The 230,686-nt window shown below is 33.6% G+C and carries 189 protein-coding genes, 1 pseudogene and 1 riboswitch (1 of these 191 cut by a window edge); of the genes and pseudogenes, 61 read left to right on the forward strand and 129 right to left on the reverse strand.

The genetic code is table 11. The features are described from left to right. On the forward strand, positions 1 to 189 hold a 189-nt coding region (locus Q0910_RS16040), incomplete at its 5' end, for a hypothetical protein (RefSeq protein WP_299218609.1). Positions 190 to 273: 84 nt separating this feature from the next. Here Q0910_RS16040 and Q0910_RS16045 read toward each other — a convergent pair. Next, positions 274 to 1,440 (reverse strand): helix-turn-helix domain-containing protein, encoded by a 1,167-nt coding sequence (locus tag Q0910_RS16045; RefSeq protein WP_299218611.1) that lies wholly within the window; start codon positions 1,438 to 1,440, stop codon positions 274 to 276. Positions 1,441 to 2,103: 663 nt separating this feature from the next. On the opposite strand from Q0910_RS16045, the gene Q0910_RS16050 reads away from it, so the two are divergent. From Q0910_RS16050 to Q0910_RS16070, 5 genes are all read left to right on the forward strand, one after another. Beyond that, positions 2,104 to 3,528 (forward strand): serine hydrolase, encoded by a 1,425-nt coding sequence (locus Q0910_RS16050; RefSeq protein WP_299218613.1) that lies wholly within the window; start codon positions 2,104 to 2,106, stop codon positions 3,526 to 3,528. Between the two features lie 54 nt (positions 3,529 to 3,582). Continuing rightward, on the forward strand, positions 3,583 to 5,220 hold the full coding sequence (locus Q0910_RS16055; protein WP_299218615.1) for a serine hydrolase: 1,638 nt from the start codon (positions 3,583 to 3,585) through the stop codon (positions 5,218 to 5,220). A gap of 241 nt (positions 5,221 to 5,461) precedes the next feature. After that, complete coding sequence (locus Q0910_RS16060) at positions 5,462 to 6,565, forward strand: serine hydrolase domain-containing protein (protein ID WP_299218617.1); 1,104 nt, start codon at positions 5,462 to 5,464, stop codon at positions 6,563 to 6,565. Positions 6,566 to 6,791: 226 nt separating this feature from the next. Next, positions 6,792 to 7,331, forward strand: a complete 540-nt coding sequence (locus Q0910_RS16065) for a helix-turn-helix transcriptional regulator (RefSeq protein WP_299218619.1) — start codon at positions 6,792 to 6,794, stop codon at positions 7,329 to 7,331. Between the two features lie 141 nt (positions 7,332 to 7,472). Continuing rightward, a complete protein-coding gene (locus tag Q0910_RS16070; RefSeq protein ID WP_299218621.1) occupies positions 7,473 to 9,113 on the forward strand; it encodes a serine hydrolase in 1,641 nt (546 codons plus the stop codon). Between the two features lie 429 nt (positions 9,114 to 9,542). Here Q0910_RS16070 and Q0910_RS16075 read toward each other — a convergent pair whose 3' ends face one another. The 12 genes from Q0910_RS16075 to Q0910_RS16130 form a co-directional block, all read right to left on the reverse strand. Continuing rightward, entirely contained in the window at positions 9,543 to 10,319 is a 777-nt protein-coding gene (locus Q0910_RS16075; protein ID WP_299218623.1) for an HXXEE domain-containing protein, read from the reverse strand. A gap of 130 nt (positions 10,320 to 10,449) precedes the next feature. Continuing rightward, positions 10,450 to 14,109, reverse strand: coding sequence for a phosphoesterase (locus Q0910_RS16080; RefSeq protein WP_299218625.1), 3,660 nt, complete (start codon positions 14,107 to 14,109; stop codon positions 10,450 to 10,452). Between the two features lie 217 nt (positions 14,110 to 14,326). After that, positions 14,327 to 14,941 (reverse strand): Pycsar system effector family protein, encoded by a 615-nt coding sequence (locus Q0910_RS16085; RefSeq protein WP_299218627.1) that lies wholly within the window; start codon positions 14,939 to 14,941, stop codon positions 14,327 to 14,329. A gap of 100 nt (positions 14,942 to 15,041) precedes the next feature. Then, the gene (locus tag Q0910_RS16090) at positions 15,042 to 15,581 is read right to left on the reverse strand and encodes a hypothetical protein (RefSeq protein WP_299218629.1); all 540 of its coding nucleotides are present in this window, start codon (positions 15,579 to 15,581) and stop codon (positions 15,042 to 15,044) included. A gap of 59 nt (positions 15,582 to 15,640) precedes the next feature. Further along, positions 15,641 to 17,224 (reverse strand): FMN-binding glutamate synthase family protein, encoded by a 1,584-nt coding sequence (locus Q0910_RS16095; RefSeq protein ID WP_299218632.1) that lies wholly within the window; start codon positions 17,222 to 17,224, stop codon positions 15,641 to 15,643. Positions 17,225 to 17,242: 18 nt separating this feature from the next. After that, complete coding sequence (locus tag Q0910_RS16100; RefSeq protein ID WP_299218635.1) at positions 17,243 to 17,653, reverse strand: DoxX family protein; 411 nt, start codon at positions 17,651 to 17,653, stop codon at positions 17,243 to 17,245. Positions 17,654 to 17,687: 34 nt separating this feature from the next. Further along, complete coding sequence (locus Q0910_RS16105) at positions 17,688 to 18,791, reverse strand: alginate export family protein (RefSeq protein WP_299218637.1); 1,104 nt, start codon at positions 18,789 to 18,791, stop codon at positions 17,688 to 17,690. A gap of 169 nt (positions 18,792 to 18,960) precedes the next feature. Continuing rightward, entirely contained in the window at positions 18,961 to 20,118 is a 1,158-nt protein-coding gene (locus tag Q0910_RS16110; RefSeq protein WP_299218639.1) for an alpha/beta hydrolase, read from the reverse strand. Positions 20,119 to 20,214: 96 nt separating this feature from the next. Then, complete coding sequence (locus tag Q0910_RS16115) at positions 20,215 to 21,339, reverse strand: alpha/beta hydrolase (RefSeq protein WP_299218641.1); 1,125 nt, start codon at positions 21,337 to 21,339, stop codon at positions 20,215 to 20,217. 216 nt (positions 21,340 to 21,555) lie between these two features. Then, the gene (locus Q0910_RS16120; protein WP_299218643.1) at positions 21,556 to 22,629 is read right to left on the reverse strand and encodes an adenylate/guanylate cyclase domain-containing protein; all 1,074 of its coding nucleotides are present in this window, start codon (positions 22,627 to 22,629) and stop codon (positions 21,556 to 21,558) included. A 29-nt stretch (positions 22,630 to 22,658) separates the two neighbouring features. Then, positions 22,659 to 23,450: an SDR family NAD(P)-dependent oxidoreductase gene (locus Q0910_RS16125; protein ID WP_299218645.1), complete on the reverse strand. Its 792-nt coding sequence runs from the start codon at positions 23,448 to 23,450 to the stop codon at positions 22,659 to 22,661. A 103-nt stretch (positions 23,451 to 23,553) separates the two neighbouring features. Further along, positions 23,554 to 24,432, reverse strand: a complete 879-nt coding sequence (locus Q0910_RS16130) for a helix-turn-helix transcriptional regulator (protein WP_299218648.1) — start codon at positions 24,430 to 24,432, stop codon at positions 23,554 to 23,556. Between the two features lie 107 nt (positions 24,433 to 24,539). Between Q0910_RS16130 and Q0910_RS16135 the strand changes: the two genes are divergently transcribed. Next, positions 24,540 to 25,133, forward strand: a complete 594-nt coding sequence (locus Q0910_RS16135; RefSeq protein ID WP_299218650.1) for a cyclic nucleotide-binding domain-containing protein — start codon at positions 24,540 to 24,542, stop codon at positions 25,131 to 25,133. Positions 25,134 to 25,177: 44 nt separating this feature from the next. Here Q0910_RS16135 and Q0910_RS16140 read toward each other — a convergent pair whose 3' ends face one another. The 14 genes from Q0910_RS16140 to Q0910_RS16205 all read right to left on the reverse strand — a co-directional run bounded on the left by Q0910_RS16140 (position 25,178) and on the right by Q0910_RS16205 (position 45,313). Further along, positions 25,178 to 25,624: a hypothetical protein gene (locus Q0910_RS16140; protein ID WP_299218652.1), complete on the reverse strand. Its 447-nt coding sequence runs from the start codon at positions 25,622 to 25,624 to the stop codon at positions 25,178 to 25,180. Positions 25,625 to 25,641: 17 nt separating this feature from the next. Next, positions 25,642 to 26,688 (reverse strand): mechanosensitive ion channel domain-containing protein, encoded by a 1,047-nt coding sequence (locus Q0910_RS16145; RefSeq protein ID WP_299218654.1) that lies wholly within the window; start codon positions 26,686 to 26,688, stop codon positions 25,642 to 25,644. A gap of 16 nt (positions 26,689 to 26,704) precedes the next feature. Next, a complete protein-coding gene (locus Q0910_RS16150; RefSeq protein WP_299218656.1) occupies positions 26,705 to 27,463 on the reverse strand; it encodes a DUF481 domain-containing protein in 759 nt (252 codons plus the stop codon). A gap of 6 nt (positions 27,464 to 27,469) precedes the next feature. After that, positions 27,470 to 28,480 (reverse strand): Atu2307/SP_0267 family LLM class monooxygenase, encoded by a 1,011-nt coding sequence (locus tag Q0910_RS16155; protein WP_299218658.1) that lies wholly within the window; start codon positions 28,478 to 28,480, stop codon positions 27,470 to 27,472. Positions 28,481 to 28,485: 5 nt separating this feature from the next. Then, entirely contained in the window at positions 28,486 to 29,037 is a 552-nt protein-coding gene (locus Q0910_RS16160) for an NAD(P)H-dependent oxidoreductase (protein WP_299218660.1), read from the reverse strand. Between the two features lie 24 nt (positions 29,038 to 29,061). Then, positions 29,062 to 30,051, reverse strand: coding sequence for an alpha/beta hydrolase (locus tag Q0910_RS16165; protein ID WP_299218662.1), 990 nt, complete (start codon positions 30,049 to 30,051; stop codon positions 29,062 to 29,064). Between the two features lie 3 nt (positions 30,052 to 30,054). Next, positions 30,055 to 30,852 (reverse strand): hypothetical protein, encoded by a 798-nt coding sequence (locus Q0910_RS16170; protein WP_299218665.1) that lies wholly within the window; start codon positions 30,850 to 30,852, stop codon positions 30,055 to 30,057. 29 nt (positions 30,853 to 30,881) lie between these two features. Beyond that, positions 30,882 to 32,192 carry a hypothetical protein gene (locus Q0910_RS16175; RefSeq protein ID WP_299218667.1) on the reverse strand — a complete coding sequence of 437 codons (1,311 nt, stop codon included), beginning with the start codon at positions 32,190 to 32,192 and terminating at the stop codon, positions 30,882 to 30,884. Between the two features lie 87 nt (positions 32,193 to 32,279). Next, on the reverse strand, positions 32,280 to 32,732 hold the full coding sequence (locus Q0910_RS16180; RefSeq protein WP_366142674.1) for an AI-2E family transporter: 453 nt from the start codon (positions 32,730 to 32,732) through the stop codon (positions 32,280 to 32,282). Positions 32,733 to 33,187: 455 nt separating this feature from the next. Next, entirely contained in the window at positions 33,188 to 37,696 is a 4,509-nt protein-coding gene (locus Q0910_RS16185) for an RHS repeat-associated core domain-containing protein (RefSeq protein WP_299218669.1), read from the reverse strand. 52 nt (positions 37,697 to 37,748) lie between these two features. Next, the gene (locus Q0910_RS16190; RefSeq protein ID WP_299218671.1) at positions 37,749 to 42,971 is read right to left on the reverse strand and encodes a hypothetical protein; all 5,223 of its coding nucleotides are present in this window, start codon (positions 42,969 to 42,971) and stop codon (positions 37,749 to 37,751) included. A 164-nt stretch (positions 42,972 to 43,135) separates the two neighbouring features. After that, positions 43,136 to 43,786, reverse strand: a complete 651-nt coding sequence (locus Q0910_RS16195) for a hypothetical protein (RefSeq protein WP_299218673.1) — start codon at positions 43,784 to 43,786, stop codon at positions 43,136 to 43,138. Positions 43,787 to 43,806: 20 nt separating this feature from the next. Continuing rightward, the gene (locus Q0910_RS16200; RefSeq protein ID WP_299218675.1) at positions 43,807 to 44,343 is read right to left on the reverse strand and encodes an OmpH family outer membrane protein; all 537 of its coding nucleotides are present in this window, start codon (positions 44,341 to 44,343) and stop codon (positions 43,807 to 43,809) included. Positions 44,344 to 44,377: 34 nt separating this feature from the next. After that, a complete protein-coding gene (locus Q0910_RS16205; RefSeq protein WP_299218678.1) occupies positions 44,378 to 45,313 on the reverse strand; it encodes a tail fiber protein in 936 nt (311 codons plus the stop codon). A 995-nt stretch (positions 45,314 to 46,308) separates the two neighbouring features. On the opposite strand from Q0910_RS16205, the gene Q0910_RS16210 reads away from it, so the two are divergent. Next, complete coding sequence (locus tag Q0910_RS16210; RefSeq protein WP_299218680.1) at positions 46,309 to 47,475, forward strand: helix-turn-helix domain-containing protein; 1,167 nt, start codon at positions 46,309 to 46,311, stop codon at positions 47,473 to 47,475. A gap of 868 nt (positions 47,476 to 48,343) precedes the next feature. Beyond that, positions 48,344 to 51,310 (forward strand): carboxypeptidase-like regulatory domain-containing protein, encoded by a 2,967-nt coding sequence (locus tag Q0910_RS16215; protein WP_299218682.1) that lies wholly within the window; start codon positions 48,344 to 48,346, stop codon positions 51,308 to 51,310. 530 nt (positions 51,311 to 51,840) lie between these two features. Here Q0910_RS16215 and Q0910_RS16220 read toward each other — a convergent pair. From Q0910_RS16220 to Q0910_RS16240, 5 genes are all read right to left on the reverse strand, one after another. Beyond that, positions 51,841 to 53,775 (reverse strand): OmpA family protein, encoded by a 1,935-nt coding sequence (locus tag Q0910_RS16220; RefSeq protein ID WP_299218685.1) that lies wholly within the window; start codon positions 53,773 to 53,775, stop codon positions 51,841 to 51,843. Positions 53,776 to 53,840: 65 nt separating this feature from the next. After that, a complete protein-coding gene (locus tag Q0910_RS16225; RefSeq protein ID WP_299218687.1) occupies positions 53,841 to 55,424 on the reverse strand; it encodes a PKD domain-containing protein in 1,584 nt (527 codons plus the stop codon). Between the two features lie 121 nt (positions 55,425 to 55,545). Further along, the gene (locus Q0910_RS16230) at positions 55,546 to 56,214 is read right to left on the reverse strand and encodes a response regulator (RefSeq protein ID WP_299218689.1); all 669 of its coding nucleotides are present in this window, start codon (positions 56,212 to 56,214) and stop codon (positions 55,546 to 55,548) included. A 16-nt stretch (positions 56,215 to 56,230) separates the two neighbouring features. After that, the gene (locus Q0910_RS16235; protein ID WP_299218692.1) at positions 56,231 to 58,219 is read right to left on the reverse strand and encodes a hypothetical protein; all 1,989 of its coding nucleotides are present in this window, start codon (positions 58,217 to 58,219) and stop codon (positions 56,231 to 56,233) included. A 93-nt stretch (positions 58,220 to 58,312) separates the two neighbouring features. Continuing rightward, positions 58,313 to 58,477 (reverse strand): hypothetical protein, encoded by a 165-nt coding sequence (locus Q0910_RS16240; protein ID WP_299218695.1) that lies wholly within the window; start codon positions 58,475 to 58,477, stop codon positions 58,313 to 58,315. Positions 58,478 to 58,680: 203 nt separating this feature from the next. Here Q0910_RS16240 and Q0910_RS16245 point away from each other — a divergent pair, with 203 nt between their 5' ends. From Q0910_RS16245 to Q0910_RS16265, 5 genes are all read left to right on the forward strand, one after another. Beyond that, positions 58,681 to 59,340, forward strand: a complete 660-nt coding sequence (locus tag Q0910_RS16245; RefSeq protein ID WP_299218697.1) for a hypothetical protein — start codon at positions 58,681 to 58,683, stop codon at positions 59,338 to 59,340. Positions 59,341 to 59,345: 5 nt separating this feature from the next. After that, positions 59,346 to 60,071, forward strand: coding sequence for a hypothetical protein (locus Q0910_RS16250; protein WP_299218699.1), 726 nt, complete (start codon positions 59,346 to 59,348; stop codon positions 60,069 to 60,071). Positions 60,072 to 60,163: 92 nt separating this feature from the next. Then, positions 60,164 to 63,724: a caspase family protein gene (locus tag Q0910_RS16255; protein WP_299218701.1), complete on the forward strand. Its 3,561-nt coding sequence runs from the start codon at positions 60,164 to 60,166 to the stop codon at positions 63,722 to 63,724. A 749-nt stretch (positions 63,725 to 64,473) separates the two neighbouring features. After that, positions 64,474 to 65,136 carry an AraC family transcriptional regulator gene (locus Q0910_RS16260; RefSeq protein ID WP_299218703.1) on the forward strand — a complete coding sequence of 221 codons (663 nt, stop codon included), beginning with the start codon at positions 64,474 to 64,476 and terminating at the stop codon, positions 65,134 to 65,136. Between the two features lie 80 nt (positions 65,137 to 65,216). Next, positions 65,217 to 66,416, forward strand: coding sequence for a leucine-rich repeat domain-containing protein (locus Q0910_RS16265; RefSeq protein WP_299218706.1), 1,200 nt, complete (start codon positions 65,217 to 65,219; stop codon positions 66,414 to 66,416). A gap of 154 nt (positions 66,417 to 66,570) precedes the next feature. On the opposite strand, the gene Q0910_RS16270 is transcribed toward Q0910_RS16265, so the two are convergent. The 37 genes and pseudogenes from Q0910_RS16270 to Q0910_RS16445 form a co-directional block, all read right to left on the reverse strand. Next, positions 66,571 to 68,223, reverse strand: a complete 1,653-nt coding sequence (locus Q0910_RS16270; protein ID WP_299218708.1) for an alpha/beta fold hydrolase — start codon at positions 68,221 to 68,223, stop codon at positions 66,571 to 66,573. Between the two features lie 335 nt (positions 68,224 to 68,558). Continuing rightward, positions 68,559 to 70,229, reverse strand: a complete 1,671-nt coding sequence (locus tag Q0910_RS16275; RefSeq protein ID WP_299218711.1) for a tetratricopeptide repeat protein — start codon at positions 70,227 to 70,229, stop codon at positions 68,559 to 68,561. A gap of 172 nt (positions 70,230 to 70,401) precedes the next feature. Beyond that, the gene (locus Q0910_RS16280) at positions 70,402 to 72,060 is read right to left on the reverse strand and encodes an alpha/beta fold hydrolase (RefSeq protein WP_299218713.1); all 1,659 of its coding nucleotides are present in this window, start codon (positions 72,058 to 72,060) and stop codon (positions 70,402 to 70,404) included. A gap of 214 nt (positions 72,061 to 72,274) precedes the next feature. After that, positions 72,275 to 74,035, reverse strand: a complete 1,761-nt coding sequence (locus Q0910_RS16285; RefSeq protein WP_299218715.1) for a tetratricopeptide repeat protein — start codon at positions 74,033 to 74,035, stop codon at positions 72,275 to 72,277. Between the two features lie 204 nt (positions 74,036 to 74,239). Then, positions 74,240 to 74,785 carry a hypothetical protein gene (locus Q0910_RS16290; protein WP_299218717.1) on the reverse strand — a complete coding sequence of 182 codons (546 nt, stop codon included), beginning with the start codon at positions 74,783 to 74,785 and terminating at the stop codon, positions 74,240 to 74,242. A 28-nt stretch (positions 74,786 to 74,813) separates the two neighbouring features. After that, positions 74,814 to 75,200, reverse strand: coding sequence for a hypothetical protein (locus Q0910_RS16295; protein ID WP_299218719.1), 387 nt, complete (start codon positions 75,198 to 75,200; stop codon positions 74,814 to 74,816). A gap of 390 nt (positions 75,201 to 75,590) precedes the next feature. Continuing rightward, positions 75,591 to 79,772: an HYR domain-containing protein gene (locus tag Q0910_RS16300; protein WP_299218721.1), complete on the reverse strand. Its 4,182-nt coding sequence runs from the start codon at positions 79,770 to 79,772 to the stop codon at positions 75,591 to 75,593. Between the two features lie 1,106 nt (positions 79,773 to 80,878). Further along, positions 80,879 to 81,463 carry a hypothetical protein gene (locus Q0910_RS16305; protein ID WP_299218724.1) on the reverse strand — a complete coding sequence of 195 codons (585 nt, stop codon included), beginning with the start codon at positions 81,461 to 81,463 and terminating at the stop codon, positions 80,879 to 80,881. 4 nt (positions 81,464 to 81,467) lie between these two features. Then, complete coding sequence (locus tag Q0910_RS16310; RefSeq protein WP_299218727.1) at positions 81,468 to 82,142, reverse strand: hypothetical protein; 675 nt, start codon at positions 82,140 to 82,142, stop codon at positions 81,468 to 81,470. 114 nt (positions 82,143 to 82,256) lie between these two features. Next, a complete protein-coding gene (locus tag Q0910_RS16315; protein ID WP_299218729.1) occupies positions 82,257 to 83,033 on the reverse strand; it encodes an N-acetylmuramoyl-L-alanine amidase in 777 nt (258 codons plus the stop codon). Between the two features lie 441 nt (positions 83,034 to 83,474). Further along, positions 83,475 to 84,167 (reverse strand): hypothetical protein, encoded by a 693-nt coding sequence (locus tag Q0910_RS16320; protein WP_299218731.1) that lies wholly within the window; start codon positions 84,165 to 84,167, stop codon positions 83,475 to 83,477. A 663-nt stretch (positions 84,168 to 84,830) separates the two neighbouring features. After that, on the reverse strand, positions 84,831 to 86,312 hold the full coding sequence (locus Q0910_RS16325; RefSeq protein WP_299218733.1) for a hypothetical protein: 1,482 nt from the start codon (positions 86,310 to 86,312) through the stop codon (positions 84,831 to 84,833). 170 nt (positions 86,313 to 86,482) lie between these two features. Further along, positions 86,483 to 89,284: a DUF4157 domain-containing protein gene (locus Q0910_RS16330; protein WP_299218734.1), complete on the reverse strand. Its 2,802-nt coding sequence runs from the start codon at positions 89,282 to 89,284 to the stop codon at positions 86,483 to 86,485. 46 nt (positions 89,285 to 89,330) lie between these two features. Beyond that, positions 89,331 to 91,337, reverse strand: coding sequence for a hypothetical protein (locus tag Q0910_RS16335; RefSeq protein ID WP_299218736.1), 2,007 nt, complete (start codon positions 91,335 to 91,337; stop codon positions 89,331 to 89,333). Positions 91,338 to 91,427: 90 nt separating this feature from the next. Continuing rightward, positions 91,428 to 91,808 (reverse strand): annotated as a pseudogene (locus Q0910_RS28665) (DUF4157 domain-containing protein); the annotation flags it as partial. Between the two features lie 151 nt (positions 91,809 to 91,959). Next, positions 91,960 to 93,339 (reverse strand): DUF4157 domain-containing protein, encoded by a 1,380-nt coding sequence (locus Q0910_RS16340; protein WP_299218739.1) that lies wholly within the window; start codon positions 93,337 to 93,339, stop codon positions 91,960 to 91,962. Positions 93,340 to 93,446: 107 nt separating this feature from the next. Further along, positions 93,447 to 95,309, reverse strand: a complete 1,863-nt coding sequence (locus tag Q0910_RS16345) for a hypothetical protein (protein ID WP_299218741.1) — start codon at positions 95,307 to 95,309, stop codon at positions 93,447 to 93,449. A 275-nt stretch (positions 95,310 to 95,584) separates the two neighbouring features. After that, on the reverse strand, positions 95,585 to 96,988 hold the full coding sequence (locus Q0910_RS16350; RefSeq protein ID WP_299218743.1) for an ATP-binding protein: 1,404 nt from the start codon (positions 96,986 to 96,988) through the stop codon (positions 95,585 to 95,587). Between the two features lie 441 nt (positions 96,989 to 97,429). Continuing rightward, positions 97,430 to 99,043, reverse strand: coding sequence for a contractile injection system tape measure protein (locus Q0910_RS16355; protein ID WP_299218745.1), 1,614 nt, complete (start codon positions 99,041 to 99,043; stop codon positions 97,430 to 97,432). Positions 99,044 to 99,048: 5 nt separating this feature from the next. Next, on the reverse strand, positions 99,049 to 101,511 hold the full coding sequence (locus Q0910_RS16360) for a hypothetical protein (RefSeq protein WP_299218747.1): 2,463 nt from the start codon (positions 101,509 to 101,511) through the stop codon (positions 99,049 to 99,051). 23 nt (positions 101,512 to 101,534) lie between these two features. Beyond that, a complete protein-coding gene (locus Q0910_RS16365; protein WP_299218749.1) occupies positions 101,535 to 103,202 on the reverse strand; it encodes a hypothetical protein in 1,668 nt (555 codons plus the stop codon). Positions 103,203 to 103,271: 69 nt separating this feature from the next. Continuing rightward, positions 103,272 to 104,357: a hypothetical protein gene (locus Q0910_RS16370; protein WP_299218751.1), complete on the reverse strand. Its 1,086-nt coding sequence runs from the start codon at positions 104,355 to 104,357 to the stop codon at positions 103,272 to 103,274. A gap of 197 nt (positions 104,358 to 104,554) precedes the next feature. Beyond that, positions 104,555 to 108,754: a baseplate J/gp47 family protein gene (locus Q0910_RS16375; RefSeq protein WP_299218753.1), complete on the reverse strand. Its 4,200-nt coding sequence runs from the start codon at positions 108,752 to 108,754 to the stop codon at positions 104,555 to 104,557. 22 nt (positions 108,755 to 108,776) lie between these two features. Further along, positions 108,777 to 109,199, reverse strand: coding sequence for a hypothetical protein (locus tag Q0910_RS16380; RefSeq protein ID WP_299218755.1), 423 nt, complete (start codon positions 109,197 to 109,199; stop codon positions 108,777 to 108,779). Positions 109,200 to 109,218: 19 nt separating this feature from the next. Continuing rightward, complete coding sequence (locus tag Q0910_RS16385; protein ID WP_299218758.1) at positions 109,219 to 109,635, reverse strand: GPW/gp25 family protein; 417 nt, start codon at positions 109,633 to 109,635, stop codon at positions 109,219 to 109,221. Beyond that, positions 109,625 to 109,831: a hypothetical protein gene (locus tag Q0910_RS16390; RefSeq protein ID WP_299218760.1), complete on the reverse strand. Its 207-nt coding sequence runs from the start codon at positions 109,829 to 109,831 to the stop codon at positions 109,625 to 109,627. The genes Q0910_RS16385 and Q0910_RS16390 overlap by 11 nt, the downstream gene beginning before the upstream one ends. 8 nt (positions 109,832 to 109,839) lie before the next feature. Next, complete coding sequence (locus Q0910_RS16395) at positions 109,840 to 111,522, reverse strand: phage baseplate assembly protein V (RefSeq protein ID WP_299218761.1); 1,683 nt, start codon at positions 111,520 to 111,522, stop codon at positions 109,840 to 109,842. Between the two features lie 3 nt (positions 111,523 to 111,525). Then, positions 111,526 to 112,251 carry a hypothetical protein gene (locus Q0910_RS16400; protein WP_299218763.1) on the reverse strand — a complete coding sequence of 242 codons (726 nt, stop codon included), beginning with the start codon at positions 112,249 to 112,251 and terminating at the stop codon, positions 111,526 to 111,528. Between the two features lies 1 nt (position 112,252). Continuing rightward, positions 112,253 to 112,417, reverse strand: a complete 165-nt coding sequence (locus Q0910_RS16405; protein WP_299218765.1) for a DUF5908 family protein — start codon at positions 112,415 to 112,417, stop codon at positions 112,253 to 112,255. Positions 112,418 to 112,419: 2 nt separating this feature from the next. After that, positions 112,420 to 112,908, reverse strand: a complete 489-nt coding sequence (locus tag Q0910_RS16410; RefSeq protein WP_299218767.1) for a phage tail protein — start codon at positions 112,906 to 112,908, stop codon at positions 112,420 to 112,422. 10 nt (positions 112,909 to 112,918) lie between these two features. Beyond that, on the reverse strand, positions 112,919 to 113,362 hold the full coding sequence (locus tag Q0910_RS16415) for a phage tail protein (protein ID WP_299218769.1): 444 nt from the start codon (positions 113,360 to 113,362) through the stop codon (positions 112,919 to 112,921). Between the two features lie 108 nt (positions 113,363 to 113,470). Next, positions 113,471 to 113,944: a phage tail protein gene (locus tag Q0910_RS16420; RefSeq protein ID WP_299218772.1), complete on the reverse strand. Its 474-nt coding sequence runs from the start codon at positions 113,942 to 113,944 to the stop codon at positions 113,471 to 113,473. A 42-nt stretch (positions 113,945 to 113,986) separates the two neighbouring features. Next, a complete protein-coding gene (locus Q0910_RS16425; RefSeq protein WP_299218774.1) occupies positions 113,987 to 115,618 on the reverse strand; it encodes a phage tail sheath C-terminal domain-containing protein in 1,632 nt (543 codons plus the stop codon). A gap of 70 nt (positions 115,619 to 115,688) precedes the next feature. Beyond that, positions 115,689 to 116,465 carry a hypothetical protein gene (locus Q0910_RS16430; RefSeq protein WP_299218776.1) on the reverse strand — a complete coding sequence of 259 codons (777 nt, stop codon included), beginning with the start codon at positions 116,463 to 116,465 and terminating at the stop codon, positions 115,689 to 115,691. A 44-nt stretch (positions 116,466 to 116,509) separates the two neighbouring features. Beyond that, positions 116,510 to 117,151 carry a DUF4255 domain-containing protein gene (locus Q0910_RS16435; protein WP_299218778.1) on the reverse strand — a complete coding sequence of 214 codons (642 nt, stop codon included), beginning with the start codon at positions 117,149 to 117,151 and terminating at the stop codon, positions 116,510 to 116,512. 484 nt (positions 117,152 to 117,635) lie between these two features. Then, complete coding sequence (locus Q0910_RS16440; RefSeq protein WP_299218780.1) at positions 117,636 to 117,941, reverse strand: HPF/RaiA family ribosome-associated protein; 306 nt, start codon at positions 117,939 to 117,941, stop codon at positions 117,636 to 117,638. Positions 117,942 to 117,997: 56 nt separating this feature from the next. Next, positions 117,998 to 118,219 carry a hypothetical protein gene (locus Q0910_RS16445; RefSeq protein WP_299218782.1) on the reverse strand — a complete coding sequence of 74 codons (222 nt, stop codon included), beginning with the start codon at positions 118,217 to 118,219 and terminating at the stop codon, positions 117,998 to 118,000. A gap of 193 nt (positions 118,220 to 118,412) precedes the next feature. Between Q0910_RS16445 and Q0910_RS16450 the strand changes: the two genes are divergently transcribed. After that, positions 118,413 to 119,333: a LysR family transcriptional regulator gene (locus Q0910_RS16450; RefSeq protein ID WP_299218784.1), complete on the forward strand. Its 921-nt coding sequence runs from the start codon at positions 118,413 to 118,415 to the stop codon at positions 119,331 to 119,333. 171 nt (positions 119,334 to 119,504) lie between these two features. Beyond that, entirely contained in the window at positions 119,505 to 120,866 is a 1,362-nt protein-coding gene (locus Q0910_RS16455) for an FAD-binding domain-containing protein (protein ID WP_299218786.1), read from the forward strand. 105 nt (positions 120,867 to 120,971) lie between these two features. Here the strand turns inward: Q0910_RS16455 and Q0910_RS16460 are convergent, their stop codons facing one another. Further along, positions 120,972 to 121,979, reverse strand: coding sequence for a heme-binding protein (locus Q0910_RS16460; RefSeq protein WP_299218788.1), 1,008 nt, complete (start codon positions 121,977 to 121,979; stop codon positions 120,972 to 120,974). 54 nt (positions 121,980 to 122,033) lie between these two features. Beyond that, entirely contained in the window at positions 122,034 to 123,869 is a 1,836-nt protein-coding gene (locus tag Q0910_RS16465) for an FAD/NAD(P)-binding protein (RefSeq protein ID WP_299218790.1), read from the reverse strand. A 255-nt stretch (positions 123,870 to 124,124) separates the two neighbouring features. Between Q0910_RS16465 and Q0910_RS16470 the strand changes: the two genes are divergently transcribed. The 9 genes from Q0910_RS16470 to Q0910_RS16510 all read left to right on the forward strand — a co-directional run bounded on the left by Q0910_RS16470 (position 124,125) and on the right by Q0910_RS16510 (position 135,831). Beyond that, a complete protein-coding gene (locus Q0910_RS16470) occupies positions 124,125 to 126,383 on the forward strand; it encodes a tyrosinase family protein (RefSeq protein WP_299218792.1) in 2,259 nt (752 codons plus the stop codon). A 16-nt stretch (positions 126,384 to 126,399) separates the two neighbouring features. Beyond that, a complete protein-coding gene (locus Q0910_RS16475; protein ID WP_299218794.1) occupies positions 126,400 to 128,613 on the forward strand; it encodes a LodA/GoxA family CTQ-dependent oxidase in 2,214 nt (737 codons plus the stop codon). Positions 128,614 to 128,619: 6 nt separating this feature from the next. Beyond that, a complete protein-coding gene (locus Q0910_RS16480; protein ID WP_299218796.1) occupies positions 128,620 to 129,063 on the forward strand; it encodes a hypothetical protein in 444 nt (147 codons plus the stop codon). After that, positions 129,063 to 130,211 carry a tryptophan 7-halogenase gene (locus Q0910_RS16485; protein ID WP_299218798.1) on the forward strand — a complete coding sequence of 383 codons (1,149 nt, stop codon included), beginning with the start codon at positions 129,063 to 129,065 and terminating at the stop codon, positions 130,209 to 130,211. The genes Q0910_RS16480 and Q0910_RS16485 overlap by 1 nt, the downstream gene beginning before the upstream one ends. A 21-nt stretch (positions 130,212 to 130,232) precedes the next feature. Next, on the forward strand, positions 130,233 to 131,852 hold the full coding sequence (locus tag Q0910_RS16490; protein ID WP_299218801.1) for a hypothetical protein: 1,620 nt from the start codon (positions 130,233 to 130,235) through the stop codon (positions 131,850 to 131,852). 135 nt (positions 131,853 to 131,987) lie between these two features. Beyond that, complete coding sequence (locus tag Q0910_RS16495; protein ID WP_299218802.1) at positions 131,988 to 132,422, forward strand: hypothetical protein; 435 nt, start codon at positions 131,988 to 131,990, stop codon at positions 132,420 to 132,422. A gap of 65 nt (positions 132,423 to 132,487) precedes the next feature. Further along, positions 132,488 to 133,384: a metallophosphoesterase family protein gene (locus tag Q0910_RS16500; RefSeq protein ID WP_299218804.1), complete on the forward strand. Its 897-nt coding sequence runs from the start codon at positions 132,488 to 132,490 to the stop codon at positions 133,382 to 133,384. A 12-nt stretch (positions 133,385 to 133,396) separates the two neighbouring features. Continuing rightward, the gene (locus Q0910_RS16505; RefSeq protein ID WP_299218806.1) at positions 133,397 to 134,575 is read left to right on the forward strand and encodes a helix-turn-helix domain-containing protein; all 1,179 of its coding nucleotides are present in this window, start codon (positions 133,397 to 133,399) and stop codon (positions 134,573 to 134,575) included. A gap of 110 nt (positions 134,576 to 134,685) precedes the next feature. Then, entirely contained in the window at positions 134,686 to 135,831 is a 1,146-nt protein-coding gene (locus tag Q0910_RS16510; RefSeq protein ID WP_299218808.1) for an acyltransferase family protein, read from the forward strand. A 33-nt stretch (positions 135,832 to 135,864) separates the two neighbouring features. Here the strand turns inward: Q0910_RS16510 and Q0910_RS16515 are convergent, their stop codons facing one another. Continuing rightward, a complete protein-coding gene (locus Q0910_RS16515; RefSeq protein ID WP_299218812.1) occupies positions 135,865 to 136,104 on the reverse strand; it encodes a NifU family protein in 240 nt (79 codons plus the stop codon). Positions 136,105 to 136,107: 3 nt separating this feature from the next. Next, on the reverse strand, positions 136,108 to 137,250 hold the full coding sequence (locus tag Q0910_RS16520) for an Mrp/NBP35 family ATP-binding protein (RefSeq protein WP_299218815.1): 1,143 nt from the start codon (positions 137,248 to 137,250) through the stop codon (positions 136,108 to 136,110). A gap of 191 nt (positions 137,251 to 137,441) precedes the next feature. Between Q0910_RS16520 and Q0910_RS16525 the strand changes: the two genes are divergently transcribed. Then, a complete protein-coding gene (locus Q0910_RS16525) occupies positions 137,442 to 138,266 on the forward strand; it encodes a hypothetical protein (RefSeq protein ID WP_299218819.1) in 825 nt (274 codons plus the stop codon). A 257-nt stretch (positions 138,267 to 138,523) separates the two neighbouring features. Next, positions 138,524 to 139,822 (forward strand): Fic family protein, encoded by a 1,299-nt coding sequence (locus Q0910_RS16530; RefSeq protein WP_299218823.1) that lies wholly within the window; start codon positions 138,524 to 138,526, stop codon positions 139,820 to 139,822. On the opposite strand, the gene Q0910_RS16535 is transcribed toward Q0910_RS16530, so the two are convergent. Genes Q0910_RS16535 through trmB form a run of 3 tightly spaced genes read right to left on the reverse strand, consistent with a single transcriptional unit; the run spans position 139,817 to position 141,468 of the window. Then, complete coding sequence (locus Q0910_RS16535) at positions 139,817 to 140,155, reverse strand: MGMT family protein (RefSeq protein WP_299218826.1); 339 nt, start codon at positions 140,153 to 140,155, stop codon at positions 139,817 to 139,819. The two genes, Q0910_RS16530 and Q0910_RS16535, sit on opposite strands and share 6 nt — an antisense overlap. Continuing rightward, complete coding sequence (locus tag Q0910_RS16540) at positions 140,145 to 140,780, reverse strand: LysE family transporter (protein ID WP_299218830.1); 636 nt, start codon at positions 140,778 to 140,780, stop codon at positions 140,145 to 140,147. The genes Q0910_RS16535 and Q0910_RS16540 overlap by 11 nt, the downstream gene beginning before the upstream one ends. A 13-nt stretch (positions 140,781 to 140,793) precedes the next feature. Further along, positions 140,794 to 141,468 carry a tRNA (guanosine(46)-N7)-methyltransferase TrmB gene (gene trmB / locus Q0910_RS16545; RefSeq protein ID WP_299218834.1) on the reverse strand — a complete coding sequence of 225 codons (675 nt, stop codon included), beginning with the start codon at positions 141,466 to 141,468 and terminating at the stop codon, positions 140,794 to 140,796. Between the two features lie 283 nt (positions 141,469 to 141,751). Here trmB and Q0910_RS16550 point away from each other — a divergent pair, with 283 nt between their 5' ends. Further along, positions 141,752 to 142,807 carry a glycosyltransferase gene (locus tag Q0910_RS16550; protein ID WP_366142672.1) on the forward strand — a complete coding sequence of 352 codons (1,056 nt, stop codon included), beginning with the start codon at positions 141,752 to 141,754 and terminating at the stop codon, positions 142,805 to 142,807. Here the strand turns inward: Q0910_RS16550 and Q0910_RS16555 are convergent. From Q0910_RS16555 to Q0910_RS16565, 3 genes are all read right to left on the reverse strand, one after another. Then, a complete protein-coding gene (locus tag Q0910_RS16555) occupies positions 142,745 to 143,824 on the reverse strand; it encodes an ATP-binding protein (RefSeq protein WP_299218838.1) in 1,080 nt (359 codons plus the stop codon). The genes Q0910_RS16550 and Q0910_RS16555 overlap by 63 nt on opposite strands. A 1-nt stretch (position 143,825) precedes the next feature. Then, complete coding sequence (locus tag Q0910_RS16560) at positions 143,826 to 144,509, reverse strand: response regulator transcription factor (protein WP_299218841.1); 684 nt, start codon at positions 144,507 to 144,509, stop codon at positions 143,826 to 143,828. Positions 144,510 to 144,650: 141 nt separating this feature from the next. Next, a complete protein-coding gene (locus Q0910_RS16565; protein ID WP_299218845.1) occupies positions 144,651 to 147,038 on the reverse strand; it encodes an inorganic phosphate transporter in 2,388 nt (795 codons plus the stop codon). Positions 147,039 to 147,578: 540 nt separating this feature from the next. Here Q0910_RS16565 and Q0910_RS16570 point away from each other — a divergent pair. From Q0910_RS16570 to Q0910_RS16590, 5 genes are all read left to right on the forward strand, one after another. Further along, positions 147,579 to 147,941, forward strand: coding sequence for a nicotinic acid mononucleotide adenyltransferase (locus Q0910_RS16570; RefSeq protein WP_298310812.1), 363 nt, complete (start codon positions 147,579 to 147,581; stop codon positions 147,939 to 147,941). 383 nt (positions 147,942 to 148,324) lie between these two features. Further along, positions 148,325 to 151,180, forward strand: a complete 2,856-nt coding sequence (locus Q0910_RS16575; RefSeq protein WP_299218848.1) for a TonB-dependent receptor — start codon at positions 148,325 to 148,327, stop codon at positions 151,178 to 151,180. A gap of 44 nt (positions 151,181 to 151,224) precedes the next feature. Further along, on the forward strand, positions 151,225 to 152,388 hold the full coding sequence (locus Q0910_RS16580) for a multidrug transporter (RefSeq protein WP_299218851.1): 1,164 nt from the start codon (positions 151,225 to 151,227) through the stop codon (positions 152,386 to 152,388). Positions 152,389 to 153,223: 835 nt separating this feature from the next. Further along, on the forward strand, positions 153,224 to 156,073 hold the full coding sequence (locus Q0910_RS16585; protein WP_299218853.1) for a TonB-dependent receptor: 2,850 nt from the start codon (positions 153,224 to 153,226) through the stop codon (positions 156,071 to 156,073). A 26-nt stretch (positions 156,074 to 156,099) separates the two neighbouring features. Then, positions 156,100 to 158,013: a hypothetical protein gene (locus Q0910_RS16590; protein ID WP_299218855.1), complete on the forward strand. Its 1,914-nt coding sequence runs from the start codon at positions 156,100 to 156,102 to the stop codon at positions 158,011 to 158,013. 75 nt (positions 158,014 to 158,088) lie between these two features. Here Q0910_RS16590 and Q0910_RS16595 read toward each other — a convergent pair whose 3' ends face one another. Next, a complete protein-coding gene (locus tag Q0910_RS16595; RefSeq protein ID WP_299218858.1) occupies positions 158,089 to 159,495 on the reverse strand; it encodes an MATE family efflux transporter in 1,407 nt (468 codons plus the stop codon). 306 nt (positions 159,496 to 159,801) lie between these two features. Between Q0910_RS16595 and Q0910_RS16600 the strand changes: the two genes are divergently transcribed. The 4 genes from Q0910_RS16600 (at position 159,802) to Q0910_RS16615 (ending at position 163,027) form a co-directional block, all read left to right on the forward strand. Continuing rightward, positions 159,802 to 160,137, forward strand: a complete 336-nt coding sequence (locus tag Q0910_RS16600) for a T9SS type A sorting domain-containing protein (protein WP_299218860.1) — start codon at positions 159,802 to 159,804, stop codon at positions 160,135 to 160,137. 151 nt (positions 160,138 to 160,288) lie between these two features. Continuing rightward, positions 160,289 to 161,269, forward strand: coding sequence for an acyl transferase (locus Q0910_RS16605; protein ID WP_299218862.1), 981 nt, complete (start codon positions 160,289 to 160,291; stop codon positions 161,267 to 161,269). 240 nt (positions 161,270 to 161,509) lie between these two features. Beyond that, the gene (locus Q0910_RS16610) at positions 161,510 to 161,959 is read left to right on the forward strand and encodes a YHS domain-containing (seleno)protein (protein ID WP_299218864.1); all 450 of its coding nucleotides are present in this window, start codon (positions 161,510 to 161,512) and stop codon (positions 161,957 to 161,959) included. Between the two features lie 216 nt (positions 161,960 to 162,175). After that, a complete protein-coding gene (locus Q0910_RS16615; protein WP_299218866.1) occupies positions 162,176 to 163,027 on the forward strand; it encodes a M12 family metallopeptidase in 852 nt (283 codons plus the stop codon). Between the two features lie 78 nt (positions 163,028 to 163,105). On the opposite strand, the gene tyrS is transcribed toward Q0910_RS16615, so the two are convergent. From tyrS to Q0910_RS16630, 3 genes are all read right to left on the reverse strand, one after another. Continuing rightward, positions 163,106 to 164,401 carry a tyrosine--tRNA ligase gene (gene tyrS / locus Q0910_RS16620; RefSeq protein WP_299218869.1) on the reverse strand — a complete coding sequence of 432 codons (1,296 nt, stop codon included), beginning with the start codon at positions 164,399 to 164,401 and terminating at the stop codon, positions 163,106 to 163,108. A gap of 96 nt (positions 164,402 to 164,497) precedes the next feature. Further along, positions 164,498 to 165,232 (reverse strand): hypothetical protein, encoded by a 735-nt coding sequence (locus Q0910_RS16625; RefSeq protein WP_299218871.1) that lies wholly within the window; start codon positions 165,230 to 165,232, stop codon positions 164,498 to 164,500. Position 165,233: 1 nt separating this feature from the next. After that, complete coding sequence (locus tag Q0910_RS16630) at positions 165,234 to 165,818, reverse strand: sigma-70 family RNA polymerase sigma factor (protein WP_299218873.1); 585 nt, start codon at positions 165,816 to 165,818, stop codon at positions 165,234 to 165,236. A 174-nt stretch (positions 165,819 to 165,992) separates the two neighbouring features. Between Q0910_RS16630 and Q0910_RS16635 the strand changes: the two genes are divergently transcribed. Further along, positions 165,993 to 168,938 carry a CHAT domain-containing tetratricopeptide repeat protein gene (locus Q0910_RS16635; protein ID WP_299218875.1) on the forward strand — a complete coding sequence of 982 codons (2,946 nt, stop codon included), beginning with the start codon at positions 165,993 to 165,995 and terminating at the stop codon, positions 168,936 to 168,938. A gap of 59 nt (positions 168,939 to 168,997) precedes the next feature. Continuing rightward, the gene (locus Q0910_RS16640; RefSeq protein WP_299218877.1) at positions 168,998 to 170,008 is read left to right on the forward strand and encodes an NAD-dependent epimerase/dehydratase family protein; all 1,011 of its coding nucleotides are present in this window, start codon (positions 168,998 to 169,000) and stop codon (positions 170,006 to 170,008) included. On the opposite strand, the gene Q0910_RS16645 is transcribed toward Q0910_RS16640, so the two are convergent. The 3 genes from Q0910_RS16645 to Q0910_RS16655 form a co-directional block, all read right to left on the reverse strand. Continuing rightward, positions 169,977 to 170,519, reverse strand: a complete 543-nt coding sequence (locus Q0910_RS16645; RefSeq protein WP_299218879.1) for a DUF4296 domain-containing protein — start codon at positions 170,517 to 170,519, stop codon at positions 169,977 to 169,979. The two genes, Q0910_RS16640 and Q0910_RS16645, sit on opposite strands and share 32 nt — an antisense overlap. Before the next feature lie 96 nt (positions 170,520 to 170,615). Then, positions 170,616 to 171,956, reverse strand: coding sequence for a dihydroorotase (locus Q0910_RS16650; protein WP_299218882.1), 1,341 nt, complete (start codon positions 171,954 to 171,956; stop codon positions 170,616 to 170,618). A gap of 2 nt (positions 171,957 to 171,958) precedes the next feature. After that, positions 171,959 to 172,690: a polyprenol monophosphomannose synthase gene (locus Q0910_RS16655; RefSeq protein WP_299218884.1), complete on the reverse strand. Its 732-nt coding sequence runs from the start codon at positions 172,688 to 172,690 to the stop codon at positions 171,959 to 171,961. A gap of 174 nt (positions 172,691 to 172,864) precedes the next feature. Between Q0910_RS16655 and Q0910_RS28670 the strand changes: the two genes are divergently transcribed. Then, complete coding sequence (locus Q0910_RS28670; RefSeq protein WP_366142673.1) at positions 172,865 to 173,518, forward strand: DUF4271 domain-containing protein; 654 nt, start codon at positions 172,865 to 172,867, stop codon at positions 173,516 to 173,518. A 32-nt stretch (positions 173,519 to 173,550) separates the two neighbouring features. Further along, positions 173,551 to 174,297 carry a uroporphyrinogen-III synthase gene (locus Q0910_RS16660; protein WP_299218886.1) on the forward strand — a complete coding sequence of 249 codons (747 nt, stop codon included), beginning with the start codon at positions 173,551 to 173,553 and terminating at the stop codon, positions 174,295 to 174,297. Between the two features lie 96 nt (positions 174,298 to 174,393). On the opposite strand, the gene pckA is transcribed toward Q0910_RS16660, so the two are convergent. Then, complete coding sequence (pckA, locus tag Q0910_RS16665; RefSeq protein WP_299218888.1) at positions 174,394 to 176,010, reverse strand: phosphoenolpyruvate carboxykinase (ATP); 1,617 nt, start codon at positions 176,008 to 176,010, stop codon at positions 174,394 to 174,396. A 67-nt stretch (positions 176,011 to 176,077) separates the two neighbouring features. Then, positions 176,078 to 176,461 carry a DUF423 domain-containing protein gene (locus Q0910_RS16670; RefSeq protein ID WP_299218890.1) on the reverse strand — a complete coding sequence of 128 codons (384 nt, stop codon included), beginning with the start codon at positions 176,459 to 176,461 and terminating at the stop codon, positions 176,078 to 176,080. Positions 176,462 to 176,614: 153 nt separating this feature from the next. Between Q0910_RS16670 and Q0910_RS16675 the strand changes: the two genes are divergently transcribed. Further along, a complete protein-coding gene (locus Q0910_RS16675) occupies positions 176,615 to 177,985 on the forward strand; it encodes a saccharopine dehydrogenase family protein (protein ID WP_299218892.1) in 1,371 nt (456 codons plus the stop codon). 69 nt (positions 177,986 to 178,054) lie between these two features. Further along, a complete protein-coding gene (locus Q0910_RS16680; protein WP_298548587.1) occupies positions 178,055 to 178,525 on the forward strand; it encodes an Lrp/AsnC ligand binding domain-containing protein in 471 nt (156 codons plus the stop codon). 60 nt (positions 178,526 to 178,585) lie between these two features. Here the strand turns inward: Q0910_RS16680 and Q0910_RS16685 are convergent, their stop codons facing one another. From Q0910_RS16685 to Q0910_RS16705, 5 genes are all read right to left on the reverse strand, one after another. Continuing rightward, the gene (locus Q0910_RS16685; RefSeq protein WP_299218896.1) at positions 178,586 to 179,278 is read right to left on the reverse strand and encodes a zinc metallopeptidase; all 693 of its coding nucleotides are present in this window, start codon (positions 179,276 to 179,278) and stop codon (positions 178,586 to 178,588) included. 108 nt (positions 179,279 to 179,386) lie between these two features. Next, complete coding sequence (gene ald / locus Q0910_RS16690; RefSeq protein WP_299218898.1) at positions 179,387 to 180,502, reverse strand: alanine dehydrogenase; 1,116 nt, start codon at positions 180,500 to 180,502, stop codon at positions 179,387 to 179,389. 133 nt (positions 180,503 to 180,635) lie between these two features. Next, the gene (locus tag Q0910_RS16695; protein ID WP_299218900.1) at positions 180,636 to 180,896 is read right to left on the reverse strand and encodes a SemiSWEET transporter; all 261 of its coding nucleotides are present in this window, start codon (positions 180,894 to 180,896) and stop codon (positions 180,636 to 180,638) included. A 76-nt stretch (positions 180,897 to 180,972) separates the two neighbouring features. Beyond that, on the reverse strand, positions 180,973 to 184,377 hold the full coding sequence (locus tag Q0910_RS16700) for a DUF559 domain-containing protein (protein ID WP_299218902.1): 3,405 nt from the start codon (positions 184,375 to 184,377) through the stop codon (positions 180,973 to 180,975). 295 nt (positions 184,378 to 184,672) lie between these two features. After that, positions 184,673 to 185,602, reverse strand: a complete 930-nt coding sequence (locus Q0910_RS16705; protein WP_299218904.1) for a 2-dehydropantoate 2-reductase — start codon at positions 185,600 to 185,602, stop codon at positions 184,673 to 184,675. Positions 185,603 to 185,949: 347 nt separating this feature from the next. Here Q0910_RS16705 and Q0910_RS16710 point away from each other — a divergent pair, with 347 nt between their 5' ends. Genes Q0910_RS16710 through Q0910_RS16740 form a run of 7 tightly spaced genes read left to right on the forward strand, consistent with a single transcriptional unit; the run spans position 185,950 to position 190,636 of the window. After that, on the forward strand, positions 185,950 to 186,828 hold the full coding sequence (locus tag Q0910_RS16710) for a permease-like cell division protein FtsX (RefSeq protein WP_299218906.1): 879 nt from the start codon (positions 185,950 to 185,952) through the stop codon (positions 186,826 to 186,828). 5 nt (positions 186,829 to 186,833) lie between these two features. Continuing rightward, positions 186,834 to 187,661, forward strand: coding sequence for a prolipoprotein diacylglyceryl transferase (gene lgt / locus Q0910_RS16715; RefSeq protein WP_299218908.1), 828 nt, complete (start codon positions 186,834 to 186,836; stop codon positions 187,659 to 187,661). An 11-nt stretch (positions 187,662 to 187,672) separates the two neighbouring features. Further along, positions 187,673 to 188,080 carry a hypothetical protein gene (locus Q0910_RS16720; protein WP_299218911.1) on the forward strand — a complete coding sequence of 136 codons (408 nt, stop codon included), beginning with the start codon at positions 187,673 to 187,675 and terminating at the stop codon, positions 188,078 to 188,080. Further along, entirely contained in the window at positions 188,061 to 188,327 is a 267-nt protein-coding gene (locus Q0910_RS16725) for a DUF3098 domain-containing protein (RefSeq protein ID WP_299218913.1), read from the forward strand. The genes Q0910_RS16720 and Q0910_RS16725 overlap by 20 nt, the downstream gene beginning before the upstream one ends. 59 nt (positions 188,328 to 188,386) lie before the next feature. After that, positions 188,387 to 189,181 (forward strand): undecaprenyl-diphosphate phosphatase, encoded by a 795-nt coding sequence (locus Q0910_RS16730; RefSeq protein WP_299218915.1) that lies wholly within the window; start codon positions 188,387 to 188,389, stop codon positions 189,179 to 189,181. 9 nt (positions 189,182 to 189,190) lie between these two features. Beyond that, positions 189,191 to 189,898, forward strand: a complete 708-nt coding sequence (gene truB / locus Q0910_RS16735) for a tRNA pseudouridine(55) synthase TruB (RefSeq protein WP_299218917.1) — start codon at positions 189,191 to 189,193, stop codon at positions 189,896 to 189,898. A gap of 33 nt (positions 189,899 to 189,931) precedes the next feature. Next, positions 189,932 to 190,636, forward strand: a complete 705-nt coding sequence (locus Q0910_RS16740; protein ID WP_299218919.1) for a hypothetical protein — start codon at positions 189,932 to 189,934, stop codon at positions 190,634 to 190,636. Between the two features lie 2 nt (positions 190,637 to 190,638). Here Q0910_RS16740 and Q0910_RS16745 read toward each other — a convergent pair whose 3' ends face one another. Beyond that, positions 190,639 to 191,250, reverse strand: coding sequence for a thioredoxin family protein (locus Q0910_RS16745; RefSeq protein ID WP_299218921.1), 612 nt, complete (start codon positions 191,248 to 191,250; stop codon positions 190,639 to 190,641). A 193-nt stretch (positions 191,251 to 191,443) separates the two neighbouring features. Here Q0910_RS16745 and Q0910_RS16750 point away from each other — a divergent pair, with 193 nt between their 5' ends. Then, positions 191,444 to 192,112, forward strand: coding sequence for a DUF2306 domain-containing protein (locus Q0910_RS16750; RefSeq protein WP_299218923.1), 669 nt, complete (start codon positions 191,444 to 191,446; stop codon positions 192,110 to 192,112). Between the two features lie 39 nt (positions 192,113 to 192,151). Next, positions 192,152 to 192,715, forward strand: coding sequence for a DNA-3-methyladenine glycosylase I (locus Q0910_RS16755; RefSeq protein ID WP_299218925.1), 564 nt, complete (start codon positions 192,152 to 192,154; stop codon positions 192,713 to 192,715). Between the two features lie 2 nt (positions 192,716 to 192,717). Here Q0910_RS16755 and upp read toward each other — a convergent pair whose 3' ends face one another. The 4 genes from upp to Q0910_RS16775 form a co-directional block, all read right to left on the reverse strand. Beyond that, the gene (gene upp, locus Q0910_RS16760) at positions 192,718 to 193,371 is read right to left on the reverse strand and encodes a uracil phosphoribosyltransferase (RefSeq protein WP_299218927.1); all 654 of its coding nucleotides are present in this window, start codon (positions 193,369 to 193,371) and stop codon (positions 192,718 to 192,720) included. 75 nt (positions 193,372 to 193,446) lie between these two features. Beyond that, complete coding sequence (gene aat / locus Q0910_RS16765; protein WP_299218929.1) at positions 193,447 to 194,085, reverse strand: leucyl/phenylalanyl-tRNA--protein transferase; 639 nt, start codon at positions 194,083 to 194,085, stop codon at positions 193,447 to 193,449. A 235-nt stretch (positions 194,086 to 194,320) separates the two neighbouring features. Continuing rightward, on the reverse strand, positions 194,321 to 194,695 hold the full coding sequence (locus Q0910_RS16770) for a DUF3127 domain-containing protein (protein WP_299218931.1): 375 nt from the start codon (positions 194,693 to 194,695) through the stop codon (positions 194,321 to 194,323). A gap of 8 nt (positions 194,696 to 194,703) precedes the next feature. Continuing rightward, entirely contained in the window at positions 194,704 to 195,579 is an 876-nt protein-coding gene (locus Q0910_RS16775) for a flavin reductase family protein (protein ID WP_299218933.1), read from the reverse strand. 137 nt (positions 195,580 to 195,716) lie between these two features. Here Q0910_RS16775 and Q0910_RS16780 point away from each other — a divergent pair, with 137 nt between their 5' ends. After that, positions 195,717 to 196,931 carry a HAMP domain-containing sensor histidine kinase gene (locus Q0910_RS16780; RefSeq protein WP_299218935.1) on the forward strand — a complete coding sequence of 405 codons (1,215 nt, stop codon included), beginning with the start codon at positions 195,717 to 195,719 and terminating at the stop codon, positions 196,929 to 196,931. Between the two features lie 36 nt (positions 196,932 to 196,967). Continuing rightward, positions 196,968 to 197,324 carry a hypothetical protein gene (locus Q0910_RS16785; protein WP_299218937.1) on the forward strand — a complete coding sequence of 119 codons (357 nt, stop codon included), beginning with the start codon at positions 196,968 to 196,970 and terminating at the stop codon, positions 197,322 to 197,324. A 31-nt stretch (positions 197,325 to 197,355) separates the two neighbouring features. Here the strand turns inward: Q0910_RS16785 and Q0910_RS16790 are convergent, their stop codons facing one another. The 3 genes from Q0910_RS16790 to greA form a co-directional block, all read right to left on the reverse strand. After that, on the reverse strand, positions 197,356 to 197,772 hold the full coding sequence (locus Q0910_RS16790; RefSeq protein ID WP_299218940.1) for an acyl-CoA thioesterase: 417 nt from the start codon (positions 197,770 to 197,772) through the stop codon (positions 197,356 to 197,358). Between the two features lie 2 nt (positions 197,773 to 197,774). Then, positions 197,775 to 198,164, reverse strand: coding sequence for an HIT family protein (locus Q0910_RS16795; RefSeq protein WP_299218942.1), 390 nt, complete (start codon positions 198,162 to 198,164; stop codon positions 197,775 to 197,777). 121 nt (positions 198,165 to 198,285) lie between these two features. Further along, a complete protein-coding gene (greA, locus tag Q0910_RS16800; RefSeq protein ID WP_118460004.1) occupies positions 198,286 to 198,762 on the reverse strand; it encodes a transcription elongation factor GreA in 477 nt (158 codons plus the stop codon). A 166-nt stretch (positions 198,763 to 198,928) separates the two neighbouring features. Between greA and Q0910_RS16805 the strand changes: the two genes are divergently transcribed. The 3 genes from Q0910_RS16805 to Q0910_RS16815 are packed head-to-tail and all read left to right on the forward strand — an operon-like array spanning position 198,929 to position 200,914. After that, positions 198,929 to 199,363, forward strand: a complete 435-nt coding sequence (locus tag Q0910_RS16805; RefSeq protein WP_299218944.1) for a hypothetical protein — start codon at positions 198,929 to 198,931, stop codon at positions 199,361 to 199,363. Between the two features lie 13 nt (positions 199,364 to 199,376). Next, a complete protein-coding gene (locus Q0910_RS16810) occupies positions 199,377 to 200,633 on the forward strand; it encodes a tRNA modification GTPase (RefSeq protein WP_299218946.1) in 1,257 nt (418 codons plus the stop codon). A gap of 41 nt (positions 200,634 to 200,674) precedes the next feature. Continuing rightward, positions 200,675 to 200,914, forward strand: a complete 240-nt coding sequence (locus tag Q0910_RS16815; protein WP_299218948.1) for a hypothetical protein — start codon at positions 200,675 to 200,677, stop codon at positions 200,912 to 200,914. Here Q0910_RS16815 and moeB read toward each other — a convergent pair. From moeB to Q0910_RS16860, 9 genes are all read right to left on the reverse strand, one after another. Continuing rightward, complete coding sequence (gene moeB, locus Q0910_RS16820) at positions 200,889 to 201,950, reverse strand: molybdopterin-synthase adenylyltransferase MoeB (RefSeq protein ID WP_299218950.1); 1,062 nt, start codon at positions 201,948 to 201,950, stop codon at positions 200,889 to 200,891. The genes Q0910_RS16815 and moeB overlap by 26 nt on opposite strands. Before the next feature lie 32 nt (positions 201,951 to 201,982). Then, positions 201,983 to 203,122 (reverse strand): 2-iminoacetate synthase ThiH, encoded by a 1,140-nt coding sequence (gene thiH / locus Q0910_RS16825; RefSeq protein WP_299218952.1) that lies wholly within the window; start codon positions 203,120 to 203,122, stop codon positions 201,983 to 201,985. Continuing rightward, positions 203,119 to 203,472 (reverse strand): four helix bundle protein, encoded by a 354-nt coding sequence (locus Q0910_RS16830; RefSeq protein WP_299218955.1) that lies wholly within the window; start codon positions 203,470 to 203,472, stop codon positions 203,119 to 203,121. The genes thiH and Q0910_RS16830 overlap by 4 nt, the downstream gene beginning before the upstream one ends. A gap of 65 nt (positions 203,473 to 203,537) precedes the next feature. Further along, complete coding sequence (locus tag Q0910_RS16835; RefSeq protein WP_299218957.1) at positions 203,538 to 204,311, reverse strand: thiazole synthase; 774 nt, start codon at positions 204,309 to 204,311, stop codon at positions 203,538 to 203,540. 61 nt (positions 204,312 to 204,372) lie between these two features. After that, entirely contained in the window at positions 204,373 to 205,155 is a 783-nt protein-coding gene (locus Q0910_RS16840; RefSeq protein ID WP_299218958.1) for a hydroxymethylpyrimidine/phosphomethylpyrimidine kinase, read from the reverse strand. Positions 205,156 to 205,162: 7 nt separating this feature from the next. Next, positions 205,163 to 205,771, reverse strand: coding sequence for a thiamine phosphate synthase (locus tag Q0910_RS16845; RefSeq protein ID WP_299218960.1), 609 nt, complete (start codon positions 205,769 to 205,771; stop codon positions 205,163 to 205,165). Between the two features lie 63 nt (positions 205,772 to 205,834). Further along, complete coding sequence (gene thiC / locus Q0910_RS16850) at positions 205,835 to 207,694, reverse strand: phosphomethylpyrimidine synthase ThiC (protein ID WP_299218962.1); 1,860 nt, start codon at positions 207,692 to 207,694, stop codon at positions 205,835 to 205,837. A gap of 47 nt (positions 207,695 to 207,741) precedes the next feature. After that, positions 207,742 to 207,942: a sulfur carrier protein ThiS gene (thiS, locus tag Q0910_RS16855; RefSeq protein WP_299218964.1), complete on the reverse strand. Its 201-nt coding sequence runs from the start codon at positions 207,940 to 207,942 to the stop codon at positions 207,742 to 207,744. A 78-nt stretch (positions 207,943 to 208,020) separates the two neighbouring features. Continuing rightward, positions 208,021 to 208,118: riboswitch (TPP riboswitch) on the reverse strand. A 63-nt stretch (positions 208,119 to 208,181) separates the two neighbouring features. Next, a complete protein-coding gene (locus Q0910_RS16860) occupies positions 208,182 to 210,401 on the reverse strand; it encodes a TonB-dependent receptor (RefSeq protein WP_299218967.1) in 2,220 nt (739 codons plus the stop codon). Between the two features lie 360 nt (positions 210,402 to 210,761). On the opposite strand from Q0910_RS16860, the gene Q0910_RS16865 reads away from it, so the two are divergent. Beyond that, on the forward strand, positions 210,762 to 213,191 hold the full coding sequence (locus Q0910_RS16865; RefSeq protein ID WP_299218969.1) for a hybrid sensor histidine kinase/response regulator: 2,430 nt from the start codon (positions 210,762 to 210,764) through the stop codon (positions 213,189 to 213,191). On the opposite strand, the gene Q0910_RS16870 is transcribed toward Q0910_RS16865, so the two are convergent. The 9 genes from Q0910_RS16870 to Q0910_RS16910 form a co-directional block, all read right to left on the reverse strand. Further along, a complete protein-coding gene (locus Q0910_RS16870; protein ID WP_299218971.1) occupies positions 213,188 to 214,540 on the reverse strand; it encodes a sigma-54 dependent transcriptional regulator in 1,353 nt (450 codons plus the stop codon). The two genes, Q0910_RS16865 and Q0910_RS16870, sit on opposite strands and share 4 nt — an antisense overlap. A gap of 184 nt (positions 214,541 to 214,724) precedes the next feature. Further along, positions 214,725 to 215,039, reverse strand: coding sequence for a hypothetical protein (locus tag Q0910_RS16875; RefSeq protein ID WP_299218973.1), 315 nt, complete (start codon positions 215,037 to 215,039; stop codon positions 214,725 to 214,727). A 212-nt stretch (positions 215,040 to 215,251) separates the two neighbouring features. Next, positions 215,252 to 215,653: an alternative ribosome rescue aminoacyl-tRNA hydrolase ArfB gene (gene arfB / locus Q0910_RS16880; RefSeq protein ID WP_299218975.1), complete on the reverse strand. Its 402-nt coding sequence runs from the start codon at positions 215,651 to 215,653 to the stop codon at positions 215,252 to 215,254. Continuing rightward, positions 215,650 to 217,215 carry a DUF4301 family protein gene (locus tag Q0910_RS16885; protein WP_299218977.1) on the reverse strand — a complete coding sequence of 522 codons (1,566 nt, stop codon included), beginning with the start codon at positions 217,213 to 217,215 and terminating at the stop codon, positions 215,650 to 215,652. The genes arfB and Q0910_RS16885 overlap by 4 nt, the downstream gene beginning before the upstream one ends. Position 217,216: 1 nt before the next feature. Further along, positions 217,217 to 217,780, reverse strand: a complete 564-nt coding sequence (locus Q0910_RS16890) for an ATP-binding protein (protein WP_299218979.1) — start codon at positions 217,778 to 217,780, stop codon at positions 217,217 to 217,219. Beyond that, on the reverse strand, positions 217,741 to 218,373 hold the full coding sequence (pnuC, locus tag Q0910_RS16895) for a nicotinamide riboside transporter PnuC (RefSeq protein ID WP_299218980.1): 633 nt from the start codon (positions 218,371 to 218,373) through the stop codon (positions 217,741 to 217,743). Before pnuC ends, Q0910_RS16890 begins: the two co-directional genes overlap by 40 nt. Beyond that, positions 218,357 to 218,617: a hypothetical protein gene (locus tag Q0910_RS16900; RefSeq protein ID WP_299218981.1), complete on the reverse strand. Its 261-nt coding sequence runs from the start codon at positions 218,615 to 218,617 to the stop codon at positions 218,357 to 218,359. Before Q0910_RS16900 ends, pnuC begins: the two co-directional genes overlap by 17 nt. Before the next feature lie 100 nt (positions 218,618 to 218,717). Next, positions 218,718 to 219,092 carry a GxxExxY protein gene (locus Q0910_RS16905; RefSeq protein ID WP_299218982.1) on the reverse strand — a complete coding sequence of 125 codons (375 nt, stop codon included), beginning with the start codon at positions 219,090 to 219,092 and terminating at the stop codon, positions 218,718 to 218,720. A gap of 32 nt (positions 219,093 to 219,124) precedes the next feature. Beyond that, the gene (locus Q0910_RS16910; RefSeq protein WP_299218983.1) at positions 219,125 to 219,763 is read right to left on the reverse strand and encodes a 4'-phosphopantetheinyl transferase superfamily protein; all 639 of its coding nucleotides are present in this window, start codon (positions 219,761 to 219,763) and stop codon (positions 219,125 to 219,127) included. Between the two features lie 137 nt (positions 219,764 to 219,900). Between Q0910_RS16910 and ahcY the strand changes: the two genes are divergently transcribed. Next, positions 219,901 to 221,217 (forward strand): adenosylhomocysteinase, encoded by a 1,317-nt coding sequence (gene ahcY / locus Q0910_RS16915; protein ID WP_299218984.1) that lies wholly within the window; start codon positions 219,901 to 219,903, stop codon positions 221,215 to 221,217. Positions 221,218 to 221,308: 91 nt separating this feature from the next. On the opposite strand, the gene Q0910_RS16920 is transcribed toward ahcY, so the two are convergent. The 9 genes from Q0910_RS16920 to mutY all read right to left on the reverse strand — a co-directional run bounded on the left by Q0910_RS16920 (position 221,309) and on the right by mutY (position 227,972). Continuing rightward, positions 221,309 to 221,644, reverse strand: coding sequence for a hypothetical protein (locus Q0910_RS16920; protein WP_299218985.1), 336 nt, complete (start codon positions 221,642 to 221,644; stop codon positions 221,309 to 221,311). Between the two features lie 94 nt (positions 221,645 to 221,738). Next, complete coding sequence (gene rpmA / locus Q0910_RS16925) at positions 221,739 to 221,999, reverse strand: 50S ribosomal protein L27 (protein WP_299218986.1); 261 nt, start codon at positions 221,997 to 221,999, stop codon at positions 221,739 to 221,741. Between the two features lie 35 nt (positions 222,000 to 222,034). Further along, positions 222,035 to 222,727 carry a 50S ribosomal protein L21 gene (gene rplU / locus Q0910_RS16930; protein WP_299218987.1) on the reverse strand — a complete coding sequence of 231 codons (693 nt, stop codon included), beginning with the start codon at positions 222,725 to 222,727 and terminating at the stop codon, positions 222,035 to 222,037. Positions 222,728 to 222,823: 96 nt separating this feature from the next. After that, positions 222,824 to 223,297 (reverse strand): DUF4199 domain-containing protein, encoded by a 474-nt coding sequence (locus Q0910_RS16935; RefSeq protein ID WP_299218988.1) that lies wholly within the window; start codon positions 223,295 to 223,297, stop codon positions 222,824 to 222,826. Positions 223,298 to 223,529: 232 nt separating this feature from the next. Continuing rightward, the gene (locus tag Q0910_RS16940) at positions 223,530 to 224,420 is read right to left on the reverse strand and encodes an EamA family transporter (RefSeq protein WP_299218989.1); all 891 of its coding nucleotides are present in this window, start codon (positions 224,418 to 224,420) and stop codon (positions 223,530 to 223,532) included. Between the two features lie 82 nt (positions 224,421 to 224,502). Continuing rightward, positions 224,503 to 225,075 carry a gliding motility lipoprotein GldD gene (gene gldD, locus Q0910_RS16945; RefSeq protein ID WP_299218990.1) on the reverse strand — a complete coding sequence of 191 codons (573 nt, stop codon included), beginning with the start codon at positions 225,073 to 225,075 and terminating at the stop codon, positions 224,503 to 224,505. After that, entirely contained in the window at positions 225,065 to 226,390 is a 1,326-nt protein-coding gene (locus Q0910_RS16950) for a gliding motility-associated protein GldE (protein WP_299218991.1), read from the reverse strand. The genes gldD and Q0910_RS16950 overlap by 11 nt, the downstream gene beginning before the upstream one ends. A gap of 24 nt (positions 226,391 to 226,414) precedes the next feature. Then, positions 226,415 to 226,876 (reverse strand): single-stranded DNA-binding protein, encoded by a 462-nt coding sequence (gene ssb / locus Q0910_RS16955; protein WP_299218992.1) that lies wholly within the window; start codon positions 226,874 to 226,876, stop codon positions 226,415 to 226,417. A 43-nt stretch (positions 226,877 to 226,919) separates the two neighbouring features. Further along, positions 226,920 to 227,972, reverse strand: a complete 1,053-nt coding sequence (gene mutY, locus Q0910_RS16960; protein WP_299218993.1) for an A/G-specific adenine glycosylase — start codon at positions 227,970 to 227,972, stop codon at positions 226,920 to 226,922. Between the two features lie 131 nt (positions 227,973 to 228,103). On the opposite strand from mutY, the gene Q0910_RS16965 reads away from it, so the two are divergent. Together Q0910_RS16965 and Q0910_RS16970 are read left to right on the forward strand one after the other, a co-directional pair. Further along, the gene (locus tag Q0910_RS16965) at positions 228,104 to 228,394 is read left to right on the forward strand and encodes an HU family DNA-binding protein (protein ID WP_024768281.1); all 291 of its coding nucleotides are present in this window, start codon (positions 228,104 to 228,106) and stop codon (positions 228,392 to 228,394) included. Positions 228,395 to 228,686: 292 nt separating this feature from the next. Continuing rightward, the gene (locus tag Q0910_RS16970) at positions 228,687 to 230,225 is read left to right on the forward strand and encodes an Rne/Rng family ribonuclease (RefSeq protein ID WP_299218994.1); all 1,539 of its coding nucleotides are present in this window, start codon (positions 228,687 to 228,689) and stop codon (positions 230,223 to 230,225) included. A 76-nt stretch (positions 230,226 to 230,301) separates the two neighbouring features. Here Q0910_RS16970 and Q0910_RS16975 read toward each other — a convergent pair whose 3' ends face one another. Then, on the reverse strand, positions 230,302 to 230,686 hold the final stretch of the coding sequence (locus Q0910_RS16975; protein ID WP_299218995.1) for a helix-turn-helix transcriptional regulator. Its footprint extends 1,385 nt past the window's final position; only the last 385 of its 1,770 coding nucleotides appear in the window; its start codon lies off the right edge, out of view; its stop codon occupies positions 230,302 to 230,304.

The raw sequence follows: 230,686 nt of genomic DNA on the forward strand, positions 1-230,686 counted from the left end.
ATGGATCCAATCGTTGCTTTTTTTTGCAAAGATCTTATTCTATTTCCAATTCACACACAACTTTTGAGAATGATCCAATATTGGGTTATAGAAAATGAGACAACTTTTCTTAAGCCATTATTACCGATGATTCCTGATGGAAATCTTGAGTTATTATTTGTTTTACAAAGTAATTTAAAAGAACTGTAATTCAGATGTGATAAATAGAATGCACAACCAACGTTTGGTTTGTGAATATTGATAAAAAAAGGAAGGAGTTACCTAATCAGGTTTTTAGAAGAGGTAAAATAACATTTTCTTATTTATTGATTTTTTCCGTTTATTAAAGCTTTCAATTTTTCGAATGTATTCGGACGGAGTCATTTTTTTAATCTCTTTAAACGCCTTATAAAAAGTAGATTTAGAATTAAATCCAACCTCAAAGGCAATAGAAACTACTGTAAATTCTTTATGTTTATTTTCATTTATTCTTTGTGAAAAATCCTCAACGCGATATTCATTAACCAGTTCGTAAAACGTTTTTTTATAAATGTTATTGAGAACCCATGATAACTTATTGGTTGTAATATTAATTTCATTAGCTAAAATTGACAAACTCAATCCTGGTCGGAGATATCCTTTCTTTTTCTTGAAGAAGTCGTCCACTAAATTTTGAATCTTGCCTATTTCACTTTCGTCAAGTAAATTCTTTCTTTTAGGTATATTTTCATTATTAGAAGGAAAACGAATTTTAAATATTTCTGGATGCTTTAAATTATAAAAGCCTACAATATAAATCTGTATACCAAAGATTAAACATGATATATCCCAAATCATTCTAATATCAATTGGTAATTTAACAACAAATCGCTCAACAATGCCTAACAACCAAAAAAACATATAAACCCACAAACCAATCAGTGTAATCTCTATATATTTTATAATGGTTTGATTAAAGGATAGTTCCTGTTCTTCATTTTTCTTATAGTAATTTAGTAGTCTATTAGATCTAAATAAATATGCCGAGATAAAAACAAAAAAGATGACGTCGTTACAAAACAATAAAGTGTTAAAATAACTGCTTAAATCCTTTATTGAATCATAAGTATAAATATGAAAAAAACAGTATACTAAATACAATAATGCTGGCAAATAGTGATAGTATGCTAATTGATAGTTTCCATTTTTATAAAAAAGTAACCGCCTAATGTACGTGTAAACTAAAGGCCCAATAAAAAGATAAAAAGTATTAATGATATTACCATATAGCCTCAAAAAATCTCTTTCAAATTGATCGCCCATAGCTCTTTCGAATAAAAAAAAACTATAAATAACCAATAAGTACTGTATACTCCTGTTTGCTCCTGTATGCTTTTTAGGGACATACTGAATAGCAAAAATCAAAAAAACGCACTGGCCAATAATTAATGCCAGAAAAAGCTCATATAGTGATATACTCATCCACTTAAAATTTTAACGTTGTTCTGTTTTAATCTAACATAAAAATAAGTTTAATATTTCTTATCACTTTATTTAGTTAGAATTTTGACTTTTATTTATGTATAGATTAAAAAATAGTCTGATACTATAGTTTAGGACATCTAATAATGAAAATCGTTACACTGGATGACAAAAAAAAGTTTTCTTTATGAAAAATTAATGTGAAGAATAACGCCATAAATTTCATTCTATAAGTTTGGTTATAATAAAATTTTTATGTCTGTTGTTATTACTACAACTAACTATTGTGATAGAAATGGTCATAATTATACTGATGAAATTATAAATGAATTTATTATTCCAGCTATTGAAAAACTCGAAAAATAAATAAACAGAATATCAAGAAACTTAAACATACTATTATATAATGTTTTAAAACGACATTTTTCATCAAATCAAATCACAATTATGAAATCGAATTATTTATTCATCCTTATTACTTGTCTATTAATATCATGCAAGAATAATAGTCAATCAAAGAATACACTTTCAAACGAACTAGAGAATTTATACTTTTCAAAAGTTGACCATACAAAAGCTAAAATTTCCACAGAAAAATATTCAAAACACTTCAATTTACATAACGACGCTTACCTAAGTATTGTTTTCAACTTAGAGAAACCATTGATACAAAGTCTTCAAGAATTAGCACCAAGCTTATCTGAAGAAGAATTATTGAGCAAAGGGAATTTTCAATTTTCTTATATAGTCGATGAGAAGATCATTTATGTAGAGAACTTAAACACCGGAGCTGGACCAAAAACTAGAAAAACAGAGAAGCTTAGACAAGTAATACCATTAGTAACGCCCGAACGAATATTTTTCTGGGGCTGGGTTATGTGGCAACGGTTTATGAAAATTAATGGTGGACAAGATGCATTTACAGAAGGAAATCATACGTTAAGTATCGAAGTAAGACCCTATTTATATGGAGATGCATTAAAAGTTGGTCCTCTTTTGGCAAAAGGAAGTATTACCGTAGAAGTGCCTAAAATAATTATTGACGAAAGTTTAATTCCTATTCAAAAAATAGAGGCTAACAGTGGATTTGAAGTTTCCAAAGATAATTTTGATAGTTCTAAAATTGAAGCACTCAATAGAAAAATAGCAGAAGGTAGATTTAATGATATTAACGGAATTGTGGTAATAAAAGAGGGAGAACTCTTAATAGAGGAATATTTTAATGGAGCAACAAGAGATAGTTTACACAACACTAGGTCGGTAGGAAAATCCTTTACCTCTACAATAATGGGCATCGCTATTAAAGATAAAATTATAAAAAACGAAAATGCTTTACTAAAAGATTTTTACGATTTAAAATCCTATAAAAATTATAGTATAAAAAAAGACTCGGTTACTTTAAAATCACTTTTGACCATGAGTTCTGGGTTTCTTGGTAATGATAGGGATGATGAAAGCCTCGGTACTGAAGATAAGATGCAAGCTTCTGATAACTGGGTGAAGTTTGCTTTAGATTTACCCATGCATAAAGACAAGATAATAGGCAAAGACTATAATTACTTTACTGCAGGAACTTGTTTGCTTGGAGATATTATTCATAAATCAGTTCCCGACGGACTCGTTTCTTATGCCGATAAAAAACTATTTACCCCATTAGGTATTAACAATTATAAATGGTTTTATACACCTCAAAATATAGCATATACAGGTGGAGGCATACAACTTCGAGCTATCGATTTTGCTAAATATGCACAGCTTTATAAAAACAAAGGGCTTTGGAATGGTAAACAAATCTTAACTGAAGAATGGGTAGAAAAAAGTTTAGCCAAGCAAGTTTCTCAGGATTATGGAGGTATAAAAGGCTTGTATTACGGTTATCTTTTCTGGAATAGAGTATATACGGTCAATGATAAAGATTATGAAGTCTCTTTCAGTACTGGAAATGGAGGTAATAGAATTTTTATTTTTAAAGATATTCCTTTTGTTATTGTCATTACAGCTTCAGCATATAACAAACCTGGAACTATTGCCACCGTTGACAAAATGATGAATGACTATATATTACCAGCCATACTCGATAAAAAATAAAGAAAGCAACATATTTATTACACATTATTCCTTAACGTAATCATAACTAAAACCATGTACAAAAAAGTAGCAATATTAATATTTTTTATAGCATCAATTTCATCTAGCTGCGCACAACAAAACATAAAAGACTATATAGGAGAATGGGAAGGGAAAACAACAAATACTAATGACCTTAACCTAAATATAGCGATTGAGTTGAAAGGGGAAGATGCTGTTTTTAAACTTTCAAACAGCAGGGAAATCCTTTCAAAAAATTTTAAGCTAGAGAAAGAAGTTAAACTTTCACTAGATGAAAACCTAAGTTTTAGAGGATTACTTAACAGCGATAAATCGATGATAACAGGATTTATGAGAATAAAAAAAGATTTATATCCCACAAAATTATATAAAAAGGGAAATCGTTATGTGGGTAAATGGAATCTATCAGCACTGTATTATCTGCAACCAAATGATTTAAAATTAAAAATGAAAGAAGTAAATGATGATGGTTACACTGTATATCCTATGCTAGGTTCGTTTTGGGTGAGTGGTTTTAAACAAAAAGATGACACTATATCATTCGAGGATTATAAGACGGGGCTTGATTTTGAAGGAATATTAAAGCCTTCAGAAATTATTTTAAATATAAAAACAGGCGACAATCTTATAGCATCTGCTTCGTTTAAAAAAGCCAAAAAAGTTAGTAGTTACAATAAAACAACTTTGCAAATCAATGATGGTTGGGACCTTTCAAAAAATCAACTAGTCCTACCAAAAATGGAAGAAGGCATTCATAATAATAGTCTTGTAGGAATAGAGAGTGTGATTGTAGCAAAAAATGATAAGATTATATATGAGAATTATTTTGCAGATTTTAATGCTAAAATTCCGCATGGTATGCGTTCTGCTTCAAAAAGTATATCATCCGCAATCATTGGTATTGCTATTGACGATAAAATTATAGAAAGCGTAGACGAAAAACTATATGATTTTATACCTCAAGAATATCAGTACACAAAAGATAGTATGAAATCTAAAATCACTATTAAAGACTTATTGACAATGAGTTCTGGTCTAGATGTTAATAATAAAGCTTATGAGGGATACTATCAGGACGAATCAGACGACAGTTGGCTAAAAACAGTTCTAGAAGCACCCATGGTGCACGAATCAGGAACTTATACTGATTATGGCTCTGCCAATCCATTTTTACTAGGTATTAGTTTAAATGAGCGCTTAGATATTCCGTTAGAGTTTTATATGGACAACAAGCTTTTCGCACCGCTAGGCATTGCAAATTATATTATGAATACAGACGATACGGGTATCATACCCTATTTTGGTGGCGGATTGTATCTAACCCCTAGAGACATGCTTAAATTTGGACAGCTCTATCTCAACAAAGGTACTTGGCAGGGAAAACGTATCATTTCAGAAGACTGGGTGGAAGAATCGTTTAAAAAACATACGCGATTGCAGGACGTAAGAGATAAAAATGAATATGGTTACCAATGGTGGCATGACACCTATATGATTAATGGAGAAACTATTAAAACAATTGAAGCTAGAGGAGCTGGAGGTCAACGCATTATTTTAATTCCTGAGTTGGAATCTGTAGTGGTTATAACAGCTGGAAATTATAGGAATAGAAAAAGCAATCTATCAGGTGAAATATTTAGAGATTACGTGCTTCCTGCCATTAAGAACTAAAAGGCAAACTCATATCGCAAAAGTTAGAAAAAATAGTTTCCTTAAACTTGAAAACTAACTGTAACATTTAGTAAAATTACTTGTCAGTTATATGTAATGAAGTTCGAAGTTAAAAACTAGGTTGTACTGTAGGATTTCAGTTTAAGGAGAAAGGAGTTTGCCAGCTCTTTAGAAATCCTTTAAAGAAGAAATTCAACGTGTTTAAAAGAATAAGGCTCTCAATAAAGAAAACAAATAATTTATGAAATACCTCATTTTAATAACTGTGCTATTTTTTTCATGCAAGGGCAAACAAGAAAAATCAATAAATAGTAATGAAAAACAATACGTTGAAAACATTTCTGGAGCAAAAATATCTACTCAAAAAATAGAACAATTCATTGGAGATAAAATGGAAGTAATGAATATTCCTGGTCTATCTATGGCAATTATCAATAAAGGAGAAATAGCATATCATATCACTAAAGGATTTGCTAACATTGAAGATGACAAGGAAGTAAACGAACAAACATTATTTGAGGGAGCTTCTATTTCCAAACCCATGTTCGCCTATTTGGTTATGCAGTTAGTTGATGAAGCAAAGTTAGAACTAGATAGACCTCTATATCAATATATTCAACAACCTTTTCCAGGGCTGGATAACACAGATGAAGATTATAAAGAGATTACTGCACGTATGGTACTTTCCCATAGTACGGGATTCCCCAATTGGCGCGGCAACTCAACATTGAGCACTCAATTTAAACCAGGAACCAAATTTGGCTACTCTGGTGAAGGCTATCAATATTTGGTTCATGTAGTTCAGTCAATACTTAATACTGATTATATGGGTTTAGAATCATATTTTCAAGAAAAAGTTGCTATTCCTCTTAAAATGGACAATACAACCTACATTCCAAATTCTAAAACTCTAAAAAATAAAGCTAAAGCGTATAAAAGTGGAGCTCCTATACCCAAACGGAAAAATGCTCAGGAATTTAATGCTGCTGCAGGAATTCATTCTGAAGCTATATCTTATTCAAACTGGCTAATAAATTTGATGAACAAAAAAGACTTAACAAAAGAAAGCTACGATGAATTATTTAAAGACCAAATTACTACACCTAAACAGGAATGGTTTAACAATGTTGGTATCACAAATTGGACGTTAGGATTTGCAAAGCACAAATTTGAGTTTCTTGATACACCTATTTGCGGTCATATTGGAAATAATGAAGGATTTACGAGTCTTTTCTTAATGGACCTAAATAAAAAATGGGGAGTAGTAATCTTTACCAATGCAGACCAAGCTAGTGATTTTGGGTTTGATTTATTCAAATACATCAACACTAAAAACAACCCATAATAATGACTTATGCTTCTATTTACTTCTTAAACGAATTTATAAATAGATATTTAAGAATCTGAAAATATTGGAAGCCTATATACTTCCTGCGATTAAGAACTAAAAGATAAACTCATATCGCAAAAGTTATAAAAAATAGTTTTTTCACGCATAAAAACTAACTGTAACATTTCGTAAAATTACTTGTCAGTTGTATGTAATGAAGTTCAAAAAATACAAACTAAAAATGTCTCATCTTCTTAAGTATCGAGAACAATTAAACTTAACTCAAGAACAATTAGCCACTAAAGCTAATATTTCTGTTAGAACTATTCAACGCATTGAAGCAGGAAAAGAACTTAAAGGCCATACTTTAGAAGCGCTATCTAAAGCGTTGGAAATACCCAAAGAAAAATTAGTCGCAGTTGATTTTGAAAAAAAGGAAGACAGCATATCTTTGGTTAAACTAATAAATATATCTTCTTTATTCTTAATTATTCTGCCATTTGGAAGTATCATTTTTCCAATTATAATTATGTATTGGAAAAAGGCCTTTAATCCTATTACCAAGCAAATTATAACTATTCAAATTCTGTGGACATTTTTGTTTCCTTTAGTTGTGCTATTAGGAGTTTTTATTGGTAAAACAGTAAACTTAAATAATCACATGGTACCAATTCTAATACTCTTAATGCTCTTTATTAATGCATATATTATTATTCGCAATACAATCGAATTAGATAAAAAAAAGAAGTTATTTATAAACCTGAAATTCAATATATTATAATATTGTCGTCTATATTTCGGGTCATTGTCAGGTCAATTTGAGAGTTTTTTTGTTGTTAAAAAGTACTATTGCTTATGGAAAGTATCAGCGATACTAATATCCATAATTTATAGTATTCATCAACTTAAAAAATCAAAATTCATGAAAATCAAAAAACAACCTATATTATTCATAGTACTATTTACTCTATGTTCATCTTTTATTAAAGCGCAAAATTACACCGATGCATTCAATGAAATAATTAAAAAAGAACTAGAACACCAAAGTCCAGGGGGCTCAGTTTTAGTTTCAAAAAAAGGAAGTGTCATTTACAATTATCATTATGGAAAAGCAAATTTAGAATTAGATGTTACAACAAGTTCTAAAAGTGTGTATCGGATAGCATCGCTTTCTAAACAGTTTACAGCAATAGCCATTTTAAAACTTGCTGAAGAACAAAAATTATCTCTAGAAGATGATATAAAGAAATATCTGCCAGATTACCCTACACAAGACAAAACTATTACGCTTGAACATTTATTGTCTCATACTTCAGGCATTAAGGATTATCTCAATATAGAAAGTTTTAATAAAGCTTTTCAAAGACAGGATATGAGCCCAAAAGAGCTGATTGATTTCTTTAAAAATCAACCTATGGATTTTGAACCTGGTTCAAAATATCAATATTCAAGTTCTGGTTATATTATTCTAGGCCATATTATAGAAGTAATTTCTGGAATCTCTTATGAAGATTATATGAAAGAAACTATTTTTAAACCCATTGGTCTAAACAATACATTTTATGATAATACTGAAACACTAATTAAAAACAGAGTTTCAGGATATAAGAATAGAAATGGTGTATATGAAAATATCGATTTTCTAAGCATGACACTTCCTTATGCAGCTGGTTCACTAGCATCAACTACAGAGAACTTGTTTAAATGGAACGAAGCCTTAAAATCAGAGAAGATTATAGCTTCTAAATCACTTAGCAAGGCTTATACAGCCTTTAAACTAAACTCAGGGAAATCAGGTCTTCAAGGATATGGCTGGGAAATTGGAAATGTACAAGGTATTAAAGCTGTAAAACATAGTGGTGGTATCAATGGCTTCATTACTTACGTCTTATCTGTACCTGAAAAAGATATCTACGTAGCTATTTTAACCAATTCTGAAAATACAAACAACTTAGGTCAAATTACATCAAAGCTTGCTGCAATTGCTTTGGATAATCCTTACAAACTTATATCCAAAGACATTCCTAAATCACAAATAGAAGCCTTAAATGGAATTTATGAGAATAATGATGGTGTACAAAAGACTATTCGTTTTGAAGATGGTTCACTTCTCCTTTTTGATAGAGGAAAAACAAAAAATAAACTAATACCGTTTAAAAAGAATAACTTTTTTCTAGAAAACAGCTTAACAACATTTTCTATTAAAGAAGAGAATGACACTCTACAATTAGTTGAAAATAACACTTATCAAATAACTACGTGGAAGCGAATTGATAAAGAGGTTAAAAGTTTTAAAGCAAAAAAAGTAAGGCTTAGTGAATTAAAAAAATACCAAGGAAAATACGAACTCGGTCCTGAGTTTTACTTTGAAGTTAAGATTGAAAACAATAAGCTTATTGGACAAATAAGGGCTGATAAAAAAGAATTAGTTCCCATAGGGAACAATCAATTTATAGCTAGAGATATTGATGCTAAATTAACCTTTAATTTAGATGAAAATCAAAAAGTTATTAGTTTAACTTTAGATCAAGGCAGAGAAATGGCCGCTAAAAAGATATATTAATACTATGAGTTGATGGAATAAAATTACATCAATTTTTCATATAAAATCTTTGCAATCTAAATAGTAGCTATCCTATATATGTTAACGTTAATTTGAAGAAATAAATATTATAAGAACACACTTTGTGTGATATATGAATATACCACATTTTGAAACACTTATAAAATCACGTTAGACTTTATCTAGACTTAGGATCTGGTGCCCCGAGGTGTGGGAGTTCGAGTCTCCCCGCCCGCACTGTAAAAAAAGCTTCTTGGAAACAAGAGGCTTTTTTTGTTTGGGTACAACATCTGTATTAATATGCCAAATGCTATTATTTCAATTTAGTATTTGATTTATTTTTTCCCGCATGAAGTAAGATGATACAATGAACCTATTTGTTATGACTTATTATAGTCTCAGTTATATATAATGATCGATAGACACCAATCACATATCCGATATAGTTTTGTCATTGAAAACAAATACGGGAATAATAGACCATGCTACTAATATTCCAAAATAGAATAGTTCAGAAATCACATTATAGTAATTTGCTGCCAACATCCCTCCAATCATTATAACATGTGCTAAAAACGCCCATAATAGACCTGAAAAAAGGTTTTTTTTATTTAAAGGATACTTTTTAAGAATATATCTAGCGAATAAACCATAACAAGGAACAAATATTAATAGAGAGGTAAGTAACCCTGGGTTATAAGTGAAGTTGACTACAGCTGCCAAAATATGAACAAAAGCATTCACTACTATAATTCCTGCCATTGAAAATAATGGGAAAAGATGCTTTGGGCTTCTCCATATAGCCAAAAATCCTAATAACCAAACCAACGACGTATTAATAACGAAAACACTTGCCTTGGACAATGGATTAATACTTGAGTCAGTTTCACTAAGTACGGTTCTTATGAAATTATTGTTGTAAGTATAAAAAGCATAATGATTACCAAATAAATCTATCCAGTGCTCCTCAAATTGATGAAGTATATATGCTAAAAGCATCAATAGTGCTATTAATCGAAAGTGATTTTGTTTTTTGAAAGAGTAGTTCTCTCCTAAAAACAGGAAAACACCAATAAGAATAAAAGGAACTGCATATGTACCAATTTTCATCCAATGGTTAATGAGGAAATCCTGTTGGCCTAATGGCAACCATAGCATTAAAAAAAGAAGTGCTACGCTCGTAGTTAATAAATGTTTGTTTTCCATAATGTTCGTATAAAATTCTCAGGTATTCTTAAAAGTTTATTATTTCTAGAGCTCAACTCGGAGTAAAACATAAAAACAAGGTGTATTCCATTTCACTTCTGATTGAATCTAAATTCTTCACAAGAAAAAATCAGAATCCAAAACCAAAGCCAAATGAAAAACGAATTCCATCATCGCTATTAAAAATTCCTACCCTAGCTGATATAAGATCAGAAGCATTAACAAATAAACCTCCACCATACGAAGTATTCCAAGTGTTTGAATCATCATTGGACAACCAAACTCTACCATAGTCAAACCCTCCATATGCACCAAGGACAAGTGGAATTACGCTAGTTCTTACATTCTTAATAGCCAAACGTAAATCTGTATTTTGATAAAAAGATGATTTACCCGTAAAACGCTGAAAACGGTATCCTCTTAAACCATTTTCTGCTCCAATACTTGCGCCTTGATAAAATTGAAAATCGTTTCCAATAGTTATCTGTCCAGAAATTTTGGTTGCCAACACAAGCGCACCTGAAGGTATTACCTTATAATCCATGGACAATTTTGGAATGATATAGCCATAACCTTTGCCTCCTTCGGCTGTATTTATCTTGTATCCTCCCAGTAATGAAAAATCAAAACCAAGTGTTGGAAAAGCGATATTATCAGTATTTTTATAGGAATACGCTGCATCCGCTCCCAAGAAAGAATTTTTGTTATCCAAGTTAGGATTTGCTGCATAGAAATCTTCAATGAACCGTCCTTCCGTTTCCTCAACCTTAATATCCTCAAATGAAACACCCAACCTAAATGTAGAACCATATCTTCCTCTCCATAATAAAGAAGGGGCAAATTTTAGTACTTCTATTTTGACTCGATTAAAGTCAAGATCCAGGTTATCATCAAAATTTTCGGTCTCATTTCCAAAACCAAAAAAGTTAATACTGAAGTTTGGACTGGTATATTTCGCATCAATTGTAAGGGAAGCCTTGCCTAAAACTCTCACAAATTCGCCTTTATAAGAAAAATCATATCCACTAGTTGCAAAATAAAAAGCAGCATTAAATTTATGTTGACTTGTAAACGGTTCCTGTAAAAAACCCTTATAAGTATATGTATCACTAATGCTAATCTTGAAACCGTCGTCGGGATTGGAACCGATTGAGGGAATAATTAAGTTATTACTTTGTTTTGCCTTAAAAGGGTCATAGGTATTAATGTTGTAATTGTTTGTCAAATGCTTCTTACCGTTTTCAGTTTTAAATGTATTCTTTTGCGTTTTATAATCATAAATTATTGTCTTTCTCCTCTGGCCAATATCATAAATATCATTGTTTTGGCCACCTATTAATCTAATTTTAGGACCTATATCTTTGCTTGCCTTTACCTCGAAATAATCATCGTCGTCCAAACCATATATCCATATCTCTTTGGTAACTTTCTTGTCGAACTCTCTTTTGAAAAAAACATCATCTTTCCCCCCGTTTTTTATTCTATAACCTGTAATTCTGGTAAACCCATTACCTATATCCTCGATTTGGAAATAGTCATCTTTATTAGTCCCTACAATAACCGCTCTTTTGTTTATTATTTGATAATATTCCAAAGCTATCTCTCTAAGAGCATCTTTTCTAGATAATAGTTTTCTTTTGATTTCCTTTACGGTCCCATCTTGAACCTCTATGGGAAACTGGGAAAGTGCAGAATCTATTATTCGTTCATCTATATTTTGTTGAATAAATTCAGCCTGTATTATCCATTGTTCCAGGGTAGTTTCTGGAAGGATATAGGTGTCCAATGAAAATGTTTTTGATGATGAATTGAATCCTTTTACATTTCTAATCTTATCATCAAAACCTTCCATCAGTCGTAATGCTGGTATTGACCGTGTTGCAAGACCCATGAGAAATCCATCGCCCATTATCGAATATGCTTGATCTCTATCACGGGGCACTGGCCTGTATACCTTGTCACCAGATTTTTTACCTTTAAATTCTGCCCAACGCCACTGATCGTTATGCCGATCCCAGTCACCAATTAACATATCAAAAAGGCGTGCTTTGATGTAAGCCTCCTTATCCACCGTATATTTTTCATCAGAAGAAATCTTCTCTATTAAATCTGGCGTACTTATCAATTTGTTGGAGTATCCAAAACTTTTTTGATCTCCATGACCATCTGTGGCTCGTTCTTCAATCATAAATAGTTGGTTGCCAAACTCATCATTATATTCGCCAAGTGCATTTTGCTTTGGTATATAATACAGTACCGGGTTGGTATGGTAGATGCCAACAGCATCAGAAAGTGTTCCAATGGTAAATGGGGCATAGGGATGATCACCTGTGTAATAATCTGTCAGAATCCGATTTGGGGCCAGCCCTTCTGTCTTCCCTATTATAAATTCTTCTTTGGCCACCATTGCTTGTAAATATGCTTCTGCACTTTTCTTTAGAGCTCGCATTACGTACTCTTTACCTTGATTATTTTTTAATCGTAACGATTTAGATTGGTGACCTCCACCTTTTCTCACTACTCTTAAGCCGCCGAATAGAGTATCTAAATTAACAATAGGTGCGCTAACTTGAGTACCGTAGTACTTTCGGTAACGTTCTCCCCAAAACCATTTGTGGAACCCACTTTTATCAATTGCTGTTGAGTCATAAACAGAGGCTGTAATTTCTTTTGGGAAGTTGGTGTCGTAATCAGGGAGTGAGGCGTCCTTATTTGCCTTAAATATCTGGTTTTGGTATACCATTTTATTCTCAGCAGCAGTAAAAAAACTGACCTGGGAAGAACCATTGGATGCGACATCCAAACGTGAATAGCCATTTGCACCATATGCAAATTGTCCTCCCTTTCTATTTCTTACAGGTGTGGCTTTAACCAGTGACCCGCTTATGATCTGATGTACATTGTTTTGCTCTAAATATTGTAAATTCTGTTCGTGACCAGAAAGAAATATAACTTTGTCATTATATTGAGCAAGGGTTACCATGCGCTTTCTAAAGGACCTGTAAGCACTATTCTGTAAGCTGTTGGTATTAAATCCCCCTGTTTTTTTAAAAACATTTTTTATTGTTCCCAAAACAGGTAAAGGAGTCATACTTTGTCCAAAAGAATATTGTCCTCCACCGTTGCCATTGCTATACATTGGATGATGGACTGCAAAAAGAATGGTCTTTCCAACATTCTTTTTCACCAAACTTTCTATCTCTGAAAAGAATGACTCTCTATCTCTGATAGTACAGTTATCGTTTATTTTAGGGTGTTTGTCCCAATCTGCAAAATACCATTCGCTATCCACCATAATTAAGGTGATAGCATCATTTATTTTAATGTCTTCAATGGGGCAGCCATTTTCTGGTAAAAATGAGTTTTTACCCAAACCTTCATTAACATAGTCTTCAATAGTTTGAAGAGCATCCATATCTGAACTCCATTCATTTGAACCAGCTAAATAAATTACTTTTCCTCTAAATTTACTTAGAACGTCTATTTGAGTTTTTAGCTGATTTTGAATTACTTTTTCGCTTTTTTTCTTATCAGAAGAGATACTTGAAATTGAGTTGCCAAGTACTAATAGCGTACTTTTATCATTACTTTCATTAACGATATTATTCAATGTGCGCAGATACTCTTCTTGATTTGTTTTTTTAGAATCGCCTATACCACCAATTAAAAAAAAACTATGTTTTTCCGAAGAGTTTTCAATGACTTTTTTTTCGTTTACAGATTGTAGCTCATATGTAGCACATCGTGTAAAGAGTAAGCCAATAAAACAACTAAACAATATTCTTTTCATACTTACTACATTCGTCATAATTAATAGTGATATACAGTTAAATATTTTATCTTTCTTTTTCAAAATGCCTTCCATAAGGCAGTTATATGGGTCTTTCTCTTAAGAACACTAACTGTTTAATTATCAAGTCTTTTAATTTATTCGTTACTAGTTCTGAAGAAATTAATACGTTGAAAATGACAAGTCTTTACAGTTTTATCTCAATTTGATATCCTTTTTACAGTAAACGGATAACATTTGAAAAAACAAAAACCAATACGGTAAAAACAAAACCTACCAAAAAAGCATTATATGAGTGTTCTAGTATTTTGAACCCTCTTACCATATTTTTTTCAAAGACATAATGTGTACGAACTTGATTTCCAATTTGTAGTTCTTGACTCTGAACAATCTTATGATATGCTTCTTCATATTCTTTCAGAGATAAATAGCCGGATAAGCCTACCATAAAAGAATTGGTTTCAGGGTCTGGATAGTTTGAAACAATTTCTTTTTTGTGACTCTTCATTATCCTCGAAAGAGGTGGTTTAGCTGCCAACAAGGCTAAGACCAAAGAAACAAAGGAGCAGCTTACGAGAACTAAACCAATTAGCATTCCATTTTCTATTTCTGAAATGTGCTCAAAAAATATCACAATCCCAGAAATAAGTGTTGTATTTATTCTAATTAATATAGCAGCTTTTCTGTCCAAAACATTTACCATATTAACCATTATTTTGTTTTGGTTACGTTGAAAAGTAGCCATTGACTTTCGAGGTTCTTTTTTTGTCCGATAAAGAGTCTCTACTGTGTCTTTTAAACCTTTTGTTTCATCATTTTCAGTTGATTGCATTTTTTTAACCGATTGTTAGTTATTTGAAATTTTGTTAAAAATTCAGACTCATGTAAGAACCGATACCAATAAAAACAAATGGAACGGTGTTAATACCTTTTTAAGTAGCACCAGATAACACACTTACTTTTCGGGCAAACAATACACTTGAAATGCCACCTATGATAGTTAAAAATCCAGCAGTTTGAAGTCCTAAGAACTCATTTGAAAGCACAGTAAGTAACAAAACTATAGCTCCAATAGCATTTACAAAACCACTTATCAAACGATACATCAGCATATTCTTTTTTATAGCAACTTTTGAATTCAACGTGGCAAACGAAAACATAATTTCAATTAGGCCATAACAAAGACAGAAGTAGGTAAAATACAGCAGAAAGGACTGTAAAGAATCAGGCACAAAAATTACTAGCGCAGAAAATGCTATAAATAGACCTCCTTGAATTTTATGAAAAGTACTGGCCGTTTTATTTTGTTCGTTAGCTATAGCAAATTTGAAGGTTGTGAAACCACTCAATAGTAGTAATAAGGGTAACACTATCTTTGATGTAGTAATACCAATATTTTTAGAAAATAACATGACAACACCTGCAAGTATCATTGCTATTCCGCTCAGCATAAAAAGATTTGTTTTGTTCATCGTTCGTTATAATATTTATTCAGACATTCTTAAATTAAAGATGCTTTTCTTTATAATGATTAGGAATTTTTAAAACTTGTACTTGATGCAGACTTAACTGCTCTTGCCCATTTTTCTGGGATAGGTTCTTGTAGTAACGAACCAGGTTCGATATATTGAAATAGCTCACTATAATTTTTTATTTCGGTAAAATCTGTTCTTCTAACGCGATGCCAAGGTTTCAATTCGCTTGTACTTTCTAAACCCATTGCACCAATAATTTCCGCGACACTTTCGACTGTGCTATCATGAAATGTAGATGTTCGTTTAGCTTTATCTTCTACATTTAAAGCTTGCATGTAGTGTGGGTCTTGCGTGGCGACTCCTGTTGGACAGGTGTTTGCGTTACATTTAAGCGATTGAATGCATCCAACGGCTAACATCATTGCACGTGCAGAGTAGCATAAATCGGCGCCAACGGCCATATTCTTTACAATATCAAAACCAGAAATTATTTTGCCACTACAAATAACCCGAAGCTTACTTCTTAAATTAAAACCCGTTAATGCATTATGCACAAAAATTAAGGCCTCTGTCAACGGCGCACCAATACTATTAGAAAATTCAAGTGGCGCAGAACCTGTACCACCTTCACCGCCATCAACAGCGATGTAATCTGGAAGAATGTTTGTTTCGACCATTGCTTTACAAATAGCTAAAAATTCCCTACGCTTTCCGACACATAATTTAAACCCAATAGGCTTTCCTCCAGATAAGTCACGAAGTTGTTTTACAAATTCCAAAAGTTCCATAGGAGTAGAGAAAGTCGAATGTGCCGGTGGAGAATTCACATCTTTGCCTAATGGTACATTCCTAATCTCAGAAATTTCTTTTGTAACCTTTGCTGCAGGTAAAATTCCGCCATGACCTGGCTTTGCACCTTGCGATAGTTTTACTTCAATCATCTTCACATTTGCATGGGAGGATTTTTCTTTAAATAAATCTGGGTCAAATTTTCCTTCTAAGGTTCTCGCCCCAAAGTATCCTGTTCCTATTTGCCAAATTAGATCTCCACCATTTTTTAAGTGGTGCTCGGTTAAACCACCTTCACCGGTATTCTGTGCAAAACCGCTATTCTTAGCTCCCTGATTTAATGCTAAAACCGCATTTTTACTTAGTGCGCCATAGCTCATAGCAGAGATATTCAAAATACTGGCATCATACGGTTTCAAACAATCTGAACCTCCAATAGTAACGCGCATTGTTTCAGGGTCGACTTTAATTGGATTTAAAGAGTGATTAACCCACTCATACCCTACTTCGCTTACATTCATTTGAGTACCAAATGGTAATGTGTCAAGTGTGTTTTTAGCACGCTGATATACTAAAGAACGTTGTTGCCGTGAAAAAGGAACACCACTAGAGTTAGATTCAATAAAGTACTGGTTAATTTCTGGTCCAATACCTTCAAGTAGGTAACGAAAGTTTCCTATGAGCGGAAAATTTCTTCGAATAGCATGCTTTTTTTGAAGCATATCATTTAACCCAATTAGGAATAATGGAATAACTATAACCAAACTCCAAAGAATAGGTTTCCATACAAATTGTAAGACAACAATTATAAGAATAACAAGTATGGAGGAAATAATAAATTGTCTTTTCATTTTTTGCTCTTTACATGACTATTGAATTATGCTATTTTTTCTTTTTTTAAAATAGTTGTCAATACTAAAACTTCCACCTCCTGAAAAAAAGAGATAGAAAAATATGAAGCAATACAACACAGATAATTCTCCACCATTTATTATTGGTAAAAATGATTTGCTAATGAAAACCATGCAATAAGCAACTGCCATCATTCCACTTAGAATGAATGCAGTCCAACGTGTAAAAAGACCAATGATTAGTAATATTCCACCCAGAAATTCTAAAATACCAGCTACCAAGAGTAAACTAGAAAGCTCTCCTTGTGCAGTTTCTGTTGGTGGATAGCCAAATAGTTTTTGTGTTCCGTGCCAAAATATTAGAAACCCCATTATAATTCTTAATAATGCTAATACTTTAGAGTGCCATTTGTCCCAAAATTTATTCATATTTCTAAGATTTAAGAGAATGTTTATTTGTTTGCTATAGCTCAAAGACTAAATCAAGTGCGAAAATGTGTAAATTCGTAAAGCGGTCTGTTTCACCAAAAAAGGACCCATATGTAATTTCTGCCCGTAACAAATCGGGAACTATTTGTTTATATAAAACGACATCTATTTCTTGCCCAAGGAAATCTCCTTCTTCTTCTGAAAAATAGCCATGATATCCAAGCCAACCGCCTATGCCCCAGAACAAATTATTGGACTCTGCCGTAAAATAGGGGTTGTGTAGTCCATCTGCAGGAGGGTCAATAAACACATCGGATATGCGATGCAGACGTTGCCCCGTTGATAATGGAAATTGGTAAGAAGCATTACCATCATCTGAGGTTGCCAATTCATAACCAACACTAAAGATTCCAGTATTAGGTAAAGAGACTCCTACTTCTGCATTAAACAAAAAAGCATCATAAGAAGTTGGATTGTCGCCGTAGTCACTTTGATAGGCAAAGGCTGTTTTGTAAGTCAATGCTGTCTTATCCTTCGGAAAATTACCTCTGTCTACCAGAATACCAAATGATTTACTCGACTTATCGGGAGCATCATCTTGAAAGTCAAGGAAGTGTGTGAACAAACCAACCCGAGCCATTTCGTTTTTATAATACTTGAACATTAAAACATGCGAATCACTACGCCAATCAGCAACTTCTGCAATTAGGCGATTAACTTGATACATATATGCATACTCAAAAGCCAGTCCTTTTTGGTCGTTTTGTATTCTACCATACAGTGCATCAAAAGTTTGGTCATCTTGTCTTGCTGAAATCCTTCCTATAAAACGTTCGTCTTCAACAATAGCAGCTTGTCTACCCACTTTAAATTGCAGTATTGTTGCGTCATTGAATGTACTATTATATTCAATATGTGCCTGATTTAACTCAAGAGTTTCTGGGTCAGTTACATTTGTCCTGTCGGTTAAACCATTTACTCCATCAAAATATCTGTCTGGAGTGAGGGCAACTACACTTTCCCCTTCAAGATACACTTGAAAGCCTTTATACGATTTGGTTTTATAGCCAAAGTTTGTACCAAAAGTATACGCTTGGGATGCTCGTGCTGCTTCATCATTGGCGTGCCAGAACCTCAATTTACCATTAAATACAAATTCCCCTCCACTTATAGCTTTTGCTAAATCGTCATTTTGAGATTGTTCTTGACCATAACTGCAAATTGTAAGAAGTGAAAATATGGCCACCATCATCTTAGCCACTCTAAGGTGACCGTATATTTTTTTATCTGTCATAACACAATGATTATTAATCAACTATAAGTTTTGAAGGACGTTTGCCGCTGAAGAAATCTTTTATAATCTGACTAACCTCTTCTGGGGCTTCCATATGTGTGAAATGATTTGCATCTACAAATTTTACGTGGCCATCTGGAACTAGTGTAGCAGAATATGCATATTCTTCCTCTCTTTGTGCAGGGTCTTTAGAACCTTGAAGAAACAATATAGGCATATCCATATATTGTATTAAATTCTTCATTCTATAATCGAGTTCTTTATCAAAACTTGTATCATAAGTCTTGGCTACTGCCTCGGCTTGTCCTTCGGTTCCAAATTCTTTGTACAACCTGTCCATATGTTCAGGAGTTATTTCAACAGATACCCAAGCAGAGTTATATGTTCCTGTTATCATTGCACCATCTTTATAGTTTTCTGAATGAGCCATCATTTCGTGGTCTGGTCTTGGACGGCCGTGAGGTTTATCAAAAGATTGTTGCATTCTAATCCAATTGATTACCCTTTTATTTAAACCTTTTATTTCCATCATGTTGTCGGCAATACAGGTTCCACGGTCGTGGGAAATCAGATTAAATCTATTGATACTCATTTTATCTAAAAGCTTAGCTAGACTTTTTGCAACACCTTGATGTGTTAAATCTTGCTTTAGACTTTTGTCAGATTGTCCATAGGCCAATTGGTCTACTGAAATGGCATAATAGCCATCCTGAGCTAAAGAAGCCATCTGCTTATGAAATCCATGCCAAGTTTCAGGAAATCCATGAATCATTAGCACAGGTGTATCCGAAGGATTTCCGGCAGTAACAAAATGCCATACGGAACCTTCTACATCAACAAACCAATGAATTCCCATAACATTATCATCCAAAAACTCCAGTTCCCCGTGACTGTTAAAAGAACCTTTTGGCGGCGTTGCTGCTGGATATCGGTTTTTGTCCTTAGCAAAATTAGCTAAGTCGTAAGGCTCATAGCTGATGGGTTGGCCTGTTCCTACATTCATAAGGTCATCAGGATTTGTTATAAGTGTATTTTCCTTATCCTGTTCTTTTTCTTGTTTTTGTTCTTGTTTTTGTTCTTGAACACATGATGCAAAACTTATTAGCATCATAACTAAAAAAGGCAGTATTGCTTTTTTAACTGATTTTTTTAAATTAATTGTAGTTTTCATGCTGATTTAAGTTTGGTTATTCAAAGGATGAATAATATTTTTTTTATTGACTGCAAAGCGATATTTTTTTTGATAAATCATACTAACAGTATTTAATTAATCAACAATAAGTTTTGGTGGACGTTTGCCGCTGAAGAAATCTTTTATAATCTGACTAACCTCTTCTGGAGCTTCCATATGTGTGAAATGATTTGCATCTACAAATTTCACATGACCATCTGGAATTAGTGTAGCAGAATATGCGTATTCTTCCTCTCTTTGTGCAGGGTCTTTAGAACCTTGAAGAAACAGTATAGGCATATCCATGTATTGTATTAAATTCTTCATTCTATAATCGAGTTCTTTATCAAAGCTTGTATCATAGGTCTTGGCTACTGCTTCGGCTTGTCCTTCGGTTCCAAATTCTTTGTACAACCTGTCCATATGTTCAGGGGTTATTTCAACAGATACCCAAGCAGAGTTATATGTTCCTGTTATCATTGCACCATCTTTATAGTTTTCTGAATGAGCCATCATTTCGTGGTTTGGTCTTGGACGGCCGTGAGGTTTATCAAAAGATTGTTGCATTCTAATCCAATTGATTACCCTTTTATTTAAACCTTTTATTTCCATCATATTGTCAGCAATACAAGTTCCACGGTCGTGGGAAATCAGATTAAATCTATTGATACTCATTTTATCTAAAAGCTTAGCTAGACTTTTTGCAACACCTTGATGTGTTAAATCTTGCTTTAGACTTTTGTCAGATTGTCCATAGGCCAATTGGTCCACAGAAATGGCATAATAGCCTTCTTGAGCTAGAGAAGCCATTTGTTTGTGGAAACCATGCCAAGTTTCAGGAAAGCCATGAATCATTAAAACGGGTATTCCAGAAGGATTGCCAGCAGTGACAAAATGCCAAACCGAACCTTCAACTTCAACAAACCAATGGATTCCTATAACGTTGTCATCCAAAAATTCTAGCTCGCCGTGGCGGTTAAAAGAGCCTTTAGGTGTTGTAGCTGCTGGATAACGATTTTTGTCCTTAGCAAAATTAGCTAAGTCGTAGGGCTCGTAACTGATAGGTTGGCTTGTTCCTACATTCATAAGGTTATCAGGATTTGTTATAAGAGATGCCTGGTCTTGTTCTTGAGCAAATACCGGAAAACTTAGTAGTGTCATAAATGAAATAAGCAAGATTGCTTTTTCAATAGAGAAGTTTAAATTAAGTGTGATTTTCATTTTGATATAAGATTAATTGTGTGATTTGAAATGTGTTTTACGCGTAAACTCTTAATCATTTCATAACAAACTTATATTTAATATAAATCTCGTAAAAGGTGAAAAGTAGCTATTCGATGGTAAGAATGAGATTGATGAGAAAATAGTGGAAATAGCGGATGGTTTCTTTATAGGAAATAAAAAAATAACTACTTATTTATAAAGCTTTTACGAGTTTTAAACTAAAGTGTATATCGTCACTTCTTCCTGCTTTCCTTTAAGTAAAACACTGCCCAATGTTTTAGGCTTCAGTAAATATTCAGTGTTCATGTCTAAGATTAATTTATCTGAAAGTAATAAGAATACATTATAGGTATTGCATTGTGCCTGAATTCTTGCTGAGGTATTAATGATATCCCCGTGGTAGGCTAATTCTTTTTTGACAAAACCAACTTCTGCAACCATAATAGGTCCTCCATGAAGACCTGCTTTGAACTCAGGATAAACCTCATATTTTCCATAATAATAATCTTTTCTAGATTTCTGTTGTTCTTTGAAATCATAAAAAAGCTTAATACAATTATTATTTTTTACTCCCTTAGCATATGGCCAAGTTAAAACGGCTTCATCACCTACATACTGATATATCTCGGCTTCGTACTTGGACACGACCATATTTAGGTCATAGAAACAATCTTGAATAAATTGGCTATACTTTAGATGTCCTAACTTCTCAGCTATAGTAGTCGAATCCTTTAGGTCCAAAAACATAAATATTCTTTCCTCTTCTTTTGGTATCCTATATCTACCCCTTAATATCTTCAGGAATACACCTTTGCCAAACCTCTCGGCCGCAATTTTCATTAATAGAAAAAAGAAAGAACAAAAAGCGATATAAAGTAAGATAGATAAAAATCGCTCATCTTTCAACCACCAAAACCAGCCTTTTTCAAAATTTAATTTAATCCCATTAGCTTCAGCGACTTTTTGAGAAAATCTCAAAAGTAAAATTGTAATGATAAAATAAATCAGTGCTCTTAAAATAAGATTAGCTCCTAAGCTTAAACTCTTAGATAGGTGTTTATCAAAAAAGAAATCTATTGTAGCGTATACTATACCAAGTATCACTCCTACTGCAGTCAAAGCGATTAAATTTTGATAAACTAAAGATTTAACACTTACGCTTGTTGTAATTTCAGGTATACGATTAATACCAAGGTATCTAAAAACAGCAAAGAAAGCCAAACACAACCCCCAAAACATAACTGAGTACGCTAATTGTTTTAAATAAGTCTTTACGTGTGTGTTCATTATAATATGAAATAATGATTGAATTACTTTTAATCGGACTTCAGCAATTGTTCAATTTCTTCTTTTGAAATGTTCACCTTAATGGGCTTTACTTTATTACCTGAAAGGTAAATCCCGCTTCCAATATTATTCGTGTTAAATGCACCTTTATAAAGGTTGTCTGCACCATATTGAGGTGTTTTAAAAAATAAATTCCTAATGGGCTTGAGTAAAAGAGGCATACCACCTCCAGATGTCATTTTAGTTTTTATAGCTCCAGGATCAACGTTAACAAATCGTATAGTTTTGAGTTGTTTACTTAAATTATTCATTAATGTAATTAGGATAAGCTTCGAATCTATATAGGAACCCAGGAGCTTGATGAATTTTTTAGGTTTTTTAAAGGCAGCAATATCAATAGTTTTTTTGTTATGCAATCCTGAGGTTACAGTACTTACAACAAATGCACTTTTTGACACCTCTAGCATTGGAAGTAGAGCCTTAGTAAGCAAATACGGACTGATAGCGTTTATTTCGAGCTGTAATTCGTTTCCATAATCAGAATAATAAAGCTTATCTAAAAGAACTCCTGCATTATTAAAAATACCATCTAATTCTCCCCAATTTGATTTAATTTCATTAGCTACGGTTTCTATTTGTTCACGTTTACTTAAGTCGGCAATAAATATATCAACCATACTTTCTTTTTGAAACAGTTTTTCAGTATCCACTTTTCTTTTTTGATTCCGAACGATTAGACCAATTCTATGTCCATTTAATAAGAGTTTTTTCGATAATTCTAAGCCCATTCCTGAGTGACCACCTGTGATGATTATATTCATTAATTTAGGTTTTTTTTCAGTCTAAACTTAGCAAATCACTGAGCGCTTAAAAAGGTAAAAAGAATCTATTCTATGGTTAAAAAAGGCTTTATTTTGAAAATTGCTAACTTCTAATTTCCCTAAATTCTCTAAATTCACTAGGAGTGGCACCGGTAATTTTTTTAAAGAACTTTAAAAAGTTGGTTGCCTCATTAAAACCACAGTCGTAAGCTATCTGCTTGATTGGGATGTTTGTCGCTACTAAACAACGTTTAGCTTCAAGTATAATATAGTTGCTAATGTATTCCTTAGCTGTCTTTTCCGTAAAAGTTCTACAGAGATTGTTCAATTGCTTTAAAGGAATATTTAAAAAAGCAGCGTAATTTTTAACCAATCGTGTATCCTTGTATTTTGAAGCAACGAGTGTTTGGAATTTTGCAAACTGACCATAATTCCCAAAATAAGATTTCAATGCATGACTTGTATGCAATTGTGCCTTTAATAAGAACACCGTTAATATAGATGCAACGATATCTTCTTTCATAGCACCTAGTTCCAAAGAAAGCTCTCTTTTAAGTAAACTTATAAATAAATTAATGTCCCCAAAATCTTTGAAAAACGATGGATTTAAATGATAGTTTGATAAAAAACTTATTTTAGCGAAAGCGGATAGGGATACATGTCGAAGTAGAAAATCTTCTGAAAAAATTAATACATACCCTTTGTAGGTAGGGGATTTGTCAAATTTATGTATTTGCTCTTTTGATATAAAAAGGCAATCCCCTTCAACCATATCATACTTGATGAAATCTACTTGATGGGTCATTTCACCTTGGGTCATTAACAACAATGTAAAGAAATTTATACGATGGGAAGCAAAGGGGTTTTTATTGGATGAAGATTTCAAAGTAAAAACATCTTCCATTTTGAACAGTTGGAAACCAAAACCTTTTTTAGGTTCATCACATTCAAAGAGTGTATGTATAAATTCATCTTTTTCCATTGCTATCAAATTTATTTATATTGGTTTTGTTTTTCATTGAATTAATTCAATAAAAAACAATAAAGTTATTTGTTATTTATAGTATTTTAGTACGACTACAGACAATAATGGAAGATTCAATTGAACTATTTAAAAATGAAATTTATAACTATACTGATGCGTCTTTTGAAGAAGAATGGAGCACTTTTAAGCTTGGTTTAAAAAGTGTAAGCTATAAAAAGGGTGACGTTATTTTTCCACGCTCAAAAGTGTGTACTGAGATGCTTTATATTACTGAAGGCATAGTGGTTACCGAATATTTTAATAAAAATGAACAAACTATTACACGGTTTTTTAGACCTAAAAATCTTTGCAGTAATATTTCGAGTTTTTTAACTAATGAAGTTGTAAATGATTTGGTTTCTGCTGTGACGGATGTAAAGGGTGTTATGATACCGCAGAGTTTATTTAATGAAAGTTATTTGTATTCTAATGGTATTGGACTTTATTTTCGAAAACGGTTGATGGAAAACTTATTAGAGGATAAAATGTTTATCTCTATTAAAGCTATGGGAATTGATACCAAACTCGATTTTCTTTATAGCAAATATCCTGAAATCATTAAGCAGGTATCTTGGAGAAAAATCGCAAATTTTCTTGGGGTGACTCCTGAATGGCTCAGTAAAACATTGAAAAAAAGGACACTAGAAAGCCTTCAATAAAATTGTTTGGAATAATAAACAAATCAAAGGCTTTCTGGTCTGATTCATTTTTTATTGCTTTTAAAATGAGCATAAAAACTTAGTACAATTGCTAAGCCAGAAACTATAGTCATTACCGTACCTGGAACAAAATTTACATATCCACCTAAATCCATAAATAGGAAATAACCCAAATCGACCAAGCCACCAGTAATGGCTGCTAAAAAGATTGCATTTTTATTGCCCTTCCAAATAAAGAAAGCACTTATCAAAGTAACAATACCAACCCAAAAAAGATTAAAACCGTGTTGCCCGATAAGCGCGCCTGCAGCTTCAGGGTAATCCATTTGAAGTGTCTCTGGGCTAATGGCATCTGCAATACCAGCGATTGATGAAGAAATATCCCCTGATAAGGTAAAATTCATTGTTAGTACCCCAGCTAAAATGTGAACAAGACCCCAGACAATCCATAATACTGCTGAAATTTTAAAAAGCAGTTTTAGAGCTTTCATAATTTTATATTTAAAGGTTATTTATTAAAGTTTTGAATTCTAATATTGGATAAAGTTTTAGGATGAGTTTTTTGAATGTAATCAATCAATTGTTCCCGTACTTGACAGCGCAGGTTCCAAGAATCTGATGAATCCTTAGCGCTAAATGACGTTCTTATTTCCATGGCTTGTTTATCGATATTAGTAACTACCAAGGTTGCTGCATTTTTATCCCATAAAGGATTTTCGTTTAATACCTCGTTAAGTTTTGTACGCAATTCAGAAACCGGAAATGCATAATCAACATAAAAATAGACTGTTCCGATAAGCTCGTTAGATTTATAGGTGCGGTTAACAAAAGAATTATCATTAAAGAAACTCATAGGTAATATAAGTCTACGATAATCCCATACTTTCACAATGACGCTGGTTAAGGTAATATCTTCTACAATACCATACTCTCCTTCAATGACCACTTCATCATTAATCTTTATGGTATCTGAAAAGGCTATTTGAAATCCTGTTATTAAATTTCCTATTGGTTTTTGGGCGGCTATTCCAATTACAATTCCAGCAATTCCTGCAGAAGCAAAAATGGTGTTTCCTATTGCTCTTGCTGCGGGTATGTTATATAATACCATTGCTAAACCAATGACAATAATAATAGCATAAGCTACGCGCTTAAGGTATTTAAATTGGGTAATTGTGTTTCTGTCTTCAGCCTTGTTTTCATCTACTTGAAACTTATCCTTTAATATGTTTTCAACAGCTTCCGCTAAAGAAAGCAAAACCCAGATAAAATTTAAAATAATAAACGTCTCTAACAATTTCTGCCAAAAAGTACTGGCATCAATAATTGACAAAGAACCATATAAAAAGAGAAGGGGTAAGAGTAATTTAGTAGGCTTTTTTAAGTACTTAATAAGTTGCTCTTTTATAGTGGTAGGAAATTTTTTTTGATTTATGGATACTACTTTAAATAGTAGCCAGTATGCAATTATCCCAGAAAGTATTGCTATAACCATTATAATAGCCTGAAAAAGTTCTTTATTAATGTCTTGAAGTTCTGAGAGTATAGTATCCATATTTGAGTTAAAACTTTTATTCAAAATTTGCTCTGACGCCTATTGAGGTAAATTGTTGGTTATTATCTAAGCTCTCTAAGCTTACATTTTCATAGTTATAACGGTAATCAGCTGTTAGTGAAAAAACTGTAGTAATTTTAAATTCTAGGCTCGCGTATAGTTTAAAAATATAGTCTGTGCTCTCTCTAGTAGATTGTAAAAACCATCCATCGGTTTTCAATAGTATTTTATCTTTTAAAATTTGAGTGCTTCCGTTATAATGTAAAACCAATCGCACCATATTTCTTTGATTTCCGATGCGATTACTATTAACAAATATGGATTCTGTATATCTATTTCGGTAATATATAGATGCAAAAGCAAATAGTAGTTTATTCCCATTTTTGAATGTAGGTTTATAGGTTAAACCACCTCCATAGCCTAGACGAAATTCCAGCTCATAACCTAAATTAGTTTGTACATCAGTAACTAAAAATGGATACCATTTTTTCTGCCCATTGATATAAAATTTATAAAGTACTAAGGCGTCCCAATTTCGATTCAATACTTCGTCATCAGAATCACTAAACAGAAATCGAAATTTATTCTCTAAGCTCCAAGAAGTTTTTTCAAAAGTTGGATTAAACTCAAATTGAAATGTGCGTTGAAATTCTATTCCATCCGTAAAGCTTCCGGATAAGTTGAAATCTCCTTTAAACTGTAACGTATCTTTTTGAACTGTTTGACTATAGGTGTTAATCGAACTAAGTATTATGAGAAATAGGATTTTACGCATTCACTATTATTTTGAATTTATTAGCGGTACTACTTCTTTACCAATTAGTTCAATGGATTTTTTCATTTGTTCATGCGATAAGCCTACATCCATTTGAAAATTAAACCTGGAAATACCTCCTAAAGCTTTACTGTGTCTAATTATTTTTTTGGCAACTTCTTCAGGGTTTCCAATAACAATTGCTCCTTGTTCATCTATCTGTTTTTCAAATTGCTCACGAGTTGGTGCCACCCAACCTCGTTCTTTGTTCATTGAGGCAATCACTTCGATATAGCGTGGATAAAAATCAGTAATCGCTTCTTCTCTAGAATTGGCAACATAACCAAAAGAATGCAATCCGACTTTTAATTCTTCAGGTGAAAAACCAGCTTCTTCTCCCATCTTTCGGTAAAGTTCCACTAAAGGTGCAAACTTGTGAGTTTGCCCTCCAATAACTGCAACCATTAAGGGTAAGCCTAATTTACCAGCTCTTGCAAAAGACGCAGCAGTACCTCCAACGCCTAACCAAATGGGTATTTTTTTTTGGATAGGTCTTGGATATATGGCTTGTTCGCGAAGTGGCGGACGAAAAAGTCCAGACCAATTCACTATTTCATTATCTCTAATTTTTAAAAGAAGTTCTAATTTTTCAGAAAAAATAGCATCGTAATCATTCAAATTATAACCGAAAAGCGGAAATGAATCTACAAATGAACCTCTACCTGCAACAATTTCTGCTCTTCCATTAGAAATCAAATCGATAGTGGAAAAATTCTGAAATACACGAACAGGGTCTGAGGTACTTAATACAGTTACAGCGCTAGTTAGTCTTATGTTTTTTGTGCGTGCAGCTGCTGCTGCTAAAATTGTGGTTGGTGCGGCATCTAAAAATTCCTTTCGGTAATGTTCTCCTATCCCAAAGGCATCCAGCCCAACTTGGTCCGCTAATTCTATGCGTTCTAACAGTTCTTGAATGGCTTTGACGCTATCTTCGTGTCCTTTTGGTGAGGCTGCAAAACTATCTATTCCTATTTCCATAATAATTATAGTCTATCTAAGTACTCTTGAAATTTACTTTTCTGTGTACCAAAAGATGCTTTATATTCCGCTTCTACAATGTTTCCACCTTTAAAAAAATGATTAAAAGAAGGTAAATGAAAATCGGCTACAATCATAGCTCCAAAATGAGGGAACAATTCTTTGGAAATTTTAAACACATTGCTTTCTAGTCTTTTACTTGGACTAGTTGATAATAAAAACATAGGCTTTCCTCCCCAAATATTCATTGGTTTTTCCATGGGAATTCTGGATAACCAATCCCATAGATTTTTAAAGGCTGATGTGTGTAAACCATTATATTCAGCAAGGGAAATCACAATAGCATCGTTCGCATTGATTAGTGCATAAAAATCCATTGCTTTTTTATCTACACCACTTTCTTTTTCTTGGTCAACAGAGTATAATGGCGATGCATAATCGTTTAAATCGGCAACAGTAACCGTTACATCTCTGAGTTGGTTGGCTGCAAAAGTTGCTAAAGTTTTATTAATTGATGTCGTGCTATTACTTGCACCGAAGGCTAGTATTTTTTTCATTTTTTTATTGGTTTTATGCTTCGTTCACTTGGTTAAAAAAGATAGTGTTGCGTCTAGTACTTCTTGAGGTTTTTCTTCTACAATGAAATGTCCGGCATCCAATTCTAAAAAGGACACGTCATTCACTTCGTCTTTCCAAATAGCTGGGTAATCAAAATTCCCCGTATTTGATTTTTTACCCCAAATGACCAGGGTTGGGACGTTAATTTTTATATGGGCATCTGCTTTGTCATGTTCTATATCTATACCTTTACTGGCTCTATAATCTTCGCACATAGCGTGGAAAGCATCGGCTGTTCCATTAGTCGCGGCATAGTCTTCACCGGCTTTCACATCATCACCAGCAACTGATTTTGCAAATGCCCCAGCTTGTGGACCCATAAGGTTTTCTGGCAAAGGATAAGACTGCGTCCAAAATGACCAAGCCCAGAACCTATTGGCTACTTTACCATCTATATGCTCCCAAACATAGGTTGCAGGTATAACGTCCATAATGACCATCTTCTTAACGGCTTTTGGGTAATCCTTGGCTAATCTTCTGGCAACATGAGAGCCTCTATCGTGAGAAGCAATAAGGAAAGAACCATATCCTAACTCGTTCATTAATTCTATTTGGTCTTTTGCCATCCGTCTCTTGGAATAATCTCCTTCGCGTGGCTTGTCGCTTCGACCATAGCCACGTAAATCTGGTATTATTACGGTATATTTTTTTGCAAGTTTTGGTCCCAAATCGCGCCACATCACGTGAGATTCTGGCGCGCCATGTAATAGCAATAAAGGTTCTCCAGAACCACCAACTATTGCATGAATATTAATGCCATCTATCGTAACATCCACATCCTTGAATCCAGGAAAAAATGTTTCGGTAGTCGATTGAAGACTATGTAATTCTTTCTGAGGATTTTCCGTAGTCACTTCAGTCTGGTTTTCGTTTACTTGTTTTTCCTTACAAGCGACAATTACTAAAAATGATAATACAATTATTACTAACTTAAAAATGTTCTTTATTCTCATATTTTATGGTTTTATGGTAAATGGAATTTTTTCAAGAACACCTTCTCTTGAATATTTTAAACTTCCAACTTTATGGTCAAATAATCCATTGAGGTTATTGCCAGAAGGGTCTTCTAAACGTTTATTTATATGCAAAATATAATCTCCAGACTCCCAATATTCTTTGGGTTGAAAGCTCCATTGGGTTTCTTGATTTTTAATAGAGACAGAACCTTCAATAGGATTATTTTTAGTATCAGTAATAATGAGTCGTTGCCTTAACGAATTGTAATCTAATATTTGAGAAAAGTGGACTATAAAGCTCTTATTACTATTTACTTCTGGAATATTTAATTTCCAGTTCTTAGGCTCAGGAATTCGTGTATCCGCATTTTCTACAGTTATATTCTTTTTAAAAGATGTTGTCATTTTTTGATGATATACATCTTCTAAATCTTCTATAATAAGCGTGTAATTTTGGTTTGGCTTTATAGCATACCCTAAAGTCCCATTTGCTTTTAAGCCTGTTTTTACACGAGCTGGGTCTAAAATGAGTGTGAGCTGTGTCTGTTCTTTGTTCCAAAGTTCGGTAGCGTTATTGAAGAACACATTTTTCACTTCATTATCATGATTATCAATTAATTTGATTTTTTCAATATTCCCAGTTGTTTTCATGGGTTGAGAAAACTGAATATATATTCTAAGTAAATTTTCAGGTAGCACTTTAGAAGTTGGATAAACGGCTTGCACAAAAGGTTTTTCAGCTTGCTTATTACAAGCCGTCAACACTATCAACCAAAAAACTATTAGAAAGGTTTTCATTACCTGAATCAACACTAAAAATAAGTAGTTTATCTTCCCATTTTTTCAGAGGTTAAATCTGCATAACCTTCCATTTGTTTTACCATATCGTGGTATTGTTTTGTGCCAGCTTGAGCTTCTGGATATTGGTAATCCGGAAAATCATATTCAGAAATGAAATCGCTTAATCTTAAAAATGTGCCTGTTAATTCTGAAACCAAATCAATATCACCTGTTTCAATATTTCGACGAACCATTCCCAACATTTGGGTGTTTTGAATATCTACTTGCATCACATTTGCTGTTGGAATTTCTTGAATGCCTTCCAAACCTGTGGCAAACATAGCTTGCTTTCCAGCCATTCCATTTCCTTTAGCACCTGCAATCACTGAATTTAAGGGAATCATTGTTCCACCTCTATTCTTATTGGTCACTATTAAACTCTTACTCATCGAGCCATCAAAGCCTTGTGTAGTTACCACCAACATATCTATTGGTGTATTTCCATAACCAAGTTCGGCAATGGTTTTTCCTTTCACATCAGCACCTTCTTGGATGTCATCAACAGGAATAGTGACTAAAGGTGTGCAGGTATAACTTGCTAGTAATGTAGATTTTCCGTCTAATTCATCAAATAACATTGTGCGTATCGGCGCCCTGGTTTCGTTTTGCGTGTGAACTGCATGATAAATTTCTACACTATTCACCATTTCTTGACTGTCTGTAAAAGGATATTCAATTTTTCGAAGTGTAGAGGCGAACTCGCTATTGGTGAGTCCAGCGATATAAACATAGCCATCATGATAATCAATATCTGTAATGCTAAGGCTACTTGCTGGCGTTTCGTTCCAAAACATTAAATCTGATGAGGCAGGATTGTTTATTGAAATGCTTTTGGTGTCATTATTTGTAATTTCTAGTAACTGAATATCTTTAGTAGCTGGATTAACAATTGCTATTACTGATTTTGCATCTGGTTGATGTCCTAATTTTATAGATACATATGCTTCTTGACTTACAGGATGAATTTTCATATCATTAATGATAACATCTCTGGATTCAATGTTTAGTTTCTCAGCCATCATAATGTCAAAACCTTCCATGTTATAAGGAACTGCATCTTTTAATTCATTAGCTTTAGTTGGAATGGCATATAGTTTACCGTCTTTGCTATCGCCTACAAATAGTATATTATCTGGGCCAAATGCCAAAGTATTGGCACCATTGATTAACATGTTGTCATTAACTACTATCGAAGATTTATCTTCGTTAGTAGTATTGTCAAGTTTGTTCTTTGAGGTGTCTTTGCAACTTACTGATAAGAGTAGAAACAAACTAAGAAGCGTTATTTGTGTTTTCATAGTGATGTTATCGTTTTAATTAACGACCACAACCTACAGAATAATCAATACTTAAACATTAACTTAAATTAAGAAATGGATATTGACTTAATTTAATTCTCCATTTTCTGACAGTAAAATGGCAATTGCCTTGGTATTTTTAAATTGTGAGCATATAATAACCATTGTGACTGTAATGGGGACACTAAGTAGCATTCCAGTTATTCCCCAAATTTGTCCCCAAATTACTAGTGCTATGATAGTAACTAAAGGGCTTATATTTAATGAATTACCCATTATTTTCGGCTCTAGGACGTTACCAACAAACCATTCAAGAATTCCTAAGCCTATCAAAATAATTAAAAATGGTGTAAACTCTCCAAACTGTACCAAGCTAAAAACTGCTGGAAAAATTGTTGCAATCAAAGACCCAACGGTAGGAATATAATTTAACAAGAACATTAGCAGTGCCCAAAAGAACGGCGCATCAACATCCATGAGTGCTAAAAAAATATAGCCCCTAGAAAAACCCTCATATTGATACTCTAAATTATGTAAAATAGAACTTTTACAAAATAACTGATTTACTGATTATTAAGTCGAAATCTTCCATTAAAAAGTTCGATAATCATCGCTTCGCCCGCACTTTTTTAATAAATCCCTTGTAAATATTAGTGTTTACAAGGTTTTTTGCTTTTTTGTCAATTATTTCGATTACTACTTAAGTTTATTAAAATTAGTGTTCAAAAAAATAAAGTTCTAACGATATTATATGACTACTTAAATAAAATTGAGGAAATTCTGTTTTTAATGTTAAAAGAATTAGTTGAGGAATGCTTGTTGGGTAATGAAAATAACACTTCAACAGTAATACGTTTATAAAACAATAGATGGGCAAAGGATTATTTACCCATCTACTGCTAATCTTTAATATTTGTAATCACGAACTATTGATTACAATAGACTTTTTAATACTGTTTTATATCTAGCCTTACCACTTTGAAGAGCTAAGTAATTTATTTACCATAAAATATCCTATTATAAGCAGCAGATGGGTTTTTAAATTGACCTTTGTGTGAACTTTGAAATTGATTCCATCTAGTTTTAGTTAAGGAAGCTTTTCTTATGTTAACTTTAAAGGCAGGACTATATCCTCCTCCAGGTCTTTTTATATTTCTCATACTTTTAGTAAATTGTGAAAGTCCTTTTTGATATCCAGCTAGAGACCCTCTTGAAAAAGCACCTCCATTAGATCCTCCCGCTCCTGGTGCACTAAAGTATCCTTCCTCAATTGCAAACCAAAATGCACTATTGGTTTCCCATCTGGCGACATAATCCCTATAATATTCCTTGCTATGCAACGGCATAAATTTACCTGAAGCTTCCGCTCTTAACATTGCTGAAGTAACCACATTGCTTCTGCCTAATCCTAATAATGCAAATCTAATCGAAAGATCCCTTTTTGAATATACATATCCAGTCTTATTATTTGCAAACAAAACTGAAGGATTTCTTATTGGATTCGGTATACTCACAGCTTCAAATCCAGTCGTAAATTTATCATTAGGAGTCAATTCGTAAAATCGGTTACCTTCTTTATTATTTTCGACTCTCATTATTTCTTTACCATGTTTGTAATAAATGTCATTTCCGCCATTCTTCTCATCAGGACAATTACCATCAGTACAACCCCCTGTTGGGTCAGTTAAGCTTATTGGGTTATTACCCATTCCTAAATAAGGAGAACTAAACTCTCCGTAAGGATCCGTAGTTAACCATCTGCCAATCCGACCATCCCATAATCGTAACTGAAAGGCTTCTTTTCCTGTTTCTGAGTCTTTTTCCTGTCCTTGGTAGGCATAGCGATAATTACCATCACTTAGTTGCTTATTTGGCAACACCGTCCCAAAAGGATAATAATCAGCGGCATTGGTGATAGTGCCATTGTTCCCCACTACGGCACGTACATTACCTAAATGATCAGTTAGCTGATAAACACTTGTATTAGATTGTCTAAAATAAACTCCTAACTGACTAGTTCCATAAATAGTGTGTTCTGCAATAGTATTGTTGTTGTAAACTGCTAATGTAGCACCTACAGCATCCCGAACATAATAGGTGCTATTTTGCAATACACCGCTAGTATTATAATTCTCTTTTTTTATTCGGTGATTCCTATCATTATAAAAGAATTTGACTAGAGGCATATTATTCTTTTTTACTTCAGTCACCAAGCCGCGGGCATTGTAAGAATACGTAATTCCTTCTTCATTGTTTTGTATCAATTGCCCTATTTCGTCATACACATAATTATTGCCATCCTGGTCTTTAATGTCATCTGCATTGGTCGTAGCTGTTACCGTATCGTCTACCCGTAATAATTGGTTGGGTTTGTCAGTTTTATAGGTATAACTTAATGCATCCATAGCATTGCTGCCTCCTTCGGTGTTTTTATTTCTATTTAAGGTTTGAATGTTACCATTGGCATCATAGGTAATGCCTGTTACATTGTAATCGCCATTGTTATTTTCTTGTAAACCATCTGCATCTATAATTTTTCCTTTTATAACGGCTCCAGAGGTTGCACTAAAACCTGGTAAAAAACGAATGCTATTGGAAGCTTCATAATTTTGTGTGCCAGATACTTCGGTGTTCTTTGTGATATCTATAGGAACGTTGCTGTTAGAAGGTGCATTATACGCTCCATAATATGCATTAGTCAACCAATTATCACGATTATATTGGTATGAATATGTATTTTGTGCATTTGGTAATGGTTGATACCCATTATTCCAACGTATTCCTTTTATATTCCCATTAAGTTGATCTGTACCATAGGTAGTAGATTTAATATTATCCAAACTACGCATATAATCTGATTGATGATAATCTATAGCCATTCCAAAAAGATCATTCGCATCACCTCCCGGATCATTAGTAGCACTCAAACTGGGATGGTTAATACTTTTTAATTGCCCAACTAAGTTATATACATAATCTACCCCTTGAATACCGCCTCCCAGTTTCATACGTTTCAAAGACCCGGTCTCATAATAGGTGTAATCGGCATGAGTTGTATAGTTTATATCATCTGTGGAGGTTTCCACTTTTATCAAACTGTTATCTTGAGGGTCATAAGTATATCTATGAATAAAACGCTCAGAGTCTTTATGTTTTTGAAAATACATCTTTGTAACATCACCTGTGATGGGGTCGTATTCATAATCAATAGTTTTAGCATCTAGCCCTTCTATTTTTTGTACCATCCATTCCACACGGCCGTAAATATCATAACTATACCAGGTAGTGGTTGTTAACGAACCTGGAGCATATGTTTTTGAAATACCCCCCGACAAAAAATTTTGTTGATATTCAGATACAAGAGTATTTAATACAGTACCTAAACCATTATAATCTGGCACATCATACATAGTAAGTTGCTGTTCTTTTTTAGTGCCTGAAGGTAAGATTCTATCTGGGTCTATTGTAGTAAAGCCAGCGTTTGAAATTACTCCACTTTCTATAGGTCGCCCAAAATTATCGTAATTGGTATAGGAGAATTCATTGACTGCCTTTTGTTTGCTATTTTGTGAAAAACGAATTTGTCCATCATTTCGGTATTTAAACCAAGCCTCCCCTTCATCAGGACTAGTACTATAGATTAATTGTCCCAGGGTATTGTACTCGAAAGTGCTTTCCAGATGATTGAGTGGTTGTTTGGATGAAATTAATCGTCCTGTTTTATCATATTCATTAAGGCTATAATCATAATAATTCTCTTTATAGGTAATTATAGCGGGATTAGCCTGAGCATTATAATTTTCTAAATCATTTATACTTACTCTATAGAAACCACTGGACATAGAGGATGACGCTGATGCTATTGTTTCAGAAATCAGATTGTGAATGATAACAGAAACACCAGATGGAGTAGTTATCGAAAAACCCATATTATTCCCTGTTGGGACATGAACATCTATAAAACCTTGCTCACTAATAGGGATTGTCATGGTTCTAGTAGTTGTTCCCCCGCTTCGAGCTAAGGCCAATACTTTTCCATCAGTATCCGTAAATACAACATTTTCTGCTCCGTGAACATCTCGAGAAATTGTTTTAATGGTTTTAATGGTTTCGTATTTTATATCATCAAATGCACTATTTTGAGAAAGTTCCTGAGAAGCGGGCACACTAAAAGCATAAGACTGTGGCCATGTTTCATTAATCTTAGTACCGCCGACAGTTCGTAAAACCGTTCCTGGGTTTAGTGTACTGTATACGATACCCGAAAAAGGGTAATCCGTAATATCTTGATATGCTTCAGACGTATTAGCTTCACTATAATACCACCCCAGAGTATTCGACTGATTACCAACAATTGGAGGAGTGTCTGGATTATTTTCAAAATCAGATGTGTTATAGCTACTACCATCTGTTTTTAAGAAGAAATCTTCCTTGTAAAAAATATGACCATTGGTATTTACTGGTGAACTTAATGTTTGTAGAATAGCTCTTCCCTGATCATCATATAGTGTTTGATTTGCCCATACTTTATTCGTCGAAATATCAAGACTTTGCGTCTGTATTGGTCTGCCTAAATTATCGGCATATGATTTAGTTTTAGAAGTACCTTCGCCATTAACATTATATGTAATAGTTAATACTGTGTTATAAGGTTCTACAGTTGTATCATCCGGAGGACAACCATTATTTGTTGGTGCTCCAGCTTCATTAGGACATAGATCTCCATTAATTAATGCGTAGTTGGCTGTGGTTGGTTCTGAACATTGAGTTTTATTTGAAGAGCCAGAGACACCTACACCATCATTATCGGTATCGAGATACCAAACTGTAGCAGGGTTTAAGGCGGGGTTGTTATCATTACAATCTCCCCCTCTGGTTATGTAAAAAGAAGAGGAAGGGTGACTTCGATACTCAGTATTACTATTTGTTCCATATGTATCTCTATCACCATCGTAATAAAAAGTACTTGGAGGGATATTAGTAATTGTAGAATTATTATCGTCTATATCACCACCTATATTTACAGGGTTGATCATGTTTCCAGGAACCGTGCATTTATAGACCTGTGTAGATGATAGCCCAAAGCCGTCATCATCTTTATCGGCATACCAGTTTTTCAGTACTGTAATAGAAGCTGAGTTGTCATCACAATCCTTGTTATTAGTAGAATAACCTGTGGGAGCAGATGGACCTTGACACAATGTAACACCAGATCCAGTCCCATAACCATCTCTATCTGCATCCACATAAAAAGTTCTTGGACGAATGGAAGCATTGTTGTCATTACAATCGCCTCCTCTTCTAGCTACAGGAGAATTACCATATAAACACTGTAAACCACCTGCCCCATAACCATCACCATCACCATCATAATAACCTTGTACACCGCACCCTAAAGGTCCATCGTCGAAACAATTATTACAATCCTGTCCATAAGAAACAGAAAAACACGCGAGCGAAAAAAATAAAAAAAGTATGTTTTTGATTTTATATTGATTTTTCATTTGTTTGAGTTTTAAAAAGCGGTATCATTTTTATAAATATGAATTTTCTCTTTTATTGATGATTATCTCCTCCAGAGCCACCATCACATTCATTGTTGTTTCTAACTGTACGTAAGGATTCTCCAAGATTAGAATATTGGTTATCCGTAACTATAAGTTTTACCCAGCGGGTATCGCACCCAGAAAGGTTGTTCCAAGTAAACGAAGGACTAGTACCTGCTGGAGAGGATTGAAATTCGGTACTTGATGATCCAGTGCTCTTATACCATTTAAAACTATAGTTACCAGAACCACCAGTTACTTTTCCTACAAAAGTTTGATGAGTTGCGCTTGAAGATCCATAGGTAACCGAGGCAAAAAGAGGATCAATTGTGCTTGTCCCCTCTATGGATTCGCTATAGGTATATTGATACTCTGCTATTTTTTTAAGACCTCCAGTAAGGCCAACATCATCTGCAACCTCACTATGGGTTTTGATTAGTTTTCCTGCAGCATCATATGTATAAGTAGTTGCCAGGTTATTATTTCCTAGTATAGCAGAAAGCTCATCCCATTCATTATAGACATAAGTAGCCATAGCAGATTGCACTGGATGTATCCTAATATCATCAAAATAAATACTTCCTGAAGATGATCTTACATAGACTGTTTTTTCAGTTGTATCCCAATCAACATAATGATTTAGTAGTACCCAATTACCAGCTATGATTTTTTCTCCATTAAATGGTTTTAAGCTTTTTCCATCATATATTATGGCTTTTGTATAATTATCTTTAGATGCCCATACTGATATTTTATATGTTCCTGATCTATGTCCATTAGGAATCTTAGTTCTAAACCCTTGTTGTGTACTAATATTTATTGAGTATTTACCAGTGTGGGCTTTTAACTGAGTGCGACCAATTCCATAAATCTCATCATCAAAATTAGGTCCTGAGATATATTCTGCTCCGCTATAATACATTTCGTTATAGGCAGCATTTCCAACAGCAATAGTTTTAGATTCTTTATCTCCCATTTTGACAGCAACATAATTGTTATTTATGTCTATTGTTTCCAAGGGCATTGAATACCTATCATACTTAGAAATTTCGGATAATAATTTCCAATCCGTAGATTGGCTTGTAGCATTTACGTTCCAATTAAACCCATCATCTGAACCTGTGAAGCCTACAAATAGTCCATCAGTATTCGTTTGGCCATCCCATATATAAGTTTTATGTTTTCTCCAGATGTTATTCTCCCAATTTTTCCATGTAGTAATTCCGACTCCAGTTTCTATCCAATTTCCTGATTGGTTTATGTAACTTTTTGTCATCGCCTCTTGCGTTAACATATTTTTGTTACTAATGTTATCAGTTTTACTTCCTAATACTGGATATTTAGTATATGCAGGAATAACTTCAGTTTTAAATTCGGTTCCATCGCTACTTTCGGTTCTGGTTTCTAATAATTGAGCAGAAGTATTATCATATTTGTCAAAATAAGTGGTGCTAGAAAAACCTCCTTGAATAGTTGTCGTAGATTCCAGAACACTAGGGTACACTATTCTTGTAGAGGAGTTCACCAACCACTTATCTGATTCATTTGTATTAGACACATAATCTATTTCCTTATACGTTTGGAATGACTCCTGGACCACTCCCTGACTAATATTTTCAGGTGATTTATAATTATTAATTGTTTTGGTAATTAACTGTCCATAACTGTTATAGCTCGAAGTAGATAATAATTGTCCTAAATTGGACATGTTATCCTTGATAATAGTGTTTGTGGCTTTCACACGTACATTGTTGCTCGTATTCAGAACTGTTGGTTTTTGTCTTATATCAGCTTCAAGGATATCTGCAAATCCAATAACTATATCTTTATGTTTTACAGGTAATACTTTAAATTCATATTGCATATGACCAAGTGATACATTATTGTTACCATAGGCAGTCGTTTTTACATGACCATACATAGGGATAGGAGGAGGGAGCTCTATACCGTAAGGAACTTCTCCGGTTACTTCGTGAACAAAAGGGATATAACTTACTACACCTGATGTAGTATTTGTCCCCGGATGATTATAATCATAGGAAGTTGTATACTCCACAATTTCATCAGTAGTCTTAATGCTCCTTACTCGTATACCAGTAGTATATTCTTGTGAAGGGAAATCTACTTTGCTAACATCAGGTATTGTCGAAACATCTTCACAAGTTCGACCATCATAGAATACACTAGTTCGTGTTTTTCGAGGATTGTTAAAACGAAGTTTTAGTTTATACCCTACGTTGAGTACTTGAGTGACTGTTGCCATATCATTATAAGACTCATATGTAAACTCAGTTCGCGGGTTAGGTAATGGGTCACCATTTATGTCGTGTTCTATCCTATTACAAGAAAGAAGTTTTCTGTAGGTGATACTTAATTGAGTCCCTATAGTAGCATTATAGGCTATAAATGGGTCAGTTGATGATTCTATAAAGATTTCATTCTGACCATTGGGATTTGTAGCGGGAAAAAACAATTCATGATTAGTAGCAGAAGTGAAGGAATCTGGCTCGTATTCGATTTGAATCTTTCCCCCAGTAGGTACCTTTATTTCCCGTAAACTCCAGTTTTGTGGATTGTTCCTATTATACCCCCATTCATCTTTTTGATTTAATCGATAACTTCCAAGGTTATGATATTCAAAATTATAAGGAGGCATTAATTGTTGTCCTCCTTTTCCTTTAAAGGTAAGGTGTTTAAGAGAAAGTCTACCGTTAACACCACCAAAAGTATAAGGTGCATCATTTGCCAATTCATAGTTGTAACCAGCAAAGTCTACAATCTTTAAAGCTTTACTTCTTAAATTATCCCAATTACTAAGATCTTTTCTGTCCAGAACATTGTTCTGAAGGCTATAACGGATCGTCTTAGTTCCTCCTCCCTCATACTCAAGATCGTAAAAAGTTAAAACATCACTATAGTTAGAAGGTGGGAAAGAACTTAAATCACTCGAGTTTGTCTTTGTAACTCCAATGGCATCCTCATTTTTTAGTAAAATAATTTCGCGTAAACGAAGTAATGTCTGAGCTTTAAAATCCAATGTGGTTTTATTGTTTTTATTTAAACGATGCTCATAAATCTGTCGTTTCCCTTGACTATCGTTTCTTTCTTCTTTTACAAAAAGAGCTGTATGCGTTCTAGTGCTGATCTTATCGAGATAGTAAATTTCTTTTCTCCCCCATGTATAATTTTTAACATCTGGATTGTTACGATCTGTATTATATTCTTTACCATGAGGAGCGTACCATATATAACCATCACTCCACTTACCATACTCCATGTTTACCCAATATCCATAATCTCCTTCATCCGCTAACTTATTTCCGTTAGTATCTACAAAATCAGGTCCTGTAACTGCAGTTAACAACCAATGCGTGGCATATTTTTTTAATTGTCTTTTTTCGAAAAAAGCATCATCTTCATCTGGTTTTCCAGCGATAAAACCGAATTGCCTGGAAACTACTTCATGATTGTAAACTGGTAGAGCGTAATGATAGGTTTTACCATCAGTAGAGGTGATTTTAAAAGCTCCAATTCCATCCGGTTCAAATAAAGTACTATCTCCATAATTAATAGACGCATTCGGTTTTAGTAAACCACTATTAAAACTTGAATTATTTGCTAGTTCCTTATTGGTAAATGACTCTACAAATCTTCCTCCTCGTTTATGAGAAATCTCTGTAGATGGAGCATAATTAAGATACCCAAAAATATCTGTAGGTTGGATATCAGTAATGAAATTTGCAGGCTCAATTAATAATGAAGATGAATATTCATTTTCAAAATGAAAATTGGGATTTATATTAAACCCCGTTGTAGAATTATCTTGTATTTTATAAGAAATTTTATATTTATTATCATTGTTTTCAATATCCTTTGTAAAGCCAAGTAAGGCACTGTTTTTATATACGCCTGGTTTCATAGAACCTGATAATCCTTGAGCGGTTACTCTGTAATTATCGTAATTAGGAAATACTGCATTATTATTATCAAGCTCAACAGCCTTTGAGTTACCACGAAAATCTACTTCGTAAATATCGTTAAAAGCGGTTATATCGTTTACCGAAGTAATTTGGTAATTAGTATTAGGATGAACGTGATCTGGGTTCACTTCATGTGTTAATTGAAAGTTAGGTGTACCATTAGGATAAAAAATGCATATCCATCTTTTCTTAGTAGCTTCTGTATCCTTAAAATGAATAGGACCTGTTATTGAGGTATTTTCTAATTTATCTAAATAGTATTTTGTTTTCTGATAACCGAAACTTGCGGTAATCATCCCTTCTCCAGTAGGAATAATGATTGGTATGAAAAATCCATTTTTTTTAATATTGTAATCACTTTGTGAAATGGCATTCTCAAAAGCAATATTAGTTCCGGCACCTACTCCTTTAATTTTCCCTGAAATATTTACTCCTTTTGAAGAAAAATTAATACCAATACTGTTTTTCTTATTTCCCTCGCCAGCGCTATAACTAGCATTAGCAGAGATGTCGCCACTCCAACTAGAATTTAACCCTAAACCAATGTTTTTATTCCAAAAACCTTTGTTATTAGTTCCAACTTTAGCGTCAAAACCAAAACCAACATTGACCCCAACACCATTAGTTCCTATACTACCTCCCACCGAAAAAGAAGAATTTGGGATACCCGTCGAAACATTAATAGAAGCTCCGTCGGTACCTACACTAACACCAGCATTCACTAAATTACTTGGGCCAAAACCGTAACTAACGGAACCTCCAAAACCTCTATCATCAGAATATGATAAGGATAAACCAACCGACATTCCTGCGGTTGAAAAAGAAGTGTATCCTAAACTTCCTGTATACGTGCTATTTTCACCTCCTTTGTCATAGAAATATTCTTTAAATCTAGCATCATTCCAATCATCTGGATATCCATTTACTGAACGATTTATAGCTCCTGGATTTAATGTCCAACCTAATCCGACCCAAGAAGCCTCTTGATCCATTGCTATACCGGCATGATATGATAATGATAGGGGATATCCTCCTTCTGGCGAAGGAACATTTAGTAATGGCAATACATATGCTAAATCTCCTGTTGCCAGATTCACCATATCTGAAGCATCTACAGGTTCAAAACTAGATGCCTCTGGTGCCGCAGGCCCGTTGTTATTTGCTAACAACATATTGTAAGGTACAAAAGAATGTAAAAAATTAAGTGTTAAAAACACTGCAATGACTTTATGTGAAAATTTTGTTTTGGACATAGTCAAAATCTTTATTTTATTATTTACTTTTTTTATTTTTTATGTTCACTTCTTTACACAATCAAAGAAGTGAATAAAAGAAACTGGTCTTTTCTGTTGTTGATTTTATAATCACAAAACCACTTTTATAGATATACATCATAAAAAAACCTTTGAAATATTTTTTATTTAAAATCTAATACAGGTTCATTTTTTAAAGGAGTTGTAGGGATTTTAAAAGAGATCTCCCCAGTAAACAATCCAATATCTTCTATACTTAAATTGATATACTCTTCTTCTACTATTTTTTTGTCTCTTGGATATACCAATAATATATTTGTACTATTACTCATTCCATACATTCTAGGATAGATATAATCCAGCATGGCTATAGTATCTTTTTTTGAGGTATATAGATGCACACGTTCTGCCATTCCAAAGGCTAATTGATTTACCATTGCTCCGAATTTATTTTTATTACCAGCCATACTTGTCAATACTTCTTGGTTGTTTATAGACATCGCTAAGTTGAAATACATATACTTCTTATATTTATTTCTAAGGCTATCTATTAACATTACTGAAGCATTGTTAGATCTAAGTTCTTGATTGACCAATAAATCGGTTGGGCGATAAGTCAATGAAAAATTTACACCATTTACGGATTTATATTGGATATATCTACTGGACTCTTCTTTCATGTAACCCCATAATGCTTCTTCTGAGGTAAAGGTTTTTTGATTGCAACCTGTGAAAAACGATCCAATGAATATTGCTATTATGCATAATTTATATCTATTTATTATTTGCATCTCTTGATTATTATTATCTGTCAAACAAGCAAGTTTTGATTGTGTTATTTTTCCACATAATTTTTGTTAAGTCCCTCAAGAATTTCTGCTGTAAGATCAGATGCCTTATCCGCATACATAATATTTCCGCTGCCGCTAGCTCCAAAAATGAGTTTATACCCATTATTCTTGCCATATTCTTTTACATAGTCATTGATATCATTAATGACGGTTTGTGTTATCTTTTGATCTTCTTCTTGTATTTGTTTTTGTATAACTTGTTGATAGTTATTGATTTGTTGTTGTTTATTAGCCAAAAGTTCTTGTTTTAGTGCTATCTCTTTTTTAGACATAGAGACTCGCTCTTTTTCGTAGTTCTTTAGTTCTACCTGCCAGTTGGTAACTAAACTATCTACATTAGCTTTTAATGTTGCTGCTTTTATATTAAAAGTTTTTCGTTCTGTTTTAGTACGATTGTAGCCATCTAATAATTTATTAACATCTACATAAACCAGGTCTGATTCTGATTGGAAATAAAAAAAAGAAGATATGCATGTCATCAATGCTATTAATGATATGAGTAATACTGATTTGTTGATCATCCTAAATTACTTTTTGAGTTCTGATTTTATATTATTAATGTTCTTCTTTTGATAAGAATTGTTCTAGTTTAGATAATCGGTTTTTTAAATTTTGATTGATTTCACGCTGCTCTTCATGTTTCTTCTCTTGTTCCAGTGTATACAACGTTAGCTCTTCTATCTTTTCTAAAAGCTTCATATTCATAATACCTAACTCTACTCCGTTAGCTTTCATTTCTTTGGCAGAAGGGATATTAGGTAAATGTTTGTTTTTTAGGATATACTGACGAAGTTTGTCTAATGACCATAGCTTATAATCATTTGCAAAAACATAATCTGGACCAGGTACGGAGAGATCTACCAGTACTTCTTCTACGTGGATTTTGCCTTTCACTGTGAGTTTAGAATCAGGAACATTGGTTCCAATACCCACATTTCCATTACTTTGTATTCTCATTTTTTCGAGACCATTAAATTCCCAACGGATGTGATTTGCATGATCGGTATTAATATCTGTTTTCAGATATTTGGAGTTTGCATTTAATCTTAGCAAGCTGCTTTTTCTAAAAATTGAATAATCACTATTATGTTGCCAATACGCGAGTGAAGTTTCATTTAAACCATCATTCCCGATAGCTGTAAATGCTTTGTTTACCTTAGTTCCAGAAAGTATTGCAGAAGCATCATATTCTAACCAGAATAAAGAACCTCCTTTGTTTATACTAGACCCACTCATTCTCTTACTACTTAATTTTAAGATAGACGACTGACTATCATCAGTTTGCCTGTTTAGGTTGTATTGAACATAATTATGGTTAAAATCAACATTAAAAGAAGATGGACTTAAGTTATTACCATTATTAATTTCGAATATTGAAGAAGGTGAAACTGTTCCAATACCTACGTTTCCTTCTGAAGGAAAGGTATTTTGTGCATTTGTTTTAAAAAAGAAAACAAATGAAGATATTAATAATAATTGTGTGCTTTTCATTGTAATTTAATTTTATGTATTTATGTTTTTAACTAAAAAAAGGGTATCACTAATATTTCGTTCGTTACTTGGTTAAAGAATAAATATTGATCTTGGATAGTAAATAAAAACTATCTGATATGAGGTTGATATAAGTAACAGTCTCCTGAAAGACAAGGAATAATTTTTCATCATTGTGGGATTCTATATTTTTAATTTGGTTCATTCTAAATATCTGTGTCGAAATAGAGCACAATCTTACCCAACCATTTTCAACTTTGTATTTATTTTTATCAATTATTGATATTAAAATCATTATCAGAAACAAGATTCAGATTATGTTTTACTTTTCAGAAACAGAGTATACACTTAATTAAGGTATATTCGTCATGACCCTTATACTGTAAGAGATAATTGATTTAATACCTATTCAGTTTTTTCAATTATGGCCTCTTATCCCATAAAAGATTCTGAGTGACTTATTTCTTGGACTTTTAGAAACACTCCTGGCTTATGTCTACACTATTTTATGATATCCGTATCTTGTCTTTAAATAAGTTTTAAAAGGTATAATTCCACTTATTATTTAGTACTTCTATAAATTCTAAAATCAAAATTAAAATGGTTGATTTATAATTTAACAACTAACTATTTTTTCGAGGAAGTACGCATAATAAATGGTAACGAAGGTCTTTTTGTACCCATCGATACAATTTTATTTTGATTTCTTTTACTTCTTAAATAGTATTTTCGATATCATAGGGGTCAGAGAGAAATTTTGCATAAAAGTGATTATGCGTAGAAAGAATATGATTTGATAGATAAGTCTATTAAAAACAACTATTCAATATAGGATATATGATTGGAGAAATCAATTCTTTATTAAATCTGACATGATGATTAAAAATGAATAACTATCATCTTTTATTAAAAAAAACTTAATTGGTTTTAAAAATTGAAAGAATTATTAGTTCTTGTTATTCCAAAGAAGTATCAACATCTTAAATACTTAATAATTGTCTACTATCACATTATTAAAACCAATGATGTCCTTTTCTATATTAGATATCTTTTTATTTATAGGTATAAGCCAAGGTGTTTTTTTATCCATTTCTCTTCAATTTATAAAAAACAAAAATAGGACTGCAAATAAAACTCTATCCATAATAGTATTATTGGCAACCTTAATGTTATCAGGTGTTGTTTTTCGAAAATACTTCCCAGAAAACTTAAGCTGGCGGATGAATTCAATTCTTGATAACATTATTTTTTTATTCGGCCCTTTCTTATACATCTATGTCAGGCAACTAGTATTTGAGAAACAAAAATTATCTAGATTTAAAAAAACACATTATTTACCATCATTAATTCATTTTATTTATTTTGTTTGGACACTATTTTATTCTACTGATGAATTTGAAGAAATGTACCGATCGGGAATAGTTAAGATCTTATTTTTTATTATAGAATTAGCCGGTTTATTATCATTTATTTTTTATACAATAAAATTATTCGATTTGCAAAAAAGATATAAAAAAATCAGAAAAAATCAGATTTCATATAATCAGGATATAGAAAAGTTTCTTCATTTTATTGTAATCACTTTGATGATATTTATAATTTTGTGGAGCTTTAGTTTTTTAAATTGGCAACTTGAAAATAAGGCAAATCCATTAATAAACTACTATTCTATTTGGATTACAATATCCTTATTTGTTTATATAATTGGATATTATAATTTTAGGGAGCCTGAAATTTTTAGAGTATCAATCACTTCTATAGATAAAAAGAAAATCACAAAACCAAGATTAAATTCGGAAGAAATCCAAAGCTTAAAAACCAAATTAGATCATATTATTTGTACAGAACAGATTTTTCTTCAATCTAATATAAATTTGAATAAACTTGCGAAAAAAATAGATACAACACCTAATAATATTTCGTGGTTCTTAAACAAAATTCATCAACAAACATTTTATGAATTCATCAACACTTTAAGAATAGAAGCTTTTATTGAAAAGGTACAACAAGGAGAACACCATAAGAATACGCTTATCGCATTAGCAATAGATGTTGGATTTAATTCTAAATCTACTTTTTATAATGCGTTTAAATTAGTCATGAAGGATTCTCCGAGTAATTATATCAAAAAATTAGAGGATAAAACAGAGATAAATAATTAATCTGAGATTTGTCAACTTAGAAAGTCAACCGGAAAGAATATTAAATTACGAAGAATTAGTAACAAGAAAAACAGGGGTTTAACACAGGACTTCTTCATAAAGAAGTCCTGTTTCTTTATGAACCTTTACAAGTAAAAACAGTCGTAATAAAAAATAACTCACTCAAAACAAAGAGGTTATAGATAGTATTGGCAACTGGACTCGAACCAGTGACCTTCGAGTTATGAGTCAGGAAAACTAATGATTATCTTCAAAAAAAAATTACAACCAGGCTTTGTATTATGTAAAACAGAGTTTCTAATTATTAAGTCGCAATCTTCCATTAAAAAGTTTGATAATTGTCGCTTCGCCTGCACACTTCGGCTTAGCTCAGTGCAGGCCTAAAGGAAAAACCGACTTTAAGAGTCGGTTTTTTTGTTTGGGGTAACACAATTTTCACTTGGATAATTCTAAAATCCGACAAAGCATTATCTCTGTACTATTAAAATCTACTGCCTTTTTGAATACATTTTGAACCTTTTTAAGCTCAAAAACCCAATCGAATTGTACATTTCTTTATTTATATGCTTATCGTTCTACTTTAGTACTTGTTGTATTAGATTATTATTGGATTAGTGTACCAACCAACTTCAATAGCATTTTCACTCTCATTAATGAGTTTAAAATAGCGCTCCGTTTTCCAAGTATTTCTTCCTATTTTCTTTAACAAGTGTTAAACAAAATAGAAAAACAGGCCTGTAACCGCTTTTATAACAGATTTTTAACAGCATTAGGGAGTGTAAACTACGGTTTCAGTAGTATTTTTAGTATTGATCACGGAAACTAAAAATATACACTAAAAACTGTTCCAATAAAATTAATCACGCATATGAAACTAAAAGCTCTATTTTTTTGGATATTTCTTGCAAGTTATCAACTTGCAGTAGGCCAATACGAGATTACCATCGATGCATATGTCTTAGATAAAGAAACTCAACAAGCTGTGCCTTATGTTAATGTAGGATTTCTGGAAAAAGGTATTGGTACCGTAAGTCAAAGTGATGGTAGGTTTGTGCTACGGTATGATGAGAGAAAAATAGACAACGACGATGTTTTGCAAATATCCAGCATTGGCTACAAAAGCATTACCCTTACTGCCAAAAAGCTGTATAAACTCTTATTAAAAGATGATAAGATATATGTAGAACCCGATATTTCCACTTTGGAAGAAACTGTGATAATAGCAACGGAAAGACAAAAAATGACGATTGGTCCTTACCATTATTCTAAAAAATTTATGGGATACTGGAAAGATAAAAAAGCGTTAGGAGGTGAAATCGCATCTTCTATGAAAATTAGAAAGAAAAATACAAAGCTGGAAAAATTAAAATTTTATGTCTTAGAAAATTACAGTGACAGTTTACTAGTAAGAGTCAACATTTACAAAAAACAAAAAAGGAAACCGGGAGTAAATATTCTCACCGGTAATATATATCACACTATAGTTACAAAAGAAGGAGAAGAAAGTATAGACTTATCTCCTCACAATATTGTGGTCAATGAAGATATCATTGTAAGTTTGGAACTTGTAGAAGTTTATGGAGAAGACATTGGTTTTGCAATTTGCGGAAGTAATAACAGAAAAGGATTTGTGAAATATATTAGTCAGGATGATTGGGAAGTCAAATACGGGATCAGTATGGCTTTTAAACTAGATATTTCGTTTCCCGATTCCTCTAATACTATTAAAAAAAGAAAGAAGCCGGAAAATATAACATTATATTGGGATACCTCACTATCAAGAAAAAACATAGATTTAGAAACAGAATTAGATTTTTTAAAGAAATACATCGATAAGCTTAAAGAAGCCCAGATAACTTTAGTGCCCTTTTCTAATACTATCGGAAAGGATATAACATTTTACGTAAAACAAGGGAATAGTAAAGAGCTGCTTTCTGAGATCCGTAAGCTACGATATAATGGTGGCAGTAATTTTGTCGATCTTTTTAAACAAACACAAACACCAGATCAATATTTGGTATTTACGGATGGTATTCACACCTATGGAGATCATAAATTTATGTATACCACTCCTGCATTTTATGTAAACAGTAATCCAAAAGCAAATCATACGATCCTTCAAAATGCAAGTATTTCTAACGAAGGATATTATATTAACTTATCAAAAATAAATACGGAAACTGCTGTCGATGTTATCATGAATGATATCGAAGATCAATCGGTATACAATATCGATCTCACAAAAAACAGTATTCAAGGAACCGTATTCACAAAAAACAACATGCCAATACAAGGATGTAGTGTATCTTTAGTTGGTTCTCTAAATGAGGTAGAGACGAATGCCAATGGTGAATTTTCAATCAATGCAGAGTACGATGATGTACTTGTTTTTAAAGCATTTGGAATGGATTCAAAACGAGTGAAGATTGATACATCAAAAAAAATATCAGTAACACTAAAACCCAAGTATAAAACTCTTGATCAAGTATACTTAAAATCAAAAAATGATTCACGATCAAAACAAGACATAAACAGAGAAAATGAAAAGAAAAGAATAGTTGGTGCTAATTTTACTATATACAACGAACAGTTTCCTAAATCTTCATTTTTCTTTGGAGATGTTTTCCGAATCATACCAGGTGTTCAGGTTACAGGGTTTGGTGACCAAGTTAGTATCGGTGTTACCAAAGCTCTTGCTTGGTATGGAACCACTCCTATTTTTGTTGTAGATGGTGCTGTATATAAAAGACCTCCAGTTCATCTATTACCATCACAAATAAAAAGTATCACGTTGATAAATTCGTTTGCTCAAATGACTCAATATGGTACAAGCGGTGGCGTATTTATTATTACAACAGTTTTTAATATAGATGCTTTAGAAAAAAAAGAGTCTACTCCATCACTTTTGGTTGAAGGTAATGAGTATAAAGAATCCCACTTTTTATTAGACCCTAACCTAAAAAGACCTGCATACTTGAACGCCTTATGGAAAAGCGATAGCTACTCAAATGCAAAAAACATCTATTTTTCATTGCTAGAAACACATCGATTAGAAGTACCTTTTCACATCTATAGTATGTACTATTTTAAAAGGTGGGACAAAAAATTTTCGGATCAAATTTTATCAAACCTGGCAGAGTTATCCGAAAGTAACTATAGTGTATTACGGACCTTAGCCTTTTATCTGGAAGAAAGAAATGAAATAGAAAAGGCTTTATTGATCTATGAAAAAATAGGAGATTTAAAACCACATTATGCTCAATCCTATCTTGATCTTGCCAGAAGTTATAAAGAAAACAAAAAGTATAAACAATCGTTTGAGCTTTATAAAAGAATTTTAAATAATGACGATAAGAATATCGATTTCTCAGAAATATTGCCTCAAGCAGAAGCGCAATTCAGACATTTCCTAAATAATCATAGATCCGAAATATCATATACTGATTTGCCAAAAGATTTACTAGTTGCAGAAAGCTCTCCTGTACGTATAGTTTTTGAATGGAACAAACCTCTTACAGAATTTGAATTACAGTTCGTTGATCCTCAGAAAAAGTTTTATAAATGGTCTCATACGTTTGAAGAAAATCAAGAATTACTTTCGAACAGAATAAAAAGTGGTGTCGTATCAGAAGAGTTCATTATAGACGAACCTTTTATAGAAGGAGAATGGATTATTAATATTCAGTCTTTTGAAAAAGAATCAAACCCTACTCCTTCGTTAATGAAATATACAATTTACAGAAACTATGGGCTCTCTAATCAAACGAAAATTGTGAAAGTCGTTAAACTGTATAATCAAGAACAAAAAGTAACGCTAGACAAATTTGTTTTATAAAACAATATAAAGATAAAGATAATTGCTTTTTGATGTTCTTCAGGTTTAACGTATAAAAAGCTTTATGAAGCTCATTATTTTCTAATCATATCGTTCTTAAAATACATTAATCCTTTTTTTTGGGGTGAGTACTTTTCTATAACTATATACTAGTTATATACTCACGAAAAATTATTAATTTATCTAAAATTGATCGTATAGCTTTTAGATTGTTCAAACCATTTTACACGATTACTTAATGCTAGATTATACATTGTATCACGTAACATTCTTAGAATAGACGCTAGCAAAGCAGCTACAAATTTCTATCTGGTAATTATTGAGACTGTTTTTTTACTATCTGGATATTTTATATTTACGCTACCAAATATTCTCTATTTTGTTTATTTTACTAAGATCCGAAATTGCTCTGTTGTGTTTTCCTGCTCTTCTTAAATCCGAGACATGCTCATCTGCAAAATATTTCTCCTTTTTGACCATCAAGTATTTAAATCAATTTCTTAAAATTTCACACTCTAATAATAAGACAATTAGTAATCCTTAATTAAAAACTCGGTTCTCCTATTTAGTGCTTTACCTTCTTCTGTAAGATTAGTAGTAAAAGGTTCATTTTCTCCATAGCCTTTAGCATTTAATCTATCAGCAGAAATCCCAGCTTGAACCAAATAGTGTTTAACCGATTGGGCTCTTTTGAATGAAAGCGACATATTTAGAGATTCTTCTCCTACATTATCCGTATGCCCACCTATTTCTACAATCATGGTTGGACTATCTTTCATCATTTTAACAATTCTATTGAGATCTAACCTACTTTCTATGGTTAAGTTGGATTTACCGGTATCAAAAAATATATTATTTAATCGAGCTTTGGCTCCAACTTTTATTTCTTCGAGCGTGATATTTCTATTAACCTCTTTGTATTTCAATTGATCATCTAATCTAAAATTTTGGGAGTTAAAAAATCTGCCTTCTGCACTAGCAGTCATACTATAACTTCTGCCTGCCGGAAGTATTACCATATATTGTCCTGTTTTGGAATTACTAAGCGTGTTAGCTATATAATCACCAGTAGATAAATCTTGAATAATAATGTTAGCGGTAATAGGTTTTTGAAATTGATCCCAAACGGTACCTGTAACTATAGTAGTAGCAGTAGGTTTCATATCTGGAGGCAAACCTATTTGATAAATATCCAAACCTCCTACTCCTCCAGGTTTTTCTGAAGCAAAAAATGCATAATCTCCAGAGGCTGATGTAGTAAAATATAGATCATCATATAGTGTATTAATTACATTACCCATATTAATAGGTTGAGACCATTGTCCATCGATATATACTGTTTTAAACATATCAGTTTTTCCATACCCTCCGTGACCTGATGAACTAAAATACAAAGTACGTCCATCTGGTGCTAAAAACGGGGATTTATCCTCGCTTGACGTATTGATTCTATCTCCTAGATTCTCAGGAACACTCCATTCTCCAGACTCATTTTTAAAACTAATATAGAGATCAGCCCCTCCATACCCTCCTTTTCTTTGTGATGAAAATATCAGTTTTGACCCGTCTGCAGAAACAGAGGGTTGAGAATCCCATTTTAAAGAATTTATAGTAACCCCCATATTTCTGGGAGTCTCCCAAGTTTCACCATATAAAGACGATGTATATAAATCACAACCTCCTATTCCATCCGGCGAATCACATCTTGTAAACACAAGCATTTGACCGTCTCCGGTAAATGTAGAAGACCCTTCATTGTTTATAGAATTTAAGGGGTCCGGCAATAGTTGCGCTTCTCCTATACCTCCTTCATATAAGTTTACGGTATACAAATCTTCTTTTCCGGGATTACCAAATCTGCTTCCTCGTTTGCTTGTAAAGTATAGTTTTGTTGCAGATGGGTTTACCATAGGAAAATAATCATCATTACTACTGTTTAGTGATTTCATCAAAACATATTTATCTGCCCCTATTTTATAATCATATTTAGTTATTTTATCTTCAACATTAACATCTTCTCTATCATATCGATCAAAAAAAGTACGCCCATTTTCATTGTAAACTTTTATTTGAGTAAGCTTTTTAGATCCTAACCTGGCATACACCCCAAATTGCCATTTCCCTATATCTTTACCTTTTTTGATACGACGATAAAAAATATTGTTCCAAGGACCATTTCCATACCTATATTGCTTTACTGATATCTTTCTTTCTGAAGTACGTTGGTTTCCATTTGGCAAAGTTTCGATTATTTTCAAATCAATGATTGGTTCACCATACACCCAAAAAATAATATAACCGCTACGGGTTGCTTTATATACACTTTTGTTCGCAACAAAAAATTCATAACTTTCTACATCTTTTAGGTTTGCCCTAAAGCAAAGCCCTGAAGCATTGTATTGTGAATGGGCTAATTGAGTTATACATATTACAATTAATATACTATAATAATTTAATGCTTTCATATTATTATTTTTATGTCTATATCGCTATAACTTATTTCGTTTTATTAGTAAAATCTTGTTTGTGGTTATTCTTCAAATAGAAGTTTAATTTCTTCATTTGTAAGTGCTCTGGTATATATTCTTAAATCATCAACAAACCCTTCATAGTGTTGATCTTCTGAACCTGATATATCCTTAGCCGCCATATATGAATTTTCAGATCTTTCAAATATTTGAGTTCTTGTTATCTGTTCTCTACCAGATAGTTGATTATTGACAAAGATCTCAAAAGCATCAGCAGATGCATGTCGTATAGCAATGTGTATCCAAGAATTATCAGAAATTGTAGCTTTAACTATTTCAGTTTGAGAAGTACTGGCAGCTCCATTACCTCTAAATACAACTTTATATTCTATTTGATCATTTACATTTCTGATATCTATAGCCGATTTAGAAGAAAATAATCCAATAATGGTGGACTCTGTATTTATGTTTGCTATATTGATCCAAAATGAATATGTCAGATCCCCTGTATAGTCAGGACCGGGTATTGGGTTTATGTAATTTACATAAGTTGATGTTCCATTAAAAGATATAGCTGCATTGCTATTTCCTTTTCTATCTGCAACAAAACTAGGATTTCCCTGAAGGATCCCAGGGTTATTAGGATCGACTTCATTCGTTGCATCAGTATCAAACTTATAATGACCAACCAGATCACTTTGTAAATCCGGAGCCGGAAGAACCATAATAATATTTTCTTTGATTTCTGTATCTAAACTATTGTCATTTCTAGTTTCTAAGGTCACGGAATAGATTCCCGGAGTATTATAGGTGACTACTGGGTTTCGCTCGGCAGAAGTTTCAGGAGTTCCACCTGGAAAAGTCCAATTCCACTGATCTGCACTGACAGATCGATCTGTAAAACGTACTTCTCCACCTTGTGTAACCTCATTAACGTCAAAATCAAAATCAGCTTGCGTTGGTTCATAAACAGTAATATAGTTTTCTTTGATTTCTGTATCTGAACTATTATCATTGCGTACTTCTAATGTTACAGCATATGTTCCTAAAATATTATATATAATTTTTGGGTTTTGTTCAGTTGAATTTATTGGTGTTCCACCAGAGAAAGTCCAACTCCATTGGTTTGGAGTTCCTGTAGATGAATCAAAAAAAGACACTTCTGAACCGATTGCAATGCGCTGCGCATTGGATAGGAAATCTGCTTTTACATTATTAGAAATTACCTCATTTACCTGAATTATTTGTTCTGTAGTATCAGATCCTCCGGAGTTAGAAACTCTAAGAGTCGCTTTAAAATTTCCCTCATTTTGATAAAGAACAGTTGTCACTGGGGCATTAGAATTAGAAATATTCCCTCCTTCGAATGTCCATTCGATTTGATCGACCTGACCTGTTGATGCATTCGTAAATGTAACTTCTTCTCCGGCATTGATCATTTCTGTACTTATTGTGATTTTTGCAGTTGGAGGATCAACATCAGAATCTGATTCGTCCTCACTACATCCTCCTACCAGAATAACAAAAAGTAAGCATAACCCTAATTTATAAAGCTTTCTTTTTTTTATGTATTGACACTGATTTTGTAGATTGTATTTAATTTTAGCGAAAAATGAAAATTGGTTTACATACGATATTGCCCCCATGATTTGTAATTTTTGATGATTATTTCTAACTCAATGTGATATGTGAATTACATCAAAAATAAAGCGCATAAAGGTCATTAGCTTGCGGAAATACGCAAAGAGAATATTTTTAATAAGATACCTAAATCAGACCTATATCTTTTACAATACTAATCAGGTGAGGAAGGGTATCGGCTTCAAAAAGTATTTTAAGATCCTGCAATCGATATTCTATACTTCGTTTACTACCTGAAGGTATATTGTTCTTCTTAAAATGTTCAGAAATTTGTTTTTGATTGAGCCCTTTCGCCAATAATTCCAGAATTAATTTATCAGATGTGTTTACCTCTGATATATTCCCAGCATTATGAAGTAATGCTACAATATCTTCAGAAAAATATGGGACTCCTCGTAAAATCGCTTTTATTGCTTTATTTAGGTCTTCTGCTTCACGCCTTCCTTTAGATATGTATCCATTAATCCCATATACATCGATTAGTTTTTTAACGATACCTATACGGTTTTCTATGGAAAAAACAATAACATTAAGGTCCGGCTGTATTTTTTTGACCTGTTGAATAAGATCCTCACCAGAACGTAATTTTCGCAACCTGTGATCTTCTTTAAAAGAAAGGTCTGTAATCAAAAGATCAAACGGAACATTTTTTAGTAAAGCAGCTTTTAACTTAAGTAGTGCATTATCACAGTAATCAACAGTTTCGATAAGGGGAATATCAAGCTTTGTCAGTGTACTTTTTAGCCCTGCACTTATACTTTGTTGGTCTTCCGCGACTAATATTTTCTTAAACATTGTTATTCACTATTTTTTAGAATACTATAGTGGCTCTAAAACCCTCTCCAGAGCTTGTTTCAAAAGTAAGCTTCCCTTTAATATTATCTATGCGATTTTCCGCATTGACCAATCCATTTGTTTTCACAGTACTAATATCACATCCTACTCCATCATCAGTATATGTAATCACCCTCTTCTTTTCTCTATCCCTTGCTATAAGTGTTATCCTCTTACAATTACTATGTTTTTTGGCATTAATAAAAAGCTCCTGTAACACTCTATACACTGCTATTTTTTTATAATCTGGTGTGGTGGTCCATTCCATTTCTGACAAGTTGGTGATTACATTTACAGCATTCGTATTGTATTGCTGTATCAGGTTGATGAGTTCTCTTTTATAGTTATCAACGTCTATGGTAGCCGTTTCTATCGAAATATCTCTTGCTCTGAGGTACATATTCTGCAATTTATTTCCTAACACTTCTTTTGTAGAAGGCATGGAGGCCTCTGCAGTTTTTTCTACATAACTGGCAAGATTAGAAATATCATTTGCCAATTCATCATGGATTTTTTTAGAAATTCTTTTTTCTGTTTTATAGACTTCTTTTTCTTTTTCTTTTCTATGTTTTCGGATTAAATAATGACTAAAAAAAGTAATAGTAACTAATAATAAAATTCCTGCCAGCAAGTATATAATCTTTTGAGTTCTTTGTATAGAAACCTTCAACTGCTGCTTCACCATAATATCTTTCAGTTTTAGAATTTCTTCAGTTTTAAGTTGATCGTCATATTGGATCTTAGCAAACTGGGTTTTAACCCTTAATTCTTGTTTATACAAACTATCATTCAACTTAATATATCTATTTTTTAAAGAAATATCATTTGGTTTGATTTTCATTAAAAAAAATAAAACATCTAACTCTCCTCTAGGGTTTTTTATCCTTTTAGAAGTTATAATTGCCTTAGTGAACCAATCCATTGCTTTTTGTTCATCTTTTCTTAAAAAGAACTCCCCTAAATGTGTATAACTTGCTATTAATCCTAGTTTGTCATTATGTTTAATTCTAATATCTGACGCTTTTAAAAGTTGTTCCTCTACATCTATAGTATCTTTACACCATTGAGCATATGCAAGATTATCCAAAACCCTTGCTCTTTCTTTAGGTACTGTATGGATTAAAGAATCTTTTAGAATATTTCTGAATGATACAATAGCTTTTCTATATTCTTCATTTTGAATATACATTACATATAAGTTGTTCGTGTATATCAATTGATCAATATTTGATTGCGTACTTACAATTGCCTTTTTATAGTATTTTATGGCATCTTCTTTATTTAATAAGTATTTATTATTTATAGCTAAAACATTATATGCCGAGGCAATGTATTTTTTGTCCTTTTCAGGTATCAAATACCTCAAAGCATTCGTAATGGTTTCTTTACTTCCAAAAAAATCACTACTATTCTTTTGAATGTATGCCATATTCAATAGACGCCTTCCTACCTCACTACTATCCTGAAGTACTAAAAAATTATTTTTGGATCTATTGTAGTAATAAAAGGCACTATCTCGAATAAACCTGATCTTATCCAGATAGTATGCCTTTAAGTAATTTGCTTTTCCTTGATAATAATAATTTTCAATTGTATTGGCCTGAGTCCATAAAATATTAGCATAAAACCATAAACTATCAAACTCTTTTTTCGAATAGTGAATCACTCCTTTCTGATACAGCACTTTACAATACAATGTGTCTTTTGGCTGTTTAGCTAATAATTTATAAGCTTTATTGATTGCATATTTCCTATCGGATATGCTTTGTGTTTTATCTTTAGATATTTTATAATAATTAATAATATGAGAAGATTGTTTTTCTCGGGATGAGTTATTAATTTGTCTATCCTGACAAGAATAAAATATGGAAATTAAAACAAGAATAAAAATCTTGTAATTCACTTTTTTTGAATTAACAATAAATTTTTCCTGAATCCATCCATAGCACATTTTTAATTTTTTCAAAATTTAAACATTTAAAAACCAGGAAAATCAACTCAATAAAGATAAAAAAGATAAGCCACAAATAACATGTGGCTTATCAAAATTTTATTGACTTTAGTCATCATCAGGTTCCTCTACTACTTCTCCTTCTTCTCCTGTAGTGCTTAAAACTTCTTGATATAATTCCTCTGTATCTACTAGACTATTGTCTGCGCATGAAATTAAACTGAAGTTAAACATCATTACCATTACGAATAAAAATTTACTTGAATTTCTCATCTTTAAAAACATTTAATTGTTAGAAAAAATGAGAGGCCTCTCAATACTATGGCAATATTATATTGCTCCTGTAATTACTAGAACAAAGTAATGAGATAGTGGTTGTTATGAGCTTGTCAAAGAATGGACTTGTTATGGACAATTTTTGGACACCGGTAAATACAGTACCTAAGAGATGTCTAATTAATTTGTAATTTTACCTTATGAGTCATGAGGTTATCAAAAAAATAGCTCTTTTAGTTTTTGAAAAAGCTAAAAAAGAGCTTAGCAATCCTACAAAAAATGCTATTTGTAATCATATTTCAGATACTCTTGATGCCAATCCCGAAATAGAAGGCCGAATCGATAGTAAAACCATCAAGCGGGTATATGAAAAATTTATAGAAGGAAAAGAAAAAGGAGGACCTTCTGAGGTTACTATTAACTATCTAACCCAATATTTAGGATATGAGAATTATTTAGATTTTATAGAAAAATCAAGAAATTCTATAAAAGATATACATATTACAAAAGAAACAGCTAAAACATCAAAAAAGAGGGTATTTAAAACAATGGCTCTAATAATCTCTATATTATTTGTAGTGATATTAATCACCTTCTCTTTTTTTAGAAGAGTACCCATAACCTCCAAACAAGAAAAAGAAATTGTCGTCTTCTTAATAGATGAAAATAACCAAACTGAATTAGGAAAATTATCTAAAAAAAATGGATATCAATTCTATACCTGGTTGTCCACCGGAAAAGCAGAATTATATTATTATTCGATAGAAGACAATGATGGTAAAGAATATCCTGGTGCCGAAATGATTGAGATATTACCTTTTTGGAAAGAAATGAATCCTATTATTTTATCAAAGCTATGAGATGCATGAAAAATCTATATTTAGTGGTTATTATATTATTTTTGGTCTTATCTAGTGCACAAGCACAAAACAAAAAGGATATTCAGTTACTGGCCTCAGAACTTCATTCTGATTATTATAAAGAAGAAACATACGCTAAAGATGTTTTTGTTAGTTATGTAAAAAATGATAGTTTGTTTAAAAGGTTTCCGGATGTTATCAGAAGTTTTGAGTTTGCTCCTAAAACATCTTTAGAAGAGTACATAACCGATTGTGATCTTAGAGTTCGTAAATTAAAAAAACAATTTGACGGCCAGCAAAAAAGTAAAGATTTTGAAGCTTTTTGGAAAGAAAATCTACGCCCCTGTTATGCCAAATATATACAGACATCACCAGAGTTTCGTTTCGCTTTCGAATTACAGAAAAGTAATGTAATTTACCACATCAATGAAGTCATCGTATATATTTATAGTACCCGAATCCCTTTAAGTACAGATAAAGATTATTTTGAACATAAAAAAGATGAACGAGAAAAACTAATTATTGATATTACTAAAATAGGTCAGAACCAATTTTTGGAATTAAACCAGACTCACGCTGTTAAAGATGGTGGACTAGCATTAAATCTAAGGCTATTTTCTTCTGACTACTGGAAGGGCAGTTTTGAGAGATCTAAAGTTTTATTACATATCAGTTTTAAGTTTACTAACGGACAGATTATACAATCAGAGCCTTTTATGGTAGAAATGTAATTTCTATAGTTGCGGTTTGTCGCAAAAAACTAGTATTAATACGTCTTATTTTTATTGTAACTCAATCAGCGTATTAACTTAAAAAGTTAACAATGAAATCTAACTCTCTATTAGTCTTACTTTTCTCTATTATATTTCATTTTTCCTACATACTATGTGCTCAAAACCAAGAGATTCTTACGGCTCAAAAACCTGCTTCAGAATTATCCCAAACCCCTCAAACTTTAGGGATTAATTTTAAATTAAGCGGAGACAAATCAAGGCTTATTCTTTTGTCTGACAATCAATTAGAAGTTTGGGATACAAATTCCAGAAGAATTCAATTGAAAAAAAAGCTTGATCCAAGAAAAAAAACAGATAAGTTCGAAATCAATCATTCGGGAAATATATATGCACTTTTAAAAAGTGATCTAAAAGATAAAAAAGCTCGTGTTTTAGAATTCTATAGAATTCATGAAGATCAACCATTTTTGAAGTTAGATTCTAAAAACGATAATTTAATAGATTATTTTACTAAAATAAGATTTAATGATAGAGGTGATAAGATAGCAATAGTCCATAGAAAAAATGGAATAAAAATCTATGAAAATAAAAACGGTTTGTTTTCGATATTAAAACATCTAAAAATAAAAGAGGATCGTTTTAAAAGTATTATTGACTTCGAATTTTCTAATGATGTCGATTATTTTTTTATCCTCAAAGGGAACGATTTTAAGCCTAATGAACCTATTACGTATCAAAAGTGGAACCTAAATTCTTTTGAATTGGAAAAAGAAGTTGTTTCAAAAGATTTCGGGTTAAATACTTGGATGGGCGCACAGCTTCAGTCTCAAATAGGTTTTAAAATAGCTGTACCTGGATGGAGTCTTGAACATGGGTTGTTTGTCAATTGTAAGTATATGCAATCTCTCCCGAGATCAAAACGTGTGGGAAACATTAATCCTAATAACAGATCCTATTTAGAGTTATACGATGTTACCACTAATAAAGTCATAAACTTGCTTAGTCATAAATATGCATTCAATGAAGCTATTGTTGTAGATCCACAAACAGTAATTACTTCTGATGAGAGAAGAAATATTCAAGTTTGGAATATAAAAACAGGACAGCTTATTCGTAGTATGAGAACAGATGATATTATTAAAGCTGAAGATTTTGATATATCATTTATGAAAAAATTATCTCGTATCAATGTTATGAGAGTTGATCCATACAGGAAAGAAGTTTATTATAGTATTTCTTCCATAAGAGAGATACATGTATGGAACTATAAATACGATACAGATGAGATTTTTCAATCTAATATGGTAAGTATAGCATCGCCTTTTTTTACTTCTGATTCTACTATTGTATATAAAAAAGGAATCTATTTAGAGCATTTTGATTTCAAAAATCAAAAAACTATACACTTGAAAAAAGAAAATAATGAAAACAAAACTTTTAGTTTTACATATAGCCGAACAGGGAATAAGGGAATTACCAAAACTGATAACTCTTTAAAATTATGGAATATTAAATCATTTTCTGTAACTGATTCTATACAAATTCCTAAATCACCTTTTGACCCCTATTATATCAATGAAGATTTGAGTTATCTGGCATTAGCAGTATCAAAAGATCTAAAAAACACGGTTTCCTCTATGATAGAAAACCCAAATGAGCCACTAGACTTAAAAAAAATGATGGATGATATAATGAAGAACATGATAAATAAGGTGTATAACATTAACGGCGATAAAGTAGATCCCCAAAACATCAAACTAAAATTATATCAAATAAAAGATTCATCTTTTGATCGAATACGCGACATCAATATCCCCGGCTTTTTTATACAAAAAGTTAGTTTTATACCAAGAACAAATCAAATTATAATTTGTGCATCTAATCTACCTGTTTCACGACAAGCAGACAATTATGAACCATACACCAATTATATTTATGATATAGAAAGTAACGTTTTAAAAGCATTACCTAAAGAAATCAACGGAATAACAAAAATAATACCCACTGCAAATACCTTCCTTTCATTAAAACCCGGTAAAAACAATTTCTATGAAGCAAAAATTGTAGATATAACTACCAAAAAAATTATAAAACGATTTACCTTTATTCAGGAAGGCATACAAAATTATGGAAAGATTTATATTCTTGACAGTAATAAAGTATTATTGTATGGAAAAAAGAACAATTTTATATTAGATCTTACAGAAGGTAGTCTTAGATCATTAAACAATTCTATTGATGATTTTGACATTAGTGAAGATAAAGAACTACTTGTAACGGCTCATGGAAGTTTATCATTTTATCACAACTCTTTTGAAAACAAACTCTACGACAAGTATTATCACATTGATAATCAAAGTAGCATCATAATCCTCCCTGACAATTATTATTTCAATAAAGGAAAAGGATATGAATTAGTATCCTTATTTAAAAACAACAAAACATATGGTTTTGAACAATTTGATCTAAAATATCATAGACCCGATTTAGTTGTAGAATCTATAAAGGAAACGCTAGGTGATAGTATTTATAGGATGAAAGAACTTTATGAGTTAGCATACAAGAAAAGATTACAACGGATTGGCAAAAAAGAACAAGAATTACAATCTGATATCCATGCGCCAGAACTGACCATTGTAAATAAGTCACAAATACCTAATAAAACAGATAATCCGATCATCGACATTAGTATAAAGGCGACAGATAATAAATACAACTTAAAGGACTTACAAATCAGTGTCAATGGTGTTTTAATCCGAAAATTGGATCACGATCTAAAAGAAAAATCGTATTCTAAAACCATACCACTAGTTTTATCCAATGGAGAAAACAAAATCTTGATATCAGCAATCAATGATCAAGGAACATCTTCTGACCAGGAAGAAATACATGTAGAATATGTTGGAAAACCAACCCCATCTCATCTATATATCGTTTCGTTAGGAGTTTCAGAATATCAATACCTAAAAAATACTCCTAATTCTTCAAGAGATGCCATAAAATTAGGGGACATTTTTAAACAAACTAATACTACAACGGTAAAATCTTTAGGGCTGGTAAATAAGCAGGTTACCAAAACCAATTTGAAACAAATTTCTGAATTTTTATTGCCCGCCAAAGAAAATGACGTGATTTTGTTTTTTGTCTCAGGTCATGCAATTCAAGTAGAAAATGAATATTTCTTTTGTACAAGTACTTCAAAAATCGATAATATTACTACTACTGGAATCACTTATGATGACTTTGATGACCTTCTAGGGAATACACGATCGAGAAACAGAGTGTTCATATTGAATACCTGCTACTCAGGAGAGGTTTTTGATGTGAATAATATCAAAGAGATACAAGCCATAGGTTTAATGAGAAAGGTATTTGAAGATTTAAAATTAACCAATGGAACTACTGTTATTTCTGCATCTGAGGGAACAGATAAATATTACGAAAGCACTACTAAAGGAAATGGGTTGATAACGCTTGCTATTTTAGAATTAATTACTTTAAAAAAAGAAATTACTGTTCAAGAATTTTGCAATGGAATCATTGAATATTGTAAAATTAAAAATGATAAAGATCCTTTTAAAAGCAAGACAAAGAAAAATATTCCTTTAATTAGATATGACAATATCTATAACAATTTTAGATTGTGGTAGTCTATTTAGTCACAATCTTGCATTAAAAAGCTCGATAACTATCTCTCCGCCGGTACTGTAAAAAAAGCTTCTTGGAAAAAAGAGGCTTTTTTTGTTTATGTCCTGTGCCTTTTTGAACTTCGTCAACTTTTAATTTAAACCTCTAATATATGAACGTATTATACGTTTGTTCATCTCATATACATATAATGTTATAAATTCTGTTATTTTTATAACATATGAAAAGTAATTAAAACCGATGTATCGGTTAAAACCTAATTGCATTAAGTTGAAATTTTATGAACTTAAACCTTACAGCTACTTTAATCCTTTTTGGTTTATTCCAGAGTACAATAATGATATTTCTCATAATCAGAAACAGAAATTGGAAACAAACACCAAATAAATTGCTTATAGGGCTTTTAGTAGTAGTTGGTCTTTCTCTAGTTCCTACTTTCTTGGGGAATTCTGGATTATTGGAAAAAAATGATCATTTAAGATTTCTACCATTCAATTTGGTGATTTTTATCTTTCCTTTATTATACCTCTATCTTAAATCTCTTTTGAGTTACTCTTTTCGGTTTGATTCTAAAAGTTTCCTTCATTTAATTTTACCTCTTGTTTTCACGGTGTACTACATTCTAATTTGGATAGGCAGTTTGACTGTTTCTCCTGAAATGAAGGGAGTATGGATCTTGCGATATGGGTATTTCGAGATTCAACTACTACATAGCATTATCCTTTTGCTATTGCTTTTTAGTTACACAATCATGTCATACTTAGAAGTAAGGAATCATGAAGGAATAAATATTTCAAAAGAAGCTGATAAATATCGTACCTGGATGCTGACCTTACTAGGTCTATTTTTCGTCGGAGTGCTATTCGAATTAATTACCACTCTTCTGGGTAAGATCTACGGTTACTGGAAGAGTTCACCCGTAGATGATTGGTTGGGTTTTTCGTTAACCATGATGGTTAAAATATATAATGGCGTTGTATTGTATATCATTTCTTTGGTAGGTTATTTATCATATTCAAATCCTAAATTGAAAAAGCGGCATGTAAGTATAGCTGTCGCTGATGAACAAGTAAAATCAATCTTGCATATAATGAAGGCTAAAAAACCTTTTCTAAGCGCTGACTTTTCTCTATCAACATTTGCAGAACTAATGGAAACCACTCCTGGTGTTTTATCCAAATTACTCAACAGTTATTTGGATACTTCTTTTAATGATTTTACTAATAAATATAGAATTGAAGAGGTAAAAGATAAACTTAGAAAAGGATTACATAAGAGTCTTACACTAGAATACATTGCAGAAGATTCTGGTTTTAAATCTAAAACCACCTTTTATAGAGCATTCTCCAAGTTTTCCTCACAGACACCTAAAGAATATATCAAACAATTGGAAAAGGAGAAAAAAGTTTCATAATATAATTTGAAACTTTTTTACCAGAACTTAGTGTCTACTTACCATAACAATTGTTGATTTTTGAGGTAAAACAGTTACTTATGCAATTTTCAAGAATACTATTGACATGCCTATTATTAGGTTTAACAACATTGGTTTACGCACAAAATAAAAATGACCAAATCTTAATCGAGGATTTCTATCTCGATTTAGCAATACGCAATTATTTGGATAAACCCACAGGCGAACTTTTGAAGTCTGATTTGGAATCATTGACACGCTTCGTTGCTGTTGGAAAAGGGATTACTTCACTTAGCGGATTGGAGCACGCCAAAAATCTCACGTATCTTAAATTAGATTATAACAAAATTGTTGATTTAACTCCCTTGTCTGGGTTACCCATGCTCAAGAGTCTATTTATTAACGGAAATCAGGTCAAATCGCTATCTGCCATTGAAAACTTAGTCCTTTTGGAAACCTTTTTTTTCGATAGAAATTTCGTTTCAGATATAAAACCGTTGAAGAATTTGAAGAAACTCAAAGGGATTTCAGGAAACTTCAATATGATAAAAGATATATCAATAGCCCGAAATTGGACCGAGTTAACCCATTTTAATATGGCCTTCAATAAATTGGAGACTTTAGAGCCATTAAAAGATTTAGTCCAGCTTAAAGGCATTTGGATACCTGATAATAATGTAGCAGATATAAAAGCTGTATCGAAGCTAAAAAAACTTGAGATTCTCATATTGGAAAAAAACCCTATTTTGGATATTTCAGCTATGGAAGGCCTCACTAAGCTCATTCAGGTAAATCTTATGAATACCAAGATAAAAGATTTTGAACCTTTATCAGACCTCAAAAACATAGGTGTATTGGTATTGAGACAAAACCAAATTAAAGAATTGAAATTTCTTGAAGGCTTAACCAACATCGAATGGCTCGATGTAAGGGAAAATCAAATCGACAATATTGACGAGTTGAAAAACCTGAGTAGGTTAAAAAAATTATTCTTATCAGGTAACCAAATAAAGTCAATTGTTCCTATTGCATCTTTGGAAAATCTTGATTGGGTTTTGTTGGATTACAATAAAATAGATAACCTATGGCCATTGTACAATTTAGAAGGTGTCATGGATGTCTCCTTACATAACAATCCATTGGACAACACTACTGAATTAGCCAATATGAATAAGAAAATAATCAAAAATATTAAATCAAAACGCAAGAATATCCTAACAAAGGAAATAGAGATAAATTCCATCTATCAATTAACGCCAAGTAAAAAATTAATGAAATGAGATATATTTTAATCAATTCTTCTTTTTCAATCTTTTAAATTGCCTTCTAAATGTCCTTTATTTTTTGGATTACATTGATTCTGTTAAAGAATTTTTGTTTTACTTTCTTAAGTAATTAAAATAGATTGATAATTGACTTAGGCATCAACATTAATTAACCAATTAATTCTGATGGACTTACCGCAAATTCCTTTTTAAAGCATTTAGAAAAATACGAAGGACTAGAAAAGCCTGTTTGAAAAGCTATCTCAGCCACTGTGTTTTCTTGATCTAAGAGTAATTCTTTTGCATACTGTAAACGTACAGAAGAAATAAGTTGATTAGGAGATTTATTGGTAATCGCTTTAAGTTTACGTTGTAATTGACGTTCACTGACACCTATCTCTTTGCATAAGGTCGTTACACCAAAACAATCATTGCTCAAGTGGTTATAAATGTTTTGAAGCACTTTTTCTAAAAATGAATTGTGTTTCGCTAATCTGTCTTGATCCGAATTTTGAAGCGTATCCAGTTTTAGATTTTCCACTACTGTATACAACGAAATACATTCACCAGATGCCGTTTTAAAATTTGCTTTATGTGGAGCAAGACTTACTCCTGATCCTAATAATAGATTCTTTACAGTTTGTGTTAGTATTATTTGATTAGGTACTGGTTGTTGAAAAATTGTTACTTCAAAATTTTCAGTTTGTTCACAAATACAATGCTCTACAAAACACTCTTTGATATCTATACCAAGTGATAATGGAGCATTAATAGCTCTCATAGCTTTTACTAAATCAGAACCGCAAAAAACAGCTTTACTTGGACCTTCAAAAGTAGCTATAAATGTTTGTGAGGTATATTCTACTATATTCCCTTTATATTGTTTTATGTACTTTCTAATAACTTCTTGATGTTCTGAACTATTAGTGCCTGAAGAAATAATGTGACCAACCATTACTGTAAATAGCTTTTTCTCATAAACCGGTGCTGGCTCTATATCATTTATAAAAGCCCTCATTGCTTCTAAAATAACATCAGTATCTCCTACCCAAAATAGATGATCGCTTCCTTCTAGTTCTAAAAACTTTGATCCAGGAATACGTTCAGCAATAAATTGCCCTTCCTGGATTTTTACATCGATATCATCTGTACGTTGTAGTAGCAGAGTAGGTACTTTTATAGATCCTAAAATGTCTATGATATCAACCTGAGTATTCATTTTTGTCAATTTCAAAGCAGCACTGGGACTAGCACCTAAACGAAAGTAACTAGCTAACCAATCCATAAAAGTTTTATCTTTTGCTTTAGAAGGCGCAAGTGACGCTAAATTCATCTCTCCACTGCCCCAATCATTCTCAATCATATCATAAACCACCTGACGCTCCTGATCGGTTGGCGCCCAAGGATAGTCTTTAGAATATCTCCTCTTTGCAAAAATACCGAAGGTGATTAAAGAAATAACACGATCAGGATAAGTTGCACTAAACAACGCAGAGACACTTCCACCCTCGGAGTGTCCAAAAAGAACTGCTTTTTCAGAATCCACAGCATCCATAACCGCTGTAATATCTTCCATTCGCTCTTCGAGAGTAGCAAATTCTACAACTCTATCAGAAAGTCCTGTCCCCCTTTTATCAAAAAGGATTACCCTGGCAAACTTACCTAGTTCTGTAAAAAAATCAACCAATTCCGGACATGACCACATCCAATCGATATTCGACACCCATCCAGGGATATACACAATATCTACTGGACCCGAACCAAATACCTGATACGCGATATTAACCAGACCACTCTTAGTATATTTCGTTTCAGGCTTCATAAAATATATCCTATTCTTTTAATTTGATAAAACAGTATCATGCTTTTTTGAGCGAACATTATAAATAATAAATAATCTTATCTAAAGTTAGACGACACATTCTTAAACAAATAAATGTATAAGGAGTCTGCATTGCAAAAAAAAGAGGGTAGCAAAAGAGTATCAAACATCTTAAGGCACTCATTTACAACTGATTAAATAGAAGTGTGATTTATTGAATTTTATTTATCGCTTTAAGACAATAATAAGATATTACTTACAAAATATGGTTTTTATAAATTAAAAAAGATATAGATGTAATCAAAAAACTGTGTGTAAATAATCCTTTTAACACCTTATAACGTACTATTTTTATTTTCAATAAAAGCAATAATATCCTGTTCAGAGCCTAAACCAAGTTTTTTACGAATACGATATCTTAAAGATTTTATAGCAGCTACTGTATTGTTTTGAAGCTTACTAATTTCTGTAGTACTGAGCTCCATTTTCATAAGACAAAGGAGCTCTTTTTCCTTTGGTTTTAATTCGGAAAAATGTTGATCAAGTAGTATTTTAAAATCAATATTTACCTCATCGAGGTACGTCTGTAAACTTAAAGATGATTTTTTAGAACCTTTCTCTGATAATAATGAAGCAGATATGGAGCGTAATGCAGACTTGCGTTCTCTCTCATCCTCTAAAGCTGTGACTTGCTTAATATCATTTATTGTATTATTAAAGACTTCTTCTCTAACAGAGCTTTCTACCACCACTTTTTTAAGTTCTCGTTCTCGATGTGCGAGTGCCAAGTCCGTTTTTAATTTTTCAAGCTCCGCTAGTTCAGCTTTATTTGCAACAAGCTCTAGTTTTTGTTTATTATTTTTTCTAATAAAATAGATTAAAAACAAAGCTGCCAGAACCGTAATAACGAGTAACCCTAAATACAATTTCTTTTTAGTAGATTCATTCTTGAGGTTTAGGGCGACTAGTTCCTTTTCTCTCTTATATTGATATGCAAATTCTAAATCGGCAAAACGTTTTGTTGTACTTTTCTTTACTAAAGAATCTTTGTACTTATCTTGAATTAAAAAAGCCTCGTAAGACTCTGAGAATTTTTTATCATTATATGCGATTCCAACTTTAGCACGGTATGCCGACTGTATTAAAAATAAAGCGTTCACCTTTTTTGAAAAGAAAATAGCGCTATCTATATGCGCATTTGCTTTGCTATATTCTTTTTGTTTGTCATATACTTTTGCTAGATTAGAATGGTTATGCGCTCTTATATTATACTCGGTTGGATCTAACAGTTTTAAGTTTTCTCTATAAATGTTACCAGCTAGATCGTATTTTCCGGTATTTGCATAGGAACTAGCTAAATTTCCCTTTATTTGTAGTCTAAGTGCCTTAGAGGTATCAGCTTCTATAGCTTTTTTGTAATAATACCTGGCAGAGTCCACCTTTTCTTGTTTACCAAAGATTCTTCCTATTCGATTCAACGTAAGTGCTTGCCCACGAGCTGACTTTGCCTTTTCATGAAATACTAATGCACGTTTATGAAATCGTTTTGCTTTCTCAAAATCCATTTGTCTTGAGTAAATATTCCCTAAATTACTTATCGTTCTTCCTAAAATCAAATCATACTCGATCTCTTTGGCAATATCTAAGGCCTCATTTGCATATTGCAAGGCTGTTGGGGTATCTTGTAGATTCAAAGATATGCTGGACATACTATACAATAATTCTGCTTCCATTTTTTGATAATAGTAGCTATTATATCCTTTGTCCTTAATTATTTTATGAACATCTAGAAAGATTTCTTTGGCAATATTACCATCAAAATAAGATAATTGACCTGCCAGTTTTAATCTAAGTGGTAACCGTAAAGAATCTGAATCTGCCTTTTCTATTTGTAGCTTAGTTTCTTCTATCTTTCGAGTACGTGTATCTTTTGCCTTATTTTCTGCCTGTGAATAGGAAAAAAGAGAGATAATACATAAGAGAAGAAATAAAATTCTGGTTTTCAAAATAGAAGGATTTTAAATAAAATTAGTATTGACACTTTAATTTTCCTTAAAACTACTCATCATTTTTTTAATCTAATCTTTAATAAGTGTTAAAACCCTTATAGAACAAAGGATTCTACAGAAGAATTTTTGTTTTGATTTCTGTAGCAATTAAGATAGATTGATAATTGATTTAGGATGAAATTAAATCTGATGGACTTACTGCAAATTCCTTTTTAAAACATTTAGAAAAATACGAAGGACTAGAAAAGCCCGTTTGAAAAGCTATCTCAGCTACTGTGTTTTCTTGATCTAGGAGTAATTCTTTTGCGTATTGTAAACGCACAGAAGAAATAAGTTGATTAGGAGATTTATTAGTGACCGCTTTGAGCTTACGTTGTAATTGACGTTCACTAACTCCTATCTCTCTACATAAGGTCGTTACACCAAAACAATCATTGCTCAAGTGGTTATAAATGTTTTGAAGCACTTTTTCTAAAAATGAATTGTGTTTCGCTAGTCTGTGTTGATCCACATTTTGAAGCGTATCTAATTTTAGATTTTCGACTACTGTATACAACGAAATACATTCGCCAGATGCTGTTTTAAAATTAGCTTTATGAGGAGTAAGATTGACTCCTGATCCCAATAATAGATTCTTTACAGTTTGTGTGAGTATGATTTGATTAGGTACCGGTTTTTGAAAAATTGTTGCTTCAAAATTTTCAGTTTGTTCACAAATACAATGCTCTACAAAACACTCTTTGATATCTATACCAAGTGATAATGGAGCATTAATAGCTCTCATAGCTTTTACTAAATCAGAACCGCAAAAAACAGCTTTACTAGGACCTTCAAAAGTAGCTATAAATGTTTGTGAAGTGTATTCTACTATATTTCCTTTATATTGTTTTAGATGTCTTCTAATAATTTCTTGATGTTCTGAATTATTAAGGCCAAGAGAAATAGTACGACCAACCATTACTGTAAATAGTTTTTTCTCATAAACCGGTGCTGGCTCTATATCATTTATAAAAGCCTTCACTGCTTCTAAAATAACATCAGTATTTCCTACCCAAAATAGATGATCGCTTCCTTCTAGTTCTAAAAACTTTGATCCAGGAATACGTTCAGAAATAAATTGCCCTTCTTCGATCTTAACATCAATATCATCTGTACGTTGTAATAACAAAGTAGGTACTTTTATAGATCCTAGAATATCTATGATATCAACCTGAGTATTGATTTTTGTCAATTTCAAAGCTGAAGTGGGACTAGCGCCTGAACGGAAGTAACTAGCTAACCAATCCATAAAAGCTTGATCTTTTGCTTTAGAAGGCGCTAGTGATGCTAAATTCATCTCTCCACTGCACCAATCATTCTCAATCATATCATAAACCACCTGACGCTCCTGATCGGTTGGTGCCCATGGATAATCTTCAGAATATCTTCTCTTTGCAAAAGCACCGAAGGTAATTAAGGAAATCACACGATCGGGATAGGTTGCACTAAATAACGCAGAAACACTTCCTCCTTCGGAATGCCCAAAAAGAACTGCTTTTTCAGAACCCACAGCATCCATAACTGCGGTAATATCTTCCATTCGTTCTTCGAGTGTCGCGAACTCTACAACTCTATCAGAAAGTCCTGTTCCCCGTTTATCAAAAAGAATCACCCTTGCAAACTTTCCTAGTTCTTCAAAAAAATCAACGAGCTCTGGACACGACCACATCCAATCAATATTAGATACCCATCCAGGAATGTATACTAGGTCTACAGGACCCGAACCAAATACCTGATACGCTATGTTGATGTCTCCGCATTTGGCATAAGTAGTCTTTGGTTTTGTCATATCATTTAGTCTTTTAAGGAATAGAATAAGGCTTGAAGCCCACCGATTATAAAACTAAAGAAAGCCATAACTATCGCCATAAAAACGATACCTACAATGTGTATACGCTAAGGTTTAAAGTGTTAAAAACGGATATACAAAATGTAGACAAAAAAAATTAAACAACTGAAAATCAAGTGTTTATTTTTTATTTCAAAAAAGATCAAACAAACCTCTACATCCACTCTTTTTCTTGTTCGAGTTTTACTAAATATGTGAAAATTTCCTGTTCTGGAGTCAATTTAAGCTTTTTCCTAAGGCGATATCTTGCAGTTCGAGCACTATCGGGAGATATCCCTAGAATACCAGCCATTTCTTTAACATTGAGGTTAAGCATTATCAAAGAACAAATTCTTAAATCATTGGTACTTAAATCTTCGTGTTGTGATTTTAACTTTGTGTAGAATCCCTGATGTGCATCTTCAAAAAATCTGCTGAAATCATCCCAATCTTTATCAATACTCAGGTTTGTACGTACAATTTTATTAAGATCAGCAATTAATTTGCTTTTTTCTATGGAGGAAGACTTTTTAATATTTTGGATGGTTTGTTGTATTCTCTCTATGATTTCATTCTTCTTTATAAAATTGAGCGTATACGAACTGAGCTCTTTGTTCTTAAAATCCAATTGTTGTCTTAATTCTCGTTGCTTTAGTTCAGAATTTTCCAGTTCTTTTTGTGTAAGGGTATGAGCCGCTTCTAATAATTCTCTAGTTTTAGATGCCAATTCATTACTTTTTTTAGCTCGTTGTCTGGAAATGACATAAATCATAAGCCCACAAATCGATATAATAATAACACTAAGCATCAAAATGAGTTGGATAAGATCATCTTTTTTTTCTTGCGCCTTAAGCATTACCAATTCTTTATCTTTTTTTTCTAATTCCTTTTCAAATTCCAAATAGGCAATTTGTTTTGATTTTTCCAGGTTGAAAAGAGAATCTCTAAGAAAAATATATTTATCATAAAAAACGTACGCTTCCTCAGGTTTGGCTTGTTGTTTTTTTAATTCTTTTAATTCTTCATAAGCAAACAACTCGTATTTCTTAAGGTTATTTTCTTTAGCAAGTTGTAAACCTTTATCTACCTCAACAGCTGCCTCATCGAGTTTGCCAGAAAGTCTTAGAATTTTACCGTTAATAATAAGATTATTTGTTAATCCATCAATATCATTTACTTTACTTCCTAACTCTTTAGATTTTTTGATATGGTAGTACGCTTGTTCTATTTCGTTTTTATGAAGATATAATATCCCTAGTTTGTTATGTGCTTCTGCAATACCATAGGTAAAGTTGTTATCCCTATGCATTTTTAGTGCATCCGATAAATACTGTAATGCTTCTTCATCTTTATGTTCTTCAATAAGCATGGTGCCTATTTTAGTAAAGGTAGTAGCAATCCTTCCTTTTAATCCTAGTGCAGTAAATTCATTAATCGCTTGTTCGTAATAATGCAATGCTTTTGCATACTCTTTAAGATCTGCGTAGACCATCCCTATATTGAGTCTGGTATTAGCTAATCCTTTTTTATCTTGTATATCTTGGTATACTTTGTTTGAATTATTGAGGTATTGCAAAGCCATCGTTAGATCTCCTTGTGCCCAATGAGCTACACCAATTATTCGATAAGCTCTGGCTATGCCTTTTTTATTCCCTAGTTCTTCTGATAATTGTAGTGCTTTAGAGCCAAAGTATAAAGATTTATTAGCATCTACAATCCAATATTCATATCCAAGTGCATTAAAAAGATTGACTCTGGTAGTATCTTCTGTGGTATGTGCTTTTAATTTTTGTTCTAAACTATCTATTCTTTTAGTTTTCTGTATTGCGAAGGAATTATCTATCAAGAAAAAGATCCCAAAAATCACACAAAAAACCAACTTTTTACTGCATAAATATCGTTCTGACAGACGTAAAGAAGTTTCAATACAATTCATTAAAAACAGGGATTACAAGAAAAAAGTGATTTTTATAGCCATAAAACTACTCATCATTTTTTTAATCTAACCTGTAATAAGTGTTAAAACCTTTATAACACAAAGGGTTTTGAAAACCTTTTAATAAACCTCCTATTAATTTAATAAACCTCCTATTAATTTAATAAAAACGTATCTCTTAATTTATTTTTACGTGATTCCTACTTAAAGAGAAACTCCTAATAAAATTCCGGCTCCAACTCCGGCAACACCTATCAATATTTTTTCAAAAACAGTCTTTCTTCTTTGTCGTCTGGTAGCTTTTTCAACCAGTTCCAGACTATTGGTTGCTTTGTCTAGACTATTAATAGTATAATCCAAGGCTTTGTGCGTATTGCTTAAGGTTGCTTGAGTTTTTTGATATACGATCTGATCCAGACTATCACTTTTAGTAAAGTTGATATTTAATTGACGTTCCAGATCGATATTTCTTCGCAAAGTCTGAGTATATTTTTCTACCAACTCCTTAGTCATTCTATCTTGGTCAATCGTACTCTGATACACATTTTTAATAGCTAAAAAAGATTTCTTGTTAACCAGAAAAATATCTGGTGTTCTAAAAACATATAGACTATCCTTTTTTACAGTAAATGGTTCTCCCAAACGATTAGCATAGGATTCCTCGATTTCAATTATATTTAATGAATCTTTTTCCTGACAAAAAACTTTGCATACTGATAGGATGAACAGTATAAGTATTATTTTTTTCATGTTTTAAATTTTATATTTAATCCAGCTTCTATTGATTTAAACCAAAGAGACCATTTAATAAAGTACGTTCCTTTGCTAATTGATCATTCGTTAATTGTATAGAATCTTTAATGTTTTGCAATTCGTTCCAGTCTTTGGCATTCTTTCTTTTAAATGAAAAAAGTAAAGAATCCCGCTTATGGATGATCAAATCCTTTTGGACTTTCATTTGTTGGAATTCCAATCTTGCATTTTTTAAAAGATCTTTTGTGATTGCCAAGGTATCTTTTGATATCTCAAGTTCTTTGTTTGCTTTCTCTAATTCTGATGTTATAATTTTCCAATTCTCACTGGTATTAAAAGTCATATAACCGATAATAATTAGAAAAATTAATGCAATTATCTGCAACACCGAACTGATATTAATATTTTTCATTGGTCTAAATATTACTTTATTTGATAATCTGTCACTATTCATTCATAAAGCACAGGATAGTTCTTCTTTCAAAATTTGGTTATAATCAAAACTACTTTATAAATTTTTAAACGATACCGCTTTTCTTAAAAATGTGTGTTAGTTAGCTACACCAATTTTTTACAAAAAACATAACATCCTTTTTTACTTATGCAATCAAAAGTACAATCATCCTAGCAATACTACTATCAAAAAGCCGAATGATAATTGTAAAAATCCGACAACGTATTATAAAAATAAAGCCCTGAACATTAAGCTCAGGACTTCATCCCCTTTTATCAACTAAAACTACTTAACTAACACTTTACCTTTTTAGGTAAATTAATCATTATTTATATTCAGGTCTTTATTTTATTTTTTTATTAATTGCTTAGTAACTCGTCCTTGTTTTCCTTGAATTATTACAAAATAAGGACCGCTTTCCAGACCGGATATATTTATCGATATATCACTGTCTGACAACCCTTTTTGATCAGAAATGATCAACCTGCCATTCACATCATAAATAGCTATCCTATCCAGTACTATTTCACTTGGATTAGAAATATGTACTATATCGCTTGCTGGATTAGGGTACATCCTTATGCTTCCTAATTGCTCAAGATCTTCAATACTTAATGTAGCATCTGTAGTAAGCTCAAAGCTACAGCAAATCTCATTTCCAAGAGCATCAGCTGCACAAAGAGTGACTGTAGACACACCTTCTTCTAATAATGTACCTGGTGCTGGGTTCTGAGTAAAGGTAACTAGTGGATTCGTACAAGTACCGGTTGCTACCGCTTCTCCCGTAGCAAAGTAATCTGGCAGCTGATAGGTAGTACCTACACTTTGATTAGTAGGACAACTGATTTGTGGTGCTGTTGTGTCTTCTACAGTTATAGTAGCGGTACAACTATCTACATTACCACTATTATCTGTTACCGTAAGTGTAACGGTATTTTCTCCTACAGATTCGCAATCGAAAGAATCAACGTCAATGCTTATGTCAGCGATACCACAGTTATCAGTAGAACCTCCATCTACTTCTTGAGCGGTAATTGTAGCTTGCCCATTTTCATCTAACTGAACCGTGATATCTTGGCAAACCGCGATAGGAACCACCGTCTCATTTACCGTTACCGTAAAAGAACAGCTTGCTGTATTCCCAAATTCATCCGTTGCTTCAAAAGTATTTAGTGTTTCTCCTACAGGAAATTCACTACCACTTGGCAATCCTGTGGTTTGTGCAATGGCCCCCTTAGGTGTTGCAATATTTTCTATAAAACTGGTCGCAATAGCCTCCATAGTGGCATCATCAATAAACGTACTGTCGTCTCCTGCAAATAAAAGATAGTAAAGGCGTGTTGTCTCTAATAAACCGGTAACCTGATGTTGATCATCATCAGTATCATCAGAAAAATTTTGAGAAGTTGCTGTGTTTTCCGGGATGATGATCAAATGGTTTACTGAGGGATCACTTCCGCCAGAAGGTTCTAATTCTTCACGTACTCGTTTTACAAAAAGCGTATAATTTGCTTCCCTGAAAGTTATAGTAGAAGTAAATCCATCTGCCAGACCAGATCCATCCGCTCCCAATTCACCTGTGATATTAAAATCATTGATACCATCAAGATCTGCAGCCAATAGCCACATATTTTCTACTTTTCTGGTAAAATACGCTCCATTAATACCAAAATCAGTAGTACTTACAATTACATTATCCGAATATGTAATCTCCCCAGAAGAAAGATCTGTACTTATAAAGTTACCGCCATCGTACATATCATCTCCTCCATCATCAATATTATCACTATTAAGACCATCATCTAATTCGAAATTAAAAGCATTGGGAATTAGAGACGAAACCAATTGATTATCTGTATTATATTTTTTTAAAATGCTTTCTAAAGTAGTATCAAAAATGGTGAAATTATCACTCGCAGTAGGGATATCAAAATTTACTATTGCACTACAATTACCTTCGTCTATGTTGACTATAATATCATCTGCACAAGTAACCACTGGAGCCTCTGTATCGTTTACCGTAATGATTTGTTCACAGCTTGTACTATTTCCTATATTATCTCTTACAGTCCAGTTTACTATTGTAGTTCCGATAGGGTAATTACCCGATGCATCTGATGTATTTGTATAATCATTAGTTATTGTAACGTTTCCAAATTGTGGTAGTCGTAATCTAAAAAAGTTATTACGTAGATTACCACATTGATTATTGTCTACAGAACCATTTTCCAACAAGGTAAAGGTAAGACTATCACCATAGGTATTGATCCACTCATTCCAGGTTTCCTGTTTTATTACAACAGTTTGATTCGTAATGCTACAAGTAGAAGAGCTATTGTTAGTTGCAAGTATTTCTCCATCCGGATCGGTCAATACAAATACTTCATTAGCAGAATCATGATCTCCGGTAAATGTCAATTCTAAAACAACATCAAAGCTAGTTGTACTCAATCCAGATAGTGTCGCTGGCGTATTGATAAGATCGCCTGATTCATTAAAATTGTAAAGAACATTAAAGGTATCTGGTATAACTTGCTCGCCGCAATTATCACTAAAAATAGGAGCGGGAACACGAACAAAGGCTTCGTTCAAACTTGGATCATTATCAACAATTATATCCGCCGGACAAGAAATTGAAGGTACTATATCATCTTCAACGCTCACAATAAATGAACAGGTTGCTATATTACCACTACTATCCTTTGCAAAAAATGTATTCGTCGTTGCTTCTGTAGGGAAAAAATTACCAGAACTCAGCCCGCTAATCAAAATAGGGCCTCCTGTATAATCTTGAAACTCAATGACATATCTTCGTACAGCACTTGCTAAAGCATCATTCCACAAACCATTATTGATTATCAACTCAACGAAATCTTCGTTACTTTGATTATTAGGCTCTCCACTAGCAAAATTTGTAAATACAACAGGTTGACCACTCTGCCACTCAAAACTGTCTTCGGTCGTAATATCATTAAGTCCAATCAATACTCTTTCGATACCTAAATCACCTATAACCTGAGAAAGGAAATTATTTTCCTCTCGAGTATTCACTGTGACCAACTCTAATTTACGTTGCTCGGCCTCAGCGAAAGCTACATTGTATGCACTTGTCTCGTCTGAAATAAAATATGTACTAGCCCCAAAAGTTCCTAATAATGTGAAACCATCAACTATTGTGGGTACAACTGGAAAAGCACAATCTGAAAGTTCTATTTCGTAAGTCACTACTTCAGAACATTCCAGGGTGATATCAGCAGGACATATCAATATAGGAGCAGTACGATCCTCTACTATAACATTGGCTATACAACTAGAAGAGTTTCCTCTGGTATTTGTTACTGTTAAGGTAACTTCATTACTCCCAATATTGGAGCAATCAAAACTATTGGGTGTAACAGTGATAGAGGCAACACCAACAATATCTGTAGAACCAGCATCCAAATTCGAAGCTGAAATTGTAGCCTGACCCGTCTCGTCTAATGGTATAGTAACATCTTGACATAATGCAATAGGAAAATCATTTGCCACTACGGTAACATTAGCTATACAACTAGAGGAATTCGCTCCTTGATCCACAGCGGTAAGTGTTACTTCGTTTTCTCCAATATCTGCTATACCAAAAGTATCCTTGCTAATGCTGGTGGTATCAATATTACAGTTATCTGTAATTTCTACCCCTATGTCAGAAATACTAATAAAAGCTTCATTATTTGTGTCTAATTGTATGGTGATATCTCTGCATTCAACGGTAGGAAAAATAACATCTTCTACAGTAACAATAGCTGCACAACTAGAAGAGTTCCCAAACAAACCTGTTACTGTTAAGACTACCTCATTTTCTCCTAGATTTGTACAATCAAAATTAGTAGAGGTTACCGTTATTGCAGCTATACCTGCATTATCTGAAGATCCTCCATCCACATCACTAGTTGTTATGGTTGATTGCCCGTCAGTGCCTAATTGTATAGTAATACTCTGACATATTGCTATTGGAGTTGATCCTTCTAAAACAGATCCAAAACCTGTCCAACCCTCATTCTCATAATCCGTAGTTGTATTTTCTGGTATGAATAAATCTATAGCACTACGATCCCGGCCAAAAGTGCCATTAGCAATAGATGGCGGTGTATTATTTAGGGAAATTATTTTGGTTAAAGAATTATTAAAAAAAGATTCATTTCCTACAGAGGTCACATTTGCAGGTATTGTAATACTGTTTATTCCTCCATTATCTCTAAATGCGCGGAATTCTAAAGTTGTCAGCGTTTGAGGTAAAATGACACTGGTGAGTCCTTTATTTCTAAAAGCTGAATTACCAATGGTTGTTACCGTATAAGAAATGCTTGTATCCGGATCGGTAACAGTATCAGGTATAACCAAATCATTAGGTAAGGAGGACCCACCTACTGCACTTACCGTATTGAGGTTGGCATCAATTACCTCATAGTTTATATTACCAAAGGTAAAGGTTTGTGAAAAGCTTACCGCAGAAAATAATAATGCAATAATAATAGGTAATTTTGTTTTCATTTTACTTTGTTTAAAGTTTACTTTTTTGTTTATAATTTTGTATTCATAACACTTAATAGAAAAAGATAAGTGAACCGTAAAAAATTGTTATTAAAGAAGAAAAAGCTTAGATGATAAAAAACTTAGTACTTAAAGCCGTCACAAACACACCATCCTTTTCTTCCGGATCAAAAGTATAGCCGTCTCGATTATTCTACTATGACTTAACCGCACAATACTGGTAAAATCCCGACATTTTACGCTAAAACAGTAATTGCCTATTTTACTTTATCCGAAGTAGTGTTTTTAATCTATGTAAGGAATTAGCTTTTTTAATACATGTTATCTGTGTTGTGCATAACTGGCCGCTGTAGGTAATTCTTTTATGAAGTTTATAGCTGGTGTAAAAAACACTTTTAATTTCAAAATCGTTTTCATAATTTTAGTTTTATAGGTTTAATATTATTTTTGGCTAAATTAGGCTGGGCAAGGGATGCCGGGCAAAACAAATCTGGCGAGAAGGAAAAAAAAGCCTTGAAAGTGAAAAATCGGCGATGAAAAGAACACAAAGTTTTACCCCTAAAAACGAATGAAACCTCAATCTTTCATTTGTTGGTCAAAAGTATAATCACCTTAAGATTCTGTTATGGAAAAACCGAAAAAACAGTGTATAAAAACTAAGATTGCTAAGCCAAAAAAGGCGTTTTTATAAATACGTAATTGTGTTTCATCTTTATTGATAAGTTTCAGGATGGTTAGATCTTAAATCGGTACTATTTAAATATGAGAAACTTAAAAAAGCTTGCTGTTATAATAGATCTTACTGACCTTTAAATTTCAATTAATTTGAAGAATGATTACAAATCGATGCGATATTTTTTAATACCATAATCAATTTAACATTTAGGAAAACTATGATGAAAAAGTATAAAACATTTCAGTACTAATCTAAAAGAGTGTTGTGTCTGAGCTAACTGAAGACAAAATGCTCGCCTGCCCACAAAGTAGAATACCGAGAATACTTTTTAACCAACAATTCTATGCTCGATGGATTTCTCTAAAGTCGAAATATGAGAATTTACAGAATTTTGGTTAAAAAAAATGTCTAAATGACAACGAGCATCACATTATTTTTTTTCTACTTTAATCGTATACTTATCTTTATAGAGTAGCATTAGATTACAGAACGAAATAATAAAACCTGCCGATAACAAATAACATAAGAACAAAAGTACTATAAGCTGTATTCTATTAGATGTAATACTTTCTTTGGTCCAGGCTTTTTCTGGGTCACCAAGAATAATCATCATTTGCTCATTTCTGGCTGGTAAGAAACCATGAGAGTCTTTGAATGCTTCAAAAGGGTTGGTTTCTATTAACTCATTACCAATCACAATATCTTTATCCAGATATGGTAATGTTTTGCTTTCGCGCGCGAGATGATATGCCGCATAAGTCCCTACAAAAATCACGATAAAATTAATAGATAACCGCATCCATACTCTGATGACTTTATTTTTTAAGGAGTATAAAATTAAGAATCCCGCAAGGGCGGTAGCAATGAATACTCCAAATTTCATTAAAAAAGTGGTGTTCTCATCGGATGCATACCAAGAAGGCAAAGGGATTATAAAAGATCCTGCAACAGAGGCTATCCAGGTACTAAGCAGCGTGATTTCTTTCCAGACTTCCTTTAGTTTTGATACCGGCATAATATTACAATTTTGGAGTTTTAAGTACCAATTGTTTTTCCTCTTCACCGCTATTACTCATAATCAAATGCAGTTCTGGTTCTCCTACACGATCTTCTTTTTCTAACCAAAAAAGATAATACCCAGGTACAAAATCCTGAACAGCATTCTGAGTAGGTTGGTTAAACCGAAACCTTTTAATATCCTGTCCCTGCTCGTAGGACAACTTCCCGAAAACAAAAAAACCTTCTTCTTCATTAGAATTTACTGTTACTTTAATTTTTGTAGTAGCATTATTTGCTGCTGTATTCTTAATCGTTTGTAATTTAGCATCATAGTCTTTATGAATAGCATTCAAGACAAATGCTTTATCTGAAGTGGTATTAAACTCCTTGTTCATAAGACGTATTGTTTTCTCTACCTCTTTTAATGTGGCCATATATTCTGGAGAAAGTGCGTATTTCTCATTACATTTCTCTAATAAAGGAAATAATTCTGATCGCTTTTTTTCTAAGGTATCGTATGCACTGGCAAGTTCCTTATCTCCATCTGTAACAATTTTTTCTCCAATACTAGCCAAGGCTTGTTGTGTGTTTGACAAAACTATTGCGAGGCTATTATCTTTTGGACCATAACTTGCACAACCGCTTATAAAAGCCAGTATGAGAATCGTTAAGGTTTGTGTAACTAATTTTTTCATGTGTAATCATATTTAGTTTTGCTGGTCTATCACATTGCTTCGTAAAGATATATGTTGAAATAGGTATCCAACTATCACTAAAACGACAAATCAAGGTAATTTCCCGACCAGATTTTATGATCTCTGTAAGTCATTCTCTAACTTATTCCAATCAAATGCGGGCCCTATATCCCATTTTCCAGAAGATCGATAATTTACGTGAGATGTAATCCCTTTAAAATTGACCAACTCATTTTCTGCCACTATATCATATCGTTTATCCTCTGGCAGGAATGCTGCAGGTATATTATATTCCGCAGTTAAATACCGAAGTAATAAAGCCAAGCTTTTATATTGTCTAATGGTATATCTGGCATAGTATTGTTCCCCTCGATACGGTATATCTAGCTTGGTATAGAATCTAGTTTCATTAATATGGCAGTATACATCGGTATCGCTATATACGGTGACCAGTTGGTCTCCAATTCTTTTCAAAAACCCGATATTAGAAAGTTCTATTGCTATAGTTCTCTTCGCACCATTAGTGTTTCCTCCTACGGCCCCAGAACCTAAGTGATATGCCCAATAGGCAGAAGACCACATATTAAGAATAGTACCATTTCTGGCAATGATAAAAGGTACAGAAACACGATAATTAGGCTTGGACAAAGCCGCCACATCTCCTTTTAAATAGCCAGCTGTATAATGCAGTACAATCTGTGTTTTTGTGTTTTTCTCTTGCTCATAAAATGAAGTATCTCCATTTTTTTGCCTACAGTTAATATACGGCATCGACTCATTAGTTCCTTTAATTGGAACCGCATTCGGAGTTAATACAAATTCTTTTCCGTCTGAGTCTCTTCCTGTTTCAAAAAATGTATTCTCGTGATTTGCTATACTTGTTGCCTTCATACCTTATTTAATTTATAGTTATAATGATATCAAAGGTACCTACAGTCTTATGTATAGACTATCTCAAAACCGCCAAATAAAGGGAAAATTGCGACAGAGTAGTTGCTTTTATAAATTCTTATGTTTTATAGAAAAACATCCATCCCCAACCCTTCCTTCAAAGGAAGGGGGCTTAAAATCATCATATAAGCCTTATATTATCTCATTTTTTAAGTTAAAACCCACCACTCCAACGCTAAAACTCGCCCACCGCTATCGCGATGGATTAGAGATTTTAACCAATACCCCTCACCTTAATCCTCTCCCCAAGGAGAGGAAACTCAGATGTTTAATTTACAGATTTTTATTCTCTAATAATCAATATCAAAAAAGAAGTGTACACACGAGAGCCTTTAAAGGAAGGAAGCTCCAAATACTTTTTTGGAAATCCAACAGCACCGATTATGCTTTCGAAACAGTCATTTTCTTTATAACATTTTGTATATCCTTATCAATTCTTCCTTTTACCAACCAGGCAACTGCAAATGCATACACAGCTACCCACTCTAACCAAAAAGTATAGGCAGGAAGTACCTCATCCATGTTTATTTTTAGCAATTTCTCCAGAGCGAAAATTATAATAAGCGCACCTACAGAAGCCCAAACGATGATACCACTCCTGCGAAACAATCGATTCCTAGAAGCAGATGCATCGTGATTTAAAACAAATTTGTAAAAACTCATATACCCCAACAAAAAGAAAAATGAAGCTGCACTAAGCAAATGAATTGCCCCAAGCAAGCTGTTAGATTGATGACCAAACAAATAGGGAGTATCCGTAAAAAACAAAGTTCCTAATGGATTTTCCGATTTGGTAGGAATTAGTACTGTAATTAAAATGCATATTCCTGCTACGGTGGTGATCAAACGATCGCTAAAAGACTCCCCTTCTTGTTTGGGATATCCTCTATAATTTATCAAGATTAAGCCAAAAGCCGACAGTATCAAAATAAAAAACACACCTCCTGCAGTATAATAATAATGACTCATACTAGACAGTAATTCCTGATGTGCTACTAACAACAATATAGGTAGTGCTAATCCCAGGATTCCTATTGTTTTTCTAAGCGAATACATTGATTTTTTATCTTCCATAATTATCTTATTTATAATACTTCAAATGTAGAAAGAGAAAGTTCTTAGGACTATTAAAAAACCGTCAAATCAAGGGAATTTTGCGACAAACCTATCATCTGAATCTGTCAGGTTAAAGAAACCCAAAGCAATGGCATTTAAACTTTTACTGTTATTTTGGATTCCGGCCTACGCCGGAATGACAAGCTTCTCCGACTTTTTTGTTTTTTTCATTCCTCTGTTGGAAACCTAACAGGGCTGAACTTTTCTAATATCGAGCCCTGAGCGTAACCGAAGGGTGAGTTGAACTTACATGGATACTTTGCTCTACAAAGTTGCTGACTTCATAGAACAAGATATAGTGCGCCCAAAGAGAACGTGAGAGAACGCAGACCCTTCGCGCACCTTTTCTTATTGTTAGCGTTGGATATTGATATCCACGCGACCCTCAAACTTCTCTCCGCGAGAGATAAAGTACGCTTCGCGACCTAAGCACCCTTCTTCGCGCAGATCCCCTATGTCTTCGCGAGGACTTACCTGATCTGCGAATGCCTATTACTTCGCAGTATTTTATTTCGCACTATTCATGCTACACATAAACTCTTATCTTCTCACTGTTGACACTACGAAGTTACACCTGTCTGCTTCCGGAAAAAACTTTGCCCTTATAAGTATATCATTTTATTATTGATTATCGGCTCGCTTTACTCGTATAATCAAATTTTTAAGACGAACATCATGAGGTTTAAAACCAGGAAAATAACCGAAATCACTATTACCAAAAAACCAAGCCTTACCCGAAGTAGTTATTAATCTATTCTTTACCTTTTTTTGTTGATTACTTTTATCATTGTCCCCAAACATTGTACTATAATCCTTGTTCTCTTCATGGGTGGAAGACTTAGCAAAACCTGATGCATTATTGGGAATGCTACGATTACCTCCTTTAACGTATAGCTCATGTATCTCCTTATACACTCCTTTCAAATATTTTCTTTTACTTACATTCTTTAGTGTACGGGTCGCTAAGGAAATCACCCATAAAGGATAGTCTCTTTCAATATCACCAGTATCTCCTCTTTGATGACCTTTTCTAGAATCATGTATGGTGACTTCATCATTTTCAATTTTAGTAATCATTACCCAATGTGCTCCTGCAGAATCATCAGAATTATTGATTGTGAATTTATTTTGGTCAGGATAACCTTGCTTCTCATAATTTTCTAAAACATCTATGTCAACAGCGATCATAGCTCCCACAGCTTCTTGATTTAAGTCTTCTTTAGATATGTTTTCTCTCTCTCCTACAGCATCAAGCCATGATTGATTATCAGAATTTTCGGGTGCCAAGCGTTGTTCTAACGTTACTGGATAATCAGTTGATTGGTTATATTTATCAATCAGAGCTTTAATATCACTAAAGTTGACTAATTCACCTTGAGCCGTAATATAGGCACTCGATCCCCCAGCTGCTCTTAATAATTCTGTTTTTCTTTCAATACGAAAATCTGAAGTTATCCTTTTATCATATGCTACCGCTATAGCATTGGCCAATGCATAGATACCACAGGTCCCTGCGTTTTGTACCATTTGTTGATTCCCTTCTCTATTAAACCCTCCAACTCTCTGTATTGCTTTACTAGATTGAGATATTGCTACTTTTTTATTTTGGATCACATTATGATTAGTACCAGTCACCATCCGATCCACTACCCGCTCACGGGTGGTATCTACATTTTGGCCATTCACTACCATATCCCCTTTAGGAGTGCCATTGATCGTATTATCGATCGCATGAGCAACTTCGTGTCTGATATTATACTCCGTATCCATGCCTGGTGCAAAATGAATATTTTTTCCTTGTATGGTTGCTTCTGCCTGTAATTTTGAAGGAAACGAAGAATTATGAGTTGCTTTTAGACTTGAGGTATCCACGCCATATTGTTGTCCCATAGTTGCGGCTATCTGCTGAAACTGTGAAGAACCTTTTGGTTTTTTTTGGATAGGATTTTCAGAACCACCCATAACTGATATCAGTTTACGCTGTACAGCTATAGCAGGGCGGTTGTCGGCAATCGTAGCTTCACCACCGGTACTGTGTTCTTGTCGTACGCGTTGTATCGTTTCTTTCTGTCGTTCTTGGGTTTTGTCTGTTTGTGTTTTCATCGTACACTATCTACTTTTTTAATAATCTCCTGTGTGGCGCCACTAGTTACAAACTAGCGGTAGCGGGGGCACCTGCCCATTGTGCAAATTTAAGCATGCGTGCCGTTGTCATTGACTGTCCCGCCCATACTGGTAAAACTGCTCTACGTTATTTAAATTTTTGATAGATCCTAGGGTCTAAAAAAACAACAATACCTTAAACAGTTCGAAAATAAACCTCCATTAACAGTTGATGCCTCTGAAGGATCAGGGGTTGGTGTAGGCCGGGATTCTATTGCCGGAGCATGATCAATACGAGGAACTTGGATTTGTCGGTCATAAAATTTAATAGTTTCAACCATAAATTCGATTATCCCTAACAAATTTTTTATGTCCTCGACTCTATCTTTAATTGGTGTTTTTTCTGTATGGTCTTTAATTTTTCTTTTAGTAACTTCAAAAAAACGATGTATGCCCTTCATATCTCCTAACTTTTTTTCCATTGTTTTCTGATCTTCTTCGTTAGGCAGGTTTTCTGCCTTCAATCCCCTTTTGTTAAAATGTTCAAATACGACAGTAAACCTAGTATCAAATGATTCCAACATATTTTTTTGTGCTTCTTCAAAAGTAAAATTACGATAATTAAGGGTATTTTCTTCTGGTTCCAAATCTGTTAGCTCGTCTTCATTCAATGTTTGGGAACTTTCCTTGATTTCATCATAATATTTTTCATTTACAAACTCTTCAAATAACTCAAAATCCTCTTTTTTAATGGACTTCTTATTTTTAATCCATCTATTTAATTGCTGGATCTTTCTATTTATCTCTAATAATTGTGTTTTCAAAAGTGCATAACCATATTCACCTCTCTGAGGCATACTTTTCTTTAGGAAAGTCAGCCTCTTTTTTAATAGTAGTAATTTTTGTGTTAACAAAGTATTGTCATTTACTTCTTCCTTCACCATTTCTTGATTTTCATCTAACGTTTCCTCCTGTAGGCTGTTTATTTGAAGTTTTGTTAAAAACCAGAAACTTTTCTTCAGAGACTCCACCATATTATCGGCAGTAAGAGGCTGACTGTATTTAGCATTAAAATAACGGTCTTCTAGAGGGATACCTTTTTGTGTTACAGTATAATTCCTGCCAAATTTCCTAGCGTTATTGAGTTTATTCGCCATCTGCTTGTGTAACTCTTTTTCCTTTTTAGACTTTATCATTGCCTTTTTTAAAGGTTGCGAAGGCTGATCCAGGCCTAATGCATTACCTGTATTTATACCAGTCGAGAACGTACCACCCTTAGATAGGCTCTTCATTGATTCTTCTATCGGAACATTAAAAACCTTACCGTGATAATTCCCATTTTGTCTTAATCTTGTCACTATTTCACAATTATATGTTTTTGCCCAATATTCTGCCGGGGCATCTTCATTCATCAACCTTAAAAGACTAGCTGTTAGTTTATTCCATACTTTACTATTTACAGTACTAGGCCTTACACTGGTCGGTAAAGCATTTTTTGTATCTTCTAATGGAGTTTTAGAAAGAAAAGGAAGTAAATTTTTACGATTGATCGTTAGGAAATCTTTTAAAAAAGAAAACTCGTTGGCAATTAAATAGCTAGAAATCAAAGATAAATAGCCCAAAACAGCTTTTTTATCTTTTACAAATTGTTTTGGGGGAAGTTTTAAGGACTCGAAAGCTTGTTCTGCGTGCATATTTGCTTTTCTCATTAAGTCTGCCATCATTCTTTGCTTGTTATTAGCCTGCTGGTTACTCTCAATAGCCTCACTAGCATTATTAAATACTTCCGGAATATCCTCCGGTAATACTCCACTATTTTCCTGAATATATACTGAATCTGTAATGGATTGTTCAAAATTATTAAGCTCGGGAATAATGAGATTTTGATCGATACTATTTGTCTCGAGCCAATCAATTAGTTGTTTTCTTGGTAGTCCTGTAAAAATTTCCAACCCTGGCTCCGGGACCATTTCTACTGTTTGCCCTTGTGCAAGTTTTAAGGTTTCATCCAAATGATCTTTTACGGCAGTGATATCTCTTTCTTGCGTGTCGAGACTTCCTTGCTCGATCTCTTCACGCGGAGGAGTAATATACTCGATATTAGACATTTTTTTTCTCATAACATTGGGTTTTAGGAGTCCTAAAAGCACCAGTTTTTCGAGGATTTTTTGATAGTTTCTATTTATTATATTATGATCTGCCGTTATATGAAAACGGCCGTTTGTTTCCTCACCATAGTTCCCTCCATATTTTAATCCCCCTGTAAGAAACCATACTACTTCTTCCTCCGGTTCCACCAGATTCGAAGAAACCTTAATACCGTTCATATTATACTTTCCAAAGATGGGTATCCTCGCTTCTATTTCGTAACCTACCAATCGCTGAATTACCCCTTTTGAAACGATATCTTTCCGCATATGTTTTGGCGAGATCTCCTCTGCATTCAGTGCTGCTTTTGCTCCCATCACATCTGCTTCTTTCTCTAATCCAGCATCATCATTAATATTCACTTTACTTTTCAATTGTTTGGTGGGCTTTACCCGTCCTTGTTTTTGTTGTACTACATGCCAGGCTTCATGAGGTAAGTGTTTTTCTTGTCCGGATGCTAAATGAATATCGGTGCCTTGTGCATAGGCATGAGCTTGCAATTGGGCTGGTTTACTAGAATTATAATGTACTTTTACATCATCCATACTATAACCGGAGAGGTTTTCTATACCGGATTTTAGATTGTCGGGTAGGCCAGTGTTGTTCCTTCGACTATGCTCAGGACGAGTTTTTCTTTGGACAGGTATGGGATTGGAATTGGTCGTATCCTCTGCACCACCCATGGCTGATCTTAGTTTGCGCTGTACAGCGATAACCGGTCGGTTGTCAGCAATCGTAGCTTCACCACCTGTACTGGGTTCTTGTTGTGCGCGTTGTACAGTTTCTTTTTGTGGTTCTTGGGTGTTTTCTATTTTTTTTTTCATGTCAAACTTATCTTTCATATTATAACCAAATAATATCCCTTTTTTACTATTTGATCTGTTTTGTAGCCTCAATATCGTTTAGTAAAGTAGCGATATGTTCAAAGAACTTTCCAAAAGCCGCGCTTAACATTCCTCCATTTTCTGAGGTTATTGCTTCGTTTATAGTCCTATTAACAACTTTCACTTTTAAGTCTAAAATTCTGACCCTTTCCTTTAACTCTTGGTTAGCCCTGATGAAGTCTTTATGAACTGTAATTATACGAATCCAAAGAGCATTTGTGTCTTTTTTGAAATTATCCCAATCATTTAAAGGCGATGTTGCTTCCGTCTTTTCCGCTAAGCTAATTTTAATCATCTCACTATATCGCCCGAATATGGCATTTTGCACTGCCCCTCGTCCTGACTTATCAGTTTCTACTTCTCCTAAACGTCTTTCTAAACGTTCCAAATGTTTTAGTGCATTCGTGTCTTTTGTATTTCTTGCCCTTCCTTTTAATTTCTTAAGCATCCGCCGCAACTCTGCACTTATAAAAGGCCAGTAGGAAGCCCAGACGTTGTAGTGAGGAGCTATAGGTTCATCAGTTAATTCTCGCTGTTTGCGATAATGATTTCGATTTCCTCTAAAGTGCCACAGGTTTTGATTTACTTGTTGTTTAAATTCGTCACCCAATACGTCGGCTACGTTTTCAACCGTTGCAGGCGTCTTTTGATCCAAAAATCTATCTTCTAATGGAATCCCCAGTTGTCCTGTCTTTTTTAACAGTTGTGAGTTAGGGGTATCTAAAGTCAATGGCTTCCCAGTGCCCACAGAGAAGGCTTTCTGACCGTGCACTAATTTTCGTAACCATATTCTATGGCGTTCTCCAATATCGGTAACCCCATTTAATCCTTTTATAACAAGAGACTTTTTATCATCTACAAGGATATCGCCTAATTGGTAGGTTTCTACCCACCAAGCTCCCGTAAATTTACCGGTTTGTTTCACTAATTCCTCCATCAAAAGTTCCCAAATGACTTGTACTGCCCTTCCCTGTGATGGTCGCACCTCCGCTGGCAATGCACCTAACGCATCTCCCAATTTAGTTTTTGACAAATAAGGAACCAGGTTCTTATCGGTAGTACCTTTTGATATTTTATCTATCGTGGAGATGTGGTCGGACAATAAGTAACTTGCCAATAATGTAAGATAACCTACTATTGCTTTCTCATGTTGTCTAAAGGCTATAGGAGTTTCCACATCTTGCCATGCTGCTGTCGCAACCTTTGGCGCATTTTCTAATACCCCAGAAATTAGCTTAGGTAGTTGGAGATCTGATCTGCCTAGCTGCCCATGGTCACGTAAAAAAATATCAGGTATGTCCTCAGGCAATACCCCACTAGTCTGCTGAACATTCAATTCTTCTGTAGTTAGCCTATCAATAGCATCTAATTCTGGCATTATAATTTCATTACTAATATCATTTGCTTCTAGCCAAGCAAAGATATCTTGTCTTGGTATCCCTGTAAACAAACCTTTTGCAGGAGGTAAAACAGGCTTCCGCTCGCCACTTCTTGCATTTTTAACAGTCGTTTTCAAATGCCTTTGCACTGCCGCAATGTCTGCCAAATGCTCCGCAATGCTACTTTTATTAAGTTCGTCCCTTGGAGGGGTGATGTATTCAATCGTCGTCATCGGAAGGTATTTGAATTCCGTCTTCAAAAGGCCTAATGCAATTAATTTACGGATCAACCTAGAGTGAAAAATATAAATATTCGTGTGATCTGCATCTATTTTATACCTACCCTTGTTATGCATCCCATAGGTAATACCATAGTCTAATCCTACTGTTAAAAACCCACCAATAGTATCATTATAGCCATTTTTCCCTTTTTCTGTCAGCTGGTCATTAATGCCTATATTGTCACTGTATATTGGTATATTGCCTTCAATCTCGTAACCTGTAAGTCTTTGAACGACCATAGAATTTACTCTTTGTTGTTGTAGTGGTATGTTTTCTGAACCTACAGTAGTCTGTTTGTTATCTGATTTATATTGAAAAGCCCTTTCCCCCATCACATCCGCTTCCTTCTCTAACCCAGTATCATCATTAATATGTACTTTCCCTTTAAACTGCATCGTGGGTTTTACCCGCCCTTGTTTTTGTTGTACTACGTGCCAAGCTTCGTGAGGCAGGTGCTTTTGCTGTCCAGGCGCCAAGTGGATATCTGTGCCCTGCGCATAGGCATGGGCTTCTACTTGTGCGGGTTTGCTGGAATTGTAGTGTACTTTTACATCGTCCATACTGTAGCCCGAGAGGTTTTCGATACCTGATTTTAGGTTGTCAGGTAAACCAGTGTTATTTTTCCGCTGGATGGGTGTTTTTGTATTTTCAGAACTTTCTATTCCTGCTCTTAGCTTACGTTGTACAGTGGTAGCGGGTCGGTTGTCTGCAATCATAGCTTCACCACCTGTACTGGGTTCTTGTGCTACACGTTGTATAGTTTCTTTTTGTGATTCTTGAGTGTTTTCTAATGGTGCTTTCATTTTTCTTAATACATTTTTGTTTTGATTTTACACCTATTATAGCAGGGCTATCGGATCTGAACTCTTTTCTTCTCACTGTTAACGCCACTAGTTACAAACTAGCGGTAGCGGGGGCTATCAGAGAGCTGAAGGTAAAAACTTCATAGATCGTTTAGAAAAAACGGCAATAGGTCCGAGGGTTCACAAATGAATCATATAAAACATCATACTCTTCCATTGAAAGTAGGTTGTAGGAAATATCTCCTTTCGGATAAATTCTTCTGATATCCTTCACATGAGAATTACCGATCTTCCAGACACCAATAGTATCTCGTTTAGCATTGCCTGCATTATGCATAAAAACAGAACGTTTTTCTGCATATTCAGAAAATGAGAAATCCCTTTTCATTTTACTTTTTGCATGTTTCAAATAACTATATCCTGCCGAAATAATGAATTTATTATTTTCAAGAAATTTTAGTGCCTTTGCCGTATTACTTTGTTGTTTTATTTGTTGAAATGACCTGTATTTTCTACTCAAAAGCTTCAAGTTTTCGTGCATAAATCTTAAATTTTCATATTGTTCTTTAAGGTTTTTGTCTTCTTCTTCAGATTTTCCAGGATATGAGTCATTCTTTGCTATTTGGTATAATGCTTCACATTCATTTATCCAAAAAAGAATATTATCAAGAGTCATTTTTGCTCTTCCAACCATCACAAACAGACTTGGTTTTGTTTGCTCAACCTCTTTTATATGAGTCGTATTATCTTTGATATTAGAAAGTTGAGCCCAAAATCTTAAATTCGCCGGATCTGCCTCTATTTCAGAATTATCTATTGTTATTTTAAATTCATTTTCTTCCCAATACTGCCCACTCGCTTCTTGTCTACAATGCTCTTTTTCTCGGTTTCTCCTTCCATGACGCTCACTTAACTCGTGCTCCTCACCTACCAAATTTAATCGATCTTTTTTCAATTTTGCTTTTCTCTGTATTGCAAAGTGTGAATTTAAACCTACATTCAATTGAAATGAAGAATTCAGTAAATTTGAATTAAATAATGCTTTAGCACCCATCACATCTGCTTCTTTCTCTAACCCGGTATCATCATTAATATATACTTTGCTTTTTAGCTGTCTGGTTGGTTTTACACGTCCTTGTTTTTGCTGTACTACGTGCCAGGCTTCATGAGGCAAGTGTTTTTCTTGTCCTGGTGCGAGGTGAATATCTGTTCCCTGTGCGTAAGCGTGGGCCTGTAGTTGTACAGGCTTACTGGAATTGTAATGTACTTTTACATCATCCATACTATAGCCGGATAGGTTTTCGATACCTGATTTTAGATTATCAGGTAAGCCTGTGTTGTTTTTCCGTTGGATAGATATAGGATTGGTACTATCTTCAATGCCACCCATAGCTGATCTCAACTTACGTTGTGCTATGGTAGTAGATCGATTGTCGGCAATCGTAGCTTCACCACCTGTACTAGGTTCTTGTTGTACGCGTTGTACTGTTTCTTTTTGTTGTTCTTGGGTATTTTCTAGTGGTTCTTTCATGTTACTTTATCCGTTTTTATTCAATCAAAAGTCAAGTATATTTAACACGGATTGCAAATCCGCTCCATCGGGGTTTGCACCTTAAATAGTACCATCCGATTTAACCTCTATCTTCCAACAGCATTGCGAATTTTGGATCCTAAGTGATATTCAAAAAGTCTTGCTATGTTAATACCAATTACTCGAATTGTAGGATCATTTGGGACAGTTGCACCCGTAATTAAAACATCACGATCAGAACCAGGAATATCCGGATCAAAAACTTCTAAAGTCCGTCTTAAAACATCTGGATTCTCATAGTTGATAGCAGAAGTTCTTATCTTTTCCAAAATCATATTTGAAACCGCGTTAGGAATGCGATTACTTCTTAAACCAGTTCTTATCTGATCGAGAACTTCAGTTAATACAACATTCCAATTACGCACATCTATAGTAATTTGGAAGTTTATATTAACAAATGGTAAATTTTTTATCCTAATGGAGATATTTGCTTGTATATCTCCGTTTCCGTTGTTTGGATCAATATCAGATTCTAAATCACTTATTGTTAATGTGTTTAGGAAAGGTAAGCCACGAATTACAACAGTATTTTGATTTTGATCATTGAATGTTAGATTGCTTAGATTGAAATCATTCTCATTCTGATGTAACCTAAAATTAAGATCTTGTACATCGATCTGTTTTTGCTCTGTCTTAGGTTTATTTACTCGCTGGCCGCGTTTAATTAATTTCCTCTTATTTTGATCCATCCTAAGATTTCCTATGCCCACATTAGTAATAAATTCTTCTTGATTCCTACCAGGTACCTGTTCCACATTCAACTCTAAGTCATTGATGAGAATAGAATCTTCTACTTGGCTTTGTGTTTGTACCTGCCCTTCTGCTCCGGTATACCCTCCTTTTCCTATCCTTGTAGCAACCGAACCTGACAATGTATCAATTTGCAATCTGCCAATATTAATACCCGAACCAGCTCCTAACATATTTAGTCCGTATTTAGGGTAAGGCACTGAGGTATCTGGCTTAAACCTTCTTGACATAGGTAACCATCTTACAATTCCATTGATAATCATACCTCTCAAAATAGCTCCTAGGTTTTGAATCTTTTTAATTAACAACATATTCATATTTAAATCATTTAAGGCGACTCTATAATATTTGCCACCTACGTTTAAATTATCACCTGCTATTGTTTCAATATCCAAATCAACACTTTGTAAGGCATCCCCATCCAACATTCTTCCATTGACCTGAAAAACAACATTGGTAAAATCCAAACCTCCATACTCCATTTGCTGTATAGTTAACCTAGAAACATTTCTATTTCCGCCTATGATGACATCATCATCATCAAATTCAAATCCTCCTTTTCTCAACTTTTTCACAACTCTATTTAGTGCACCGGAAGGCAGTCTTTGCACGGGTAAATTAGATGCTTCTTGTTTTATACTATTTTTTGAATGAGTTCTTTTCGCTGGCTGACTGTTTTCCGCCATAGTATCTACCACTTTTTCCCTTGTAGTATCTACTTTTTGCCCGTTCACTGTCTTATCTCCTTTTGGAGTACCATTAAGCTTGTTGTCAATAGCATGGGAGACTTCATGTCTTATATTATAGTCTGTATCCATATTTGGAGCAAAATGAATATTGCTTCCTTGTATAGTAGCATCAGCATTGAGTTTAATTGGAAAAGAAGAATTATGGGTAGCATTGAGGTCTGAGGTGTCCACGCCATATGCTGCACCCATATCTGCGGCTATTTTCTGAAATCTAGAAGAACCTTTGCGTTTTCGTTGAACTGGATTGTTTTTGTTACCGGAACCATCTATTCCCGATCTTAATTTTCTTTGATCCAAAGAAGAGGTACGGTTATCCATAAGTTGTACCGTACCTCCGTTACCAGGTTCCTGAGAAACCCTTGGGGTAATCGAGCTTTGAGATTCTTGGGTTTTATCAGTTTGTGTTTTCATAGTTTTCTTTGTTAACTATTATTTTAAACTTTTTTTTCATAAACATCCATCCCAAACCCTTCCTTCAAAGGAAGGTAGCTAGCAAAGTCTCCTCGCCGCGGCGAGGAAATTTAGAGGGATGTTTCGATCAATTCATCAAATTTTATACTTAGCATGTCACGTTAAGCCCTTCGAAAATACTTGATAACACTTCGGCAGTACTTCCACAATACTAGGACCTAACGGGCATGTTCTTACAGGTTCTTATTTTACAATACGTCTCATCGAGTGTTTTTTTAACTCAAAATAACCCCTTCTTTCTGTAACTCCTGTCGTATTGCAGTTTCCAGACTTTGTTGGGTGATTGTTTTTTCTTTGTTCGTTACGGCTTGTAGCGTACATTTACGTACTACATTCATCATCAATCCGCCAGAGATTTCATAGTTTTCGGCGATATGCCATAGATCTGAGTTTTCATCTAGTGGTAATTTCTTAGCAAAGGATTGTTTCCATAATTGATAGCGTTCTTCTACACCAGGCATGGTAAATTCGATCATCGATTGAAATCTTCGGGTAAAGGCATCGTCTATATTGTCTTTTAGATTACTCGCCAAAATCACCACTCCTGGGAAATCTTCGATTCGCTGTAATAAATATCCAATCTCCTGATTTCCGTATCGATCATTAGCGCTACTTACTTGGGTACGTTGCCCAAACAAAGAATCGGCTTCATCAAAAAATAAGATCCAATCATGTTGCTGTGCCTGATCAAATACTTTAGCCAGGTTTTTCTCGGTTTCGCCAATGTATTTAGAGACGGTCATACTTAGATCGATCCTATAGACTTGCCTGTCTGTACTTTTTCCTAACAACGCTGCTGCCATACTCTTACCGGTTCCTGGCGGTCCAAAAAACAGGCTTTTATAGCCTGGTTTTAGTCGTTTGCCCAGTTCTAATTCTTCTAAAACCGTATGTCCATAGGTAACCCAATCCCTGATTTCCTGCAAGCTATGTGCTGTGGATCTAGAGACGATGAGATCCTCCCACGATAGTTTGGTATGAATCCGTTGCGCAGGGAAATCAGGGCTATATACTGCTTGGTAGGGTTTACCAGTTAATAAATATTCTACATATTCATTAGCGATCATCCAGATACTACTTAATAGCGGACTATTCCCTTTGGTTCTGGATAGACTGATGATGCCTTTTCGTATCGCGACAAAGTCTTGAGTAATAAGTGTATGATATTGCAAACGTTTCTGTAAATCATCTCCTGCTATTAAAAACATCGCAGTTTCTGCGGTAGGGATCAATCCCAAATGCCCTTCTAACAACAGTCCGCCAAATTCGCTATAGCGGCGGTCGTAGTCTTTGTTTTTAGTGAGCAGAATATCTAAAAGTTCTGGTTGAATATGAGGAACCAATGCCAAGATCAGTAGCAACCTTTCTGTAACGTTGAGTTTGTGTTTTTGTATAAATGCTGCATAGACTCCTACTTTATCTGTTATATCTGGAGGTGTTAATTCTTGTATGGATTGATAAGGCGTTTCTTGGTTAAAATGCAATTCCAAACGGGTTTGAAGCACGATGCTTAGCCAAGCTAGTTCTGATTGTAATACCTCAGCATTATGATCATTGATAAGTTTATCAGTTGACTTCTTTATACCATTGTTTTCAGCGATGACCATTTGTTTTTTCATAGTATTGCTATTTCTTTTGTTATTTCTTTTTGTATTGTCTACCCTTCGACTCCGCTCAGGGTGACGGAGGCAAAAAGACTATTTCTATTGGATCTCGATACATTTCTAAATCCTTTCCTATCATCAAGGCTTTAGGAATACTCGACCAGACTGATATACTTTATTTATACTACGTCTCATCGAGTGTTTTATAGCGCAGTGCAACGCAGCTATAAAATGTATCGAGATGGGTTCAATGTTATTCACACGAAAAAGTTATCGATACAATCACCTTCCATTACATTTCGGATGATCACTCGAACCGACGATCACGGTTCTATTCAACATTTCCCTAATCCAACTCCCTTCCTTTGAAGGAAGGGTTGGGGATGGATGTTTTTTCATTTCTTATTCATCCCTCATCTCTCAAACCTCAAAACCTAATACCTAACACCCTAAACCTCACAACCACTCCACTACAATAATGTCTTGCATCCAGGGGAGTTTCACCGTATGAAAACCCCAAGGCAATTTTTCTAATGTAACATCATGAGTTTCTCGTTGCACCTGTAATAACCAATGACCATCTCGGGTGCGTAAGGATCCGGGACGACATAGATAGGAGGTTCTAAATCCTTCTATAGATAAGTTTTTCCAATGTGGGCCTTGTCCTATTGCAGCGGTTAGCAGTCCTTCAGCAATTGCTGTTTCTTCATCCGATAGTGTGATTGGCGATATGACTTCTTCTATAGCGACACCACATAACAATTTGTTTAATGGTAGCGCTCCTTCAAACAGTTCCTGGTCATCTCCTTCACACAGATACTGCAATGCACATATGGCAGTATGACGAGCGGTTTCATTGATAAAGTTTTTATCTTTGATCAACTCCAAATTCTCAAAAAAGCGTTCTAAAAATGGCCAAAAGAGTACCAATCCTGCATTTTGTATGGGTATAAAATCCGTATCCTCAAAAGGAGAGGACACCTTTTCTATCTCCATTATTGCGGGTTTTGATGCTATCTCCTGCAGTTCTTTATGTACTCCCTGGAGATAGATTGCCAAGGGTCTTAATACACTATTGGCATCTACCGTTTGCTCTTGTATGTTACCTATATCTTTTAGTAATTGCACCCATTGCTTTAACATTTTGGCAGGCAACTGATCCAAAAAAGGGTTGTTTATGATAGTGGATAGTTGTCTAAAGAATTCTTGCCATACAGTATTCTTAGCTTGAGTAGTTTTATAGCTAGCTACTAAAGATTTGATCTCATAGACATCCTGTGCTTGATGTTTTTTGCTACTTCTTTTATGATCTATTCCGAGTGCTGCCAACGTAGCTTGGAAACATCCTTGTTCGAAGAACTTGACATCTTTATACGTATCAAACTTCTGAAACGCTGTTTTCCAAAACGCAGCCTGTATCTTCTGCGATGCGATGCCGTATTTCTTATGAATTCTCTGCTGAAACTTTTCTAAAGTAGGTACTATTTCTTGTACAGGAATATCCGAAATCAGTTGAAGGGATTGAAGCAGTTGCGCTTCTGTACTTGTATGGACAAAACGTTCTAGCTGCTGGGTATTCCATCTCAATTGTTTTAGCAAGGTGATGAAAGTGGTGTTCGGTTTTTGCAGCAATTCTTCTAATTGCTGCAGAACATATGCTTTGGTTGTGTCCTTTGCCCACCAAGGTAATATTCCGGTTTTCAGATAATGTGCTACGGCTCTAAGTGGTGTTTTTTCTTCGGTTTGATTGGCTGTGTTTTTTTGTACTACGGCATCAGATTGCTGATATACAGTAAGTGCTTCTTGAAGTTTTTCTTGTAATTCTTCCTCAAAAACAGTTTCAAAATTATCCAAAGATACCTGCCCTAAATCTAATGTAAGTCGATCAATCTGAAACGGTTGATCTGCCGTATTATGAGTAGTATTACCAAATATGCGGTCCATAACCGTTCTTAACTGATGCCGACACAGCGCACTCAGTTCTTGCTGCACAGCAAAAGCATCTACAGTCGAAGGCAGGTGAATTTCTAAAATCTGTTTATTGATGATATGTTTTTGCTGTGTCATCATACTACTTATCCATTGTTGATTTCTTCCAGAAAACGATGATATGCATAGTCAAATCGTTGCATTTCTTCTTGATCTAACCATTGGATATTGGTCTTGATATGTGCTGGGGTCTCCTCGCGTATCGTTAATGCAATAAATTTCTTAAAATCTTCATCCTGATATTGCGCTATCCATGCTGGCAGTGCGAAAGTTAGTTGTAATGAATACGGATCTTTTGGATCCACAGTCGACATCCATCTTCCGGTGGTTTCTTCTTCTATAAAAGGCACTGCAATTTCGAACCCTTCTTCAGATATGGAAACTATGCTATGTTCCCCATTATAATTTTTGGTTCCGGTAATTTCTATCTTATCTCCTACTTGTAAGGTATGTTTTCCTATGTTGCAAAATATATGATCCGATGTTGTAGAAGACGTTTCAATACTATTAATACAAACAGATTGTAGGTAATATCGAATATCGGGTGTACGCTGAAATAAACCTCCGGTTTCTGATTCTTGAAAAGGCGCTTCAATTTCAAAAAAATCCTCTCCGATTGCTAATACTATATACGTCCCTTCGAATTGTGCATTGCCGGTGATGCGTATTTCTTCTCCAGGTTCTAAGGTATGATCTTTGGCGATGCATCGTGTAAATTCTTCTGTGATGGCGACTTCGAATCTTTCGATTTGTAATGGAATATACGTTGCGGTAAACGAATAAGGATATTTTTTTCTAGGTCGTAACAAGATATGTTCTACCATATGCATTCCAGCAGTATTAGCATCACCTAAGTTTCTACGGCTATAGTCCTCGATCCCTATTTTTAATGCAATTCGCTTTTCTAATCCCGAAATGTTTCGAGTATCCCAAAAGTCTTTTGTGGTATCATATGCCTTTGCTCTACAGGCACTCACCACAGGATATTCTTTAAGAAATCGGGCTTTATCCTTGATTAACTTTTTATCCGTACTAGACTCATTATCCGTAAGATCTTTTAATACCATACCATAGCCTGTAAATTTCTCTGCAAATCGTGCCAACAAATGGTTTTGAAACTTATTTTTTCGTAATAATCCGGCATTAGCATCGTTGGTCATTTCGCTCAGATATGCCTCATAGTTTTCTTTACTACCAATCACTTCGGATGCTCCGGGAACGCATTCCAGAAGGGATTGATTCCAATAGGTTCTGGTATCTTCTCCATCAAAACTCATCAGTTTTTTAAAGTGCGCTAACTGCGAAAAATAATTGGCCAATGTCTGTTCAAAAAACAACAAATACCCACTTAACTGCTTTGCCTGTGCTTTTCTTTCGGGAGTAGCTGAATCCGGGAGTCCTATTTCGCCAATCCCATAATTAGCAGGGAACTGATTTTGTATCGAATCATAGTTTTCTAGTTGCTGTGCTTGAGTTTCTGGCATGATCATATCCAGTTCTTTACCTGATACAGCTCTGGAAACACTTTCAACTCTTTTTTGATTGTATAGTGTTTTTATTCTTTCTGTATCGATGCCTACGGCAAGTCCTTTAGAGGTAAATGATAGTTGTGATAAGGTACCTTCGATATCCAAAATTGGAGTTTTGGAAGTATCCAATGGTAACAACCAATTTTTTACTGTATTGGTTCCCGTAGCCAGTGCGATTTTGTCAATCGCTAATACTTCGGTTTGATCCATGATTTCTTTAATCACATCAGAAGTCTGGAGCTCTTCTTTTCGATAGTTTTGTAATAGGTCCTGATCATCGATAAAACCGTTTAACAATCTTGGCCCGTCAAAAATTTCATCAGTACTTTTTCCTTTTTCTAACTGTTGTTGTAAGGTATAGAAAGGAATACGAGGTGAAAAATGAGTTCCTACACGATACAAAATATTAGCTACCATCTCATTGACATCATCTACCGTATCTGCAATTTCGATAACACCATGTAATCGGATTCCCTGCGTATCTAATAATTTTATTTCTTCGAAATCCTCACAAATCGTACGACATCCGTAGAGCCTTTCTTTTACATCCTTAATTATTGTACTCCCAGGGATATCAAACAACCCATCTTTTTCTATAAAAACTCGGTACAATCCTATTGGTGTACTATCCGCTTCTGAGATCTCACCAACTCTTTTTTGGGTTACTTTTTCGATCCAGGCATTTTTGACCCCATCCACATCAATCGCTACTTTACGAATATCCAATACCGTTACTGGATTTGTGGTTAAAATGGTAGCGGGACTATACAGGTTTTCATAAGTGCTGGTGGTATCACTACCTATGATATCCTGAATATCATAGTCCATCCGATACGCCAGATCGGTAATAGCATAACAAACTTGTTCTAAGATGGTAATCCCGGGATCGTGGATATTATGATCGGTCCAGGTATCTCCTGCCATTTTTTGTATTAGTTGCATTCCTTCTGCACGTAGAAATTCATAGCTTAATGCGGAATCCTGTGGTACTTCTCTGGGTATTGTTATAGATGTTTCCATTTTCATTTTTTTAGAGTGTATATTTAAATGAGTGCTTTTAATAGCATTCCACTGAAACCCGAACTATGATTATCTCCCCTAGTATCTAATTGCTCTACATGTACCTTATCATTTGCTTCAAGCATTGTGATCACCGTCCTTGAATTACTATGATTTTTACTCCCAACAGTCAACTCAGAACGTTCTTTTTTTTCTTCCCCTGAAGATCCATTCACATAGCCTGTACCATTTAAACGAAGATGCCATCTTCCTCCTGTATCCGTATTCCTCCTCACGTTCATAATAAACACGTACATTCCCCTTACTGGTGCAACAAAATGAGTAAAATCTTTAAAATGATCTCCAATGTTGTAGTTTATTTGTTTAAATTCAAGTACACTTTTATCTCCTCCAATATTACTATCTTTTAACGAAGCAGAAAATGCAACGATATAGTCCTTTGTAGTTTGCATATGGCCTTTAATGGTAAGTCCCCCTTCTGCAAAAATCTCAACTTTTCTTGATGATGAATCTTGATCCGAAGACATTCCTATAATTCGTAGCGCATTGGTATCATGTGCAGTAATCTTTCCGGAAAACTCTGATTTACCTGCATTGGGCCCTCCAAACAAAATACTTCTGGAGGTAATATGCATCGCCTCATCAGGATTTGATGATTTTCCTGTTCCCGTTATGGATAATGGAGCTAGTGGGTTTTTACTCCCGATGCCTATTTTACCCTGATCGGTATTAAAATGAAAAGCAACCTCTTCATCCGTTGTTCCTACATTTTTTATAAAAAAGTTGTCCTTTGTCGAAAGAAATGCATCACCAGAATGGCGATAAAGTGCTCCATCTTCATTGATATGCGCTGTATCTGATCGGCCAAAAATAATTCCGCTGGGCAATTCTAATCTACCCTCTTTTTTCATGACTATTTTTTTGGATGCATTTTTGGGCGAAAAAAACATCAGACTATCTTGCCCTTGTTGTAAACCTATTTCCCAGTGTTCTGAATTCGCTGTATTTTCTAGTGATAGACGTGCTGAAGTAGCATCGCCCTGCCCGGTGTTGGTGATTCTTAGTTCTGTGTTTTCGCCACTAACCTGTATGTTTGTCTTTGGATCTTTGGTTCCTATCCCTACTTTACCCAGAAAGAAGTTAGGTTTTTCTATCGATCCACTAAGCTGAATATTAGTTGAACTACTACTATTTCGCAGTGACAGTATTCCATCACCTTTTTGCTGAGAAACATCAAAAATAGTAGCTCGTTCATTAGTAATATCAACGACTGATAGTAATGAAGGTATATTTTTACTTTCTATAGTAAACTTAGATGCGGGTTCTAAGGTTCCTATACCAACATTGCCTTCTCCTGATTTTATAAACAAGCGACTTTGACCGGTAGCATCTTTGATGTTCAATCCCGATTGGTTACTCGTAGGTTCTGCCGGATTTACCCGGGGATTTAAATTAATAGACCATTGCGGATTATCATCGCTTAAATTTTCATATATATCCAGCACCTCTTGTGTACCTACAGTCTCTCCTTCTGCTTGTACAGATAGCGGATTGCCCTGTACTTTGGCAATACCATCCTCTGCCTGGTTAAGCCCTGCTTCTATAAAATCAGCAAATTCTTCTTGTGTAGGTTTGTCATTGATCTTAAAATATGATTTGAGCTCTGTTCGGTTTTTCTTATTGATTTCCACAATGTATATCTATTTTGATTTATGACTATTTGATTGCCAGGGATCTGATTTTATATTTTTTTAGTGTCACTATAACTTCATGATATATGCCAAAACAAAGTAAGGAGGGCGGTTTTCGTGAGGTTGATTTCCTCCGGTTTTGTTTGTAGTAAATGAATGTTTGTGTTTACCAGCAGATTTGGTTTTAGTATTTAATGTGCCATGTGTTTCCCCGTCCATAGTAATTGTTTTAAGACCATTACCGCTATCATTTCCTGAAGCTGGGTGCGATATGTTATGTACGTGATCTCCAATTTCTGAAGTGTTTCCTGTATGATTGTGGGCAGGCATTTGACTTGCGTTAAGTGTTATTTCATCCTTTCCTCCTATTTTACCCACTTGGTATTCTGGATTTTCTTTATCGAATCCAACAATGAATCTACCTGATAAATCAGGGGTTCCCTGGACTCCATTACATAAAGCCCATCCTGTGGGGATGTTTACTATATTTCCTGACCACATAACGATGACACCTTTGGGCATCCGAGTATCTACATAGTTCTTTACGGCCATTTGCGTAGGAATTTTTTCGTGACTTGCTTCTTCTTTATCCAGGTCTACACTCGAAGAAATATTATCTGCCTTTAAGTTTTTTATGGTAATATCACCTTCTACCAATAAAGCTCCCTTTATAGTAACCCCTTCTTTTTTTGAAACCTCAAAAATTGTAGTACGATTGTTTGTAGTATCAGTTACCGATAATAATGAAGGTATATTTTTCCCTTCTATGGCAAGTTTAGAAGTTGGTTCCAAGGTTCCAACACCTACATTACCTTCTCCTGATTTGATAAATAATCTACTTTGCCCGGTTGCATCTTTAATATTGATTCCGGGTTGATTGCTTGTCGGTTCATCAGAATTTACTCTGGGATTGAGGTTAATAGACCATTGCGGATTGTCATCTGCAAAACTTTCATATAGATCTAGTACCTCTTGCGTACCTACCCGCTCTCCTTCAGTCTGTATGGATATGGGATTTCCCTGCACTTTCGCTATACCGTCCTCTATCTGATTTAATCCGGCTTCTATAAAATCGGCAAACTCCTCTTGCGTAGGTTTGTCATTGATCTTAAAATATTCTTTGAGTTCTGTTCGGTTTTTCTTATTGATTTCCATCAGGTTATTTTTTTATTCTTTCTATTTTTTTATCAATTATCCATTGTTTTAAAGTTGATAAAACAAGTCTAATTTAATTTTTGACTTTTCTTCAAAATATCTTCGGCAGCACTTCGACACCTGTCCGCTATGGAGGAAGCTTAATGTGACAACTCAGACTAAGACGAGCGTTTTCTATTTTTACCTATTTAATAATTTTATCGAACTATAAAATCTTTATTGATTTCCATATAGTTAATACCTTCAAAACTATCTTCTTCAAATTCACCTTCATTCACTACGTACACCTCGTGTATTTGCGCAGCAACCATGATCATATTAGGTTTGGAGGGGATGACTATTGATTTTCCGTCATTGAGACTCCGCACATCGGTAAAGGTCTCTCCGTCTTCACTCTGAAATAACTTCAGATTAGCTACATAATCGATATAGGGTCTTTCTGCAATAAAATTGATAATTACACTGGCATGAAGTGATCCTCCGATCTGTATATCTCTATCTTCACCATACGCCCATGGCGACATAAAGCGCTTGATTTCTTCTATCAACTTATTTTTATAAAAACCTTCATCATATCCTTCATAAAATTTTACAATGCACTCGGTAGATATTTGCAGATATAAAGGATTGGTTACCGATATATCCGCATAGGTAGGTGCCTGCATTTGTACATATTTCTCAATCTGAAATAGCGTATTTGCTGCTACCTTTGGTGCAAATGGATCAAAAGGTAATTTTCCCTTGATATCAGGTACTACAATCACATCTACTCCTCCTGTTCTATCTTTTGCCGGAAGACACTTAGCCTTATATATCTGAGGAAACCGATTCAATATTACATGTTCATAATCCCACATCGTAAGCGTCCTGTTTTTATGTCTTAGCCGTTCACTAACACGTTTGTATAGCGCATTCCCTTTTTCGGCTGGTTTTCCTTTGCTAGAAGTAAAGGGTTGTGTAATCTTGGCGACTTCAGGAATGGGATTGAGTACTTCTGTAATGGTATCGATGGGTAAAGGATTTTCGAAATGTGTGGGATCTACTTCTACAGTAGAAAGTGTAGCACTTACTACCTGACTTCTAATATCAATAGTATCCGATATACCATTTATATCTTTAAAAGCACCTATTTTAATCCAATGTAAATCGTTAGGCATTAAGGTACCACCAGTAGTGGCATCTGCAGGTATTTTTATTTTTACAATCCCTGTATTTACCAATCCATTAGTTGTATCTTCTAAGATCCCCGAAGGTGTAATTATCTCCCATTCATTATTCCGTATATAACTCCACTGCAACTCAGGTTTTTGAATATCTGGATCAGCACTCCCTTCTGCCATCTGAAATAAAACAGATAGTATCTGTGGCGTTTTTAATTGATCGATCCCCAAATACAACGAACCTTCATTTGTATAAACAGGTATTAGATTTGCCTCATTTCCTGGTGCCAAAAGATCATATCCGAACGGATGTATATGAAAAATATTATTAGCAGTTTTTGCAGACTGCGTATTTGCCGTTATATCCACACAGGCGGTATACGAAACCCCTAGTTTTTTTAGCTTAGGTTGATATGGCAAATTAATTCGTAGGTTTTTTATTTCTTCTTTTCCGGATAATGCTTGCTTTGTAAATAAGGTATTATATGCCGTATGCTGAAAGTTTACGGGTGTTAGTTCTATTCTAAAATATCGATCCCAGGATACTACCTCCTCTTCATCCATCTCGATGTCAAAACGCTCTTTATATTCATAATCCGGACTTGTTTCTTGCATTCTAAAAGGTACATCCGTAATCGAAATGGTGCCTTCTTTTGTAAACAATGAGAAACCTTCTGATACTTTATCTCCTTCAGGATTTTCTATCATAGTAGATAGTAAGACTTCTGCATTGTGATCATGAAAAAATACATCCGCTTTAAAATCACCATCATCTTCAATAATTGCAGCATTTGTTGCAAGTCGTTGTTCTATCAGTTCAGAAAGCTCTTCTTCGCTAAGTGCTGCAAGTTCTTCTTCTGTATGATTAGCCTGTATTAACCAGTAATTCTTATAATATTCTGTAAGGGATTTGGGTTGTTGTACCCATTCCATCTCCAGATGTAAGTCTTTTACTCTTTTCTGAGCTATTTCTTCATTTGCGATATAGAAACTGCTTCCTATTTCGGGCTGGAACCCAAAGGGCTCAAAAGGTTTTTTGGTATCAATAGTATTTTGATCGTTTTGTAAGATACTTTGTTGCATTCCCTGCACATCTACCCGTATATGTGCTTTTTGTAATCCAAGGTTTATTAAATGTTCATAATTACTTCGATAGCGTTCTCCTCCTTTTTCTTCTTCTAAAAAATGATGTAGTGTACACACCAGTGTTGGATGCTCTGATGCTACTAAAGAAGAAGATTCTGATCCAAAAGGTGCGACTGGTGGATCATTATCCTGAAGTTGTATTGCTATTTTTAAGGCATTAAGATATACCTGATCCGGTGCATATTTTTGTGCTTTATCGACATTCTCATCAATCAATCCTACTTCTTCAACCTCTAGTATCGAAGTATCCTTAATCCCTATGATTTTATATATTTTTTGAGTGGTATCTACAATGTATTTACCAACATCTGTGATATCAAAGCTTTGATTATCGATGCTAGTAATCGTAGTGTCATTTACTATAATATCTAAAGGAATTTCTGAAGTTGCCCCTACATAATCTCCTAAAGAATAACTTACTTTATTGGGTGTAAACCACTGTTCATTACTACTAAGGTAGGTCTGAAAGGGATCGTTTTTATCAAAAATCGACTGTAAGCTTTCTATAGTACGATTTTCTTGTCCCAAATCTAGTAGTATTTCAATAGTACGTTTACCATCTTGGAGCAGTAAGGTGGGAGAACTTATAGCAAAACCAATCTCAGATGGTTTTAGGGAATGATTGGATATAGAAGATTCTCTATTACCAAACGTCTTAAATCGCTTACTTTCTTCTTCTTCTTCATATTTGCTAAAAACAAATTCTTTGGCATCCGCTGTTGCATAAATATCTGATAACTTTTCTATGCTAGGCGGAAAAATAGAGATCGATCGTATCTGGCGCTCAGCGAATTCTAGAATACGATATACTTTATCCTTATCTTCTTCAGAAGCCTTAGCATCTGCTTGAGTTTGCATGATATGTATAAAATCAAGTTCCGTTAATTGCAGGTCTACTATTACATATTCTAACGCTCTTTCAGCTTTTTCATCTGTAGTCTGTATGTCTTCGAATACCTGCTCTAACAAAGCTTTTTCTCCATTATATAAGGGCAATGTATCTCCGGGAGTTGGATTTCCATATACTTTTCTCATCATTACGTCAAATCCTTCAACATCGTGCAATTCTCTAAGATTTTGTTCTCTTTGATGTATGATTTTTTTCTTATGAGCCTTTTCCAAATGCTCATATACAGGCAGCCAATCTGTAGGGATGCCATCCTTTTCTTCTTGATGTTTTAGAAAAATAAGATCAAAATCATTTCTTTTTAAAAATAGCTCTTGTGTTACATAGGAAATCGCAGCTGCATCCTCTTTTTTTACTGCTTCATTCAGCTCAAAAATATCTCCAATCTGGTTCCCTGGAAAGTCCGGAAGGGCATCTCCTGGATTTGGGTGTCCCAAGGCCATTTCTATCATATCAACAAAGGCCGCATCCTTAGTTTTCCCTCGTTCCTGATGTGTCTCTTGGATCGTAAGAAATTGCTTTGTTACAAAAACATTTTTAAGTTGTGTGATTTGAGCCTTGCTAATTACTGTATCTTCATTAGTGATGTATTGCAATTGATTACCCGAAGCGTCTTCTCCGGCCTCTAATACAGTTCCCTTGTTTACTTCTAGGTATTCGGTATTCTCTTCTAACTCTAATAATACATTGACCACATCAGGCACTGCTTCTTTTGTGCTCAATCCAAGACGTTCTCTAAAATAAAAATCAAGATGTCTTTCTGTAAGTCCATTCATTTTGGATTTCACGTGATTTAATAACTTTAAGAAAGTCATAAATAGTGCTACGTGAGGTTTGGATAGTTTAGCTTTCTTTTCTGAATCATTATAAAAACGTTCAGGATTTTCTACATATGCAGCTAATAGATCAGCCCAACGTTTTTGTTGAATCCTTCTTCCTTCCGGAGAATTTTGGTTAAATGTTTGCGGATCGTCAATTAAAAAAGACTCCCAAGTAGTAGTAGGCCTGTTTTGTGTATCAAAAAATTGAAGCTCTTTGGCTATACGCTGTGCTTCGGTAATCAGTTCTTCAATACTACGATCTTCTATCGCTACATATTCAGGACGAATCGCATCTGTATTGCGATCTTGCTGACTGGTTCCATCTCTAAGAAGTATATTATTTGAATTTTGAATGTGAGTCATTGTTTCTACTACTTTACTAGGTTTAAGTGGCCATTATTTTTGTATTTGCTGGTATTAATTGTCCTTGTCCCGGATACATAGGTACGGGATCCGGTGCATTGGTGGGAGGTGGTTGTTTTGCCTGAGCTGTAACTTTGAATTCTGCTATAAATACACTTCCTTTTAAAATGATGCTTTTACTACCACTTTTACTTTTTTGTGTTAATTGATCTGGACCTAATTTTTTAATGGTTAAGGTTCCTTTACCTGGTATCACAAAGGGAGGTGCCACATAGGAACAATTGGCAACTTCTACTTTGGATTCATCACCATCTACACAAACCTTTTTTCCTTTAATGGTTGTCTTACCGGAAGCTATCATTTTTCCGGGTTGTACACTTACCAAGGCACTCCCAAATACCGGAAGGAAATTGACCTGATCACCATCTATAATTATTGCATCCATTTTTTTTTGTAATTTCTTTTTAAAGATCAAATGCCACAGTAGAAGCTTCATTAACATAGAATGGATATACCAGATTAAAGCGATTATTGGTGCTTCTAACTATATAATCGATCGATATATGCACAATCCCTCTCTCCAGATCTATATCCGCTACTGTAACTTCTTCTGCCTGAATTCTTGGTTCATACAATAACAAGGCCTTGGATACCATATTACTCAACTCACTTGCAAATCGTTCATCTAATTCTTCGAATAAAAACTGAGTAAGATCACATCCAAAATCAGGGTGCATCATCCGCTCATTTAAAGAAGTAGACAATAAAATCTGAAGACTTTGTTTGATATCTTCTTCTCCTGCTGTAAATCCAACATCTGCACCACCTCCTGAAAAAGAAGGAGGGAACGCCCAACCATTTCCTAAAAACTTATTGTCCATCTTCTACTGATATTTTGGATGAATCACTATTTGCCATCTGGCTATTATCCTCGTAGGATTTTAATTGCGAAGCTCCTTGTTGTTGTATTTTCTCAATGAGTCCTGCTACCTTGATATATGGCTGTTGCCCAAGTCCGGCGAGTATTGTATTGGTTTCTGAGACTGTTAATTCGAGTTGTATATTATTTTTATCCATATGTATGCTTATATTAAATCCACCTTTTTCCCTTTGATCTTCACTTTCCCTTTAGCATTGATACTAAGATCTCCCTTAGCATCTATCATAAAATCTTTAGCACTCATCAGCTTGATACCATCTTTGCCTAACTCTATTATATTTCCGTGAGCATCTTCTAGATTAATCTTCTTTTCTTTCTGATTGATACAAATGGTCTGTTCATTTGCGTGGTCTGCGTCTTCTGTAGATAAGGTTACGGTCTCTTTTTCTTCATCAAAAAGCAATTGAAAATTAGACTTGGTAAAAATCCCTTTATAGGTGTTTTTCTTCTTTACAGTATTTGGCACTTTATTACTATGCATTGCGCCCAATACAATCGCTTGTCTAGGGTCATCATTTAAGAAACCTATCACCACACGATCTCCTTTTTCTGGAGGAAAGAAGATTCCATGATCTACTCCCGCATCCAACGAAGTAAACATCGCCAGTACCTCAGTCGGTTTTCCTTCTTGATGAAATGCTGGTATGTGTACCTGAACCCTGAATCCATGATCTGCATCTTCGATATGACCTATAACAGTACCAACCTGCAAACCATTTACACCTGGAAGCAATCCGGCTGCTTGTGTTTCTATAATATCCGATTGAGCGCTAAACCAGTTTGCATCCATACCAATTTGTAGATAGGTATACCAGCCTGAACCCATAACGAATGTATTACGAACACCTGTGATGATGTGATTTCCGTTAAATCGACTTACATTTTCAATTTTTATCGTCTGTCCTACCTTGAGCTTTCCATTTCCATCAATTCTAATGGTTCCCCGTACTGCAGAAAGTCTGGATTTTATAAGCTGCGCATCTGACCAAGATTGAAGTTCAAAAGGATCTGTGGGTACCGGATGAATCAATTGTGCTTCTGTAGCCCCCACTACTTTAGATAGCATCGGTAGGTCATATCCTATACTTCCTAACGTTTGTTCTTCGGCTTTTTTAGGAAGACTTAATGCTAATTGTTTTTTCTTGGTGTCTAAACCAAAAGTATGTACTTTCTCATATTGCCCCTGACTACTCAATTTTAAATCAAAATGTGCCAAATCGATACCAAAGGTTAAGGTAAGATCCGGATTTTTGATATTAGGTGTTTTCACAGATAGTTCCCCATGGTCAACTGCTACTAACTGCCCATTAGCTTCTGCTCTTGATACCATAAAATCCCAATCCGAAACATAGTATTGCACCATCTGCGGATGTGTATACGATGTATTCTCAATTTCTTTTGCTTTTAGACCTTTGTATTTGCTAATCAGATCTTTTATGATCTTACTGTCTGTAAGACCTTTATAGACCCCGTTTTTTCGTAAGCTAGTCATTTTAATACAAGGATCGCAAAGCTCTATGGTTAGCTCAGATTGATGTTGAGATCTTTCTATTTCCTGATTAATCACAATACCTTCAAAAATCTTTTCTTCAGTAGTGTTTTTTCCTTCATATCGCATAAAGATTTCTATCAGAGATCCCGGTAAAAAAGCATCTCCATCAAGTGTTTCGAACTTTTGTTTCGCTATACAACCATCATATAGTTTGAGTTCGGCCATTGGTATTTTATTGAACTCTTTATTAGTATCTAAAGACATCAATTGATACGTTCCCAACTGAAGGGTTTTCCCATTGCTTTTGATGGTATTTGTTACTACTGTTGATGCCATATTTTATTTTTCAATTGGAGGAAAATAAATTTCTTGTCCTGGTGTAAGATTCCTAAAACTCTTAAGCTTATTAACACGCGCTACTAATGGATAATACATAGGCGAACCATATATATCCTGACACATTAATGGCAATTGATCACCCGCTTTTACTATTCGATAATGTGTTAAATCAGGAGATTGTAAATCTAATTTTGCTAATTGTTCATCAAGCGCATCATCTTCTATAAAGGAAACATTTAACTCTGCTCGCAATGGATCACCGCTTCTAGCAAACATGGTGTAATTAATATCCAAATCATTGAGCCTACAATTAAAATCAAGTGTTTGTCCCCAACTAAGTTTCAGAAAAGGAGGTTCATGGATTTTACCTTTAATTTTTACAATGTTTGTTAAAAAACCATCAATCCGCTCTGTTACATTGGTTTGAGAACCTGATAATACTCTAAATGCTGTTTCTGCTCCGTATTGATGTACATTGGTTCCATCAAAAATCAACTTCATTCTTACCGTAGATCGTGCACTATTGGTAAACTTAACTGTATCCTCGTTTTGAGGATTACTTGGCTGTTTAGTATACTTATTCGTAAAACTTCGTCGTACAGATTCTGGGTTAAACATCACCTCGAACTCCTTACCTGAATCTTTTCTTTCCTTCTTATCATAAGAAGTAATCTTGAGCTTTTGGAGTTTAAAAGACCGTACTTTTTTATTGTTGAAACTTGCCATGTTATCGTCGGTTTTTATTTTTCAGCACCTTTAGTACTTGGTCTACACATTCTTGTATCATACTATTTTTATCCAGTTCATACCCTTCTGAACTAGTTGTTTCTTCCGTATTTACCTCATCGGATACAATCGCTTTAATTACAATCTCTCTAATTTCTACAGCCATTTTTATATTCTTAAAATTTTGAAATTAGAATATGCTAATTCCATCGTATCAATTATTACCGAATTCGATTGTGCATCCAGATCAGAGACAGACCATTTTACAGGATATGCCTTTTGAAAAACCCATCCTCCAACTGGTATTCCACTTTCATTAAATACGGTCACTAATACATTAGAAGGAGCAAACGTAAATGAATTGAATGCTGCCGTAAACTCCAGATTTAATGGCGAAGGGATTGGACTTGCTACGAATCCTCGTTCTAAAACCAGATTGTTATAATTCATCATTTTTGGTACGCGATGCATATGTAGGTTTTCTCCACCTTCATTAATAGTTTCTAACTGCACATCTGTGCTGATACCGCTGACCTTTTGAAACCTAAGATCAATAGGATTGGGAACTATCCCACCTGCCAAAAAAAACACGCCAAATCTGTGCGATAATGTGGGTTCTCTGTCTGCAAAATTTATTGCTTTTAAAACATCTAACATATACGAATTATTAAGTGTGTTTTATTCTTAAATCATGAGCTATCAAATTCAGACTTTCGAAGGCTATTTCACTCGCACTTGCACTGAATGATGGTGCATCTAATTTGAAAGGTAATGCTCGAGAAACCTCCCAAATTACGATGCCCATCCCAGTTTCATCACATAGTTCTATTCTGATATCTTTTTTTTCTCCAGACTTGATCCAGTCATACAGATCACTGCGACGCTTGACGATCCCTCTTTTTAGTGTGATATTAATCGGTTTTCGTTGACCTCGAATCAAATGATCCCCTACAGCCCAGCTAAAACCGTGTCTGTACAATACATGATCATGATCAATTTCTAATCCTGAAATCTCTGCAAAAGACATGATTTCAATCCCATTGATTGTTACCTGATAATTATAAACAGGTAAGGGATACTTTTCTATAATTCTTTGTTTGTCAACTGCCACAATTTGCTATCTTTTAGATATACATCAACCCTACACCTTTCTGAGTTGGTCTAGTATGAAATTAGAATACTACTTGTTTTACTATTTTGCTACGAATTACTTTAGCGACTATGCTTCTTCCATTGTGACTCTAGATGCCATTAGATCCATAGATTCTATAGCGACATCGTTAGAATTAGCATCGAAAGAAGGTGCTGTAAGTTTGGTAGGAAAAGCATCGATGACCTTCCAGCTTACCACTGTACTACCAGTTTCGTCTAAGAGATGTACTATAATATCTCTTTTATCTACTTGATTAAGCTGAATATCATTGATCCAATCATAAAAAATAGGAATACTTTTTCCTTTTACCAATCCCTTTTTCATAGAAATATTTACAGGTTGTATCTGCCCAGGCATATACATAATATTAGGCCCTACTTTACCACCTGTCGCAAAACTTTCTTTGTAAGTGAATGTTTCGAAAGATAATTCTAGCCCTGATACCTCAGAGAAACTAATTGACTCTCCATTAATATCTACCCTATAATTATAAATAGGTAATGGATAATCTGTTTTTATTTGTGCTTTTGTTAACGCCATTTTTTTTATTTTTTATATGATTATATATCTCTTCTCTATAGATTAGGCCTCCTGTAGTTTGTGGGAGAATTTTAAAATGATAAACTCAGCAGGACGTACTGCGGCAAGTCCTATTTCTGCGATCATTCTTCCATTGAGAATATCTTCTTGTGTCATGGTTTTGCCTAATCCGATATTTACAAAATAGGCTTGTTCTTCTGTGGCTCCTGCCAGACCACCTTGCTGCCATATTCCGTATAGGAAACTTTCGATCATTGCTTTTACTTTTAACCAAGTTACCGCATCATTGGATTCGAAAACAGCAAACTGAGATGCTTTTTTGGTAGATTCCTCGATCATGTTGAACAATCTTCTAACCGATACATATCGCCATTCGTTATCATTCCCGTCCAGCGTACGAGCTCCCCATACCAAGGTTCCTTTACCTACAAAACCGCGGATAGCATTGATGGATTTACCATTATCGGAATCTACATTCAATCGTTCCTGATCTTTAGACGTTATTTTCTTTACAGGTCCTATTACTGCATTTAGACTAACATTTGCTGGTGCTTTCCATACGCCTCTTTCTCTATCCGTAGTTGCATAGGCACCTGCTACTGCCGCACTAGGAGGTAAGATGATCCGTTGTTTTGATACTTCGCTTACTACTCTATTGTATAATTCGGATTGAGACCCTTTAATATCAGATAATCTTAAAGACGCTCCATCTCCACCAGTTGTTGTCAGATTACGACTTCCCGTAAAGGACTCTACAGTGGCTGTTCCATCTAATACAATAATGTCAAAATCACCTTTATCATCGAATGTATTCCAGGCATCTACCACTTCGTTGGCTGATATACCCTCTCCTACATTAGTAATCGTTAAAGTGGTTCCAGTATTATTAAAAGAGGGTGTTCCAGCTGATCCTTTGTTAATCGTTGCTTTTGGTTCATCCTGCGCAGATCCATTGTATATTATTTTGATAGCTTCTTCAACCTTTAACTGAATGGTTTCTTGTCCTGAAGAACCAGAAATGATAACACTCTCTTCTTGATATTTGTACGTAAGTGACGTTTGCAAATACGGTGTATATGCCGCTCCATATTTTAGATGATTAGTTCCAATTCCATTTCTAAAAGATGCAACTCCTTCATTCTCATTTTGGATATCAAAAATGCAAAACCTATCTTTTAATTCCTGGCACTGACTTAAAGCCATTTGGCATACCTCATGATAATCAACATCCTCTAGTTTGGTGGCTTCGCCCAACATAATCAAGGTAGGTTCATCTTCTTTACTCAATACTTCTAAACCTTCTAAAAAAGATGCTTTGTTAGGTTCGTCTTGATAACTTCCTACAGATATTACATAACAATCTCCTCCTCCATTTTTAAAATATAAATCTATTGCATGATATAAAGTATGTTGTGGAGCTGTGACCTCAACATTTTCTATAACTTCTTCATTTACATTGACCTTAAAAGATGCTGGCTGAGCACCTCCAAAAGCCTCTTTGAATTCCAACAATGTGGATATTCTATAGGCCACGTTTTTGATACTTTCACCGTTTTTTTCGGTTTTCTCAGTATATCCAATAAAAGCAGGTACTGCTGTGGAAACTTCTGCTACAGATTGTGGTAATAGAGGTACTTCCTCCGTATACACATCTGGTGTTAAAAATCTAGACATTTGTTTAAAGTTTTAAATATTTATAATTAGCACTCCCGAAAATCGATGTAATTCTTTCGGTATGCTGTTCTTACTTAATTTTAATTATTTGAACCCCGTTTTGTTCTTTTTTGGGATTAGGTAAATGGTTAATAAGCACATCACCATTTTTGATCAGTTTGATATTTTTTATAGGTTTATTACTATGGGGAACCAAATCTTTAGATTCAAAAGCCTTTATTTGGCTATTGGGGAAATTTAATCGTATGGAAGTTACAATCTGATCTGTGCTATTTTCGTCAATGATCATTTCATTAAAACTGATTTGCTTGTCTCTCGGTTCTAATGTTATAACCGGATCTTCAGAATTAGAAATAAAATAATACTTCCATTTTATAGCCGTAGGAGTAAACTGAACCTGGTATGTAAATAACGTACCATCGCCCTCTGAATTCATTTCACTTCCTTTAATTTCTACTTTTGCCAGCGCAGGAAATCTCTGATAAGCCCCTTCCTGTTCAATTTCGCTAGTAACTAACTCAAGTTGATTTTCACGTAATTTTTCATTGGTAAAAAACATCATTCCGCCTTCTTTTACTTCAGACATATCCGTGAATTCACGAACCGTATCCGAGGTAGGAAAAACATAAAAAGCAAATACATCATTCTGGATCTTTTCGAAAAAACCTTTGTTTTCTTCATCAGTTCCAACAAGGCAACGTATTCCTCTGGTCGTTTTTTTAAGAAGCAATCCTCGTTTTTTTAAAAGCTCCTCTGTTTCTAATATCGGAGTGAGTACCAAATCGGCTGTTCCTCCTGAAAAATAGGAGTGTTCTATCGTAATAGAAAAGAATTCTTGATACTTCATGATCTTGTTTTTATCTCAGCTTTATAAGCTATTTCTTATGCTTGTTATGCTTGGTTAATTATATTATTTTCTTCCTCCTCCTCAGGATCCAGAATTTCTGGAAGAGGATATTTTTCGCCAACTGCCAGATTGATCTCTTGCAGGGGAGTTCCAACAAACTCTATACTTTGTTCATCTATAAATGATAGCAGACGGACTCTATATAACACAGAGGGTAAATAGGAAGTATTTAAAGAATGCCATACTTGATTCTGTTCTTCTAAGGGAAGTGAAACTAGTTCTACAACCAATTTCTCTATACTTTCTTCAGAAAGTTGTGGGGAATTAAGTGGATTAAAAACCCTGTTCACCTGAAAAAATTTAATCACGTGGGATAGAAATTTAAGTGCCTGATCATATTTACTAAACTTAGACACAAAAAGAACCAAAAGCTCTATTCTTATTTCGGGATTGGTTTGCGTTCTGATTCCATTTCTTACGATACCAGAATACTGATCAGCATTTCTGAATTTTCTGTCCTCAGAAATATTAATTAAAAATGGTGTGATTTTATCATTAGTAAAGGAAACAGGGTCATTACTAGTGGTACTAATAAACTCTATTAAATTAGACTCTGTAGTACCAACTACATTTTTAAAATATTCATTGAGTTTATCTTTCAAAACGCTTAATACAACATCAACCATAATACAGCTCTTATAACTTATTGATTTTAATAACTCAAAATTACAGTAGAACGTCGCATAGGGGTTAGTAAAAGTCCGGCAAATCCTTAAAGATTTCCGACAAAATAGTAGCACAAAATCGTCAAACTATGACATTTCCGACAAAATAGAGGCAAACCGATTAATCATGATGTATTTTCCCTCATAAAAAAGGGAAAAAACAACACAACATTTTTTTAATATACTATATAATATGGGAAGATGTTTGTTTTGTTTACTTACAATAAAGACCTAAAGCCATTGTCTAAATAGAGTTTAATTTCTTGTCATTATTTAAAGTATATACAAATAAAACTCCTTTCGAATTTTTATCAATTAATAAAGACGGTCATAATCCTTTTTATAAAAAAAAGTAGCTGTTTGGCAAAACAGCTACTTTTCAAAACAATCAATAATGAAAGCATTACTAGCAGAAAACTATAAAGGGCGATTTATAGTTCTCGTACTAACCCAAACTCTTATATAACTTTACTTTTCTTTTATCTAATTGATCTTTAAGGTCTCTTATGGTATTATTTATCGCATTTTCAAAACTGTTTTCGTCAGAAGAAGCGTAAATTCTAGGTCCGGGAAGACTGAGTCTAATTCCACAAATATTACCTTTTTTGAAATCATTATGTTCCTTATTAAAAAAGATGTCAGCTCTAATAATAAATGCGTATTTTTTTGCGAGTTTTAGTAGTTTTTCTGCTGTAAAAGTCTCTAAATATTTACTTGCTTCAATGCTTTTATATTCGAAAACTGTTTTCATACTTCTTTAACTTAAAGGTTAATCATTATTTACTTTTAAAATTTTTAGATCGTCTATTAAATGACTAAACGTCCACGCAATCTTTTATCTATTTTACGTTTTTTCTCAGTAATCATTTTCATGAGATTCATAAGGTCAGGATCTTTGCTTTTCTTATATATTTCATTGATGCTTAATACCAATGATTTTGCTTCTCTAGACGCAGAAACTCGATCGCTTGTACTCATATTATTCATACTTCTCTGGTGAAATTCTCTCGCTTTTTTTAATAACTCCATAAGAATACATTTTAGTGAAACATTAAATTTTACTTCGTTGTTATTCTGAAATCAAGTAACACATCAAAATCAATAATAGTTTTTACTTTGTAGTCGTTACACTACTTGTTTTTTACTAACAACACCATAAAAATATGTATTACTTTTCATATATTTTTATTTATATTTGTAATCATAAACATTAAGATTATTTATGAACTATACGTTGCATCAGCTACAGATCTTTCTTAAAATAGTAGAAAAAGAAAGTATTACTAAAGCTTCCGAAGAGTTACATTTAACACAACCTGCTGTATCCATACAACTCAAAAACTTTCAGGATCAATTTCCTATCCCTCTTACAGAGGTTATTGGCAGAAAGTTATATGTCACTGATTTTGGAAAAGAAATCGCTCTTGCTGCTCAGAAAATTATAGATGAAGTAAATCAAATCAGTTATAAAACCAAGGCTTACCAGGGGCAATTGTCTGGTATTTTAAAAATTTCTGTTGTTTCTACAGGAAAATATATTATCCCTTATTTCTTGTCTGATTTTATGAAATTGCACGAAGGAGTGGATTTGGTTCTTGATGTTACAAATAAACAAAGAGTAATAAACAGTCTGGAAGAAAACACAGTTGATTTTTCGCTAGTTTCCGTATTACCTAATAATATGCAAATTGAGAAAACAAAACTCATGGAAAACCGATTATATTTGGTAGGTAGTACTTCGGAAAAATTTACTAAGAAAAAGTATAATAAATCTATTTTTTCTGAACTCCCTTTGATTTATAGAGAACCTGGATCAGGAACAAGGCACACCATGGAGAAATATATTGAAAAGAACGATTTACCTGTTAGAAAAAAAATGGAGCTTACCTCTAATGAGGCAGTAAAACAAGCTGTTATTGCAGGGCTAGGATATTCTATTATGCCTCTCATTGGAATCCGAAATGATTTAGAGGCTGGGCGTTTACAAATCATTCCAGTACAGGGTTTTCCTATTAAATCCATCTGGAATCTCATCTGGTTAAAAAACAAAAAGTTTTCTCTTGTTGCAGAAGCTTTTCTAAAATATGTAGAAGAAAAAAAGGATGAAATAATAAAAGATAAGTTTCATTTTTTTGACGAATGAAAGACATTTTAACACAATTATAATTTTGGTTAAAACGTCTAGTTAAGAAAAAATAACACATAACAAATATTTATAATTATCATCATAAATATAAATAATAATATATAGTAAATTATATTGATTTTTGCATAAAAAGGGAATTAGCCTAATTAGGAATTTAGTACCATTATTATGAAAAAGGACAATATCAATATTGTATTACTAAAAAAAGATCTTCGTTTACAAGACAATCAAATACTCTATGAAGCAATTTGTTCCAAAGATCAAACACTTTTGTTATATACCTTAGAAAATAACACTAGTGAGGGCTTTAATCATTCTAAAAGGCAAATAGATTTTATTAAAGAATCTTTATTAAACTTAAACAGTATTCTTAAACTATATGATACAAGAATATTAATAGTACAGTCAGATGCTACCAAAGCTATTAGTATTTTACAACAATTTTGGAATATAAAAACAATATATTTTCATAAAGATTATGACACTCCTTTTTTAACTCAACAATATCGAATGTTATATCGATTTTGTAAAAATAATCTAATTCAAAAAATAGAAATAGATCCATATAAGGATTTAAATTTTGATAAAAATAATATAGAATTTAATGAGTATTTTAATACCAAATCGATCCCTTTTATTCCAACAAAGGATAGTTTTATTACTTTGCAGAAAGTACAGGATTTAGAAAAGTTTTTTTCAACTGTAGAGCTTACGGTATATAAGAATTCTTCTATATTAAAAGGAGGGCCATCTTCTGCACAAAATAATTTAAGAAACTTATCCAGGTCAGACAAAAATGAGATTAACATTCAAGAATTAATTTATAAATTATCTCCATTTATATCTTGGGGCAATATTTCTTTAAGACAAGTATGGCAATATCTCAGTGAAGAAACTGATCAAATAGTAAGTTTAGAAAAATTTCTACACACTATAAGGTGGAATATTCATTATATACAACACAACGAATTTCTTAAATATTCTAATAAGATCGACACTTATAAAAATTCTAATAATAATTTACTATCCCAAAATGCCTGGGAAAAAGGCATGACTGGATACCCTATAATAGATGCTATAATGCGTTGTCTCCAAAAAAATGGGAACATCAACTATAAAATGCGAATGTTAACTGTTTTATTCTATAAACAATACTTATTGTTGCCTTGGAGTGATGCTGTAGAGTTCCTATCCAAAAATCTATTAGATAGTAGCCCTGGAATTCAATTCAATTATTTTGAAACATTAAATAAAAATAACACTCAAAACAAAAGAAGTATTTTGTTTAATATAATTAAACATAGTAAAGATATAGATCCTAAAGGAATTTTTATCAGAAATTATATACCTGAATTAAGAAATATCCCTGATGAATTTATTTATAAACCTCATAAAATGATAATAACTATTCAGAAATTTCATCAAACAATAATAGGAAAAGATTATCCAAAACCTATTGTTAGAAATATTATTAATGATAAGATACAGCTATATAACCTTGAGAATTATCTAAGTCTGACAAAAAACTAAAGAATGACTAAAGCATTTATTTCTAGGTATGAGTTATATGAATTGTGTATCAAAAAATACTATGTATTGCCTAAAATTTAAGCAATACATAGTATGAAATAATCTTTATTGTTTTTTTGTCAACGTATTACAAGTTATATGTGGAAACTTTACAATAGTTCCGTTAATCGGAATATTCATCAAAATCGTTTGATTATATGATAATTGTGTAAATTCTCCTCCTTGCGAAAATGCCTGTAACCAATAGTTAGCGCTATAGTCTACTACATTCGCCTTTTGTTTTTCGAATGGTATGTTAGTAACTGAACCCTTAGCTAAAGGATTTTCAGTATCGACTCCCCACTGAATATATTGAACACAAGGATTAGCCGTAACTCCATCTTGCAATGGTTGATTAGGATTATTGTTTAAAGCAGGAAATGGATTCCCTATGTTTTGTGTAGTATAAGGAGTTGTGTCGATTCCTGCTGGAATTACATCTTGTGAATAGGCACTTATATTTAAAGGACCGTTATTCAGATAGGAATTAGGATATCCTTTAATACCTCCTTGAGCGAGGATAGAATTACCGTGAGGTACTGAAATTTGTTTCGCGACATTCGTCAATACAGATTGTTCAGGAATAGGTCCGGAATGAGGCACTACTGGCTTAGTTCCATAAGGTCCTTCAGCCTCTGTTCCTGTTACCAAAAATAACCAGGAACCATTTTCCGCATGAACAAGTTTATCCTTATCTGGTTCATCAGCAAAATAAATACGTTGCTCATAAAAAAGCACATTTGCATTTTGATTATAATCACCTCCTCTATTGGGGGCATTTCCATTAATTGGAGAGAATGTGATTTCTTCGTAATATTTAAAGTTCTTAAGAATATATTTCGCCGGTACGGAAGCAACAGGTAAAGGCATAATATTATAAGAATATGGTGATGCCGTTCCTCCGCTACTTGTCGATCCCAAATTTTGGTTTGTCCAGGTTCCTATAAGATTACTAAGTGGTCCCAAACCATCAATATTAGGTGCCGGATTGGTTTGCTTTGGTTCATTTATAAGTGTATCAGGAAAAACAGGTGGCGTTACCCGTGATACAGTTGTTGTATTTTTTTCAGACATGATTATATGTTTTAAAAGTTAAAATGTTGTTTGTTTGATGATGTTGATAACTAATTATCCCCAATGTCCTCTGGAAACTCTCAAAGGGGTTTTTGTTTTGGCAGCATCCTTTGTTTCAACAAGGCTTTTACAAGGAGTATTATCCATTGGCTTAATAACACCTTTAGATATTTTACTCAATGCTAAATCAGAAGATCTTAATGATCCATTTACCCAACCTTGCATATCAGAAATAGCTTCATTACACATATAAAATCCAGGTAATGGATTCGAGAGATATTCGATGGTTTTTTTATCATCCACATTCAGCTGCCATTGATGGTATGCATGTTCAAAATCATCTTCTCCGTTCCATAAACGATAACTGGTAAAAATAGGCTCAGGAATATTAGTGACCCCAAATAATAATCCCATTTGTTTCCTTGCTTCAGCCACTACAGCTTGTGACGCTGGGAAAACGGTTTGCGATTTCATTTCATTATATTTTTCCTGCAATGGCGAAGTGAATTTTGGACCCACATTTTGTAGCCCTTTCCAGAAATTAGTATTGTTAAAATCACAGTATAAGGTCAAGGCGGCTGGTTCTTCACCACTAATAAGGGAAACCGTTCCCTTTTTATGATCCACGTCCAAATCTTCTACAGAATAGAATGGATATATAGAATTTATTGGTAAATCCGTAAAATTAGGTCCGAATTCTATTTTTGGTCTTCCTGTAGATTTGGTATACCACCAAGCTTCTCTGAAATAGAAATTAATCTTCATCAGATTCATTCCTAAGACCCCATTAATACTTTCCCACAATCTCATTCCATCATGTTTCTTATTTGTTGTATAAAGCGCTGGAGATTTAGTATAAAGTGATTTAAATCCGGTAGCTGCAATCGCAGATATTATTTGTTTTGCTTTTATCTTTTTGTATTCACCACACGGAATATTTGGTTTGGAATTTTGCCCTTCGGGAGCTTCGGTAAGATGTATGGTAAAATCATTCTCTTCTCCTTGGATGCTATCTATATTGGTACTGAGATAAATGTTTACTTTTCCTTCCAATTCTTTTTTAATAGTATCTGGTAGCGTACTAAAACCATATTTAAAGGTATAATATGTTGGATCTTTTGGAAAGTCGGCCAGAATCTGCCAAGCATCACCAGCGTTTGGCAATGACTTAAAAGGCCCTGCAAATCCAATAGTATTAGTGAGCATTTCTATACATTCTTCAGAATATCCCATATCCCGTAATAATCCCCATAATTGCCATTCATTAATAGGAATTCCTTTCCATGTAAAATGTAATCTGAATTTTTGCCAATATTCTGGGGTCTGATCCTCATCCAAAATAATATCATTTGCTTCCAAAATTCTATTGTAAGCATTCGTTACAATCTGTACAGGACTTAATCCAATCTCTTCTGGACTTAAATCATATAATTGACTCCAGATCATATTTCCTCCAGCATTAGCTTCTGCCAATGAAAAACTATGTCCTCTAATACAAAATCTATTGGTGTCATCTGTACTTGACATTGGAAAAGGCACAATCTCATCACATATATTTAATGCGCCATTAAGAGTCATTAATTCTTCCATATTATAATTGAAACGCATACCTCCTTGCTCTTCCTTCACCCAATCAATCTGTACCTGATCATAAAAATTACGGATTCCATTTTCATCAGAAGCTTTATGATTTCCACGAATAGGAATTAAATCCGATTGTAGTCTACCTCCAGTTCGATTTAGACGTTCATATATCGCAATTTTTTTTCCTGAGTAAGTAGGATCATTGATCAATCGATATGCGCAATAAAGACCAGAAATACCTGCTCCAATAATCGCAATGTCCACATCATCATGATCTGAAATTTCATTAAATTTTAAGATAGTCATGTTATTTAGTATTTAAAAGTTGTGAATTCTAAGCCGGGGATTTTCCCAAAGTTCTATCATTATTTAAAAGAAAAAAAGCGTATAAACACCTGTTTTTTTGACTTACAAAAAAGCACTTTCAATTTTTAAAAAAATATTTTACCAGCCTAAAAACAAGGATTAAGAAAGAAAACAGGTATTTATACCTATACCATATTTTCCCTGTTACACCTAACTTTGAGAAGCATGGCTTAACTAAAAATATAACACACGATTATGTCTGGTAAAAAGAAAAAAACTTCTCAATACGAACTGGTAAAAGAAATCCTTAATACACTACAAGGAAAAACAGTTCCCAGTTATCAAGGATTACATGCTTTTTGGTTAGATCCTAAAACTTTTATGACAGCTTTCTTATATGGACAACGACTGATTGCTCCAAAGAATGATTCAAATTCTAATCAGGAATCTGATGGGTGTTGTGGATCTAAAGATATATCTTCAGTACCCACTGTTGCCAAACAACCTGTTAAAAGTGGTGAAGGATGTTGTGGATCACAAAAAAGTTCTTCTGATACTGCTTCATTGGAGCCAGCGGTCTCTGCCGTACAGCAACCACCTACAACAACTTCTATAGGCGATTGCTGGCCATCAGGAGGTTCTGGTGGTGGAGGTGGAAGTAGCCCAACTCAAAAACGAAGTGATCAATCTGCAATTATTATAGGATTAAAAGGACACTATCCTTTTGATGGTAGTATATTTCCAAAACTATTGTGGGATGCCTCTGCCATAGCTTCTGCAGACCAAATACAAACTATTGCTAATTGGATCGATGCAGATTGTCCGCTTACCCTAGAAGAAGAACAGAAAAGCGCAGCAAAAGTATCAGAGGTTTCTACCAACAACTCGAGACTTGCATTGGCAAATGGAGAATTGCTTCATCAAGTATCTACCAACAAAACCAGCCAGGATCACCGAGATAATAAAGGTCTTACTATTAGAAAAGAAGTAAGTTCTCTAACACCTGAAGAATTAGCAACTTTTAGGGAAGCCCTGAACTGTATGTTTCAATATACAGACTTTTGGCAAGATGAAAGAAGCTTTGACTATTGGGCAAGAATTCATACAGATTCTTGTCAGCATGGATGGGAACAGTTTACTACCTGGCACAGATTATATCTATACTTTTTTGAGCAAAAATTACAAGATTATGATCAGAATATTGCATTGCCATATTGGTCTTGGTCCGATTATGCTGATCAAAATAAGAATACCTTTAACAACAAAGAATATGATCTGGGTGTCCTGCCAGAAGCCTATGGATGTTATCTAACCCAAAAAGGATTAGACAAACTCAAAGACAAAAAAACTTCTGAAGGCAAATCCATATTAAATAAGAAAGAAATTTCTGCTTTAGAAAAGATTGTAAAAAAGGGGACCGTATATAATTCAGGTTTGCGTTTTTTAAAAGCCGCTGGAATTCCTTACGAAATTATCAATGTTAATAATGTAGCTGTTTGGTCCAATAAAATAAGAGCTATTTATGATATTCTTAAAGAAACTAATCCATTGTGGTTTCCGAATAGATGGCCTGGATCTATGGGTCCACTATCACAATATCCAACCAAAAATGATATAAACTTGCTCCTTTCCATGGATAACTTTGGGGATTTTGGAGGAGGACCCTCTTATGACCATCATTATGGATCGTTAGAAAAAGTGCATAACGGCATGCATAATTTTTCTGGAGGGACCAATCCTACATATCCAGATAATAGCGATGAATGGAAAAAGATATACCAAAAACTAAAGCTCACTCCTGATCCCCAAAACCAGGAAAATCCTGTGTACGGGTGGATGACGGATAACAGAATAACAGCTTTTGACCCATTATTTTGGGCACACCATTCTAATGTAGACCGAATATGGGCACGATGGCAAGAATTACATACCGGAACTCCGCAGGAAATGAATGCTGTTTTGGCTCCTTGGTCCATGACCGTTCAGGATACCATGAGTATCCAAAAGTTAGGATATACGTACATGAGAGATTCTGTATTTTATGATGTATCTAGTAAAGTAGGACTGGTAAAATTTAATAGTGCGCCTACTAAAGTTTCAACAAATACATTAGATACACACCGCAAAGCTGAAATCAAAATTCATAGAGTCCAACGAGGAAATCTACAAAATGCACATATCAGAGTATTCTTAAACGCTCCTGACGCTTCTATGGATACCCCTACAAAAGGAAATGATCATTTTGTTGAGGAAATTTCCACGTTTCACGGAAGCTGTTATGGAGGCCCTGGACATTGTAATTTACCTCTGGATAAAACAAGACAATTTGATTTTAGACAATTACATCACCATGAACCCAGAAATTATAAAATTAACGCCACAGATGCAGTACAACGGATCTTGAATAATGGCGCAAAAGATATTACAATACAACTAGTAATTCTGGGTATTGATGGAAAACAGATAGACAACGCTGTATACATCGATGGTGTATCCTTAAACTTCATGGACTAAATTAAAGCAACACATAATGGACAATACATATACTACTTTTAAAATTCACCCAAGTATTGGAATCGCCAGACTTGGCAACACTGATGATGATTTCTACCTTACTCCAGAGCAACCTGGAACATTACCTATAGCTTGTGATGAAATGGGAAGAGAACAAAAAGACTCAAAAGGAAATCCAATCAGAGTAAGCTCTTTCAAAGACAGTAGTGATTTATCTAAAATCAAGAAACAAGCTGCTCGATTTAGAGTATTTGCATACAAAAACGAAGAAGATACTGAAGGTGAAGAGATCAAAGTTGGGGGCACTTATAATTTTGTATATCAAACTGCAGTTACAGCACCAAGAATGGTTCAGGGAAAAGTCACTGATATTGATTGGACTGTCCATTTGGCGAATAAAAAAGCCTCCTGGTATGAATTTCAGGAAACTGATGGAGAACACGGGTATGCTCCTAGTCATCCGCTTCGTAATCCTGAAATCACTCAACCCGATTTAAGAAGACAACTCATTATTGATCCAGGACCACTTACGGTAAACCTTAAAAACAACAAAGGTGCTTTTGCGAAATTTGGTTCAGAAAGTAAGAAGATGGATGTGAGTAAGTATAAAAAAGTATCGTATCCACAGACCTTTCCGCCTTCAGATATACAACCTAACGCTATTGAAACATTAGGGAATCTAATGGTTAATGAGCAGGAAAAAAATATCCGACTTATTGTATTGGGTGGAAATGGTAATTCTGGATCTACTACAACCCCTGTTATTGAAAGTTTTGTAAATAATGATGGTTGGTTTGATGATATCTCTGATGGACCCGTAACAGCTAAAATCGAATATACATTTACGGATATTACCTATGATGGCGATAAAGAAATAAAAACCAAAACTAAGGGAAAAATGGACGTACAGGTTCCTGCCTGGGTTGTAGTGGGATATCCAAGATACGTTCCTGAAATGGAAGATATGATCACTATGGATGAAAAGATGTATGATCTTTTTGTTCGTAAAATGGCATATGATCCACAAGTGTTTGGTGTACCTCCTTTCACAAAAGAAAACAACAGTCCCAAAACACAAGAAGAATTGGATATATGGAGAAATGAAGCACGATACAACCCTGATTATTATCCAAAATTTTATAAAGAATTATGGCCACAATTGCGAAGGCCGGATGACTTTAAATACACTTTTGTTTTTGACTTCTTTGGTGGAGGTGATCCTCATAATCGTGGTACTGGTGGAAATTTAAACTATGAAACCCTTTCTATCCCTCCAGAAAATGGAAAAGATCCGTATTACAGATTGAGACAATTTGTACTCGGAATTATGAGACAAACAAACCAGTTAAATGACTATGAAGTAGAGGGAAACTATAATTCCACTTCTAATAAACCACGTTTAATGCCTATGCTATGTGGTAACAATCCGATTAGTAATACGGCTCCTGAGAAGTTTCTTTCTATGACAGAAACCCAGTTGTTCTTTTTAAAGCAATGGGGCAACGGAAAATTTGTGAATGAGTGTACTGAATGGGGAGAAAGCAATAAAAAATGTACTAATCCATGGGTAAATCCTCCTACAACAGGTATTGGAATTGACAGAGGTGTATTGAGTAATGTACTAGGAGGCGCGTTTTGTCCTGGAGGAGAACTTTCGTGGATTGTTAATAATCCAGCTATCTATAGTGAACCATATAGAATTAAACATGCTACTTATATTGCTGGAGGGTTAAGTATTCCTCAACCAATTGCCAATACAGATGGTAGTACCGCTCCTAATCTTTCAGCAGGACTTGAACCAGGTGATTTGACAAAATATATTGGTATTCCCTGGCAAGCAGATTTTCACGAATGTACATTTCAGAATATTAATATCACTTATGAAAAATGGAACAACATTTATCCAGAATCAACCGGTGATCCAGTAGAGCAACAAATAGCATATAATATTCCTTGGTGGCCAGCTCACAGGCCTATTGTGGTTCCAGAATCTTTAAATGGATCACAAGTATATTGGGCATCAGGAATTCCTAATAATAAAGCTGGTGATCTGCAAATGGTACAAGCATGGAAAGACCTTGGATTTTTAATTGCAGAAGGTACCGGAATTACTAGGCAATTTTATCAAATAGAGCGAAATAATGACGCACTTGGTGATCCTGTAAAACCTGGAGATCGTGTATTAGGGCAAAGTTTTGGAGAGTCAAATAAAGAAAGTAACAACAATTAAATCATTATGAACACATCGACTAATTCAGTTCCCGAAATCCTTACCGGGATATGGACTTATAGAAGTTTTCTAAGCAATCCTGACTTAGATGTAGATTTTGATTCATTAGAATTCGGAAGAGGAAATATAAAAATAAGCGAAGCTCCTATGCAAACTCTGGATGGTCTGATATATGGTCCAGGATGGGAACTGAAACTAAGCGGTTCTATTGGATATGGAAATCCATTTACACTCCAATTTCAAGGAAAAGGAATTGTCGGTGGTGCAGAATGGATCTACAACTACTTAGGATATTATGTGCCAAATTGGATGAATGGTGTTGATCAGCGTCCTGCTATTGTTGGATCAATAGTAAGGGCTATTCCACATCCAACGGGCCCTAATGGAAAATCTACTGCTCCTGCAGGCGTAGTCGCGCAATGGATCGCCGTAAAACAAGATCCTAGCTAATGAAGAATAATCCATATACATATGACGTAGTTGTGATAGGTGGTGGCGTTGCAGGATGTGCTACCGCAATTGCTTTAAAAAATGAAGCTCCTGAACTTCGTATTGCAATTATCGAACGTAAACCATCTTTCAACCCTAATAACACTTGTGTATATCGAATAGGAGAGACACTACCTCCTAATGCTTCTCAGCAATTACAAAAATTGGGGATTTGGAGTTCTTTTCTAGAGTGTAATTTTATAACTGCCTATGGAACCTCTGCTGCTTGGGGATCCTCAGAATTATATCATAATGAATATATCTATTCCCCTTATGGATACGGATGGCACCTGGATCGAATCGCTTTTGATCAATTTATGATTAAAGAAGCACAAAAAAGAGGTATCCTCTTCTATTTCGAAAGCAGTATTACTTCATCAGAAAAGAAAACTAAGTATTGGTCTTTACAAGTCAATTATAAACAAGACATCCTATCTATAAACTCCAGTTTTGCGATAGATGCCACCGGTAAAAAAGCTGCATTCTCTAGTCTCCAGAAATCTACTAAGATTAAGAAAGACCAGATGGTTGGAGTTTATCGTTTTTATGTTTCAAAAGATCAACATAATGATACTACTGGAATAGGGAATGGAACTTGCGTCGAAACCGATCAAAATGGATGGTGGTATAGTGCTACATTACCCAATAAAACTATCGTAGTTGGCTATATGACTGATGCTGATATTGCAAATCAGTTACAACTTCGAAAAAAAGAAGCTTTTGACAATCTATTAAGCAGAACTAAACACACTAATAACCGAATAAAAAATACTACGCACATCTCGCAGCCTCAGGTAACAGCAGCTCATACGCAATATCTTAGCACTGTTACTGGCGATTCTTGGCTTGCGGTAGGTGATGCGGCTTCCAGCTATGACCCTATTTCGTCCTTAGGAATTTTTAAATCATTAACCATGAGTCAGTTTGCAGCTTATGCCACCTTAGATGATCTAAAAGGAGATCGATCCGGATTACAAAAATATCAGCAAATCATTACTCAGGATTATAAAGGATATCTGAAAAAGAGACAAGAATACTATGCCCAGGAAGATCGATATACTACATCGCTTTTTTGGAAAAGAAGACATGCTAATCAAAATTATAACTAGTAACCTTAAATTTTTTATACTATGAAACACACACTACAACTTTTCTACTCAAATTTGAATCAACTCGCGATGATTTTATGTATTTCGCTACTACTATTTTCTTGTGATGATAAGGTAACGATAGAAGGGAATAATGATAAAGCTGAAGTAACTATTAATGAGAATGATTATAAAAAAATTCCTTCTCCTGTTAAGTTTTCTGCAGACATTCCTGTAGACGTGGATCCTGTAATTCAAAAAAAACTGAAAGACAAAAAGAATATATTCAAGCTTAATGAGAAATTCAATGAATATAGCTGGCAAGCATTTATAGCTATTATGTGGCCCAGAGATGAAAAAGGAAAACCAACGGAGAAATTTACAGATAAAGGAGAACCTACATGGTTAAGTTGGAAAGAAGCCTTCCAGGTATATCGCAAGGATGGAAAAACGCCTGCTCCTTGGGGAAGCCCAAGAACTGCATCTGGATTAGGATTACACGATGATAAGATATCCGAAGATGCCAGATTAGTACTTTCTTCTGCTACACCTACACACCCTAAAAACTTTGATATCGCTGATGAAGTAGACCAGGCTTTTGCAGGAAAATTATTTGATCAAAACGGAAATGTGGTGGTGTATGAAGTGTTAATGAACAAAGAAGAGTTTGATTATATTGTTACCAATAAACTTTATAACAAAAATGGACAAACAAAATTTTCTGAAAGCGGTATTGCAAATTTTCCAAAAGGAGATTATAAAAACAATAAGCTGGGAGCAATAGAAATCAAATTTGCCTGGAAAATATTAGAAGATACTGACATTAAAGATCGGTACTATAGAGAAGAAGGATATATCATTGCCCCTGATGGGACTTCTTTAGTTAAAAAAGATTTAGGCATGATTGGTTTTCATATTAGTCAAAAAACGCCAACGGGAAAACAATGGGTATGGTCTACATTCGAACATATTGATAATCTAGATCAAAATGTTATTGAAAAAGATGGGAAGACAACGGTAACCCCTCCTTCACTAACAGATCCAAATTGTGAGATATGTCCAGTAAATGTAGATGTAACAAACGGTGGCACAACCTATACTCATAACAAAGGAGCACACGGAGATTTTTGGACCATTTCTAGTAGTAATACAGATAAATATTACGCTAATAGTGACGTAATGAAAACCCAGGCTAAACGTATGGTGGACATACCTGTTCGTGTACAACGAGTAAATGAAAAGATGCAAACCTATTTTAAACAGCAAAAAAGTGTTTGGCAGTATTATCAACTAATCGATACTCAATATCCATTAGATCAAAACGCTCTTCCAGGAAATCATACAGAGGCCGGATATAAAGTTCCAGAATCTGTTGTTAATAAACCTGGTGGAAACCCTAATCTGGCGTTACTAACCAATATCACTATGGAGACTTTTTTCCAGGGAGGAAACCAATCGGCATCCAATTTAATGGAAGCAAATCCTGTGAGTGATATTACTATTTTTGGTACAGAAAGCTGTATGGGTTGTCACTCTAGTGCTGGAATCTATGAATATAAAAACGGAAAAGTAACATCAGGAGACCAGTTAAGTGGAGATTTTAGCTGGCTGCTTGGCAAAGCACAATGGGAAGAAGGGAAGCCTAAAAAACCATCCAACTAACTGATTTACGATCACAATCAAGCGAGGTTTTTACAAAGCATCGTATTCACTTCGTTTTGATTGCTTTAAATAATATATCATTTTAACACCCCTTTTTTGCCTACAATCAAGTTTAATTATAAAACACAACAGCAAATGTATACTTCAAACAAAAACTCCTGTTCTTGTGCTACCAAAACTTCAAAAAAACAAGTTGGTAATCATACAAAGAAAATGAGCGCTCTGAATATACTATCTGCTGTTGTGTTTTTTCTATTCCCAAAATGTGCCTTCTGTTGGGCGGCTTATGCTTCGTTTTTTAGTTTTATAGGATTCGGACAACTGGAATACAACTCTAAATGGAAATATATTATTCTTACAACATTTCTTTTGGGTAGTATGATACTAATGTGGAAACATTATAAAAACAAATCCTGGATTAATGTCCTACTATATACTTCAGGGCTTTCTATTTTACTGATCGCCTATTATCTTAACTATAGTCAGACTTGGTGGTTATATATAGTTGCTTTCCTGATGGTTTTAAGTAATTTCCATTTACAAAAAAAACAGATACTAACCCATCATTAATATTTATTAAATAGTAGTCTACAAAAAACATATAGTATTGTATATTTATACAAAAAGTACTTTATATGTCATCCCAATCCCGTCTGGATCGCGCTTATAAGAATGCAAAAGTCATTTCTTTTGATGACAGTTCTAAATTTATCTTGTTTAGTGATTGCCATAGAGGTGATAATAGTTTTGCAGATGATTTTGCGAATAATCGAAATATCTACTTCCACGCGTTGACACATTATTATAATGAAGGATTTACCTATTGTGAATTAGGAGATGGTGATGAACTATGGGAAAACCTAAATTTTGAAACTATTCTTAGAGCACATAAAAATGTATTCGAATTACTTCAAAAATTCTTTTTCGAAAATAGACTAGAAATGATATGGGGAAATCATGATATGGTTTATCGAGATCAAAAGTATGTAAAAAAGCATTTAAGCACTTATTTTGATCAAAAAACAAATCAAGAGACTCCTCTTTTTCCTGAAATACAATTTCAGGAAGCAATTATACTAAAACATCAGGATTCCAAGCAAGATATATTTCTTTTACACGGCCATCAAGCAGATTTTATGAACTATGTAGGATGGAGAATTAATAGATTCCTGGTTCGTGTTTTGTGGAAGCCTCTTCAGGTTGTAGGAATCGCTGATCCAACCAGTCCTGCTAAAAATTACAAAGAAACTATTAAAGTAGAGCGAAGAATTAAAAAATGGATTGCTAATCATGAAAATCAATTTACTATTATAGGTCACACCCATCGCCCTCGTTTTCCTGAAGCTGGTGAATTAGCACTTTTTAACGATGGAAGTTGTGTACATCCAAGGTCAATTACCGGAATTGAAATCGAAAATGGAAGTATCACTTTAATCAAATGGCAAATCGCTACTACAGAAGATGGAACTCTCAAAATTATTAGAGTACCTCTGGAGGGACCTCAAAAATTGACCGATTTCATTACTGATTAATATTGTATTCGTATGGAAAACATTAATCAAGTACTAGAACAAATTCCGATCCGGCACGATTTTGTCTCCTATTTTATTAGCCTAGGTATTTTTATTGGATTGTTAGTAAGCTTTGTTCTCTTACTTCGTACTTCTAATAAAAATAATGCCTTCAGAATCTATGGTTGGTCATTATTAATCCAATCTATCATTGCTACAGATGTTTTCTTATGCTATACTGGTCTAATAAAATATATACCTCATTTTAATGATAGTACAGAACCGTTAGTACTACTTCTGGCTCCATCAATATACCTTTTTGTATATACGCTACTTACACGAAAATCAATCACTTTAAAAAAGCACTGGATTCATTTAGTACCATCTGTTTTATATTTCTTATCGCAAATACAATATTATCTTCAACCAATATCTGTTAAGATTAATGCTTACCTAGGAGCTTATTACAATGACATAGAAAAAGTGATAATTCCTAAAGACACTGATTATAGTTACTTATGGATTAAAGATGAATTTAGATGGTTGATTTTAGCGAGTTTCGTTTTTTACATCATTTTATCAATGCGTCTTATTCTAATAAACAGAACTAAAAAGAAAATCTTGAGCGCTGAAAATACAAGTATCAATAAATTCGATTTCTCTAAAAACATCTCTCTCGGGCTTCTTGCTTTTTTCTTGCTCATATTTATCGTGTATATAAATTTTGAAGATGATGGTGGAGATCATTTTATATTCATTTTTAATACAATTATAGTTAGTATTACCAGCGTCATATTATTGTCAGAATCTCGTTTTTTTGAAAATTCCTGGATTGCTGATAAATACGAAACTTCAAGATTTAAGAGTCAGGAAATTTCAATTGATGATATCAAGCAATTTGTGGAGAAGAACAAATTTTATCTACTGAGTTCTGCTTCCTTAAAAAGTTTGGCCGAAGAGCTAAACTCAAACTCCAATTATATCTCTCAGGTAATTAATACATACACTGGTCTTAATTTTAATGATTTTATCAATCAATATAGAATTGAAGCATCTAAGAAACGTTTAACAGATTCGGAATACAGTCACCTTACCATCGAAGCGATTGGGAATTCTGTAGGATTTAAATCAAAATCTGCATTTTACAATGCATTCAAAAAACACGTAGCGATATCTCCCAAAGCATTTGTCACACTTCAAAAAACTGACTAATACATATTAGAAGACGTCCAAAATTATAATTCTACACATAATTTGCTTCATTTCCTATCCAATTAGAAGAGAAATATTTCACTTTTGAGGAAACAAATTTTTCAAAAATTATGGATAAAAAGATTCGTCGTTACGATTTAGATTGGCTACGTGTTATTGTATTTGGATTACTCATTTTTTATCATGTAGGAATGTTTTTTGTTCCTTGGGGATGGCATATTAAAAACAACGTGATTTACGATTGGATTCGTTGGCCAATGCTCTTTTTAAATCAATGGCGTTTACCAATTCTGTTTGTTATATCGGGTATGGGTACATTTTATGCACTGTCTTATCGAAATCTTTGGCAATTTAATCTAGAACGAATTAAAAGGCTATTGATTCCTTTATTATTTGGTATGCTATTTATTGTTCCTCCGCAGATTTATTTTGAGAGATTAGTAACTAATCAATTCAGCGGATCTTATGTTGAGTATTTAACAACTGAAGCTTTTATAGGAGTATACCCTGAGGGAAACATCAGCTGGCATCATCTATGGTTTCTACCCTATTTATTAGTGTTTTCTATTATTCTTTCTCCTGTATTCATCAAAATTAAAAGAAATGCACCAGGATTTATTAATTGGATCCAACAAAAGATTCAAAAACCGTATGGATTATATCTATTTATTATACCATTATACTTTTTCGAAGTATTGGTTGAACCTTTTTTTCCTACAACACACGCTTTAATAGATGATTGGTTCAATTTTACTAATTCTTTGGCATTCTTCCTTTTTGGTTTTATACTTATCTCTTCTGGCGAAACATTCTGGAAAAGTCTTGATCTTATAAAGTCTAAAGCATTAATCATCGGAATTTTTGCCTTTTCTATTCAGCTTTTTATATGGATACAAGGCCAAGATAGCCTTCTTATTCATTGTTCTGAGGCACTAATTAAGGTTATGAATCTATGGTCTTGGATTTTGGTTATTTTAGGATATGGAGCTAAATTTTTAAATACAAAAAGTGATCTACTTGTCTATTGCAATAGAGCTGTCTATCCGTTTTATATTTTGCATCAAACGATCACGATAACCATTGGATATTATATCATGAATCTCAATTGGGGATTTTTGCCAAAATTCATGTTGTTAACTATAGGTACTTTTGGAATTAGTTGGGTGATCTATCACTGGGTTATTTTAAAGATTCCGGTATTGCATCCTTTCTTTGGTTTAAAAAAACCATATGCTCAAGAAAAAGATTCTTCTTGAGCATATGATTTACAAAAATTTAATAAAATTATATTATTCGATGTTTAACACCTCTTCAATTTGAGGAGCATACTTCTTGATTGTCATCTCCACTCCTGATTTTAGTGTCATTTGATTTACACTACAACCTACACAAGCACCTTCAAGTTGTACCTTGACTCTCTTATCATCTTCTATGCCTACCAGTGAAATATTTCCTCCATCACTTTCTAAGAAAGGACGAATTTCATCTAGTGCTTTTTCTACATTAATTCTTAATTCTTCAGAAGTCATTTTTTATTTTTTTATAGCAGAACATCCTGCCATTGTTGTTATCTTAATCGCTTCAGTAGGCGGTAGGTTTTCATTTCTGGCTACAACCTCTTGCACAACATTCCTTGTCAATTCTTCAAAAGCTTTTTCTATAGGAGTTGCCGTTTGCAATGCAGCAGGTCTACCTATATCTCCCGCTTCGCGTATACTTTGCACTAAAGGTATTTCTCCTAAAAACGGAACATCAATATCTTCCGCAAGATGTTTAGCGCCTTCTTTACCAAAGATATAATATTTATTGTTAGGAAGTTCTTCTGGAGTAAAATATGCCATATTTTCTATGATCCCAAGAACAGGCACGCTAATACTATCTTGTTGAAACATTGCTACTCCTTTTCTGGCATCAGCAAGTGCTACATTCTGAGGTGTACTAACAACAACAGCTCCTGTAATCGGTAAAGATTGCATAATCGATAAATGAATATCACCCGTTCCTGGCGGTAAATCCAATAGTAAGAAATCTAATTCTCCCCAAGCTGCATCAAAAATCATCTGATTTAATGCTTTGGCAGCCATAGGACCTCTCCATACTACTGCTTGGTTAGGTTGCGTAAAAAATCCTATGGACAATATTTTTACCCCATAATTTTCAACGGGTTTCATTTTAGACTTATCTCCTACTTTAACAGATAATGGCCTTTCTCTTTCTACATCAAACATAATCGGTGCAGAAGGCCCATAGATATCTGCATCTAATAACCCAACACTAAAGCCCATTTTGGCCAAGGTAACTGCTAGATTAGAGGTCACAGTAGATTTACCAACTCCTCCTTTACCTGATGCAACAGCAATAATATTTTTAATTCCAGGAATCGGCTTCCCTTTAATAACATTTTTTTCAGGTTGTTTAGCTGCAGGAGCTTCTACTTTGACATTCACTTTTATTTTGGCCTTTTCATATACTTTATCATGAATAGCTTTCATTACATCAACTTCTGCTCTCTTTTTGATATGTAATGCAGGTGTAGATAACTCTAAATCAACAATCACTTCATCTCCAAATGTGATTACATTTTTTACAGCACCGCTCTCTACCATATTCTTTCCTTCTCCAGCAACCGTAATAGTCTCTAGCGCTTTTAATATATCTGATTTTTCTAACTTCATGAGTATTATTTCTTTTTCTAAAAATGAATCAATCTAGAATGATTCTAAACGCAAAGATAGCTCGAAAAGTTAAGATTATAAAGCCTATAAATTGAAATGATTTATAGCTATATCGGAGGTAATGATAACACATTTTAAAAAATGGTATAATTCGTGTTAATTCCCTATTCAAAATTCCACACAATCATATTATGAGACACATATTATTTATTTTATTCTTATCCTTTTTTACGTATCAAGGGAATAGTCAAGGGAAACTAGAAAAAGCAGAAAAAAGTTTATCAAAAAAGGAAGGGGGGAGTAGTTCTCAGTCAAGATATAATAATAGCTCTTCTGACTCAGAAAATAGCTTTGTTGCAGATACCTTCGGTGAGTTGTTTGTAAGTATATTTTGGGGCATAACATATGGGCTAGTATTCGAAACACCTATTGAAAAAGAGCACCTTGCTAACGATGCTTCTATTACCAAATACCCTTACTACAATAAAACAAAAGGAAATTACTCTTATGAATGGGGTGACGACACCGAAGTTTTTAGAACAACAATATCAAATAGATTTATTGCCGAAAATGGTAAATTGTATGGGAATCATCTAAATGGAGAAATTTGGTTTTTAAAACGAATCAGCCTCGAAGGTGACTACCTTCAGTTATGGGAGGAAAATACTAATTTTGGAGATAATTCCCTTGCGATGTATACAGCATTGGCTAAATATCACCGGGTAAGAACTGAGCGATTTAATGCATGGTGGGGTATAGGAGCTGCCTATGTGGATGGAGAAGTGGATGAATTAGGTTTTACTTATGGTCTAGGTGCTGAACTTTTTTTTGCGAAACCATTGAGTGTAGAAGCTGTCTTTAATCAAACCTTTATCAATAATCGGACAGTTAATAAGTTTACTGGATCATTAAATTATCATGTGGATCGTTATAAGATATCTGGTGGATATGAGCATCTTAAGATTGGGAATCAGGATTTTTCTATGTTTTCTATTGGTGTCGGTATTTCTTTTTAACACGATTTATGCATTATAAGGGCGTCCGGGCGTGCTATTCGCTATATCTTTTTTGTTTGCTTGCTTCGCTAAGCTACGCATGACAACAAAAAAGGATGAAGCCTGTCCTGAGCCTCCTCCATAGGCAGACAGGTATCGAAGGGTTACTATCCCTGATGCAGTTTTTACTATTATTTGTAAATTTTTCAAAAATTAGGAAATAATAGGATAAATCGTATATTTGATGATATTTGTAAATTTTTCAAAAATTAGGAAATATGATTGAAAAAGCACCTGAATTTAAGCTTAATAAAAACCAATTAGATGCGCTAATCGCGTCCCAATCACATGCCATTTTTGATACAATTAATAAGATTGAAAATGAATACTTGTTTTGGGACAAAGTAAAATATCTGAAAGCCGGAAACTGGAAAAATGAAAAAATTTGGTTCAATATTAAATATAAAAGACTGCTTAATGCTCGTTTATTTTCTATAGAAAATATAAGTTATACATTCAATATTAATAATAGCTTACAGAAAAAACTTCACTATTTAGATCATAACTTTGGTGCTGGATTGCAAAAAGAGCAATTACTTTCGGAATTAGATAAACAGCAATATCTAAATAATGCATTGATGGAAGAGTCTATCTTTTCTTCTATGATAGAAGGTGCAACTACCACAAGAGTAAAGGCAAAAGACATGCTTCGAAAAAATAAAAGTCCAAAAAACAAATCGGAGCAAATGATTCTGAATAACTATGAAACTATTCAATATATCAGTGATCATAAAACCGATGATATTTCAGTAGAAAAACTCTATCAAATCCACCGTTTAGTTACTAAAAACACGCTTGAAGAAAAAAAAGTAGGTGTTTTTAGGAATAATAATGAAATACATGTGATGAATGAAATTACAGGAGAAATCGTACACACCCCACCCGATTTCAAATTGCTTACTAGGTTAATGGAGTCGTTTTGTGATTTCTTTAATAATAATCCAAAAGATAGTTTTATTCACCCTATTGTGAAAGCAAGTATATTACATTTTTTGATAGGTTATATTCATCCTTTTGTTGATGGTAATGGTAGAACTGCTCGTGCAATATTTTATTGGTATTTACTTAAGGAAGGATATTGGTTAGCAGAATATCTTTCTATATCAAGAGTAATCATGAAAACTAAAGTCCAGTATGAAAAGGCATATATCTATACTGAAATAGATGATATGGATGTAACTTATTTTATCCATTATCAACTAAAAGTACTTACACAAGCCTTTGAGGATTTGAAAAAATACGTTTCCAAAAAGAAAAAAGAAGAAGATAAATTATCCATTTTCTATAGGGAATCAAATATCAATGAAAGACAAGCACAACTTTTGTTTTGGATAAAAGAGAATGAAAATCGGCATTTTTCTGTTAAAGAAATAGAAAACATATTTTCTGTAACTAATCAAACTGCCAGAACTGACTTAGAAAGCTTAGTAGAAAAAGATATTCTAAAGAAAATTTATATCAATAAAAAAACATCAAATTATTGGAAAGGAGATCACTTTGATAAGAAATTTTCATAATTCCTTCATTGGATCCCAAAACAATTTTTCAAAATCTTGTATTTGATTATCTATTACTTCAACACCTTCATTTTCTAGTAGTTGTTGCATTAAATTTGTGCCATCAAAATGGTGTTTCCCGGTGAGGATTCCTTTTCTATTTACCACTCTATGCGCAGGTACATCTTCTTGTTTACCAGAAGCGTTCATAGCCCAACCAACCATTCGGGCACTTCTTGCTGCACCCAGATATTTAGCAATTGCTCCATAGGAAGTAATTCTACCATATGGAATTAGTCTTGCTACTTCATAAACTCGATCAAAGAAATTTTCGTTTGTATTCTTATCCTTCATCCCAGGTATAAATTATTCTAGCCAAAGTTAACATTACTAAAATCAACATTAATATCCCCATAAAATAGTTAGAATATTTAGTTATTGATGCGGTTTTCTTTTCGATCTTAAGAAAAGAAAATACGTAAAAATACAAGGTTACAAAAGTCCCGATTCCGGCAGCAACACCAAATATTACAATCCTTAATGCATCATATTCTATTTTTCCACTTACACTCATAGCCGCAGCAATCGTACAGAAATAAGGTATAGGTAGTACATTGATCGCGGACATCATCATTCCTTTAAAGAGGCTACGCGAACCTGCGTGTTTATATACCTTAATTTTGGTCCTTCTTTGTTTTGCTTTAACAAAAAAGTAAATAGCCATTAGAAAAAATATAACTGCTCCAGTTCTGAGCAGTATATTTTTCACATAAGGATTAAAAAATATATATTTTGCCAGTAAAATAGCGAATAATGCTTGGATAAAAACAACAACCGAAGCTCCAATTGCTACTAAGATTCCATTTTTCTTTCCTCTTTCCAAACAAGTCTTAGCAACAGTCATATTAATCAACCCTGGAGGAATTACTCCAACTAAGGATGCAAAAAATGTTACGAGAAAGAGTTTAGTTGTTTCCAAATCGATGACGCAATTAGGTAATTTTAAACTGGATGTAAGTTATAGGTTTATTTTTTTCTAAGTATTGTTTTTCATAAAAAGTCTGTATAGTTGTTACCTCCTCAGGTGAACCTTCTTGATGATACACATTATGGTTAGCATATAGTACCTCATGTCCTTCTCCGTGTAACAATCCTAATGTATACCCATGCATAAATTCACTATCTGTTTTAAGATGCATGATACCATCTAGTTTGAGAACTTTCTTATAACGTTGCAAGAACTCATGGTTAGTCATTCTATGCTTTGTTCGCTTATACTTTATTTGAGGATCCGGAAATGTTATCCATATCTCATCAATTTCGTTTGTATCGAATATATGATCTACTAATTCTATTTGAGTTCGAATAAAGCCCACATTGTTCATTTCTTTTTCTATGGCCGTCTTAGCACCACGCCAGAAACGAGCTCCCTTGATATCTATTCCTATAAAATTCTTGTCAGGATACTTTTCTGCTAATCCTACAGTATATTCACCCTTACCGCATCCTAATTCCAACACAATTGGATTTTCATTCTTAAAGAACTTCTCTCTCCATTTTCCTTTATACCCTAAAGAATTGTTCAATACCTCTTCTCGCGTAGGTTCTACTACATTCTGAAAAGTTTTGTTTTCATTAAAACGTTTTAATTTATTCTTGCTTCCCACCTATTTATCTACTTCTATATCTATTTGACTCTATAACTCATTTTATGTTACATCCAGGGCTACAATTCTCAGCTCCAAAATATAACTACTACATAGATCCCGTTCTACAACGAGATTCGTTCAACTAGTATATTCAATGCGTTTCACTTTTGAAAATACAGGTTCACTAACCTAAACATAATTTTTTGGTAAAATTAAGGAAATATATACTTAGAAGAATACTATTAATTTTAAAAATAAGACAATGTGTTTTTTGAATAATTAACTTACAAAACAACTGATTTTGAGCAAAAAAGTACTTGTAGCGCCACTTAATTGGGGATTGGGTCATGCGACTCGTTGTATTCCAATAATAAATGCCTTGATTGATGAAGGTTTAGAGCCTGTTATAGCTTCGGATGGAGCGGCACTTGCTTTATTAAAAAAGGAATTTCCTGATTTAAAATCAGAAGAAATTCCTTCCTATAACATAGAGTATTCCAAAAAAGCTAGCAATTTTAAGTTTAAAATGCTCTTAAACAGTCCTAAAATAGCACACGCTATTACTACTGAAAAAAAAGTGACAAAACGTATTATAGAGTCTGATGATTTTTATGGTATTATCTCTGATAACAGAATGGGAGTCAGACACAAAAGCGTACCTTCTGTATTCATTACACATCAGCTCACGGTTCTTAGTGGTAAAACAACCTCGATTAGCACAAAAATTCATAACAAATACATCAAGAAATTTGATGTCTGCTGGGTACCGGATATGGCTGATGACCCCAGTCTAAGCGGTGAACTTGGGCATCCCAAAAGAAGCAATATTCCTGTTACGTATCTTGGACCTTTAAGCAGGTTTACCTATCAAAATTTACCAAAAAAGTATGATATCATGGTATTGTTATCCGGTCCAGAACCGCAGCGATCTTTATTAGAGCAAAAGTTATTTCAAGAATTCGAGCGTAGCGATAAAAAAATAGTTTTTGTTAGAGGTATTATTGAGGAAAATCAGAAGACTTACATTAAAAATAATATTACTATACACAACTACCTAACTGGTTTAACATTGCAAAATACAATTAACAGCAGTAACATAATCATTTCGAGATCGGGATACACTACAGTTATGGATCTAGCTAAATTGAAGAAAAGAGCATTTTTCATACCAACTCCTGGACAATTTGAGCAAGAATATCTCGCTGAACGCCTTACTTCGAATAAGCTTGTTCCTAGCTGTAAACAAAATGAATTTACGCTGAAAAAGTTATACGATCTAAATGCTTACAAAGGATTAAGTAGTTTTAGTACCGACATCGACTACGGGGAACTTTTTCACTTTTTCCAAAGTAAATGAAAATTCACTTCCTATTCGATAATCACTTTCGACATAGATACGTTCGTGGTGTGCTTCAATAATATGCTTAACAATAGCTAATCCAAGTCCGGAACCTCCTTCTTTACGTGATCCACTTTTGTCAACTCTATAAAAACGTTCGAATAATCTAGGGATATGTGCTTGTGCAATACCTTCTCCATTATCAGTAACTCTAACAATGACCTTATTTCGAATTAAATTCTCTATACTAACCTCTGTGGTACCATCTTCTTTTCCGTACTTAATAGAATTAACTATCAAGTTAGATAATACTTGCTGAATTCTCTCTTTATCTGCGTGGACAATAACAGGTTCCTGATAGTTCATATCAAAAGTTAGCGCTATATTCTTTTTTGACGCTTTCATTTCGAATAAATCAAAGACACTCTGTACCAGTTCTATAATATCAAAATTGGTGTAATTTAGATTCAGATCACCTACTTCTAGTTTAGTAATCATGTCAAGATCTTTAACTATATAAATAAGACGCTCTACTCCCTTATTGGCTCGATTAAGATATTTATCAAGAATTGCAGGGTCGTCCATTGCCCCGTCCAGAAGTGTTAATATATATCCTTGTACCGTAAACAATGGTGTTTTTAACTCATGAGAAACATTTCCCATAAATTCTTTACGATAATCTTCTCTGATTTTTAAGGTTTCTATTTCAGTCTTTCGTTTCTGTGCAAATTTTTCAACTTCCTTAATCAAAGTTTTCATATCTGTAGTCACAGGACTTTCTCCGACAGTATCAACATCCAACATTTCGATATCGTCATAGATTTTTCGAACTCGGCGATAAATAAATTTTTGAACCCTGTATTGTATAATCAAAAAACAGCTTGCATAACAGATAATTAAAAAAAATGCTACGAATAGAAAATTGAATTGACCTTGAACGTACAAAAAAACGCTCATTAAGAGCGTTAGTAATAATGTTATGTATAAAGACGACAGGTAAGCAAACCTATACGATCTCTTAAAATTTTCTGCCATTTTATATTACAAACTTATAGCCGACTCCTTTGATGGTTTTGAAACTATCATCACCTAATTTTTCTCTTAGCTTTCGGATGTGCACATCAATGGTACGTCCACCAACAATAACTTCATTCCCCCAAACTTTGTCCAAGATATCTTCTCTTTTAAAGACCTTACCAGGCTTTGAGGCCAATAAAGATAATAATTCAAATTCTTTCCTAGGTAATATAATCTCTTTTTTATCCTTAATGATCTTATATTCATCCCTGTTAATAACAAGGTTTCCGATCTTTACTACATTATCAGATGAATCATCTTCTTTTAACCTACGAAGTAACGCTTTTACTTTACTTACCAATACTTTCGGACGAATGGGTTTTGTAATATAATCATCCGCACCGGCATCAAAACCTGCTACTTGTGAGTAATCTTCTCCACGTGCGGTTAAAAAGGTGATAATTGTATTTTGTAAATCCGGTATTTTACGAATCTGTTCACAAGCTTCGATACCATCCATCTCCGGCATCATTACATCAAGTATGATCAAATGCGGGTTTTTCTTTTTAGCAATTTTAACAGCCTCGTTACCATTCTCAGCTGTTAAGACATTATAGCCTTCTGCAGTTAGATTATAGCCTACAATTTCTAAAATATCCGGCTCATCATCTACTAGTAAAATCGTAATATCCTTTTTGTTCATTTCTTTATTGAATTACATCACTAATCGTAAATATACTAGGATAAAATTAAGTATCGATAAACATTTATCCAGGAAACGATAAACTAACACAAAGATTTCATAAGCATAACATTAAGTTAACTTAATAAACTCATTTCGTGATCAATCCTGATGATCCCTATAGGTAGTTAACAAATTCATGGTAGCTGTTATGAGATCTTTTGTCTCCATGAGTAACCCGAAATAAAGTGTCGTATTTTTAGGACTACTTTCTTCTGTTCTGGTTCGTTCTACTTGTTTATTAATTTTGTCATTTACTAAGGTAAACAATTTTTGTTTTTCTTCTATGATACCATTAAGACCACCAAACTCTCTACTATCAAAAATATCTTTAATACTAATAAAAAATTCTTGCAATTCATCCTCAATCTCCTTAAGATCTTTAATCTGATTAAATCTTAATTTTTTATGATTATTGTTGACATGCTTATGACTAGTTTTAGAAATATACTCAAGTGACTGGGTAATATCCTCCAGGTAACCTAGAATAGAAATATAAAAACTACTTGCACCAACACTCGATTCGTCAAGGTTTTTGATAAAATAAAAAATACTATCTCTAAGTTCTTCTACTTCTGTTTCTAGTTTTGCAATTCCCTTTCTGCTCTTTTTAAGAGATGTTAGATCATATTTTGCCAAACTATCTATTGTATTGCCATAAATTTTATTTCCTCTATTTACAAAAGATTTAATATTATCTGCACTTTCTTCAATAACCCCTTGTATTGAACTACTTTCTGATTTCTTAAGACTATCCTCCGCTTTATTCGCTCTTGCCTTGTTACGATACTTAATCGTATTCCTAACCAATAAAAGTACTGCTACTAATAGCAGTACACCTGTCATGATCGGTTGATTAAAATTAATAAGGAAAGCAATAAGTGCCGCCGCCAAAAATGCACTTATAGCGGTAAAGAACCATCCTCCGATTACATTTAGAACTCCTGCTACTCGATACACTGCGCTCTCGGTTCCCCAAGCTCTATCTGCTAAAGATGTACCCATTGCAACCATAAAGGTTACATAGGTTGTTGATAACGGCAATTTCATAGAAGTTGCTATAGAAATTAAAACTCCAGCTACCATAAGATTAACTGCTGCTCGCACCATATCAAAAGCCGGCATATCTTCCTTTCTCGTAGTAACAGGCAATGCCTGTTCTTCAAACTGTTTATCAGAAAATTTCTTAAATGACTCCGGTGTAATAGAAGATATAACTTCAGAAATAAATACCGTTCCTCTTACGACACCTCTGGATAGAAAGTTAGGACGAAATTTTTCATCCCCATCTCCTTGACGTGATAAATCGATAGATGTCTTAACTACGTTTCTCGCTTTGGACGAAAACCATAGTGTTAAGACCATAATAAGTCCAGCGGCTAATAACAATAAAGTTGGTGTCTCTGCCTTACCACTTAGCGAAGTCATGAGATATTCGTTTGCAGGAATCCCAGAATCATTCCACATTTGGTATCCTTCCCAAGCAGCTATCGGAACTCCGATAAAGTTTACTAAGTCATTTCCGGCAAAGGCTAATGCCAAAGCAAAAGTTCCTACAATAATAATGAGTTTATAAATATTTGTTTTAAAAACACTCATAAATGCATAGGAAAGTAAAGATAATAGTCCAAAGCCCGCAGCAACAATTAATAAAACATTAGTCTCTAAAAACCCTCTTAAAGTAGTAGCGATTGTTCCAGCATCTGCATCAATCTTAAAGAGATCTTTCTTATCAGCAATCATTTCTTTGACTGTTTCATAAGAACTTTCAAAATGAATATTAGCCCACTCTAAGAAACCTAATCCAGTATCATTTGTGAATGTATCAACAACTATTTTAGCATAATTAGTTCCCTTAATACCTTTAATAAAAATAAAATAAAGTATTGCAGTTAATGCAACCCCTCCAAATAACGCTCCTACCCATTTTGCTTTTTTTTCAAAATTAAATGACAACAATAATCGTGATACATATTGTACAATTGCCCCAATAGAAAACGCAACAACTACAGAGAGCAATATCCCTGTAATGATTTCACCTGCTTTTTTGGTGTTAATATAATTTCCTAAATCTCCAAAAGAAAGGGATGAATCTGCCGCAATTTTAATCAAAGCAACGCATACAGCAGCTCCTAATAATTCGAATACAATAGAAACTGTAGTCGAAGTTGGCATACCAAGTGTATTAAAAAAATCAAGGAGTAATATATCTGTAATCATAACCGCCATGAAAATAATCATGATCTCATCAAAATAAAATTCACTAGGTACAAAAATCCCCTTACGAGCGACCTCCATTAATCCACTAGAAAAAATAGCCCCCGCAGCTATCCCTAAACTTGCAACTATCATAATAGTTCTAAAGGATATCGCTTTAGAACCTATCGCTGAATTTAAAAAATTTACGGCATCATTACTGACTCCAACTACCAGATCTGCAATGGCTAACATAGCCAAAGCAATAATCATCAAAATATAAATGTCGTTCATATTTTTCTTACAATCTTATAAAGCACAAAAATGTTACTAAAAATCTACTCGTATGTTATTGAAATGTTATCTTTTTTAATGTAATCCAAAATCATTTAGCCCTAAATTATCATTAAAATCTTAATTACCTAATGATTAACATTATGTGATTTCCCGCTACATTTATCATAATTTTTATAATTAGTTAATACGAGCAAAATTATATTAATATTTTCAGAATCCTTTTACAATCCCTAAATCATAGTATTTCCGCAAAGTTATGGGTTAACTAAATTTATAAAAGAGACTTGTAGTGATTAATACTTCTGTCTCGGACTTGATGATAACTGAGTTCGTATATTTTATAATTATTGATCTTTTTTTTGTCTTCAACTGTTTCACATGCAATAAAAACACATATTCATAACATCACAAGTTGCTTAAAATCAAATATTTATTGATTCAATGTTAATTTAATGTTACGTAAAGGTTGCTTAAAAGTAAAATTAATGTTACATTTGTAATGTAAATATTAAGAACACCCCCAATAAAACATATATTATGAAAAATTTACTCTTAACACTAGCAATCCTTTTTTCCGGAGTAATTATGGCACAAGAAGCAAAACCTACTTTCGAAAAGCAAGGTGATGCTATCAAAGGCACTTACTTTTACGAAAACGGCGAGGTACGTCAGCAAGGGTTTTATAATAAAGAAGGAAAACTTCACGGAGAATGGAAATCTTATGATGCAACTGGTAAGAAAATTGCTATGGGACAATATACTAATGGAGTTAAGACAGGAAAATGGTTTTTCTGGAGTAACGAAAAACTATCAGAAGTAAATTATACTGATAATAATATTGCTTCCGTAACCACTTGGTCTAACAAAAGCGATGTAGTTGTCAATTACAACGATAATTAAATTTGCTAAAATATTTCATATAAAGCGTTCATAAATTTATGAACGCTTTTTTTTGTTTAAAAAACTTCAAACCTTATAAAGACTAAAACGCTATTTTTTCCAAACAGAATGTACAAATCTTGTCTTTGACCAAAACCACATTCATATATCACTTATCCTTAAAACGAAGCTCTTAACAATTAGGTAATCATCAAAAATTTTATGCTAAACCCTTACCTTTAAAGAACTTCACAAACAACAACTGACTGGTTTTTTTATAAAAATGTAAATCTTAGTCAAAAACAGATAACAATTACATAACATTATAATCACTCTTATTTAATTTTTCAGTAACGCACAGGTAACAATAGCTAACGTTATTTGCACCGAATTTAGAACACGTTATGAGAAAAATTGTAATTCTCTGTGCACTATTCGTTGTTGGAATAGTTAGTGCGCAGGAAACCGGCTCCATAGCTGGTACTTTGCTTGATAAAGAAGCAAATAATCAACCTTTACCTTTTGCCAATGTATTGATAAAAGGAACTAGTAAAGGAACAACCACTGATTTTGATGGATTGTATACCATCGAAAATTTAGACCCCGGAACATACGTTGTAGAATTTAGTTTTGTTGGATATGAAACACTTGAAAAAGAAGTTATCGTAAAACCAAATGAAACTACTACTGTAAACGCATCAATTAGTGCTAGTGCAGCAGCCTTAGATGAAGTTGTTATCAAAACAACTAGTAGAAAAAAAGAAAGTGTGCAAGCACTTCTTTTAGACCAAAAAGGTGCTATAGTTCAGAAACAGAGCATTGGAGCCCAAGAACTTTCGAACAAAGGTGTGAGTAACGCTGCTGGAGCTGTTACTAAAATTTCTGGAATCTCAAAACAAGAAGGAGGAGGTAATGTTTATGTTAGAGGTCTTGGAGATAGATATCTGAACACTACATTCAATGGTTTATCATTACCCGCAAATAATGTGGACAAGAAAAATATAGATCTTGGTCTCTTCTCATCTGATGTTATTCAGAACATCGGCGTAAGCAAAACATATGCTGCTAATTTTTATGGAGATTTTGCAGCAGGTAATGTAGATATTATCGCCAAAGAACATGTCGGAAAAGCATATATTAATGTAGATCTAGGTAATACAATAAACACAGCTGCAATCGGAGAAAAGTTCGTAAAAAGTGAAGGAACGGGATTCTTTGGATTTTACAATAGATATAAAAATGATCCATTTGCTGTTGTACTATCTCACGGTATTGATCCTATTTCATCAGAAGGACCGGTTGGACTTTCTGGATCAATTACAGCGGGAAAATCCTGGGAAATTGGTGAGGAATCAAAACTAAGCATCTTTGGAACCGCTTCTTTTGGAAGTAGTTATGAATACGCAAGAGGACAAGCGGCAAATGTTACTGCCGCAGAGAATCAAATATTTAGAGATGCTGAAAGCTTTGAATATAGCCGTACTACTACTGCAATGGCAAATATTGTATATAGTATTAATCCTGATCATAGAATAAAGTTTACTTCCTTATTCATTAATGATGCAACAGACGAGGTAGGTCGTTTTGGAATTGATGGGAAAGGATTTAATCGAAATACTATTGCAGATATTGACGACTTTGGTTTTTTTACACAGAATGTTCAATTCGAACAAGACATGATTTATGTGAATCAACTATCTGGAGTTAGTAACATTAATGAAAAAATAAAAGTAGATTATGGAATTGGTTTTAATAGCGTTCTTGCTCGTCAACCAGATAGAAAACGTATCGCGGTAGAACAGTTTGACCTAGCATTAGATAATGACCCTAGTACAAATCCTGTTCTTTTCCGTAATGTCGATTTTGATAACCAACGCTATTTCCAAAATATTGAAGACCAAGAATGGAACGGACGCATAAACGTAGCATACGAGCAATCAGAAAATTTGTCCTTCAATTTTGGATACAATGGACGTATAAAACAGCGGGATTTTGATAATCAACGTTTTGGATTAAGTATTCTTGAACCAAGAACAGAAGTTACCGATGTTAATGATTTCAATTCAATTTTTAATATTGATAATTTGGGCGTTACCTATAATACAGTAGTGATAAATGCTTTAGATCCTTCAGCTGGATTAGGAAACACAAACCTTCCGGGGCTTCCAGAAAACACTTATACCGGAAACTTAGATATACACGCCGTATATGCTAATGCAATCTATAAATACGGAGAAAAGTGGACATTTGTTCCTGGATTGCGTGTAGAATCATTCAAACAAAGCATTGAATACGATGTAATCAATCTTGCATTTAATAACCCTGGAAGTAATGAAGCTACAGAAACGTTCTTCTTACCAAGTTTAAATGTAAAATATGCATTAAACGAGGATCAAAATTTACGTTTTTCTGTGAGTAGAACAGTTTCTAATCCAGAATTTAAAGAGGTTGCTCCATTTGTATATGAAAATGTAACTGATCGTATCGGTGGTAATCCAGACCTATTAAATGATCCTGCATTCTCTTCTATTATCAATCTAGATTTAAAATACGAATGGTTCTTTAATAGAGGTCAGATATTTTCTGTTGCTGCTTTTGCAAAACAAATTAATGACCCTGTAAACTTAGTATCTGCAAATGATGCTACAGGAACACAACGTTTCTTTAGAACAGGAGATAAAGCAGAAGTTTTTGGTATTGAATTAGAAGCGCGTAAAGCATTGTTATTAAATACTGAAGAAGAAAGTCTTCTTTCTGCAGGTCTAAACGTTACGTATACAGCTACAAAACAAGATTTAAAAACTGTTTCAGGAACCTTCAATACCAATTTTAATAGAGATTCTGATCAACTACAAGGTGCATCACCATTTTTGATCAATGCGGATGTAAGTTATACTCCAACTTTTGGAGATTATAAACCTGTAGCAAACTTAGTATTCTCTTATTTTTCTGATCGTATCGATGCATTAGGAGCAGGACAATTAGGAAACATAGTTGAAAAAGGAGTACCGACATTAGATTTCGTTTGGAAAAACAAAGTACGTGACAACTTTGAAATTAACCTTAGTGTTAAAAACCTGTTGAACCCAACAATTGAAAGAGTTCGAGAAAATGCTACGATATCAGAAGATGTACTTACCACTTTAGGCATTCCATTTAGTAGAAATGCAAATAATGAAATCAATCCAATAGATGAATTTGCGCTATCTAGTTATAAAAGAGGAGTAAATATCGGATTACAATTTAAATATACATTTTAACCCAATTAAAACGAACACGAATACAATTAATTAAAATAAAAATCATGAAAGCAAACATATTTCTTTTAAAAATCACTGTCATTGCAATGCTTTTCGCAGCGTGTGCAAGTGACGACACATCAGACATAACGATTAACATTAATGGTGACGGTTCTCCTGTTGATCCTACGAGTGAAGTTATAGGAGGTACTCTTACAGAAGACCTTACTCTTGAGTCAAATACTGAGTACTCGCTTACTAGTGCTCTTATTGTCCCTGAAGGATTCACGTTAACCGTAGAGCCTGGCGTAGTTGTGCGTGCAGCAACCGGATCTGATGTATACATCGCTGTATTACAAGGAGGAATAATTAACGCAGAAGGAACTTCTTCTAACCCAATTGTATTTACTTCTGCTACCTCAACTCCTAATCCTGGAGACTGGGGAGGTTTAATTTTATTAGGTAAAGCACCGATAAACTCTGTTGTTGGAGGAGACGCAACTTCTACTTCCGAAATTGGAGGATTACCATATGGCGGTAGTGCAGTAGATGACAACTCAGGGATCCTTAGATACGTTCGTATCGAATATTCTGGTGGTGCAGCAGATGCAGCTTCAGAGAATAATGGATTTTCATTCTACGCAGTAGGAAACGGAACTACAATAGAGTACATACAAGCTTTTGAAGGAGCAGATGATGGAGTAGAATTTTTTGGAGGAACGGTTAACGCTTCATTTATATCTGTTGTAGGTGCACAGGATGATTCTGTAGACTGGACTGAAGGATTTACTGGAACATTAACAAATGTATATATCGAGCATAGACAATCTCATGATAAAGGAATAGAAGGTGACGGTTTTAATACAGATATAGGAAACAACTCAAATCCTGTATTTTGGTCAGCTCCTACAGTTACAAACCTAACCATTAATGGACTTGGTTCTTCTAACGAGAATGAAGCAATCAGATTACGTGCTGGAACAAGAGCTATATTTACAAATGTACTGTTAGAAGGTTTTGCAGAAGGTTTTGACCTTGATGATACCGAGACTGGAAACGGTGTATTAAGCAATGAAACTTCTGTTACAGATATCACCTTTGACGATATTACACTAACTCTTAAAAATGACACTGGAGCTACTTTTGGAGAAGCAGATGTAATCACAGGTGTTGGTAATGGAACCGGTGCAGATTACAACTCATGGAATTCTGGATGGACTCGTAACTAAATAATATACCCTAAAAAATCAGCCAATAATAAGCTGTTTGAAAAGTACTTGAATATTTTTCAAACAGCTTATTTTTATTTTTCTTATATAAAAAATCAGCCCCCTTAACTTTTTCTTTTCATTCCTTGCATTTAAGTTACATTCTCATAATACAAGTATAATACTCAAATAAAGTACAACTGAAACAAACTTTATTTATTTGTAATAAAATTTTGAAATAACATTCAATCAGAATCATAGCATACAGGACATACTACTTTCTTGAATATTTTGAGTTAGCTATTAGATATAAAGAAACGTGTTCGTAGAAGGCTGGAAGATCATTATTATCCAACAACAATAATGTTTCTCTTCAGCCTTCTCTTTTTTTATAAAATCTTAAAAATTAATGTTTTTAAGAGATTAGCCGCAAAGTCATTACTCCTCATTATAAAATTCCAACTAATTCTTTAAAAAACACAAAAACATTACAACTATTCGTATTGTAAGTTTATCCAATTGTTAAGACAGATATATTCATTTTAACCCGTTTAACGTTGTGATAATGTTTATATAATATTTTACAAAACTACCAAAACCCAAAGTTGTTCATTTCCTGAAACAAATTGTCAATTTATTAAAGTAAAAAGTAAAATTCAAAAGTCACGGTAAACAAAGGATTTACAAGGACTAGTGCAATGCTATGGTACGCCAAAATAGATTAAAAAAAATATCAAAAACTCTATTTCTCACCATTCTATTCAAAATTACAATCCCTTAAACTAAGGATAATAGTAGGATAAGATTCTTTACTGTAAAACCGTATTTATTTGTAACAGAATTTTACGAATACGAAATGAAAAAAATCTTCACAGTAATTGCACTGTTTTATCTTGGATTAAATTTTGCACAAGAAACCGGATCAATCGCCGGAACACTTCTAGACAAAGAAGCAAATAATCAACCACTACCTTTTGCTAATATTGTAATTGTTGGAACTACCTTAGGTACTTCGACAGATTTCGATGGAAAGTATGAAATCACCAACGTCCCTCCTGGTACACATACATTAGAATTCAGTTTTAATGGTTATAAAACATTACGTATTCCTAACGTAGTGGTAGAGCCTGACAAGGTAATAGTTATCGATACTGGCCTTAGCGCCACTACGGCGGAGTTAGAAGAAGTAGTTATAAAAGTTCAAACAAGTAGAGAAAGAGAAGAAGCTCTTTTACTAGAACAAAAGAATGCTGTTCAGATAAAAGAGAGTATTGGAGCAGAACAACTTGCAAGGCTTGGAGTTTCTAATGCTTCCGCTGCTACAACAAAAATATCAGGTGTTTCTAAAGGAGAAGGATCGGGTGATATTTATGTCCGTGGTTTAGGTGATCGTTATCTAAGTACTACACTTAATGGATTACCAATACCATCAGACAATATCGATAAAAAAAATATAGATTTAGAACTGTTTCCAGCGAGATTTATAGGAAATGTTTCAATAAGCAAAACTTTTGCTCCTTCAAATTCAGCAGATCTCGCTTCTGGAAATATAGATATTGTTTCTAAACAAGTTACAAAAACCAAAGACATTGGTGTGAGTGTTAGCGCAGGAGTAAATTCTAACGTGGCGGATAATGATGTTTTCAGCAACTTTAAAACTACGGCTAACAATAATGATATTTCTTTAGGGATATATAGTCGTGAATTTGAAGCCAGTAACCTTGTAAATGCTTTAACACAGCAATCTTGGAATACAACAGAAATTAGTACTCCTATTAACTATGGGTTTGGTTTTAATATTGGAGGAATATTAGGTGAGGCAAGAAATTTTAAAGTTTACTTTAGTGGTGGTCAATCAGTTGATTATGAGTATCGCGAAGGTTTATTTAGAGAATACGACCAAGGAAATCTAAGAGATAACGTACCCGAAGATGATCTAAAACGCTGGTTACGTGTAGTTAACTCGACAGCGATGTTACACGGTCAGTATAAAATTAGTGATGACCATAAATTATCTTTTAACACTTTTGCCATTAACAAAGTTTTCGAAGAGACTTTAGAAGCTGGGCGTGAACGTACTACTGAAATATTTGAAGAATTAGATAATATTGAAGAAGGATCTCAATTCATTAGAGATCAAAATATAAAAAACACCTTTTTATCAGCTACTCAGCTTATCGGAGAGCATACTCTTTCTGAAAAGAACAACTTAGAATGGGCGGCCGGATTCAATTATTTAGTAGCTAATGAACCGAACAGAATTCGTAATGAGGTAAATATCCTCAATGATAACCCAAATACGCCTGAGAATGAAGACGGAATTATAGAGCTTGGATTTACAGGAGGGTTTCAACAAAGAAAATCTGTACAAGAAATTACAGATCAAGAAATTAATGCAAGAATTTCTGATCAATGGGTTCTTAAGCAAAATGAAGATGAAGAAGATATTTTTACTTTAAATATAGGAGGTGATTTTAGGAATAAAACCCGAGACTTCTTATCCCAATTTTTCGGAGTAGAAGAGGGTAACATTGAAATTAATCCAACTTCTATAGATGCCATAAGTGATATTTTTACTCAACAAAATTTTGACAACGGAGCACTACAGCTTAATACCCAGCCAATAGACACCTATGATGCAGAACTTCTTTCTTACTCTGGAAACGCAAACTTTACAGGAACATTTAACAAGTTTACAGCGCAAGTTGGTGTTCGTTATCAGAAGGATGAAATTGACGTTAACTTTGATGTAGGGAATTTTGTAAATCCTCTTACAGGTCAGGCTAGAATTGGTTCTTCTAATAAAGAGTATGATAATCTCTACCCGTATGTCAACTTAAAATATGCAGTAAACGAAAAATTAGCATTACGTGTTTCAGGAAGCCTAGGTCAGACGTTACCTGAATTTAAAGAAATCGCTCCTTTTCAGTATGTTTCTCAAGTTGGACAGGTATTTCAAGGAAACCCTAATGTAGAAAGATCTACAAACTACAATGTAGATTTCAAAGTAGAATTTTTTCCAGAAAGTGATGAACTATTATCTTTTAGTACTTTCTACAAAAGAATTGAAGATCCTATAAACCGTGGTTTACAAAGAGGAGGAGAAGATATTTTCTCTTACTTCAACACTGGAGATCGTGCTCGTATTTTAGGATTCGAACTTGAAGGAAGAGTATATATCATCAAGAAACGAGAATCAAATCCCAATTTAAGACTTAGTGGTAATATTTCTTATCTAGATCACATACAAGATCTAAAGGATGTAATAAGAGAAGATGGAACATTAGAGCAAACTTTTAAATATGGTGATAGAACTGAGATAGGATTAGAAGGAGCATCCGATTGGATCTCTAACGTATCATTAACCTTTAATTCTGGAGAAGAATTTCCATACGAACTTACCCTTACCGGGAATTATACATCAGATAAGATCTTCGCCTTGGGAGCTCCTAGAAATCAGCAGCAACCAGATGTGTTTTTTAATGGGGAAATTATAGAACAAGGTTTTGTGACATTAGACTTTATAGCTAATAAAGAAATTAATGAACACTGGAGTTTAGGTCTAACTGCCAAAAACTTATTAAACCCAACGATAAAAAGAACGCAATTCATTCAAGAAGTTGTTAGTGGTGATCAATTTGAAAGTACCATTTTATCCTATTCTACAGGAATAGAAACTTCTCTGAGTCTTAGTTATAAATTTTAAAAACTATTAATTAAATATAAACAATGATGAAAACTTTTAGTAAATTATTAAGCTTTGCACTACTTACAGGATTACTTCTTGTTTCCTGTGGAGATGATGATGATGGAGGAATAATTCCTACACCAACAGATGATTCTGTTCTAAATGGTATTATTAGTGCCGATCGTACATTGGATGCTAGCGTTCAATATACAATTACAGGAACCGTAACTGTTGCATCAGGAGTTACTCTTACAATTCCTGCAGGAACTGAAATCGTATCAAACGCAGGTGTAGAAAATTACCTGGCAGTATTAAAAGGAGCTGATATTGATATTCAAGGAACAGCAGCAAATCCTGTAATTATGCGTTCTAATGGCCAAGCAGGAGCTTGGGGTGGTTTAGTTATTTGTGGAGATGCTACAACTACCGAAGGAACAGACGCTACTGCAGAAGTTGGTGGCCTTATTTATGGTGGTACTAACAATACTGATCGCTCAGGTAACATCGATTACTTAATAATAAGAGATGCTGGTGCTCAGATCAATGCGGATTCTCAGTTTAATGGTCTTACATTATATGCCGTTGGTTCTGGAACTACTATCGATAATGTAGCGATCATTAATGGTACTGATGATGGAGTAGAATTTTTTGGTGGAACAGTATCTGTAACTAACTTGTACTTACAGAACAATGAAGACGATGCTGTAGACTGGACTGAAGGTTGGAATGGAACACTTACTAACGGATATGTTTTAAACACAATTACAGATTTCTCTACTGCGATCGAAGCAGATGGTGTAAATAACAACCCAACACTTGTAAACTTTACAGCGATTTCTTCTACTGGAGGTACAGCAATCCAAATCAAAAATGATTCTGGTGCAACTATCAATGGATTAACCCTAACTGGTTTTGATACCTCTTTCGACTTTAGAGACAGCGCTCCTGCTTCTAACTTACAAATTGACGGTGCTGATGCAGATACTGCTGATGATGCAGTATTTAGTACTTCTTCTACAAACGCAAGTTTATTTGCTTGGGTTATAGATGCAGGAACTGGTTCTGGTAACGTACTTCCAGCTACTATTTCTAGTGATCTTACACTTGATGCTTCAGTTGCATATGAAATAAGCGGACCAGTTTTAGTAAGTAACGGTGCTACTTTAACAATTCCAGCTGGAACTACAATTACTTCAGAGTCTGGAACTGCAAACTACTTAGCTGTATTAAAGGATGCTTCTATCGACATCGAAGGAACTATGGCTAATCCAGTAGTAATGGAATCAAACGATGGTGAAGCTTGGGGTGGATTACTTATTTGTGGAGATGCTACAACTACTGAAGGTGTAGATGCAATTGCAGAAGTAGGTGGTCTTGTTTATGGAGGAAACAATGATACTGATAACTCTGGTACAATCAACTATCTTGTACTTAAAGACACTGGAGCACAAATCAATGCCGATTCTCAGTTTAACGGTTTAACTTTATATGCCGTAGGTAGTGGAACAACCATTACTAACGTAGCAGTTATCGGTGGTTCTGATGACGGAGTTGAATTCTTCGGAGGAACTGTAAATATGACCAATTTCTACGCAGAAAACCTTGAAGATGATGCTGTAGACTGGACTGAAGGATGGAATGGTACGCTTACGAATACATTCGTAAACATCACAATCGCTGATTTCTCTACTGCGATCGAAGCTGATGGTGTTAATAACAACCCAACACTTGTAAACTTTACTGCAGTTTCAACTATGGGTGGAACCGGAATTCAAATCAAAAACAATTCTGGAGCTACTATTACTGGTCTTTCTTTAACTGGATTTGACACGCAGTTTGATTTTAGAGATAGTGCACCTGCATCTAACTTACAAGTTGATGGTGCTGACGCAGTAGAAGCTACGACATATAGTACTTCTACAACTGTAGCAGCTGATTTTGCTTGGGCTACTAACTAGATCATAAGATAAAGAGAAAAAATCTCGCTTTATATACAAAACACCCTCTATTGAGGGTGTTTTTATATATAATAGTTACACTTTCACAGATTTCCAATTCCCTTTTTTAAACCATATAATTCCAACTACGGCTATTAAAATTTCGGCAAAAGTAATTGCTAAAAACACTCCCATTGCTCCCCAATCAAAAACAATTGCGGCCAAATAAGCAAACGGAAGTTGAAATACCCAGAAGCAGAAAAAGTTAATAATAGTAGGTGTTTTAGTATCTCCGGCACCATTAAATGATTGAATCACCACCATGCCATATGCATAGAAAACATATCCGGCAGCAATTACACGAAGACTTAATGCTCCGTATTTTACAACTTCAGGTTCTACACTAAAAATTCTGATAATAACCTCGGCAAAGATTAAGTAAAGTACGGATACAAATATCATAAAATAAGCATTATACTTTCCTGTTTTCCACACGGATTGTTCTGCTCTTTCAGGTTTACCAGCTCCAAGATTTTGACCTACGAGTGTCGCAGCAGCATTACTCATCCCCCAAGAAGGCATAAGTGTAAACATCAATACCCTAATTGCAATAGTGTATCCTGCCAAAACTTCACTACCAAACTCTGCCATAATTCTCATTAAAAACACCCAACTGGATGTTCCTATAATAAACTGACCAATTCCTCCAAGAGATACTTTGATCAAGTTAATCATCACTTTAGAATGCAAAACAACATCCTTAAAAGTTACTTTAATTTTACTCCAGCCAAAGAAAAGAATTACTAGTTGTAACAGCACTGCACTACCTCTTCCTATAGTAGTAGCTATCGCAGCGCCCTGTACTCCAAAACCTGGAATTGGTCCAAAACCGAAAATAAAAAGTGGATCAAGAATAATATTTAAAAGGTTAGAAAAAATCAACACTTTCATAGCCACCGAAGCATCACCTGCCCCTCGAAAAACGGCATTGATTAAAAATAACAACATAATAGTTATGTTTCCTCCCAATAAAACCTGCGTATATCCGTATCCATCCGCGATCAAATCGGGTTCACCTCCCATAAGTGCCAAAATCTCTTTCGGAAAAACTATTCCGATCGCGCTAATGATCACAGCTACCAGGATCCCCAAAAAAATAGCTTGTACTGCTGCCTGAGATGCTCCCTCGATATCCTCTTCACCAACTCTACGAGCTACGATAGCAGTAACTCCCATACTGAGACCAATTGCTACAGCATAAATTAAAGTGATAACCGATTCTGTTAACCCTACCGTTGCAATCGCATTTTCCCCAAGACTGGAAACCCAATAGATGTCTACTAATGCAAAAATAGATTCCATTATCATTTCTAAAATCATAGGAATTGCAAGCATAAATACAGCTCTACGGATACTGCCAGAAGTAAATTGTTGTTCTTTGCCCGTAATAGCTATTTTAAAATAAGAAAATAGTTTGGTAAGGGTGAGTTTATTTTGTGTCATAAGAAAAAGAATTACGTTTAAAAAAAGAAATAGATGGAAAATGCTAGAGAAGTTTCTCTAGCTTAATAATACCGAGACCGATATTTCCAAAAAGACGTACATAATTCTTTATAATTTCATAATAGTGTAAATATCCGTTTTTTTTACGAAACCACAAAACAAACAACAAACCTTAACTAAAGGAAGGTAAATCCGTACATGTGAAAGCAAATTTATTATTTGCAGAGATTTAACATTAAAAAATGAGCTCTCTAACTCAATTATTAATAAAATATTGTACTTTTATAGTCCCAAAATAAGTTTTTTATGAAAAAAATCTACTTACTACTCATATTTATTGGTGTCTTTAGCCTCTCCTTTTCTACTGGAGTGCAGGCCCAATCATCTTTTAATACTACTGACCAAGAAGAAGAAGAAGAGATTCGAATATTTCCTAATCCTATATCGGGTGATATTCTTAATATAACGTCTAAATCCGGAAAGTCAATTACCTGTAGAGTTTTTAATGTTTTAGGTAAAACAGTATTGTATAAGGTTATTACTACGGAGAAATTAAATATTGCAGCATTACCACAAGGAGTATATGTCCTTAGAATGAAGATTGGTAATGTTACAAATGTCCAAAAACTGGTAAGGCAATAGCATCTTAGTAAATCATATTTTTTCTATTACGGACATTAGAATATAATATTCGTAATCTAACCAAAAATTAAAATATTATATAAAAAACACTCTATTCATACAGAGTGTTTTTTTATACCTTTGTTTTAAACAAAACACCCTATCAACTCATATGCTGGCTGAGACTATTTTTACAATTCAGAATGATCAGGATTTTGAAAAGGCCGCATTGAGAGTTTTTCAACATCAATATGTTAATTGCACGATATATCAGCGATTTTGTAACCTTTTGGGAGTTACTAAAAGTTCCATAAAAAACAGCCGTGATATTCCATTTCTGCCTATTGAATTTTTCAAGCAAGAAAAAATTGTTAGTTCTCCATCTAATATTCAGCAAATTTTTACCAGTAGCGGAACCACAGGAAGCATCACTAGTAAACATTATGTGACTAATTTAAATATTTATGAAAGTAGTTTCAGAAAAGGGTTTCAGCATTTCTATGGAGATATCAGAGATTATACAATTTTGGCTCTTTTACCATCCTATCTAGAACGTGAAGGTTCTTCATTAGTTTATATGGCAGACAAACTAATTAAAGAAAGTCAGGAACCGAAAAGTGGATTCTATCTGGACCAAACAGAAAAGTTGGTAACCATGTTAAAACAACTAACCAAACAAGGTAAAAAAGTATTACTTATTGGAGTTTCTTTTGCATTATTAGATCTTGTCGAAAACTATGACATCCCACTAAATAAGGATACGATTATCATGGAAACCGGGGGAATGAAAGGTAGAAGAAAAGAAATGATTCGTGAAGAACTGCATCAGGTTCTAAAAAAGGGTTTTGGAGTATCCAAAATTCATAGCGAATACGGCATGACTGAATTATTGTCCCAAGCGTATTCTAAAGGTGACGGAATTTTTTATTGTCCGCCTTGGATGAAAGTCACAATTCGTGATACCGAAGATGCTTTAACTCCACTGCCGGCTGATAAAACCGGAGGTGTTAATATTATTGACCTGGCTAACATAAATTCTTGTTCATTTATCGCTACTCAAGATCTTGGAAAAATCCATGATACTGATAGTTTTGAGATTCTTGGTAGATTTGATCATAGTGATATTAGAGGATGTAATTTAATGGCATTATAAGCATTTCATAATCACCAGTTTTTTCAATAACTAGAGATGGAGACTAACTTTTTATAATATATCCTTTTTTTCTGCAACTTTTATATTTCCAAGACGTATTTATAAGTGTAAGTAATTTTAGATTAAAAGAATATTGGATACCATCCCTTATCTTCTAAAAACTTATAATTATGTTAAAGTTGTAATGTTCTGATTTTTTCACGACTGAATGGTTGTAACAACAAAAAACAATTACACAAAATGAAAAAGTTCATTGTCTTACTGTTTTTAGGATTAACTACTATTATAACTGCACAGCAGATTGATTACAATGTCAAAAAAGGATTTGTTGCAGAAGGATACGATGTTACTGAGTACTTTAACAATAAAGCGATAAAAGGAGCTAGTAAATTTATTACTACTCATGATAATGTGAAATATAAATTTGTAAGTCAGGAAAATCTGGAAAAGTTTAAAAGTAACCCAGAAAAGTTTATTCCACAATATGGAGGTTACTGTGCTTATGCAATAGGAGTGAATGCGGATAAAGTGGATATTGATCCTGAAACATACGAAATACGAGATGGAAAGTTGTATTTATTCTATAATTCTTGGGGAGTCAATACCTTAACTAAATGGAATAAAGAGGGAGCAGAAGATTTAAAGAATAAAGCTGATATAAATTGGCAAAAAATAAAAACGAAAAAATAATCGATACTATCGATATACATATAGAATGCTAAGTTTTTTTCAATAATTGATTGGTTAGTTGACAAAGCCTGCTAAGAAGAGATTCTTGCAGGCTTTGTTTTTTTTGAGTTATTATAGCATTGAAATCTGATAAAATACCATTGTTAAATATGCTGTAGGTTTAAAATATTAAGTACGAATTACTCGTTATAGATATCCAACTTAAATTTTAACACAATGAAAATCAACAAGTTTATAAGCGTAACTGCTTTAGGAGTATCTGTACTATTATTTGTAAATTGCCAAAACGATTCTGTATCAGAAGAAGTGACACAAGAATTACCAAAATCCAACACCTCATTAGAAAAGTACCCGTTAACTTCGAATGAGCCGATAATTATTAAGCCTTTCTTTGGTACTGAAACGGAGTTTAGTGAAGTGGGCGGTAATCTAGTTTTGGGAGATATGATCTTATCCCCAGAACAAGTAGAAGAAACCAATAGTATTGAAAAGGGAACCATTCTTAATAATTCTTCTCGAAGATGGCCAAAATCAGGAAATACTTATGTTGTTCCTTATCTAATAGATAATCGTTTACCCAATAAAAGTCGCGTAACCAATGCAATGAATCATTGGAAAAACAAAACTAAAGTTCGTTTTGTAAAGAGAACGAACCAACGTAATTATGTATATTTTACAGATGATGGAGGATGTTATTCTTATATCGGTAAAATAGGTGGTCGTCAGATTATATCTGTAGGCGGTGGTTGTTCTACTGGAAATACCATCCACGAAATCGGCCATGCTGTAGGTATGTTCCACGAGCAATCGCATCCAAGACGAGATCAAAATGTGACCATTAATTTTCAGAATATCATTTCTGGTAGAGAAGGAAATTTTAGAAAAGAATCTGCCTCTAATGTAAAGACTACAAATTTTGATTTAGGATCAGTAATGATGTACGGTTCTTTCTTTTTCTCTAAAAATGGACAACCTACAATTACCAGAAAGAATGGAAGCACCTTTAATGTACAGAGAAATGGACTAAGCACTAGAGATGTAAGAGTAGTAAATAAAATTTATAACTAAATTTCGCCTCATAGTATTGGAAAAGGCGTATATAAATATATATACGCCTTTTATAATATCTTTAAATCTTAGAATACACTATACTACTCTGATTACAAAATAGTTTTTCTTTCCTCTTTGTAGTAAAACAAATTGATCATTAATCAAGTCATTAGAAGTAATAGAATACCCTTCTTTTACCTTTTCTTTATTTACTGAGATAGAATTCTCTTTAAGGGCTCTCCTTGCCTCTCCATTTGACTTCAGGAATCCTGTATGTTCTGCTAATGCTCCAATGATATCTAATCCATCATTGATTAAGTCTTTAGAAGTTTCAGCTTGAGGCACTCCTTCAAAAATATCCAGGAATGTAGCTTCATCTAATCCTTTCAAGTCTTCAGAGGTAGATTTTCCGAATAATATATTAGATGCTTTGATGGCATTATCTAGATCTTGCTGAGAATGTACCATAATGGTAATTTCTTCTGCTAATTTTTTCTGAAGAATTCTCTGATGCGGAGCTTCAGCGTGTGCCGCAACTAAACTTTCGATTTCTTCTTTGGTCAAAAAAGTAAAAATCTTGATATACTTCTCTGCATCCTCATCACTCGTATTTAACCAATACTGATAAAATTTATATGGTGACGTTCTTTTGGCATCTAGCCAAACATTCCCTCCTTCAGATTTACCAAACTTAGATCCATCGGACTTCGTAATTAATGGACAGGTTAGTGCATATCCTTTCCCTCCACCAATACGTCTTATTAACTCAGTACCTGTAGTGATGTTACCCCATTGATCGCTACCACCCATTTGTAGCGTACATTCATGTTCTCTATATAAATGCAAGAAATCATATCCTTGCACTAATTGATAAGTAAACTCTGTGAAAGACATTCCATCAGAAGACTCCGAAGAAATTCTGTTTTTTACAGAATCCTTAGCCATCATATAGTTTACAGTAATATGCTTACCTACATCCCTAATAAAATCAAGAAATGAAAAATCTTTCATCCAATCATAGTTATTAACTAATACGGCAGCATTAGCAGTATTACTCTCGAAATCTAAAAACTGCGCCAACTGTGATTTTATAGCTTCCTGGTTGTGTCGTAAGGTTTTTTCGTCTAGAAGATTTCGTTCAGCTGATTTGCCAGATGGATCTCCAATCATTCCGGTGGCACCACCAACCAAAGCAAAAGGTTTATGACCAGCACGTTGATAATGTGCTAATAACATAATAGGCACTAGATTCCCTATGTGTAAAGAGTCTGCAGTAGGATCAAACCCTACATATGCCGCTCTCATTTGTTCCATTAGGTATTCTTCTGTACCGGGCATAGCATCATGCAGCATCCCTCTCCAGCGTAGTTCTTCTATAAAGTTTACAGCCATTGTAATATAATTCAATTAGACGCGGCAAAGATAAAAATATGGATTATATAGCGCTATGAATAACTGAGAAATCGTTTCTATCTATCTAAAGCAATTTTACTCTTTAAGTTCTTGGATAAGTTGCATTGCTTTTTCTTTGTAGATTCCATTATAATTAATGATTTCTTTGAGAATCTCTGAAGATTTTTTGATTTCTCCCAACTTAAGATGTGTAAGCGCACGATACCAATTAGCAGCTTCATGATATCTGCTTTCATTACTTATCGTTTCAAACTGCAGTAATGCTTCTCGTTCTTTTCCTGTATTAAGATAACTATTACCCAGATACAACCCAAACTGTTCTAATGTAGTAAAAGAAGTAGTTTTTGTAAGTTCAGAGATTACCTTATCATAATTACCTTTAGAATAATTTTTAACGATGTCATCCCATTCATTTGCTGTATCTCCTCTCGTAATATCTTCTGCCGGATACGGTGTATAATAAGAAGCATACAAATCTGAAAAGCTATCCGTTTTGTTTAAGTTATTCCATAACAATGTTCCTACTCCAAGTATAATAATAATAGAGGCGGCAATTTTCCAATACAAAAAATAGGTATTACTTTTAGATTGTTCTTTTTTTACTTCTGCACTGATTTTTTGTAATTTTTCTTTAAAATCAAGTGTATCTCTATCACTCAATACTTGATGTAGCTCACGTTGCTTTTCTACTTCACGTTTGAGTTCGAAATTTTCAGCTATTTCTTTTTCAAAAGCAAGTACTTCTTCCTCTGATAACGTCTGAGCAAGATATCCTTCTATTTTTTCAAATAACTCCTGAGTTCTTTCCATATTATGATTCTTTTTCAGAAATTATTTTTAACTCCTGATATATAGGATCTTTTTCTATCTTATCTAATAAAGATTTTTTACACTCAAATTTCTTTTTTCGTGCGTACCCTTCTGCATATCCAGTAATTCGGGCTATTTCTTTCATAGTATTCCCAGCAAAAACCAAACTTAACACTTCTTTACACGCATCACTTAGTCTAAGGAAGTATTTGCGATACAAATGTTCGCGTTCTTTTTTCTCTATATCTTCTATAATAGACGCTTCTAATTGTTCATCAACTTCTATTAATTCATTATCAAAGATTAACTTTCTTTTTTTGCGTAACCGACTTCTCCAAATATTCTTACAAATAGCATAAAAATAGGTGCGTATCGAAACATTAATATCCAATGTATCCGATCTTAGTTTTTGATACATCACTATCAACGCATCCTGAAATACATCTTCTGCATCTTCCTCATCACCAGAATTCTGAAGAATATAACCTCTGATATAATTATAATTTTTTTTATAGAAAGCCTTTATAACTAAAGTGTCTCCAGCTGCAATTCCTTCTAAAATTTCACGTTCTTTGGGGTTACTCATAAGTTAATGTCATCAGGTAGCAATCTGTTACCTTAAAATTGCAAATTTTATTCTACAATGTAAAAGTAACATTTTTACGTTCTTTGTTATTAATAAATATAGAATTACCTTATGAAACCTCTTGAATGTTATTTCAATATGACGAAATGTATTTTTTTTACACTAATAATCTCTTTGAACTATATTAACGCGCAAAGTGTAAATGATACAATTTTAGCTTCTCAGTATTATAAAAACGCTGATTCTTTATTGACAAATAAAAAATACAATGAATCTGTCGATTTTTTTCAAAAAGCCTTACCTATTTACGAAAAAGCGAAGGCTTGGGAAAAAGTTGCTAATTGCTATAATGAAATATCTACAATTCAATGGAAAAAGTCTTCTTATAAAGATTCATTTAATAATGCAGAAAAGGCTCTAGAAGTAATAACAAAAAATATCGAAAAAGAAAGTATACAAGAAGCTTACGCCTATGACAACATAGGAACTTATTATGAATTAAGCCTTTATGATTATAACACTGCCTTATTTTATTATGAAAAAGCTCTTGCCATAAAAAAAAGAATTTTACCAAAACTACATTTGAATATTAGCATTTCCCATTATTATATTGGAATAGTCTTTTTTATAAAAGGTGAATATAACAAGTCATTAGAACATCATAAAAAAGCTGTTTTAATTCAGCTTAAGGCTTTTGGAGAAAATCATAAAAAAGTGGGTAAAACTTACAACGAAATTGGAAGGGTATATATTAGAAAAAAAGAGTACAAAAAAGCTTTAGAATATTTCAAACAATCATTAACTATTTCTATCGAAGCTTTCGGCTCTAGCAATTTAGAGGTAGCTACTAATCTAAATAATATTGGCGTTGCTCTTCGCGGAAACAAACAATACCATGAGGCTTTAATAAAATATAAAAAAGCTTTACAGATATACATAAAGCTATACGGGGATAAACATATAAGAGTTTCCAATTCCTATTATAATATTGGACTCGTCCATTACGACTTGAAAGATTATGACAAATCTCTCGAGTTTTATAACAAAGCTCTAAATATAAGGTTAAATGAGCTTGGAGAAAATCATCAATATGTTGCTAATTCATATCTTGTTATTGGGCTCAGTTTTGATGGAAAAAAAGAATATGAAAAAGCATTAACAAATTACAAAAAAGCAATAAATATAAATTTAAATCAATCCAATATTAATCACACCATGGTCGCAACCATTTATAATTATATTGGGAATACTTTAAATAAAACAAAACAATTTTCTGAAGCATCCTCTTATTATGAACATGCCTTAAAAGTAAATGCCATTTCTAATAGTAGAAATTTACATTTTTTTGACTCAAATATCGCTTTGGAAACTTTTCTAAACAAAGCTAAAAATTTTCGACATTCCTATAGTAACAAAAAGAACATCCAAAGTTTTGAAAACTGCATACAAGTTTATCAAAAAGCAGATATGCTAATAGAGAGTATTAGAGAAACCTTAAGTAATTATCAGGATAGAGTAACTTTTGCTAACAAAGTCAAAGAGGTATATGAAGGAGCTATAGATGCTCAATTGCTGCTTTTTAAGCATACTCAAGATGAAGATGTATTACATCAAGCTTTCCTATATGCAGAAAAAAGCAAAGCAAATATTTTAAAAGAATTGCTAAACCAGGCCGACGCTAAAAACTTTGCAGGCTTATCAACAGCTTTTATAACTTTAGAAAAAGACCTAAGAATCGATCACGCTTTTTATCAATCCCAAGTTATTAAACAACATTCTAAACAAAAATTGGATTCTAGTAAAATATCAAAATATGAAAGCAAACTCTTCGAGATCTCTAGAAGGAAAGATTCCTTAACAGAAGTATTAGAAAAAAAATATCCTAAATATTATGAACTGAAGTATCAGAATGAAGTGATTTCGGCTGCTGATATTCAACAAAAACTAGATAACAAAACTACCTTTTTGGAGTTTTTTACAGCTGATAGTATTACCTATGCCTTTACGATTTCAAAAAGTAAAATTGGTGTAAAAAAGCTTGCCACTTTAAAGCTTACAGAAAACATAGAAGAATTAAGAACATCCATTACTGATAAAAATACTGCTAGTTATAAAAACAATGCGTTTGAACTTTATCAACAATTGATAAGCCCTATCAAAGATCAAATCGCAGGTGATGATTTGATTATCAGCCCAGATGGCCCGTTATGGCATCTTAATTTTGATTTACTACTTACTCAACATGATGCCTCTAATAATCCGAAAAAACTATCTTACTTATTAAAAGACTATACGATTAGCTATGCTAATTCTGCTAACCTTTTGTTTACTCCTCTCAAAAGCAACGAAAAATCTAATACATTAAAGGAATGCCTGGCATTTTCGTTTTCGGATAGCACCAATATTGTTGCAAGTAAAACTCTGAGTATGGCAACCCTAAGAGATACTGGTGATGATCTTCCTGGGACCCGCAGAGAGATCAAGGCAATTGCCAATATTATAGATGGAAATTATTTTTATGGATCAGAAGCTATAGAGGCTAATTTTAAGAAAAATGCTGGTCAGTATAATATCCTACACCTGGCGTTACATGGCAAGGTAGATAATGAACGACCAGAAAATTCTAAACTATTTTTCACTCAAAGTAAAGATACCGTAGAAGATAATCTATTGTATAGTCACGAGTTATTTGCGTTAGATATTCCGGCGGAGCTTACGGTGCTAAGCGCGTGCAATACCGGAACCGGTAAAATCGCCAAAGGAGAAGGTATTATGAGTTTAGGAACCGCATTCCAATATGCTGGAACTAAAAGTTTATTATTAAGCAGTTGGGAAGTATCGGACCAAACTACACCAGAATTAATGAAGTATTTCTATACCAACTTAAAAGCTGGAATGAATAAAGCCAAAGCACTGCAGCAAGCCAAACTACAATATCTCAATAATACGAATCTAAATAGAACACAGCCGTTTTATTGGGGAGGTTTTTATCTGATTGGAGATACCGCTCCAATTGAATTTAGTGCTAACTACAGTCTATATTGGATAACTGGATTAGTAGTATTTATAATACTATTTTTGAGTATATTTTGGTTTAGAAAGAGGAAAGCTTCTTTTTAAATAAGTAAAACAAAATATTTATTACTAATTGTTTACATTAGTATGACAGAATAAATACTATGATATTAGTTACCGGAGCAACAGGTTTAGTAGGTACACATTTATTAATTAAACTGGTGGAAGAAAAACATCAGATACGTGCTTTATATAGAACAGTTGCTAAAAAGGAATATACAAAAACGGTTTTTTTGCAATGCTCTAAATCCGAAGATCTTAATGGTTTTGATACCATTGAATGGATACAAGGAGATCTTAACGACATTCCAGCATTAACTGTTGCTTTTGAAGGAATTACTCAAGTGTATCATTGCGCTGCAATGATATCTTTTAATCCATCACATTACAAGAAACTACGCAAAATAAATATAGGAGGAACTGCCAATATTGTAAACTTATCACTGATCAATAAGATACAAAAACTCTGCTACGTAAGTTCGATTGCAACTTTAAGTGAAAACACTTCTCAAAATCCAATTAATGAAACCACGGAATGGAATCCCGAGATCTCTGATTCTGTATATGCCATCACCAAATACGGTGCAGAAATGGAGGTATGGCGTGGAACTCAAGAAGGACTTAACGCGGTAATTGTAAATCCTGGTATCATTATCGGTAGTGGTTTTTTTAATTCCGGTAGTGGATATCTATTTAAAAAAATCCATAAAGGCATGAAATACTATACCACTGGAACTACCGGATATGTAGCCGTTGATGACGTAGTAAAGATCATGCACCGCCTTATGAATAGTGAACTAAAAAATGAGAGATACATTTTAGTGAGTGAAAACTTGAGTTTCAAAAATGCATTTACCCTAATTGCCGAAGCTCTAAATAAGCCTATCCCCAAAAAGAAAGTTTCTCCGTTTTTAATGAAAATAGCGTACTATCTACAACAATTTAGTCATTTCTTTTTCAGAACTAAACGATCGATATTCAAATCCTCTATAAAAAGTGCTTTCTCTAATTCTTTTTATGAAAATGAAAAGATAAAAAAAGAGCTTATTTATAGTTTTACGCCTGTTAATAAAGCAATAGAAACTACTGCTTCTTTTTTCCTGAAGGAGAAATAGATTTAGGCTTTTTTCTTTTCTTAATTGCGTTTTCTATCTCTTTCTCTATTAGCAGTTCTTCACCAATAGATTCTAGATCATTGGTTGATTTTTTTTCTACTTTGACACCTTTTGTTGCTCTTTTAATAGAATCCTTTATCTTTTTTATCGAATCTTCTTCTTTTTTTAGTTTCTCAAATTTCACCTTTGATTTCTCCAGGTTGCTTTTTACCTTTTTAAAAATCTCCTCGTATTCATCTAATTGATTTATATACCAATTATTATTCTCGGCAAATACTAAACTATCTACACCGTGTTTTTTTAAGATATATGATTCTGGGTTTATTTTTTCAATATCAAAAACCTTTTTATAACTTCCCTTTGCAGCTTTCACAAAAGCAATATCCGTAAGTATCTCTACCATTTTATCTTCTGCTAGTAGGTTCTCCGGCTTTTGTGTTTTATCCAAACTTTGACAAGAAAAAACAATAAGAACTAAAGAAAAAAAACTATATACTATTCCTTTTTTCACACATTTAAATTTTATCAATTAATTACAAGTAAATCATAAAGTCGAGAATGTTTCTAACCACTGCGTTCTTACCATAAAAATTTTCTAATGCTTATTTCATCGGTCAAAAGTTAATCGCTGGGCATTCTTAACATCATAGAATTTAAAATTCTTATACACTAAACTTCCGTTCACAAAAGTATGTGTAATTCTTGATTTAAAGGTAGTCCCTTCAAATGGAGACCATCCACACTTATATGCTATATTATCGCTATTAACAGTCCAAGGAGCATTAAGATCTACTAAAACTGCATCCGCGCAATAGCCTTCTTTTATATACCCTCTCTTCTTCACCTGAAATAAAATTGCAGGATTATGGCACATTTTCTCTACAATCTTTTCTAATGAAATTTTACCTTTATGATAAAATTCTAACATTGCAGGTAATGCATGTTGTACTAAAGGACCTCCTGAAGGTGCTTTTGTATATACATTATCTTTTTCTTCTTTCGTATGTGGTGCATGATCTGTCGCAATTACATCTAATTTATCCTTAAGCAAAGCTTGAAACAATGCCTCTCTATCTTTTGATGTTTTTACTGCTGGATTCCACTTTATCAAAGTTCCTTTTTCTTTATAATCCTCATCAGAAAACCAAAGATGGTGTATACAAACTTCTGCAGTGATCTTTTTATCTTTTAATGGAATCTTATTCGTAAACAATTCTAATTCCTTTGCTGTAGAAAGATGAAAAACATGCAATCTTGCACCTGTCTTTTTAGCAAGTGCTACAGCTCTGGAGGAAGATATATAACAAGCTTCTTCACTTCTAATAATTGGATGCATCTCAATAGGTATATCCTCACCATACTGCTCTTTATATTTTTCGGTATTATTTTTTATAGTCTCTTCATCCTCACAATGTACAGAGATTAATAAATCCGTAGATGAGAAGATTTTTTCTAATACTTCGGGATTATCTACCAGCATATTTCCAGTAGAAGAACCTAAAAATAACTTAAGCCCTGCAACCTTATTCCGATCCACCTTCAATATCTCTTCTAGATTATCGTTAGTACCTCCAAACATAAAAGAATAGTTGGCATAACTGGTTTTGGCAGCTATTTCGAATTTTTCCTCTAGCTTTTCTATAGTAGTTGTCTGTGGGTTTGTATTAGGCATTTCAATAAAAGAAGTAATCCCGCCAGCTATCGCAGCTCTGGATTCTGTTTCTATTGTAGCTTTATGTGTTAGCCCTGGTTCTCTAAAATGAACCTGATCATCAATAACACCTGGCAAAAGATATTTTCCTTCTGCATCAAAAACTTGTACATCAGGAGACTTGGCACTTATCTGTGAAGCGATTTCTTTAAAAAAACCATTCTCTATATATACATCCCCATTAAAAATCTTTCCTTCATTAACAATGTTAGTATTCTTAATCAATACTTTATTCATGATCATATTTCATAACTATTAAACAAACTCTCTAATTTCATCCTTAACACCCCAAAAATCGCTTCAGAGATAATTCCTTTGCTCATTTTAGAAGTTCCCCGTGTCCTATCAGTAAACACCACTGGAACTTCTTTTATTTTAAATTTTGATAGATATGCTTTAAACTTCATTTCAATCTGAAAAGCATATCCCACGAATTTAATCTTATCAAGGTTAATTTTTTCTAAAACTTCTCTCCTATAACAAATAAAACCTGCTGTAGTATCATGAATATCCATTCCAGTGATAAAACGAACATACTTTGATGCTAACCAAGATAGTAATACCCTACTCATAGGCCAGTTTACCACATTTACTCCGGTAACATATCTCGATCCAATTGCTACATGTGATGTTCCTTTAGCACAAGCATTATATAATCTTATTAGATCATTTGGATTATGTGAAAAATCCGCATCCATCTCAAAAATATATTCATAAGATCGCTCTAACGCCCATTTAAACCCTGTAATATATGCTGTTCCTAATCCTAACTTTCCTTTTCGCTCTACTAAAAAAAGATGTTCGGGATACTCCTCTTGCAATTCTTTAATTTTTCCTGCTGTTCCGTCTGGAGAATTGTCATCCACAACCAGAATATTAAAATCACGCTGAAGTGCAAGCACATTTTTGATAATACGCTCTACATTTTCGATCTCATTATAGGTAGGTATAATTACTAATGCATCTACCATTTAAAGTGTTTTCAGGCAAATATAACTAAATATTCACTAGAATATTTTCGGTTTTTTACTCTAATATCATGGTTTACGTATATATACTTGGTATTTAAATTAGTGTTGCATCTTATTTACGATACTTTATTTTATTATGTAATAAGTATGACTTAATTTTATCCTTTTCTAAGTATGGAGGTTATTACAAGAGAAATCATATCTACTGACTGGATTACCATAGTAATCCTAATGTGTTTTGTGCTTTTAGCGACAGCTAAACTTATGAATTCTGCTCGTTTTTCAGAATTTGTAATGCTTTTTAACACAAACAAATACATTGTTCTTAATCAAAAAGGGAATAAACTATCTACATTTTTTAATGGAATTCTAGTTTTAGTTCAGGTTCTTTCTGTTTCATTGTTCGTATATCTGTGTCTAGATGTTTTACAATGGCAATCGGATACCGTTGACATGATACTGTACTTAAAGATAGCATCACTCTATTTGTTCGTTTTAATATGTAAAATTTTAGTAGAAAAAATAATTTCTACTATTTTTTCAATTGAAATTTTAATCGAAGATTATTTATTTTATAAGTTATCATATCGCAATTTTTTGGGGGTAATATTATTACCTTTTAACTTATTATTCATTTATACTGCGAAACCTTCAAAAATTGTTTTGATAGCACTAATAGTTTCTTTGCTAGTTTTAAACTTAATCATCCTTTTTTCTGTTTACAAGAAAAACGAAAACATCATTTTAAACCATTCGTTTTATTTTATTTTGTATCTTTGCGCACTTGAAATCGCACCCTATTTTATGCTGTACAAGCTAATTATATAATTTAGGGGTACGTTTACAAATAAAGACTATATATGAAAGTGAAAACGATTTTGGTCTCACAACCAGAGCCTAAAGTAGAAAATTCACCTTATTTCGAACTTGAGGAGAAAGAAAAGGTAAAAATTGACTTTATACCGTTTATTCACGTAGAGGGCGTAGATGCTAAGGAAGTGAGACAACAAAAAGTGGATTTATCTCAATACACTGCTATTATTCTTACGAGTAGAAATTCTGTGGATCATTTTTTTAGAATTGCTGAAGAAATGCGTTTTAAAGTTCCTGATTCGCTTAAATATTTCTGTCAGAGTGAAGCTGTCGCTTATTATCTACAGAAGTATGTAGTTTACAGAAAGAGAAAGATTTATGTCGGAAAACGTACATTTCAGGAATTAATGCCATTAGTTAAGAAGTATAAAAATGAAAAGTTTTTACTGCCTTCTTCTGATAAATTAAAGTCTGAAATTCCCGACACGCTTAATACCTTAAAAGTAGAGTGGAAGCAAGCGATTTTCTACAAAACTGTGGTAAGTGATCTTTCTGATTTAAGAGATGTATTTTATGACATCCTGGTATTTTTCAGCCCTTCAGGAATAAAATCATTATTCGAGAACTTTCCAGACTTTCAACAAAAGGATACTCGTATTGCTGTTTTTGGAAACTCTACTGTAAAAGCTGCAGAAGAACACGATTTGGTAGTAAATATTCAAGCTCCAACTCCTGAAACTCCTTCGATGACAATGGCACTTCAGAAATACATTAAAGAAGCAAATAAAAAATAACTTACTATTATTTTTTTGAAAATACTGAAAATAAAAGAGGCCTGAAATATAAATTTCAGGCCTCTTTTGTTTCTTAGCTTAGTATTTTCTTATCTACTAAAAAGCATAACGTTGTGGACCTCCTCTACGGATTTCCTCATTAGCATAGGATTCGAATTTTTTGAAATTCTCTCTGAATGCATTCGTTAACTTAAACGCTGTTTTATAATATTCTTCATCATTATTCCAAGTTGTTCTCGGACTTAATACACTTTTTGGTACACCCGGACACTCTCTTGGTTGTGCCACTCCAAATACTGAGTGAATGTGATAGTTATCATAAGAATACAATCCTAGATCACCATTTAACACTGCCTGGATCATAGCACGAGTATATTTTAACTTGATTCTGGTTCCTACGCCATAAGGTCCACCTGTCCATCCGGTATTTACTAACCAAACATTTACACCTGTGTCTTTCATTTTTTTGATTAACATTTCGGCATATTTAGCTGGATGCAATGGCATGAAAGGCGCCCCAAAACAAGCTGAAAACGAAGGAGTAGGCTCTACAACTCCAGCCTCTGTTCCTGCTACTTTTGCGGTATATCCAGATATAAAATGGTACGCTGCCTGACTTGGAGTTAATTTAGAAATTGGAGGCATAACTCCAAAAGCGTCTGCAGTTAAAAAGAATATATTCTTTGTGTTTTTACCGATAGAAGATTCCTGTATATTCTCTATATGATAAATTGGATAACTTACTCTTGTATTCTGAGTGATAGAAGTATCAGCATAATCAACCTCACCATCGTCTCCAAAAATTACATTTTCAAGAATTGCTCCTTTTTTAATAGCTCCGTATATCTCTGGTTCTTTTTCTGCTGAGAGATCAATAACCTTTGCATAGCAACCACCTTCAAAATTAAAGATTGTATTTTCTTTGGTCCAACCATGTTCATCATCACCAATTAATTTACGGTTAGGATCAGTAGATAATGTTGTTTTTCCAGTTCCGGAAAGTCCAAAAAATATTGCTGTATCTCCTTCTTCTCCAACATTAGCAGAGCAATGCATCGGAAGCGTTTCCTTATAAACCGGTAATATAAAATTTAATGCAGAAAAAATCCCTTTTTTGATTTCTCCAGTATATCCTGTCCCTCCAATAAGCGCTATTTTTTTTGTGAAGTTTAATATTGCAAAATTATGTTGACGTGTACCATCTACGGCCGCATCCGCCATAAAACCAGGAGCATTAATCACCGTCCATTCCGGATCAAAATCTTTTAGCTCATCTTCTGTTGGCCTTAAGAACATATTATAAGCAAACATATTAGACCAAGGATATTCATTGACCACTCGTATGTTTAGTTTATAATCTGAATCCGCGCAAGCGTAACTATCTCTAACAAATATCTCTTTACCAGAAAGGTATGAGGTAACCTTGTCGTATAATGCATCAAACGCATCAGCCTCAAAAGGAATGTTGATATCACCCCACCAAACTTTATCTTCAGTAATTTGATCTTTTACAATAAAACGATCCATTGGTGAACGACCAGTAAACTCACCTGTATTTACAGCGAGTGTTCCAGATTTTGTAATTTTCCCTTGTCCTTTTTGCACCGTTTCGTCCTGAAGTTCATCTGGAGATAATTGGTAGCGTATTGTAGCATTTTCAATACCGTAATGCTTTAACGAAATCGTTTTCGTAATTGGATACAGTGGTTCCATAAAAATATGTTGTGTTTGTTATGTTTGACAAAATTATAAATAAATATTACACTAACGGTTAAAAAAATCACTTAATCTTAACAAGCGAAATTACAAAGAAAATCCATCCTAAAATTAACATAAAACCTCCCAAAGGTGTAACAAAACCCATACTTGACAAAGAAATTCCTAATATTTCGTCAACTACCAAAAGGTAAATTGACCCCGAAAAAAGGGTCATTCCACTCAAGAAGAAATAAAAAATGCGTTTTTTGGCTACATCTTCTAAGACAGCCATGTTTCCTAAAATAATGCAAACGATTGCATGATACATCTGATATCGGACACCTGTCTGAAAAGAATTAATACTTGTTTGATCTACAAGCTTCTCTAAGCCATGTGCTCCAAATGCTCCTAATAGTACCGCCAATAAGGCTGTAACTGCTCCGGTAATCAAAATTGTTTTATTCATTCTTATTTTAGCAATAATTGATCATTTTTTTAAACAAAAAATAAATTTTAGACATATTTTATTTGAAAACATAACGAATACGTCAAAATTGAGAACTTACTTTTTGATGTATTTATTACATTCGCATCAAAGTTATCAAAATAATCATTAAGCATGCGAAAGATACTGGTCATTGGTGCAGGTAAATCCACTGCGGTTTTAATTAAATATTTTCAGGATAAATCCGAATCTGAAAATTTACACATTACTATCGGAGACATTTCCGTTGAAAATGCTCGGATACTCGCGGCAAATCATCCTAACACTAATGCTATTAAATTAGATGTTTTCGACAAAAACTCCAGAGAAGTCTCGATTAAAAACGCTGACATTGTAGTATCCATGCTTCCTGCCAGATTTCATATAGAAGTGGCTAAAGATTGCCTTAGATTCGAAAAATCCTTGGTAACTGCCTCTTATGTAAGTAAGGAAATGCAAGAGCTTCATGAAGAAGTGAAAAAGAAAGGACTCATCTTTATGAATGAAATTGGTGTAGACCCTGGTATTGATCATATGAGTGCAATGCAGGTTATTGACCGAATACGCAATCAAGGAGGGAAAATCATCTTATTTGAATCTTTTACAGGAGGATTGGTAGCCCCAGAAAGTGATAACAATCTATGGCGTTATAAATTTACCTGGAATCCTAGAAATGTTGTAGTCGCCGGACAAGGTGGTGCTGCAGAATTTCTGCAAGAAGGAGCCTATAAATATATCCCTTATCATAAATTATTCAGAAGAACTGAATTCCTAGAAGTAGAAGAATACGGTCGCTTTGAAGCATATGCTAATAGAAACTCCTTAAAATATCAAAGTATCTATGGACTAGATGATATTTTAACTCTTTATCGAGGAACCATAAGAAGAGTTGGGTTTTCTAAAGCCTGGAACATTTTTGTACAATTAGGTATGACTGCTGATGATTATACATTAGCAAACTCTGAACATATGAGCTACCGTGATTTTACAAACTCATTTCTTGCCTATTCTCCAACAGATTCTGTAGAGCTAAAGCTTCGTCATTATTTGAAAATTGATCAAGACGATATTATATGGGACAAACTATTAGAGCTGGATATCTTTAATACTCATAAAAAAGTAGGAATCCCGAACGCTACACCTGCTCAGGTCTTGCAAAAGATACTGATGGACAAATGGACCTTAGATGACGGAGATAAAGATATGATTGTTATGTATCATAAATTTGGATATGAACTTGATGGAGAACGTAAACAGATAGATGCAACAATGGTATGTATTGGTAAAGACCAAAAGTACACCGCTATGGCCAGAACCGTAGGATTACCAGTCGCCATGGCTGCATTAAGAATCCTGAATAAGGAAATCACATCTACTGGAGTACAGATACCAATCCGAGAAGAAATATATACACCAATACTTAAAGAACTGGAAGAATACGGTATTGTATTTAAAGAAAAAGAGCGTGAATATTTAGGATATAATCCGGATGGAGCAACAGGATAATCTTATAAAAAGTTTCGATTTTAAATCCTAACCTCTATTTTTGATTATTAATTGTAACGTATCTTTTTTATGAAAGGTCAATATGGTAGCGTAAAAATAGATGGGATTGACAAGGAAATTCTTCGTAATCTTATGGAAGATGCTCGAAGACCTATCTTAGAAATTGCAAGAAAGATTGGAATTTCAGGTGCAGCAATTCATCAAAGATTAAGAAAATTAGAAGCTTCTGGCCTTATTGCCGGATCCAAATTCATTATTGACCCAAAAGTATTGGGATATAAAACAATGGCCTTTGTTGGAGTTTATCTAGACAAAGCGGTTAGCAATCCTAAAGCCGTTAAGCAATTAAAAGATATCCCTGAAGTTATTGAATGTCATTATACAACAGGAAATTGGTCTATATTTATTAAAATTCTATGTAGAGATAATGAACATTTAATGAATGTATTGAATAAAGAAATTCAGGCAATTGAGGGGGTTTCTAGAACAGAGACCTTCATTTCGTTGGACCAACAAATCAATAGACAGATTAAGATATAAGAAAACAAAGCCTCATAGTTTTTATAACTATGAGGCTTATTTATTTTATTTAGGCAAAACTTAATCTCTTCTACCCATAAAAATAGAAATAAAATATAGTAATGTTGCTAGAGAACCTAATGCAGCTACCACATAGGTTCTTGCAGCCCATTTTAAAGCATCTTTAGCACCAGCATGTTCTTGTTGATTCACTATTCTATTGTCCTCTAACCAGGCTAATGCTCTATTACTAGCATCATATTCTACAGGAAGTGTGATGAAAGCAAATAATGTGGTCACTGCAAATAAAATAATACCTACTAGAAAAATCGTATTTCCGATCAAAGAACCTGTCGCTGATAAAATCAAGCCTCCCATAATAACCAAATTAGATAACTTACTGGCAATCCCTACAGCAGGAACAATCTTGGACCTCATCGTTAGCCAACTATATGCCGTAGCATGCTGAACCGCGTGTCCAACTTCGTGAGCTGCTACAGCAGCTGCAGCCGCATTTCTTTGATTATATACTCCTTCACTTAGGTTAACTGTTTTATTTCTTGGATTATAGTGATCTGTTAACATTCCTGGTGTAGAAATTACTTTTACATCTCGTATCCCATTATCTTCTAACATTTTTGTAGCAATCTCTGCTCCACTCATTCCATTCTGTAAATGTACTTTAGAATAGTGCTTGAATTTACTTTTTAGCTTACTACTGACAAATGAACTTACTAAAAAGATAATTCCGGCTAAGACATAATATCCCATCATAATTGTAAACTTTTTTTTGTTATTAAATTTACAATAATAAAAGCAAAAACCTCGCCATAAAGACGAGGTTTTCAGTTAAATAAACTTGAGTTAGCCAATAAGTCGAGTTTAACTTAAATAGTTATTTACATCTTCCAAAGGAAGGTTAAATGCTTCTGAAATAGCTGGATACACTACATCTCCGTTGATTACGTTTAATCCTTTTTTAAGCGGTTCATTATCTGCACAAGCAGCTTTCCAGCCTTTGTTTGCTAATTGTACTGCATATGACAAAGTAACATTAGTTAATGCCAAAGTTGATGTATAAGGCACTGCTCCTGGCATATTAGCCACAGAATAATGCACTACATCATCAATAATATAAACCGGATCTTGATGTGTAGTAGGTTTTGTTGTCTCAAAACAACCTCCTTGATCTACAGCAACATCTACCAATACCGTTCCAGTACGCATATCCTTTAGCATATCACGAGTAATAAGCTTTGGTGCTTTTGCTCCTGGTATTAAAACACCTCCGATAATTAAATCAGAAGTTTTTATATGTTCACGAATGGTATATTCGTTAGAAAATTCAGTATTTACATTAGCAGGCATTACATCATCCAAATAACGTAATCTCTTCATGCTAATATCAAGAATCGTAACATCAGCTCCCATTCCTGCTGCCATTTTTGCAGCCTGAGTACCAACAACACCTCCACCAAGTACTAATACTTTGGCAGGAGCAACTCCAGGAACACCTCCAAGAAGAATTCCTCTTCCTTTCAGCGGTTTCTCTAAATATTTAGCTCCTTGCTGGATAGACATACGCCCAGCCACTTCACTCATTGGTGTAAGTAATGGTAAGCTACGATCAGGATCTTCTACCGTTTCATAAGAAATACAAACCGACCCACTCTCTATCATTGCTTTTGTTAAAGGCTCACTTGAAGCAAAATGAAAATAAGTGAATAGCAATTGATCTTTCTTGATCAATTTATATTCTGGTTCTATAGGCTCCTTCACCTTTATAATCATCTCAGCAGTCTGATACACCTCTTCTATAGTAGGTAATATCTTTGCTCCTGCACCGATATATTCATCATCACTAAAACCACTCTGAAGGCCAGCATCTTGCTGAATGAAAACAGTGTGACCATGACTAACGAGTGCCATTGTTCCAGCAGGTGTTACACCTACTCTGTTCTCGTTATTCTTGATTTCCTTAGGAACACCAATTATCATATTCTTAATTTTTGGTCGAAAATAAATTTTTTATTGAAATAAAACAATAAAATAAGCCTAAAAAATATCTTATCCGTAATTTACTATATTACACAATAACTTGTTAAAATACAATTAGAATTAGCAATTTCTGTTAGTTTTTGTAGCGGAATTTAAAATAAAGCAGCAAAAATCCAGATATAGCCGTAACAAAGTTTGCTAAAATCACAGGTAGACTACCTATCAAATACCCATAAACCAACCAACAAAGCACTCCACTTTCAAAAATTAACAACATTGACATCGATAAACTTTCTGCAGATTTTGTCTTCCAGGTTTTATATACTTGTGGTAAAAAAGCAGCTGTTGTTAATATTGCTGCTATTAATCCCAGAACTTCTATTGAGTCGATCATATTTTTTGAGATAAAAGAAAAATAGAATAAAGAGATAAAAGACAATTCTCTTTATTCTATTCTCTGTATTCTTGGTCTACCCAACCACATTCACAATCTTACCTGGTACCACGATTACCTTTTTAGGAGTTCTACCATCAAGTTGTTGTTGTGTTTTTTCGTGCGCCATTACAGCAGCTTCGATATCTTCTTTACTTAAGTCTAATGATAATTCCATCATAAAACGCATTTTACCATTAAATGAAATAGGATATTGCTTTGTACTTTCTACCAAATGCTTCTCTTCAAAAATTGGAAACTCGGCTGTGGAAATTGAAGTTTCATTACCCAATTTATTCCATAACTCTTCTGCAATATGCGGAGCATACGGAGAAACTAGCACCAATAATGGTTCTAAAATTGCTCTGGAATTACATTTCTGAGCTGTTAATTCATTTACTGCAATCATAAAAGTACTTACCGAAGTATTAAAAGAGAAATTCTCTATATCTTCTTCTACTTTTTTGATCGTTTTATGCAAGGTTTTTAGATTATCCTTAGTAGGTTCTGTATCGCTTACGCTGAAAATATCTCCATTATGATATAGTTTCCATAATTTCTTTAAGAAAGAATGAACCCCTGTAATTCCAGCAGTATTCCAAGGTTTTGCTTGTTCTAGCGGCCCTAAGAACATCTCATATAGTCGTAAACTATCAGCTCCATATTGTTCACAAATACCATCTGGATTTACTACGTTGTATTTGGATTTGGACATTTTTTCTACTTCTCGTCCGACAATATATTTGCCATCCTCTAAAAGGTAAACTCCTTTGGATATATCATCATATCTTTTATCTTTCTTGAAAGAATCAATATCTAATTCATCGGTTAAACCTTTTAATAAAGAAATATCAACATGTCTTTTCAATACATGTGAAGCTCCAAAATTAATTTCAAATGTCCAATCTGATTTAGATCCATATTTTTTTTCTACCCAATCTTCAATAATAACAGAATGATTATTTTCAATTATATCATTATAATCTCTTTCAGATATAAAAATTGGTTCAGGTCTTGGAACATCTATACTTATATTCCCTTTTGTTTTATTAACACAATTCAACAAGTAAACATAAACAAAAGCACTAGTTCCCAAAATCATTCCTTGGTTGATCAACTTCTTTGCAAATTCATCAACTGGTACAACACCTCTATCAAATAAGAACTTTTGCCAGAAACGTGCATATAATAAATGACCCGTAGCATGTTCACTTCCTCCTATATATAGATCGACATCTTTCCAATACTTAATAGCATCTTGAGAAAACACCTCATCTTCATTATTAGGATCCATATACCTATTAAAGTAATAGGAACTTCCTGCCCAACCTGGCATCGTATTTAACTCCAAAGGAAATACTGTTGTATGATTTATTTGATCATTCGCAACTACTTCATTCTTTTCTGTGTCCCAAGCCCAAACATCGGCACGACCTAATGGCGGCTCACCAGTTTCTGTTGGCAGATATTTTTCTACTTCCGGTAATTGGATTGGTAAATGTTTTAGATCGATCATCTGCGGCATTCCATCTACATAATATACGGGAAACGGTTCTCCCCAATAGCGCTGGCGGCTAAACACTGCATCTCGCAACCTATAATTTATTTTACCTTTTCCTTGACCTAATTTCTCTAACTCATAAATCGCGGTTTTTACCGCTTTTTTATATTTCAAACCATTTAAAAAGTCCGAATTGGTAATGATTGTATTGTCTTTATCTGCAAACGCTTCTTCAGAAATATCTATTCCTTCAAAAATATTAGGAATAGCAATCCCAAAGTGTTTTGCAAAATCATAATCACGTTGATCTCCACAAGGTACCGCCATAACAGCTCCTGTACCATATCCGGCTAAGACATAATCACCGATCCAGATTGGAACTGGTTCCTTAGTAAATGGATGCTCAGCGTAAGCTCCTGTAAATACACCACTAATGGTTTTTACGTCGGCCATACGATCACGTTCACTACGTTTTGCTGTTGCTTCTATGTACGTATTTATCGCTTCTTTTTGTTCTGGAGTTGTAATTTTGGCTACCAATTCATGTTCTGGAGCTAATGTCATAAAACTTACTCCAAAAATGGTATCAGGACGTGTAGTAAACACATCGATTGTGTGTTCCTTCACATCCTCTCCTAAATCCTCCCCAGAGGGAAGGACTTTTAGCGTCTCTTCAATTTTACCTACTACTTTATTTATATCGCTTATGACTTCATCATTTGTAAAACGTAAAAGGGTGTACCCCTTCTTTTCCTCTAATATTAATTGTCTCTCCTGATCTGCTTCTTTTTGATGATCATGAATTTCTCCATCAACTTCAATAATGAGTCTTTTAGAAAGGCAAACAAAATCCACTATGTAAGCATCAATAGGATGTTGTTGTCTAAATTTATGTCCTAGCTTCTTTGTCTTTAATTTTTCCCATAAAAGAGCTTCTGCTTTAGTAGGATTGGCTCTCATTTCTTTAGCTCTTTCCAAAAGTGCTCCAGCAATTTCTGGATTTCCAGTCAAATACCCTGCACTTTGCTCCCTTTCCTCTGGGAAGGGTTGGGGATGGGAAGAGAGGACATTAAACGTCACACTTGCTCCTTCAGAACGACCAATCCAATTGGTTTGAGAATCTTTTAGTGGCTGAGGCCAATCAATAGTATTTAATCCATCTATTAAACGTTGTGCATATGCAGAAATACGCATACTCCATTGTGTCATCTTTTTACGAATCACCGGATAACCACCACGCTCAGAAACACCATTTACGATTTCATCATTAGCTAATACCGTTCCTAATTGCGGACACCAGTTTACTTCGGTTTCTGCTAAATAGGTTAATCTATACTTTAGTAATACTTCTTGTTTTTCTTTTGATGAAAAAGCATTCCAGTCAGCAGCAGTAAATTCTGTTATATCTTCATCGCAAACAGCGTTTACTTTTGCATTCCCTTCATTAGAAAACACCTGTTCTAATTCACTAATGGGTCTTGCTTTATCGGCATCATTATCATACCAGGAATTGAACAACTCAATGAAGATCCACTGCGTCCATTTATAAAACTTAGGATCACTGGTTTTTACTTCACGACTCCAATCAAAAGAAAATCCTATTTTATCCAATTGCTCGCGATATCTAGCGATATTTTCTTTGGTAGTGATTGCAGGATGTTGACCTGTTTGGATCGCATACTGCTCTGCAGGCAAACCGAATGAGTCATATCCTTGCGGGTGTAATACGTTAAATCCTTTGTGACGTTTATATCTTGCATAAATATCACTGGCAATATATCCTAATGGGTGCCCAACGTGTAGTCCTGCTCCAGAAGGATAAGGAAACATGTCTAGTACATAGTATTTTGGTTTATCACTGTTGTTTTCAGCTTTAAACGTTCCATTCTCTGCCCAATAGGCTTGCCATCTGGCCTCAATCGTATTAAAATCGTAACTCATCATCTGAAATTAAGACCGCAAATTTACGATTTTATGCGAGTTAAACGACAGATCACTTTTAAGTTCTTTCTAATTTGATTTTCAAATTTAAACCTTCAACATTATATCTTTCATTTCTTTTGCTTGTCCAAAAGAAACGAAACAAAGAAAAAGACACCTTTTACAAGGAATTTTTATTCGATAAATCTCATAAAACCATACTCAAAACTTCGCGTCGCATCGTACCTCGGCTCCTGAATCTCGAAGCTTTTGGGTATATATTCTGTGTAAAAGGATAAAAAAGCTTCGCTAAATTCTAAGGTTTTAATCTAGCTTTTGCTTCCATTGGTTGTAAACAACTATAAATAAATCCATTTATAGGTGTGTCCAGGCCTAGTTTTTTACCCTCTTTGACAATAAAACCATTAAAATTATCCAGTTCAGAAGGTCTTCCTTCCATAATATCTCTTTGAGTCGAGGCTGTTGCAGTAAAAGGTTGCTTTCCTATAAAAGTCATGATTCCATCTACAATAGCTGAAGGCATTTCAATTCCTTTGGCTATAGCTATCTTATAAATCTCAGTAGCTGTTGCTCTAAGCATCTTATTCAATTCAGGATGCTCATACATTTCTCCAATCGTTGCTCTGGTGAGCGCTCCTAAACCACTAACAGTGGCGATGAACATAAATTTGCTCCAGATATCTACTCGGATATCCTCAGAGATCTTGTTCTTAAATCCTGCTTTGTCAAAAACAGCTTTCACACTTTGTAAACGATCAGATCTACTTTTATCCAGTTCTCCAAAAATAACTTCAGGTGTATGACCAAAATGTGAAATAACTCCAGGAGATTCTATTTTACTGTAGATCTTACACAATCCGCCCAGCACATGTTTTTCATCTACAACGGAACACACTTTTTCGGCATTATCTGCACCATTTTGTACTGGAATCACAACGGTATCGTCTTTCAGGATTGGTTTGATAAGTTCTGCTGCATCTTGTACCTGCCAGGATTTTGTACAGATTAAAATCAAATCTGCTTTTTCAACTTTGTGTATATCATCAGTAACTAAAAAAGGTCTCGTAACAAAATCGCCATCAATACTCTTAACTTGCAACCCATTCTGAAGTATAGCTTCAAGATGATTTCCTCTGGCAATCATCGAAACTTTTTGATCTGAATTGGCAATTTTTCCTCCAAAATATCCTCCTACACCACCAACACCTATAATAACTGTATGCATATTCTTTTTAGATTATTAGATTGATTAGATCGCTTGTCTAATGGCAACCGTGTTTAAACTTTTTCCATTCATTTTGGATTCCGGCCTACGCCAGAATGACAAAAGAAACGGTGTTATCAAAGCACTTGTCATTCCAGCGTAGGCCGGAATCCAAGCTTAACAATAATTAAAGATGTAATTTCAAAAAATTTTAATCCTTATTGGACGTTACCTTTATAAATCAAAGTTAATTAAAACATCATAATAAATAGATCTCGCGCTACAGTGAGATTAATTCTGAAATGAGATACATTTTAGAATTAAAAGTCTCATTAACTTTATTATTTTTACCTGCAAAACAAATTTTTATGAGTTCATCTTTTGAAAAATATCAGAAACGCAGACTAATTTCCTCGTATTTTTCTGTGGTTATTAGTATTTCTCTGGTACTTTTTTTATTAGGTTTACTAGGACTTTTGGTATTAAACACAAAAAAAGTTGCAGATCATTTCAAAGAAAAAATTGCACTTACTATTTATCTAAAGGACACTGCCAAAGAAGTTGAAATCAAACAAATGGAGAAAAGTCTAGCGCTAGCAGAATACACAAAATCAACGACCTATATATCTAAAGATGAAGCTGCAGAAGAACATAGTAAAGATATTGGAGAGAATTTTATGGATTTTCTTGGATACAATCCACTTCAGAATTCAATTGATGTGTATCTAAAAGCTGATTTTGTAGATCAAGTAAAGATTGATGAAATTACTGCATCTATTACTAAAAAAGATTTTGTAGATGAAGTAGCGTATGACAAACCTTTGATCTCTTTATTAAATGATAATATCAAAAAAATAAGTTTTTGGGTTTTGTTGATTAGTGGAATTTTTACTTTTATCGCCGTACTTCTGATTAATAGCTCCATCCGACTTTCTGTATACTCTAAACGTTTTATTATTAAAACCATGCAAATGGTAGGCGCAACCAAAAGATTTATTCGCAGGCCTTTTGTATGGAAAAGTGTCCGTTTGGGAATGATCGGAGCCATTGTCGCTCTTATCGGAGTTGGAGTCGTTTTATACTATCTAGATAAAGCTTTTCCGGAATTGGCATTACTTAGTGATGAAATATTACTTATTGGTTTATTTGGAGGAGTTTTTGGAGTTGGTGTCCTAATTACTTGGATAAGTACATATTTTGCCACACAACGTTTTCTGAATCTCAGAACTGATGAATTGTATTATTAGGATTTATGGAACCACTGCATTGGAACGTTGATCCGGAAATTACTACTCTCTTTGGTGTTTTTCCAATAAAATATTACGGATTATTTTTTGTTACCGGATTATTGTTAAGTTATACCGTTCTAAAAAAGATATTTCTTTCAGAAAACATTCCATTAAAAAATCTAGATACTCTTACTAATTACGTATTTATTGGCACTTTGATTGGAGCAAGATTAGGGCATTGTTTATTTTATGATTTTGCATATTTCTCGCAACATCCTTTAGAAATTTTCCTTCCATTCAAAATATCATCAGAAGGTTGGAATTTCACAGGTTTTGCCGGTCTGGCTAGTCACGGTGGTGCAATCGGAATTTTGATTGCTATCACATTGTTTGTCATAAAGACCAAAACTCCCTTCTTATGGATTATGGATAAAGTAAGCATAGTCACCCCAATTGGATGTGCCTTTATTCGTTTTGGGAATTTTATGAATTCTGAAATCTATGGAAAACCTACAAATAGTAATTACGGAGTAGTTTTCGTAAAGGATGATTTAATCGCCAGACATCCAACTCAATTATATGAAGCCTTTTCTTTTCTAGCTATCTTTGTTATACTCTGGTATCTTAACAAAAAGAAGAATTTCTTTCATCAAAATGGGGTGGTTTTTGGGATATTTTTAATTTTAATGTTCTCTGCAAGATTCATTATCGAATTCTCTAAAGAAAATCAGGTAGCTTTTGAAGATACTATGGTATTAAATATGGGGCAATTGTTAAGTATTCCTTTTATCTTAGTGGGAGTTATTTTAGTAACACTTAGAATATTGAAAAAAGAAGCTGTAACTTCTTAACGTTAATAATTATGCAAAAAACCGGTAAAATATTTTTTTCTATATCCGCTGTATTGTTTATTATTTTTATGTGGATAATGATTCAGACATTTAAGCCTATCCGCAATGTACAGCCGGATGAAGTCATAGAAATTACAGGTATTGTTACAAAAATTGAAGAAGGAAGTGGTTTTGATATTGCCATAACGTTAGAAAATGACAGTCATTACTATTATATCAATCGCGGCTTGGAACAAGGACTCACTATAGAAAATTTACAAAAAGAAATCCTAAATAAAAAGGTTACTTTGTATCCTATTCATAGATGGACTATATTTACACGCGACAAGATTATGGGACATATATCCAAATTAATGATCGAAGATCGGGTGATTTTTAATGAAATAAATAACGACATTCATGAGCAAACAATCCAATAACAGCGCACCGCATAAACCAGATTTCGTTTTTGGAAAAAAGAACTATGTAGTAATGGCGATAGGCATTGCTGTAATTGCCTTAGGATTTATTCTTATGGCTGGAGGAGGAAGTGATGACCCTAATGTCTTTAACCCAGATATCTACAATTTTAGAAGAATTAGACTAGCACCTACGGTTGTTTTAATTGGTTTTGGAATAGAAGTGTATGCTATTTTATTAAACCCTGATAAGAAGAAAAATCAGTAATTAAACAATTTATCTTCTGGTAATTATATATTTGCATCGAATTTTAGAAATCTTTCATTATGGAGATTATTGATGCAATTATTTTAGGCGTTATTCAAGGACTTACAGAGTTTCTTCCTGTTTCTTCTAGTGGTCATTTAGAATTAGGAAAAGCTATTCTAGGGGATCAAAGTGTACCTGAAGAATCACTACTTTTTACGGTTGTTTTACATTTTGCGACAGCACTTAGCACTATAGTAGTCTTCAGAAAAGACATCTGGGAGATTATTAAAGGACTTCTGAAATTCAAAAAAAATGATGAAACGATGTTCTCTTTAAGAATTATCGTTTCTATGATTCCTGCTGTTCTTATTGGTTTATTTTTTGAAGAACAATTAGAACAACTTTTTGGTGGAAACATCATGTTCGTAGGCTTTATGCTTATCATCACTGCTATCCTACTATGGTTAGCTGATAAAGCCAAAAACACAGCAAAAATAGTTACGACTTCTAATGCATTTGTTATCGGAATTGCTCAGGCGATAGCTATGTTACCTGGAATTTCGAGAAGTGGCGCTACTATTTCGACTTCTGTGTTACTAGGCAATGACAAGACCAAAGCAGCAAGATTTTCATTTCTAATGGTGATTCCTTTAATTTTCGGTAAAATTGGTAAAGACCTTTTAAGCGGAGATCTTACTGTTTCTCCAGAAAGTAGTACACCTTTGATTCTAGGGTTTATCGCAGCGTTTATTTCTGGTCTTTTTGCCTGTACTTGGATGATTTCCTTGGTAAAAAAGAGTAAATTATCATATTTTGCCTTATATTGTATTGTTGTTGGCGTTGTAGCCATCATCTTTGGTTTTATTAAATAGTCCCCAATAATGCTAACCGAACAAGATTATAAAGATGGTCAAATTCTTTTGATCGATAAACCTCTACAATGGACATCCTTTCAGGTTGTTAATAAGCTACGCTGGTTAATTCGTAAAAATTTTGGGATAAAAAAAATAAAAGTAGGACACGCAGGAACACTAGATCCTCTTGCTTCTGGATTACTGATTATCTGTACTGGTAAATTCACAAAACGTATACAAGAATTTATGGGACAGACTAAAGAATATACCGGAACCATTACATTAGGAGCAACTACTCCTTCGTATGATTTAGAAACAGAAATCGATGAAACTTTTGCTATTGATCATATTTCTGAAGAGGTTATAAAAACAACCACCAAACAATTTATTGGTGAGATTGAACAATATCCTCCGGTTTTTTCAGCTTTAAAAAAAGACGGAAAACGATTATACGAATATGCTCGTCAAGGAGAGGAAGTAGAAATACCATCAAGAAAAATTATTATTTCGACTTTCGAAATTACCAGAATAGAGTTACCAGAAGTAGATTTTAGAGTAGTTTGTGGAAAAGGAACTTATATTAGATCATTGGCACACGATTTTGGCAAAGCATTACAAAGCGGAGGACATTTAAGTGTTTTAAGAAGAACCAAAATAGGAGAATTCTCTGTGGATGAAGCAATTAGCCCAGAAGTATTTGAAAATCAGTTGCACGCAGAAATTGAAACTACATAAAATATTGTAGAAAAAAAGAAGTTATAGATACCTATGGAATTTATAGAAAAACATAAAGCTTTAATTATCACATCCATGCTAATGGGTATTTTTGTGTTGTCACTCTATAATATTAATATGGTGAAAAAGAAAAAACAGCAATCCGAAATTCTGATGGAAATTCCAGAAGAATTGATGGAGGAACTTACTAAGGAAGAAGAACCTGAAGCGACACCAGAAGAAGAACGAGAACTCATTGCTTCTAAAAGAACTCATGATGCATTTAATGAAGATTTTGAGGATTCAGAAGATTTTGAACAAAGAATAAAGTCTCTTACCGAGACAGAAGAGGCAACAGAAGAAACTTCCAATAATGAACAATTAGCAGAAGGTCAAGAGGCTATCAACGAAGATATCACTACCGAAGAAGTTCCTGAGGATAAAAAAGAAGAAAAACCAATAACTGAAGAAGTTAACAATAGAAATAGCTCTGTTACTTTTACATTAAAAGGTAGAGAAAAGAAAGATATCCCTAATCCTATTTACACTTGTAACGGAAGCGGAAAAGTAGTGGTAAAAATCGAGGTAAATCAGAACGGTTATGTTATTGATGCCAAGATTGACAAAAAGAAATCTACAACCAGAAACGAGTGTCTTTTTGATAACGCATTAGACTATGCACAAGATGCATTATTTTCATCTTCCGGGATGAAAGAACAAAAAGGTTATATCACATATTACTTTAATTACGGAGGTTAACCTTATATTAGTTTTACCAAATCTTCAGCTATATTGTTTCCTTTGTCTTTATTATACCAAACCTGTAAATCTTGTTTGAATTCTGGATCTAAGCCACCATGCGTTTCTTTGTAATCATTTACCATTTTCGTAGCTACAGACGGTCTTGGCCCCCAAGTATTCACTACTTCCTGAGTTTCTTTATTATATGCTATTAGTTTTGGAATCGACTTTCCTCCATTCGTAAGAAAATTATTCATCAACTCATCATGCTCATCTCTGGATATAATTCTTAAATCAATCCCTTCATTCATTTCAGAAAGCTTATTAATTACTGGTAATGACTGCGCCGCATCACCACACCAACCCTCAGTAAGGACCAACCAAATAATATTGGTTGCAGCACTGGAAAACGCTTCTGCAATAGCTCCATTAATTTTTAACGTTTTATCCAAACGCTTCATTCTGCGATCATTCAGCATACTATAATTCGTAAGCGCTTCTGATTGCTCATGTCCTGTAGATTTGCCTTCAGACAACAGATTGCTTACCGTATTTCTATATTCTTCATAGGAATATGAATTACTTATTCCTTCTTCTATTAATTCGTTTATAGTCATTGTAGTCGTTTCCATAATTTTATTTATATCCTATCCTATAGGACGATATATATTCTTAAAACTTACACAGCTCAATTTTCAAGTGAATAAGAAAATAAAAGATCAAAAATACAATTCGTCCACTATTTTCTTCATTTAAGTAATATTATATTTCATTACAACATAATAAAACACATCTTTGATTTAAATAAAAAACCTGCTATCATTTATGGAATCAATTATTACTATATTCATTTATATACACGCTGGATTGGGAGGAATAGCTTTACTTTCTGGATTGGTCTCTTTAATTGCTAAAAAAGGAAATAACACTCATAAAAAAGCTGGTTTGCTATTTTACTATACGATGCTTTCTTCTGCAATCTCTGCAATGACAATAGCTTTTCTACCAAACCACGAGAGTCCATTTCTGTTTGCTGTAGGATTATTTAGCTCCTATTTTATTATTACTGGATATAGATCACTGCAGTTAAAAAAAAATAATCATAATTTAAAAATTGATAAGCTTATCTCTTCAATTATGCTATTTGTTTCTCTAGGCATGATTATATATGCTCTAATAAACTACCCTACCATCAATATTGTACTTTTAGTTTTTGGGATTGTTGGATTCATATTTCCTTTAAGCCGTTTAAGATTATACGCTCATCCCGAAAAACTAAAAGATAAATGGCTAAAACTCCACCTAGTGAATATGATTGGTGGTTATATTTCTGCTGCAACTGCGTTTGTAGTGGTGAATCAATCTTTTCCTAGTTTTTATGGTTGGTTTATTCCAGGAATCTTAGGAGGAATCTATATATGGTATTGGATAAGGAAAATAAATAAAAAACATAAAAACAAATTACAACTGAGTCCAATAGATACATCAAAATAGTTTATTTTTAAAAAGTAAATCAACAAGAAATTGCTATCTATGGAAAAACATAAATGTGGGTGGTGTATCGGTGATTCTTTATATGAATCTTACCACGATAATGAATGGGGAGTCCCATTGCACGATGAACGCCTTTTGTTTGAATTCCTTATTTTGGAAACTTTTCAGGCGGGATTAAGCTGGATCACAATTCTTAGAAAACGAGAAAACTTTAGACTTGCTTTTGATAATTTTGATTATAAAATTGTTGCTCAATACAATGATGCTAAGAAAGAAGAATTGTTGCAAAACGCTGGTATAATTAGAAACAAACTAAAGGTTAATTCTGCAATAAGCAACGCCCAAAATTTCATGAAAATCCAAAAAGAATTCGGTAGTTTTGATTCTTATATATGGGGATTTGTAGATGGAAAACCTATTGTAAATACATGGAAACATCATAAAGATTGTCCTGCCACTACAGAAATCTCAGATCTGCTTAGTAAAGATTTAAAAAAGAGGGGTTTTAAATTTGTAGGATCAACAGTTATCTACGCATTTATGCAAGCTATTGGCATGGTTAATGACCACACTATTGAATGTTTTAGATACAAAGAGGTCTAACACTACAACTTTACTCCATAAGATAAATCTCCAGAATCCCCTAAACCTGGTATTATATAACCTCTACTACTTAATTCTTTATCAATAGCTGCAATCCAAAGATGTGTGTTTTTAGGAAAAACGTCCTTAATATACTCAACGCCTTCAGTAGAACCAATAACAGAAATTATATGAATCTGTTTAGGTTCTCCATGGTTTTTCATAGCCTTAATGGTATTCTCTAAAGTTTTTCCGGTGGCAAGCATCGGGTCTGCTAACAATAATGTTTTATTCTCTAAAGAAGGTGATGCCAAATAATTGACAACGACCTCAAAATCATCACTATCGCCAGAATGATCTCTATATGCTGAAATAAAAGCATTTTCTGCTGTATCAAAATAATTGAGAAGTCCCTGATGCAATGGCAAACCTGCTCGCAAAATAGAACACAACACCAACCCTTTCTCCGGTACCGAAATTTCTTTAGTTCCTAAAGGCGTCTTAACAGTTTTTGAAGTATATTCTAATGTTCTGCTTAATTCATAACCCAAAACCTCTCCAATACGCTCTATATTCTTTCTAAAACGCATGGTATCTTTTTGTATAGTAGTATCTCTAATTTCGCTAATAAATTGATTTAAAATAGAGTTTTCAGTTTCGAGGTTGTGAATAATCATTGATGATAAAATTTAACCCTCATTGAGGGTCTAATTCTCTGAGGATTGTTCTAAACTTGTTTATTATGTATAAAACTACTTTAAAAATTCCATAAAAGCATCTCTAGAAATTTCTTTTGCTCCTAAACTAGCCAAATGATCTGTGTAGACCTGGCAATCTATCAATTTTACTCCTTTTTCTTTTAGACGTTCCACTAGTTTAATAAATCCATATTTAGAAGCATTACTTACTTTAGAAAACATACTCTCCCCACAAAATACTTTCTTTTCCTCCAGCCATATACCATATAAGCCTCCTACAATTGCTTCGTCTTTCCATACTTCTACAGAAATAGCATACCCAATTTTATGAAGTTGTATGTATGCTTCTTGCATATCTGATGTGATCCAAGTACCAAACTGATCAGGACGACTTATACTAGCGCAGTTATCAATAACTTGTTTAAAATCTTTATTAAAGGTGATTTCAAAATAATTTTTTCGAATTAACTGTCGCATACTTTTACTTATTTTGAGATCCTCAGGAAAAAGCACCATTCTGGGATCAGGACTAAACCACAAAATAGGTTGATCCTCATCATACCAAGGAAAAATTCCGTTATGATACGCACTCAATAATCTGGGAATAGAAAGATCTCCTCCTAATGCCAACAACCCATCTTCATTGGCGTCAGAAACAGGTGGAAAGTCTATGAAATGATTAAGTATATACAAAAGAAAATTGCAAAAAGTTTCTACAACGTTAAATATCAATTAGTTGTTTGAATTAACCAAAAAAATCACAATATTTGTTAGAACCTTTTAAGATAAATTTTGTTCATCATTGCTTTTTTGAGTTTTTTTAAAAGGTTAACCTAAAACCACAATATGAAAAGTCCGATACATTGTATCGGACTTTTTACTTTACACTTAGACCAGCTTAGTGTTACATCTATACTTATTGATTTACCTAAAACGGTAAATCATCGTGATCTTCTTCTTTTAAATCAGTTGCCGGCTCAAAAGCATCAGCGGGAGGCATTGGAGCTGCGGCAGAAGGAGCTCCTGCTTGTAAACTCTCAATTCTCCATCCCTGAATCGAGTTAAAATATTTAGTCTCTCCTTGTGGGTTTACCCATTCGCGACCACGTAAATTAATACTTATTTTCACATCCTGACCTACCTGAAAGTTGTTTAATAAATCACATTTATCCTGAACAAACTCTACCATTATGTGTTGTGGATATTGTTCTTCTGTAGTAACCACTACCTCACGTTTTCTGAAACCATTGTTTCCAAAAGTTTGTGTTTCACCGACCATCTTTACTTTACCTTGTACTTCCATCTTTTTAATTATTGTATTGCTGCTAAAATATTCCAGGCAGTATTAATATCATCCTTATCTAAATACTGCTGTGCAAATTTATGAATTTCTATTAGGTTAACATCCTGAATTTTATCCTTAATATCACTATTGTTATTAACAAAATCTTGGACCTCAGCATTTGTAGGTATTCTTTCCACATTAGCCAACTTACCAAGATCATTTCCTGTAAATATGGTACTGTTTTTTACGTTTTCAGGCAACGAGTCAACACCAATGCCTACAGTACTTAATGGTTTTGGAACTTCAAACATTCCCATATTGGCTCTTGTATACCAGTTTCCTCCCATACGAGCAACTTGATCAATTTTATATTGATCAATCCTACCATCATTATCAAGCACCTCGTCTTTGACGTGCATCAGTAACACCTCACAAATAATAAGATTTCCTGCTCCTCCTTCTTTTCCCATTGGTACTATTTGATTTACCTTACATTCGAACTGTACCGGTGACTCATCAACTCTAAAAGCTTTTATCTTTTCTGAAGCTACCATAGTTAAACCAGCTTTATTAAACTCATTAATTCCTTCTGAATACTCTGTGCTAGATAAAGACATTTGCTGTACTATATCATAATTAACAACGTTTATAACAACCTCTTTAGTGGCTATTGCATTCTCTAGTGTATGCTTAATAGTATTATCCCTAACTCTTCTAGCTGGCGAAAAAATAAGAATCGGAGGATTGGCACTAAATACATTAAAAAAACTAAAGGGTGAAAGATTAGGTCTACCTTCCTTATCGATAGTGCTTGCAAATGCTATTGGTCTTGGTCCAATAGCTCCCAGCATCATTCCGTGTAATTTTCCTGTGGAAACTTCTAATGGGTCTATACGTAACATAAATGAATCTATTACACAAAGATAATTAAAGTTTAAAGGTATCAACATACTATTGTTTGGTTTTACTTACCTTGTAATAGAAACAATAAAATAGTTTTATAACGTTTATATTTAGGGTTTGGTAACACATATTTTCTATGAATTTTTCTGATGAACGTAATCTGGCTAGTTATTTTATAATTTTTGCAGTTCTTGTGATTACTGGCCTAATATTATGGAATACCTCTATATTTCTTCAGCGATTAAAAAAAGATGAAAGCACTAAAATGCAAGTATGGGCTCAGTCATTCAAGGCATTAAGTAGCTCAGGAATAGACGGATCTAATGATATTAATTTGGATGATTACCTGGAGTTATCGAATCTAATCAACAGTACTAATAATACCATTCCCACAATCATTACTAACTCTAATGGTGATTTTATCAAAGGGCAATCTGGGAGTATTGATATTTCAGGATCGACACTAAATTTACCAGATGATATTACCGAAAAAGAATTAATAGATTATCTGGAACAGATGAAGTCTGAAAATGAACCAATAGTTTTAGACCTAAAAGGGACTGTACAATATGTTTACTATGGAAATTCTTCTATTTTACAAAAATTAAAATATTATCCTATTGCTATCGCATTAATCATTTTTTTGTTGATTGGAGTTATTTATTTCTTTTTTACTACCTCCAAAGCTAGTGAGCAAAACAAACTTTGGGCAGGTATGGCTAAAGAAACGGCACATCAGATTGGAACACCACTATCATCTTTAGTTGGCTGGAATGAAATTCTAAAAGTGGAAAACGTAAATCCAGAATATATCGTAGAGATAGAAAAGGATATATCCAGATTGAAAGTAATTACCGAACGTTTTTCTAAAATAGGATCTATTCCTAAATTGGAAGAACTAGACATTGTAAAAGAAACAAAAGAGACATATACCTATTTACAATCCAGAAGCTCCAAATTGATTAATTTTTCACTCAACTTGCCGGAAGAATCTATTCAGGTTCATCTAAATTCTCAACTATATAGCTGGACCATAGAAAATCTGGTAAAAAATGCAATTGATGCCATGCGTGGAAAAGGAGATTTAAACATTGGACTATCTCAGGACTCTAAACGTGTGTTTATAAGAATCACCGACAGCGGAAAAGGAATCCCCAAAAGCAAGTTTACTAAGATTTTTGAACCTGGTTATACCTCCAAAACCAGAGGTTGGGGGCTTGGACTTTCGTTGGCCAAAAGAATCATTGAAGACTATCACTCTGGTAAAATAAAAGTACTTAGATCAGAAATGAGCAAAGGCACTACTTTTCAGATTACTTTGAGCAAATCAGACGAGTCAGTTATAACATAATCCTCTTATAAGCGTTATACGTAAAAAATAAACAAAGTGAAAACCGAGTATATCCTTTTGAAAGAAGCTGTGCTTAATAATAACTGTCCCGAATGTTATTCTACAGAAAGCCTATTATTATCATTTAAACAAAAAAGGCAGCTATCCAAGCTTTTTATTAAGACCAAAGGTGAAATTATTGAAAGTATGGATTGTAAAAAATGTGAGACTGTCATTTTTCCAGGGCGCTGGACTGATGATATTGAGAGGGTTTATAATTATCATAAAAAAACGATAAACTCTAAGCCTTCGGGTATACGATTTACCGGGTTATTCTATTTTTTAATTCTATTAGCTCTAATAATAGGTGCTGCCTTATATGCTTTCCTAAATTATCCAGAACTTTTTAGATAATAGCTCTAACTTAAAGTATTATAAATCACTGTTATACATATTGACTCATTACTTCTCGTAATTCATCAGAGATTATAAAGGTTTTATCAATATTAAAATCAAAACAAACAGCCACATCATTCCCGATTGCACATAAAGTACCATCATCATTATACAGTTCGTGATACAATCCAAAACTAGAGTTCTTTATAAATCTTACTTTTGTCTTAATCAATACATTTCCTGGAAAAAACAGAGGACGCTTAAAATCACATTTTGTAGATACAAGCATAGGGCCTTTCTTTGTTTCAGAATACAATTTAGCTAACCCAGATACTTCCCAAAATTGAACACGAGCGCTTTGCATATATTTCATGAAATTTACGTTATTCACATGCTGATAGGTATCCATTTCACTCCAATCAATTCTGAGTTGCAATGACAATTTAAATTCAGAAGTGGTCTTCATTTTTACAAATTCGATTGAATCTTAGTCGCTAATGTCTTAAACTCATCAGCTGTCATTGATACTTTATTCTGAAATGTCATGTCTTTCATGTCATTAAGTGGTATTAAATGTACATGAACGTGAGGAACTTCGAGACCTACCACAGCAACACCTACACGCTTGCATACTATGGATTTCTCTAACGCTTTAGCAACTTTTCTCGAAAAACGCATTAGTTCGATATAAGTTTCTTCATCAAGATCAAATATTTTGTTTTCTTCTTTTTTAGGGATACATAAGGTATGCCCTTTGGCATTAGGATTTATATCCAAAAAAGCATAAAAATTAGCGTCTTCGGCGACTTTATAAGAGGGTATTTCGCCATTTATAATTTTAGTGAATAGGGTAGACATTCGTTAAAATTTTAGTTGGGTTATCGATACGAAATATAGGGTATTTCTGGCAAAAACAAGGCCATAAAAAAACCTTTCTCATTTTTTTAAGAAAGGTTTTTCGTAACTACAAGTTATTTTTTTATTCTCGTGTAATTTCTACAACATCAAATTTCATAATTCCATTAGGAACCTGAATTTCTGCAACTTCGCCTACACTTTTACCTAAAAGACCTTTGCCAATAGGTGAATCTACAGATATTTTTCCTGTTTTAATATCAGCTTCACTCTGTGCAACTAATTTATAGGTCATCTGCGCTCCATTCGTTTGATTTTTAATTTTAACCGTAGAATGTATTAATGCTTTCGAAGTGTCTAATTGAGATTCATCTATTAAGCGTGCTCCTGACAAGGTTTCTTCTAATTTAGAAATTCTCATCTCCAACAATCCTTGTGCTTCTTTTGCTGCATCATACTCAGCATTTTCACTTAAATCACCTTTATCACGAGCTTCTGCAATCGCTTGTGATGCTTTTGGTCTCTCTATATCCTTCAGGTTATTTAATTCGTCTCTTAATTTTTTTAGCCCTTCTGCAGTGTAATAAGATACTTTGCTCATAACTTCATCGTTTATATAAATACAAAAAATCCCATGGCTATGGGACTTTAACTATAAACAAATATAATAAAAAATAATACCGAATCACATTTTTACTTAATTTGGTCTTTTTAAAAATGATGCTTCGGTTACACAACCATATTTTTCTTATAAATAATTCAAAATAATGAAAAAAATAATAGTAATAGTTTGCCTTTCTCTGTTTATACTTTCGTGTAGCAGCGATGACGCTCGCTCAAACAACCCCAATCTTCCATCTATAAGTTTTAATCATACCGTCAATTTAGATTTACCTCAATTTAATAGTCTTAAATTTCCAGGAAATGCTGAAGACATAAGAATTGAAGGTGTGGGTATTAAAGGTGTTGTTATATACAATGTAGATAACACGCTGTATTCCGCTTTCGAACTAAGTGATCCTAACATTACCCCGAGTAGCTGTTCTGCCCTTAATATAAATGGTATACGAGCTGAATCAAATTGCGGTAATGATAATGCCTATGAGATCATAAGTGGTCAACAATTAGAAGGAGAAGGTGGATATCCTCTTTTAAGATATCAAATCAGGAGAGAAGGAAATATTTTGGTTATTTCTAATTAAATAACTAAAAATAATGATACAACAAACATTATGTGCAATTGTACTTTTAATCCTAGGTTTTAACTCTTATGGACAAATAAAATTTGAAAAAGGATATTTTATTGATAATAATGGTGTCAAAGCGGAGTGTTTTATAAAAAATAAAGATTGGAGTGCTAATCCAACAGCATTTAAATACAAAACTACTTTAGATTCCGATTCTAAGACTAAAACAATACAAACTGTCCAAGAATTTGGAATTTTAGAACGATCAATTTACAGACGTTTTGAAGTTTCTATGGATCGTTCTACAGATAAAATCATTGAATTAGGATCTGATCAGGAGCCTCAATATACCAAAGAAACTATCTTTTTAAAAGTTTTGGTTGATGGAGATGCTGTACTATATGGGTATACAGAAAGTGACTTTGTGCGTTTTTTTTATAGCATAAAGGGTGCTAAAGTAAAGCAATTGATTCACAAGAGATATCTATCAAAAGAAGGTTCCGTAGCCAAAAATAATCAATTTAGGAGACAACTTTGGAGTGATCTGCGATGTGAAAATATTCAAATGAAAGAAGTACAAAATCTTGATTATTACAAAAAGGATTTGATAAAATATTTTATTAAATATAACACCTGTTTAAATCCTAGTTTCAAATTTATAGAAAAAAAGAAAAAAGCGAGTGAGAGTTTTAATATCAGCATTCGTCCTGGGGTACATCAATCTAGACTTACCTTAGATGACAATAGCATTAGCTCCTTTACTAAAGAAGTTGATTTTGGAAATGATCAAAACTTTAGAATAGGTTTGGAGATAGAATATATTTTACCATTTAACAAAAGTAAATGGTCTGTATTTATAGAACCGACTTACCAGTCTTACAAGGTAGATGAAAGAGAAGTGGATTTTTTACCTTCAAGTGTAGTAGTAGCGTCTAGAACTACTGCAAGTGTAGATTATAAATCTCTAGAATTACCAATTGGTATACGACATAATTTATTTGTCAATGATCATTCTAAAATCTTCTTAAATGGTGGTTTTGTTTTTGACTTTCCATTGGATTCAAAGATAGATTTGATCGTAGACATAACAGGAGGAGCTAATTTTAATGTCATAGATAATGAGATTACGTCATCTTCTAGTTTTGCATTCGGTATAGGATATCAATACAAGAAATATAGTATTGAACTAAGGTACCGAAGCAATAGAAATCTTTTTGTCAAGGATATAAATACAAACTCTAAATACCAAACCGCAGCACTCATTATTGGATATACCCTTTTTTAAACGTTTTAGAAAACGAACATGTAAAAACAAAAAAGGAATTAATGAAAAAAGTATTAGTATGCTTGTTGCTACTATTGTATATAGAGATAAGGAGTCAGGAATTACAAGAAGTAATCTCTACTTCTCCAGAAACGGTAGCTATAGAGAAATTTATAAATACTCCAGTAAATTATAACAACATTTTTACCCAGCAGCATTCAGATCTCTTATACACGATCAAGACCAGGTCGGGCTTAGAGGTGCCTATTTATAAAGTTAATAAGACGACAAACCTCCCTTAAGGTTGATTAGATACAGGTCATCTCTTTGTTCATAAATAATTTCAATCGCTTTTTTGCTTCGTACACCTGATTGACAACAAACTACGATTGGTTTGTGATTATTTAATTCTAAAGTTCGATCTAAAACCAGATCTAGAGGTATATGTATTCCTCCAATATTGAATTTATTATATTCTTCTATTGTTCTAACATCTAGAATTTGATAATTCTCAAGATTTTGTTTTAATTCTGAAGGTGTAATTTCCTCAAGAATATTTGGCTTAATCCCACAGAAAAAATCATAGTCATTTTCTAGTTGATTTACTTCTATATCATGATTCTTTTTGAAGCTGAGAACCTGTTGTTGTAAGGTAAGTGCATCGAAATAGAGTAATTTCCCTTTTAAAACTTCACCTATTCCAACAATCATTTTAATAACTTCATTCGCTTGAAGACTCCCTATAATTCCAGGTAACACTCCTAAAACACCAATATCTGAACAATTTGGAACAGCTCCTGATGCTGGCGGATTAGGAAATAGACAACGATATGTAGGACCATTTTTATAATTCAACACAGAAACTTGTCCCTGAAACTTAAAAATTGAACCAAACACCAAAGGTTTATCGGTTAATACACAGGCATCATTTACCAAGTATCTCGTTGGAAAATTATCACTCCCATCTACAATAATATCATACTCAGAAAAAAGTTCTAAAGCATTATCTATATCTAATTTCTCTTCATATACTTTAAAAAACACAAAAGGATTTAGTCTGGATAGTTTTTCTGAAGCTACTTTAGCTTTTGATCTTCCTATATCATCAATTGTATAGAGTATCTGCCGTTGAAGATTCGTTTGATCTACTACATCATCATCAATAATCCCAATTGTTCCTATACCCGCTGCTGTAAGATACTGTAGAACTGGACAACCTAAGCCTCCTGCACCAATTACCAGGACTTTAGCAGATGTTAGTTTATTTTGTCCTTCTTCTCCAATTTCATCAAGGATAAGATGACGGTTGTATTGTGTTTTTTCTTCTTTGCTTAGCATATTACAAAACTAGCTTATAAAGATATTACAATTTATTGCCAATTATGAGCCCAATCTTTCCAAACGACTTCTAACCCTTTAGATTTTAACATCGTGACAATTTCTTCTGTGGAACGTTCATCAGAAATTTCAAACTGCTCCAATGATTGAGGTTCTACTACATATCCTCCAGGATTTGTTTTAGATTCAGCGCTAATAGAGGTAACACCTAAGTTTACAATATTTTCTCTAAAGACTTCACTTTCTCTGGTAGACATAGATAATTCTACATCCTCATCTAATAAACGGAATGCACAGATTAATTGTACTAAATCAGAATCTGTCATTTCTACTTTGGGCTCTAATCCGCCACTATGAGGTCTAAGCCTAGGAAATGATATTGAATATTTTGTCTTCCAATATGTTTTTTCTAAATACTGCAGATGTAAGGCAGTAAAAAAACTATCCACTCTCCAATCCTCTAAACCGAATAGAGCTCCCAAACCTATTTTATGAATCCCTGCTTTTCCTAATCGATCCGGAGTTTCTAATCGATAGTCAAAGTTTGATTTTCTTCCTTTTGGATGATTCTTTTTATATTCACCCTTATGATACGTTTCTTGATATACAAGCACAGCATATAAGCCACTATCTATTAATAATTCATAATCTTTTTGATCCATGGGTTGCACCTCTATAGTAATATTCGCGAACTTAGATCTAATTAATCTAATGGCATTATTAATATAATCGACTCCAACGGTGCGATTTGCTTCTCCCGTAACCAACAAAATATGATCATATCCTTTAGATTTCAGAAAATCTACTTCTCGTAAAATTTCTTCATCCGATAAGGTTCTTCTTGGAATTTTATTAGTTATACTAAACCCACAATACGTACAAATATTTTGGCATTCGTTACTTAAATACATCGGAGCATACATCTGGATAGTATTGCCGAAACGTTTCTTAGTAACCTGATAACTTAATTGCGCCATTTGCTCCAGATAAGGTTTAGCTGCTGGAGAAATTAGGGCTTTGAAATCCTCAATAGTTCTATTACCAGCATTTAATGCTTTCTGAACATCTTGTTCTGTTTTACTAAGGATATCAGATAAGACATGATCCCAATTATATTGATCGAATATGTGTTTGAAACTGGTATCGGATATCGGGTATCGGGTATCTGTCATTGTGCAATTGCTTTAACTAAATTATACAGCATTTTTCTTATTTGTATGGTCTGATTTAGCAAATCCGAAGCTTGTTTCTCGTTTAAATAATCTAGATCATTCGATAAAATCAAAAGATATTCTACTTCTGAAATTGATCCAGAAGCAATTCTTAAGTATCTTGCAAATTCTTTACTCGAATCGTGTCCACAGCCTTCAGAAATATTTGTTGGAACAGAGGAAGAAGCTCTTCTAATTTGAGATATAATCCCAAACTTTTCTTCACTTGGAAATTCTTTAGTAGCATCATAAATTAACAAACATAGCTTGTGACTTCTCTCCCAAACTTTTAATTCTTTTAAGTCTCTCATTTAATACTTCTAATTTTTATAACATAAATTACAAAACCGATACCTGACAGCCGATACCCTCATTTTTAATCTTTAGATAAAAATGAAGTCAAAGGACTACTGGCTTCTGCGTGTTGTTTACTAGGAGCTAACTTGGCATTATACGCCAACCGACCGGCTTCTACCGCCATTTTGAAAGCTTTGGCCATTACAATCGGATCTTCTGAAACCGCAATAGCAGTATTCACTAAAACTGCATCGGCACCTATTTCCATTGCGTGAGCGGCATGTGATGGACTACCAATACCTGCATCTACAATAACAGGCACATTACTTTGATCTATTATTATCTCTAAGAAATCTATTGTTCTTAAACCTTTATTACTTCCTATAGGTGCTCCCAATGGCATTACACATTGAGTACCTACTTCTTCTAATCGTTTACATAAAACTGGATCAGCATGAATATACGGCATTACTACAAAACCAAGTTTTACTAACTTTTTTGCAGCTTTTAAGGTTTCTATAGGATCTGGTAATAAATACTTCGGATCTGGGTGAATTTCTAATTTAATCCAATTTGTTTCTAATGCTTCTCTTGCTAATTGAGCTGCAAAGATAGCCTCCTTAGCATCTCTCACACCTGAAGTATTGGGTAATAAATTAATCCTAGGATGATCCAAATGAGTTAATATATCATCTTCATTATTAGTAACATCAACCCGTTTAAGTGCCACCGTTATCAATTCACTTTCTGAAGTTAATAATGCTTTTCTCATCAGATCAGACGAACTAAACTTTCCTGTTCCGGTAAACAATCTGGAGGAAAACTCTTTATCTGCTATTTTTAATGTATCCATTTTCTAGCCTTTAGCTTCTAGCTGATTCGCCATTAGCATTTTTATATTTTTTATTCAATCTTTATATATTATGATACCCTAAAAGTGTGTTATTAGAACTCAATACTTTTTCGGTGTATCGTTTTCCCCTAAAACATGATTTTAGTAAAGAAAAACCCAATGCGAATTGCGCAGTTATGGCTGAGGATACTACACAACCGCTACCATGTTTTTCTGTTATATTTTTACTTTTTGGATTTAACACAAAATATTTCCCTTCGTTGGTAAATAATTCATCTTTTCCCAACATTTCTTTTCGGTGTCCACCTTTTAGAAATACATTAGTTTTACTGCTAATGTGTCTCACTGTCTCTTCTATAGTTTTATCAGTGTAAAACATCTCAATTTCTTCGTAATTAGGAGTCAACAGATATATTTTCTTTAGCACTTCTTCAAAATAGTTCTTGATACTATTGAGATCAGGATTACTAGAACTACCATTTGGGGAATGAAAATCAAAGTCAGAACTAGATTTTAGCACTGGATCCAAAACAATTTTTACATCGTTATTTTTCTCTAACAAAAAATCAATAATTTCATTTAGAACTTTCCAATTCTGCACAATGCCAATCTTTACATAATCAATATTGAATTTTTTAAAAAGAATTGATATCTGACTTTTGATCACCTCAACATCGTTCCAAATACATTCTTCAAAATCAGTATCATTTTGGACCGTATTTGCCGTACAAACAGCCAGACCATAACACTTTAAAGCTTCAAAAGTTTTAATATCTGCCGTTAATCCAGCTCCTGATGATGGGTCAAAACCTGCTATGGTAAGTATGTTTGGCCGATTTCTCATAAGAACTTTAGTTGATATCTTTTATGACTTGATCGTCAGCTTTTTTTATTTTCAAAAAGCTATTTAAAGGATCTTCAGTATTCCAGACACCTCCTAAAACTCCCACTCCTTTAAACCCTAAATCATAGGTTTTTTGTAAAGTAGTTTCATTAATTCCGCCCATTCCGATGATCGTATAATTCAGATCGTTTACATCAAATCCTTTCCCTTCATAACCAGCTTTAGAAATTGATCCAAAAACAGGACTTAACAAAACATATTCGAAATCCGACTTACATGCCACAATATCCTCTTTAGAATGAAAAGAACTTGTAACAGAGAAACCTTTGTTTTTATATACCTGAATTGTTACATCCAATGCATCTTCCAAGTCGATACGTGGTTGTTCTTGTAAGTGTATTCCTCGTAACCCATATTCCTGAGTTAATTCGGGGAATTGGTGTATCATAATTCTATTATGATATTTCGTTTCTATTTGATCTAATAAGGAGCGATATCCATCAATTGTAAATGTTGGTTTACGCAGATGCAATATTTGCAAACCAGTTTCAAACAATGCATTGATCTTATCTGCTTCGTTTGGCACTGGTTTTTCTGATGTGAGAACTATTATCATAATTCAGGTATGAGGTTTTAGGATTGAGGTATGAGGTTTCTTCTCACACCTAAACCTTGTTATCTATAAATATACTTCGCTTCCTTTTTCTTTAAACTCTTCTGCCTTTTCCTGCATTCCTTTTTCTAGTGCTTTCTGATCATCAATTTCCTTCTGAGCAGCATAATCTCGTACTTCTTGCGAAATTTTCATAGAACAGAATTTTGGACCACACATACTACAGAAATGAGCAATTTTTGCTCCTTCTGCTGGTAATGTTTCATCGTGATATTCTCTTGCTCTTTCTGGGTCTAAAGCTAAATTGAATTGATCTTCCCAACGGAACTCAAATCGAGCTTTACTCAATGCATCATCTCTATGTTGTGCCCCTGGATGTCCTTTTGCTAAATCAGCCGCGTGAGCTGCCAATTTATATGTTATTACACCAACTCGTACGTCTTCTTTATTAGGCAATCCTAAGTGTTCTTTTGGTGTTACATAGCACAACATTGCTGTACCATACCAACCAATCATTGCTGCACCTATTCCAGAAGTAATATGATCGTATCCTGGAGCAATATCAGTAGTTAATGGGCCTAATGTATAAAAAGGTGCTTCTCCACAAGCTTCTAATTGCTTATCCATATTCTGCTTGATCATATGCATCGGCACGTGTCCTGGACCTTCTATAAAAGTCTGTACATCGTGCTTCCAGGCAATTTTAGTAAGTTCTCCCAATGTTTCTAATTCTGCGAATTGCGCCTCGTCATTAGCATCAGCAATAGATCCTGGACGTAAACCATCTCCTAATGAGAACGCCACGTCATAAGATTTCATAATCTCACAAATATCTTCGAAATGTGTATACAAAAAACTTTCTTTATGATGCGCCAAACACCATTTTGCCATGATCGAACCTCCACGAGAAACAATTCCTGTGACTCTTTTCGCAGTCATCGGCACATATGCTAAACGAACACCTGCATGTATGGTAAAATAATCTACTCCTTGTTCTGCTTGTTCGATCAAAGTATCTCTAAAAATTTCCCAAGTAAGATCTTCTGCCTTACCATTTACTTTTTCTAAAGCTTGATAGATAGGCACTGTCCCAATTGGTACTGGAGAATTACGAACGATCCACTCACGTGTTTCATGAATATTCTGACCTGTAGAAAGATCCATAATATTATCTGCTCCCCATCGACAAGCCCAAACTGCTTTTTCTACTTCTTCTTCTATACTAGAGGTGGTAGCAGAGTTACCAATATTAGCATTTATTTTCACTAAGAAATTACGCCCCAAAATCATTGGTTCTGCTTCCGGATGATTTATGTTAGATGGGATTACCGCTCTTCCTCTTGCTACTTCTTCTCTTACAAACTCTGCTGTAATCTTTTTTGGGATACTTGCTCCAAAATCCTGACCAGGATGTTGATTAGCTATTCGGGTTGCTTCTTCAATTTTTTGATTTTCACGAATGGCAACATATTCCATTTCAGGAGTAATAATTCCTTGTTTGGCATAATACATCTGAGAAACATTCTTACCAGCTTTTGCCCTTTTAGGCTTTCGTAAATGATTAAATCTAAGATGATCTAAACTAGCATCATTTAAACGTTGATTACAATATTCTGAAGAAAAACTATCTAGCTCTTCTACATCACCCCGATCCATAACCCATTGCTCTCTAATAGGTTCAATTCCTTCGTGTACATTTATTTTTTTGCTAGGATCTGTGTATGGTCCACTAGTATCGTATACTACCACAGATTCATTTGGTGTTTTTTTTCGAGTCATAGAATCCACAGTATCGCTCAATTCAATCGCTCTCATTGCAACTTTAATTTGTGGATGAATGTTTCCTTTTACATAGATTTTTTTGGAACTTGGAAAAGGAGTCGTTGTTATTTTTCCTTCTTGCGGTGCGGTATCTTTTTTCTTCATAAATATATCCTTTTAGCTTTTAGTAATGGCTTAATTTCTGTTTGTATTTATCCTCCTTGAGTAGCTTGTATGATGGTAATATTATCTTGTCCTTGAATAAGGGTTTGACTCCACTTACTTTTAGTAATGATTTCATTATTAACGGCAATAGCAATTCCATCTTTGGAAAGACATAAGTGTTCTAATAAAGATTCTATCGAACTATTAGCTGAAACAATTTGCTCTTGATTATTAACGTTTATGGTCATCTTTTTAGATTTAAATCCATAAACTTTAGGTAAAGACCTATTTTGAGAAGAAAAACCAAATTCTTACATCTTGTATAAGAAATGATATTAACTTTTCCCTTCGTCAGTATTAACTGAATCAGGTTCAAAGGGTATTTCTCAGACTTCAATACTAGAAGACACCCCTAAAGTTTATTTTATAAAAGTACTAAAACCCAGAAAAACTATAACAAGAAATTACTGTTTTCTGGGCTTTATTATTAAAATTTCAATGTCGCTCCAACCAAAAAGTTAATTCCCGCTTGAGGATAGAATCCGGCTCCTTCTATTGTAGTCACTGTTCCTGGATTTGTAAAATCGTCATCAAAAGTGAAAAAATATCCATTCGACACGTATTCTTCATCAAAAATATTATTCACTAAACCAGTAAGGATAATAGATTTAAAAACAGGAATATCTTTGATTTCGTAAGCAACATTCAGATCATTGATAAAAAAGCTATCTAATTTAGAAGTTTCACTATCAATATTACCTAAGTACTGTTCTCCTACAAACTTTGATAAAAATCCTATTCTTAAATTATCAATAGGTTGATACTGTATAGTATTTGCCGCAACTAGATTTGGTGAAAATGAAATATTTGTATCTCCTAAATTTGTAAGCACACCATCACGTTGGAAAAAGAAATCTTTATTCTTATTAGTACTTATTGCGACATTTGGAGCAATCATAAATTTAGATCCTAAAGTAACCACCGCATCTATTTCGATACCTGCTCTATAACTTTTTCCACTGTTAGCTCGTATCGGAGCTCCTACATTGTCCAAAGCACCTGTTAGTACCAACTGATCTGTAAAGTTTAAATAATAAGCATTTACACTTAAATTAAGTTTAGAGCTCCTATGACGCCATCCTAGTTCAAAATCATCAAGACGTTCTGGTCTTGGTGTTCCATTTTCAAAGTCGGTTCTATTCGGTTCACGATTGGCACGTGCATATGATGCATAAAATTGATTTTTATCATTTAGTTTAAAGGTTGTTCCAACCTTGGGATTAAAAAAGCTATAACTTTCATCAATTACAAATTCTTCTATATCCGAGTTGATACCATCGGTATTATAGTCAATGAACCTTCCTTGTAGATCTAAATAAAACTGCCATTGTTTGTTTAAACGATAATTTCCTTTCGCAAAAACGGACATTTCTCCCTTATCACCTGTCCCAAAATAATACTGATCGCCTAATTCAGAATCACTGGCAAAGCGCGCCCATATAACTTCTCCAAAATGATCCCCATCATACTGACTCCAATAGAGTCCAGACGTCACATCCCAAGAAGTGTCTTTGTAATTAATATTTGCATTTATCACATAAAAATCGTTATCCAACCATCGTCTTCGTATGATATCCGATGTGGTTATCGTTTCTCCACCTATCACAACCTCATCAAGCCCGTAAAAAGCTAATGTACTTTCATTCCCAAAATTGATATTTTGCTCAAACCAGTCATCTACATATTCTTCAAAAAAACCACGCCCATATGTGTAATTTAAACTGAGTTGTGAACTCCAATTATTAGTGTATTTTTGATTCCAATGTAATTGATAATGATCCTGTTTATAATTATCTACCTGATTTTCATGAAATCCTTCAGGATTACCCACATCATCAAAACGTGCTCCAGCTGGATTAAAGGTTCGATCACTCTCTAGAGTCGCAGCATCGATTCCAAACCAAGATTGATAAGTAATTTCAGATCCTGCAAAATTGATTGCTTTGATTAAGGTGTTCTGATCTTTGTAAGCACCTTGTAAAAAATAGGATTTAAGATCTGAAGATGCACGATCTACGTATCCATCTGATTTAATCTGTGATAATCGTCCTGATATTTCAATATGTTTATTTAAAAGCCCGGTACTAAATTTTACATTGTGCCTGCGGGTATTAAATGATCCCACAGAGTGCGAGGTTTCACCATAAGCTTCATTTGAAATAACATCAGTAAGAATATTTAAACTAGCTCCAAAAGCTCCAGGACCATTCGTAGAGGTTCCTACTCCACGTTGCAACTGTAAACTTTCTATCGAAGAAGTAAAATCCTGCAAATTAACAAAAAAAGTAGTGAGGCTTTCCGCATCGTTATACGGAATTCCATTAATAGTAACATTAATTCCTTGGTTTCCTGTTCCTCTTACTCTAAAGCCAGTATATCCAATACCTGCACCTGCATCTGATGTTGTTACAACCCCTGGAAGAAAATTAAGTTGCGTCGCTATATCCTGACCTAAATTACGCTCTGTCAATTGTTCTTTACTCAAATTAGAATGTGTAATAGGTGAATCTGCGTCCACACGAACAGATTTAACTAAAACTTCATCTAGTTTTTCTATTCCATTTGTTATGGTATCTTTTTGTTTTTCTTGAGCTGATAATTGTAAACTCAATGCCAAAATGGTAAGACAAAATAATAGGTTTCTCATTCGTAAAAAATATTACGAATAAAAGGGGTAATTATTCTAAGATTTAAAATTAAATTAAAAATTGTACTGACTATACAATACTGTTTATTGTTTCCCTATTGAGCTAGTATACCAAACGGATATTATTAGCTTATGGCTGTCCCTTGGCAGCATTACCTGCCCAGGTTCATCGGGTGTGATCTCAGCCTTTTAAAGTTGTAAATTTTAAGCTATGTTACTTAACACTCTTAACTCAAAATTCAAAACAATAAAAAAGCACCCCTTTGAGATTTTGCTGCAAAAGTACTATGTTTAATTGATTTATCGTAACTTTATTTAGACATAAAAACAATGCTTCTGTTTTTTTGAAGTTAGTATAGTATGAAAAACACAAAACGTTCTATTACGTTAAAAATAATTGCTGGTTACACACTGGCAATTGTACTTGCAGTAATTGCTTTTTGGGTGATCTACAGGCAGTTTAGTAATTATTCTGAAATTACTAAAATAAAAAATGATAATAACGAAAAACTTTTCTTAGTTGGCGAAGCCATAACGGGTCTTTACGAGGCAGAAAGTCTAACAAGAAATATTATCCAAACTTCGGATACAGAGAAGTTCAAAAACTATACGACAAAAATTGACTCTATCATAAGTACTATAGATAGAGTTAGTGCAATGTCTCTCGACACATTACAATCCAGAAAAATTGACAGTATTAAGATCTTAATTGACAATAAAAATCAAAACTTTGAGAAACTTATTGCAATTTATGAGCAAAGTAAAGAAAAAGGGTTGCAGGAAAATGTAATGGACCAATTAAAGAAGAATGAAAACTTTGGAAATTATACCGATTATGATAAACGCTTTAGGAAATATAGTCCGCAGAAAAAAGAAGCTATTATAGCTTGGTTGGAATATACTAGAAAAGATAACGAAGAGCGTTTAACTAATCAAACTATTGATTCTATTGCCAGATCCATTTATCAAGCACTTTCGGATGCTGAGGAAAAAGAAAGAAGATATCAAAGACAGATCAAAGCTAGGGAAAATAAACTTTTAAAGAATGATCAAATTATTACCCGACAGCTCCGAGATTTAATGGCTGCTATAGAAGATAATGAAAGAAAGGAGTACGTTGCAAAACTAGAACGATCTAATAGCATTCTTGATAAAACCGCTCATTTCATTATAATCATTACCGCAATTAGCTTAATAATTGCCATTACGTTTCTCTTTTTGATCACCAAAGATGTATCGAAGAGTCAAAAATATCGAAACGAATTAGAAGCGGAAAAAATATATAAAGAAACGCTCTTAAAAACCAGAGAATCTTTAATAAACACCGTAACACACGATCTGCGTTCTCCCTTGAATACCGTTATCGGATATTCTGATTTGTTGGAAAAAACAGGTTTAACTAATAAGCAAAAACATTATTTGGGTCATCTCAAAAAATCATCTGATTATATTCTCCATTTAGTAAACGATCTGCTTGATTTATCTAAGCTTGAAGCAGGTAGAATGGTGATAGAGGAATTACCTTTTTCTCCTAAAAAATTAATCGAAAACACAATTACGAGTGTTATTCCTGTAAATGATAGTAAGAATTTAGAAATCTTAATAAATTCGGACAGAGAACTAAACAAACAATTTTTAGGGGATCCATTTAGAATCAAACAAGTACTCACTAACTTATTAAATAACGCGTACAAATTTACAGATCAAGGATCCATTACAATTGATAGTAAAATTACACAAAACGGTCTTGCCGAAAAAGAGCTTGTAATTTCTGTAAAAGATACCGGTATCGGAATAACAAAGGAACAACAGAAATTTATTTTCGAAGAATTTTCACAAGGAGATGATGATACTGAAAAGAAATATGGTGGTTTTGGTCTAGGATTAGCTATTACTAAAAAAATAATTAAGCTTCTTAATGGAAAGATTAAACTAGAAAGTGAACCGGAAGAGGGTAGTAATTTTAGTTTTTGTATCCCTATTAAACTTGCTAAAACTCAAATTCCAGAGGAAGAAAATGAATCTTTAGAAATTCAGCATTTCACGAATAAAAAAGCTCTTATTGTAGATGACGATCTTAGTCAACTAGATTTAACTAGTGAAGTAGTATCCTTGATCAGTTTATCCTATGACATCTGTGAAAATGGTTTAGATGCCTTAGAACTTTTAAAGAAAAATAACTACGATCTAATTCTTACAGATATACAAATGCCCAAAATGGATGGTTTTGAACTACTAAAAACCATTAGAAATAATACTGCTTATAAAGATTTACCAATTATTGCTTTATCCGGTAGAACAGATACTTCTATATCGGAGTATGAGAAAGCTGGTTTTTCAGGAAGTCTTCGTAAACCATATGCTCCACAGGCTTTGATAGAATTAATTGCAAGTATTTTAAAACTTGATACTATCAATCTTGATTATGAAAATTCGATATCTGAACAAGAAAAAGAAACTAATTACTCCTTAAGCGACCTAATGCTTTTTGCTCAAGGAGATACAGAATCTCTTTATGCCATTTTAGAAACTTTTTGTAATAGTACCACGGATCATATAAAGGAGCTTAAGGCTGCCATTAACAATCAAGATTTTAAACAGATTAAAAGACTAGCTCATAAAATGCTGCCAATGTTTAAGCAAATAAAAGCAAAAGAAATCGTACCAATCTTAGATACGCTAGAGCATCAAGACAATTATGAGTTGAGCACTAAAGATATCCTTGAACTTACAGAGAAAGGAGTGAACAAAATAGAAGATTTAATCGATAAGCTCAAAGTTAAAAATTAAAGACTGATATCATATTGCTTTAACTTATTATAAAGTGTCTTTCTATCTATATCCAGCATTCGTGCCGCCTTTGCTTTATTACCGTTTGCTTTTTCCAAAGCATCCAAAATCAATTCTTGTTCATTTTGATTCTTAAATAATCCATAGGTTTGTTTGGCATTATGAGAAGCATATGCAACATCGTTGGGAAGTACATCCATGGTAATCATATCATTCTGAGAAAGCAATACAGATCTTTTTACAATATTTTTTAATTCTCTTAAATTTCCAGGCCAATCGTATTTCTTAAATGTATCCAACACTTCATCAGCAAATCCAACAACATGCTTATCCAGCTCTACATTAGATTCCTCAAGAAAATAATTTGCAAACAGCATCAAATCTTCAATTCTGTCCTTTAATGGTGGTACTTTTATTGAAAACTCATTCAAGCGGTGATATAGATCTTCTCTAAACTCTCCTTCTTTTACCGCATTGCTAAGATCTTCATTTGTAGCGGCTATAACACGGATATCAACTTCTATTTCTTTATTACTTCCTACGGGCTTAATCTTTCTTTCTTGTAATGCCCTAAGAAGTTGAACTTGCAATTCATAACTAAGATTACCTATTTCATCTAAAAACAAGGTTCCGCCATTAGCTGCTTCAAAATGACCTACTTTATCATTTACCGCACCGGTAAAAGATCCCTTGATGTGTCCGAAAAACTCACTTGATGCAATTTCTTTTGGAATCGCTCCACAATCCACTGGAACGAAAGGTTTATCTACTCTTTTGCTTGCTTTATGTATACTACTAGCTACATATTCTTTTCCTGTACCACTATCTCCAATGACTAGCACAGACATACGAGTAGGAGCCACCAATGCAACATATTCATTCAATTTTTTAGAAGCATCACTGATTCCTTTTACAAAAGAATTATTTGTACGAGCAATCTTCTCTTCTTTTTTAGGCGCTTTACTATCACCAAATTCAGACTCTTTAGTGTCTACTTTTAGTGCCTTTTCAATAATCTGAAGTATCTTATCGGGATTAAAGGGTTTAGAAACATAATCAAATGCTCCTTGCTTGATAGCGTTAACCGCCATGTTTATTTCCGCATAACCAGTCATAATCACAACCTGAGTCTTTGGATTCTTTGCCCTAATATCGTCTAACAACGTGATACCATCCCTATCTGGTAATCTTACATCCGTGAGTACAATATCAAAAGTATGCTCCTGTATCTGTAAAACGGCTTCATTACCAGAAAATGAAGTGGACACCTCATATCCTTTTTTTTGCAAAAAAGTTTTGAGCATCGTACAAAAAGCTACATCATCTTCAACTATCAGTAATTTGGACATATTGATATCATTTAATTTTAAATGTATGGTATAAAATTAAACATTAAAAACATTTAATTATTCTCTAACATAAAAGAAACATAAAAAATAAAAAAGAGACCCTTGGGATTGGGTCTCTTTTTAGCACTAAACAACTTTATATCGTCTTTTGGTTGCAAAACGATATCCTTTTCTACCCCTAGATTTAAGATTTGTCGTCTGGCTTTATCCATTCGCCATTAGCGCTAGCAAATACAACTTTTGTGTAGTTATCTTTACCTTTAAGAACAATCTTATATGAATTATCCTTAGAAATATATGCTTTGTAAATACGTAAGCTCTCAAAATCTCTTGCAGCCGCATCCTGAATTGTCATTGGTAGTTCCACGATTTCAATTTCAGTATATTCCTGCAGTTCATATTCATAATCCATAAACTCCCATCCATCATTCTCAGCCAACTCATCTTGTGCTAACACTCCTTGGGCTGATATAATACTGACTACTATTGCGATGATCATTTGTAAATTTTTCATTTGATTATAATTGTAAACACCTGTTTTACGATTATATATAGAGGAATAATTGTTCCAAAAAGTAAATAGATAAAAAAATGCAACAAACTACTGATTTACAAGTGTTTAAATATTTTATTTTAGATCAGAAATCTGTGGAAATCTGTAGATTCCACATAAAAGTGTAGAAATTATACACACTTTTTTAGAAGAGATAATTACATTAGAGGTTTTTTACGATTAGATTTTTTAAACGCTTGTCTTTTTTTGTTTTCCAAACGTTTTCTAATAGAAGACTTAGAGGGTCTAGAAGCCTTTCTTGGTTTAGGTATATATAAACTTGCTTTTATAATCTCTAAAAATCTACTAATTACAAGTTCCTTATTTCTGTGTTGACTTCTTGTGTCTCCACATTGTAAAATTAATTCGCCTGATTTAGTAATTCGTGATTTTAACTTATTGGTAATTCGTAACTTTTCTTCATCAGTAATACCTTTAGAGTCTATTACATTAAAACTAAGCTCTATCTTAGAAGAAACTTTATTAACATGCTGACCACCGGCACCAGAACTTCTAATGGCTTTGAACTTCAATTCATTTATGATAAGAGAAACATTCACGAAAAAAGTTTTACTTGATGTGCTGACTTTAATAGATCATTTACTGTTTTCACAGGATTAAATGTAGTTAATGGTACTTCTACAAAAACACTAATCCAATTAGCCATTGCACCGTTCCATAACCCTGGTAACTCTAATGCTTTTAATACCTGTCCGTTAAGAGATTTCGTTGTTATAAAACCGGCATCCGGATCAACAAAATCAAGTAAATTAAACTTATTTCCTTTGTAATCACGAATACCACAAACTAGATCTACAGGATTAAAGTGAGTTGCGCTTTTTAAAATATCTCGTTGTCTATTATCTTTTATATTTATTTGTGGGGTTTCAATAATCTGCAAAACCAATCTCCCATTCTCTCTTTTTACCCAAAAAGGACCTCCTCCAGGTTCTCCTTCATTAATTACCATACCACATACTCTAATAGGCCTGTTTAATGATTCTTTAAGAAATTGAAGTTTATATTTTTCCGAAAACTTATCAAAATCCAAAGGTAACCTCACATTAAGCTGCTGTACCAGAAATTTCTTGATATCTTTTAGTTCAGCTTCTGATGGAATATTTTTATCAATAGTACTTAATATTCTAAAAACTTCATCCTGAATTTCAATTAATTTACCTGCCAGTACTTTCTTATATCCCGATACCTCATCCTGATATTTACGAACTACAACATTGTCAATATTTTTAATATATACGATATCCGCATCCAGATCATTTAGATTTTCAATCAATGCTCCGTGACCTCCTGGCCTAAATAATATAGAACCATCTTCCATTCTAAACGGCTCATTATTTTTATCAACTGCAATGGTGTCCGTTTCTGGTTTTTGAAAAGAATACGTAATTATAAAATTGGTATCTGTTTTTTCTTCTACTTTTTTCTTGATCCTTTCGAATTCATCTTTAAATGCATCGAGATGTTCTTTGGAAATTGTAAAATGCAACTTAGAATCTCCTGTAACATTTTTGTTGTATCCTGCAGCCTCAAACAAATGTTCTTCAAAAGAAGTAGATATACTATTTGTATATTTATGAAAAGGCAGTAATCCTTTTGGATATACTCCAAAATTCAACCCTTTTTCTTTTAGCATCATTTCTATAAAAATATAGAGCTGTCTTCCTTCTGATAAGGATTCAAAATTAGGATAAGAACTCTTTATTCTTTGCATTACGATATCATAAAAAGGAAATTTTTCTAAGCCTATTAAAAAAAGTCGTATAGCATTTGCCTTTTCGTGATTAGTATACGAGTTTAAACTTTCTTTTTCATACTCATAGTTATCCAAAAATTTAAATAATTCTTTAAACATTCGGGTAGCAGCACCAGAAGCAGGTACAAATTTGATCGTGTCCAGACCAGAAGACCTAGACTCATATAACTTAGTCAATTCGGTCTGGTAGTGCTCAGAAAATCTTAAAATTCCATTATCAAGACTAGCAGCACTTCTTAATGCCACAAAAGGAATTTCATTTTTAAATGTCTCTATCTGTCCTAATACTTTTTCTACAGTTAAGCCTTTGGATGTAATCAGCTTAATATCTTTATCGGTAATATTCACGTTACTTCTCTATTAATTGATCAATAGTCTTTATTGCTTTTTTAAAACGAAATTCAGCATCTCCTTTTAATGTAATGTAATTACAATTGTTTTGCTCCAGAGATTCTTTAAAACGCAAAAACATTTCTTCTCTCTGATATGGTTTATCTCTTAGATCATCAGGAATCCATGGTGTGTCAATATAAGTTAAAAGATACAAATCATAGCTGTTTTCTAATGAAAATTTACGTATGATTTCAGGAACCGATCCATTATAATATGCTTCAGAATACACTTTGATTTCAAGAAGATTCGTATCGCAAAATAAGATTCTGTCTGATTCTTTTATGATTTTATTTTCTAATCTCATTTGTCCCACAGCAATTGGAATCAAATCCTCATATGTACATACTTCTTTATCAGTGTCCCATTTCTTCTGAAGATACTCTCGCATATATTCTGGCACCCAAGAAGCATTATAATGTTTAGCTAATTGTTTAGACAAGGTAGTTTTACCTGTTGATTCTGGACCAAACAATACTATCTTTATGCTATTACTAGCGTTTTGTCTAAGCTTTTCTTCCATGCTAAATACCCTTGAATTGCCATAATTGTGAAAATCAAATATTGAAAGCTGGTAAAAGTAAATCCTTTATAAAAATATAAAGGAATAGAAATGACATCACCTATTATCCAGAAAATCCAATTTTCAATTTTTCTTTTAGCCATAAGCCACATACCAACAAAAAATATAGCTGTTGTCAATGTATCCACATAAGCTGTCCAGTCATTCCATTTATCAAATGTTTTATATACAATATAAACAAAAATTAATGTTGCAATAAAAATTGTTATTTCTATGATTTTTTCCTTGGAATTTGTTCTGGAGATAGGAGTAGTATGTGTTTCATCAATTTTTCTTGTCCAAATATACCAGCCATAAATACTCATTATAAAATAATAGGCATTTATCATCATATCACCTAATAAGGACCATTTTAAAAGTAAGTATACATAAATAGATGTACTTACCAAACCCGTAGGATACACCCATATTTTATTAAACCAAGCAAAGAAAACACTTGCAATTCCAAATAAAACTGCAGTAATTTCTAGAGAAATATCTAGTATTGAATATTCTGTATATTGACCAAAGAGAAAATCAAAAATTTGGTTCATAGTCGCTTCTATTGCTTTTTACCATTTTCATATATACTAAAACGTGTTCCATATCTCCAAATGCCTTCTTAATTTCTTCTGTGAGAAAGGGCATCATCTTATCATACTCTCCATATATTTGAGTACTTAATGGATTTTCTAAGACTGTAAAATCAGAATTTCGCAGCCTTTTTATGAATCGAATAATGTGTTGTTCGAAATCATCTTGTAAAGGAGTAAGTGTTAGTTCTATTGATATTTGCATATATATTTATTTGCCACGAATACACGAATGTTTTTTTACAACTCTCTTATTGTTTGCATAATTAACTCCGTATAACATTCAAAAACTAAGTTTCAAATTGTCATAAAACAATTCTTTGATAATCTAATCTTTCAGATTCGAAATTAGCAAGAATCGCTAACTTATTTCCTGAAACTTTTAAATAATTTAAGCATTGCGCGATATGCACCTCATGTGTGTATTTCACAGATTTAATTTCCAGAACAATCTTGTTATAAACCACAAAATTAGTATAAAAATGATGTTTTAAAACAACATCCTTATAGTAAACATCATATCGTTTCTCTCTTTCAAAGGGAATTCCTCTTGCTCTAAACTCACACTCAAGTGCATCTCCATAAACAATTTCTAAAAACCCTCCTCCCAAATTATTATGCACTTCAAACAAAGCCCCTAACACCTCGTAACTTTCTTTTTTATGTATTATATGTCCCATAAAATATTCGTGTATTCGTGGCTTAAAAATTATCACAATTCATATGGAAGTGCATATACACAGGTAAAACCATCAAACTCTGCAAAAGTAATATCATAATGATTTATGTTATCGTTATGATGAATACTACCTGCAGTAAATGGCATGTTTAGATCAAACGGCATAATATGAATGTTCTGCTCAAAACTCAATCCAGCAGTTCCGTATAATTTATACAAAGATTCTTTGGCTCCCCAAATAACTGTTAGTACACGTGTTTTTTCCTCCTCTTCATATTTACTTACAAATTCTTGTTCTGATTCCACAAATTTATGAGCAATCCGATGAATTTTTTCGCGCTGTTTCTCAATATCGATACCTACAAGTTTATCACTAACAATTATTCCTGCATATTCATAAGAGTGTGTTATCGAAATTTGTTTCCCATCTTTTAGGTGAGGTTTTCCAAAATCATCATAGTATAAATCATGATCCGTATACCCAAAAATTGCTAATAAATGCCTAATACTCATAAAACCTCGCTTGTGCATATCAGATTTCATGTTATCTACTCTATTTTGACAATGATTCGTTAACTGAATCCCTTCAGAAAGAGCGTCAAAAGACTCTTCTATCTTCCAAATCAATATGTTAGTACTTTGATCGACTGTTATAGTTTTGTAAAGAGGCATGTGAAATATTAAAGTTATTATGTACCTTTGCAAACTGAAAATCAGGAACCAGTAGCATGATTTTCAGTAGACGAATTTAGAATAATTTAGTGCGAAATACTAAAATTATTGCACTTCATAAACATAAAACAGATACTATGAGTACCAAAACAGTACCTTATGTTCCTTACAAGGTGAAAGACATTTCATTAGCTGCATGGGGAAGAAAAGAAATCGAACTAGCTGAAGCTGAAATGCCAGGTCTTATGTCACTTCGAGAAGAGTATAAAGATGAGCAACCTCTAAAAGGTTCTCGTATTGCAGGTTGTCTTCATATGACTATTCAAACTGCAGTGTTAATAGAAACATTACAGGCTCTTGGTGCAGAAGTAACATGGAGTTCTTGTAACATATTTTCTACTCAGGATCAAGCTGCTGCTGCTATTGCAGATGCAGGTATACCGGTATATGCTTGGAAAGGTATGAACGAAGAGGAATTTGATTGGTGTATCGAACAAACTTTATTCTTTGGAGAAGATCGTAAACCATTAAATATGATTCTTGATGATGGTGGAGATTTAACAAACATGGTTTTAGATCGTTACCCAGAACTAGCTGATGGAATCAAAGGTTTATCTGAAGAAACTACTACAGGAGTTCACCGTTTATATGAGCGTGTAAAAAACGGAACTTTACCAATGCCAGCCATTAATGTTAATGATTCTGTTACGAAATCTAAATTTGACAATAAATATGGTTGTAAAGAAAGTGCTGTAGACGCTATTCGTCGTGCAACAGATATTATGTTAGCCGGAAAACGAGTAACTGTTTGTGGATATGGTGATGTTGGTAAAGGTACTGCTGCTTCTTTTAAAGGTGCAGGAAGTATCGTGACCGTAACTGAAATTGATCCTATTTGTGCTTTACAAGCTGCAATGGACGGTTTTGAAGTAAAGAAACTAGAAACGGTTATAGGAAATAGCGATATCGTAATTACTACAACAGGAAATAAAGATATCGTTCAAGGTCATCATTTTGAAGCTTTAAAAGACAAAGCTATTGTATGTAATATCGGGCATTTTGATAATGAAATCGATATGGCTTGGTTAAACAAAAATCATGGACATACTAAAGATACTATTAAACCTCAAGTTGACAAATACAATGTGAACGGAAATGATGTTATCATTCTTGCTGAAGGTCGTTTAGTAAACTTAGGTTGTGCCACGGGTCATCCAAGTTTTGTAATGAGTAATTCATTTACAAATCAGACTTTAGCACAAATTGAGCTTTGGAAAAACAGCGAAAGCTACGACAATGATGTATATATGCTACCAAAACATTTAGATGAAAAAGTAGCAAAATTACACTTGGCTAAAATCGGAGTTGAACTTACTGAATTACGTAACGATCAAGCTGAGTATATTGGTGTAACTGTAGATGGGCCATTTAAACCTGAACATTACAGATACTAAAGTTAGACTGCTGGCGCTTCTAGATGTTTAGATCGCTTCGCTGTTAGAATATAGATCATCCCTCACCAAAAAAGTGAGGGATTTTTTTACCCTATTTCCTCTTCCTAAAAATATAACTCATCCATACTGGATCATTTTCTTCAGAAACTATAGATTGGCGATCTACAAATTCCCAATTAGCAGTATTCATATAGTTTAGCAAATCCGAAGTTCCTTCTAAATCCTCTAGTTGCTTGATTGTTATCTGCTTTCCTTCTAATGATTTTTGTTCTTGAACCTTTATTCTTTTAACTCTTCCGCTATTATTAGCTTTCTGTATTACGATAATCTCTAAATAGTCATATTTAGGTATATCTTGTGATACTACGGTTGTTGTAATTAGTAAAAAAACTAGACAACATACAACTCTGGGTATTATTGTTTTCATGGAAAATTATTTAACAAGGTTAATTTAAACAAAAAAACTCTTTTCAAGTAAACCTGAAAAGAGTTTTATATTTAATAATACAAAGGAAGTTTACTTATGCTTCAAATGGTACTATTGAAACAAAAGATTTATTATCTTTCTTTTTAGTAAATTTTACCATACCGTCAACTTTAGCGTGTAGTGTATGATCTTTACCAGCGTAAACATTCTCACCTGGTTTGTGTGCTGTACCTCTTTGTCTTACAATGATGTTACCAGCGATGGCAGCTTGTCCACCAAAAATCTTAACACCTAAACGTTTCGATTCTGATTCTCTACCATTCTTAGAACTACCAACTCCTTTTTTATGAGCCATTTTCTTAAGGTTTTATATCGTTAATAATAACGAGATTATTTTACAATCCCGCCGTCTAATTTGTCTTGCCATTCTTTTAACTCATCCCACTTACCTTCAGCAGCCATTTCAGCTTGCTTTGGCCAAGTATCAGGAACGTGATTTCCACGAACATCTTTAATAAACTCAGCAATTTGTTTTGGATCAGCTTTTGCAAGATCAGCAAAAGTAACGATACCATTAGCTTTTAGAGTTTCAGCGATTTTCGGTCCAATACCTTCAATCTTTTTAAGATCATCCGCTTTAGCTGATTTTTTAGGAGCAGCTTTCTTTGGAGCTTCTTCCTTTTTAGGAGCAGCAGCTTTAGCTTCTACTTTCTTTTCAGCTTTTGGTGCAGCTTTTTTAGTTTCCTTTTTAGGAGCAGCTTTCTTAGCTCCAGAGGCTACTATACTTTCGATTATGATTTCAGTTAGAGATTGACGGTGACCATTTCTAACACGGTATCCTTTACGTCTCTTTTTCTTGAAAACAATAACTTTATCACCTCTAAGGTGTCTCGTGATTTTCGCTCCTACTTGAGCTCCATCTATAGCCGGGGCGCCTAAAGTAACTTTATCTCCATCTGCAGTAAGAAGAACTTTGTCAAAAGAAACTTTGTCTCCTTCTTCTCCTGCTAAACGATGAACAAAAACTTTTTGGTCTTTCGCAACTTTAAATTGCTGCCCTGCTATCTCTACAATTGCGTACATAGCGTAACGTTTAATTAATTTTTTATATCTAAAGAACTATCGCTTATCAAATAAGCGGTTGCAAATATACTGCTAATTAATTAACTGACAAACATTTTACGCCTTTATGGGATTCGAATTATGTTTTTTTTTAATATTCCAACTGTCTTTAAATAACTGCATAAAAGAAAGGGTTAGTACGAATGTAGTTGCAAAACCCATAATAGCTGCCACAAAAACCACGATTCCTACACCTACGTGATAGTGAGAACTCCAGTTGGCAAGCATTTCTGGCAAGAAATTAGTATTAATATTAGTGACATAAATAGCAAAGAAAATGGTGAAAATAAGTGTTGAATTAAACCCTGTAAATAATCCGGCCATAAAACCCTTTTGATACTCAAAAGTGCTTCCTTTTTCAAGCTTATAATCTTTCAGAGCTTTATATAATCCAAATGCCACTATGATTCCATTACCTAGACTAAAAATAGGATTAGTTTGTACTCCAATTAATGACAAAATTAAAAAATAAGCAATCAGTCCAATTGCAATCATAACGCCATATTTAACAGGGATTGTAGACTTTTTCATAATTTCTATTATTTGGATTTAACAGAAATTTATGGATTATTAGCGGTTTTCAGGCTTAAAAAACTGTTAATTTATTATAAATAAGGCATTTAGCCCTTCATATTTCTTTTTCGTTAAAATCACAACAAAATGCAATCTTACGCCCAAATTCAATGAACAAAATTATTCTAATGAAAAACAAAAGAAGATTTCAAATCTAATCTAAAAAATAGCACAATTAGGCTCCATTCATCTAAGAACGGACCTTTATTTTTTTGCGATTTGCAATATAAACTCCTAAAATTATAATTCCGGCTGCAATTACCTGATAAAAGGAAAACTCCTCGCCATCCAGTAATCCCCACATCAAAGCTACTATCGGGATTGTATAGGTAACTGAAGTAGCAAAAACAGGACTACTTATTTGTACTAATTTATTAAACAAAACCTTAGCAATTCCGGTTCCTACCACTGCAAGAATTGATATATAAATCAAACTTGTGTGCATAGCGGAATTTGCAATTACTTTCTCATCAAAAAAATCAGAGTAATACAATACAATAAGCGAAGGAATTACTAACACAATAAAATTACCATTTGCAATTGCCATAGGCGAAATTTGCTGCATATATCGTTTTATAATATTCACATTGGTCGCATAGCAAACAGAGGCACAAAGCACTAAGGATGCATACCAATAATTCTGATTAGGATGTATTGAAGCCCCTTCCCATATTAATGCTAAACAACCAATTAATCCAACAACAACTCCTATTAATTGATTTCGACTAAAACGAATAGAGAAGACTAACACTCCTAAAATCAGCGTAACCAGAGGTGTAGTAGAATTAAGAACAGAAGCTATACCGCTATCAATTTCGGTTTCTGCAAATGCGAACAAAAATGCTGGAACAAATGTGCCTAAAAAACCAGAAATAATGATCCATTTCCATTCTTTTTTCTTAATAGTTTTCATACTTCTAAAACCAATCAGAAACAAAAAAACGGCGGCAAATAATGTTCTTAAAGCCCCCAATTGCATTGGAGTTAGGCCTATCAATGATTTTTTGATTAGAATAAACGAACTACCCCACACCAGTGATAGTACAACCAAGTATATCCATTTTAGTTTTGCGTTTTGCATGTACCGTTTTATAAGCTGCAAAAATCACTAAAATTATGAAAGTAACGACGTAGTATGTATAAAAATTAACTAACGTTTAGCGTTATTCTTTCCATTGAACAGTCTCCATAAAATGAATAATATCATTTCGTAAGTATTTTGCTGCCGGAAGAATAGAATCATAGTTTGGTTTCACCTTAAAATAAACGGAACCAGATACAAAATGATTAACACTATCTGTTACATAAAACTGACAAGAAGAAGCAGCATTTCCTGTTACTTCGTATACCGTTCCATAAACCTTTTTTTCGGGGTATACAAAATCTTTTTGTTGGATCCCATCTGCTTTAATAACATGCTCTTGTGTAAGATTTTGTGCATCTCTTAATAAAGAATCCAGATTATTATTTACATCGTAATAAGATATATATATAGTAGCGTTTAACTTTGGATACTTTATATTGTACCAACATCTCTTACTATTTTTTGCTCTTTCGAACACGGAAATATTGTTTTTTTCAAAATTATAAGAGCAATCCAGCAAGGCCTGTTCATATTTTGGAGCAGGATAAGCTAGTCTTAGCATTCCTTTGGGTTTGGGCAACGTCTCTCCTCCACAAGAACACAAAGCACATACAAGAATTCCTACTATAAATTTACTTAGTCTACCCTTCATTAATCGTTAATTTTATCCTTTTAATTCGTTTATTGTCCAAGGATTCTATTTTAAAAGTATATGACTCTACTGTAATTATATCTCCTATTTTTGGAAAGCTACCGGATATCTCTAATAACAATCCAGCAATAGTTTCCGCATCTCCCTTTTTGTTCTCAAAAACAGAATGATCTTCTAACTTAACTACTTTATAAAAATCCTTTAGTGAGGTTCTTCCTTCAAAAACATAATTCTTATCATCTAGCTTAGAGAATATCAAATCCTCATCATCAAATTCATCACTAATATCCCCAACAATTTCTTCAATAATATCTTCTAATGAAATCAATCCACTTGTTCCACCATACTCATCTACTACAATAGCCAGATGATTTTTTTTGTCTTTAAAATCATTTAATAAATCATCTAATTTCTTGTTCTCCGGAACAAAATAAGGCTCCCTTGCCAAAACTACCCAATCAAAGTTTTTATGATTGATATAAGGCAATAAATCCTTTACATAAAGAATCCCTATTACTTTATCAATACTATCTCGGTATACTGGAATACGAGAATATCCATTTTCAATAATTTCTGGAATAATTTCAGCATATTCCATGTCTTGATTTAGCGCAAAAATGTCAATTCTCGGTTTCATAACCTGTTTGGTGTCTGTATTCCCAAAAGACACAATCCCCTCCAGAATTTTTTTCTCTTCTGAAGTTGTATCAGTATCCGAAGTTAGTTCTAACGCTTGTGATAATTGATCCACACTAATATTCGATTTCTGTTTACCCAACCTGTTATGAATACGTATGGTTATGCTTCTCATCGGCAAACTTATAGGAGTAATAATCCAATCCAACACTCTTAATGGTCGCGCCATAAAGTTAGCAAATTTCACGTTATTTCTACTCGCATATATCTTCGGTAGTATTTCGCCAAATAATAATATAAGAAAAGCCACAACAATCACTTCTACCACAAATCTCACGTTTATTTTATCCCATAAAACAATATCGAGATCCTTAAAATAAATCTCCCCAAGTGTATCAAAAAGCAACACTATGGCAATATTAATAAAGTTATTAGCTACAAGTATTGTGGCTAGCAGTTTCTTTGGATTACTAAGTAATTTTGAAATTATCTTTTGATTGACAGTGGCATCCTCGCCCTCTGTCTTTAGATCTGAAGGATTCAATGAAAATAATGAAACTTCACTACCAGATATGAGGGCAGAACAAATCAATAGTAATATAAGGACAAGCAAATTAATTGCCTGCATAGAATCAAAAGCAAATAATAATATAAACAATGGTTCAGGATCAGGGTCCAAATTATAGCTGTTTAGTTAAACATATTAAAACGGAAGATCATCTTCTTCCATTTCTGTGGGTGAAGATGAAACCGATTGCGAATTATCAACAGATGGCTTATTTACATCTGGTTGTTTTTCTGCAACTATTTCAGAGTGCTGACCTTCAGTTTTTGGAGTTAAAAATGTAAAATCGGTACACTGTATTTCTGTACTATACCTATCTTTTCCTTGATCATCTTGCCACTTTCTAGTTTTAAGGCGACCTTCGATATATACTTTATCTCCTTTTTTAAGGTATTTTTCGCAGATTTCTGCTGCTTTATTTCGCACTACAATATTATGCCATTCTGTAGAAGTTACTCTATCTCCAGTAGTTTTATTCACATAAGAATCATTAGTTGCCAGTGGAAATCTGCCAATACAGTTCCCTCCTTCAAAATAATGCATCTTTACTTCATCACCCGTGTGGCCAATAAGCATTACTTTATTCAACGTTCCAGACATACTCTATATTATTTATAGTAAATGTAATAAAAAAGCATCATACCTAAAAAAAGCTATCTATAAAATTACCTAATAATATCGGAACCGGATATTCGTGAATTTTCTCTATTTCTACTAGATCTAATTCACCATTCATTTCTGGTTTTTCATCCATTTTTATAACATAAAAACGAGTATATAAGTGTTGATGAGAAAGCTTATGAATTTTAAATTCATCTTTATAAAGTGTAATGTCATACGATTTAGCATCCATCAAACTTTTAAAAACATCATGATCCTTTATATAAGAAAGGTCTACGTCATTATCACTTTCTATTAAAGGGAATTCATATAAGTTTTGCCAAATTCCTTTACCTATCCTCTGTCTAATAATTGTTTGTTGGTTTTTTATAGAAAATATCAAATAATTAAAATATCGTTTCTTAACTTTTAATTTTTTGAGCTTCACTGGCAAAGAGGCAACAGTTCCTTTTTTTAAAGCCTCACAACTATCGTTAAGCGGGCAGACAATGCAATATGGACTCTGAGGCTTACATTGTAACGCCCCAAACTCCATAATTGCTTGATTATACGTCGCCGGTTGTTCAGGGTCTATAAACTCAAAAGCAATTTTTTTAAACTCTTTAACACCTTGCGTACTATTAATAGGAGTATCAATATTAAAATATCTGGATAACACTCTATACACATTTCCATCCACTACAGGAACAACCTCATTATAACATATAGAAGCAATAGCACTAGCCGTATAATCACCAACACCTTTTAGCTTTAACAAATCCTTATAAGTAGAAGGAAAAATACCATTAAGATCATTTGCTATATGTTTTGCAGTAGTGTGCAAGTTTCTGGCTCTGGAATAATAACCTAGTCCTTGCCATAATTTTAGCACTTGTTCTTCTTCTGCATTTGCTAAATCAAAAACAGTGGGATATTGACTGGTAAATGACAAATAATAAGGTAATCCTTGTGCAACTCTTGTCTGTTGAAGTATAATTTCGCTTAACCAAATGCGGTATGGGTCGGTAGTTTCTCTCCAGGGCATCGATCTTTTGTTTTCTAAGTACCACGAAATGAGTTTTTTAGGGAAAATCATAATGAAATTGTAAGTTTTGTAAAATTAAACCTTTAAAAGATGATAATTTCATCTTAAGTATTGATATTTTGGAATTTAAATTGCTATATTTGCCCCCTTGAAAATTTAAAAACCCCTAAATAGGTAATATAATGACTAAAGCAGATATTGTAGCAAAAATTTCAGAAAAACTAGGAATTGAAAAAGGAGATGTTCAGGCAACTGTTGAAACCTTTATGGAAGAAGTAAAAAGTTCTTTAGAGAGCGGAGATAATGTATACCTAAGAGGTTTCGGTAGCTTTATCATCAAGACAAGAGCTGAAAAAACGGGTCGTAACATTTCTAAAAACACTACAATCAAAATACCTGCACATAATATTCCTGCTTTTAAGCCGGCGAAAGTATTTGTGGAAGGTGTAAAAACTAACGTAGAAGTTAAGTAAAAAAATTAATAATCAATAAACAGACGCAACTATGCCAAGTGGTAAGAAACGTAAAAGACACAAGGTAGCTACGCACAAGCGTAAAAAGAGAAGAAGAGCTAATCGCCACAAGAAAAAGTAGTTTTCTAACTACTTTTTCTATTTAAGAATGTTCTTTGAAATCGAAATAGAGTATCTTATATCTCTACCTTTATAAGACTTTGTTTCAACGGAATTATTAAAATTCCTGTGAATAAAATTTGTTTAATCCATCTGTCTCGAACATATCGAGGTGGATAAAAATCTAATCAGAGTGAACAAAGAATTGATCATTAGATCTGGTTCCTCTACTGATTTTGCCTTATTAAAAGATGGAAAACTAGTTGAATTACATAAGGAAGAAGACGACAGTAATTTTGCAGTAGGTGATATTTTTATTGCCAAGATCCGCAAAGCTGTCCCTGGTCTTAATGCCGCATTTGTTAATGTAGGCTATGAGAAAGATGCTTTTTTGCATTATCATGATCTAGGTCCTCAAGTATCTTCTTTACTTAAATTCATTAAACGTGTAAGCACAGGTAAATTAAGAGATTATTCTCTAAAGGATTTTCCTTTTGAGAACGATATTGATAAACACGGTGTTATTACAGATGTGTTAAAATCAAATCAATCGCTATTGGTACAAATAGTAAAAGAACCTATTTCTACAAAAGGCCCTCGAATTAGCTCAGAGCTATCGATTGCTGGTAGATATATTGTTTTAGTACCTTTTTCTAACAGAGTTTCTATTTCACAAAAAATAGAATCATCAGAAGAAAAAGAACGTCTAAAAAGACTGGTAAAAAGTATTAAACCAAAAGGGTTCGGAATTATTGTGCGTACTGTAGCAGAAGGCAAAAAAGTAGCAGAACTAGATAGAGATTTACAAAATCTAGTGGAACGCTGGGAGTCAATGTGTAAAAAATTATACAAAGCACCCCATCCATCAAAAATTTTAGGTGAAATGAATAGAGCATCCTCCATATTACGAGATGTCTTTAATGATACTTTCACTTCTATTGTTGTAGACGAACAAGATCTCTACAACCAAATCAAAGATTATCTGCAAGAAATTGCACCAAAAAAAGAATCAATCGTAAAGTTACACACGTCAAATGTACCTGTTTTTGAAAAACACGGTATCGAACGACAAATCAAAACAAGTTTTGGTAAAACAGTCTCCATGAGTAAGGGAGCTTATCTTGTAATCGAACACACTGAAGCAATGCACGTCATTGATGTAAATAGTGGAAACCGATCTAACAAAGCCAAAAACCAAGAAGACACTGCTCTAGAGGTCAACCTAATCAGTGCATCCGAAGTAGCCCGCCAACTACGTCTTAGAGATATGGGAGGTATTATTGTAGTCGATTTTATAGACATGAATAATGCTGATAACCGCAGAACGCTCTTCAATCACTTACGTGAAGAGATGAAAGACGACAGGGCGAAGCACAAAATTTTACCGCCAAGTAAGTTTGGCTTGATTCAGATAACGCGACAGCGTGTACGACCTGAAATGAATATTAAGACCCGTGAGGATAATCCTAACGGAGGAAATGGCGAAATTGAGGCGCCTATAGGTTTAATAGACAAAATAAAGGTCGATTTAGAAAAACTAATTAAAAAAGAACATAAAAAGTTAACGCTTAGCGCGCACCCTTTTATTGCAGCTTTTTTAACTAAAGGATTTCCATCCACCCGATCTAAATGGTTTATCGACCATAAAAGATGGGTAAAAGTAATACCTAGAGACGCTTACACGTATTTAGAATATCATTTCCATGATAAAGATGGAGAAGTGATACAATAAAAATGAAACCCAGTTTACTGATGTAGGCTGGGTTTTTTTGTTTGTATTATCTATAGTTTAGAAGACTTCGAGAACCTCAGTCTTCATAAGCACCTAGTGATCTAAAAGTATAATAATCAACTTCCTTCTTCTCCAACTCCTTAATAAAATAGGATGGATGTATCCCTGTGTTTTTATAAAACGCTTTAGAAAATGCATCCTGACTATTAAAACCTATTTCTTGTGCAATTGCCTTTACAGTATATTTTCTAAATTTAGGATCTGATTGTAATCGCGTTATCACATAAGTAATACGTAGCTCATTAATATATTGACCAAAACGTTTACCCTTATACGTATTCACAATTTTAGAAAGATAATTAGGATTGGTTTTTAGTTGTTTAGATAAAGAAGTAATCGTAAGATTTGTAGTCAAGAACTTATGGTTATCCTCCATCGCTTGTAGTTTTTTAAGAATTGCA

It is taken from the genome of uncultured Aquimarina sp. (assembly GCF_947495315.1).
GTDB lineage: Bacteria > Bacteroidota > Bacteroidia > Flavobacteriales > Flavobacteriaceae > Aquimarina.

Coding starts and splice junctions, on each gene's coding strand:
- Q0910_RS16775 (WP_299218933.1), bottom strand. CDS start 195,579: ATGTTACGTATAGACCCATTAGAAGTTTCCACAGGAAAATTACACGGA.
- Q0910_RS16140 (WP_299218652.1), bottom strand. CDS start 25,624: ATGAAAGCTCTAAAACTGCTTTTTAAAATTTCAGCAGTATTATGGATT.
- Q0910_RS16830 (WP_299218955.1), bottom strand. CDS start 203,472: ATGAGAGACTTAAAAGAATTAAAAGTTTGGGAGAGAAGTCACAAGCTA.
- Q0910_RS16305 (WP_299218724.1), bottom strand. CDS start 81,463: ATGCCGGTATCAAAACTAAAGGAAGTCTGGAAAGAAATCACGCTGCTT.
- Q0910_RS16920 (WP_299218985.1), bottom strand. CDS start 221,644: ATGAAAACAATAATACCCAGAGTTGTATGTTGTCTAGTTTTTTTACTA.
- Q0910_RS16295 (WP_299218719.1), bottom strand. CDS start 75,200: ATGAAAAATATTAATATCAGTTCGGTGTTGCAGATAATTGCATTAATT.
- Q0910_RS16350 (WP_299218743.1), bottom strand. CDS start 96,988: ATGAAAAAACAAATGGTCATCGCTGAAAACAATGGTATAAAGAAGTCA.
- Q0910_RS16835 (WP_299218957.1), bottom strand. CDS start 204,311: ATGGATACATTAAAAATAGCAGATAAAGAGTTTTCCTCCAGATTGTTT.
- Q0910_RS16395 (WP_299218761.1), bottom strand. CDS start 111,522: ATGGCATCAACAGTAGTAACAAATACCATCAAAAGCAATGGGAAAACC.
- Q0910_RS16460 (WP_299218788.1), bottom strand. CDS start 121,979: ATGTCTGAAAAAAATACAACAACTGTATCACGGGTAACGCCACCTGTT.
- upp (WP_299218927.1), bottom strand. CDS start 193,371: ATGATTATTCACAACCTCGAAACTGAAAACTCTATTTTAAATCAATTT.
- Q0910_RS16410 (WP_299218767.1), bottom strand. CDS start 112,908: ATGTTAGATGTTTTAAAAGCAATAAATTTTGCAGACAGAGAACCCACA.
- Q0910_RS16905 (WP_299218982.1), bottom strand. CDS start 219,092: ATGGGACATATAATACATAAAAAAGAAAGTTACGAGGTGTTAGGGGCT.
- Q0910_RS16495 (WP_299218802.1), top strand. CDS start 131,988: ATGTATACTTCAAACAAAAACTCCTGTTCTTGTGCTACCAAAACTTCA.
- Q0910_RS16515 (WP_299218812.1), bottom strand. CDS start 136,104: ATGACTTCTGAAGAATTAAGAATTAATGTAGAAAAAGCACTAGATGAA.
- Q0910_RS16810 (WP_299218946.1), top strand. CDS start 199,377: ATGATACAACAAACATTATGTGCAATTGTACTTTTAATCCTAGGTTTT.
- Q0910_RS16375 (WP_299218753.1), bottom strand. CDS start 108,754: ATGACTCACATTCAAAATTCAAATAATATACTTCTTAGAGATGGAACC.
- Q0910_RS16675 (WP_299218892.1), top strand. CDS start 176,615: ATGCGAAAGATACTGGTCATTGGTGCAGGTAAATCCACTGCGGTTTTA.
- Q0910_RS16615 (WP_299218866.1), top strand. CDS start 162,176: ATGAAAATCAACAAGTTTATAAGCGTAACTGCTTTAGGAGTATCTGTA.
- Q0910_RS16130 (WP_299218648.1), bottom strand. CDS start 24,432: ATGGAAAAAGATGAATTTATACATACACTCTTTGAATGTGATGAACCT.
- Q0910_RS16890 (WP_299218979.1), bottom strand. CDS start 217,780: ATGGAAGAAAAGCTTAGACAAAACGCTAGTAATAGCATAAAGATAGTA.
- Q0910_RS16205 (WP_299218678.1), bottom strand. CDS start 45,313: ATGAAAAGCACACAATTATTATTAATATCTTCATTTGTTTTCTTTTTT.
- Q0910_RS16845 (WP_299218960.1), bottom strand. CDS start 205,771: ATGATAATAGTTCTCACATCAGAAAAACCAGTGCCAAACGAAGCAGAT.
- Q0910_RS16455 (WP_299218786.1), top strand. CDS start 119,505: ATGAAAAAGGACAATATCAATATTGTATTACTAAAAAAAGATCTTCGT.
- Q0910_RS16150 (WP_299218656.1), bottom strand. CDS start 27,463: ATGCGTAAAATCCTATTTCTCATAATACTTAGTTCGATTAACACCTAT.
- Q0910_RS16560 (WP_299218841.1), bottom strand. CDS start 144,509: ATGAACAAAAAGGATATTACGATTTTACTAGTAGATGATGAGCCGGAT.
- Q0910_RS16910 (WP_299218983.1), bottom strand. CDS start 219,763: ATGCCTCTTTACAAAACTATAACAGTCGATCAAAGTACTAACATATTG.
- Q0910_RS16605 (WP_299218862.1), top strand. CDS start 160,289: ATGCTGGCTGAGACTATTTTTACAATTCAGAATGATCAGGATTTTGAA.
- Q0910_RS16875 (WP_299218973.1), bottom strand. CDS start 215,039: ATGATCATCGCAATAGTAGTCAGTATTATATCAGCCCAAGGAGTGTTA.
- Q0910_RS16385 (WP_299218758.1), bottom strand. CDS start 109,635: ATGGACAATAAGTTTTTAGGAAATGGTTGGGCGTTCCCTCCTTCTTTT.
- mutY (WP_299218993.1), bottom strand. CDS start 227,972: ATGATTTTCCCTAAAAAACTCATTTCGTGGTACTTAGAAAACAAAAGA.
- rplU (WP_299218987.1), bottom strand. CDS start 222,727: ATGTACGCAATTGTAGAGATAGCAGGGCAGCAATTTAAAGTTGCGAAA.
- Q0910_RS16725 (WP_299218913.1), top strand. CDS start 188,061: ATGAGCAAACAATCCAATAACAGCGCACCGCATAAACCAGATTTCGTT.
- Q0910_RS16650 (WP_299218882.1), bottom strand. CDS start 171,956: ATGAATAAAGTATTGATTAAGAATACTAACATTGTTAATGAAGGAAAG.
- Q0910_RS16125 (WP_299218645.1), bottom strand. CDS start 23,450: ATGAATATAATCATCACAGGTGGTCACTCAGGAATGGGCTTAGAATTA.
- greA (WP_118460004.1), bottom strand. CDS start 198,762: ATGAGCAAAGTATCTTATTACACTGCAGAAGGGCTAAAAAAATTAAGA.
- Q0910_RS16430 (WP_299218776.1), bottom strand. CDS start 116,465: ATGAAGTATCAAGAATTCTTTTCTATTACGATAGAACACTCCTATTTT.
- Q0910_RS16575 (WP_299218848.1), top strand. CDS start 148,325: ATGAGAAAAATTGTAATTCTCTGTGCACTATTCGTTGTTGGAATAGTT.
- thiS (WP_299218964.1), bottom strand. CDS start 207,942: ATGACCATAAACGTTAATAATCAAGAGCAAATTGTTTCAGCTAATAGT.
- Q0910_RS16405 (WP_299218765.1), bottom strand. CDS start 112,417: ATGGCTGTAGAAATTAGAGAGATTGTAATTAAAGCGATTGTATCCGAT.
- Q0910_RS16445 (WP_299218782.1), bottom strand. CDS start 118,219: ATGGAGTTATTAAAAAAAGCGAGAGAATTTCACCAGAGAAGTATGAAT.
- Q0910_RS16240 (WP_299218695.1), bottom strand. CDS start 58,477: ATGAGAAATTCAAGTAAATTTTTATTCGTAATGGTAATGATGTTTAAC.
- Q0910_RS16450 (WP_299218784.1), top strand. CDS start 118,413: ATGAACTATACGTTGCATCAGCTACAGATCTTTCTTAAAATAGTAGAA.
- Q0910_RS16280 (WP_299218713.1), bottom strand. CDS start 72,060: ATGACAAAACCAAAGACTACTTATGCCAAATGCGGAGACATCAACATA.
- Q0910_RS16750 (WP_299218923.1), top strand. CDS start 191,444: ATGGAATCAATTATTACTATATTCATTTATATACACGCTGGATTGGGA.
- Q0910_RS16580 (WP_299218851.1), top strand. CDS start 151,225: ATGAAAGCAAACATATTTCTTTTAAAAATCACTGTCATTGCAATGCTT.
- Q0910_RS16270 (WP_299218708.1), bottom strand. CDS start 68,223: ATGAAGCCTGAAACGAAATATACTAAGAGTGGTCTGGTTAATATCGCG.
- Q0910_RS16475 (WP_299218794.1), top strand. CDS start 126,400: ATGGACAATACATATACTACTTTTAAAATTCACCCAAGTATTGGAATC.
- ahcY (WP_299218984.1), top strand. CDS start 219,901: ATGAGTACCAAAACAGTACCTTATGTTCCTTACAAGGTGAAAGACATT.
- Q0910_RS16435 (WP_299218778.1), bottom strand. CDS start 117,151: ATGGTTGATGTTGTATTAAGCGTTTTGAAAGATAAACTCAATGAATAT.
- Q0910_RS16225 (WP_299218687.1), bottom strand. CDS start 55,424: ATGGGGGCAATATCGTATGTAAACCAATTTTCATTTTTCGCTAAAATT.
- Q0910_RS16965 (WP_024768281.1), top strand. CDS start 228,104: ATGACTAAAGCAGATATTGTAGCAAAAATTTCAGAAAAACTAGGAATT.
- Q0910_RS16340 (WP_299218739.1), bottom strand. CDS start 93,339: ATGAAAGAACCACTAGAAAATACCCAAGAACAACAAAAAGAAACAGTA.
- Q0910_RS16320 (WP_299218731.1), bottom strand. CDS start 84,167: ATGGAAGATAAAAAATCAATGTATTCGCTTAGAAAAACAATAGGAATC.
- Q0910_RS16640 (WP_299218877.1), top strand. CDS start 168,998: ATGATATTAGTTACCGGAGCAACAGGTTTAGTAGGTACACATTTATTA.
- Q0910_RS16865 (WP_299218969.1), top strand. CDS start 210,762: ATGAAAAACACAAAACGTTCTATTACGTTAAAAATAATTGCTGGTTAC.
- Q0910_RS16745 (WP_299218921.1), bottom strand. CDS start 191,250: ATGGAAACGACTACAATGACTATAAACGAATTAATAGAAGAAGGAATA.
- Q0910_RS16795 (WP_299218942.1), bottom strand. CDS start 198,164: ATGTCTACCCTATTCACTAAAATTATAAATGGCGAAATACCCTCTTAT.
- Q0910_RS16090 (WP_299218629.1), bottom strand. CDS start 15,581: ATGAACAAAACAAATCTTTTTATGCTGAGCGGAATAGCAATGATACTT.
- Q0910_RS16935 (WP_299218988.1), bottom strand. CDS start 223,297: ATGAAAAAGTCTACAATCCCTGTTAAATATGGCGTTATGATTGCAATT.
- Q0910_RS16170 (WP_299218665.1), bottom strand. CDS start 30,852: ATGAAAACCTTTCTAATAGTTTTTTGGTTGATAGTGTTGACGGCTTGT.
- Q0910_RS16585 (WP_299218853.1), top strand. CDS start 153,224: ATGAAAAAAATCTTCACAGTAATTGCACTGTTTTATCTTGGATTAAAT.
- Q0910_RS16390 (WP_299218760.1), bottom strand. CDS start 109,831: ATGGATAAAAATAATATACAACTCGAATTAACAGTCTCAGAAACCAAT.
- Q0910_RS16465 (WP_299218790.1), bottom strand. CDS start 123,869: ATGACTATCTTAAAATTTAATGAAATTTCAGATCATGATGATGTGGAC.
- thiC (WP_299218962.1), bottom strand. CDS start 207,694: ATGAAGAAAAAAGATACCGCACCGCAAGAAGGAAAAATAACAACGACT.
- Q0910_RS16085 (WP_299218627.1), bottom strand. CDS start 14,941: ATGCAATCAACTGAAAATGATGAAACAAAAGGTTTAAAAGACACAGTA.
- Q0910_RS16590 (WP_299218855.1), top strand. CDS start 156,100: ATGAAAACTTTTAGTAAATTATTAAGCTTTGCACTACTTACAGGATTA.
- Q0910_RS16555 (WP_299218838.1), bottom strand. CDS start 143,824: ATGGCAGAAAATTTTAAGAGATCGTATAGGTTTGCTTACCTGTCGTCT.
- Q0910_RS16230 (WP_299218689.1), bottom strand. CDS start 56,214: ATGTTTAAGAAAATATTAGTCGCGGAAGACCAACAAAGTATAAGTGCA.
- gldD (WP_299218990.1), bottom strand. CDS start 225,075: ATGAAGGGTAGACTAAGTAAATTTATAGTAGGAATTCTTGTATGTGCT.
- Q0910_RS16220 (WP_299218685.1), bottom strand. CDS start 53,775: ATGAAAGCATTAAATTATTATAGTATATTAATTGTAATATGTATAACT.
- Q0910_RS16510 (WP_299218808.1), top strand. CDS start 134,686: ATGGATAAAAAGATTCGTCGTTACGATTTAGATTGGCTACGTGTTATT.
- Q0910_RS16345 (WP_299218741.1), bottom strand. CDS start 95,309: ATGAAAACACAAACTGATAAAACCCAAGAATCTCAAAGCTCGATTACC.
- Q0910_RS16900 (WP_299218981.1), bottom strand. CDS start 218,617: ATGCAAATATCAATAGAACTAACACTTACTCCTTTACAAGATGATTTC.
- Q0910_RS16250 (WP_299218699.1), top strand. CDS start 59,346: ATGAAAAATCTATATTTAGTGGTTATTATATTATTTTTGGTCTTATCT.
- Q0910_RS16630 (WP_299218873.1), bottom strand. CDS start 165,818: ATGAGTAACCCCAAAGAACGTGAAATTTTAGAAGGAATTGCAGCTGGA.
- Q0910_RS16080 (WP_299218625.1), bottom strand. CDS start 14,109: ATGAAAAGAATATTGTTTAGTTGTTTTATTGGCTTACTCTTTACACGA.
- Q0910_RS16610 (WP_299218864.1), top strand. CDS start 161,510: ATGAAAAAGTTCATTGTCTTACTGTTTTTAGGATTAACTACTATTATA.
- Q0910_RS16360 (WP_299218747.1), bottom strand. CDS start 101,511: ATGGAAACATCTATAACAATACCCAGAGAAGTACCACAGGATTCCGCA.
- pckA (WP_299218888.1), bottom strand. CDS start 176,010: ATGGAACCACTGTATCCAATTACGAAAACGATTTCGTTAAAGCATTAC.
- Q0910_RS16625 (WP_299218871.1), bottom strand. CDS start 165,232: ATGGAAAGAACTCAGGAGTTATTTGAAAAAATAGAAGGATATCTTGCT.
- Q0910_RS16380 (WP_299218755.1), bottom strand. CDS start 109,199: ATGGATGCAATAATTATAGATGGTGATCAGGTCAATTTCCTTCCGGTA.
- Q0910_RS16520 (WP_299218815.1), bottom strand. CDS start 137,250: ATGAAGTTAGAAAAATCAGATATATTAAAAGCGCTAGAGACTATTACG.
- Q0910_RS16115 (WP_299218641.1), bottom strand. CDS start 21,339: ATGAAAATCACACTTAATTTAAACTTCTCTATTGAAAAAGCAATCTTG.
- Q0910_RS16045 (WP_299218611.1), bottom strand. CDS start 1,440: ATGAGTATATCACTATATGAGCTTTTTCTGGCATTAATTATTGGCCAG.
- Q0910_RS16525 (WP_299218819.1), top strand. CDS start 137,442: ATGAGACACATATTATTTATTTTATTCTTATCCTTTTTTACGTATCAA.
- Q0910_RS16815 (WP_299218948.1), top strand. CDS start 200,675: ATGAAAAAAGTATTAGTATGCTTGTTGCTACTATTGTATATAGAGATA.
- Q0910_RS16685 (WP_299218896.1), bottom strand. CDS start 179,278: ATGATGGGATATTATGTCTTAGCCGGAATTATCTTTTTAGTAAGTTCA.
- Q0910_RS16695 (WP_299218900.1), bottom strand. CDS start 180,896: ATGATCGACTCAATAGAAGTTCTGGGATTAATAGCAGCAATATTAACA.
- Q0910_RS16480 (WP_299218796.1), top strand. CDS start 128,620: ATGAACACATCGACTAATTCAGTTCCCGAAATCCTTACCGGGATATGG.
- Q0910_RS16185 (WP_299218669.1), bottom strand. CDS start 37,696: ATGAAAAATCAATATAAAATCAAAAACATACTTTTTTTATTTTTTTCG.
- Q0910_RS16400 (WP_299218763.1), bottom strand. CDS start 112,251: ATGGCAAGTTTCAACAATAAAAAAGTACGGTCTTTTAAACTCCAAAAG.
- Q0910_RS16485 (WP_299218798.1), top strand. CDS start 129,063: ATGAAGAATAATCCATATACATATGACGTAGTTGTGATAGGTGGTGGC.
- Q0910_RS16255 (WP_299218701.1), top strand. CDS start 60,164: ATGAAATCTAACTCTCTATTAGTCTTACTTTTCTCTATTATATTTCAT.
- Q0910_RS16110 (WP_299218639.1), bottom strand. CDS start 20,118: ATGAAAACTACAATTAATTTAAAAAAATCAGTTAAAAAAGCAATACTG.
- Q0910_RS16355 (WP_299218745.1), bottom strand. CDS start 99,043: ATGATGACACAGCAAAAACATATCATCAATAAACAGATTTTAGAAATT.
- Q0910_RS16940 (WP_299218989.1), bottom strand. CDS start 224,420: ATGCAAAACGCAAAACTAAAATGGATATACTTGGTTGTACTATCACTG.
- moeB (WP_299218950.1), bottom strand. CDS start 201,950: ATGCTAAGCAAAGAAGAAAAAACACAATACAACCGTCATCTTATCCTT.
- Q0910_RS16720 (WP_299218911.1), top strand. CDS start 187,673: ATGCAAAAAACCGGTAAAATATTTTTTTCTATATCCGCTGTATTGTTT.
- tyrS (WP_299218869.1), bottom strand. CDS start 164,401: ATGGCTGTAAACTTTATAGAAGAACTACGCTGGAGAGGGATGCTGCAT.
- Q0910_RS16655 (WP_299218884.1), bottom strand. CDS start 172,690: ATGGTAGATGCATTAGTAATTATACCTACCTATAATGAGATCGAAAAT.
- Q0910_RS16290 (WP_299218717.1), bottom strand. CDS start 74,785: ATGAAAAAAATAATACTTATACTGTTCATCCTATCAGTATGCAAAGTT.
- Q0910_RS16315 (WP_299218729.1), bottom strand. CDS start 83,033: ATGAAGGCAACAAGTATAGCAAATCACGAGAATACATTTTTTGAAACA.
- Q0910_RS16780 (WP_299218935.1), top strand. CDS start 195,717: ATGAATTTTTCTGATGAACGTAATCTGGCTAGTTATTTTATAATTTTT.
- Q0910_RS16440 (WP_299218780.1), bottom strand. CDS start 117,941: ATGAAAACAGTTTTCGAATATAAAAGCATTGAAGCAAGTAAATATTTA.
- Q0910_RS16145 (WP_299218654.1), bottom strand. CDS start 26,688: ATGGATACTATACTCTCAGAACTTCAAGACATTAATAAAGAACTTTTT.
- Q0910_RS16730 (WP_299218915.1), top strand. CDS start 188,387: ATGGAGATTATTGATGCAATTATTTTAGGCGTTATTCAAGGACTTACA.
- Q0910_RS16705 (WP_299218904.1), bottom strand. CDS start 185,602: ATGCATACAGTTATTATAGGTGTTGGTGGTGTAGGAGGATATTTTGGA.
- Q0910_RS16470 (WP_299218792.1), top strand. CDS start 124,125: ATGTCTGGTAAAAAGAAAAAAACTTCTCAATACGAACTGGTAAAAGAA.
- Q0910_RS16740 (WP_299218919.1), top strand. CDS start 189,932: ATGGAATTTATAGAAAAACATAAAGCTTTAATTATCACATCCATGCTA.
- Q0910_RS16190 (WP_299218671.1), bottom strand. CDS start 42,971: ATGTCCAAAACAAAATTTTCACATAAAGTCATTGCAGTGTTTTTAACA.
- pnuC (WP_299218980.1), bottom strand. CDS start 218,373: ATGAACCAAATTTTTGATTTTCTCTTTGGTCAATATACAGAATATTCA.
- Q0910_RS16070 (WP_299218621.1), top strand. CDS start 7,473: ATGAAAATCAAAAAACAACCTATATTATTCATAGTACTATTTACTCTA.
- ssb (WP_299218992.1), bottom strand. CDS start 226,876: ATGTCTGGAACGTTGAATAAAGTAATGCTTATTGGCCACACGGGTGAT.
- ald (WP_299218898.1), bottom strand. CDS start 180,502: ATGATAATTGGTGTTCCTAAGGAAATCAAGAATAACGAGAACAGAGTA.
- Q0910_RS16425 (WP_299218774.1), bottom strand. CDS start 115,618: ATGTCTAGATTTTTAACACCAGATGTGTATACGGAGGAAGTACCTCTA.
- Q0910_RS16490 (WP_299218801.1), top strand. CDS start 130,233: ATGAAACACACACTACAACTTTTCTACTCAAATTTGAATCAACTCGCG.
- Q0910_RS16265 (WP_299218706.1), top strand. CDS start 65,217: ATGCAATTTTCAAGAATACTATTGACATGCCTATTATTAGGTTTAACA.
- Q0910_RS16215 (WP_299218682.1), top strand. CDS start 48,344: ATGAAACTAAAAGCTCTATTTTTTTGGATATTTCTTGCAAGTTATCAA.
- Q0910_RS16245 (WP_299218697.1), top strand. CDS start 58,681: ATGAGTCATGAGGTTATCAAAAAAATAGCTCTTTTAGTTTTTGAAAAA.
- Q0910_RS16505 (WP_299218806.1), top strand. CDS start 133,397: ATGGAAAACATTAATCAAGTACTAGAACAAATTCCGATCCGGCACGAT.
- rpmA (WP_299218986.1), bottom strand. CDS start 221,999: ATGGCTCATAAAAAAGGAGTTGGTAGTTCTAAGAATGGTAGAGAATCA.
- Q0910_RS16680 (WP_298548587.1), top strand. CDS start 178,055: ATGAAAGGTCAATATGGTAGCGTAAAAATAGATGGGATTGACAAGGAA.
- Q0910_RS16700 (WP_299218902.1), bottom strand. CDS start 184,377: ATGAGTTACGATTTTAATACGATTGAGGCCAGATGGCAAGCCTATTGG.
- Q0910_RS16055 (WP_299218615.1), top strand. CDS start 3,583: ATGTACAAAAAAGTAGCAATATTAATATTTTTTATAGCATCAATTTCA.
- Q0910_RS16790 (WP_299218940.1), bottom strand. CDS start 197,772: ATGAAGACCACTTCTGAATTTAAATTGTCATTGCAACTCAGAATTGAT.
- Q0910_RS16420 (WP_299218772.1), bottom strand. CDS start 113,944: ATGGCGTTAACAAAAGCACAAATAAAAACAGATTATCCATTACCTATT.
- Q0910_RS16285 (WP_299218715.1), bottom strand. CDS start 74,035: ATGAATTGTATTGAAACTTCTTTACGTCTGTCAGAACGATATTTATGC.
- Q0910_RS16160 (WP_299218660.1), bottom strand. CDS start 29,037: ATGAAAAAAATACTAGCCTTCGGTGCAAGTAATAGCACGACATCAATT.
- Q0910_RS16670 (WP_299218890.1), bottom strand. CDS start 176,461: ATGAATAAAACAATTTTGATTACCGGAGCAGTTACAGCCTTATTGGCG.
- Q0910_RS16120 (WP_299218643.1), bottom strand. CDS start 22,629: ATGAACACACACGTAAAGACTTATTTAAAACAATTAGCGTACTCAGTT.
- Q0910_RS16095 (WP_299218632.1), bottom strand. CDS start 17,224: ATGAAAAGACAATTTATTATTTCCTCCATACTTGTTATTCTTATAATT.
- Q0910_RS16570 (WP_298310812.1), top strand. CDS start 147,579: ATGAAAAATTTACTCTTAACACTAGCAATCCTTTTTTCCGGAGTAATT.
- Q0910_RS16260 (WP_299218703.1), top strand. CDS start 64,474: ATGTCATACTTAGAAGTAAGGAATCATGAAGGAATAAATATTTCAAAA.
- thiH (WP_299218952.1), bottom strand. CDS start 203,122: ATGACAGATACCCGATACCCGATATCCGATACCAGTTTCAAACACATA.
- Q0910_RS16600 (WP_299218860.1), top strand. CDS start 159,802: ATGAAAAAAATCTACTTACTACTCATATTTATTGGTGTCTTTAGCCTC.
- Q0910_RS16805 (WP_299218944.1), top strand. CDS start 198,929: ATGAAAAAAATAATAGTAATAGTTTGCCTTTCTCTGTTTATACTTTCG.
- Q0910_RS16565 (WP_299218845.1), bottom strand. CDS start 147,038: ATGAACGACATTTATATTTTGATGATTATTGCTTTGGCTATGTTAGCC.
- Q0910_RS16840 (WP_299218958.1), bottom strand. CDS start 205,155: ATGAGAAATCGGCCAAACATACTTACCATAGCAGGTTTTGACCCATCA.
- Q0910_RS16200 (WP_299218675.1), bottom strand. CDS start 44,343: ATGATCAACAAATCAGTATTACTCATATCATTAATAGCATTGATGACA.
- Q0910_RS16165 (WP_299218662.1), bottom strand. CDS start 30,051: ATGAGAATAAAGAACATTTTTAAGTTAGTAATAATTGTATTATCATTT.
- Q0910_RS16370 (WP_299218751.1), bottom strand. CDS start 104,357: ATGGAAATCAATAAGAAAAACCGAACAGAACTCAAAGAATATTTTAAG.
- Q0910_RS16710 (WP_299218906.1), top strand. CDS start 185,950: ATGAGTTCATCTTTTGAAAAATATCAGAAACGCAGACTAATTTCCTCG.
- Q0910_RS16870 (WP_299218971.1), bottom strand. CDS start 214,540: ATGTCCAAATTACTGATAGTTGAAGATGATGTAGCTTTTTGTACGATG.
- Q0910_RS16860 (WP_299218967.1), bottom strand. CDS start 210,401: ATGAGAAACCTATTATTTTGTCTTACCATTTTGGCATTGAGTTTACAA.
- Q0910_RS16335 (WP_299218736.1), bottom strand. CDS start 91,337: ATGGGGGAAAGGGCTTTTCAATATAAATCAGATAACAAACAGACTACT.
- Q0910_RS16330 (WP_299218734.1), bottom strand. CDS start 89,284: ATGAAAAAAAAAATAGAAAACACCCAAGAACCACAAAAAGAAACTGTA.
- Q0910_RS16075 (WP_299218623.1), bottom strand. CDS start 10,319: ATGGAAAACAAACATTTATTAACTACGAGCGTAGCACTTCTTTTTTTA.
- Q0910_RS16530 (WP_299218823.1), top strand. CDS start 138,524: ATGATTGAAAAAGCACCTGAATTTAAGCTTAATAAAAACCAATTAGAT.
- truB (WP_299218917.1), top strand. CDS start 189,191: ATGCTAACCGAACAAGATTATAAAGATGGTCAAATTCTTTTGATCGAT.
- Q0910_RS16300 (WP_299218721.1), bottom strand. CDS start 79,772: ATGAAAACAAAATTACCTATTATTATTGCATTATTATTTTCTGCGGTA.
- Q0910_RS16755 (WP_299218925.1), top strand. CDS start 192,152: ATGGAAAAACATAAATGTGGGTGGTGTATCGGTGATTCTTTATATGAA.
- Q0910_RS16100 (WP_299218635.1), bottom strand. CDS start 17,653: ATGAATAAATTTTGGGACAAATGGCACTCTAAAGTATTAGCATTATTA.
- Q0910_RS16310 (WP_299218727.1), bottom strand. CDS start 82,142: ATGAAAAAATTAGTTACACAAACCTTAACGATTCTCATACTGGCTTTT.
- Q0910_RS16500 (WP_299218804.1), top strand. CDS start 132,488: ATGTCATCCCAATCCCGTCTGGATCGCGCTTATAAGAATGCAAAAGTC.
- Q0910_RS16135 (WP_299218650.1), top strand. CDS start 24,540: ATGGAAGATTCAATTGAACTATTTAAAAATGAAATTTATAACTATACT.
- Q0910_RS16060 (WP_299218617.1), top strand. CDS start 5,462: ATGAAATACCTCATTTTAATAACTGTGCTATTTTTTTCATGCAAGGGC.
- Q0910_RS16155 (WP_299218658.1), bottom strand. CDS start 28,480: ATGGAAATAGGAATAGATAGTTTTGCAGCCTCACCAAAAGGACACGAA.
- Q0910_RS16535 (WP_299218826.1), bottom strand. CDS start 140,155: ATGAAGGATAAGAATACAAACGAAAATTTCTTTGATCGAGTTTATGAA.
- Q0910_RS16325 (WP_299218733.1), bottom strand. CDS start 86,312: ATGAAAACACAAACAGACAAAACCCAAGAACGACAGAAAGAAACGATA.
- Q0910_RS16175 (WP_299218667.1), bottom strand. CDS start 32,192: ATGAAAACACAAATAACGCTTCTTAGTTTGTTTCTACTCTTATCAGTA.
- Q0910_RS16660 (WP_299218886.1), top strand. CDS start 173,551: ATGAAAGTGAAAACGATTTTGGTCTCACAACCAGAGCCTAAAGTAGAA.
- Q0910_RS16595 (WP_299218858.1), bottom strand. CDS start 159,495: ATGACACAAAATAAACTCACCCTTACCAAACTATTTTCTTATTTTAAA.
- Q0910_RS16065 (WP_299218619.1), top strand. CDS start 6,792: ATGTCTCATCTTCTTAAGTATCGAGAACAATTAAACTTAACTCAAGAA.
- Q0910_RS28670 (WP_366142673.1), top strand. CDS start 172,865: ATGGAGGTTATTACAAGAGAAATCATATCTACTGACTGGATTACCATA.
- Q0910_RS16770 (WP_299218931.1), bottom strand. CDS start 194,695: ATGGAAGTACAAGGTAAAGTAAAGATGGTCGGTGAAACACAAACTTTT.
- lgt (WP_299218908.1), top strand. CDS start 186,834: ATGGAACCACTGCATTGGAACGTTGATCCGGAAATTACTACTCTCTTT.